The 230,686-nt window shown below is 36.3% G+C and carries 207 protein-coding genes, 1 tRNA gene and 1 pseudogene (1 of these 209 running past the window's edge); 112 read left to right on the top strand and 97 right to left on the bottom strand.

Annotated elements, in window-relative coordinates; translation table 11 throughout:
- Positions 1 to 1,010, bottom strand: partial view of a DEAD/DEAH box helicase gene (locus ACQ76T_RS04805; RefSeq protein WP_431342198.1) — the beginning only. It extends 2,332 nt beyond the left edge of the window; only the first 1,010 of its 3,342 coding nucleotides appear in the window; its start codon is at positions 1,008 to 1,010; its stop codon lies off the left edge, out of view.
- A gap of 146 nt (positions 1,011 to 1,156) precedes the next feature.
- On the opposite strand from ACQ76T_RS04805, the gene ACQ76T_RS04810 reads away from it, so the two are divergent.
- The gene (locus tag ACQ76T_RS04810) at positions 1,157 to 1,954 is read left to right on the top strand and encodes an SDR family oxidoreductase (protein WP_431342199.1); all 798 of its coding nucleotides are present in this window, start codon (positions 1,157 to 1,159) and stop codon (positions 1,952 to 1,954) included.
- Positions 1,955 to 2,051: 97 nt separating this feature from the next.
- Positions 2,052 to 2,966 carry a helix-turn-helix domain-containing protein gene (locus ACQ76T_RS04815; RefSeq protein ID WP_431342200.1) on the top strand — a complete coding sequence of 305 codons (915 nt, stop codon included), beginning with the start codon at positions 2,052 to 2,054 and terminating at the stop codon, positions 2,964 to 2,966.
- A 94-nt stretch (positions 2,967 to 3,060) separates the two neighbouring features.
- Here ACQ76T_RS04815 and ACQ76T_RS04820 read toward each other — a convergent pair whose 3' ends face one another.
- On the bottom strand, positions 3,061 to 3,906 hold the full coding sequence (locus ACQ76T_RS04820; RefSeq protein ID WP_431342201.1) for a helix-turn-helix domain-containing protein: 846 nt from the start codon (positions 3,904 to 3,906) through the stop codon (positions 3,061 to 3,063).
- A 191-nt stretch (positions 3,907 to 4,097) separates the two neighbouring features.
- Between ACQ76T_RS04820 and ACQ76T_RS04825 the strand changes: the two genes are divergently transcribed.
- From ACQ76T_RS04825 to ACQ76T_RS04835, 3 genes are all read left to right on the top strand, one after another.
- Positions 4,098 to 5,258 (top strand): MFS transporter, encoded by a 1,161-nt coding sequence (locus ACQ76T_RS04825; RefSeq protein ID WP_431342202.1) that lies wholly within the window; start codon positions 4,098 to 4,100, stop codon positions 5,256 to 5,258.
- A gap of 155 nt (positions 5,259 to 5,413) precedes the next feature.
- Positions 5,414 to 6,277 carry an AraC family transcriptional regulator gene (locus tag ACQ76T_RS04830; protein WP_431342203.1) on the top strand — a complete coding sequence of 288 codons (864 nt, stop codon included), beginning with the start codon at positions 5,414 to 5,416 and terminating at the stop codon, positions 6,275 to 6,277.
- 86 nt (positions 6,278 to 6,363) lie between these two features.
- Positions 6,364 to 7,014, top strand: a complete 651-nt coding sequence (locus ACQ76T_RS04835) for an HD domain-containing protein (RefSeq protein WP_431342204.1) — start codon at positions 6,364 to 6,366, stop codon at positions 7,012 to 7,014.
- Between the two features lie 139 nt (positions 7,015 to 7,153).
- Here the strand turns inward: ACQ76T_RS04835 and ACQ76T_RS04840 are convergent, their stop codons facing one another.
- Together ACQ76T_RS04840 and ACQ76T_RS04845 are read right to left on the bottom strand one after the other, a co-directional pair.
- Positions 7,154 to 7,543, bottom strand: a complete 390-nt coding sequence (locus tag ACQ76T_RS04840; protein WP_431342205.1) for a hypothetical protein — start codon at positions 7,541 to 7,543, stop codon at positions 7,154 to 7,156.
- A 111-nt stretch (positions 7,544 to 7,654) separates the two neighbouring features.
- A complete protein-coding gene (locus tag ACQ76T_RS04845; RefSeq protein ID WP_431342206.1) occupies positions 7,655 to 9,031 on the bottom strand; it encodes an MFS transporter in 1,377 nt (458 codons plus the stop codon).
- 75 nt (positions 9,032 to 9,106) lie between these two features.
- Here ACQ76T_RS04845 and ACQ76T_RS04850 point away from each other — a divergent pair, with 75 nt between their 5' ends.
- The gene (locus ACQ76T_RS04850; protein ID WP_431342207.1) at positions 9,107 to 9,955 is read left to right on the top strand and encodes a helix-turn-helix domain-containing protein; all 849 of its coding nucleotides are present in this window, start codon (positions 9,107 to 9,109) and stop codon (positions 9,953 to 9,955) included.
- 64 nt (positions 9,956 to 10,019) lie between these two features.
- Here the strand turns inward: ACQ76T_RS04850 and ACQ76T_RS04855 are convergent, their stop codons facing one another.
- The 7 genes from ACQ76T_RS04855 to ACQ76T_RS04885 all read right to left on the bottom strand — a co-directional run bounded on the left by ACQ76T_RS04855 (position 10,020) and on the right by ACQ76T_RS04885 (position 18,410).
- Complete coding sequence (locus tag ACQ76T_RS04855; RefSeq protein ID WP_431342208.1) at positions 10,020 to 10,253, bottom strand: hypothetical protein; 234 nt, start codon at positions 10,251 to 10,253, stop codon at positions 10,020 to 10,022.
- Positions 10,254 to 10,424: 171 nt separating this feature from the next.
- Positions 10,425 to 11,231 carry an SDR family NAD(P)-dependent oxidoreductase gene (locus tag ACQ76T_RS04860; RefSeq protein WP_431342209.1) on the bottom strand — a complete coding sequence of 269 codons (807 nt, stop codon included), beginning with the start codon at positions 11,229 to 11,231 and terminating at the stop codon, positions 10,425 to 10,427.
- A 97-nt stretch (positions 11,232 to 11,328) separates the two neighbouring features.
- Complete coding sequence (locus ACQ76T_RS04865) at positions 11,329 to 11,916, bottom strand: TetR/AcrR family transcriptional regulator (protein WP_431342210.1); 588 nt, start codon at positions 11,914 to 11,916, stop codon at positions 11,329 to 11,331.
- A 186-nt stretch (positions 11,917 to 12,102) separates the two neighbouring features.
- On the bottom strand, positions 12,103 to 13,572 hold the full coding sequence (locus ACQ76T_RS04870; RefSeq protein ID WP_431342211.1) for a TolC family protein: 1,470 nt from the start codon (positions 13,570 to 13,572) through the stop codon (positions 12,103 to 12,105).
- Entirely contained in the window at positions 13,565 to 16,726 is a 3,162-nt protein-coding gene (locus tag ACQ76T_RS04875) for an efflux RND transporter permease subunit (RefSeq protein WP_431342212.1), read from the bottom strand. The genes ACQ76T_RS04870 and ACQ76T_RS04875 overlap by 8 nt, the downstream gene beginning before the upstream one ends.
- 14 nt (positions 16,727 to 16,740) lie before the next feature.
- On the bottom strand, positions 16,741 to 17,826 hold the full coding sequence (locus ACQ76T_RS04880; RefSeq protein WP_431342213.1) for an efflux RND transporter periplasmic adaptor subunit: 1,086 nt from the start codon (positions 17,824 to 17,826) through the stop codon (positions 16,741 to 16,743).
- A gap of 104 nt (positions 17,827 to 17,930) precedes the next feature.
- A complete protein-coding gene (locus ACQ76T_RS04885) occupies positions 17,931 to 18,410 on the bottom strand; it encodes a hypothetical protein (RefSeq protein ID WP_431342214.1) in 480 nt (159 codons plus the stop codon).
- 181 nt (positions 18,411 to 18,591) lie between these two features.
- On the opposite strand from ACQ76T_RS04885, the gene ACQ76T_RS04890 reads away from it, so the two are divergent.
- The 6 genes from ACQ76T_RS04890 to ACQ76T_RS04915 all read left to right on the top strand — a co-directional run bounded on the left by ACQ76T_RS04890 (position 18,592) and on the right by ACQ76T_RS04915 (position 23,033).
- Positions 18,592 to 19,524, top strand: coding sequence for a helix-turn-helix domain-containing protein (locus tag ACQ76T_RS04890; protein ID WP_431342215.1), 933 nt, complete (start codon positions 18,592 to 18,594; stop codon positions 19,522 to 19,524).
- 98 nt (positions 19,525 to 19,622) lie between these two features.
- The gene (locus tag ACQ76T_RS04895) at positions 19,623 to 20,363 is read left to right on the top strand and encodes an SDR family oxidoreductase (RefSeq protein ID WP_431342216.1); all 741 of its coding nucleotides are present in this window, start codon (positions 19,623 to 19,625) and stop codon (positions 20,361 to 20,363) included.
- 31 nt (positions 20,364 to 20,394) lie between these two features.
- Positions 20,395 to 20,880, top strand: a complete 486-nt coding sequence (locus ACQ76T_RS04900; protein WP_431342217.1) for a DUF1097 domain-containing protein — start codon at positions 20,395 to 20,397, stop codon at positions 20,878 to 20,880.
- 58 nt (positions 20,881 to 20,938) lie between these two features.
- Positions 20,939 to 21,691, top strand: a complete 753-nt coding sequence (locus tag ACQ76T_RS04905) for an SDR family oxidoreductase (protein ID WP_431342218.1) — start codon at positions 20,939 to 20,941, stop codon at positions 21,689 to 21,691.
- A gap of 14 nt (positions 21,692 to 21,705) precedes the next feature.
- Positions 21,706 to 22,125 carry a hypothetical protein gene (locus tag ACQ76T_RS04910; RefSeq protein ID WP_431342219.1) on the top strand — a complete coding sequence of 140 codons (420 nt, stop codon included), beginning with the start codon at positions 21,706 to 21,708 and terminating at the stop codon, positions 22,123 to 22,125.
- 368 nt (positions 22,126 to 22,493) lie between these two features.
- Positions 22,494 to 23,033 (top strand): carboxymuconolactone decarboxylase family protein, encoded by a 540-nt coding sequence (locus ACQ76T_RS04915; protein ID WP_431342220.1) that lies wholly within the window; start codon positions 22,494 to 22,496, stop codon positions 23,031 to 23,033.
- Positions 23,034 to 23,313: 280 nt separating this feature from the next.
- Here ACQ76T_RS04915 and ACQ76T_RS04920 read toward each other — a convergent pair.
- The 3 genes from ACQ76T_RS04920 to ACQ76T_RS04930 all read right to left on the bottom strand — a co-directional run bounded on the left by ACQ76T_RS04920 (position 23,314) and on the right by ACQ76T_RS04930 (position 26,125).
- Positions 23,314 to 23,385: transfer RNA gene (locus ACQ76T_RS04920), tRNA-Arg, on the bottom strand.
- Between the two features lie 395 nt (positions 23,386 to 23,780).
- Complete coding sequence (locus ACQ76T_RS04925; protein ID WP_431342221.1) at positions 23,781 to 25,211, bottom strand: S41 family peptidase; 1,431 nt, start codon at positions 25,209 to 25,211, stop codon at positions 23,781 to 23,783.
- Between the two features lie 143 nt (positions 25,212 to 25,354).
- Positions 25,355 to 26,125: an alpha/beta fold hydrolase gene (locus tag ACQ76T_RS04930; protein ID WP_431342222.1), complete on the bottom strand. Its 771-nt coding sequence runs from the start codon at positions 26,123 to 26,125 to the stop codon at positions 25,355 to 25,357.
- Between the two features lie 376 nt (positions 26,126 to 26,501).
- On the opposite strand from ACQ76T_RS04930, the gene ACQ76T_RS04935 reads away from it, so the two are divergent.
- Positions 26,502 to 27,143 (top strand): NAD(P)-dependent oxidoreductase, encoded by a 642-nt coding sequence (locus tag ACQ76T_RS04935; protein WP_431342223.1) that lies wholly within the window; start codon positions 26,502 to 26,504, stop codon positions 27,141 to 27,143.
- An 86-nt stretch (positions 27,144 to 27,229) separates the two neighbouring features.
- On the opposite strand, the gene ACQ76T_RS04940 is transcribed toward ACQ76T_RS04935, so the two are convergent.
- Entirely contained in the window at positions 27,230 to 27,997 is a 768-nt protein-coding gene (locus ACQ76T_RS04940) for a methyltransferase domain-containing protein (RefSeq protein WP_431342224.1), read from the bottom strand.
- A gap of 169 nt (positions 27,998 to 28,166) precedes the next feature.
- On the bottom strand, positions 28,167 to 30,959 hold the full coding sequence (gene uvrA / locus ACQ76T_RS04945) for an excinuclease ABC subunit UvrA (RefSeq protein WP_431342225.1): 2,793 nt from the start codon (positions 30,957 to 30,959) through the stop codon (positions 28,167 to 28,169).
- Between the two features lie 694 nt (positions 30,960 to 31,653).
- Between uvrA and ACQ76T_RS04950 the strand changes: the two genes are divergently transcribed.
- A complete protein-coding gene (locus ACQ76T_RS04950; protein ID WP_431342226.1) occupies positions 31,654 to 33,465 on the top strand; it encodes a TonB-dependent receptor plug domain-containing protein in 1,812 nt (603 codons plus the stop codon).
- 71 nt (positions 33,466 to 33,536) lie between these two features.
- Positions 33,537 to 34,253, top strand: a complete 717-nt coding sequence (locus ACQ76T_RS04955; RefSeq protein ID WP_431342227.1) for a DUF2490 domain-containing protein — start codon at positions 33,537 to 33,539, stop codon at positions 34,251 to 34,253.
- Positions 34,254 to 34,338: 85 nt separating this feature from the next.
- On the opposite strand, the gene ACQ76T_RS04960 is transcribed toward ACQ76T_RS04955, so the two are convergent.
- From ACQ76T_RS04960 to ACQ76T_RS05025, 14 genes are all read right to left on the bottom strand, one after another.
- Positions 34,339 to 35,073, bottom strand: coding sequence for a hypothetical protein (locus ACQ76T_RS04960; RefSeq protein WP_431342228.1), 735 nt, complete (start codon positions 35,071 to 35,073; stop codon positions 34,339 to 34,341).
- 722 nt (positions 35,074 to 35,795) lie between these two features.
- A complete protein-coding gene (locus ACQ76T_RS04965) occupies positions 35,796 to 36,242 on the bottom strand; it encodes a phosphohydrolase (protein WP_422692106.1) in 447 nt (148 codons plus the stop codon).
- Positions 36,243 to 36,322: 80 nt separating this feature from the next.
- Positions 36,323 to 36,658 (bottom strand): YegP family protein, encoded by a 336-nt coding sequence (locus ACQ76T_RS04970; RefSeq protein ID WP_431342229.1) that lies wholly within the window; start codon positions 36,656 to 36,658, stop codon positions 36,323 to 36,325.
- A 31-nt stretch (positions 36,659 to 36,689) separates the two neighbouring features.
- Positions 36,690 to 37,001, bottom strand: a complete 312-nt coding sequence (locus ACQ76T_RS04975; protein ID WP_431342230.1) for a hypothetical protein — start codon at positions 36,999 to 37,001, stop codon at positions 36,690 to 36,692.
- 84 nt (positions 37,002 to 37,085) lie between these two features.
- Complete coding sequence (locus ACQ76T_RS04980) at positions 37,086 to 37,625, bottom strand: hypothetical protein (protein ID WP_431342231.1); 540 nt, start codon at positions 37,623 to 37,625, stop codon at positions 37,086 to 37,088.
- Between the two features lie 77 nt (positions 37,626 to 37,702).
- Positions 37,703 to 39,478, bottom strand: a complete 1,776-nt coding sequence (locus ACQ76T_RS04985) for an acyl-CoA dehydrogenase family protein (protein WP_422692110.1) — start codon at positions 39,476 to 39,478, stop codon at positions 37,703 to 37,705.
- A 232-nt stretch (positions 39,479 to 39,710) separates the two neighbouring features.
- Complete coding sequence (locus ACQ76T_RS04990; protein ID WP_431342232.1) at positions 39,711 to 40,079, bottom strand: four helix bundle protein; 369 nt, start codon at positions 40,077 to 40,079, stop codon at positions 39,711 to 39,713.
- 60 nt (positions 40,080 to 40,139) lie between these two features.
- Positions 40,140 to 41,318 carry an acetyl-CoA C-acyltransferase gene (locus tag ACQ76T_RS04995; RefSeq protein ID WP_431342233.1) on the bottom strand — a complete coding sequence of 393 codons (1,179 nt, stop codon included), beginning with the start codon at positions 41,316 to 41,318 and terminating at the stop codon, positions 40,140 to 40,142.
- 106 nt (positions 41,319 to 41,424) lie between these two features.
- Positions 41,425 to 41,889, bottom strand: a complete 465-nt coding sequence (gene tnpA / locus ACQ76T_RS05000; RefSeq protein ID WP_431342234.1) for an IS200/IS605 family transposase — start codon at positions 41,887 to 41,889, stop codon at positions 41,425 to 41,427.
- An 84-nt stretch (positions 41,890 to 41,973) separates the two neighbouring features.
- Positions 41,974 to 44,367 carry a 3-hydroxyacyl-CoA dehydrogenase/enoyl-CoA hydratase family protein gene (locus tag ACQ76T_RS05005; RefSeq protein WP_431342235.1) on the bottom strand — a complete coding sequence of 798 codons (2,394 nt, stop codon included), beginning with the start codon at positions 44,365 to 44,367 and terminating at the stop codon, positions 41,974 to 41,976.
- A gap of 55 nt (positions 44,368 to 44,422) precedes the next feature.
- Positions 44,423 to 44,875: a MarR family winged helix-turn-helix transcriptional regulator gene (locus ACQ76T_RS05010; RefSeq protein WP_431343716.1), complete on the bottom strand. Its 453-nt coding sequence runs from the start codon at positions 44,873 to 44,875 to the stop codon at positions 44,423 to 44,425.
- A 159-nt stretch (positions 44,876 to 45,034) separates the two neighbouring features.
- On the bottom strand, positions 45,035 to 45,964 hold the full coding sequence (locus ACQ76T_RS05015) for an ABC transporter ATP-binding protein (RefSeq protein WP_431342236.1): 930 nt from the start codon (positions 45,962 to 45,964) through the stop codon (positions 45,035 to 45,037).
- 475 nt (positions 45,965 to 46,439) lie between these two features.
- Complete coding sequence (locus ACQ76T_RS05020; protein ID WP_431342237.1) at positions 46,440 to 47,411, bottom strand: iron chelate uptake ABC transporter family permease subunit; 972 nt, start codon at positions 47,409 to 47,411, stop codon at positions 46,440 to 46,442.
- Between the two features lie 24 nt (positions 47,412 to 47,435).
- Positions 47,436 to 47,996 (bottom strand): TlpA family protein disulfide reductase, encoded by a 561-nt coding sequence (locus ACQ76T_RS05025; RefSeq protein WP_431342238.1) that lies wholly within the window; start codon positions 47,994 to 47,996, stop codon positions 47,436 to 47,438.
- A 33-nt stretch (positions 47,997 to 48,029) separates the two neighbouring features.
- On the opposite strand from ACQ76T_RS05025, the gene ACQ76T_RS05030 reads away from it, so the two are divergent.
- Positions 48,030 to 49,154, top strand: coding sequence for a 2Fe-2S iron-sulfur cluster-binding protein (locus ACQ76T_RS05030; RefSeq protein ID WP_431342239.1), 1,125 nt, complete (start codon positions 48,030 to 48,032; stop codon positions 49,152 to 49,154).
- A gap of 56 nt (positions 49,155 to 49,210) precedes the next feature.
- Entirely contained in the window at positions 49,211 to 49,768 is a 558-nt protein-coding gene (locus ACQ76T_RS05035) for a SanA/YdcF family protein (RefSeq protein ID WP_422692120.1), read from the top strand.
- On the opposite strand, the gene ACQ76T_RS05040 is transcribed toward ACQ76T_RS05035, so the two are convergent.
- On the bottom strand, positions 49,765 to 52,365 hold the full coding sequence (locus ACQ76T_RS05040; RefSeq protein WP_431342240.1) for a BamA/TamA family outer membrane protein: 2,601 nt from the start codon (positions 52,363 to 52,365) through the stop codon (positions 49,765 to 49,767). The two genes, ACQ76T_RS05035 and ACQ76T_RS05040, sit on opposite strands and share 4 nt — an antisense overlap.
- Here ACQ76T_RS05040 and ACQ76T_RS05045 point away from each other — a divergent pair.
- Positions 52,351 to 53,076: a TrmH family RNA methyltransferase gene (locus tag ACQ76T_RS05045; RefSeq protein WP_431342241.1), complete on the top strand. Its 726-nt coding sequence runs from the start codon at positions 52,351 to 52,353 to the stop codon at positions 53,074 to 53,076. The genes ACQ76T_RS05040 and ACQ76T_RS05045 overlap by 15 nt on opposite strands.
- A gap of 77 nt (positions 53,077 to 53,153) precedes the next feature.
- Here the strand turns inward: ACQ76T_RS05045 and ACQ76T_RS05050 are convergent, their stop codons facing one another.
- The 5 genes from ACQ76T_RS05050 to porQ all read right to left on the bottom strand — a co-directional run bounded on the left by ACQ76T_RS05050 (position 53,154) and on the right by porQ (position 56,242).
- Positions 53,154 to 53,651 (bottom strand): phosphoribosyl-ATP pyrophosphatase, encoded by a 498-nt coding sequence (locus ACQ76T_RS05050; protein ID WP_422692123.1) that lies wholly within the window; start codon positions 53,649 to 53,651, stop codon positions 53,154 to 53,156.
- Positions 53,652 to 53,654: 3 nt separating this feature from the next.
- The gene (locus ACQ76T_RS05055; protein ID WP_103234809.1) at positions 53,655 to 53,963 is read right to left on the bottom strand and encodes a phage holin family protein; all 309 of its coding nucleotides are present in this window, start codon (positions 53,961 to 53,963) and stop codon (positions 53,655 to 53,657) included.
- An 81-nt stretch (positions 53,964 to 54,044) separates the two neighbouring features.
- Positions 54,045 to 54,395, bottom strand: coding sequence for a YtxH domain-containing protein (locus ACQ76T_RS05060; RefSeq protein ID WP_431342242.1), 351 nt, complete (start codon positions 54,393 to 54,395; stop codon positions 54,045 to 54,047).
- A 95-nt stretch (positions 54,396 to 54,490) separates the two neighbouring features.
- Positions 54,491 to 55,165 carry a (d)CMP kinase gene (gene cmk / locus ACQ76T_RS05065; protein ID WP_431342243.1) on the bottom strand — a complete coding sequence of 225 codons (675 nt, stop codon included), beginning with the start codon at positions 55,163 to 55,165 and terminating at the stop codon, positions 54,491 to 54,493.
- An 84-nt stretch (positions 55,166 to 55,249) separates the two neighbouring features.
- On the bottom strand, positions 55,250 to 56,242 hold the full coding sequence (gene porQ / locus ACQ76T_RS05070) for a type IX secretion system protein PorQ (protein ID WP_431342244.1): 993 nt from the start codon (positions 56,240 to 56,242) through the stop codon (positions 55,250 to 55,252).
- Positions 56,243 to 56,409: 167 nt separating this feature from the next.
- Here porQ and pyrH point away from each other — a divergent pair, with 167 nt between their 5' ends.
- Positions 56,410 to 57,117, top strand: coding sequence for a UMP kinase (gene pyrH, locus ACQ76T_RS05075; protein WP_076355472.1), 708 nt, complete (start codon positions 56,410 to 56,412; stop codon positions 57,115 to 57,117).
- 266 nt (positions 57,118 to 57,383) lie between these two features.
- Here the strand turns inward: pyrH and ACQ76T_RS05080 are convergent, their stop codons facing one another.
- Complete coding sequence (locus ACQ76T_RS05080; protein WP_431342245.1) at positions 57,384 to 58,757, bottom strand: lipase family protein; 1,374 nt, start codon at positions 58,755 to 58,757, stop codon at positions 57,384 to 57,386.
- 409 nt (positions 58,758 to 59,166) lie between these two features.
- On the opposite strand from ACQ76T_RS05080, the gene ACQ76T_RS05085 reads away from it, so the two are divergent.
- From ACQ76T_RS05085 to ACQ76T_RS05100, 4 genes are all read left to right on the top strand, one after another.
- A complete protein-coding gene (locus ACQ76T_RS05085; RefSeq protein WP_431342246.1) occupies positions 59,167 to 59,700 on the top strand; it encodes a hypothetical protein in 534 nt (177 codons plus the stop codon).
- Complete coding sequence (locus ACQ76T_RS05090; protein WP_431342247.1) at positions 59,694 to 60,245, top strand: DUF4468 domain-containing protein; 552 nt, start codon at positions 59,694 to 59,696, stop codon at positions 60,243 to 60,245. The genes ACQ76T_RS05085 and ACQ76T_RS05090 overlap by 7 nt, the downstream gene beginning before the upstream one ends.
- Before the next feature lie 234 nt (positions 60,246 to 60,479).
- Positions 60,480 to 61,034 (top strand): ribosome recycling factor, encoded by a 555-nt coding sequence (frr, locus tag ACQ76T_RS05095; RefSeq protein ID WP_431342248.1) that lies wholly within the window; start codon positions 60,480 to 60,482, stop codon positions 61,032 to 61,034.
- A 237-nt stretch (positions 61,035 to 61,271) separates the two neighbouring features.
- Positions 61,272 to 62,330 (top strand): 3-oxoacyl-ACP synthase III family protein, encoded by a 1,059-nt coding sequence (locus ACQ76T_RS05100; protein WP_431342249.1) that lies wholly within the window; start codon positions 61,272 to 61,274, stop codon positions 62,328 to 62,330.
- Positions 62,331 to 62,445: 115 nt separating this feature from the next.
- Here ACQ76T_RS05100 and ACQ76T_RS05105 read toward each other — a convergent pair whose 3' ends face one another.
- The 4 genes from ACQ76T_RS05105 to ACQ76T_RS05120 all read right to left on the bottom strand — a co-directional run bounded on the left by ACQ76T_RS05105 (position 62,446) and on the right by ACQ76T_RS05120 (position 68,266).
- Positions 62,446 to 63,231, bottom strand: a complete 786-nt coding sequence (locus ACQ76T_RS05105; RefSeq protein ID WP_431342250.1) for a hypothetical protein — start codon at positions 63,229 to 63,231, stop codon at positions 62,446 to 62,448.
- Between the two features lie 188 nt (positions 63,232 to 63,419).
- Entirely contained in the window at positions 63,420 to 64,877 is a 1,458-nt protein-coding gene (locus tag ACQ76T_RS05110; RefSeq protein ID WP_431342251.1) for an LptF/LptG family permease, read from the bottom strand.
- 98 nt (positions 64,878 to 64,975) lie between these two features.
- Positions 64,976 to 65,623, bottom strand: a complete 648-nt coding sequence (locus ACQ76T_RS05115; RefSeq protein WP_431342252.1) for a LolA family protein — start codon at positions 65,621 to 65,623, stop codon at positions 64,976 to 64,978.
- Positions 65,624 to 65,686: 63 nt separating this feature from the next.
- Positions 65,687 to 68,266 (bottom strand): DNA translocase FtsK 4TM domain-containing protein, encoded by a 2,580-nt coding sequence (locus tag ACQ76T_RS05120; RefSeq protein ID WP_431342253.1) that lies wholly within the window; start codon positions 68,264 to 68,266, stop codon positions 65,687 to 65,689.
- Between the two features lie 560 nt (positions 68,267 to 68,826).
- On the opposite strand from ACQ76T_RS05120, the gene ccsA reads away from it, so the two are divergent.
- Complete coding sequence (gene ccsA, locus ACQ76T_RS05125; RefSeq protein WP_431342254.1) at positions 68,827 to 72,090, top strand: cytochrome c biogenesis protein CcsA; 3,264 nt, start codon at positions 68,827 to 68,829, stop codon at positions 72,088 to 72,090.
- Positions 72,091 to 72,190: 100 nt separating this feature from the next.
- Here the strand turns inward: ccsA and ACQ76T_RS05130 are convergent, their stop codons facing one another.
- Positions 72,191 to 73,090: a hypothetical protein gene (locus ACQ76T_RS05130; protein ID WP_431342255.1), complete on the bottom strand. Its 900-nt coding sequence runs from the start codon at positions 73,088 to 73,090 to the stop codon at positions 72,191 to 72,193.
- A 236-nt stretch (positions 73,091 to 73,326) separates the two neighbouring features.
- On the opposite strand from ACQ76T_RS05130, the gene ACQ76T_RS05135 reads away from it, so the two are divergent.
- Positions 73,327 to 74,193 carry an SPFH domain-containing protein gene (locus tag ACQ76T_RS05135; RefSeq protein WP_431342256.1) on the top strand — a complete coding sequence of 289 codons (867 nt, stop codon included), beginning with the start codon at positions 73,327 to 73,329 and terminating at the stop codon, positions 74,191 to 74,193.
- An 84-nt stretch (positions 74,194 to 74,277) separates the two neighbouring features.
- Complete coding sequence (locus ACQ76T_RS05140; RefSeq protein WP_431342257.1) at positions 74,278 to 74,466, top strand: Arc family DNA binding domain-containing protein; 189 nt, start codon at positions 74,278 to 74,280, stop codon at positions 74,464 to 74,466.
- A gap of 83 nt (positions 74,467 to 74,549) precedes the next feature.
- Here the strand turns inward: ACQ76T_RS05140 and ACQ76T_RS05145 are convergent, their stop codons facing one another.
- Complete coding sequence (locus ACQ76T_RS05145; RefSeq protein ID WP_431342258.1) at positions 74,550 to 74,753, bottom strand: hypothetical protein; 204 nt, start codon at positions 74,751 to 74,753, stop codon at positions 74,550 to 74,552.
- A 135-nt stretch (positions 74,754 to 74,888) separates the two neighbouring features.
- On the opposite strand from ACQ76T_RS05145, the gene amaB reads away from it, so the two are divergent.
- The 10 genes from amaB to ACQ76T_RS05195 all read left to right on the top strand — a co-directional run bounded on the left by amaB (position 74,889) and on the right by ACQ76T_RS05195 (position 86,415).
- Entirely contained in the window at positions 74,889 to 76,439 is a 1,551-nt protein-coding gene (gene amaB, locus ACQ76T_RS05150; RefSeq protein WP_431342259.1) for an L-piperidine-6-carboxylate dehydrogenase, read from the top strand.
- Positions 76,440 to 76,551: 112 nt separating this feature from the next.
- Entirely contained in the window at positions 76,552 to 77,877 is a 1,326-nt protein-coding gene (gene lat, locus ACQ76T_RS05155) for an L-lysine 6-transaminase (RefSeq protein ID WP_431342260.1), read from the top strand.
- Positions 77,878 to 77,940: 63 nt separating this feature from the next.
- Complete coding sequence (locus tag ACQ76T_RS05160; protein WP_431342261.1) at positions 77,941 to 78,168, top strand: DUF2007 domain-containing protein; 228 nt, start codon at positions 77,941 to 77,943, stop codon at positions 78,166 to 78,168.
- 212 nt (positions 78,169 to 78,380) lie between these two features.
- A complete protein-coding gene (locus tag ACQ76T_RS05165; RefSeq protein WP_431342262.1) occupies positions 78,381 to 78,893 on the top strand; it encodes an N-acetyltransferase family protein in 513 nt (170 codons plus the stop codon).
- Between the two features lie 116 nt (positions 78,894 to 79,009).
- On the top strand, positions 79,010 to 79,465 hold the full coding sequence (locus ACQ76T_RS05170; RefSeq protein WP_431342263.1) for a transcriptional regulator: 456 nt from the start codon (positions 79,010 to 79,012) through the stop codon (positions 79,463 to 79,465).
- A gap of 1 nt (position 79,466) precedes the next feature.
- Positions 79,467 to 80,654, top strand: coding sequence for an efflux RND transporter periplasmic adaptor subunit (locus ACQ76T_RS05175; RefSeq protein WP_431342264.1), 1,188 nt, complete (start codon positions 79,467 to 79,469; stop codon positions 80,652 to 80,654).
- On the top strand, positions 80,654 to 83,800 hold the full coding sequence (locus tag ACQ76T_RS05180) for an efflux RND transporter permease subunit (RefSeq protein WP_431342265.1): 3,147 nt from the start codon (positions 80,654 to 80,656) through the stop codon (positions 83,798 to 83,800). The genes ACQ76T_RS05175 and ACQ76T_RS05180 overlap by 1 nt, the downstream gene beginning before the upstream one ends.
- 90 nt (positions 83,801 to 83,890) lie before the next feature.
- Complete coding sequence (locus tag ACQ76T_RS05185) at positions 83,891 to 85,306, top strand: TolC family protein (RefSeq protein WP_431342266.1); 1,416 nt, start codon at positions 83,891 to 83,893, stop codon at positions 85,304 to 85,306.
- 138 nt (positions 85,307 to 85,444) lie between these two features.
- A complete protein-coding gene (locus tag ACQ76T_RS05190) occupies positions 85,445 to 85,933 on the top strand; it encodes a GNAT family N-acetyltransferase (protein ID WP_431342267.1) in 489 nt (162 codons plus the stop codon).
- 2 nt (positions 85,934 to 85,935) lie between these two features.
- Positions 85,936 to 86,415: a MarR family winged helix-turn-helix transcriptional regulator gene (locus ACQ76T_RS05195; RefSeq protein WP_431342268.1), complete on the top strand. Its 480-nt coding sequence runs from the start codon at positions 85,936 to 85,938 to the stop codon at positions 86,413 to 86,415.
- 81 nt (positions 86,416 to 86,496) lie between these two features.
- Here the strand turns inward: ACQ76T_RS05195 and ACQ76T_RS05200 are convergent, their stop codons facing one another.
- Complete coding sequence (locus ACQ76T_RS05200) at positions 86,497 to 89,106, bottom strand: TonB-dependent receptor (protein WP_431342269.1); 2,610 nt, start codon at positions 89,104 to 89,106, stop codon at positions 86,497 to 86,499.
- A 352-nt stretch (positions 89,107 to 89,458) separates the two neighbouring features.
- Between ACQ76T_RS05200 and ACQ76T_RS05205 the strand changes: the two genes are divergently transcribed.
- The gene (locus ACQ76T_RS05205) at positions 89,459 to 90,043 is read left to right on the top strand and encodes a YdeI/OmpD-associated family protein (protein WP_431342270.1); all 585 of its coding nucleotides are present in this window, start codon (positions 89,459 to 89,461) and stop codon (positions 90,041 to 90,043) included.
- 57 nt (positions 90,044 to 90,100) lie between these two features.
- Here the strand turns inward: ACQ76T_RS05205 and pdeM are convergent, their stop codons facing one another.
- The 6 genes from pdeM to ACQ76T_RS05235 form a co-directional block, all read right to left on the bottom strand.
- Complete coding sequence (gene pdeM / locus ACQ76T_RS05210) at positions 90,101 to 90,745, bottom strand: ligase-associated DNA damage response endonuclease PdeM (RefSeq protein WP_431342271.1); 645 nt, start codon at positions 90,743 to 90,745, stop codon at positions 90,101 to 90,103.
- A 29-nt stretch (positions 90,746 to 90,774) separates the two neighbouring features.
- Positions 90,775 to 91,377 (bottom strand): 2,3-bisphosphoglycerate-dependent phosphoglycerate mutase, encoded by a 603-nt coding sequence (locus tag ACQ76T_RS05215; RefSeq protein WP_431342272.1) that lies wholly within the window; start codon positions 91,375 to 91,377, stop codon positions 90,775 to 90,777.
- Between the two features lie 175 nt (positions 91,378 to 91,552).
- Complete coding sequence (locus ACQ76T_RS05220) at positions 91,553 to 93,985, bottom strand: ligase-associated DNA damage response DEXH box helicase (protein ID WP_431342273.1); 2,433 nt, start codon at positions 93,983 to 93,985, stop codon at positions 91,553 to 91,555.
- A gap of 1 nt (position 93,986) precedes the next feature.
- The gene (locus tag ACQ76T_RS05225) at positions 93,987 to 95,567 is read right to left on the bottom strand and encodes an ATP-dependent DNA ligase (RefSeq protein ID WP_431342274.1); all 1,581 of its coding nucleotides are present in this window, start codon (positions 95,565 to 95,567) and stop codon (positions 93,987 to 93,989) included.
- Complete coding sequence (locus tag ACQ76T_RS05230) at positions 95,564 to 96,580, bottom strand: ligase-associated DNA damage response exonuclease (RefSeq protein WP_431342275.1); 1,017 nt, start codon at positions 96,578 to 96,580, stop codon at positions 95,564 to 95,566. The genes ACQ76T_RS05225 and ACQ76T_RS05230 overlap by 4 nt, the downstream gene beginning before the upstream one ends.
- A gap of 172 nt (positions 96,581 to 96,752) precedes the next feature.
- The gene (locus ACQ76T_RS05235; protein ID WP_431342276.1) at positions 96,753 to 98,204 is read right to left on the bottom strand and encodes a S41 family peptidase; all 1,452 of its coding nucleotides are present in this window, start codon (positions 98,202 to 98,204) and stop codon (positions 96,753 to 96,755) included.
- Positions 98,205 to 98,398: 194 nt separating this feature from the next.
- On the opposite strand from ACQ76T_RS05235, the gene ACQ76T_RS05240 reads away from it, so the two are divergent.
- The 3 genes from ACQ76T_RS05240 to ACQ76T_RS05250 are packed head-to-tail and all read left to right on the top strand — an operon-like array spanning position 98,399 to position 100,418.
- The gene (locus ACQ76T_RS05240) at positions 98,399 to 99,190 is read left to right on the top strand and encodes an SDR family oxidoreductase (RefSeq protein WP_431342277.1); all 792 of its coding nucleotides are present in this window, start codon (positions 98,399 to 98,401) and stop codon (positions 99,188 to 99,190) included.
- A 4-nt stretch (positions 99,191 to 99,194) separates the two neighbouring features.
- On the top strand, positions 99,195 to 99,596 hold the full coding sequence (locus ACQ76T_RS05245; RefSeq protein ID WP_431342278.1) for a GlcG/HbpS family heme-binding protein: 402 nt from the start codon (positions 99,195 to 99,197) through the stop codon (positions 99,594 to 99,596).
- Between the two features lie 18 nt (positions 99,597 to 99,614).
- Complete coding sequence (locus ACQ76T_RS05250; protein WP_431342279.1) at positions 99,615 to 100,418, top strand: helix-turn-helix domain-containing protein; 804 nt, start codon at positions 99,615 to 99,617, stop codon at positions 100,416 to 100,418.
- A 130-nt stretch (positions 100,419 to 100,548) separates the two neighbouring features.
- Here ACQ76T_RS05250 and ACQ76T_RS05255 read toward each other — a convergent pair whose 3' ends face one another.
- The 3 genes from ACQ76T_RS05255 to ACQ76T_RS05265 form a co-directional block, all read right to left on the bottom strand.
- Positions 100,549 to 101,616, bottom strand: a complete 1,068-nt coding sequence (locus tag ACQ76T_RS05255; RefSeq protein WP_431342280.1) for an SDR family oxidoreductase — start codon at positions 101,614 to 101,616, stop codon at positions 100,549 to 100,551.
- Positions 101,617 to 101,701: 85 nt separating this feature from the next.
- Positions 101,702 to 102,286 (bottom strand): Crp/Fnr family transcriptional regulator, encoded by a 585-nt coding sequence (locus ACQ76T_RS05260; RefSeq protein WP_431342281.1) that lies wholly within the window; start codon positions 102,284 to 102,286, stop codon positions 101,702 to 101,704.
- 36 nt (positions 102,287 to 102,322) lie between these two features.
- Complete coding sequence (locus tag ACQ76T_RS05265) at positions 102,323 to 102,778, bottom strand: PPC domain-containing DNA-binding protein (RefSeq protein ID WP_431342282.1); 456 nt, start codon at positions 102,776 to 102,778, stop codon at positions 102,323 to 102,325.
- A gap of 191 nt (positions 102,779 to 102,969) precedes the next feature.
- Here ACQ76T_RS05265 and ACQ76T_RS05270 point away from each other — a divergent pair, with 191 nt between their 5' ends.
- The 5 genes from ACQ76T_RS05270 (at position 102,970) to ACQ76T_RS05290 (ending at position 109,747) form a co-directional block, all read left to right on the top strand.
- Entirely contained in the window at positions 102,970 to 103,599 is a 630-nt protein-coding gene (locus ACQ76T_RS05270) for a CatA-like O-acetyltransferase (protein ID WP_431342283.1), read from the top strand.
- A gap of 377 nt (positions 103,600 to 103,976) precedes the next feature.
- On the top strand, positions 103,977 to 105,461 hold the full coding sequence (locus ACQ76T_RS05275) for a tellurite resistance TerB C-terminal domain-containing protein (RefSeq protein ID WP_431342284.1): 1,485 nt from the start codon (positions 103,977 to 103,979) through the stop codon (positions 105,459 to 105,461).
- Complete coding sequence (locus ACQ76T_RS05280) at positions 105,454 to 106,770, top strand: ATP-binding protein (protein ID WP_431342285.1); 1,317 nt, start codon at positions 105,454 to 105,456, stop codon at positions 106,768 to 106,770. Before ACQ76T_RS05275 ends, ACQ76T_RS05280 begins: the two co-directional genes overlap by 8 nt.
- Positions 106,767 to 108,908 carry a DEAD/DEAH box helicase gene (locus ACQ76T_RS05285; protein ID WP_431342286.1) on the top strand — a complete coding sequence of 714 codons (2,142 nt, stop codon included), beginning with the start codon at positions 106,767 to 106,769 and terminating at the stop codon, positions 108,906 to 108,908. Before ACQ76T_RS05280 ends, ACQ76T_RS05285 begins: the two co-directional genes overlap by 4 nt.
- 497 nt (positions 108,909 to 109,405) lie before the next feature.
- The gene (locus ACQ76T_RS05290) at positions 109,406 to 109,747 is read left to right on the top strand and encodes a helix-turn-helix transcriptional regulator (RefSeq protein ID WP_431342287.1); all 342 of its coding nucleotides are present in this window, start codon (positions 109,406 to 109,408) and stop codon (positions 109,745 to 109,747) included.
- Between the two features lie 14 nt (positions 109,748 to 109,761).
- Here the strand turns inward: ACQ76T_RS05290 and ACQ76T_RS05295 are convergent, their stop codons facing one another.
- Both ACQ76T_RS05295 and ACQ76T_RS05300 read right to left on the bottom strand, forming a co-directional pair.
- Positions 109,762 to 110,496, bottom strand: coding sequence for an MBL fold metallo-hydrolase (locus ACQ76T_RS05295; RefSeq protein WP_431342288.1), 735 nt, complete (start codon positions 110,494 to 110,496; stop codon positions 109,762 to 109,764).
- 87 nt (positions 110,497 to 110,583) lie between these two features.
- A complete protein-coding gene (locus ACQ76T_RS05300; RefSeq protein ID WP_431342289.1) occupies positions 110,584 to 111,342 on the bottom strand; it encodes an NUDIX hydrolase in 759 nt (252 codons plus the stop codon).
- Between the two features lie 552 nt (positions 111,343 to 111,894).
- Between ACQ76T_RS05300 and ACQ76T_RS05305 the strand changes: the two genes are divergently transcribed.
- Positions 111,895 to 113,085 (top strand): MFS transporter, encoded by a 1,191-nt coding sequence (locus ACQ76T_RS05305; RefSeq protein ID WP_431342290.1) that lies wholly within the window; start codon positions 111,895 to 111,897, stop codon positions 113,083 to 113,085.
- Positions 113,086 to 113,166: 81 nt separating this feature from the next.
- Here ACQ76T_RS05305 and ACQ76T_RS05310 read toward each other — a convergent pair whose 3' ends face one another.
- Complete coding sequence (locus ACQ76T_RS05310; protein ID WP_431342291.1) at positions 113,167 to 113,550, bottom strand: winged helix-turn-helix transcriptional regulator; 384 nt, start codon at positions 113,548 to 113,550, stop codon at positions 113,167 to 113,169.
- Between the two features lie 159 nt (positions 113,551 to 113,709).
- Between ACQ76T_RS05310 and ACQ76T_RS05315 the strand changes: the two genes are divergently transcribed.
- The 6 genes from ACQ76T_RS05315 (at position 113,710) to ACQ76T_RS05340 (ending at position 119,017) form a co-directional block, all read left to right on the top strand.
- On the top strand, positions 113,710 to 114,648 hold the full coding sequence (locus tag ACQ76T_RS05315; RefSeq protein ID WP_431342292.1) for an alpha/beta hydrolase: 939 nt from the start codon (positions 113,710 to 113,712) through the stop codon (positions 114,646 to 114,648).
- Entirely contained in the window at positions 114,648 to 115,808 is a 1,161-nt protein-coding gene (locus tag ACQ76T_RS05320; protein ID WP_431342293.1) for an MFS transporter, read from the top strand. The genes ACQ76T_RS05315 and ACQ76T_RS05320 overlap by 1 nt, the downstream gene beginning before the upstream one ends.
- A 75-nt stretch (positions 115,809 to 115,883) precedes the next feature.
- Complete coding sequence (locus ACQ76T_RS05325; RefSeq protein WP_431342294.1) at positions 115,884 to 116,585, top strand: DsbA family oxidoreductase; 702 nt, start codon at positions 115,884 to 115,886, stop codon at positions 116,583 to 116,585.
- A 121-nt stretch (positions 116,586 to 116,706) separates the two neighbouring features.
- Entirely contained in the window at positions 116,707 to 117,288 is a 582-nt protein-coding gene (locus ACQ76T_RS05330) for a nucleosidase (RefSeq protein ID WP_431342295.1), read from the top strand.
- A 69-nt stretch (positions 117,289 to 117,357) separates the two neighbouring features.
- Positions 117,358 to 117,933 carry a Crp/Fnr family transcriptional regulator gene (locus tag ACQ76T_RS05335; RefSeq protein WP_431342296.1) on the top strand — a complete coding sequence of 192 codons (576 nt, stop codon included), beginning with the start codon at positions 117,358 to 117,360 and terminating at the stop codon, positions 117,931 to 117,933.
- Positions 117,934 to 118,204: 271 nt separating this feature from the next.
- Complete coding sequence (locus ACQ76T_RS05340; RefSeq protein ID WP_431342297.1) at positions 118,205 to 119,017, top strand: alpha/beta hydrolase; 813 nt, start codon at positions 118,205 to 118,207, stop codon at positions 119,015 to 119,017.
- Positions 119,018 to 119,096: 79 nt separating this feature from the next.
- On the opposite strand, the gene ACQ76T_RS05345 is transcribed toward ACQ76T_RS05340, so the two are convergent.
- From ACQ76T_RS05345 to ACQ76T_RS05375, 7 genes are all read right to left on the bottom strand, one after another.
- Positions 119,097 to 120,512 carry a serine hydrolase domain-containing protein gene (locus ACQ76T_RS05345; protein WP_431342298.1) on the bottom strand — a complete coding sequence of 472 codons (1,416 nt, stop codon included), beginning with the start codon at positions 120,510 to 120,512 and terminating at the stop codon, positions 119,097 to 119,099.
- A gap of 199 nt (positions 120,513 to 120,711) precedes the next feature.
- A complete protein-coding gene (locus ACQ76T_RS05350; protein ID WP_431342299.1) occupies positions 120,712 to 122,064 on the bottom strand; it encodes an MATE family efflux transporter in 1,353 nt (450 codons plus the stop codon).
- Positions 122,040 to 123,353 carry a lysine N(6)-hydroxylase/L-ornithine N(5)-oxygenase family protein gene (locus ACQ76T_RS05355; RefSeq protein ID WP_431342300.1) on the bottom strand — a complete coding sequence of 438 codons (1,314 nt, stop codon included), beginning with the start codon at positions 123,351 to 123,353 and terminating at the stop codon, positions 122,040 to 122,042. Before ACQ76T_RS05355 ends, ACQ76T_RS05350 begins: the two co-directional genes overlap by 25 nt.
- A gap of 111 nt (positions 123,354 to 123,464) precedes the next feature.
- Positions 123,465 to 125,888, bottom strand: a complete 2,424-nt coding sequence (locus ACQ76T_RS05360; protein WP_431342301.1) for a GNAT family N-acetyltransferase — start codon at positions 125,886 to 125,888, stop codon at positions 123,465 to 123,467.
- Complete coding sequence (locus tag ACQ76T_RS05365; RefSeq protein ID WP_431342302.1) at positions 125,866 to 127,383, bottom strand: pyridoxal phosphate-dependent decarboxylase family protein; 1,518 nt, start codon at positions 127,381 to 127,383, stop codon at positions 125,866 to 125,868. The genes ACQ76T_RS05360 and ACQ76T_RS05365 overlap by 23 nt, the downstream gene beginning before the upstream one ends.
- A gap of 171 nt (positions 127,384 to 127,554) precedes the next feature.
- Positions 127,555 to 129,786, bottom strand: a complete 2,232-nt coding sequence (locus ACQ76T_RS05370) for a TonB-dependent receptor (RefSeq protein WP_431342303.1) — start codon at positions 129,784 to 129,786, stop codon at positions 127,555 to 127,557.
- 291 nt (positions 129,787 to 130,077) lie between these two features.
- Positions 130,078 to 131,565, bottom strand: a complete 1,488-nt coding sequence (locus ACQ76T_RS05375) for a PLP-dependent aminotransferase family protein (protein WP_431342304.1) — start codon at positions 131,563 to 131,565, stop codon at positions 130,078 to 130,080.
- A 66-nt stretch (positions 131,566 to 131,631) separates the two neighbouring features.
- Here ACQ76T_RS05375 and ACQ76T_RS05380 point away from each other — a divergent pair, with 66 nt between their 5' ends.
- From ACQ76T_RS05380 to bioA, 5 genes are all read left to right on the top strand, one after another.
- Positions 131,632 to 132,255, top strand: coding sequence for a hypothetical protein (locus ACQ76T_RS05380; RefSeq protein ID WP_431342305.1), 624 nt, complete (start codon positions 131,632 to 131,634; stop codon positions 132,253 to 132,255).
- The gene (locus ACQ76T_RS05385) at positions 132,248 to 133,357 is read left to right on the top strand and encodes an aminotransferase class I/II-fold pyridoxal phosphate-dependent enzyme (protein ID WP_431342306.1); all 1,110 of its coding nucleotides are present in this window, start codon (positions 132,248 to 132,250) and stop codon (positions 133,355 to 133,357) included. The genes ACQ76T_RS05380 and ACQ76T_RS05385 overlap by 8 nt, the downstream gene beginning before the upstream one ends.
- A 70-nt stretch (positions 133,358 to 133,427) precedes the next feature.
- Positions 133,428 to 134,039 (top strand): dethiobiotin synthase, encoded by a 612-nt coding sequence (gene bioD / locus ACQ76T_RS05390; RefSeq protein ID WP_431342307.1) that lies wholly within the window; start codon positions 133,428 to 133,430, stop codon positions 134,037 to 134,039.
- 2 nt (positions 134,040 to 134,041) lie between these two features.
- Positions 134,042 to 135,025 carry a biotin synthase BioB gene (bioB, locus tag ACQ76T_RS05395; protein WP_431342308.1) on the top strand — a complete coding sequence of 328 codons (984 nt, stop codon included), beginning with the start codon at positions 134,042 to 134,044 and terminating at the stop codon, positions 135,023 to 135,025.
- Between the two features lie 196 nt (positions 135,026 to 135,221).
- Complete coding sequence (gene bioA, locus ACQ76T_RS05400) at positions 135,222 to 136,511, top strand: adenosylmethionine--8-amino-7-oxononanoate transaminase (protein ID WP_431342309.1); 1,290 nt, start codon at positions 135,222 to 135,224, stop codon at positions 136,509 to 136,511.
- Positions 136,512 to 136,573: 62 nt separating this feature from the next.
- Here bioA and ACQ76T_RS05405 read toward each other — a convergent pair whose 3' ends face one another.
- Positions 136,574 to 137,125, bottom strand: a complete 552-nt coding sequence (locus tag ACQ76T_RS05405; protein WP_431342310.1) for a hypothetical protein — start codon at positions 137,123 to 137,125, stop codon at positions 136,574 to 136,576.
- A gap of 144 nt (positions 137,126 to 137,269) precedes the next feature.
- The gene (locus tag ACQ76T_RS05410) at positions 137,270 to 137,587 is read right to left on the bottom strand and encodes a winged helix-turn-helix transcriptional regulator (RefSeq protein WP_431342311.1); all 318 of its coding nucleotides are present in this window, start codon (positions 137,585 to 137,587) and stop codon (positions 137,270 to 137,272) included.
- Between the two features lie 92 nt (positions 137,588 to 137,679).
- Here ACQ76T_RS05410 and ACQ76T_RS05415 point away from each other — a divergent pair, with 92 nt between their 5' ends.
- Both ACQ76T_RS05415 and ACQ76T_RS05420 read left to right on the top strand, forming a co-directional pair.
- Positions 137,680 to 138,444, top strand: coding sequence for an MBL fold metallo-hydrolase (locus ACQ76T_RS05415; RefSeq protein WP_431342312.1), 765 nt, complete (start codon positions 137,680 to 137,682; stop codon positions 138,442 to 138,444).
- A 55-nt stretch (positions 138,445 to 138,499) separates the two neighbouring features.
- The gene (locus tag ACQ76T_RS05420; protein WP_431342313.1) at positions 138,500 to 139,615 is read left to right on the top strand and encodes a serine hydrolase domain-containing protein; all 1,116 of its coding nucleotides are present in this window, start codon (positions 138,500 to 138,502) and stop codon (positions 139,613 to 139,615) included.
- A 77-nt stretch (positions 139,616 to 139,692) separates the two neighbouring features.
- Here ACQ76T_RS05420 and ACQ76T_RS05425 read toward each other — a convergent pair whose 3' ends face one another.
- A complete protein-coding gene (locus ACQ76T_RS05425) occupies positions 139,693 to 140,898 on the bottom strand; it encodes a CynX/NimT family MFS transporter (protein WP_431342314.1) in 1,206 nt (401 codons plus the stop codon).
- A gap of 71 nt (positions 140,899 to 140,969) precedes the next feature.
- Here ACQ76T_RS05425 and ACQ76T_RS05430 point away from each other — a divergent pair, with 71 nt between their 5' ends.
- The 7 genes from ACQ76T_RS05430 (at position 140,970) to ACQ76T_RS05460 (ending at position 146,489) form a co-directional block, all read left to right on the top strand.
- The gene (locus ACQ76T_RS05430; RefSeq protein WP_431342315.1) at positions 140,970 to 141,752 is read left to right on the top strand and encodes a helix-turn-helix domain-containing protein; all 783 of its coding nucleotides are present in this window, start codon (positions 140,970 to 140,972) and stop codon (positions 141,750 to 141,752) included.
- Positions 141,753 to 142,133: 381 nt separating this feature from the next.
- On the top strand, positions 142,134 to 142,310 hold the full coding sequence (locus tag ACQ76T_RS05435; RefSeq protein ID WP_431342316.1) for a hypothetical protein: 177 nt from the start codon (positions 142,134 to 142,136) through the stop codon (positions 142,308 to 142,310).
- A 143-nt stretch (positions 142,311 to 142,453) separates the two neighbouring features.
- On the top strand, positions 142,454 to 142,816 hold the full coding sequence (locus ACQ76T_RS05440) for a T6SS effector amidase Tae4 family protein (RefSeq protein ID WP_431343717.1): 363 nt from the start codon (positions 142,454 to 142,456) through the stop codon (positions 142,814 to 142,816).
- A gap of 2 nt (positions 142,817 to 142,818) precedes the next feature.
- A complete protein-coding gene (locus tag ACQ76T_RS05445; protein WP_431342317.1) occupies positions 142,819 to 143,334 on the top strand; it encodes a hypothetical protein in 516 nt (171 codons plus the stop codon).
- A gap of 607 nt (positions 143,335 to 143,941) precedes the next feature.
- Positions 143,942 to 145,117 (top strand): MFS transporter, encoded by a 1,176-nt coding sequence (locus ACQ76T_RS05450; RefSeq protein ID WP_431342318.1) that lies wholly within the window; start codon positions 143,942 to 143,944, stop codon positions 145,115 to 145,117.
- Between the two features lie 13 nt (positions 145,118 to 145,130).
- Entirely contained in the window at positions 145,131 to 145,865 is a 735-nt protein-coding gene (locus tag ACQ76T_RS05455) for a siderophore-interacting protein (RefSeq protein ID WP_431342319.1), read from the top strand.
- A gap of 54 nt (positions 145,866 to 145,919) precedes the next feature.
- On the top strand, positions 145,920 to 146,489 hold the full coding sequence (locus ACQ76T_RS05460; RefSeq protein WP_431342320.1) for a Crp/Fnr family transcriptional regulator: 570 nt from the start codon (positions 145,920 to 145,922) through the stop codon (positions 146,487 to 146,489).
- Positions 146,490 to 146,493: 4 nt separating this feature from the next.
- On the opposite strand, the gene ACQ76T_RS05465 is transcribed toward ACQ76T_RS05460, so the two are convergent.
- Both ACQ76T_RS05465 and ACQ76T_RS05470 read right to left on the bottom strand, forming a co-directional pair.
- Positions 146,494 to 147,441, bottom strand: a complete 948-nt coding sequence (locus ACQ76T_RS05465) for a 2-dehydropantoate 2-reductase (protein ID WP_431342321.1) — start codon at positions 147,439 to 147,441, stop codon at positions 146,494 to 146,496.
- A 23-nt stretch (positions 147,442 to 147,464) separates the two neighbouring features.
- On the bottom strand, positions 147,465 to 148,058 hold the full coding sequence (locus tag ACQ76T_RS05470) for a LysE family transporter (RefSeq protein WP_431342322.1): 594 nt from the start codon (positions 148,056 to 148,058) through the stop codon (positions 147,465 to 147,467).
- Between the two features lie 82 nt (positions 148,059 to 148,140).
- Between ACQ76T_RS05470 and ACQ76T_RS05475 the strand changes: the two genes are divergently transcribed.
- The 4 genes from ACQ76T_RS05475 to ACQ76T_RS05490 all read left to right on the top strand — a co-directional run bounded on the left by ACQ76T_RS05475 (position 148,141) and on the right by ACQ76T_RS05490 (position 155,275).
- Positions 148,141 to 149,052, top strand: coding sequence for a LysR family transcriptional regulator (locus tag ACQ76T_RS05475; RefSeq protein WP_431342323.1), 912 nt, complete (start codon positions 148,141 to 148,143; stop codon positions 149,050 to 149,052).
- Positions 149,053 to 149,110: 58 nt separating this feature from the next.
- Positions 149,111 to 149,473, top strand: a complete 363-nt coding sequence (locus ACQ76T_RS05480; protein ID WP_431342324.1) for a hypothetical protein — start codon at positions 149,111 to 149,113, stop codon at positions 149,471 to 149,473.
- A 305-nt stretch (positions 149,474 to 149,778) separates the two neighbouring features.
- A complete protein-coding gene (locus ACQ76T_RS05485) occupies positions 149,779 to 154,116 on the top strand; it encodes a CusA/CzcA family heavy metal efflux RND transporter (protein ID WP_431342325.1) in 4,338 nt (1,445 codons plus the stop codon).
- A 7-nt stretch (positions 154,117 to 154,123) separates the two neighbouring features.
- Positions 154,124 to 155,275 (top strand): efflux RND transporter periplasmic adaptor subunit, encoded by a 1,152-nt coding sequence (locus tag ACQ76T_RS05490; RefSeq protein WP_431342326.1) that lies wholly within the window; start codon positions 154,124 to 154,126, stop codon positions 155,273 to 155,275.
- A gap of 26 nt (positions 155,276 to 155,301) precedes the next feature.
- On the opposite strand, the gene ACQ76T_RS05495 is transcribed toward ACQ76T_RS05490, so the two are convergent.
- Entirely contained in the window at positions 155,302 to 155,886 is a 585-nt protein-coding gene (locus ACQ76T_RS05495; RefSeq protein ID WP_431342327.1) for a hypothetical protein, read from the bottom strand.
- A 374-nt stretch (positions 155,887 to 156,260) separates the two neighbouring features.
- Here ACQ76T_RS05495 and ACQ76T_RS05500 point away from each other — a divergent pair, with 374 nt between their 5' ends.
- A complete protein-coding gene (locus ACQ76T_RS05500) occupies positions 156,261 to 156,803 on the top strand; it encodes a DUF4468 domain-containing protein (protein WP_431342328.1) in 543 nt (180 codons plus the stop codon).
- A gap of 61 nt (positions 156,804 to 156,864) precedes the next feature.
- Here the strand turns inward: ACQ76T_RS05500 and ACQ76T_RS05505 are convergent, their stop codons facing one another.
- Positions 156,865 to 157,440, bottom strand: coding sequence for an ester cyclase (locus ACQ76T_RS05505; protein WP_431342329.1), 576 nt, complete (start codon positions 157,438 to 157,440; stop codon positions 156,865 to 156,867).
- Between the two features lie 620 nt (positions 157,441 to 158,060).
- On the opposite strand from ACQ76T_RS05505, the gene ACQ76T_RS05510 reads away from it, so the two are divergent.
- The 6 genes from ACQ76T_RS05510 to ACQ76T_RS05535 all read left to right on the top strand — a co-directional run bounded on the left by ACQ76T_RS05510 (position 158,061) and on the right by ACQ76T_RS05535 (position 166,107).
- On the top strand, positions 158,061 to 159,626 hold the full coding sequence (locus ACQ76T_RS05510) for a DHA2 family efflux MFS transporter permease subunit (protein ID WP_431342330.1): 1,566 nt from the start codon (positions 158,061 to 158,063) through the stop codon (positions 159,624 to 159,626).
- 419 nt (positions 159,627 to 160,045) lie between these two features.
- On the top strand, positions 160,046 to 160,474 hold the full coding sequence (locus tag ACQ76T_RS05515; protein ID WP_431342331.1) for a DoxX family protein: 429 nt from the start codon (positions 160,046 to 160,048) through the stop codon (positions 160,472 to 160,474).
- A gap of 191 nt (positions 160,475 to 160,665) precedes the next feature.
- Positions 160,666 to 162,306: a signal peptidase I gene (lepB, locus tag ACQ76T_RS05520; protein WP_431342332.1), complete on the top strand. Its 1,641-nt coding sequence runs from the start codon at positions 160,666 to 160,668 to the stop codon at positions 162,304 to 162,306.
- A gap of 267 nt (positions 162,307 to 162,573) precedes the next feature.
- Positions 162,574 to 163,395: an SDR family NAD(P)-dependent oxidoreductase gene (locus ACQ76T_RS05525; protein WP_431342333.1), complete on the top strand. Its 822-nt coding sequence runs from the start codon at positions 162,574 to 162,576 to the stop codon at positions 163,393 to 163,395.
- 50 nt (positions 163,396 to 163,445) lie between these two features.
- Positions 163,446 to 164,816 carry an aldehyde dehydrogenase family protein gene (locus tag ACQ76T_RS05530; RefSeq protein WP_431342334.1) on the top strand — a complete coding sequence of 457 codons (1,371 nt, stop codon included), beginning with the start codon at positions 163,446 to 163,448 and terminating at the stop codon, positions 164,814 to 164,816.
- A gap of 76 nt (positions 164,817 to 164,892) precedes the next feature.
- Positions 164,893 to 166,107: an epoxide hydrolase family protein gene (locus tag ACQ76T_RS05535; protein ID WP_431342335.1), complete on the top strand. Its 1,215-nt coding sequence runs from the start codon at positions 164,893 to 164,895 to the stop codon at positions 166,105 to 166,107.
- A gap of 41 nt (positions 166,108 to 166,148) precedes the next feature.
- On the opposite strand, the gene ACQ76T_RS05540 is transcribed toward ACQ76T_RS05535, so the two are convergent.
- Positions 166,149 to 167,024 carry a helix-turn-helix domain-containing protein gene (locus tag ACQ76T_RS05540; RefSeq protein ID WP_431342336.1) on the bottom strand — a complete coding sequence of 292 codons (876 nt, stop codon included), beginning with the start codon at positions 167,022 to 167,024 and terminating at the stop codon, positions 166,149 to 166,151.
- Between the two features lie 430 nt (positions 167,025 to 167,454).
- Positions 167,455 to 168,237: an AraC family transcriptional regulator gene (locus tag ACQ76T_RS05545; RefSeq protein WP_431342337.1), complete on the bottom strand. Its 783-nt coding sequence runs from the start codon at positions 168,235 to 168,237 to the stop codon at positions 167,455 to 167,457.
- Between the two features lie 95 nt (positions 168,238 to 168,332).
- On the opposite strand from ACQ76T_RS05545, the gene ACQ76T_RS05550 reads away from it, so the two are divergent.
- The 4 genes from ACQ76T_RS05550 to ACQ76T_RS05565 are packed head-to-tail and all read left to right on the top strand — an operon-like array spanning position 168,333 to position 172,563.
- Complete coding sequence (locus tag ACQ76T_RS05550) at positions 168,333 to 168,530, top strand: hypothetical protein (RefSeq protein WP_431342338.1); 198 nt, start codon at positions 168,333 to 168,335, stop codon at positions 168,528 to 168,530.
- A 43-nt stretch (positions 168,531 to 168,573) separates the two neighbouring features.
- Entirely contained in the window at positions 168,574 to 169,911 is a 1,338-nt protein-coding gene (locus tag ACQ76T_RS05555; protein WP_431342339.1) for a TolC family protein, read from the top strand.
- A gap of 13 nt (positions 169,912 to 169,924) precedes the next feature.
- Entirely contained in the window at positions 169,925 to 170,971 is a 1,047-nt protein-coding gene (locus ACQ76T_RS05560) for an HlyD family secretion protein (RefSeq protein ID WP_431342340.1), read from the top strand.
- The gene (locus ACQ76T_RS05565; RefSeq protein ID WP_431342341.1) at positions 170,971 to 172,563 is read left to right on the top strand and encodes an MFS transporter; all 1,593 of its coding nucleotides are present in this window, start codon (positions 170,971 to 170,973) and stop codon (positions 172,561 to 172,563) included. Before ACQ76T_RS05560 ends, ACQ76T_RS05565 begins: the two co-directional genes overlap by 1 nt.
- A gap of 70 nt (positions 172,564 to 172,633) precedes the next feature.
- Here ACQ76T_RS05565 and ACQ76T_RS05570 read toward each other — a convergent pair whose 3' ends face one another.
- The 5 genes from ACQ76T_RS05570 to ACQ76T_RS05590 all read right to left on the bottom strand — a co-directional run bounded on the left by ACQ76T_RS05570 (position 172,634) and on the right by ACQ76T_RS05590 (position 176,884).
- Positions 172,634 to 173,269 (bottom strand): LysE family translocator, encoded by a 636-nt coding sequence (locus ACQ76T_RS05570; RefSeq protein ID WP_431342342.1) that lies wholly within the window; start codon positions 173,267 to 173,269, stop codon positions 172,634 to 172,636.
- Positions 173,270 to 173,366: 97 nt separating this feature from the next.
- On the bottom strand, positions 173,367 to 174,605 hold the full coding sequence (locus ACQ76T_RS05575; protein ID WP_431342343.1) for an MFS transporter: 1,239 nt from the start codon (positions 174,603 to 174,605) through the stop codon (positions 173,367 to 173,369).
- Between the two features lie 54 nt (positions 174,606 to 174,659).
- Positions 174,660 to 175,319, bottom strand: coding sequence for a FadR/GntR family transcriptional regulator (locus ACQ76T_RS05580; RefSeq protein ID WP_431342344.1), 660 nt, complete (start codon positions 175,317 to 175,319; stop codon positions 174,660 to 174,662).
- A 172-nt stretch (positions 175,320 to 175,491) separates the two neighbouring features.
- Positions 175,492 to 176,400, bottom strand: coding sequence for an AraC family transcriptional regulator (locus tag ACQ76T_RS05585; protein ID WP_431342345.1), 909 nt, complete (start codon positions 176,398 to 176,400; stop codon positions 175,492 to 175,494).
- 58 nt (positions 176,401 to 176,458) lie between these two features.
- Entirely contained in the window at positions 176,459 to 176,884 is a 426-nt protein-coding gene (locus ACQ76T_RS05590) for a DoxX family membrane protein (RefSeq protein WP_431342346.1), read from the bottom strand.
- Between the two features lie 77 nt (positions 176,885 to 176,961).
- On the opposite strand from ACQ76T_RS05590, the gene ACQ76T_RS05595 reads away from it, so the two are divergent.
- Positions 176,962 to 178,425: a PLP-dependent aminotransferase family protein gene (locus tag ACQ76T_RS05595; protein ID WP_431342347.1), complete on the top strand. Its 1,464-nt coding sequence runs from the start codon at positions 176,962 to 176,964 to the stop codon at positions 178,423 to 178,425.
- 59 nt (positions 178,426 to 178,484) lie between these two features.
- Here ACQ76T_RS05595 and ACQ76T_RS05600 read toward each other — a convergent pair whose 3' ends face one another.
- A complete protein-coding gene (locus ACQ76T_RS05600; RefSeq protein WP_431342348.1) occupies positions 178,485 to 179,306 on the bottom strand; it encodes an alpha/beta fold hydrolase in 822 nt (273 codons plus the stop codon).
- A gap of 330 nt (positions 179,307 to 179,636) precedes the next feature.
- Here ACQ76T_RS05600 and ACQ76T_RS05605 point away from each other — a divergent pair, with 330 nt between their 5' ends.
- The 9 genes from ACQ76T_RS05605 to ACQ76T_RS05645 all read left to right on the top strand — a co-directional run bounded on the left by ACQ76T_RS05605 (position 179,637) and on the right by ACQ76T_RS05645 (position 186,423).
- Positions 179,637 to 180,593: a heme-binding domain-containing protein gene (locus ACQ76T_RS05605; protein WP_431342349.1), complete on the top strand. Its 957-nt coding sequence runs from the start codon at positions 179,637 to 179,639 to the stop codon at positions 180,591 to 180,593.
- 3 nt (positions 180,594 to 180,596) lie between these two features.
- Positions 180,597 to 181,070: a hypothetical protein gene (locus ACQ76T_RS05610; protein ID WP_431342350.1), complete on the top strand. Its 474-nt coding sequence runs from the start codon at positions 180,597 to 180,599 to the stop codon at positions 181,068 to 181,070.
- Between the two features lie 59 nt (positions 181,071 to 181,129).
- Positions 181,130 to 182,023 carry a COG4315 family predicted lipoprotein gene (locus tag ACQ76T_RS05615; RefSeq protein WP_431342351.1) on the top strand — a complete coding sequence of 298 codons (894 nt, stop codon included), beginning with the start codon at positions 181,130 to 181,132 and terminating at the stop codon, positions 182,021 to 182,023.
- A 103-nt stretch (positions 182,024 to 182,126) separates the two neighbouring features.
- Entirely contained in the window at positions 182,127 to 183,179 is a 1,053-nt protein-coding gene (locus tag ACQ76T_RS05620) for a sensor histidine kinase (protein WP_431342352.1), read from the top strand.
- Complete coding sequence (locus tag ACQ76T_RS05625; protein WP_431342353.1) at positions 183,154 to 183,921, top strand: LytR/AlgR family response regulator transcription factor; 768 nt, start codon at positions 183,154 to 183,156, stop codon at positions 183,919 to 183,921. Before ACQ76T_RS05620 ends, ACQ76T_RS05625 begins: the two co-directional genes overlap by 26 nt.
- Positions 183,922 to 184,047: 126 nt before the next feature.
- Positions 184,048 to 184,719: a Crp/Fnr family transcriptional regulator gene (locus ACQ76T_RS05630; protein ID WP_431342354.1), complete on the top strand. Its 672-nt coding sequence runs from the start codon at positions 184,048 to 184,050 to the stop codon at positions 184,717 to 184,719.
- A 38-nt stretch (positions 184,720 to 184,757) separates the two neighbouring features.
- Positions 184,758 to 185,324 (top strand): glutathione peroxidase, encoded by a 567-nt coding sequence (locus tag ACQ76T_RS05635; protein ID WP_431342355.1) that lies wholly within the window; start codon positions 184,758 to 184,760, stop codon positions 185,322 to 185,324.
- 489 nt (positions 185,325 to 185,813) lie between these two features.
- Positions 185,814 to 186,038, top strand: coding sequence for a hypothetical protein (locus tag ACQ76T_RS05640; RefSeq protein ID WP_431342356.1), 225 nt, complete (start codon positions 185,814 to 185,816; stop codon positions 186,036 to 186,038).
- 115 nt (positions 186,039 to 186,153) lie between these two features.
- Positions 186,154 to 186,423: a hypothetical protein gene (locus tag ACQ76T_RS05645; RefSeq protein ID WP_431342357.1), complete on the top strand. Its 270-nt coding sequence runs from the start codon at positions 186,154 to 186,156 to the stop codon at positions 186,421 to 186,423.
- An 839-nt stretch (positions 186,424 to 187,262) separates the two neighbouring features.
- Here the strand turns inward: ACQ76T_RS05645 and ACQ76T_RS05650 are convergent.
- From ACQ76T_RS05650 to ACQ76T_RS05675, 6 genes are all read right to left on the bottom strand, one after another.
- A complete protein-coding gene (locus ACQ76T_RS05650; protein WP_431342358.1) occupies positions 187,263 to 188,384 on the bottom strand; it encodes an NAD(P)/FAD-dependent oxidoreductase in 1,122 nt (373 codons plus the stop codon).
- A gap of 2 nt (positions 188,385 to 188,386) precedes the next feature.
- Positions 188,387 to 191,503: a LodA/GoxA family CTQ-dependent oxidase gene (locus ACQ76T_RS05655; RefSeq protein WP_431342359.1), complete on the bottom strand. Its 3,117-nt coding sequence runs from the start codon at positions 191,501 to 191,503 to the stop codon at positions 188,387 to 188,389.
- 159 nt (positions 191,504 to 191,662) lie between these two features.
- Positions 191,663 to 193,201: a hypothetical protein gene (locus ACQ76T_RS05660; RefSeq protein ID WP_431342360.1), complete on the bottom strand. Its 1,539-nt coding sequence runs from the start codon at positions 193,199 to 193,201 to the stop codon at positions 191,663 to 191,665.
- 1,854 nt (positions 193,202 to 195,055) lie between these two features.
- Positions 195,056 to 195,373, bottom strand: coding sequence for a hypothetical protein (locus ACQ76T_RS05665; protein ID WP_431342361.1), 318 nt, complete (start codon positions 195,371 to 195,373; stop codon positions 195,056 to 195,058).
- 89 nt (positions 195,374 to 195,462) lie between these two features.
- A complete protein-coding gene (locus tag ACQ76T_RS05670) occupies positions 195,463 to 195,684 on the bottom strand; it encodes an HNH endonuclease (protein WP_431342362.1) in 222 nt (73 codons plus the stop codon).
- Positions 195,685 to 195,746: 62 nt separating this feature from the next.
- Positions 195,747 to 197,720: an ATP-binding protein gene (locus tag ACQ76T_RS05675; protein WP_431342363.1), complete on the bottom strand. Its 1,974-nt coding sequence runs from the start codon at positions 197,718 to 197,720 to the stop codon at positions 195,747 to 195,749.
- A gap of 225 nt (positions 197,721 to 197,945) precedes the next feature.
- Between ACQ76T_RS05675 and ACQ76T_RS05680 the strand changes: the two genes are divergently transcribed.
- From ACQ76T_RS05680 to ACQ76T_RS05690, 3 genes are all read left to right on the top strand, one after another.
- Positions 197,946 to 198,782: a recombinase family protein gene (locus ACQ76T_RS05680; protein ID WP_431343718.1), complete on the top strand. Its 837-nt coding sequence runs from the start codon at positions 197,946 to 197,948 to the stop codon at positions 198,780 to 198,782.
- Between the two features lie 244 nt (positions 198,783 to 199,026).
- Positions 199,027 to 200,013 (top strand): SDR family oxidoreductase, encoded by a 987-nt coding sequence (locus ACQ76T_RS05685; protein WP_431342364.1) that lies wholly within the window; start codon positions 199,027 to 199,029, stop codon positions 200,011 to 200,013.
- Positions 200,014 to 200,426: 413 nt separating this feature from the next.
- On the top strand, positions 200,427 to 200,807 hold the full coding sequence (locus ACQ76T_RS05690; RefSeq protein ID WP_265427241.1) for a low affinity iron permease family protein: 381 nt from the start codon (positions 200,427 to 200,429) through the stop codon (positions 200,805 to 200,807).
- Between the two features lie 163 nt (positions 200,808 to 200,970).
- Here ACQ76T_RS05690 and ACQ76T_RS05695 read toward each other — a convergent pair whose 3' ends face one another.
- Together ACQ76T_RS05695 and ACQ76T_RS05700 are read right to left on the bottom strand one after the other, a co-directional pair.
- Entirely contained in the window at positions 200,971 to 201,567 is a 597-nt protein-coding gene (locus ACQ76T_RS05695; protein ID WP_431342365.1) for a Crp/Fnr family transcriptional regulator, read from the bottom strand.
- 533 nt (positions 201,568 to 202,100) lie between these two features.
- Complete coding sequence (locus ACQ76T_RS05700; protein WP_431342366.1) at positions 202,101 to 202,697, bottom strand: Crp/Fnr family transcriptional regulator; 597 nt, start codon at positions 202,695 to 202,697, stop codon at positions 202,101 to 202,103.
- Positions 202,698 to 203,058: 361 nt separating this feature from the next.
- Between ACQ76T_RS05700 and ACQ76T_RS05705 the strand changes: the two genes are divergently transcribed.
- The 15 genes from ACQ76T_RS05705 (at position 203,059) to ACQ76T_RS05775 (ending at position 216,584) form a co-directional block, all read left to right on the top strand.
- Positions 203,059 to 203,655: a Crp/Fnr family transcriptional regulator gene (locus ACQ76T_RS05705; protein WP_431342367.1), complete on the top strand. Its 597-nt coding sequence runs from the start codon at positions 203,059 to 203,061 to the stop codon at positions 203,653 to 203,655.
- A 530-nt stretch (positions 203,656 to 204,185) separates the two neighbouring features.
- On the top strand, positions 204,186 to 206,330 hold the full coding sequence (locus ACQ76T_RS05710; protein ID WP_431342368.1) for a catalase: 2,145 nt from the start codon (positions 204,186 to 204,188) through the stop codon (positions 206,328 to 206,330).
- Between the two features lie 54 nt (positions 206,331 to 206,384).
- Positions 206,385 to 206,996 carry a DUF4142 domain-containing protein gene (locus tag ACQ76T_RS05715; protein ID WP_431342369.1) on the top strand — a complete coding sequence of 204 codons (612 nt, stop codon included), beginning with the start codon at positions 206,385 to 206,387 and terminating at the stop codon, positions 206,994 to 206,996.
- A gap of 215 nt (positions 206,997 to 207,211) precedes the next feature.
- Complete coding sequence (locus tag ACQ76T_RS05720; RefSeq protein ID WP_290300592.1) at positions 207,212 to 207,478, top strand: CCC motif membrane protein; 267 nt, start codon at positions 207,212 to 207,214, stop codon at positions 207,476 to 207,478.
- A 170-nt stretch (positions 207,479 to 207,648) separates the two neighbouring features.
- Positions 207,649 to 208,815 (top strand): zinc-dependent alcohol dehydrogenase, encoded by a 1,167-nt coding sequence (locus ACQ76T_RS05725; RefSeq protein ID WP_431342370.1) that lies wholly within the window; start codon positions 207,649 to 207,651, stop codon positions 208,813 to 208,815.
- A 56-nt stretch (positions 208,816 to 208,871) separates the two neighbouring features.
- Entirely contained in the window at positions 208,872 to 209,372 is a 501-nt protein-coding gene (locus ACQ76T_RS05730; RefSeq protein WP_431342371.1) for a CinA family protein, read from the top strand.
- 5 nt (positions 209,373 to 209,377) lie between these two features.
- Positions 209,378 to 210,172, top strand: coding sequence for an SDR family NAD(P)-dependent oxidoreductase (locus ACQ76T_RS05735; RefSeq protein WP_431342372.1), 795 nt, complete (start codon positions 209,378 to 209,380; stop codon positions 210,170 to 210,172).
- An 11-nt stretch (positions 210,173 to 210,183) separates the two neighbouring features.
- Complete coding sequence (locus ACQ76T_RS05740) at positions 210,184 to 210,936, top strand: SDR family oxidoreductase (RefSeq protein ID WP_431342373.1); 753 nt, start codon at positions 210,184 to 210,186, stop codon at positions 210,934 to 210,936.
- Positions 210,937 to 210,946: 10 nt separating this feature from the next.
- A complete protein-coding gene (locus ACQ76T_RS05745) occupies positions 210,947 to 212,416 on the top strand; it encodes an alpha-amylase (RefSeq protein ID WP_431342374.1) in 1,470 nt (489 codons plus the stop codon).
- Positions 212,417 to 212,476: 60 nt separating this feature from the next.
- A complete protein-coding gene (locus tag ACQ76T_RS05750; protein ID WP_431342375.1) occupies positions 212,477 to 213,130 on the top strand; it encodes a DUF6766 family protein in 654 nt (217 codons plus the stop codon).
- A gap of 28 nt (positions 213,131 to 213,158) precedes the next feature.
- Positions 213,159 to 213,773 (top strand): hypothetical protein, encoded by a 615-nt coding sequence (locus ACQ76T_RS05755; protein ID WP_431342376.1) that lies wholly within the window; start codon positions 213,159 to 213,161, stop codon positions 213,771 to 213,773.
- Between the two features lie 218 nt (positions 213,774 to 213,991).
- Complete coding sequence (locus ACQ76T_RS05760) at positions 213,992 to 214,213, top strand: hypothetical protein (protein WP_431342377.1); 222 nt, start codon at positions 213,992 to 213,994, stop codon at positions 214,211 to 214,213.
- 188 nt (positions 214,214 to 214,401) lie between these two features.
- A complete protein-coding gene (locus ACQ76T_RS05765) occupies positions 214,402 to 215,232 on the top strand; it encodes a KGG domain-containing protein (protein ID WP_431342378.1) in 831 nt (276 codons plus the stop codon).
- 62 nt (positions 215,233 to 215,294) lie between these two features.
- Positions 215,295 to 215,882 (top strand): ferritin-like domain-containing protein, encoded by a 588-nt coding sequence (locus ACQ76T_RS05770; RefSeq protein ID WP_073174693.1) that lies wholly within the window; start codon positions 215,295 to 215,297, stop codon positions 215,880 to 215,882.
- Positions 215,883 to 216,044: 162 nt separating this feature from the next.
- Complete coding sequence (locus ACQ76T_RS05775; protein WP_431342379.1) at positions 216,045 to 216,584, top strand: CinA family protein; 540 nt, start codon at positions 216,045 to 216,047, stop codon at positions 216,582 to 216,584.
- Between the two features lie 113 nt (positions 216,585 to 216,697).
- On the opposite strand, the gene ccoG is transcribed toward ACQ76T_RS05775, so the two are convergent.
- The 9 genes from ccoG to ACQ76T_RS05820 form a co-directional block, all read right to left on the bottom strand.
- Positions 216,698 to 218,152 (bottom strand): cytochrome c oxidase accessory protein CcoG, encoded by a 1,455-nt coding sequence (gene ccoG, locus ACQ76T_RS05780; protein ID WP_265427259.1) that lies wholly within the window; start codon positions 218,150 to 218,152, stop codon positions 216,698 to 216,700.
- Positions 218,153 to 218,214: 62 nt separating this feature from the next.
- Entirely contained in the window at positions 218,215 to 219,735 is a 1,521-nt protein-coding gene (locus ACQ76T_RS05785) for an FAD-dependent oxidoreductase (RefSeq protein ID WP_431342380.1), read from the bottom strand.
- Between the two features lie 76 nt (positions 219,736 to 219,811).
- Positions 219,812 to 220,069 (bottom strand): GlsB/YeaQ/YmgE family stress response membrane protein, encoded by a 258-nt coding sequence (locus ACQ76T_RS05790; protein WP_431342381.1) that lies wholly within the window; start codon positions 220,067 to 220,069, stop codon positions 219,812 to 219,814.
- A gap of 189 nt (positions 220,070 to 220,258) precedes the next feature.
- The gene (locus ACQ76T_RS05795) at positions 220,259 to 220,930 is read right to left on the bottom strand and encodes a transporter (RefSeq protein WP_431343719.1); all 672 of its coding nucleotides are present in this window, start codon (positions 220,928 to 220,930) and stop codon (positions 220,259 to 220,261) included.
- A 196-nt stretch (positions 220,931 to 221,126) separates the two neighbouring features.
- Entirely contained in the window at positions 221,127 to 221,480 is a 354-nt protein-coding gene (locus tag ACQ76T_RS05800; protein ID WP_431342382.1) for a YihY/virulence factor BrkB family protein, read from the bottom strand.
- A gap of 32 nt (positions 221,481 to 221,512) precedes the next feature.
- On the bottom strand, positions 221,513 to 222,076 hold the full coding sequence (locus ACQ76T_RS05805; protein WP_431342383.1) for a YihY/virulence factor BrkB family protein: 564 nt from the start codon (positions 222,074 to 222,076) through the stop codon (positions 221,513 to 221,515).
- A gap of 145 nt (positions 222,077 to 222,221) precedes the next feature.
- Positions 222,222 to 222,689, bottom strand: coding sequence for a PA2169 family four-helix-bundle protein (locus tag ACQ76T_RS05810; RefSeq protein ID WP_431342384.1), 468 nt, complete (start codon positions 222,687 to 222,689; stop codon positions 222,222 to 222,224).
- A 304-nt stretch (positions 222,690 to 222,993) separates the two neighbouring features.
- Complete coding sequence (locus ACQ76T_RS05815; protein WP_265427265.1) at positions 222,994 to 223,401, bottom strand: hypothetical protein; 408 nt, start codon at positions 223,399 to 223,401, stop codon at positions 222,994 to 222,996.
- A 17-nt stretch (positions 223,402 to 223,418) separates the two neighbouring features.
- Positions 223,419 to 224,693: an NAD(P)/FAD-dependent oxidoreductase gene (locus ACQ76T_RS05820; RefSeq protein ID WP_431342385.1), complete on the bottom strand. Its 1,275-nt coding sequence runs from the start codon at positions 224,691 to 224,693 to the stop codon at positions 223,419 to 223,421.
- Between the two features lie 279 nt (positions 224,694 to 224,972).
- Here ACQ76T_RS05820 and ACQ76T_RS05825 point away from each other — a divergent pair, with 279 nt between their 5' ends.
- The 3 genes from ACQ76T_RS05825 (at position 224,973) to ACQ76T_RS05835 (ending at position 226,402) form a co-directional block, all read left to right on the top strand.
- The gene (locus ACQ76T_RS05825; protein ID WP_431342386.1) at positions 224,973 to 225,473 is read left to right on the top strand and encodes an SDR family NAD(P)-dependent oxidoreductase; all 501 of its coding nucleotides are present in this window, start codon (positions 224,973 to 224,975) and stop codon (positions 225,471 to 225,473) included.
- A 132-nt stretch (positions 225,474 to 225,605) separates the two neighbouring features.
- Positions 225,606 to 225,935 carry a hypothetical protein gene (locus ACQ76T_RS05830; protein ID WP_431342387.1) on the top strand — a complete coding sequence of 110 codons (330 nt, stop codon included), beginning with the start codon at positions 225,606 to 225,608 and terminating at the stop codon, positions 225,933 to 225,935.
- Between the two features lie 236 nt (positions 225,936 to 226,171).
- A complete protein-coding gene (locus ACQ76T_RS05835) occupies positions 226,172 to 226,402 on the top strand; it encodes a hypothetical protein (RefSeq protein ID WP_431342388.1) in 231 nt (76 codons plus the stop codon).
- Between the two features lie 25 nt (positions 226,403 to 226,427).
- On the opposite strand, the gene ACQ76T_RS05840 is transcribed toward ACQ76T_RS05835, so the two are convergent.
- Complete coding sequence (locus ACQ76T_RS05840; protein ID WP_431342389.1) at positions 226,428 to 229,481, bottom strand: DNA polymerase III subunit alpha; 3,054 nt, start codon at positions 229,479 to 229,481, stop codon at positions 226,428 to 226,430.
- A 7-nt stretch (positions 229,482 to 229,488) separates the two neighbouring features.
- Positions 229,489 to 230,632 (bottom strand): annotated as a pseudogene (gene dinB / locus ACQ76T_RS05845) (DNA polymerase IV).
- Between the last annotated feature and the right edge of the window lie 54 nt (positions 230,633 to 230,686).

The raw sequence follows: 230,686 nt of genomic DNA on the forward strand, positions 1-230,686 counted from the left end.
TGATTATATACAAAATACTCATTTCTGAGAACAATATTTTTGAAAGGGACAGAAACGTCATTCAATTGCAATTCTCCTGTTATTTCATAAAAAGGATCTTTCTTAAATACAGATAGTTGTATATCTGCATCTAAAGTATTAAGTTGGGTAGGAGTAAGAGACTTTGAAGACACTGTTTCAGCAATTTCACGGTCATGATAGTACACTTCCAGTGCGAGAGGATTCAGTACAATAAGTTTCAAAGCTTCAAGTTCCGCAGGATTATAATCTTCGTTATAGTTATTTTGGAAGGTCGTAATTGCAGTATAAAATTTTATTTCCTGAGGCTTTTCAGCTTTCCATATCAATTGCATGGCATCTACTGGCGTAACCGGATTTTTAATCTTGCCGGTTTGAGTGGTTTCCGCTTCCATCAGAGAGAACACAAGATGATTATAATAGCGGTGCTTGCCCATCACCAGGATCTGTTTTTTGCCTGTTTCCTGTGACGAAAGTTCTTCCAGTTTGGAGGGATGCTGGGGTAGAAGATCTCTCTGAAACATCTGCTCATCCATAGGAAGCATTTCCCTGATCTTGGGAATGATTTCAATTTTTCCTTCAATGTATTTAACCTGGAAATACAAATCCAGATTAGATTCATGCTCCAGACCATATGTTTTGGCTTTCGGAATAAGGGTTTTCCTGCGGAGATCATCATCAAAGAAGACAAGAAAGTTCTTTTCTTCCAGAATAGAATGGATAATTTCTGCCTGATGTGCGCAAAGTTGACCTTCAGGGCTGTTACAGGTACAAGAGCAGAGCAGTGAGAGTCCAATCTTACTTATAGTGACAACAGGGAACTCCTGAAGGGAAGGTTTCTTAGTGAATATTCCTGTATTATTTTCAAGGTGTACAGGATCTATTTCATGAAAATCTCTGATACTGGTAAAGGCACTTTCAGTAGTATGCTTTAAGAGATCATATACGGAAAGTGTACTGATATTGATGTTTTCAAGAATATATTCGGCCATAAAAATTGATGAAGACAAACTTACAAAAAACAAATGAATGCGTTGAAGATGATCCATCCATTTTGGCTACAGGAAAATCCGTTTTGGCAACGTGGGCTTTTTTTCGAATACAGACCTTTGTCATGTAATTTTTAACAAAGAAAAAAATGAAAACAATTTTTATAACAGGTGCTTCTACAGGATTAGGAAAAGCAACTGCCCAGTTATTCCAAAACAAAGGATGGAAAGTAATTGCTACGATGAGAAACCCTGAAGCAGCAGCTGAGCTGGCCACTTTAGAGAATGTAACAGTACTTCCATTAGATGTTACGAACCCAGAACAGATCAAATCAACCGTAAAACAGGCTCTAGAGCTGGGTGATATAGATGTGGTTTACAATAATGCAGGATATGGGCTTATAGGACCTTTAGAAGCTCTTGCAGATGAGCAGATTGTAAAACAGCTGGATACAAATCTATTGGGAGTAATTCGGGTTACTCAGGCATTTATTCCTTATTTTAGAGAGAGAAAAGCAGGAATGTTTATTTCAACAACTTCAATTGGCGGTCTTATTGCATTTCCTTTAGGATCTACATACCATGCTACAAAATGGGCATTGGAGGGATGGAGCGAAAGTCTTGCTTTCGAACTGAATAAGTTTGGAGTAGATATCAAAACGGTTTCTCCAGGCGGAATTAAGACAGATTTTGTAAGCCGTTCACTGGATTCGGCAACGAGTCCTGCCTATACGGAAATGACAGAATCTCTGTTTTCAAAAATGGATGGTATGATGGAAGCCGCTTCTTCTCCGGAGCAGATTGCTGAGGTTGTATATGAAGCTGCTACTGACGGTAAAAAGAAGCTGAGATATGTAGCAGGAGAAGATGCTAAGGCTTTATATGCACAGCGTCTTGAATTGGGAGACGAAGCATTTAGAGAGAACTTTGGAAACCAATTCATCTAATCACATTTCTCTCAGATTATATACGATCATAAAAGGCAGTGTAAAACATCGCAGAATTATGCTGTCTTTTTCTGTTAAAATAGTTTAAATTTATAGTATGGAAAAGAAAGAAAATAGTCCTTTGAAAATTTCATCCATATCAGAACTTCATGATATGCTGAAACTTCCTAAGCCACTTCATCCCTTGGTAAGCCTTGTGGATAATACGAAAATGGCAGTGAATAAGGATATGCTGAGAAGGAGTTTTATTTTGAATTTTTATAAAATTTCCTATAAATATTCCACAGTTGGGAAAATGGGTTACGGGCAGGGTTATTATGATTTTAATGAAGGCGGAATGATGTTTACAGCACCAGGCCAGGTTCTTTCCACGGATGAGAATGCTGAATATTGTGGCTATACTTTATTGGTTCACCCGGATTTTATAAGAAGCTATCCTTTAGCAAAGAGCATTAAAAATTTTGGTTTCTTTTCTTACGATACAAATGAAGCCCTCCACTTGTCTGACCAGGAAAAAAATACCATCAATGGGCTTCTGGACAGTATTACCAATGAGCTGAATACAGCCATTGATGAAGTCAGTCAGGATGTTATTGTGTCTTACATTGAAGTGTTACTCAATTACAGTAACCGTTTTTATAAAAGACAGTTTATTACCCGAAAAGCGGTGAATAGCGATTTGCTGACAAAGATGGATATGATCCTCGAGAACTATTTCAACAATCAGGAGACGTTAAACAAAGGACTACCTACTGTAGATTTTCTTGCTTCTGAGCTTTACCTTTCTCCACATTATCTGAGTGATATGCTTAGGAATCTGACAGGGCAGAACGCTCAGCAGCATATTCATGAAAAATTGATAGAAAAGGCTAAAGAATATCTTACAACGACCAGCTTTTCAGTATCGGAGGTAGCATACGCGCTGGGATTTGAACATCCGCAGTCGTTCAACAAACTATTTAAGAAAAAGACAGACGAAACTCCTTTGAGCTATAGACAATCATTTAATTAACATATCATGTCTTGTTAATCTACCCGGTCTTTGTGCCGGGTATTTTTGTAGTGTAGAAAAGGATACAGGAGAATATTTGTTCTATACAACTTCTTTATTTTTTTATTTTATAGTTTTCTCTGTAAGTATTGGCTGTAATTCCGGTACATCTTCTGAAATATCTGCAAAAGAGAGAAGAATCTACAAATTGCAGCTGATTACTGATTTCTTTGATGGACAAAGAGGTTGTCTTAAGAAGTTCTTTAGCGTGTTTTATAACCCTATAGCTGATCCACTGTTTAATGGGTTTTCCAGTTTCTTTTTTTATCAGGCTGCTTAAATATGTGGGTGAAAGATGAAGCTGATCTGCATAAAACAGTACACTTCTCTGAAGATGTCCGTGCGCATTCAGTAACTCAAAGAAATATTCAATAATATTCTGACTTCTGGTCTGCAAGAGGCTGTTGTTTTTAATAACGGGCAGATAAAGCTTTGAAATTACTTCAAGAAGAGCATAAATAAGATACTGCACAGCTTCTACTGTACTTTCTTCTTTTGTTTTGCGGTGATGTTCCTCTATGAGTCTGACGGTACACCAGATCAGGCTTTCTGAGGTATTTTCCACCTGCATTACAGGATTGAATTTGATCTCTTCGCTGGCCAGAAGAACGGTCAGAAAACTATAGGTACTGATGAAATCCAGAGAGATAAAAAAAGCAGACATTTCAAGATCATGACTGCCGGACCATTCTCCTAAATCTGTATCAGGTAAAAGCATCATCACCGAACTTCTTTTGATCTGAAAAGGAAAAGAATTAATCTGAAGATTCAGTTCACCGTACGAAACAAAACAAAGCAGTAGTTTGTTAAGCTTATTGGCGCTTTTAAGAAACCTGGCGATGTCATGTGCTTTATATTTTTCAATATATAACCCTTCAAATTTTGGTTTAATATCTATCATGATAAGTGAGTTGCTCTTCGAATATCCGAATCCTTTTGCTCCGAATTTCTGTGGTCAAATGTAAGCAGTTAATTTTTCTTTTTTCCTATGTTGTTTAAAATGGAATATAAAATATCAAAAATGGAATATATTTTATTCGAAGACTGTTCCTAACTTCGTAACCGGAAAATTCAAATCTAAATACTGTTCAAATGCAAGATAGAGAATCATATAATGCGAAAATGCCTACAGCCTGTTTTTTACTTTTTTTTGCCCATGGCCTGGTTTTTTCTTCCTGGGCAAGCCGTATACCTGTTATTAAAAACGCACTTTCGATTAATGAAGCCGAGTTGGGGACACTTTTACTTTTGATGCCCATAGGACAGCTTTCTACAATGGTTCTCGCAGGAAAATTAATCAGCAAGTACGGAAGCAGCAAGATCATTCAAAACTGTTTTTTAATCTACCCGGTTTTCTTGTTGCTGATAGGGCTTTCTCCATCTTATTGGGTGTTGGCAGGTGTCTTGTTTTTCTTTGGAGTTTCCGGAAACTTATGCAATATCGCCATGAATACACAGGCTATTGAGATAGAATCTGTAACCAAAAAAACGCTGCTGTCATCTTATCATGGGGCGTGGTGTTTTGCCGGATTGTCCGGAGCGGTTATTGGAATGTTGATGATCAGCATGAATGTAGGGACTTTCTATCATTTTGTATTCACTTTTGTTCTTGTAGGAGGACTTTGGCTGTACAGTAGAAATCATTTGACGAATATCATTCATAAAGTTGAACCACAGAGACAGTCTATTTTCAAGTCGGTGAACCCTACGCTTGTGGGGCTTGGGATCATAGGTTTTTTGAGTATGGCGATCGAAGGGGCAATGTTTGATTGGAGTGGTGTTTATTTTCAGACGATAGTGAAAGCTCCGGAAAAACTTGTTATAATGGGATATACAAGTTTTATCTTAATGATGACTTTAGGTAGGTTTATAGGAAACCGGGTGATTGAAAAATACGGAAAGCGCATGGTATTGCAGACTTGTGGAATTCTGATGAGTGGCGGTCTTTTCCTAAGTGTTTTCTTCCCTGAGCTATGGATATGCACTATTGCTTTTATGATCATCGGGCTTGGCGGTTCTCTGAGTGTGCCTTCTGTTTACAGTGCCGTAGGACAGGTAAGTACCGTTGCTCCTAGTATCGCCTTATCATTTGTGTCCAGTATTTCGTTTTTAGGTTTTTTAATGGGGCCTCCTCTCATTGGATATATTGCGGAAGCTTTTGATCTCAGATATTCTTACGGTCTGTTTGCCTGCTTTGGAATCCTTTTGACCATCATTTCCGGGCGGATGAAAATATTCAAAAGTAAAAGCTAATTCTTTTTTAGGGAAATTTTGACATTCATTTCTGCTTTTTTGACATTTTCTAAGCAAAAAGAGAAACGTAATATTGTAGGTTTAAATCTGTGAAATAGAGAAGAAAGTAATCAACTGCTGTTGAAAAGCTTTATCTTTAGTAAAACATTTTTTCCATGAAATCTGCATCAAAAATCGTAAATGAATCTTCAATTGAGCAATCTTTTCTGATTAAATATAGGGAAGGAGAGATTCCTTATACCGGATGTTTTGTAAGATTAAATTATCATCAGATCCTTATTATAGAAAAAGGTTCCGGATTGTTAACCGTAGACGGAAGATCTTTTGAAATAAAAGCCAATGAAATTTTCTTACTGGCAAAAGGACAGATTTACCATTTTGATGAACAATCTGAGATGAAGGGATACCAGATTTCATTTGGAGATTGCTTCTGGGAAAAAGTACCTTCCAGTGCCAGTAATTGTAAAGCGGTTCTTTTTAATAATGCTGAAGCTAATCAGATTTTAAAACCTACTGGATTGGAATTAAAAGAGTTTTTATCTTTATGTAAAGTTTTACTTGTAGAATATGAAACGCATCAATATACAAACCAAATTGATGTATTGGCTGCTTATCTGAAAATTATCATGATAAAACTGGCGAATATCAAACTCGTAGAAGAAGAGACATTCGACAGTCAGGATTATCTTATTTACCGGAAGTTTCTGGAACTTCTGAGTCACCAATTTCAAACTCTCCATGCAGTAAACGACTATTCTGAAATGCTGAATATTACTTCCAGAAGACTCAGCGAATTGTGTAAGCGCTGCAGTAATAAAAGTGCAAAAGAAATTATTAACGGCCAGATTATAGGAGAGGCCAAAAGATTGCTTCAGTTCAGCTCTTTTTCTGTAAAAGAGATCGCTTATCAGCTTAATTTTGGTACTTCGGAGCAGTTCAGTCACTTTTTTAAAAAGAATACCAAAACAGCTCCTGCCAGCTATCGAAATCAATTTATTGCTATTCATACCAAAGTCTGACCGAAATTTTGACATTTCATCCGTAGATATTGATATTCTCCAGGGTATATAATCAGAATACCTTTGAAGAAAAATAATTCTAAGCTATGTCAGTAAATCGTATGAAAGAAGTAGCGGGAATCATCATCCCGGACAGTAAAATTGCTACCGAAGCAACAGAACTTTTATTAGAACACGGAACCGAATTTATCTACAACCACTCATTACGGGTATTCTTGTTCTCCTCACTCAATGCAAAACGCAAAAATATGGCTCACGATTCAGAGTTGCTGTATGTATCGTCCGTATTTCATGATCTGGGGCTTGTTTCCCATTACAGCAGCCCGGATCTTAGGTTTGAAGTAGATGGTGCTAATGCGGCCCGGGATTTTTTAAAGAGCCATGGTATTGCTCAGGATAAACTGCAGCTCGTATGGGACACTATTGCCCTTCATACCACCATTGGTATTGCCGAGCATAAGGAGAACGAAGTAGCATTGATGTATTCCGGTGTAGGATTGGACGTTATGGGTGAAGGATACGAACATCTGAGCACAGAACACAGAGAGGAAATCATAAGCGCTTTTCCGAGAAATGATTTTAAGAACAAAATAATTCCTACTTTTTTCGGTGGTTTTGAACATAAAACGGAAACCACTTTTGGAAACATAAAAGCCGATGTCTGCGCCTTCATGATCCCGAATTTTCAAAGAAAAAACTTCTGCGACTGTATTTTACATTCTCCTTGGTCGGAATAGTAAGATCATTCTCCATTATTTGGTGATGGGATAATTTGAAATCTTATTTTAGTCATGAATGTCTTTTAGATTGATAAAAGATGTTTGTGGCTAAAAACATAAAAGTGACTCTTCTTATGAGAGGAGTCACTTTCTTTTATTACATCCAGTTTTCGATAAGATGAAGCCACAATGCTTTTTCATTATTTAAGAGGAAAACAGCGGATGACTTCCTGTTGTTGGTGTCAGTTCCTGTCATCTGTATTTCTGTATAAGTGGCTAGTCCATGATGGTCCGAGTAAGTTACTTCTATGTTTTCAACCTGGATTTTACGGTCTGGGAATTTTCCGAATACAGTCGGAAGCCATTCTGAAAACATCGCCAAAGTGACAAGATCTCCGTTTCCGTTAATCATCTTGAATTCAGGAGAAAAGCCTGAGAGCAGTGTTTTATAAAGATGTTCCCGGTTGTCAGATGCCCCGTTGAACCATTTTTCAATGTTCTGATGAAAATCGATGATCTCCTTTCTTACTTTTTCGGTGTTGTTCATAGGTTTAAAATTAAGTTTGTTTCAATGTAACCACAAAAGTCACAAAAGACTTATAAACGGTTTTATTATATGATTTTTAATGATTCGATAATAGATGTTGTATAAAAAATATTATTTCAGAAAAGGTTTTAATCGGGTGGAAATTCCGAGGCCAATGATCTGAAAACCTCCAATCAATGTGATGGCAATGGCAAAAGCTCCAGGAAATCCAAGTTTTTCGATCATATTGAAAAATATGGTTCCAATAACAGCTCCTCCCGTTACGCTGCCTATCTGTATTCCGATACTGATAAGGCCTGAAGCTTGTCCTGCTTTATCCTTAGAGATCAGAGAAATAGCCGCTTGCATCATGACAGGCATTATTGTACCATGTCCTAATCCGGCAAGAAATAAAGTACCTCCGGTTATAAGGGAAGGGGTATGCTGAAAATAAAATACCAGTGCTGTCAGAATAAACCCTGTCATGAGCAAACCCAGGCCACCATACATGATTTTATAAGAGGGTAGTTTTAATTTTGAGACAATCAACGGACCAATAAAAAAGGCGATTCCATAGGGAATTATCGCTAATCCTGTCTGCATAGAGCTCTGATGAAGGAACTGTTGCAGGTAATAAGGATAACAGATAAATAATCCGCTTGTGAAGTTGTAAAAGAAGATAATCAAAAGACTCAGAGTGAATGGGGTATGCTGTAAAAGGGTAGGATCAATGAGTATGGGTCGGTTATTTCGTAAAAGAAACAGTTCATATTTTAAAAAAGCAATTAATAATACAATACCTGCGATCATCATTCCAAATATCCACCAGGCCCATTCATATTTCCGTCCGAAAATTAATGGACATATCAATAAGAGTAAAGCTGAAATTAATAATAAAGATCCCATGAAATCAATCCCTTTTTTTTCTTTTTCACGATCAGAATCCATGGTATAGTGAATTCCCAAAATACAAATAACAGTGATGGGTACATTCACAAAAAATACCATTTCCCACGAGAAATTGAGCCAATGTATACTCAACAACAAACCACCGAGAAGCTGCCCGATTACAGATGCCAAGCCAAATACAGAACTGAAAAGACTTACTGCTTTAGGCTGTTCATCAGTGGTAAATAAAACCCGAATAGAAGCCAGTACCTGTGGCGCAATTAATGATGCTCCTATTCCCTGAAAAAGCCTGGCAATAATGAGCCAATTGATTTCAGGAGCAAAAGCACAGGCAAGAGACGATAACAGAAAAATATATAATCCTATTGTGAAGATCTTTTTTCTCCCATATATATCTCCCAATCTTCCTCCGCAGACTACAAGTGCCGCATAGGTAAGTCCGTAAATGGCCACGACCATCTGGAGCTGATGATCATTGGTTTTAAAAGCATTTTTTATAGAAGGCAACGCCATATTGACAATAAAATAGTCCAACGGCGAAAGAAAAGCTCCCGTTATGAGAAAATTGAGCGCCTGCCATCTTTTCGAGGAAATCTCCATAATTTTTTTATGCAAAGCTAACCTCTTTATGTTCTGTTAAAATTGTATTTTTGGAGGAAAAATAAGTTTGAAGCCATGAAAGGTATGCATCTCGAAGGGATTGAAGTAAGAGAAATACAGTTAAAAGGAGAAGAAATTACCTTTAAAACTCATGCATTTCTGTCATTTATATATATTCTAAAAGGAAGGGGAAGCCTTATCCACGATGAACGGTGTATTGATTTTAAAGAAGGAAAACTGTTGATAATTCCCAAGGAAGAACTGTACAGGTTTACAAGTGAAAATGCATTTTTGATTTCTATACAATGTCCCATAGAATTTATTGATAAAATCCGTCTGGAAGCAGATCGTATTGAAAGTTGTGAAAATCTCCACAAACTTCAATATATAAGTAATAATTATCATGCTAAAGCCGGATGTGTTTTCCGGAATGAAAATGATGAAAACTTTGCTGAGACTCTTATTCTTCAGATTGCCAGGGAATTTAGAAACAAAGCAGATGATTATCTTATTATTCGAAACTGTATCTCTATTCTCCTGAACCTCATTGCCCGAAATCTTATTCTAAGTGAAACATCTGATCTTCAGGACAACAGAAAGTCTTTTTCTACTATGAAAATCGTTGCTTATATTCAACAACATATAAAAGACAGAGAGAAAACCGGTATTCAGGTCATTGCAGAACATTTTGGGATTTCTCCCAACTATTTTGGAGAGTATTTTAAGCAGCAAACCGGGATTTCTTATCAGGATTACCTGTTGGATTACAGGCTTAAACTTGTAGAGACCTATTTAAAATACAGCAGTGTTCGACTGAGTGAGATCGCTTATGAACTCCAGTTCAGTGATGAAAGCCATCTTTCCAAACTTTTTAAAAAATACAGAGGAATTACGCCTGGGCAATTTAGAAAACGTCATCATTAACCCTAGGGTAAAGACAAACTGTATCCGCCCGTATTTTCCGGTTTTGAAATGATCAAAACTCTAGCTATAGATTGTTAAATACCTCAACAATACTCTGAATAAGTTCTTTTTCTACAGGCGGGTTTGAGTCTGCTTCAGATAAAAGCACTCGCAGATTACCTTCATCATCCCGTTCAAAAACTACTTCAGTACCGTCTACATCCACATAAATCTTATAACCATAAGTAAAAGCACCAAGCCTTGCACTGAAAACGAGTTCTTTACCTTTATATGTTACTGGGACTTCAAATTCTTCCATTATTATTACTTTCTGATCATTCAAAAATTGAAATGCAAATGTCGGAAATTTTTAATTGAATATCCATACAAAATCCGCCATCATTTTATATCCTGGAATAAAACGACGGCGGATCTTACAATTATGAAAAACCGTTATCAACGGAAGGTAGCCTGGTCACCTTTAGAAATATTATCCGTGAGCTTCTACAGAAACATCATTCCATTCTTCCCAAACTTTCAAACGTTGCTCATAGCTCTGTTTTACGAATGGTAACGCTACTTTTCCAAGTAATAAACGTAACGGAGGGTTTTCTGATTCAACCAATTTTATGATTGCCGGTACTGTAGCTTCCACTTCACCAAAAGAGGTTTCAGATTCCGAGAATGCTTTTTTAATACCATCATAAGCAGGGTTACTTTGTGTACTGATTCCCGTATGCCAGATGTTGGATGCATAACCATTGGGTTCAACTAAAGTTACGTTGATTCCGAACTGTTTCACTTCTGTAGCTAACGTTTCGCTTAATCCTTCAACCGCAAATTTTGAAGCATTGTAAAGCCCCATTGTAGGTAAGGTAGCCAATCCTAGAATAGATGAAACCTGAAGAATATGACCACTTTTCTGTGCTCTCATAATAGGAAGTACAGCCTGGGTGAGCCAAAGAGTTCCAAAGAAATTGGTTTCGAACTGTGCTCTGGATTCCTGCTCGTTACTTTCTTCAATGGCACCCATTAAAGCATATCCTGCATTATTGATCAGAATATCGATTGAGCCAAAATGCTCATGAACTTTTTGTACTACAGACAGAGACTCTTCTCTGTTGTCTACATCAAGCTTTAAGGTGAATACAGAATCTCCGTATTGATCCTTTAAATCGTTGAGCGTTTCTACATTACGTGCTGTTGCAGCTACTTTATATCCTCTTGCTAAGAATGCTTCTGCCCAAGCTTTTCCGAAACCTTTTGACGCTCCTGTAATTAAAACTGTCTTTGCCATTGTTTTTGTTTTTTTTAAATGGATTGTTTTTGATTAAAATTATTGTGATTAATTTCTGGTTAAAATGACCGATCGGTCATTTTTTTGAGAAAAAAAATTATATGCTGTTTTGCTCTATCAAATTTTTAAGAGTATTACTAATGATTTTCATGGTATCGTTCTTACCGGCCACTCTTGACATTAGATGACCGCCTTCAAGCATCGCGAAGAGTATGGTTGCAAAATCGCCAGCTTTCCAGTCTGATTTGAATTCCTGGTTGGCAATTCCTTTTTCAATAATCCCTGAAAGTAACTTCTGACCTTGTTTAATTCCTGAATTTACTTTTTCTTTTACTACAGGATTCGTATCATCTGCTTCGGTCCCAAAATTCAGTAAAGGACAACCTCCTGTAACCGGTGGGTGAGTAGGATCGCTAAAAAAGTCTATATAAGCGAACAATTGCTCTTTGGATGTTTTGCACTGACTTAAAGCTCCCTGAAGTTTTCTGTTCAGCATCCCCATGTTATGATCCACAGCGGCACATGCAAGAACTTCTTTGTTTTCAAAATGCACGTACATGCTTCCCTTAGACAATTTGGTTACTTCCATAATATCACTCATAGAAGTAGCTGCAATTCCTTTTGTATTAAAAATAGGAGCTGCTTTTTCTATAATAAATTGTCTGGTTTGTTCACCTTTTGCCATGATAACTGTAAGAATTACAATGCAAATATATGACCGATTGGTCATAAAACAAAACTTTTTCTCTTTTATTTTTTAATATTTCACTTGATTTTTATTTAAAATATTGGTTATCAGTGTTGTTTTTAATAAAAAAACGAAGCTCATCAAATTAATGACAAGCTTCGTCTGGAAAAAATATAAGGCTTTTTACTGTTTAGTAATATCGGGAGGAGTGAGCTGTTGCTGATCCCAGCCACCACCTAATGCTCTGTAAACGGCTACAGTTGCTTTAAGCTGATTTACTTTTTTCTCTACCAGTTCAAACTTAGACTCCAGAGCGTCGCGCTGTGTCAGAAGAACTTCCATATAATCGGCACGGGCATACTTGAACAGATCATTAGAAATATCAATAGACTTTGTTAAGGCATTTACTTCCTTCGTCTTAATTCCTACACTGTTTTCAAGATTATGAATTTTAGACAGCTGATTGACTACTTCAATGTAAGCACTCAAAACAGTCTGTTCATAATGATATACGGCCTGAACCTGTCTGGCATTGGCATTGTTATAAGCGGCCTTTATCGCTCTCCTGTTAATCAAAGGGGCTGTAAGTTCTCCTGCAAGAGAAAACAGAAATGATTCAGGTTTGATGAGATACGTAGGATTAAATGCCTGTAGGCCAACTCCTGCACCCAGATCCAGAGAAGGGTAGAACCTGGCCTTTGCTGATTTAATGTCCAGTTTTGCAGCAGCAAGTTCGTACTCAGCCTGCTTAATATCCGGTCTGTTTTCCAGTAACTCGGAAGGAATTCCTCCATACACCGTCTGTGGAACAATAGAATCAAAAGAATCTTTTGTTCTTTCTACTGTCTGAGGGAATCTTCCTACCAGATAATTGATCTTGTTTTCTGTTTCAACGATTTGTTGCTGAATATCATACTGCATTCCCTGGGTTTTCAGAACCTGAGCTTCAAATCTTTGTACAGCAAGTTCGTTGGAACGTGCATTTTTCTTCAGATCTTTAATGATTTCCAAAGCATTATTCTGAATCTTGATATTTTGATTTAAAATAACCAGTTCATTATCTAATGCCAGAAGCTCATAATAAGAATCGGCAATTTCTGAGATAAGATGAGTAACCATAAAGTTTTTACCTTCAATACTGGCAAGATATCTCTGAGCCTGTGCTTTGGTAGCATTATGAAGTTTTCCCCAGATATCTGTTTCCCATTTTGCCTGTACACCAACACCAAAATCAAACATAGGATCTGGCATTTCTTTACCTGGCTCAATCTCTGTATTAGCCTCCATAGCTCCGATGTTGGTATAACGGCTTACCTTATCTACTCCGGTTCCGGCTTTTAAACCTACAGAAGGAAGATATTCTCCTTTTCGGGCCTTGATTTCGTTTTTAGACATTTCAATTTCCTGAAGAACAATATTCAGTTCCTGATTATTCTGAAGTGCCTGATTGATTAAAGCCTGAAGATTGGGATCACTGAAATACTCATTCCATTTCAGTTTTCCAGTATTAGTGGTATCATTTTCTGCTGCACCAAATTTTTCCGGAACGGTTTTATTTTCAGCTCGCTGTTCTATTTCGATAGGTTTACAGGCAGTAAGACTTAATAAGACCACTGCCAGACCTGCATATTGATATATTTTTCTTTTATTCATAATGGATCATGTCTTCGCTTAGTGGAGATTCATCTTCGTCTTTGATCATTTTTTTACCGTCAGACCATTTGGCAAAAATGTAGTAGAGACCAGGAATTACAATTACCCCAAATAATGTTCCTATTAACATTCCTCCTAATGAGGATGCTCCAATGGTGTGATTTCCTATCGCTCCGGCACCTCTTGCAAAAACAAGCGGAACCAGTCCTGCAATGAAGGCAAAGGAAGTCATAAGAATTGGTCTGAAACGGGCTTTGGAACCTTCTACAGCAGCTTCCAGGATGGAATCTCCTGCCTGGCGTCTTTTCACAGCAAATTCTACGATTAGTACTGCGTTTTTACCCAGTAATCCGATAATCATAATTAATCCTACCTGTGCATAGATATCATTTTCAAGTCCCATTGCTTTTAACAGTAAGAAAGATCCAAATACCCCAACAGGCAATGAACAAAGTACAGCAAATGGAATCAGGAAGCTTTCATATTGTGCTGCCAACACAAGATATACAAAGACAAGAACAACTAAGAATACATAAATTGCTTCATTACCACGTTGTGCTTCATCATAGGATAATCCTTCCCAAGCTACTTTATATCCGTGTGGTAAAGCTTTCGCAGCAGTTTCGTTAATAGCCTGAATAGCATCTGCAGTAGTATATCCTGCCGCCGGAAGTCCACGGATTGCTGCGGAATTGTACATGTTGTAACGGGTAATTTCGTTAGGTCCCTGGGTTTTCTTCATGGTCATGAAAGCAGAGTAAGGCACCATTTCGTCACGGTCATTTTTTACATATAGATTCATTATGTCAGTAGGAAGCCTTCTGAATTCCGGAGACGATTGTACATATACTTTAAAGAACTGTCCGAAGCGGATAAACCCTTGTTCGTAGGTACTACCGATCAGGATGTTAAGATTCTCCATTGCTTTTCCGATAGAAACTCCCTTCTGCATGGCGGCGTTATTATCAAAAACGAGTTCGTATTGAGGGTAGTTTGCCGCAAAGAAGGTAAATACTCCAGTAAGTTCTTTGCGTTTTTTAAGTTGGGCAATGAAATCTTTATTAACCTTGTCAAAATCCTGATAATTGGTTGTTCTGTTAAGGTCAAGCAATCTCATAGAGAAACCTCCTGAAGATCCAAAACCTGGCACTGCAGGTGGTTCAAAGAACTCGATTGTTGCTCCAAGGTCTTTTGATTTTTCTTCAAGTTCTTCCATGATTTCTTTTACAGAATGATCACGGTCGTTCCAGCTTTTAAGGTTGATCAAACAAGTTCCGGCGTTGGAACCACGTCCTTCTGTCATAATTTCATAACCTGCCAGTGATGATACCGATTGTACACCATCTACACCCATCGCTATTTTCTGTAAAGTTCTGGAAACCTTGTTGGTTTGTTCCAAGGTGGATCCAGGAGGGGTCTGAATAATGGCGTAAACAGTTCCCTGGTCTTCATTAGGGATAAAACCACCCGGAAGTACTTTATTAATAACGAAAATTCCGGCACAGAAAGCAATCAGGATTCCCCATGTTACTACTTTTCTGCTAACAATTTTTCTAAGGAATGATGCATATTTTCCTGTTACTTTATCGAAACCGCTGTTAAAGGCATCTAATGATTTTGTGAAAATATTAGATTTTTTAGGCTTACCGTGATTGTTTTTCAACAACATTGCTGCCAATACCGGTGTTAAAGTAAGAGCCACAACCGCAGAAATTACAATAGAACTTGCCATTGTAATGGAAAACTGACGGTAGAAAGTTCCCACAGGCCCTGTCATGAATGAGATCGGAATAAATACCGCTACCATAACGGCTGTAATCGCAATAATAGCGCCTGCAATTTCACCCATTACTTCTTTCACTGCTCTATAAGGAGAAATATTGCTTTCCTCCATCTTGGCGTGAACAGCTTCAATTACCACAATCGCGTTATCTACCACAATTCCGATGGCCAATACTAAGGCAAAAAGGGTAACAAGGTTGATGGTCAGTCCAAAAAACTGAATTACGAAGAAGGTACCAATCAGTGATACCGGTACTGCAATAATTGGAATAAGGGTAGAGCGCCAGTCACCAAGGAAGATAAACACTACAATAGCCACAAGGATAAAGGCATCTCTCAAAGTATGCATTACCTGTTCAATAGATGCATCCAGGAATTGGGAAACGTCATAACTGATCTTATAATCAACTCCCGGAGGAAAGTTTCCTTTCATTTCTGCAAGTTTAGCTTTCACATCTCTGATTACATCATTGGCATTACTTCCGTAGTTCTGTTTTAATACGATAGATGCGGAAGGATGCCCGTCAAGGTTTGAATAGATATCAAAGAATTCACTTCCTAATTCTACTTTTGCAATATCTTTCAGTTTAACATTTTCTCCTTCAGGATTGGAACGTACGATAATATTCTCATATTCTTCCGGCTTGTTGTACTGCCCTTTATACGTTAATACATATTCTAGAGACTGTGCTGCAATTCCGGAACTTTGCCCGATTCTTCCCGGACGTCCGATGATACTTTGCTCACCGATAGCTTTCATTACTTCATCTACAGAAATATCATAAGCACGCATACGGTCAGGATTCAGCCATATACGCATTGCATATCTTCGGCTACCCAGGATCTGAGATTTGGCAATCCCGTGAATACGGTTAATTTCAGGAATGATGTTCACCATAGAGTAGTTGTACAGGAACTTTTCATCCATACTTTTATTCGTACTGTAAAGGTTCACGTACATCAGCATACTTGGCTGAATAGGGTTTACAACAACTCCTTCTTTCTGTACAAGTTCCGGTAACAGTGGCATTACCTGGTCAACCCTTGTTTTTACCAGAACTACCGCCTCATTGGGGTCGGTTCCGGGATCAAAAACAACGTTTACGGTTGCTTCCCCAGCACTGGTTGCGTCTGTTGTAATGTAACGCATTCCCTGAACACCATTTATGGCATTTTCAATGGTAATCAAAGAAGATTTTACCAATACATCAGCACTGGCACCAGGATATGCAATAGAAACGGCAACTGTTGTAGGCGCAATTTTAGGAAACTGCTCGGTAGGGAGCTGCTTCATGGCGATACCTCCTAAAAATAGGATGACAACCGATATCACGATAGCGAAAACCGGTCGGTGTATTACTTTTTTAAACATAATGCTGCTTTTAGTTACTCTGCATACAGATCCAGGTTCGACATCACTTTTTCAGGTTTCTGGTACTTCGAATTGATCTTTTGGTTTTCCTGAACCATACGAAGACCATCCAGAAGGATTCTTTCATCTTTTCCAAGACCTGAGGCTACAACATAGATGTGTGGTAACTCTGCAGCAATTTTTATTTCTCTTGCGTGTACTTTATTGTCTTTACCAATTACATAAACGTATTTTTTTTCCAACTCTTCAAAAGTTGCCTTCTGAGGAATCATCATTGCATTGGCATAAGGGGATGTAATAACGATGTTCCCTGTTTCTCCATATCTCAAAAGACCTTTTGGGTTAGCGAAAGTTGCTCTGTAGGCGATATTTCCGGTTTCATTGTTGAAATCAGATTCTATTGTCTGTACAATACCATCCTGAGCGAATTCCTTATCATTAGCCATTCTTAGACGTACGTGCATTGGCGAATTGTCTTTTTTGGCATCCATCTGATTCAGATATTCTGCTTCAGGAACGTTGAAATAAACCCACATTTTGCTGTTGTCGGAAAGTTCCGTAACAAGTTCTCCATCATCCACAAGGCTTCCTTTTCGAACGTGTAGTTTTCCTACAATTCCTGAGAAGGGAGCACGAATTTCTGTGAATCCTAAATGAGTATTCATGGAAGAAAGCTCTGCTTTTGCTTTTTCATATTTCGCTTTGGCCATTGCCATTTCCTGAGGGGCTACAATATCTTTATCGGAAAGATTTTTGGTATTCTGATATTCAATTTCGGAGAACTTTGCTTCAGCTTTGGCTCGGTTTACATCAGATTCATAAAGGTTCGGCATGATTTTGAACATCAGTTGCCCTTTTTGTACAAATTGTCCTTCATCTACATAAATAGACTGAATGTATCCTTTTTCCTGTGCACGAAGTTCAATATGATTAATAGAACGAATTTGTGCAACGTAGTCTTTGTTTACTAATGTGTCTTTCACTAGAGGACTTGTAACGTTGAAGGATGCCGATTCTGTTTTTTCTTTTTTTTCAGATTGACAGCCTACAACCAAGAAAATAAGGCACAGGTTTATATACATGAGACTTTTCTTGACCATGATAATAATGTTTTTATAATAATTTATAATTGAAAAATAGAGTTACCTGCTCTCAAAATAGAAAATGAAAGCATATAAAGTTTTCGGAAAAATTAAAATAAAAATCACAGTCGGATGACTCTGTACTGAATATACAGATCATCATATAAAGGCTTTAAATGCTCAGATTGAGCCAGTGAAACAGCGATTTGTCTGTTGTGAAATGTAGTGACGAAGTCTGAGATCAAATGCCAGAAACCTTCTCTAAACAAAGCCAGAAGCTCTGGAGAGGCTGAGGTTTCTACATTGTCATCATTTTCTGTATCGTTTTCAGAAAGATTCGCTCTGATCTTGTTGTAACGTGGGTGGATTACATTATAAGAATCATTGGTCTCATGATCTTTAATAAATGCAAAGGAATCGGCAATGTTTTTCTTCTCGTGAATAAGAATATCCGTAGAAAAACAAAAGTCTGAAGGAGTATCTGTTGAAATATACTGTTGAAGCTGTCCATAATACCAACCTAGAACGGTGAGTAAAGCAAACAGTAAGCTGTATAAATATTGATAAAACCTTTTTCGCATTCCGATAACAAAGGTAACCAAACTTTAAAACGATTGCAACCCATAAAGATTAAAAAAGTGTTAAAAAAATACGATGATCTCTCAAAAAATAGCCGTATTTATTATGATAATTTAATTTTTTTTTAAATCAGTTCCCTTTCAACTACAAAATAATAGCTGAAAACCGTAATTAAATTTTTTAAATTTACCCAAAAATTAGTGTATGGCTTATGATAATCTAAATGTTCGTACTTTGCGTGAATTGTATCAGCAATTGGGGCTTCCTATAGATTATCTTGAGGAAGAATCCGGTTTTACGATTCATTATCTGGAAGATACATTCAGAGATTTGCCATTCCGGTCAGAACCGTTTCGTCCCAATTATTTCAGCTTTTTATTCATAAAAAATGCTTTTGGACATTATACGATTGATGATCAGAGATTTGAAGTAACTTCAGATACAGTATATTTTACTAACCCAGGAAACTACCGGGTCTTCGAATGGGAAAAGCTGGAACACACCTGCCTGATTACTTTTGGAGAAGGTTTTCTGAAAGAATATGTGCACGATGATGTTTACCGGGATTTTTCTTTCTTGCTATCTGAAGTGGTGTCACCACGTGTCCTGAATCCGCAGCAGTTTCATCAGATCGAAGAACTGTATCGGTTGATTTATAAAGAATACAAAGGACATTCCTTATATAAAAACAAGATCATTGGAGCCCTTGCTATTGCTTTGCTGCTAAAGATTAAAGAATATTTCTTTCAGGATTATGACCCAATTTACGAAGGGAACCGCAGCTCTCAGATTGTCAAAAACTTTAAACTGAATATTGAAAAACATTTCAGAGACCTGATCAGTGGAAGAACGAATATCCAACTTCGAGTTCAGGATTATGCAGATTTGCAGGCTTTGCACGTTAATTATCTGTCGAGCGTCATCAGCAATAAAACAGGGAAAACAATCAGTTCATGGATTGCCGACAAAACGACAACAGAGGCAAAAGTGATGCTTCAGAAAGAAGATCTGAATATCAAAGAGATTGCCGCACGCTTAGGCTTTCTTGAAACCTCTCATTTCAGTAATTACTTCAAAAAACAGACCTCCATTAGCCCTGCTGAATACCGAAAACAGTATTTCGGAAAGCAATCTTAGAAATTTGCAACATCTGCTGTAATTTTTGTACGTCTTCAGGCGTTGCAATGTGCCAATTTTGTTCTATCAAATAAACATTGATAAAAACAGAAAATAATATGAGCACATTAAATGACAAAGTGATCCTTGTGACCGGAGCGTCTAGAGGGATTGGCGCTGAAATAGCACAACAGTTAGCTTCAGCGGGAGCAAAAATTATCGTGAATTATGCAGGCCGTAAGGATGCAGCAGACGAAGTAGTAACTTCTATAAAAAACAATGGGGGAGACGCTATTGCCCTACAGGCAAATGTGAGCAATACCAATGCCGTAAAGCAGCTTTTTGACGAAGCTATCAATCATTATGGAAGAATTGATGTTCTTGTTAACAATGCAGGTATTATGATTACCAAACTGATCAAAGATACTACAGATGAAGACTTTGCCCGCCAGTTTGATATTAATGTAAAAGGGACATTTAATACCTTAAGAGAAGCTGCAACCAGACTTTCAGATCATGGTAGCATTATTAATTTCTCTTCCACTACCACTAGAGTGATGATGCCAACGTATGGTACGTATGTAGCGAGTAAAGCTGCAGTAGAACAATTAACCCGCATATTTGCCAAAGAAGTGGGAGCAAGAGGAATTAATGTGAATGCTATTCTTCCCGGCCCTACCAATACGGAGCTTTTTACAGCAGGTAAACCTCAGGAACTTATTGACAGAATGGCTTCTTTAAATGCCTTCAATCGTCTTGGAGAACCTATAGACATTGCCAGAGTAGTCGTTTTACTTGCTTCCGATGAGGCTAAGTGGATCAGTGGACAGACTATTGGGGCCAATGGAGCAATGGCGTAATAACGGAAGTCAATAATCTTTACATTATATTATGAAGACTTTACCAGTTGCATTTGCTTTCGGACTTTTCGGTGCGATCGCAGTAAGTGTTTCCTTTGCTCAGCAATGGCCTACATGGGTGATGTTTGTTGCGTGGGTCAGCTTTTATATTTTTGGCAAAAAGTGGCAGACCTCCCTTTGGGCTTTTCTACAAATTGTATTAGGAATGGGTATGGCTATACTTATACAGATTACAGCCGGACTTTTGGAACAGCCTATAGGAAAATTGGGCTTCCCGGTTTCTGTATTTCTGTACATTGGTTCATTAGCTTATTTTGCAAGAACAAAGAAACTGAACAACATACCCGCATGGTTTCTGGGTCTGATCATCCTTTTTGGAGTTCACCCGCCATTGGAACCGCTTCCGGTTATTCAACTATTGATTCCTATCGTTTCAGGATTTGTTTTTGCTTGGCTTAACAATTTTGTGGTCGAAAAAATACATGAAAGACAGGTTCCGGAATCATCCGTTCAATAAAAATCCATCTTACTTATATAATATTACACCATTTTTTAATTTTAAAAAATCAAAAACAATGAATTCATTACAAAATAAAGTAGCCATTATTACAGGCTCAGGAAGAGGCTTGGGAAAAGCTATCGCAGAACGTTATGCTGCTTTAGGTGCAGATATCGTATTAAATTATTCACGTGACAAAGCTTCTGCTGATGAGGTAGAAAGTAATATCAGATCTATGGGAGCGAAAGTGATCTCCGTAAAGGCGGATGTAAGCAAAGTTTCAGAGATTAAATATCTTTTCGAAGAAGCGAAGAAGGCATTCGGAAAAATAGATATTGTAGTGGCAAATGCCGGTATTGAAATGGTGGAAACTCCTGTTACAGAATTCACAGAAGAACAATTCGACAGATTGTTTTCCATTAATACCAAAGGTGCTTATTTTACGATGCAGCAGGCTGCTTTGCAGGTGGAAGATCATGGACGTATCATCTATGTTGCTTCAAGCACAACTGCATTTCCGGTTCAGGGGATGGCCGTTTATGGCGGAAGTAAAACAACACCAAGATATTTGGTAGACGTATTATCAAAGGAAATTGGACATCGTGGAGTAACCGTTAATACTATTATTCCTTTTGCGGTAGATCATTCCGGAATTTTTGCCGAGGAAAACAGCTATCCTGAACTTAGAAAATCACTTATAGAAAGTTGTCCTATGGGAAGGTTGGCAGAAGTGGAAGATGTTGCCAATATCGCAGAATTTTTTGCCAGCGACCTTTCTTCATTTGTCAACGGGCAGCATTTATTGGTCAATGGAGGTGCTAATCAATAATTAAAGAGATCAGTATGATTAAAATATTAAGTATAATGCTTGTGATGATCTTCAGTTTCAATGCATGCGGACAGCGAAACCAGAGCCATCTACACAGAAAAATAAAGGATATGGATACTTCAAAAATAAAAAATGTTACTGTAAAACAGGCTATTGATGCTTTTCAATCGAGTGATATCGAAAAATGGTCTTCTCTGTTTTCAAAAGATGCCATATTGTTGGATGACGGTAATCCCAGAGATCTTAAAGAATTCTCCACCCATGCTATTACTATTGAGAACTTTGTAAGTATTGATAAAGTAGAAGATCAGGGAAATTCTATTTATGGGGCATTTCACAGCGATGAATACGGTGACTTTAAAGCGTATTTTAAATTTCATTTCAATAAAGAAGGGAAAATAAACAAGCTGGAAATTGGCCAGGCTAAATACTAAAAATCTATTGCCGACGGAAGTTCTCTATGTCAAAAGTACACGGAGAGCTTCTGTTTTTAAAGGCTTACCATATGAAGAAGATTGTTATCAAATTATAATTAATCTGAATGCACGAATAAGAGATATTCGTGCATTTTCATTTCAAAAACAGACCTGAATTTTTGATGTTTCAGTGTCGTAAAACACAGCATACGATGGAAAAATGCTGCGGATTGAATCTCTTTTAGGAAAAAACCTTTTAAAATGTCACAATTGTCCATGTAATGTCCGGTTCTGTACATTTTATCGCGGTCTTTTCCGGGATAACTTTGCCATAGTAAAACAATCCAAACATTGGATGATATCATTTAACATTAAATAATTACGCTATGAACATTATTAAAGTTCCATCAAGAGAAGAAGTAAACGAAGATTCTCAGTTGATTTTTGACCAAATTAAAAAAGGAATGGGCAAAGTTCCCAACTTGTATGCCACAATCGGGTATTCATCCAATGCTTTAAAAGGATTATTAGGTCTGGATGAGCAACTGAGTAAAAGTGTATTTACCGCTCAGGAAAAAGAAGCGATCAACCTGGTTGTTTCTGAAGCCAATCATTGCGACTATTGTCTGGCTGCTCATACCATGATCGCGGGAATGAAAGGGATTTCAAAAGAAGATACCCTGAATTTTAGAAAAGGAACTGTTACAGATCCTAAATTGAATGCCGTTCTTGAATTGGCTAAATCAATTTCAGAACGAAAAGGAGATGCATCCCCTGAAAAATTAGACAATTTTTTTGCTGCAGGATTTGATAACTCTGCCCTTATGGAATTGGTAGGATTGGTTATTTTAAGAACCTTTACCAACTATGCGTTTGCGCTTACCAAAATTCCTGTTGATTTTCCTCTTGCTGATACATTAGATTAGCTTTAAAGGAGGCAATATGCAGATATTGAAAAGCGGTTATTCAAAAGATCTGTACACTTAAAAGTCAGGCAATTTTAAATTTAAGAAGTTTTTAGACGAAAAACTATTTAGAGATAATTTTTTATAGTATTAGATGCAAATTTATAAGTAAAAGGGGTAAAAAACACCTTATAGTATTACTTATAAATTTGCATCTTAATTTTTGAAGTGACCTTTTCCAATAATTGGGAGTGAAAATGGGTGAGCGTTTTTGTAAATGCTTTATTTAAAAGTAGAGTTGTAGCTCCACCAAGAATCGAACTTGAATCTAAAGTTTAGGAAACTTTTGTTCTATCCATTGAACTATGGAGCCTTTTTATGAATAAATGTACAACTATTTCATCACAATAACTAAGAATCTATAACTTGATTGGTGAACATAATTTGGGTTTTTATTTTTTGTATTTTGTAGATTGATAGTGGTTTATTTATTTGTAATAATAAAAGAATCTGCCCTTTAGGGGCAGATTCAGTAGATAAAACATCTCATTTTTTTAATTAGACAACAATAAAAAGCACAGCCGACAATGCTGTGCTTAAATTTTTATTTCAAATTTAATTGCAATTTCAATAGTAGTAAGAAAAGCAAATAAAGTTTCCACTTCGATTTTTATTACATAGTAAATGTAGTAATATTTTTAATACGAAATATGAATTTAATGTTAAAATTCACAAGTTATCCACTTTTTTTTGTGGATAACTTATTGGTTAATTTAAAATCCATGTTTTTGCCGTCTCAATGTCCATATCCTTACCTTCTTGAGAATCAACCTTAATATCGGGATCTATCTTGCTGTAATACACTTTTCCGTTCCTATCCATTTCATAAGAAGTAGCCAAAGCAAGGCTTTTGCCATCACTTAACGAATAAACCTGATTGGCTGAAGTATATCCTGCCGAGGGTTGACCAATGAGTTTTACGTTGGTCTTACCAATGAAGGCAATAGTGGTTGCTTCTCCGGAACTTGCGGTTCTGGGACCTATTAATACGGCTATCTTCGATTGTGTACTTTTAAGTTCATAAGGTTCTTTAATTTTACAGGAGCCAAATTTTCTGTTTTTATATATCCAGGGCATTTTTTTGCCATTATCAACAAAATAGCCTAATGTTCCTTCTCCAATGAGGCTTCCAAGTCCTCCTATCATAGGATACATATTGCCTCCGGTATTCGTCCTGAGATCTACAATCCAGCCTTTAATGGTATTCTCAGAATCCAGCTTTTTGATCATATTGTGGATTTCTAAGGCAAAATGATCTCCTACTTCGGTATTTATAGAAGCAAAACCTGGAACTGAAATGTAACCAATATTCTGATCTATCAGTCTGGAATCGGGTTTTGCATCATTCGCATTGGCAATTTTTTGTTTTTGAGTACGTTCCTTTCCGTCAATGAAAGAATGATTGTCACCAGCCTGTCTTAAATTTTGTATGATATAATTTAAAGCAGGATCTGTGTCTTCAATAGTTTTCATTCCTTTCGAAAGATGATCCAGATTGGTGTCCATAGTGGACCAGTTTAATTTTGACGAAAAAATAGAATTCTTTCTCACAATATCTTTAAATTCCTGAATATATTGTGCTGATACTTTTGAGGGTTCTTCTTTTGAAAATGCAATTTTCTTTATTTCAAAATCATCGAACCAGACTGTTCCATTTCCGTTTAATACTCCTCCAAGAAGCAGACTTTTAACATTTTTATCGACGTTGAAGGTTAACGAATATTTTGTCCAGCCATTATTCAATACAATAGGTTTTTGCTGAGAATCTGAATTTCCGAAATCAATCATCTCATCATTTTGATCCTTTACCTGGGTCCATAAATTAATCCTACCTGTAGTATTTTCCGATTTTACATAAGCGCTAATCTCTATTTTTTGTAATTCCTGGATATCGAGAGGAACTTTTTGAGAAAAAGATTGAAATGTTTTGGTATCGGTAGGCTTTCCAACTAATTGTATAGAAGATTTTCCGGTAAATTTCTGTGAATAATCTATTTTTCCTTCATATAAATCTACCTTTTTTATATTCCAGTTATTGGGAAGACCATCCGTCATGCTTTCAAAACCTGAATTTTGAATCTGTGCATTTACAGAACAGAAAAAAAGTACTCCGATTACAGCATAGTTTAATTTCGTCATTGATTATTAATTTAACGCTAAAATAAAGGAAGTGGTTTAAAAAGGATTGTCCTCTTAACAAACTTTAGGAATGCTTTAGAAGGATTAACATTTTAAATAATTCTTTTAGTAAAAATTAGGAAATTCCATGCTAATAGACAAAATTATTGTTCAAGGTATTTTAAAACAAAGTCGCAAAGTGTTTTTTTCTCCTCATTACTGCCTTTATCATCCATATTACCATGGTTAATGGAAGTAGGCTGTACTGTCATAGAATACTTTTTCTGTTCTTCTTCCGTAGGTAAAACACCTTCATCAGCCGGATAATCATTAGAACGAAGGGTATAAACTTTAGGAATGGAAGTTCTCGGAAGAAACATTCGGCGGTTATCCAAGGTAATGATTTTATCAACCAGATTAGGGTGCTGATTGGCGAATAGAGCGACCATATCACCTCCATTAGAGTGACCTATTAAAGTCATGTGCTTATAATCGAGATGAGGTTTAATCTTTTTAAGCTCTTGTAAAACAAATAGAATATTATCGGAACCATTTTGCCAGGAAGGTCTTCTTACTACCTGTGGCTTTCCTTCTGTTGGTAAAAAACTATCCGTAGGCAGTTCATGTTGAATGCTTACAGTGAAATATCCTTTGGAAGCCAGTTTTTTGGTTAAATAGGAATACACCAGATAATCACCACCTTTGTTAAAACCATAGCCATGATTGAAAATAATGATCTTTTGCTGAACAATTGCCGTTTTGCTTTCAGGAAGATAAAAAGCAACCGGGATTTTTCTGTTTCTGCTCTGATCATATAATGTTAAAGTGTCTGATTTTACTTTATATTCACTGGAACTGTTCGCATTTTTCTTTACGGAACAATTGATTAAAAACAAGAGAATAGGAAAGAGGAGGAGAACTTTACTGTATTTCATAAAGGAAGTCGGTTAGGTAGTTTTTACTTTTCTAAGATAAAGATTCTTTACCTTAGAATAAAGTTATAAACATGAATTGTAAGTATTTATTAAAAAAGTAGTAGCTTTATGTCATTAAAATTGTATAATACATATTACCCCGTGTCAGGTACTTTCTAAAACCTGAAAATATAAAGCTCAGTTTCTGGGCCTAATTTCTTATAATTTTTAATCAACGCTCACACCGAAAGCAGATCAATTGTAATATTATGATTGCATTTCGCAGAGCATCGAATTCTGTACAAATACTGAAATGTAAAGATGATTAGGAAGAGCTAATCAGTTAAATGCATTGATACTGATTTTTGTGCTGAATTCTATCTAAAACAAAATCATTATGAAAACACATACAATAGCCGTTATTGGCGGAACCGGAAAATCAGGGAAATACTTGGTTCAGAAACTTCTTCAGAAACAATATAAATTAAAAGTATTAGTAAGGAATCCGGAACTTTTTACCCTTCAAAATCCTTTAATAGAAGTGGTGAAAGGTGATGTAAGGGATGAAAACGCTGTATATTCGCTAATCAGTCAATGTGATACTGTGATCAGTACATTGGGGCAGCCAAAAGGAGAGAAGACTATCTTTAGTGATGCTGCCAGCAATATCATTCAGGCGATGAACCATTATGGAATCAAGAGATATATTGTAACCACCGGTTTAAATGTAGATACTCCCTTTGATCATAAAAATGACGGTGTAAAAATGGCAACCGATTGGATGTACAAAAACTATCCTGAAACAACGGAAGATAAGCAGACAGAATATGAGCTGTTATCAAAAAGTAACCTGCATTGGACTTTGGTAAGATTACCACTCATTCAGCAGACGGATGAAAGTTTTGTAACCGAAGCCAATTTAACCGATTGCAAAGGTGAAAGTATCAGCGCAACAGATCTTGCCGGATTTCTGATTTCACAGATTGAAGATCGTGAATATATTGGAAAAAGTCCTTTTCTGTATAACCTGATACATTAAAAATGATATAGTACTTCATTAAAAGGCGGTCTCCTATATTTGTTTTACAGAGAAAAGAGACCGCTTTTATGTTGTAGAAATATAGCTTATTGTTTGCGTCCGTAGATCAATATACGCTTAAAGGCATAAATGGCAGGATACTTTGTAAATCTTTGAGCTATTCTGGTTTTAAAATCTGTAATGAATTTCTCTTTCTGTTCTCCCTCCAATTGTTCAAGATAGGGCAGAAGTGCTGTTCCTGAAATAAAAGCATACAAAGCTTCAGGATCTTTCGCAATAATAGGATATACCTTTTGGAAAATCTCAATATCCTGAACGCCGTTATCAAACAGAATCTGTGCATAATCATCCATAGAAAGAACAGGTGAATCGCGTTTGAAATTGTTTAAATAGGATACATAAGGTTCTTCATCAATCATTTGCATAAGAATCTGGTTCAGGATATTTTCATTCTGAACAGGCATTTGGATAGCCAGCTGACCTTTATCCGACAATAAATTGATGATTTGAGGAAATAATTTTTCATGATCATCTGCCCACTGCAAAGCGGCATTACTGAAAACCAGATCCCATTTTTGTCCCGAGGTGGCCGCTTCTTCAATCGTCTGAAGCTTGAAATGGGTATGCTCATTTTCATATTTTTTTGATTTTTCGAGCATCTCCGCAGATGAATCAATTCCCAGAAATGAAGATCCCGGAAGTTTTTCTGCTAAAATGGAGGCTTGTTCTCCGGTACCACAACCTAAATCAATGGCTTTGATATTGTTTTCAGGCTTAATAAGTGCGGCTAAATCGTAAAAAGGTTTGTAACGTACATCTTTGTACTGATCATATAATTCTGGATTCCAAGGCATAAGAATAGTTTTGAATTGATAAAATAGTGATAATAAAACGTACTGAAACGTTCAAAAATCCTGCCATCTAATACCTTTTAAGTCTTAAAATGGGTACTCAGGTAAGTGAATTTAGTGAAAAAATAATAATTCATAAAAAAACGACTGTATCTGATACAGTCGTTTTTATTTATTGCTCAAGTTTTTCTTTAATATATTTTGCAGTGTAAGACTTTTTATTTTTTATTAAGTCTTCAGGAGTTCCGGCGAAAACAACTTCTCCACCGTGTTTTCCTGCTTCCGGGCCAATATCGATGATGTAATCGGCACATTTGATGATATCTGGCTGATGCTCAATAACAATGACAGAATGTCCAAGATCTATTAAGGCCTGTAACGATTTTAACAGTTTTTGAATATCATGAAAATGAAGACCTGTAGAAGGCTCATCAAAAATGAATAATGTTTTGTCTGTCGTTACGCCTTTTACAAGGAATGAAGCCAGCTTTACACGTTGTGCTTCTCCTCCGGAAAGCGTAGAAGAGCTTTGTCCCAGCTGCAGATAGCCCAATCCAACTTCCTGTAATGGTTTTAGCTTGGTTACAATCTTTTCTTCATTATTGTCTTTAAAGAATTCCAACGCTTCATCTACTGTCATATGAAGGATATCGGAGATGTTTTTCTCGTCAAATTTTACTTCAAGGATTTCGTTTTTGAAACGTGTGCCTTTACACACTTCACACTCCAGTTCAATATCTGCCATGAACTGCATCGAAACATTGATGACCCCTTCTCCTTTACACTCGTCACATCTTCCGCCATCTACGTTGAAGGAGAAATGTTTGGGCTTGTATCCCATCATTTTCGCTACTTTCTGCTTGGCAAAAAGGTCCCGGATGTCGTCATAAGCTTTCAGATAGGTAACCGGGTTGGAACGGGAAGACTTTCCAATCGGATTCTGGTCGATAAGTTCTATATTTTTGATCAGTTTCTTTGGAAATTCTACGGAATCATACTCTCCTTTTTTACCGCCCATTCCTAATTGAATCTGAATATCATTGGTCAGGATTTCTTTCATCAGGGTAGATTTTCCACTTCCTGAAACTCCTGAAATAACCACCAGATTTTCCAGAGGAACATCTACGTCAATGTTCTTCAGGTTGTTTTGGCGGGCCCCTTTAATATGGATCCATTCTTTTGCTTTTCTTCGTTTTTCAGGAACCTTGATTTCCAGTCTTCCGGTAAGGTATTCTGAAGTAAGAGTATTGGCTTTTTTCAGGTCTTTATAATCTCCGGCAAATACTAATTCACCTCCAAGATAACCCGCTTCCGGACCGATATCAATAATATAATCGGCTGCACGCATCACATCTTCGTCGTGTTCTACAACGATCACAGTATTACCAAGATCTCTAAGGTTTTTCAATACGTCGATCAGGTTTTCGGTGTCTTTGGAATGAAGACCGATGGAAGGTTCATCCAGAATATAAATAGAACCTACTAAAGAACTTCCCAGGCTGGTCGCAAGGTTGATTCTCTGGCTTTCACCTCCTGATAAAGTATTGGATGTTCTGTTCAGGGTTAAATATCCCAAACCTACTTTCAATAAAAATTCCAGTCGGGTTGTGATTTCGTATAATAGTCTTTTGGCAACTTCCTTGTCGTGCTCAGAAAGTTCTAATCCATTAATTAGTGGTTCCAGCTCATCCAAAGGAAGCTCAATCATAGACTGGATATTGTGTCCGTCTACTTTTACCCAGCTTGTCTCTTCACGAAGTCTTAATCCTTCGCAGGTAGGGCAGAGCGTTTTTCCTCTGTAGCGGGAAAGCATCACACGATACTGGATTTTATAAAGGTTTTCTTCAAGCATTTTGAAGAAATTATTGATGGAAGGGAATGTACTTTTCCCATCGCCTTTCCAAAGGAAGTTTTTCTGTTCTTTTGTAAGCTGATGATAAGGTTTATGGATAGGGAAGTCTCCTGCTTTTTTAATGAAATCTTTTTTCCACTCGCTCATGGTTTCTCCTCTCCAGGAGACAATGGCATCTTCGTATATAGACAACGTTTTGTTGGGAACGACAAGATCTTCATCAATTCCTATTACTTTTCCGTATCCTTCACAGGCCGGACAGGCACCGTAAGGGTTGTTGAAACTGAAAAAGTGAACATTGGGTTCTAAGAATTCCATTCCGTCCAGTTCAAACTTATTGGAGAATTCTTTTATTTTGCCGGTATCCGTATTTTTTAATGAGCAGTGTCCTCTTCCTTCATAAAATGCCATCTGAATAGAATCTGCCAATCGCTGAAGGAAACTTTCATCTTCTTCATAGGCGAAACGGTCTATGACAAGGTTGATCGTCATTCCTTTTTCCGGAACAAAGCTGAAACTTTCCAAATCTTCAATTCCAGCTACATTTCCATTGATCTCAAGCCTTGTGAAACCTGCCAGTTTTAAAACATTTAATGTCTCGTTGAAATTATCCACACTGTATTCCAAAGGAGCAGTCAGTAGGAACGAGGTATCTTTTTTTGATGCTTTAATGAAATCTACTACATCAGAAACAGAATCTTTTTTCACTTCCTCTCCCGACACTGGTGAAAATGTTTTCCCAATTCTGGCAAATAACAGTTTCATGTAATCGTAGATCTCAGTAGAGGTCCCTACAGTAGATCTTGGATTGGAAGAGATTACTTTCTGCTGAATGGCAATTGAAGGAGCCAGTCCTTTAATATCGTCTACTTTAGGTTTTTCAAGCTTACCCAGGAACTGACGTGCGTAAGAGCTTAAACTCTCCACATATCTTCTTTGTCCTTCTGCATAGATGGTATCAAAAGCCAGTGATGATTTACCACTTCCTGACACTCCTGTAATCACAATCAATTTGTTTTTAGGAATCAGGACGTCTATATGTTTCAGATTATTAAGATGTGCATTCTTAACGAAAATCTGCTTTTTTATATCAATTTCTGTCGTGTTAGCCATATTTTGTTTATTCATAAAAGTGGCTGAAGAGTAGTATGATCTATCCGTCAGCAATGGTGTTTTGCCATGGAATATTCCTGGCAGTTCGTCCTCAATTGACCGTATCAATACCCTTTTAAATCTGTTATGATCTCAATCGCTATTTTTCAAAAAGCTGTTTAAAATCTGGTAGAAAAAAGGATCTTTTCATTGTCAAATTAAGACCCACAAAATTACGAAATTTTAGTGAAAATTTTACGCTTATCTTATTGTTTAAAAATTATTATTGTAAACGTTACATCAGAAGCATAAAGTGGAATTATTCGCTTTGTAAAATACTGTATTTGAATATTTTTTTTGGATTTACACTTGTTTTTGTTGCTGTTTTACAGTTGTTTAGACTATTTTTAAGAATGTGTTGTGTTTTTTCATTTAGGTATTGTTTTGTGTTTTAAAATATGCTAAAATTGTACTCATAAATTTGTAATAGAGAAATGATAAAATTATTCAGAGACTTAGTTACGCATTTAATGAGAAAAAGATAATAATTACTCCCTCACACAAGAAGCTGTTTTTTTGAAACAGCTTCTTTTATTTTTTTTAATTACCTATTATTCTGAAAAGGATGGACTCTGTTTTATGACAAGTATCATTTGCCTGTCTTGGCGAACTCTCTTACTTTTGAACCCTGTTATAAAAAACTACGAAAACGATTATGATCAAAAAGATAGGAAGCGCTTTTTTTCTGGGATCTTTACTTTGGGTAAATGCACAGGAAAAGACAACGGATATTGAAAGCGTTGAATTTCAGGGTAAATTCATCTCTACACCTTATAAAAGTGCCAATCAGAATATTACAGTAATCACCAAAGAAGAAATTACCAATTCTCCGGCAAAAAGTATTGATGAGATTCTTCAGCAGGTTCCGGGTATGGATATCAGAAGGAGAGGTGCGAATGGAGTTCAGAGTGATATCGGTTTTCGTGGAAGCTCTTTTGAGCAGGTATTGCTGTTGCTGAATGGGATCAGAATGAATGATTCTCAAACCGGGCATAACAATATGAATATTCCGGTTGATCTGCAGGATGTAGAAAAGATTGAAATTATAAAAGGTCCTGCAGCAAGACGTTTCGGGCAGAATGCTTATGCTGGAGTTATTAATATTATCACCAAAACAACACCGGGAAAAAGAGTGAAGATCAGTGCTGAAGGTGGAGATTACGGTTCTTATGGATTAGGATTGAATGCTCAGGTGGGTAACGAAAAGTTTTCCAATTCACTTCAGGCCAATTCTGCATCTTCGGAAGGGTATATGTATAATACTGATTATGAGATCAGGAATGCTTTCTATCAGGGAAAACTGAATATAAAAAACGGTGACTTGAAATTGCAGGCAGGTTTTTCTGAAAAAAAGTTTGGAGCGAATGGATTTTACTCATCCAAAGCTGCTACCGAGCAATATGAGGAAACTCAGGCATCTATTGTAAGTGTTGCCCACCAGCAGACTTTTGGAAAGCTTAGATTAAATTCTAATGTCTATTGGAGAAGAGGGCAGGATATGTACCTTTTTAACCGTCAAAATCCTTCCATTTACCGAAATATGCACATTGGAAATAATGTTGGAGGAGAAGTGAATTCCAGTTATCAATGGGGATTAGGAACCACAGGAGTCGGTGTTGAATTGAGAAAAGAGCTTTTGGTAAGCAGTAATCTTGGAAATAGAAACCGTTTTGTGTCTCAGATTTTCTTTGAGCATCATTTTTCATTACTGGATAAAAAACTGAACATCAGTCCAGGAATTTCTTGGGCTAATTATTCAAAAGAAGGAAATTTTTTCTATCCGGGACTGGATGTAGGATATAACTTTACGCCTAACAGTAAGGTGTATGGAAATATCGCAAAAGTACATCGTGTTCCTACTTTCACCGATCTGTATTATATCAGTAAGACTGAACAGGGAAATCCTGCATTATTACCTGAAAATGCTATTTCATCTGAAATCGGATATCAATACCAAAACAGTAAAATTTTGGCTAAAATCAGTGGTTTTATGAGAAACTCTGATAATTCAATAGATTGGATAAAAAACAATCCCAATGACCTTGTCTGGTATGCTCAGAATGTTGGTGAAATCAAAACAAAAGGAATAGAAGCTGAAGTGAACCAGAGATTAACTGACTGGCTAAGGTATTCTGTTGGATATACTTATATCAACAGCAATTACAAGGAAACAAATGGTTTGGTTTCAAGATATATTCTGGATAATCTGAAGCATCAGGTGGTTGCAAAACTGGAAACAAAATTCCTGAAAAGCTTTACCAATGAGTTGGTGTACCGATATAATGAAAGAGTAAATCTGGGTACTTATAATCTTCTGGACGAGAAAATAAGTTTTGCCAAAAAAGACTATGCTGTGTATATTTTAATTAATAATATCGCCAATACAAAATATACGGAAGCGTTTGGAGTAGAAATGCCGCAAAGGTGGTTCCATATTGGTTTTTCTTACAATATTAATATTAAGTAGATGTTAATCTGATATGAATAAAAGTTAATATTAACAAATTGTTAAATAAATTACATTTGCAAAAATTTTTTATGAAGCGTTTTTTAGGTTTAGGCTTAGTACTTGCGATTTCTTTTTTCAAAGCACAGGAACATGTTTCCAGCTTCAATGCAGTGACTCTAACCTATAAGTTTCATCCAAAGTTTTTCCTCTATGCGGAAGGGCAGATGCGTGGTAACGAAGATTATACCTATCCCGATTATTATGAGATAAAAGGAGGGTTGGGGTATAATCTTACCAAAAATCACAAACCTTTTGTAGGACTAGGAAGATATGTAAATTATAAAGATCACAGCTTAAGCAGGGAAGAGTTCAGAGTATGGCTTCAGGATGTCATTGATCTGAAAAAAGGAATTGTAAAATTTGAAAACCGTTTCCGTGTTGAGAAGAGCTGGTTTTATGAACCCCAAACAAATCAGACTTCCCAAAGAATGCGTTACCGTTACCGTCTTAATGTAAGTGTCCCTTTAAATGCCAAAACCATCAAGAAAGGAACTGTATTTGCCAATGCCTATGATGAAATTTTCTTTGTAACCCCTATGAAGCCTAGTTTCGCCAGAAATAGAGTATATGGCGGTTTCGGCTATCAGATTGATGATTATTTCGGAATTGTAAGCGGATATCTTTGGCAACGCGAATTTGAAGCGAAGGGAAATAAAAATTTACACTTTATTTACCTTGCTTTAAATATTAACATTGATGGAACAGACCATCAAACGAAAACGTATGATTTCCCTGGTGCAGATTAAAACCTCTTTACTATAAATACAGGTTAAAAATAAAAGGCAAACCAGATGGTTCGCCCTTTACGAGAAGATTGTTTAATATTATTATTTATTTTAGTCTTTTCAAAGACATCTGAGTTATAGGCCCAGAGCCTGTACCACCTGAACTGAAAGCTCGAACAGTTGTATTCTCTGTATTGAATACCCTAAATGAATGCGTATTGGCAGCTAACATCGGGATAGAAGTAATCAGGGTATAGGTCTGCGGACTTCCAGTGGGAGCTGTAAAAATATCATTAACACGTGCAACCCACCTATTATTGGTGTTATCCCATATTCCTACAACAGGACTTGTTCCCAATGTAGTAATAAGTTGTGTATTCATAGTTATCGCATAGGTTCCATCAGTTGATACTTTAAATGAATTGGCTGTTCCTGTACCTGTATATAAATTTTCATTGTCTATAATTTCATTGTTGAGGTTTCCGATAGGATTTACAGTTGACAGAGAATTATTTAAAAAATCTCCTGTCATCTGCACATTTATTTCCTGAGCCACCACAAACTGCCCGTTGACCGCAATAACGGTTCCGGTAGCATTGGGAACCCCTGTCAGGGTTTGCCATGTAGGTGCTAAGCCGGGACCATTTGATTTTAAGACCTGTCCCACAGTACCCGCATTTCCTGTAGTAGAAGCATCGCCGCCTACGTTCAGTTCGTTGGTGAGTTGTAGTGAACCGTTAACATGCAGTGTTTTTTGAGGAGTTGGTGTATTAATCCCTACTTGGCTATAAGCTAATAAAGGAAACATCGAGAGTCCGATTAATAATAAATTTTGTTTCATTTTAAGGAGTTTTTTTAATTATTTATAAAAAATTAAATTGTGTTATGATTTTATATAGCTTTACTCTTCCTACTGCCAATTTTATTTAAAATAACATTGGTGATACTTCTTTTGATGTATCCTGATGTAAGATGGTTATTTATTAAAGTGTGTGATATTACTGATATTAACTATAGAATATAGTAGAAAGGACGTTTTGTGTTTTTTTTCATTGTTTTTGTGTTGAAGTTTTTAACCTAATTCATTAGGATTAATTGGAAATATTATTTTTTTCTTTACAAAGGTGTGATTTTGTTAGATGAAACTAATATTTATTGATGGAAAAATATAAAAACTGTGATTTATAAATTATGTAATGAATATGGTAAAAAAGAAGTTTTGTGCTTTTTCATTGTTCGTGTTAATGTTTTTAACCTAATTCATTAGGATTAATTGGGATTATTTTTTTTCTTTACAAAGGTATCGTTTTATTAGATAAAATCACCATTTATTGATAGGAGTATATAAAAACTGTAATTTATAAATCATATAATAGAAGATGGATTATCTTATTTCGGAAATATAGTAAATTTATTAAAAAACTAATAAATCTGCAGCCGGTCTATTCATGATTAGATTTCTATGATCAAGTTATCCTGCATCTATTCGATTTGCAATAGAAGCCTTGTGATTAACAGAAAATTGATGCGTTTTTACGAGGACTAAAATACAGTTGCCTTATTTTAATACTTCTCTACCAGATAACGATAAGCTTTCAGGTATTTATTGAACCTTTTGATATCTTTAGGAGTAAGTTCTCTGTTTACTCTTCTAAGATCCATATTATCACGAAGGTCGTTGATCTTTACTGCTACGGAAAGGAGAGATCTTTCTGTTCTTTTGATGAAATCATCATATTCTTCTTCGGGATCAAATTTAGTAAGACAGCTGATCGCGAAGATCATATACTCGGGAAAGCCTTCAGATCTTAGATAATCCAGGCTGAATTCTATCGGATGGTCTTCTACAACATCATGGAGAACTCCTACAATTTTTTCATCCAATGTTTTACCATATTCCATCACCCGCATAACGTGGGCAATGTAAGGGGCGTGGTATTTATCGGTTTGTCCTTTATGAGCCTTATCGGCAATTTTAATAGCTTTATTCAGTAATTCTTCTTTTGTCATTGCTCATGAAAAATAGAATACAAAAATAAAAAATGCCTTAAGAAAATAAGACATTTTTATTAATATTATTTCATAAGATTTTATGAAGCGGTTTCATCCTCTACAGGGGCATTAGGAGCATTGTTTTTTACAGATTCTATTCCGTTTTCCATGCCATTGTCAGATTCATACATTTGGCTGGTTCCTATGATCTGCCCATTTCCTGCCTTAAGGTTGAAGTAGCATCTTTCATCTTTAGCAGTATTTCTTTCGAATTTGGAATCGTCCTGTGAGTTGGTTTTTACAGAATCTATTCCGTTTTCACATGAAGATTTGGAGCTGTAGCCCTGGCTGGTAAGGATTACCTGTCCGTTTGCAGCTTTAAGATTGAATTGGAAGTCACCATTTGTTCTTTTTGAAATAATAAATTTTCCCATAATAAATGATTTTGAATTGGTTGTTTGATAATTATTTGGAAGGCACTGCCTTTTTTGTTTCGGTACTGTGTTTTTCCGGAGGAATGGAGTTTAGTATTTTATATTTTGAATAATCTTTATGTGATTCTTTTAAAGCCATATAGATCGTAGTGTCTTTAGGCAGAATGCTCATCATCTTATATAATTCTTTCTGCTGGTGTGCAGAATTTGTTTCCAAATTTTTAAACAGATCTTTATTTTGAATTTTTGTGGTATCTACCTTTGGAAAGATTTTAGGACGATCTTTTTTCTGAGCAATAAACGCAACAGGGAAGGTAAGGAGTGAAAATAATAATAATTTCATTGTATGTTTTTGGGTTTTCTGATTTTTAATTGTACTAAAAATAGTAAAAATTATTGATATGTAAAACGTTTAGAACCTTTGCTCTTATTTAGAAGACAAACTGTATTTTTTTGTAATGACTTCTCCAGGAAATCTCATGACAAGTTTTACTTTTTCAGTGTTTTCTTTAGTCGTATCTGAAATAATAACGAAAGAAAAGTAAGAGTGGTTTCCACTCTTCATAAACTGTTTAAGTCTTGTATCTCTGTATAGCTGTAAACTTTTGTCGTCTTTATCTTTTTTCTTATCCATCCAGAATGCTTCAGCTTTCAAATAATTGTTATGATTCTTTGTCTGATTTTTAATTTCATCTATTACAAAAGGATATCTTTTAAGAATCATTTGTGCGTTTTCACAAAGCCGTCTTTCAGATTCTCTCATCATTTCTGTGCCGCAAATGATAGCCTGGCCTCTCTTTAGAACGGGTTTAGGCTTTTCAGGTTTATTTTCATAGGCATCAAGGATTTTACCTAAAACACGATCTTCCAAAATGCCGTGACATCTTAAGGTATCATTAGGGCGGGTTTGAGAAAATGAAATGGTATGGATGAGAATGGTGAAAAGAGAGAATAATTGTATTTTCATGTTAAGCTTTATTCATTAAATATATAAAAAACGCCCCATTTCTGAGGCGTTTTGAATCAAATTTATGGTATTAAAGACTAATAATTTCCTTTTTCAATATAGTGTGCTGCTACTTTTTCTGTAAGAGCTACTACATTCGGATGATTGGTATACTTTGTAAATCTTCTTAGTCCTGAAAGCATCATTCTCTGCTCATCTCCTTCTGCAAAAGAAACGATTCCTTCTTTAGCGGCAACGATGATTTTCTCAACGGCTTTGTAAAGGTTTAATTGAGCCATAGCTGCTTCTACAGATTCTGGAGAGAAATGTTTTTCTGCTCTTAATACTGAAGATTCTGCCATATAGATCTGGTTAAGGATTTCAGAAGCATTCAATAATAAATGCTGTTGCTTTTCAATATCCATCATATATTTCTGAAGCGCAGCTCCTGAAACCATAAGGAATACTTTCTTAAGGTTGGCAATAATTGCTTTTTCTTCGCTCATGAATTCTGAGTAATCAGGAACTTCGAATGAAGGAATACCCATCAACTCTTTGCTGATTGCCATTGCAGGAGATAAAAGATCCAATTCACCTTTCATCGCTCTCTTGATAAGCATTCCTACGGCTAGTAGTCTGTTGATCTCGTTTGTTCCTTCGTAGATTCTGGAAATTCTTGAATCTCTCCATGCAGCTTCCATTGGAGTATCTTCAGAGAATCCCATTCCACCATACACCTGAATTCCTTCGTCTGCAGTGTGCTGAGCAAGGTCGGAAACGAATACTTTAAGGATAGAACATTCTACTGCGAATTCTTCTACACCTTTCAATTCTGCTTCCTGATGGCTTAGTCCACCTGCTACCAATTCATCAATTTTGTCCTGAATGTTTTTAGCCGCTCTGTAAGAACCTGCCTCACTTACGAAAACTCCGGTTGCCATTTCAGCAATTTTCTTTCTGATAGCTCCAAAAGTAGAGATTGAAACCCCAAATTGTTTTCTTTCGTTAGAATACTGGATAGAATGGTTTAAAATTCTTCTTTGTGCATCAAGACAAGCAGCTGCCAATTTGATACGGCCTACGTTCAATGCATTCAGAGCGATTTTGAAACCATTGTTTCTTTCTCCTAAAAGGTTTTCCACAGGGATTTTCATGTCATTAAAGAAAACCTGACGGGTAGAGGAAGCACGAATACCTAGTTTGTGCTCTTCTTCACCGAAAGTTAAACTTGCAGGGTTCTCAAGCTCAGATCTGTTAATCACAAAACCTGTGATGTTTTTATCATCATCAATTTTAGCGAATAAAGTGAATGTATCTGCAAATCCTGCATTGGATATCCACATTTTCTGTCCATTGATGATATAGTGTTTTCCGTCTTCGGAAAGTTTTGCTCTTGTTTTTCCTGAATTGGCATCAGAACCTGCATCCGGCTCTGTTAAACAGTAAGCCCCGAATTTTGTTCCTGTTGCTAAGTCCGGAAGATATTTTTTCTTTTGTTCCTCAGTTCCATACAGAACAATAGGTAAAGTTCCGATTCCGGTGTGCGCTCCATAAGCAGTTGCCAATGATCCTGTTGTTCCGGAAATATAGTCGCAGGCAAGCATTGTAGTTACAAAACCCATTCCCAGACCGCCGTATTCTTCAGGAACGGCAATTCCCAGCATTCCCATTTCTCCAAGTTTACGCATTGTTTCTTCCGTGAATGCATAATCTTTCTTTTCGAAACGTTCTCTTTGAGGAACTACCTCTCTGTCGATAAATTCTTTTGCAGAATCGCGTAGCATTTTTTGCTCTTCGTTCAGCTCTTCAATACTGAAAATTTCGTTTGCAGGAATTTGTTTGATCAGGAATTCCCCGCCTTTTAATGTAGCCATATGTTATTTTGTTATTTAATTTTTTGTGAGATTTAGAAGAAAATAGACAGATAGATGATAGATTGTAAGCGTCGTTTATTTTCTATCTGTCTATTCTCTCTTTATCTTTTTTCTTTTAGTCTCTACTTAAAGGATTTTAAAATATCATTGTTGTTTTTTGAGATTTTTAGATAATAGATGAATAGATAATAGATTGTAAGTGTGGTCTATTCTCTCTTTGTCTTTTTTCTTCTTAGTCTCTATTTAAAGTATTCTGAAATACCATTGTTGCTTTTTGGAATTCTTCAATTTTAATTTCAAAGATTTCGGTTTTTTCATCGGATAAATATTTTCTATGATTTGCCAACAGGATTTGTGTTTGCAATTCAAATGAAGAACCTAAAGAAATGTCTAGAAAATGACTAAAAGATTTATTTGTTCTGCTTGAACCTTCGGCTATATTTGATGGAATTGAGATAGCGCATCTATCCATTTGACTCTTCAGTCCATATTTTTCATAAGCTGGAAAAGTATCTGTAAAATCTAACGTCAATTTTGATAATTCCATACTCATTTGCCAAATTTTAAGCTTCTTAAAATTGTGTCTTTTAAAAATGTTCATTCATTTCTTGTGTTTTTACTTTCTATTATCTATCCGTCTATTCTCTTGTTAATCTATATATTATAGCAATTCAAAAATTGAAGCTGCTCCTTGACCTGTTCCAACGCACATAGAAACCATTCCGTACTTGTTGCCACGTTTTCTCATTTCATCAAGAAGTTGCACGGTAAGCTTTGTTCCGGTACATCCAAGAGGGTGACCTAAAGCAATAGCTCCTCCGTTTACGTTTAAGATATCCGGGTTTAAGCCTAATTCTTTTTTAATAGCAACTGATTGAGATGCGAAAGCTTCATTAAGTTCGATCAATTCAATATCTTTCAATTCTAATCCTGCTTGTTTCAATGCTTTTGGAATAGCATAGATTGGCCCCATACCCATAATTCTTGGTTCAAGACCTGCGGCAGCATAAGCTACTAGTCTTGCTTCAGGCTCCAATCCTAATTCTTTAACCATTTCTTCACTCATGACCATTACGAAGGCTGCTCCGTCACTCATTTGGGAAGAGTTTCCGGCAGTTACGCTTCCTCCGTTGGCAAATACAGGTCTTAGCTTGGATAATCCTGCTAATGATGTGTCAGCTCTAGGGCCTTCATCTACAGAGAAATCGAACTTTTTGGTTTGAAGTTTTTGGTTTTCATCAAGGAAATTATATTCTACAGGAATCGGAACAATCTGATTGGCAAATTTACCTTCCTGATTGGCTTTTAAAGCTTTCATGTGAGACTCAAAAGCAAACTGATCCTGCTCTTCTCTGGTGATATTGTATTGTTTGGCTACTTCTTCTGCAGTGTAACCCATTCCCCAATAATAATCAGGGTTTGTTTTCGCGATCTCTGTTTCAGGAACCGGTTTGTAACCTCCCATTGGGATGTACGACATAGATTCTGTACCTCCAGCGATAATACAGTCTGCCATTCCTGCCTGTATTTTTGCTGAAGCAATGGCAATAGCTTCACTTCCTGAGGCACAGTATCTGTTTACTGTTACTCCCGGAACTTTATCAGTATTTAAACCCATCAGAGAGATCAGACGTGCAACGTTTAAGCCTTGTTCAGCTTCGGGCATTGCATTTCCTACGATAAGGTCATCTATTCTGTTTTTATCTAATTGTGGTAGCTCAGCCATTAATTTTTCAATAACGGTAGCTGCCATGACATCAGGTCTTGTGAATCTTAAACTTCCTTTTGGGGCTTTTCCAACGGCAGTTCTGAAACCTTTTACTATGTATGCTGTTTTCATTTTTTTTGTTTAATTAATTTGTTTTAGAGTTTTTTGCCTCGTAGAGGTAAACTGTTCATAGATATTTGTTGATGCATTTTTTGCAGAGCTCCGGAGGAGCGACCTGTTAATCATTAATCCATTCAAATAAATATTTTGGATCATATTCTATCTCAAATTTTGACATAAAATCCAGATATTCTTCTCTAAAAGTTTTCTTTTTATGATGTTGTTCCTGACCTAAAATATATTTTACAACAGAATCAACACTACTTTTAGAATAAGAAAAAGCTCCGTACCCTTCCTGCCAATTGAATTTTCCATTTACCCATCCTTTTTCATTGATGAATTTTGAAGAACCCGCTTTAATATCTCTTACTAAATCTGAAACCGAAAGTGTCGGACTCATACTTATAAGAATATGGACATGGTCTGGCATTGCAAAAACTGCGAATAATTTTTGATTTCTATTGGAAACAATACCTGTTATAAACTGATGCAATTCTTCTCTGTTTTCTTTTGAAATCAGATTTTGTCTTCCTTTTACAGCGAAAACAATTTGAATATAAATCTGAGTGTAGGTATTTGCCATACATTAACAGGCCGCCTCTACGAGACTTTCCAATTTTTTTTAATTATTCATGCTATTAACAGTTCGCTCCTACGGAGCTCCCCGTTAGTTTCTCAAAGGTTTCCCATTTTGCAACATGTACTGGATTCTTTCCAAAGTTTTTCTTTCTCCACAAAGTTGAAGGAAGGTTTCTCTTTCAAGATTCAATAGATATTGTTCTGTTACTACCGTTGGTTCAGATAGGTTACCACCTACCATTACATTAGCCAGTTTATCAGCAATTTTCTTATCGTGTTCAGAAATATATTTTCCGGTTAACATTTGATCTGTTCCCACATAGAACATTCCTAATGCATCTTTACCAAGAACCTTTACTTTTTGTTCAATAGGCTGGGTATATCCTTGTTCTGCTAGTAATTTTGCTACTTTTTTTGCTTCAGCGATCTGTCTGTTTTTGCTTACTGAAACGATATCTTTTCCTTTTTCAAGAATTCCCATATCGTAAGCTTCATAGGCAGAAGTGGCTACTTTACCCATTGCGATATTCATGAATGCTTCACGAAGTCTGTTATTTTTAACATCATCGCTGTGGAATTCTCTTGATGTTCTTAAAGTCAATTCTTTAGTACCACCACCACCAGGAATTACTCCAACACCGGTTTCTACAAGTCCGATATAGGTTTCTGCAGCTGCAACTACACGATCTGCGTGCATTGTCATTTCACATCCTCCACCTAAAGTCATTCCGTGAGGAGCAACTACAACAGGAATAGAGGAGTAACGCACTCTCATCATTGATTTCTGGAAGTATGCAATGGCCATATTCAAATCATCCCAATCCTGCTCAATAGCCATCATTAAGATCATTGCAAGGTTAGCTCCTACAGAGAAGTTTGCTCCCTGGTTTCCTACTACCAATCCGTCATATTCTTTTTCTGCTAAATCAATAGCTCTGTTTAATCCATCAAGAACTTCGCCTCCAAGTGAATTCATTTTAGAACGGATTTCGAAGTTGATGATCCCATCTCCTAAATCTAATATGGCAGCACCGGAATTACTCCAAAGTGTTTTGTTTTTTCTGATGTTGTCTAAGATGATGAAGGCATCTTGTCCAGGGATTTTGTTGTATTCTCCTGAATTTTTATCTACATAAATGCTTTGTCCTTCATCATTTACTTTATAGAAAGTTTCTACATTTTTTACCCAGTCTGATACTTCATAACCAGCATCTTTTGCCAATTCAATACCTTTCTGAACGCCTACAGCATCCCAGATTTCAAACGGACCGTTTTCCCATCCGAAACCTGCTCTCATGGCATCATCAATTTTGTACACTTCGTCAGAAATTTCAGGAACTTTATGAGAAACGTAAGCGAATAATGCTCCTAACGATTTTCTGTATAATTCTCCTGCTTTGTCTTTACCACCAATCAATACTTTGAATCTGTCGATTGGCTTATCAATAGATTTTGTTAATTCCAGAGTAGGGAAAGACGATTTTCCTTGCCGCTCATATTCTAACGTGTCAAGGTTTAATCCGTGAATTTCAGATTTTCCTTCTGCATTTTTTACTTTTTTATAGAAACCTTGCTCTGTTTTTGATCCCAGCCACTTATTATCCATCATTTTCTGGATATAGTCAGGAAGAGCAAATACATCATTAAAGTTATTGGCTTCAGCGCCGCTTTGGCGAACTCCGTTAGCTACCATTACCAAAGTATCAAGACCAACAACGTCAGCAGTTCTGAATGTCGCAGATTTTGGACGCCCGATTACAGGACCTGTTAATTTATCAACATCAGAAACGGTAAGTCCTAATTTCTGTACATTGTGAAGAAGATCCATCATGGAGAATACTCCAATTCTGTTGGCAATGAAGGCCGGAGTATCTTTGGCTAAAACGGTAGTTTTTCCTAAGAATTTAGCTCCATAATTCATATAGAAATCGATGATCTCAGGAGCAGTATCGTTGGTAGGGATAATCTCAAGAAGAGGAAGGTATCTTACCGGATTGAAGAAGTGCGTTCCTGCAAAATATTTTTTGAAGTCTTCGCTTCTGCCTTCAGTAAGAAGATGAATAGGAATTCCGGAAGTATTTGAAGAGATCAATGTTCCCGGTTTTCTGAACTGCTCAATCTTTTCGTATACGGATTTTTTGATGTCGAGTCTTTCTACAACTACTTCAATAATCCAGTCTGTATTTTTTATTTTAGGTAAGTCATCATCAAAATTTCCTACTTTGATTCTATCTGCAAATTTCGGTGAGTAAAGAAGTGCAGGACTTGCTTTTTTAAGTTTTTCAAAGTTTTCGGAAGCAATTCTGTTTCTTACTGCTTTGTCATCTTTGGTCAAACCTTTTTTCTGTTCAGCTTCCGTCAGTTCAAAAGGAACAATGTCTAAAAGTGACACTTCCACGCCGATGTTGGCGAAGTGGGCCGCGATACCGCTACCCATAATTCCTGAACCAAGAACCGTTACATGTTTGATTCTTCTTTTCATATGTAAATTTTTATTTTTTATAAGGTATATGCACCCTTTTCGGTTTCAGTATGATCTATTTTCTGTTATTAAGCAGCTCGTTGGCTATTTTCATGATCTCAGTCATTACATCCTTAAAAGCTTCCATCTTTTCGGGGGCTATCTTTTCCATTACTTTCTTATTAAAGTTGACCACAACTTCCTTCGACATATTTCTGGAATTTAATCCTTTGTCGGTAAGTTTAATGATCACTTCTCTTTTGTCGGTAGTGGTTTTTTCTTTATAGATATATCCGTTATCTTCCAGGAGTTTAATGATTCTGGTTAAAGAAGTTGGTTCTATGGCCATCTTTGGACCAAGATTCGTACTTCTGGTACCTTCTTTGGGATCAATTTTAAGAAGGGTGAGGGCTTGTACTGCTGTGGAATCATGTTCCTGAGCAAGTTCTGTGTACATTTTTGAAACAGCCAGCCAGGTCTGTTTTAAAATTAAGTCTACGTTTTCTATTTTTTCTCTATTATTATCCATCATTTTTGCGCTAATGGTTTTACCCAAATTTAGTAAATATTATGCATGCATAGTATTTATTAACGTTAAAATTTGTTAATAATCTGATAATAAATAGATTAAATTGTATGATTAGCATAATACTATGCATGCATAGTATATTGAATAATCAATGAAAACTTAGTATTGGTGAATGTTTTTGATGAAATTGATGATTTCTTCGAAAGATTCATATCGGTATTGGGTTGAATCTTTAGTAATTACCCAAAAAGGCTTTTGAAATTCAAAACTGAGGGAAGAAAGGTTTTTGGGGAAGTTTTTCTGAAGCAGAGAATATAGCATTTCTTTGTGAAACTGTGGTGCGGAGATATAAGGTGGAATAAAGCTTTCGTGGATCTGAAATAATGATGCATTGGTTAATTCATCATGTTGAAGTAAAATGTCCTCAACAATTCCGGTATAAAGGGTTTTATCTTTTACATACCATATTTTGTCAGCAAATTCCTTGGCTAATCTCCAGTCGTGAGAAGAAAACAGTATCAATTTATTTTGTTCTTTCGCCAGTTTTCTTAGTGTTTTAAGAATTGTGATTTTGTTTTTTTCGTCCAGGTGAGTGGTGGGTTCATCCAGAATAATGATCGGTGAATTTTGAGTAATTGCCCGCCCAATAAATGCCTTTTGAAGATTTCCGTCCGAAAGGTTTTTAAGAAGGATAGATTGGTATTGTTTAAGATCTAACTCTTCAATAATATGAGCAACTTCATCCCGGTCTTCTTTTTTCAGTTCAAAATAAAAAGGATAGTAGATGTATTTTCCCAGTGAAATAAGATCTTCAACTGTATAATGCTGAGGAACTGCTGCTTTAGAAAAAACGATCGCAATATGTTCAGCAATTTCCTTTACAGAAAGGGTTTTTACATTTTTACCATCAATTAAAATCTCACCATCCAGTAAAGGAAGCTGATGCAATATCGATTTAATTAGGGTTGTTTTTCCTACACCGTTATTGCCGATCAGTAAACATACATCGCCAAGCTTCAAATCTGCATGAGCATTGGAAATTAGAGGAGTAGTATAGCCGATATGAGCCTTTTTGATCTCTAGGTACATAACTAAAATAAGAAAAGGATTATAAGTAACAGGATAGGTAGAAAACTTAAAAATAAATATAGGAATTTATTTTTTTTTACTTTCCATAAAGTATAAACACCTAAGAGAATGGAACCCCAAAATGCAACGGGTAACGCAAGCATGAGCCACCAATTATGCCCCCAAGAATAAATCCAATGTAATTTCTGATTCAATCGAAACATTTTTGAATACTCTAGAAATGCAAAACTTACTACAAACAAAATGATATGTGCAGTAATGAGCTGTTTTTGTATTATTCTAATGTTCATTGTTTCGCTTGTTAGATAAGTTTCGTTGAGATAGTAATGCTGAAAGCATCTCTGTAAAATGGTTTAGCTTCCTTCGGAATGATACTTTATGAATATTTTCTCTTTTTATTTGATAAAGAAAGTTAAGAATTTATTCTCAAAATCTGCGGAAGGTTTAAATTAGTTATTCATTTTAATTATTGTTTTTACACCTTATTCTGCCTCAAAAGCATCATCAGAATCACAGGAATTCCAAATACAGAGCTTATCACATTCAAAGGAATTTGCGTTTTCTCAGCAATGATGGAGAACAATAACATAATCAGCATTCCCAAAAACATATTAAGAATCCATTGTTGCCATAGTTTAGAAGGGTTGTAAATCAATCGGCAGAAATGAGGTACAATGATTCCTATGAATAGGATAGGACCCAAAAATGCTGTAATAGAAGCCGAGAGGAGAGATGATGATACAATGATCAAAAGTTTCAACTGTCTTAAATTCACTCCCAGACTCTGGGCATAAGAAGTTCCCAGAGAATTTCCTATAAGGGGTTTTATAGATCTGAAACAAAAGAACATCCCAATCAAAACCAAAATAAATAAAACAGCAATCTGGTTCCTGGTGACCATATTATTGGCACCAAATGACCATAAAATGTAATTTTTAAGGCTTTGATTTTCCGCATAAAACTGAAGCAGAGAAACAATGGCTCCGGCAAAAGCAGATATCAGGAATCCAAAGATGATAAGGTATGATTTATCCTGAAATTTATTAGACATTGATAGCAATACAAGCATGAGTGCTAAACTTCCCCCAATCGCTGCCAGACTTAGAAAACTGTTCTGCAGAAATTCCGGAAGAAGAATATTGTGCGAAAGTAAAATATAAAATGCCACCGATAAACTGGCTACCGATGTAATTCCCAAAATATCTGGCCCAGCCAATGGATTCTGAAAATATTCCTGCATCAGAAATCCAGATGTAGGAATGGAAATCCCGGCTAATAACATGACCAAAACGCGGTTAACCCTAATTTCAGCAATTTGATTCTGAGAAGTATTCTGGAAAAAATCCTGTATGCTTAGCGCAAGAAATCCTGTGTTCAGATTAATGATCGCAACTAAAATGATTGCAATCCCCAATAATAAACACAGGATTTTAAATCTTTTTGACATAATTCCGAAAGAGTTCTGTCTGTTTTATTGTAAAAGAGAGCTGATTTTTGAATTCAACGCTTCTTCTGTCATCAATCCTGAATATTCTTCCACCTTTTCGCCTTTTCTCATATATGTGAAGGGAATAGAACCCCCTGTCCATTGTTTGAAATTGGTTGTGAAGAACTTTTGGTCAAGTTTTGTTCCGTCAACTAAAATAACATTTCCTCCTAGGTTATTTTCTTCCACAAAGTTTTTTACAGCAGAATCCCAGTCAGCTTTTTCATCAAGATCCACAAAAGTGAACTTCACCGGCTTTCCTTTTAATTCCTGCATTTTTTCTTTAAAGTTTGGAATTTCCTGCATACATGGTCCACACCAAGTAGCAAAGAAGTTGGTTATATATAAGGTGTCGTTATTTTTAGCAAGATGTTGAGTAAGTTCCTCAGGAGAAGTTTCTTTGTTTACAAAAGCAATTTTTTCTGGATCTGCACTTTGATGTACCGAAAGAGAATCTGTTGCAACTGCCTGTTGAGATTTCTGATCTTTATTTTTACAGCTATAGATGGAAGCCATCACGAACATGGATAAAATTATCTTTTTCATAAATTATTTTTTATCTATTTTTGAATTGAAGTTATGGAACAACAAATCTACAAAGGGAAACTTATACAGTTTCATCGGTTAAAAATAGCGAAAAAGGAAGAGCTGACCAAAAATACTTTCTCTCTGGAGTTTGATATTCCCGAGAATGTAAAAGAAAATTTTAAGTTCGAAGCAGGGCAGTTTGTGAGTGTGAAATTTCAATCGTATGGTGAAGAGGTTATTAATGATTATTCAATGACTTCAGCTCCCTATGAGAAAAAAATTACCTTAGGAATTAAAGTAAATTCTCCTGATGGCGGTACTTCTCAGCTATTCAATAATTATAATGTTGGAGATGATCTTTGGGTGAGCGAACCGGCTGGAAGGTTTACCATCGTGTCCAAACCGAGTGAGTTTCGAACTATTGTTGCTTTTGCTGCCGGGATAGGAATTACCCCAATTTTAAGCCACTTTAAAAATATACTTCATAACGAGCCAAGAACAAGATTGTTTTTGTTTTTTGGAAATAAAAACTCGGAAGATCTGATCTATCGCGAAGAGCTGGATACTCTGGCAAGAACTTTTGGGGACAGACTTCAGATTTTTTACTTTTTTTCACGGGAAAAAACAGCTGATCAGTTTTTCTATGGAAGACTGGATGAAAAGAAACTGGCCCTTATTATCAATCAGATCCTTCATTTGGACGACACAGACGAGGAATCTACGATATGGGATGCGGTGGATGAAGTATTGATCTGCGGGAAAGGTGAAATGATCAAAACATTGGCAAATGCCTGTTATCATCACGGTATTCCGAAAAAAAATATTCATTTTGAACTTTTTGAAGAATTTAACAATGATATTTATCCTGTAGAAAAAGATTTCCCTCTTATTGAAAATATTGAAGTGGAATTTACCATGCTTGGGAAAAATTATAGCGCTCAACTTCCTGATAATAAAGATAAAATCCTTCAGCAGCTTTTGATGCAGAAATTTCCTGTTCCTTATTCCTGCAAATCCGGAATTTGTGGTAGTTGCGAATGTTCTCTGGTAGAAGGCGAAGTGGAACTTCTGGAGAATGAATATCTTACGGAAAAAGAAGAAGCACAAGGGCATATATTGGCTTGTATGTCGATAGTGAAAAGTAAAAAAATAAAGCTTAACTTTGATCTTAGTTGAGAATTATCAGAAACATATTTAACTTAGGTTTTGTGTCATTAGAATTAGGGATTTTAATGATATGCTTCTGTAATGTCTGGGTTTTCGGGCTTACCAATGGCCGTACGTATACCAAAATATCAAAAATACCACCACGGGAAATTGCTTTAGTGTTGGGAACATCTCCTAAAATGAGATCGGGCCTTTCCAATCCTTATTTTACTAAAAGGATGGATGCTGCTGCTTTGCTTTACCACCATGGAAAAATCAAGAAGATTATTGTAAGTGGAGAGAAAAGTAAAGGATATAACGAGCCGGCTGCGATGAAAAATTATCTGGTGTACCAGGAAGGTGTGCCGGAAGATATTATTGTAGAAGATCCGAAAGGTTTTAATACCTATAAAAGTATTCTTCGCTGTAAAGATGTGTACAAAAAGAAAAATGTGATCATTGTTTCTCAGGGATATCACAACCTAAGAGCTTTGTTTTTTGCACGAAATAATGATATGAATGCTTTAGGTTTCGATGCTCAGGATGTGACGAAACCGGAAAGTTTCTACAGAAATCAGGCGAGGGAAATCCTCGCCCGTGTGATTGCTGTAGTTTATTTTATTTTAGGCGTTTCTCCGGATTAGAAAGGATATCCGAACGCGATATTAATGGTAGGCTTAAAAGGCTGGAAATTCTTGAATCTCCATCGATCGCCTTCAGGTTTGTTGGGATCATAGATTTTATAGGCAAGGTCTAATCTGGCAGTAACATAAGCAATATTTAATCTTAATCCAAACCCACTTCCAACCCCGACTTGTTTTAGGAATTTATTGAATTTAAACTCATCTCCATATCCATCATTATAATTACGAAGGCTCCATGTGTTCCCGATATCTGTAAATAAAGCACCTTCGTACATTCTATTGAAAGGAATTCTGTATTCAATATTCGTAGTAAGCTTTAAGTTATCGGTCATATAAGTACGTACTCTTTCGTCTACCTGAGAATCAGCAGGTCCTAAACCGCCAAACGCAACCCAGGCTCTGATGTCATTGGAACCTCCATTGAAGTAAGATTTAATGATAGGCATATCTTGAGAATTTCCATAAGGAATTCCAACTCCAATGAATTGGCGAAGTACCAATGTCTGGTTTCCATTGAATTTAAAATACTTTCTGGTATCGATATCAAATTTCACAAACTGTGCGTACGGTAATCCGAAAATTGTTTTTTGAGGAGCTGTTACCACTCCGCCGTCATTATCTTTTTTGTTGAATAAACTTAAAATATTACCTGCCAATTCTACTTTTCCATTAAAATAGAAAGCGTTGGGATATTCTTTTTTTCCAATTTCGCTGTATACAAAATTGTAGATCATGGAAGAAATAAGAACATCCTGGGTCTGTCTGTCTTTATTCACCAAAGTTCCCCTGAAGGCTGTTAAGAGGTCGGTTCCGGACTGGTTAAGCTGATTGCTGTAATTTGAATCATTCACAATATCCTTTGAAACCTGGTCCATGCTAAGCAGACCTGCATCATATTTTGTCTTTTCACCAGGGTTATAAGCAAAATAATCGTTAAAGATCTCATCTTTTACCCTTCCATCATTAACGAAATAATCGTAGTAGGCATCTTTATTTTTTGTTAAACTCACCTGAGTATTGAATAAAGTCAGCTTATGATATACCTGATCGTTTACATTCGCCTGATAGTTTAGTCCCGTATTGAAAATAACTCTTCCCAATCCTATATTTTCCTGAATGGATGCCCCTAATAGGATAGAGGAAGTAGGGGTATAGCGTTTAGGAATAAATTTATAATAATTAAAAGGGAGAAGCAATCGTGGAAAATTCAGTGAGGTTTGCGCTGAAATTTCATAGGCCGTCACTCTCTTATCAATATTCTTTGTACTTACGATAGATCCAAAAGTACCAGAAAGACTGGTGGAGAGGTTTTCTGCCCCCCTGAAAACATTTCTCGTCGTGAGATCTACAGAAGGAGTAATTCCGAGATTTAAAACCTGGGAATAATTAATATCCGTACCGACTTTAAGTTCATACTTTGGAAGCGGCTTCAATACATACAGAACATCAACAATACTGTCATTCGGCGCTGTCATCCCTCCCTGTCTTAGGGAATCCCTTGCTTTTACAATACTGAAGTTGTTCATAGAAAGGATATTTCTCTTAGTGATATCCAGTTGGGTCTGGTCAAATACCTTTTTACTGTCCGGGAGGATAGCTCTCCATATTGATGAAATTTTGTATTTGTCATTCATCGTATGGAATCGTATTCTCCTTAAACTGTCTTTTTTCGTGTTTTTTGGATAGTCGTTTGCTTCGTCTACAATAGCAACATCAATATTCCCAAAAGTGGCAATTTTATAAGGGGTGTCTAACGAATCTTTATGGATTTCAAGAGTTAGCGGGATTTGCTTTTTACTTTTCAGAGAATCTGCCACAAAATACACTTCATCATTCAGATTATTGAATTTATAAAACCCAAATTCCCTCATTAGATCTGTAATTCTTGTTACTTCTCTTTCAAGTACAGTTTGATCAAGGATGCGCCCCTTTCTTATAAGACTTCTATTCAGATTATAAGTATAATATCCTTTAATCCCCTGATCTGGAATATTATAATAGTAATCTTTAATACGGGTTGGCTGGTTATGCTTAATAAAATAATTAACAGCGGCCTTTTTAGAAGCAGTGTCAAGAATTTGTTTATACGTTACGTCTGCATCCCAAAAACCTCTGTAAGTAAGTCTTTTCTTGATAGATTCAGCGCTTTTTTCACTTTTTGTCTGATCCAGAATAACGGGAGGTGTTCCCCAGCTATGTAGCAGACGATCGAAAAATAACCCTTTTCCTACACTGCTTTTCATATTATATTTAATGAACAAAGAATCCCTAAGTTTTTGATTTCTCATTTCACGGGGATACGTCATATATTCATTAAGAATAGTATCGTATTTTGGATTTGCCATATTATATAAGGTAAGACTTAATGGCATGAAAAGAAGCTGCTTCTTATTGGGTTTCTGCTGAACGTAGTCTTTCAGTTCCTCATCGAAAAATTCTTTTTTATCTCCGAACTGAAAGTTGCTCTTATTAAGCAGATATTCACCCTCTGGAACTTTTTTTGTCGTACTACAAGCATAAAGGAGACCAACAAATGTTGCAAATGAGATAATTTTATAATATTTTTGAGGAGAATTCTTATAATGCTTACAGCTCATACAATAAAAGTTTTACAATCTTTAGATAAAAAGAAGTTCAGACAAAAATACAATTTGTTTTTGGTTGAAGGTAATAAAATCATTTGTGAACTTTTTAATTCTAACTTTAAAGTTAAAGAAATATTATCAACCGATCCGCAAAAATTGGACCGTACTGATATTCCAATCACTCATATCACTGAGAATGAATTAAAAAAAATCAGTTTTCTGAAAACCCCAAAAGATTCTGTTGCCGTATGCTATCTGGCTGAAGAAGAAAAGGGAGAAGACAGGAGTATTCAACTCGTTTTGGATGGTATTCAGGATCCTGGAAATCTAGGAACTATTATACGCCTTGCAGATTGGTTCGGAATTGAACAGATCATTTGCAGTGAAGATACGGTGGATTTTTATAATCCAAAGGTGATTCAGGCTACGATGGGATCTTTCACCAGAGTCAATATGGTATACACAAATCTTGTAGAATATTTGTCTGCTACAGACAATGTGAATATCGGGACAGATATGGACGGGGAGAATATCTATACTTTTGAAAAGCCTGGAAAAATCAACCTTATACTAGGAAATGAAGGAAACGGAATGAGACCGGAAACAGAAAAACTGCTGCAAAAAAGCATCAGTATTCCTCGATTTGGAAAATCCCAGTCTACAGAAAGTCTGAATGTATCGATGGCTGCAGGGATCATCTTAGGACAGTTATTTTCTAAATAGAAAATAGAATGTAAAAATTAGGGCCCAGGAAGTAAAAAATAAGTATATCTATTTTATCAATCCTAAGCCCTAATTTCTTATATTAGTTGTTCCATACTGGAAACACTTTTGTTTTTCTGATAAACCTCCATCTTTTTTCTGACATATTTCAGAGCAATAGGAGCGAGGTATATTAAAGCGGCACCAATGAGCTTTTTCTTCCAATTGGAGCTTTTCATATTTTTTTTGGCGTAGTTTCCTACTACGGCAGTAACGCCCAGTTTGATAATGCTGTCTGTAATGTTACCTTTGAAAGCTGAACTTGCAAGGCCTACTGCAGTATTTTTATTGATTAAAAGGTCTTTTACTTCTGAGGTAAGCTGTTTAGCAATAACATCTTTTCTAAGAACTACTTTTTCATCACCGTCTTCATCCACTTTTTCCTGCAGGTACTGATCGCTCAGTCCATTGGTAAATGCACTCAGGCTTTCCTTCGTATTTTTGAAGGTAAGAAGATTTTCAAGATCACTTATTTCACCCTGAAGCAGTTTTTTCTTTCTTCTTAATTCTTCAATGCTTTCGTATTTTCTGCTCATAGTTTAATGATTTAAAAATTTAATAACCTGATCTGCAACTGCATTAACGATTTTATTTTTGAAAGCGATAACGAAGGCCATTACCAAGGCATAAAACGCAGCAACAATCAAGAATCCATAGGAATAGTTATCCAATGCTTTACCAATAAGAAAAGCAATTCCAAAGTTGAAAAGGATAATAAAAAAAGCAAAAGCAACAAGCAGTACTACAAAGTAGGTAATGAGCCCGGCAGAAAGAGAAGATTTTTCGGTGGCTTCAATTTTAAGAAGATCGATTCTCTTAGATGCGTATTCTTTAATAGTTTCTATCATTGTTTTTTTTTAAAGTTACAAAAAAAGGAACTTTCGCACAAAAGTTCCTTTCTGTAATTTACTTAAAAAGATAAATTACTTTTATTTTTTCAGATCATTAAGTTCTGCTTCTACGTCTTTTACAACGTCTGCAGTTTTAGAAACAATCTGGTCTTTATATTTGTCATATCCGTCTTTTACGGTATGTGCAACGCTGTTTGCTGTTTCTTTAAAAGTAGAAGAAATATTGCTGTACTGGTCTTTCATTTTTTCAGAAACCTCTCCGTATTTATCTTTAGCCTGATCTTTTAAATCATTCGCTTTGTTTTTGATTTTTTTTCTGGTTTCTTTTCCTTCTTCAGGCGCATAAAGCATTCCTAAGATTACACCTGCTGCAGCACCTGCTAAAAGTCCTGCCAATATACCTGCTGTATTATTTCCTTTTCTAGACATTTTAAGTTTTTTAATAATTAATAATAGATTAGTTTTTACAGTAATAAAACTTACAATTTGTGTACCAAAGGAGGCTTTAAGCCTATTAAAAATTGTTAAATCTTTTCGATGTGAGATAAAATAAGATCGATGGTTTCTTCTTTGGTCAACTCAGAATTATCTATGACGATGGCATCGTCAGCCTGCTTCAAAGGGGCTATTTCACGCTCACTGTCGATTTTGTCTCTTTCTATCAGGTTGTGTTTTACCTGTTCTTTATTAGCTTCCATACCCAGGCTTTTCAGCTCCAGAAACCTTCTGTTGGTTCTTTCGTCAATACTGGCAGTAAGGAAAAATTTATAGTCCGCATTTGGCAGAACTACTGTCCCTATGTCACGTCCATCCATAATAACACCCCCTTTTTCTGCCAAAGAACGTTGAGACTGTAATAAAAAGTCTCTTACTTCCTTCTGTTTGGCAACAAGGCTTACATTGTCCGAAACAATATTGGTGCGGATTTCTTTAGATATGTCAGTATTATTAAGAAAAAGGATTAGTGTTCCGTCATTGTTTTTAAACTCAAGATGGATCTGGTCAAATGAAGAAAATAAGGTATTCAGATCAATTTCACCAATTCCATTCAGACAGTGCTGCAATGCGTACCAGGTAACACCTCTGTAGAGCGCTCCTGTGTCCATATGAATAAGTCCCAGTTTATCTGCAATGATTTTAGAGATAGAACTTTTTCCGGTAGACGAGTAACCATCGATAGCTATTACAGGTTTTTTCATTCTGCAAATTTCAAGATTTTTTCTTAAAAATCAAGAGAAGCGGATAAATTTCTTACTTATTTTAAGAATTTCCCAGCCTGTCAGTTATTCTCCTCTGTGGCTGGAAAGATCCATGGAAATACCTATCTGGTTGACATTCGAGGAGTTGTGATATCTGATGTGAGCATAATCTATACGGAATCTTGATACTTTCACCCCAAATCCTCCGGAAAGTCCTGAGAAGTTTCTTTGGTCTGCAACAGCAAGCTCGTTTCCTCTTTTTACATTATACCCCAAGCGGATGTTAAAGTTTTTGTCAGGGAAAAGCTCTGCGCCTAATGAGAAATGGTCTGCAATTTTTCTTCCCGCATTTACTTTTTGCCCGTCTTTATTAAGGTCCTGGGAAATATTGAATTCCTGAAGATCATGTGCTGTAACAGTGATGGCTAGAGGAAAGTTTTTTAAAGTTTTGGTATACCCCAAATCTATTCTGAACGGAAGATTCTCTCTTTCTCCATTGAAAGATTTCAGCTGAAAACCGAAATTTCTCAGAACAAGAGAAAGTACTTCTTTGTTCTTTTTGTTGTGATAGGTAATTCCCGCCGTTCCTGAAATGGCGGAAGAAGTATAATTATCAATTTTTGAGGTAATGAAGTTAAGCCCTCCACCTATTGTCCAGTCTTCTTCAAACTGGTAGGCATAGCCCGCACCGATGGCAACATCTGAAGCTTTGAACTCTCCATCCTGAAAACCACTTTCATCCGTTCTTGGAATACTTCCGTAGCTCATGTATCTGGCATTGATGGTGGCCATGTGACCATTATCAAAGTCTTTAGCATAGGCTATAGTTCCGTATTTAGAATCGGCAAGGTAGGCTGTAGCATTTACAGAAAGCTGCTTGTCTGAATCTTTATTTAAAAGGGCCGGGTTTGCAATAGCAAAGGAAACATCATAATCTCTTATCGAAATTGCATCTCCACCCAAAGCAGCCTGTCTTGCGGATACAGGTACATTTAAAAACGGATAGACGTTTGTTCCTGTTTGTGCATAAGAAACAATTCCTGATAGAAATAATGAAAAAATGATAATTTTCTTCAACTCAATTTATAATTAATGCAAAAATAATCCTTTTTCGTACTTTTCAAAATATTTCTAACATTATTTCTAATTAAATATTTTTCTTTTATCAATATTTTTAATGATTATATTTGCAAAATCAAATTTCGGGGAAACCGACACTAATAAAAAGTTACTAAAAATAAAAGATGAAATATAAAAGAATCCTTCTGAAACTAAGCGGAGAGGCATTAATGGGGAACAGACAGTACGGTATTGACAATGAAAGACTGCAGGAATATGCTGCTGAGATCAAAAAAGTAGTTGAGAAAGGCTGTGAAGTAGCGATCGTCATTGGAGGAGGAAACATTTTCCGTGGTGTAGCAGGGGCTGCAAAAGGAATGGATAGAGTGCAGGGTGATTATATGGGAATGCTTGCTACCGTTATCAATGGAATGGCATTACAGGGAGCTCTGGAAGATGCAGGAATCAAAACAAGACTTCAGTCTGCTATCGAAATGGATAAAGTGGCTGAGCCTTTCATCAAAAGAAGAGCAGTGAGACACCTTGAAAAAGGAAGAGTTGTAATCTTCGGGGCGGGAACAGGAAACCCTTATTTTACTACAGATACCGCTGCTACTTTAAGAGCTATCGAAATAGGAGCAGATGTAATTCTGAAAGGAACAAGAGTGGACGGAATCTACGACAGCGATCCTGAAAAGAATGCAGATGCGGTAAAATACAACTCATTATCTTTTGATGAAGTATTTGAGAAAAACCTTAAAGTAATGGATATGACTGCATTTACTTTAAGCCACGAAAATAAATTGCCGATCATCGTATTCGACATGAATAAAGACGGGAATTTAGAGAAAATCGTAGATGGTGAAAATGTAGGAACTCTGGTTGATTTATAATCTGACTTCAGAATTTCGGATGAATAATGTGAAAAATTAATCATTATTACACATCAGTTATCATTTGCTTAACATGTACTTTATAAATCTGTTGTAAATTATATACTATTTTTAAGGTATTTAAATTACTTTGAGAAATAAAGTGTCATAAAAAAATACAACTTACAATTGATGGTATCATAACATTGTAAGTAATATAAAATTAAAAGCACCTGCTACAGTTTTGGGCTGTACAGGTGCTTTTTGTATGGATAACATTCCGAAAATTAAAAATTTTGAACTTCATCGGTTTCAGCTTTCTGCAAACTGTTTTCTTGTTGTGACAATACCAGATGAGACAGGATCCAATCTATAATTTGGTTGATGACTTTTAAGATCATTTCGTCCTTTGTCACTTTCGTTACTCCCGGTACTAAAGGTAAGGGATTGTTGGTTGTAGGAAGTGGAATAGGCTGTGGTAGAATGAGGCCGTATAATGGATTGCCGTTGCTATCTTCAGTACCTGTGTACAGATCTGTATGTTGTGAAGCCAACTGGTAAAAATAATCATTTAAAGACTGAGGAGGTGTATTCATAGAATGGCTTCCATATGTACTTTGAATAGTTCCCGGAAGTGGCTGGTTGTGTATTCTTGTATAAGGAGCTCCTGATTTTGATCCATCATCGATCGCAATTTTCTGTAGAGCATCAAGCTTTAAACCTGTGAAGAAATCTGTTGACTCTCCATATATTTTTGCAATCAGTTGCAGATCTTCATTTGCCCAGGCATGTGGAACAACATCCAGATCATTCCAATGCATCGTATTCCAATGCTGATAATCTCTGGGTTGTAATATCCAACCCTCTGGTAATGGAGGAAAAGTTGTGTTGAATCTTTCAGCAAAAGCGATGTCACCAGGGGTAGGGCCTGCAGTAGGATATGCAAGAGTAAAAGCAAAAGCATCCAGTAATGCATGCTCTTTTAAATATAATGCAAGAGTAGGAGATAATGCTCCGGCAAGGCTGTGTCCACAAAAAATAATAGCGGTGTTCGGATCCGGGTTCAAACTTGTAAGAAACTTTTCGAGGGTTGTGTTAGGCGATGCTGCCGTTTCTACCGTTGTGAGATTAAGGAGGATACTGATACCGGTAGCAGTACCTTTTGAAATATAAGGATCAGAACCATTATATGCAGACGGAGTAAAATCAGAAGGATTGTAGGTTGTCCAGTTAACAATCTCTGATACTGAAAAATCCTCTGTTTCCCAATCGTAAAGTGAGGAAGGATTGGTCGCCGCAATAGCCACTACATAAGCAGGGATGGTAGGACCTCCGGGAAAAGCAACGCTGTCACATTGAACTACATATAATGCATTATCAGCAACACCGGTCGGATTGCCGTCTTCATCAGTTTCTTCAATCAGGGCAGGTCCCCAAACAAGATTCCAGTTTCCCAGCAATGGAGGAATGGAGGGATCGGCTGTCGAAGGTTCTGTCTGGTTCATTATTTCCACGGGCGGAACATTGTTGAAATAATAGGATAAATCATACTGAAGCTGTTGCTGCAATTGAGCTTGATTTCCGTTGTACTGTGCCGCACGGTCTGCCAAACAAGCCAGGCCAAATACCTGCTGATAGGCATCTAAAGAGGGATTTGTCATAATCTGAATGTTTTAAAATTAATATTTGCAATAATCAAGACCTGTTTTCCATTGACGTGATCCAGATTTTTTTGGTCTGAATATTTTTCATGCTGCTTATTCTTGTCTGTTTATTGTATGATGGGTGGTATCTTTTGTTGTTTATATATTAAATTTTCGATAAAGTAAAATACGCTATAAAAAAAGAGATATCTGTAAGGGGAAATAACCGATGTTTCCAATAGGTATTTGTACTTGAATTTCTCCAATAATAAAAGGAGCTTTGAATGGTATATTTAACTAGTGATATATAACTTTATAAGGTGAATTGTTTTGAAATGTAAAAAAATAATTCTTACAAGCCCCATAAGTACGGGTTTCCATAAAATGTGAACTTAGAGTATTTCTATATTTGTGGGAAAATTATAACATGAAAAAAATATTATTTTTAATATTTGTTTTGATTGGAACATTTGTTTTTTCTCAGGAATTTGTTTTAACTGAGGATAATTATAAACTCAAAGATGACAAATCAAAAAACTATGTCGTTCTAGAATTTCCTGGAAAGAAAATACAAGAATTATTCTCTTTGGTAAAAAATAACCTTCCAAAAAAGTATGATTTAAAATTTGATCATATAATAGAGTCTGAAAATAATCAGATAATTGTTGAAATAACAAGTCAAAGCTCGAGAACGATATTTATCAATAGGAAAGGGGCAAATGTATGGAAAGTAGTCAATAAGTATGAGCTAAATTTTAAAGATGAAAAAATAATGATTAAACCATCTTTCATGTATTTACTAAATACTGAAACAAAAAGCGAAGCATCTATTGGGTATTTATTTAATAGCAGAGGAATAGTAAGAATTGAAAATGCGGTTTCGTTTGCAGAAGCATTTACCAATACATTTGTGCGAAATTTTGATAAAGAATTAATTAAACATACGTCCGAGAAATGGTAAAGTTTAAAAACTGCATTTTGGTAATATCAGTATTTATTTCTCCTTTTATTTTTTCTCAAGAATTAAAATATGAGGAAGTAGTAAAGGTGGATTCAACAATTACGAAGGAAGAGCTTTATAGAAGAGGTAGAACTTATCTGGCCAAAAATTTTAAGGATGAGGGTGAAGTGTTTACAATTGATGATAAAGAAGCTGGAGAACTAACAGGAAGTGGGAGAGTACGTTATTTTACAAAAAGGATTTTTGTAGGCGCCTTATGTACTATTGGATATGTAAATTTCAAAATAAATATATATCCAAAAGATGGTCGGTATAAGTATGTGCTACATTCTCTTGTTCATGAAGGCACAGATTGCAGAAAAAATAGCGCAATTAACTATGGATTATTAACTCTAAGTGAGAAGCCAGATAAATCAAAAGATGTATTTCTAAGAAAAGGTCCATGGCTGGATATAAAAGAAAAAACAGACATGCGAATGAATGAAGTTATATCTGGATTAAAAGAAGCAATGAACAAAAAACACGAGACAAGTAACAACTGGTAATAAATAAAAGAGATTGAATTGATCTCTTTTGCTGTATAATAAAAGCTTAAATTCTAAAGAATGAAATATTGCTTTGCTGAAATATCAAAAACAATCATTATTTTTGCACCACTGAATAGTAAAAAATAGTAAAAAAACAGTAAAAAACAGCTTTAAATAGGCGATTGGTATTATTTAACTATTTGATTTTCAGATTATATTAAAATGTGTAATTTATCAAACTATACTATAATAATGGAAGAATTAGATCTTATATTAGAATCTGTAAGACAGGACATGGATGCGGCTGTAAAGCACTTGGATCATGCATTTCAAAGAATTAGAGCAGGACGTGCTTCTACAGCTATGGTTCAGGATGTAATGGTAGAATATTACGGAGCTCCGACTCCTATCAACCAGGTTGCCAATGTTTCTGTACCGGATGCAATGACAATCTCTATTCAACCTTGGGACAGAACTGCGATTAATGCTATTGAAAAAGCGATCATCAACTCAAACTTAGGTTTTGCACCTTCTAATAATGGAGAAAATATCATCCTTAATGTTCCACCTTTAACAGAAGAAAGAAGAAGAGAGCTTGCAAAACAGGCTAAAGGAGAAGCTGAGCAGACTAAAGTAACAGTAAGAAACGCAAGACAGGACGGTTTGAAAGAGCTTAAAAGACTGGACGGAGTTTCTGAAGATGTTGTGAAAGGAGTAGAAGAAGAGATTCAATCTTATACAGATAAATATGTAAAACTTTGCGACGAGCATCTTAAGACAAAAGAGGCTGAAATTATGAAAGTATAATTTTCAGTTTTTGAAATAATAAGGAGGTTTCTTTGAGAAACCTCTTTTTTTTATATCATTAGGTTTTGTTATCTTTAACAGCAGAGATACTGAGGACTGCATATTATTTCTTTAGGTTTTTTATAATAATACTTTCAAAGCCTATAATATATTGATAAGTTCTTACGTTAGCTCGTTATATACTGAGAGAGTTATTTCTCCAGTTTTATTATAAACAAGAAATTAAATATTTAATTAATGACAAAGATTATCGGGGTAGGTAATTACATTCCATCTGAAACAATAACCAACTTATTTTTTGATCAACATGTTTTTCTTAATGAGCAAGGGATATTATTAAAAGAAAATAATGCCTCCATTACAGACAAGTTAAAAAAAATTACAGGTATTGAAGAGAGAAGATACGCTCGCAGTACAGAAGTAACTTCGGATTTGGGGTACATTGCTGCTCGTTCAGCAATAGAAAATGCTAAGATAGACCCTGAAACTCTTGACTATATCATATTTGCGCATAATTTTGGAGATGTCCGATCGGGAACCGTTCAGTCCGATATGGTGCCCAGTCTTGCAGCAAGAGTAAAGCATTTGCTCGGAATAAGAAATAATTTTTGTGTAGCATATGATGTGGTTTTTGGATGTCCGGGATGGATTGAAGGGGTGATTCAGGCAAACGCTTTTATTAAGGCCGGTATTGCGAAACGCTGTTTAGTGATTGGTGCCGAGACGTTATCCCGCGTGGCAGATATTCATGATAGAGACAGTATGATTTATGCAGATGGTGCGGGTGCTGCTATTTTGGAGGCGAATCATACTGACGATGTGGGAATAAAGGCACATTTGTCAGCTTCTTATACATTTGAGGAGAAAGATTATCTGTATTTTGGAAAGTCATATAATAATGAAAACTGTCCAACCATACGATACATTAAGATGGATGGAAGAAAGATATATGAATTTGCTTTACTGAATGTTCCTGATGCCATGAAAAAATGTCTTGATAACAGCGGATACTCGATTTCTGATTTGAATAAGATCATCATTCATCAAGCTAATGAAAAAATGGATGAAGCTATTGTGAACCGATTTTATCAATTATACGAAACACCTGTTCCGGAAAATATAATGCCGATGGTGATTCACAAACTGGGAAACAGCAGTGTGGCTACCATTCCATCTTTGCTGACCATGATTTTAAATGATGAACTGGAACATCATAAAATTGAGAAAGGAGATGTCGTTTTATTTGCTTCCGTAGGAGCTGGCATGAATATTAATGCTTTTATTTATAAGTTTTAAAAGTTCGGTCTACCTTATAATAGTATAAAAGGGATAAATTCTAAACATATAAAAAGCGGTTTTATTGAAAAAACCGCTTTTCTTTTATAAAGTATCTTATTTTGTCAACTGACTCTTATTTACAGTTTTCGTTGTAATCATAGATCACTTCATTGATGAGGCTCATTTTATCCGTCATAGAATTACTGATCTCTTCTCTGATAAATTTTCCAAGACCTGTTCTTTTTTTCTCTTCATTTTTCAGTGAGCCATATTCGCCTTTTGTCATCTTTGCTTTTGTGTAAGGACAATCTGCAATGATAATTTTTGCTTTTGCCGGAGTAAGTTCTTCTACTTTTCCCCCTTTCTTAGAATAGATATAGTTGGGGTATTTCTGCAGTCTTTCAGTTTCTTCCCTGGATACACCATTGGCACTGTTGGCTGTAACAGATGACGGATAGCCGTACAGCTTATACACTGTAATCTTACCCTCCGCTACAACTTCCGCAAACTGAGAATTCCTTGAAAGGTTATTGATAGCTTTCAATCCTGCACTTAATCCTGTGATATCGTCAGAAGTATTCATCGCTTCTCTTGCGTTCGAGTATTTTACAGATTGGAAAATCCTGGGAGTATCTCCTTCATATAACATGTATTCTTTGATGTCGTCAGCATCGTAGTTTTTATATTTAATTTTGTTTTTTACCTTATCAATATCAGCAGGGGCAGCAAATTTTACTTTCAGCTGATTTTGCCATGGGCTGTAATAACTTCCGTGAAGCCTTACAACACCTTCAGTCTTTTTTCCTGCTTTGTCGATAATGTATCCGTATTTCTCTCCGTTATAAGATGCTGTTTCTTCCTGAGCATAGATATTCAGCGAAATAAACCCTAGAAAGGCCATAAGTAGTATTTTTTTCATGGTTATATTTAAATCTCCGGCAAAGATATATTTTTCCTTTAACATAATGATGAATTCAAAATTTTAGTAAAAATGGGAAGCTGATCTCTTTATCTTGATATGTTTATGAATGACAAGAAAATTTATATTCTTAAAAACAAAAGATCCGGACATTCCGGATCTTTTTATGGCTGAATTTTAAATTACATTTATTGGTATCTCTGATGCTCTTTATTCTTAACAAAGAGTTTCGTAATAGGTTTAAAGAACACTTTGTATTTTTCAGCATCAAATAGCTGTGAATCTGTAAGCGCTTTATAAGTCATCCAGACTCCAAAAGGAAAGAGGATAAAGTTAGGAAGCCATGCTGCCAGATAAGGATTCAGTTTTCCGCTCCAGGACATGTTTTCCACTCCTACATTCATAACGTAGAAAATAATGAAGATCACGATCGCAATAATTACCGGAAGCCCCATACCTCCTTTTCTGATGATGGATCCTAAACTGGCTCCAATAAGGAAGAAAATAATACACGTAACCGAATAAGAAATAATCCTCTGCTGGTAAATCACTACTTTGCTGAAGTATTTTACATTGGTACTGAACTCATTCTTTTTAGATTCCAGCGTGCTTTTAAGGTTCTCCAATCGGTTGTAAGAGTAGTAGATCATATCAAGTTTCTTATCCCCTTTTACAGAATCTAATTTGATCTGAGCTTTAGGAGCAACCTTATGTTTGTTTCCCTTATCCATATAGCTGATCACAGAGTTGGTCTGGCTCAGTACTTCATATCCGATATTATCAAAGAATTTTTTATTCTCTTTTTTACTTCTGTCAACCGTTTCATTAAGCTGGTTATAGGTCTGGAAACGGTAGTCATCCGTGATCTGCTCTTTTTCGATTGCTTTATTAATGATTTCACTGATGTCGAAGTGAGAAACCAAAGTGTCAAACTTAATAGCCTGATCAGGTTGTTTCTGTCTTACATTGTCGCCTTTCCCTGCAAAGGCATCCTCGAATACGTATCCGTTATAAAGAACAAGTTTCAGGAAATTTTTGTTGCTGGCAGGAACAAACTGTCCTTTTTCGGCCACCACAGATTGTTGGTTTTCGTACGTATTTGCTTTTTTATGAACAAAAACGCCTTCAATATTTTCTCCATTCTCACCATAGATCTTGTCAAATTTTACCATATATCCAGGAATCTGATCAATGAACTGTCCTGGTGTAAAGTTGATGGCAGGCTTTGTCTGAGCAATATTGAAAAGCATATTTTTAGCTTTCTTCTGAAAATCCGGAATGATATTATTGGAAAAGAAGAAAAGCATTACAGCAAGTATGGTTGCAATACCAAATAGAGGAGTCATAACTCTTGTTAAAGGAATTCCCGCGGCTTTCATAGCTGCAAGCTCATACCGCTCCCCAAATTCCCCGAATGACATGATGCTTGCCAACAGAATGGTGAGAGGGAGAACCATACTGATAACGTTCACCCCAAGATAGAAAAGAAGTTTCAGGATCTGCCAGTAGCTTAATCCTTTTCCCATAAATTGCCCCAATTGAACCCAGATAATGTTTACAATGAAAATGAAAAACAATACGCTGAATATAAAGAAAAACGGCCCAAAGAAGGTTTTTATGATATATCGGTCTAGTATTTTTAACATGCGCCAAAATTAATCAAAAAGCCACAAATTTTACTTGTGGCTTTTATATTTTGTTATTTTTTTTCTAAAGCGGATTGAGAAATCTGCCTTTTTACTTTTTAAAGTTCTGTAACTACGTAGTTTTTATATTTATTTTTATCAAAAACAAACATATTAGGATCCAGCTGTTGGTTCTCTTTATATTCCTTTATGGCAATCACTGCCACATCTTTATTGCTTCCGTGCTGTTCCAGTTTCACCATTTGTTTCTTCGCAGAGTCTACAAAAAGATAAACCGCCGTTATTCCATTTGATTTTACCGGAGTAAGTTTAATGAAGTCCGCATTTACTCCATTTACCATTTTCTTACCGTTATACGTTACGTTATAGTCATTTCTGTACGTAGTCAGGTAGTTGATAGGGGAGAACATGGTACTGCTTCCGTTGGGTTTGGCAATCGTTACTTCCATATCATCCGCGTTGATGTTGTAGATTTTACTTCCGTCGAAGATCTGTTCTGTATCCATGATCTTCAGTTTGTATTTTTCCCCTGCAGCATAATAAATACCAGGTTCACTTTTTGTCACTTGACCATTTAAGCCACTTCCAAAAGAGAATTTGAAGTAAGAATTTTTCTTGGAATTATAGTTAGCGGTGATGTCATCAAGGATTTTTTTAGCTTTAGCATCAATCTTCTGAGCGTTTGCTATTCCTACTGCACCTACTACAAAACTTCCTAATATAACTTTTGAAATAATATTTTTCATTTTTCTATTTAATAATCTTTAGACATTTTTTAATTGTAAAGGTTGAAACCTTCAGTTTATCCCTTAGCTACGCAGATCTTCCAAAAACTGTTCCAAAGAATGAAGATCGCTAATGATAACCTCTCTCGCTTTGGCTCCATTAAAGCCTCCTACAATTCCGCTTGCTTCAAGCTGATCCATAATTCTTCCGGCTCTGTTGTATCCCAGTTTCAGCTGTCTCTGAAGCATCGAAGTAGATCCCTGCTGTGTGGAAACAATAATTCTTGCGGCATCTTCAAATAAAGCATCTTTTTCATTAGGATCAAATGTTCCGGCTGAACTTGATGAAGAGTCTTCGGAAACATATTCCGGAAGTAAAAATGCAGAAGCATATCCTTTCTGCTCTCCGATATATTCTGCGATCTTTTCTACCTCTGGTGTATCTACGAATGCACACTGAAGTCTTAGAATTTCATTTCCGTTGAAATAAAGCATATCTCCTTTACCAATCAGCTGGTCTGCTCCTGTAGAATCAAGAATCGTCCTTGAATCTACACTGGAAATTACCCTGAAAGCAGCTCTTGCCGGGAAGTTGGCTTTAATCATACCTGTAATTACATTTACTGATGGTCTTTGAGTGGCAACAATAAGGTGAATTCCCACGGCTCTTGCAAGCTGCGCCAGTCTGGCAATAGGTAATTCAACCTCTTTTCCTGCTGTCATGATCAAATCTGCAAACTCATCTACAACCAGTACGATATAAGGAAGGTATCTGTGTCCGTTTTCAGGATTCAGTTTTCTTTCTGTGAATTTCTTATTGTACTCTTTTAAATTTTTACAGAAGGCATTTTTAAGAAGGTCATATCGGGTGTCCATTTCAATACACAGAGAATTCAGAGTATTGATCACTTTATTAGTATCCGTAATGATTGCCTCGTCTACATCCGGAAGTTTTGCAAGATAATGTCTTTCAATTTTTGAATATAATGAAAGTTCCACTTTCTTAGGATCTACCATAACGAACTTCAGTTCACTTGGGTGTTTTTTATAGAGAAGGGAAGTAAGAATAGCATTAATCCCGACAGATTTACCCTGACCTGTCGCTCCGGCCATCAATAAGTGAGGCATTTTGGCAAGGTCGGCCATGAAAACTTCGTTAGAGATTGTTTTTCCGAAAACTACCGGAAGATCCATATCCGTATTCTGGAATTTGTGAGAAGCAATTACCGAACGCATAGAAACCATTGTAGGGTTTTTTCTCGGCACTTCGATACCGATTGTCCCTTTTCCAGGCATTGGTGCAATAATTCTGATTCCCAAGGCTGAAAGGTTCAAGGCAATATCATCCTGCAGTTTTTTAATGGCGGCAACTCGGATACCCGCTTCAGGTACAATTTCGTATAATGTAACTGTTGGACCAATTGTAGCTTTGATTTCTGCAATGCCTACGTTGAAGTTTTTCAGCAATCCTACAATCTTATTTTTATTTTCTTCTAATTCTTCTTTATTGATAGAAATTTCTTCATTCCCATAATCCTTCAATAATTCTACTGGTGGCATTTGGAAGTTGGCAAGATCTAAACGGTGATCATAAAGACCATGTTTTTCTACCAGTTCCTGAGACTTTCTTTCCGAATCATCAAGAATATCAATCACCGGAGCTACTTCTACATTAAATTTAATATCTTCCACTACAGGAGCCGCTATTGAAGGTGATGGAGTTGATGGCCTGATGTCAAAAGCCTCTTCAGGACTTGAAACCGGAACAACTGGTTTGGTGGAAAGATTTAAATTAAGAGGCTGTGAAAAATCTTTAGGCTCTGCATCAAAAGAAGTGTGATTAGGGGTAACAATCGTTTCTATATCAGTAGAAGCGGTTTCAGAAAATCCTTTAGGAGTATTAATCTGAGGCTGTGGTTTTGTAATATTGATAGGATTTTGAGGAGTAGTAGTTACCTCACTTACGGTAACGTTAGGGGCAATGTCTTCCTTTGTGTCTACTTCTTCGATCTCTTCTTTCAGTTCTTCATCTGCCTCAAAGTCTTCTTCAGAATCCGGGATCATAGATTTTACTTTCCCAATGGTATTTTCATTAAGCTTATTCAGTTTGGCTTTGATGGAGCTTGGACGAAGATTGAATTCCAAAATAAAATATAAAAGAATACTTGCTGCCAGTACAGTCCATAAACCTACCGTTCCGATAATGGCATTAAGGTAGTCCATAATTTGATAACCATACACTCCCCCTAAAACACCCTGACCTTTGGTAAGCGCTCCCATAAAAATAGGCAGCCAGCAGATAAAAAATAAAGAGTGGCCAATGGTTTTCCACGGCTTGAAAATTTTCTTTTTAAGGATAAGAGTTCCTACGACTAAAAATAAGAAGGCTATAATAAATGAGGCAATGCCAATACTTTCAAAAATGAAAATATTTCCAAGCCAGTCTCCTGCTTTCCCAAATACATTTGAAGATTTTATACTTTTATCGAGCATGGTGCCTGCCTGGCTTTGATCTGCTTTCCAGTTCATTAAATAAGAGATGAAAGAGAAAGCAAGAACAGCAGAAAAAAGTATAAAAGTAAGCCCGAAAAAAATACGTGGCTTAGATAAAATTCTGCCTTTATCAGGCGATTCAGTCGGTTTTTTTTGTGTCTTTTTGTCCATAATATCAATGTGGCAAATTTAATGTTTTTTCAACATTAAATGAATCTTTTTTACTCTAAAGAAAGCCTAATTTAGGGTTATTTTTTTTGAAACAAAACGGAATTTTAAGATATTTTTCCTATATCATTTCTAACCCCTATTAAAACGTGATCTGAAGTTTATTTTTGGGGATAAGAAACAAATATTGATCCAAGTTCCTGTGAGAATTTTTAAAATTTTAAAATCATAAATAGGTAGTAAATTCGAAAAGACTATTTCCTTCGAAAATGGATATTTAATGATTTATTTTTTAGTTTTCATGTTGTTTGTATTGTAAAATATTGCAAATGTGATTGTTATGTTGTTTTTGAATGTGAGCATATAGAAGACTTCAATTACCTGTATAGGAATTATAAATGTATATTTTTTCGGATTCCAAAATTGAATTTTTCTTAATGTTTTCGGGGTTATTAAGAATGGTTCAAAATAAGCTGAATGGGCTCTAAAGTGATAAAAAACAGCTTTTTTTAAGCTCTTTGTGGTTTATCATCCTTATTTTTGCATGTCAAGTACAATAAAACATGAAGAAGCTCCAAGATATTATTATCTCAACCAGGACAATGGCTGTATTGTTACTGGGGTACGCATTTGCGATGGCTTATGCAACATTCTTAGAAAACGACTACGGAACTCCTACAGCAAAAGCATTAATTTATGAAGCAAAATGGTTTGAACTGATCATGGTGCTGCTTATTCTTAACTTCATAGGAAATATCGGAAGATACAGACTGTGGAAAAAGGATAAATGGCCCGTTCTGGTTTTTCACCTTGCGTTTGTTTTCATTTTCATTGGGGGCGCTATTACCCGATACATCAGTTTCGAAGGAACAATGCACATCCGGGAAGGAGAAACTTCCAATGAAATCGTAACGGATAAAAATTTCTTTAAAATCCAGGTCGAAGAAAAAGGGGATGTTCTTAATTATCAGGATGTACCTTATCTGATGTCACCGTTACACAAAGATTTCCAGGCAACGTATGACTTTCACGGAAAAGAAATAAAAGTATTCGCTAAAGAATACATCCAGAGAAAGAAAGACAGCTTGGTGGCTGAGCCCAACGGTGCTGAATATCTGCATCTGGTTTCTACAGGAAATACCGGAAGACAGAACATTTACATTAAACCGGGAGAAACCAAGTCAATCAACGGAACTCTGGTAACGTTCAACAGAGCAATTGATGGAGCGGTTGAATTTAGAACTGAGGGAGGAAAGCTATCAATTAAAACTCCTGTAGATGCAAGCTACATGACGATGGCTACTCAGGCAACAGGGAGTACAGTGAAAAATGAATTTCAGCCTTTGGCATTGAGAAGTTTATATACCATCAATGAATTGAAACTTGTTGTTCCTGAAGGTCTTAAAAAAGGAAGACTAATTGCCATTGAAGGAGACAGAAAGAAAGATGCAAATGTTCCGGATATGCTTCAGATTGAGCTTCAGGGGCCAAAAACAAAACAACTTGTTGATCTTTCTGTGGAAAAAGGAAATCCAAATGCTTACAAACAAGTGACCATGGATGGTTTGAATATCATGGTAGGATTCGGACCTAAAGTATATAATACTCCTTTTGCTTTGAAGCTGGATGACTTCGTTATGGAAACGTATCCGGGAAGTTCATCTCCAAGTGCTTATGAAAGCCATGTGAAAATCATTGATGAAGGAAAAGAAACTCCTTATAAAATTTATATGAACCACGTTCTTAACCATAAAGGATACCGTTTCTTCCAGTCAAGTTTTGATCCGGACAGAATGGGAACCGTTCTTTCTGTAAACCACGATTATTGGGGAACTTTGATTTCTTATATCGGGTACGGTCTTCTATTCTTAGGAATGTTTGTGATTTTCTTCTGGAAAGGAACACACTTCTGGAAATTAAATAAAATGTTGACTGATGTTAACAAAAAGAAAGGAAAAGCGGCGGCTGTATTATTGTTATTCTTAAGTTTAGGCTTAAACGCTCAGAAAATTGAAACGCATGGTACAACAGACGGAAGCACAGAGCATATTCATGTAGAAGGTGATGCACATACGCATGCTCAGCCTATTGATGGCGCTTCTCCTAAACAGCAGAACTCTCTGGCTACTCCAATGGGGAAAATGAGATCAATTTCTCCGGATGAGATTATTGCCAGAAATAAAATCACCAAAGAACATGCTGATAAGTTCGGATATCTATTGGTGCAGAATTTCGAAGGAAGAATTATTCCGATGAATACACAGGCTTTAGAGGTTTTAAGAAAACTTTACAAGCATGATAGTTTCAAAGGAACAGACGGAAAATCTCTGACGGCTAACCAATGGTTCCTTTCGATTAATACCGATACGCCAAGCTGGACAATGGTTCCGATGATTAAAGTTGGTCCAAAAGGAGGTGATGAACTAAAAAATAAAACAAAGGCTGATGAGGACGGTTATACTTCTTTAATGAACCTTTTCCCTGCGGATGCTACCGGTAACCTGAACTATATTCTGGAACAGGATTATAATACAGCATTTCGTAAAAAACCAGCTGAACAAACCAATTATGATAAAGAAGTAATTGCTGTTAACGAAAGAGTACAGATCTTTAATGAGTTTTTCAGCGGACAGTTTATGAGAATTGTTCCTGTAAAGAATGATGCTAACCACACATGGCACTCATGGCTGGATCAGAAATTTGAACCGGATATGGAGTCTCAGGAAGTAATGGGGCCTTATTTTGCAGAAGCACTTAACGCTCAGAAAACTGGAAACTGGAGTAAAGCTGATTCAGAACTGGCGAAGCTTTCAGACTACCAACAGAAATGGGGAAAAGCAGTAGTTCCTACAAAATCTAAAGTTGACCTTGAGGTTTTCATGAATAAAGCTGATATCAATTTCAAATTATTGATTTTCTATACCATCATTGGAGGTCTTCTTTTAATTCTTGGATTTGTTGAATTATTCAAACCAAATAAAATATTAAAGAAAGCAATTAAGTTGATTATTGCTGTGGGATTGATTGGATATATTTGTCATTTCCTTGGTCTTGTGGCAAGATGGTATATTTCAGGACATGCTCCTTGGAGTAACGGATATGAAGCGATTATCTTTATCTCATGGGTAGGTATTACAGCAGGTTTAATTCTTTATAGAAATGCGAATGCATTGATTCCTGCTTCTGGATTTATGGTAGCAGTTATCATGATGGGATTTGCGCACGGAGGTTCAGCTCTTGATCCTCAGATTACGCCGCTTGTTCCGGTATTGAAATCTTACTGGCTAATTGTTCACGTAGCAATTATTACATCAAGTTATGGTTTCTTTGCCTTGTCAATGATTATTGCTGTACTGTCTTTAATATTCTATATTATTTCAAATAAAGAAACATATAAAATTCACCACGATACCACATTGAAAGAATTGGTAGTCGTTTCTGAAATGTCACTAACGATTGGTCTTTTTGCTCTGACGGTAGGAAACTTCCTTGGAGGAATCTGGGCAAACGAATCGTGGGGAAGATACTGGAGCTGGGACCCTAAAGAAACATGGGCTTTCATTTCTATTATGGTTTATGCTTTCGTACTGCACATGAGACTAGTTCCAGGACTGAGAAGCAGATGGGCATTCCACGTAGCAACAATGTTTGCATTCTGCTCAATGGTAATGACTTATTTTGGAGTGAACTATTACTTAAGCGGATTGCACTCTTACGCAGCAGGAGATCCAGTACCGGTGCCGGCATGGGTCTACATTGGAATCTCTGTAATGATCATTCTGTCAGCAGTGTCATATATTAAGTTTAAAGCACTAACGAAGAAATAAAACTTCAAATACACAATACAATATAAATCCCGGAAAGTAATTTCCGGGATTTATTGTTTTTCATGGCGTTAAGACTTAGCCTATAGTAGACTCTTTTATATTAATGTTGTCTCTGTGGAAGAGTATAGGGGCTTGGGGGACCTACAGATGCTTCTGACCAGTCAATTCCATCTAAACCATTGTCCTGTAATTTTTCATTAGATGTGAGGACGAACATCCAATTAAGCTGCTTGTCAAAAACAATTCTTTTATCATGATTCTCAACCTGTATATTTTTATTTTCTACAACTACAGGAATTCCTGAGATTTCAATGTTTTCTATAAATGGTGTTCTATAATCAAATACCGTTGTGCTTTTGATAGATTGATCTTTAAGGATATAAAAGGTTTTTCTGAATGATAAGTCCTGGCCTATTTCAAACTTTGCTATATTTTTGATTTTACCCTCCTGAGCAAAACCATAATAATAACAGGAACAATAGACGCTGTCATAGAAATAAAATTCACCATTTAATTTTCCTTCTTTAAAATCAACCGTATAGTTTGGGAATTTTAACGCATTATCAATACTTACCAATCGTCCGTTGTTGTACATAAACTCTGTTTTGACCCATTTATTTGTATCGGGACTTACGTATGTATAGGCTTGAACTCCATTATAGCTTCCGTTATCATTGAAATTAAAAACTTTCTGGATAGCATTTCCATTCATGAAAGGCTGTGCGATGTATATCAGTTTGTTGTTGTGGTAATATCTGATAAGGCCTACACTGGTATCGTTTCGGTATTCAATATTGATTCCATGCAACTGTCCCATAGTATTATACTGGATGATGTTGGTTGCTTTTTTCGTTAGGAAGTTTACATTATTAACTGTTTTTGCAGGTTTAACAAGGTTGGTCTTATTGAAATAAGGTAAGTTAGTATTGTATAGTTTTACCTGCGCCTGAACATTGATGGCAGATAGTAAAATGACCACTGACAAAATATTTTTTTTCATAATAAAATCTTGATTTTTATTTACTACAAAAATATTTCAGGGCCTGGTGTTTTCCTTATGGCTTTCCGTAAGATCATTTCTATATCCTTCTTTGCCCGGATTTTTTATGGTTTTATTTTCATATGACACCTTGTGCCTTAATTATTTGCTCCTCAAAAAAATATATAGTTCCAAATTCTAAATTATTTACTATCTTTATGATATCAAAATAATATCAAATTAAAAACTGTATTTATATGGAAAAAATCTTAAAACCTATGTCCGGCTATGTGACATTAGTGATTTGTCTCATTTTGTTTGTAGCTGCTGTTTACTTTTTCATCAGCGGAGTAGATCAGAGTATTACTTTCGTTGTACTGGCAATGCTTTGTTTCCTTATTTCCTGCTTTTTCCTGAAAGGGCTTATGATTATTCAGCCTAATCACTCAAGAGTGCTGAACTTCTTTGGAAAATATGTAGGAACAGTGAAAGAAAACGGTTTGTTTTTTATTAACCCTTTATATTCATCACAGAAAATGTCTCTCCGTTCTGAAAACTTGCAGGGGCAAACGCTAAAAGTAAACGATAAGATGGGAAATCCTATTGAAATTGCTGTGGTTATGGTGTGGAAAGTAGGAGATACCTATAAAGCAGCCTTTGATGTGGAACGCTATTCCGACTTTGTAAAAATGCAGAGTGAAGCAGCAGTGCGTCATTTGGCAATGAGCTTCCCTTATGATAATTTAGAAGATGATCATGCTCCGATTACTTTGAGAGAAGGAGGAGATAAGATTAATTCTATTTTGGAACAGGAACTTACAGACCGTCTTTCAAAAGCTGGAATTATCATTCAGGAAGCAAGAATTTCACACCTTGCCTATGCCTCAGAAATTGCGGGAGCGATGCTTCAGAGACAGCAGGCAACAGCCATTGTTGCTGCAAGAACGAAGATTGTGGAAGGAGCTGTAGGAATGGTAGACCTTGCCCTGAAAAAACTTTCTGAAGACAATATTGTAGAGCTTGATGATGAAAGAAAAGCAGCAATGGTAAGTAATTTAATGGTGGTTTTATGTGGTGAAAAAGCAGCGACCCCTATCTTAAATGCTGGAACACTTTATAATTAAAAGTGAAAAATTAACAATTACATTTTACGGTAGATTTTCTCTACTTTAAAATAGGCAGATAATCTTTTTAAAGAAATTCAGAGAATGAAATCAGAAAAAACTCAGAACTCTTCAGAAAACAAAACCAAGAAATCTTTTGTTATAAGAATAGATGAGTCTACGTATAAACTTCTGGAAAAATGGGCGAATGACGAATTCAGGAGTGTGAACGGACAGATAGAATATCTACTGCATCAAAGTCTGGTAAATTCGGGGAGAAAGAAAAAAGAATAGCGCTTAATCTGGAAATAACCTTACGATAAAAATAAAGCAGAGAACATTGTTTTCTGCTTTATTTTTTGTGATATATCAAATATTTATTCAAATAACGTGGTGAAGTAATTGCTGATCACCGTCCAGAAATTCTTTCCCAGGAAATAAATCAAAGTGGAAGTGATGATTCCTTTTACGGTAAAGAATATAATTCCGCCTATTCCAAACTTCTTCACAAGACTTTTCCATTTTGAGCTCTTGTTTTCTTTTGTCGTATTATTATCTTCTATTGTGCTGTTATTTTCCATTGCTGAAATTCAAAAGATTACCTTACAAAGATAAGCATGTTTATAATTAGTCCAAATAAAAAACACGTTAAAAAATTAAAGTTTTGAGGTTCGCATAATATTTTTATCTTTAGAGAGAACGAAAAGTAAGATTTTATGTCAAAAAAAGTAAAGGATTTCGGAATCGAAAAAACACTGAAAAACTTAGGTATTAAAGAAGAAAATAAAGGTACCTCAGTAGGTGGTAAATATTTCGCTTCAGGAAAGGTGATAGAAAGCATCTCTCCTGTAGATGGAAAACTAATCGCAAAAGTGAAAACTTCCGGAGAAAGTGATTATGACAAAGTAATTGAAACTGCTCAAAAGGCATTTCAGGAATTCAGGCTGATCCCAGCTCCCAAAAGAGGAGAAATGGTAAGACAGCTGGGATTAAAATTAAGAGAATATAAAGATGACCTTGGAAAACTGGTTTCCTACGAAATGGGGAAATCATTACAGGAAGGGCTTGGAGAAGTACAGGAAATGATCGATATCTGCGATTTTGCAGTAGGTCTTTCAAGACAGCTTCAGGGATATACCATGCATTCAGAAAGACCAGGTCACAGAATGTACGAACAGTACCATCCGCTGGGAGTAGTGGGAATTATTACCGCATTCAACTTCCCGGTTGCCGTATGGTCTTGGAATACGGCATTAGCATGGATCTGTGGGAATGTAACGATCTGGAAACCGTCAGAAAAAACACCACTTTGCGCCATCGCATGTCAGAATATCATGATGGAAGTTTTAAAGGAAAATAACCTTCCTGAAGGAGTTTCAAGTGTATTGGTATCCGACCACGAAATCGGACAGAAATTGGTAGATGATAAAAGAGTAGCCTTGGTTTCTTTCACAGGTTCTACAAGAGTAGGAAGAATGGTTTCTTCAAAAGTAGCAGAAAGATTCGGGAAATCTATCCTGGAACTGGGTGGAAACAACGCCATCATCATCACCAAAGAAGCAGACATCGATATGTCTATTATCGGAGCTGTTTTCGGAGCCGTAGGAACTGCTGGTCAGAGATGTACTTCAACCAGAAGACTGATTATCCACGAAAGTGTATATGACGAAGTGAAAACAAGATTGGTAAAAGCTTACGGGCAGCTGAAAATCGGAAATCCATTGGATGAAAAGAACCATGTAGGTCCTTTGATTGATGTGGATGCTGTAAACCAATATTCTGAAGCTATTAAAAAATGTAAAAAAGAAGGGGGGAAATTCGTTGTAGAAGGCGGAGTATTAAGCGGAAAAGATTACGAATCCGGATGCTATGTTCAGCCTTGCGTTGCAGAAGTGAAAAACTCTTATGAGATTGTTCAGCATGAAACTTTTGCACCGATCTTATATTTGATCAAATACAAAACATTAGAAGAAGCTATTGCTATTCAAAATGATGTTCCACAAGGATTGTCTTCAGCGATCATGACACAAAACCTTAGAGAAGCAGAATTATTCCTTTCTCATGCAGGTTCAGATTGTGGTATCGCGAATGTAAATATCGGAACTTCAGGCGCTGAAATCGGAGGTGCTTTCGGTGGAGAAAAAGAAACCGGAGGAGGAAGAGAATCAGGATCTGATGCTTGGAAGTACTACATGAGAAGACAAACTAATACTATAAATTACACCGCACAACTTCCTTTAGCACAGGGAATTAAATTTGACTTGTAAAAGTCTTACTTTAAGCACTCAAAAAACAATAAAAATTAATAACCTGAATGATTAGATGTGTCATTTTCTGGCGGTTTAATCATTCACTTATTAAATCACACAACAATTTATTATGGAACAAACATTAGATATAAAAGCAAATAAAGTAAAAGAAACAGTTGGAAAACACGTGTTGGCAGACGGTTTCGATTTCGTGATGGATATTGAAAAATCTCACGGATCATGGCTTTATGACAAACTTACTGATAGAGAATATTTGGATATGTTCTCTATGTTCGCATCCGCTTCCATTGGCTACAACCATCCTTACCTTTTAGAAAGATCAGAATGGCTGGGCAGAATGGCAGTGAACAAACCGACTTTGGCAGACGTTTACTCAGAAGAATATGCTCAGTTTTTAGAAGTATTCGAAAGAGTAGTTATCCCTGAAGAATTACAATATGCTTTCTTTATCGAAGGCGGAACTCTGGGCGTTGAAAATGCTATGAAAGCATGCTTCGACTGGAAAACCCGCAAAAATTTCGCAAAAGGGCTTCAGACGGAAGCTGGAATTTGCATTCACTTCAAACAGGCTTTCCACGGAAGAAGTGGTTATACGTTAAGCTTAACCAATACTTCAGATCCAAGAAAATACCAATATTTTCCGATGTTCGAATGGCCAAGAATTTTGAACCCAAAATTGAAATTCCCGATTACAGAAGAAAACCTTGAAGAAACAATTAAAAACGAAAGCCTTGCTTTGCTGCAGATTGAAGAAGCAATTCTGATGAACCCTGATAAAGTGGCTTGCATCATCATTGAACCTATTCAGGCAGAAGGAGGGGATAATCATTTCAGAGACGAATTTTTGTTAGGATTAAGAAGAATTTGTGATGATAATGACATCTTATTAATCTTTGACGAAGTGCAGACAGGAATCGCCATTACAGGAAAAATGTGGGCTTTCCAACACTTCACAGCAAAACCAGACATCATTTCTTTTGGTAAAAAAGCGCAGGTGTGTGGAGTTTTGGCTAACAAAGAAAAGTTTGATGAAGTTCCGAATAATGTTTTCAGAGAAAGCTCAAGAATCAACTCTACCTTTGGAGGTAATTTTATCGATATGCTTCGTTTCCAGTTGGTGATGGAGGTAATTGAAAAAGAGAATCTTGTGGAAAATGCAAGAGTAGTAGGAGACTATTTATTAGAAAACCTGAAAGCTTTGGCTGAGAGATATCCTGAAAAAATCTCCAACGCCAGAGGAAAAGGATTGATGTGTGCCATTGATCTTCCTACTGCAGAGGAGAGAAATCACCTGATGAATGAGCTTTTCAATGACGGGTTAATCATTCTTCCTTGCGGAGATCAGTCTCTGCGTTTCAGACCTCATTTGAACGTTACCAAGGAAGAAATAAAGTTAGCTTTAGACAAGATTGAAAGCAATATTAATAAAATTTAAAACCAAAAGATTTGTAATTCTCAACAAAACATCGTATATTTAGATATTCAAACAAATTAGAATATGGAAAGAAGCACGAGAGTATCGGTTTATGAAAGTGATAACCCTTCAGAGATTCAGTTGGTTAAGTCTAAATTGGATGATGCACAAATTACAAATACCATTGAAAATAACTATCTTACATTTACTACAACACCCACAGCCACGTCGCTGAAAGTAATGGTAGACTTGAAAGATGAGAAGAAAGCATTCGAAATTATTGATGCTTATCTTCAACAAAATGAAAATTAATAAACAATTTCATAATTTTAAATTTTACTACTTCGAACCGAAAATTAATTTTAATTAGTTTTCGGTTTTTTAATTAATTAAACTATTACAGTTTTAGGTTTCTAAGAAAATTAAATACCAATAGTGGAATGAAATTACGATTAGATACTTTACTTTTTAACCATTTAAGCTTTTTTTTATCAAATTTTTATAACATATATTTTTAAAACAACATGGATTCAGAAATCAAACTAAGAAGAGCGGAAATTGAAGACAGAGACATTATTTGGGGAATAATCCAACAGTCTATTGAAAGAAGAAGACAGGATGGAAGTACACAATGGCAGAATGGATACCCTAATATTGACACCGTAGAAAGTGATATTGCAAAAGGATTTGGATATGTTCTTAGTGTTGATGGGGAGATCGCAGTGTATGCTGCATTGATTCTTAATGACGAGCCTGCCTACAGTAAAATTGAAGGAGCGTGGCTGAGCGACGGAGAGTTCGTAGTCGTACACAGAGTAGCTGTAGATGAGAAATTTGCAGGAAAAGGAATGGTGAAAAAACTTTTTGACCATATTGAAGACTTTACAAGAACCAACGGAATTCAGAGCATCAAAGTAGATACCAATCATGACAATTTGGCGATGCTGAAAATCCTTGAAGGCAGAGGATATTCCTATTGTGGAGAGGTCCTTTTGAGAGACGGCATGAGGAAGGCTTTTGAAAAGATTATAATTTGATGGAAAAGTTAAATCAATTCTCATTGAATTTTTAAAACACCCCATATTTATAATCTCTATCATGTTTGTTCGTTTAGTTCCGAACTAATATTTACTTTTGTTCAAATTTTTATATTATGCATCAAAGTATAGAAATTGATGAAAAGATTTTTCAAGATGCCGTAAAGTTCTACGGCACCGTTTTTAGCTTACCCCCTTTGGCTTCAAAAATCTATTCCTACCTTCTTTTCGACTATGAGAGAGTAGGAATTACTTTTGATGAATTTGTGGAAGTGCTTTCTGCCAGCAAAAGCTCCGTTTCTACAAGTATTTCGCTATTACTCAATGCGGAACTCATTATAGATCACAACAAAATGGATGAGCGGAAAAGATATTTTTTTATCAATGATGAATACAAAAAGATAAGATTTGAGAAAATAGTTCAAAAAATGCAGGACGAATTAAAACTACTAGATGATTTAGACAATTTTAAAAAAAGTAACGACGATGGATACAACGAAAGAATAGAACATTACAAAGCACTCTTAAACAAAAACATAGAAAATATTCAGGAATCTCTTAATAAACTATAAAATGAATAATAAGCTAGTTATACTTTCTATTGCGGCATTTTCACTCACTGCCTGCAAAAAAGAAGCTCCAAAACAGGATGGTGCAAAGCCATACCCTGTAGTTTCCGTGGAGTCAAAAAATATAGTGGGTTATCAGACGTTTCCGGCTACCATCCAAGGTAGAGTAAACAATGATGTACGTGCAAAAATACAGGGATATATTACCCAGCTTTTGGTGGATGAAGGACAATATGTAACCAAAGGACAGCCTTTATTCCGTCTTGAAACCAACATTCTGAATGAAAATGCTGCTGCTTCCAAAGCCGGAATCGGTGCGGCAGAATCCAGTATTGCGGCCGCTCAGGCTTCTGTAAGTGCTGCCCAGGTTGAAGTCAACAAACTGAAACCGCTGGTTCAGAAGAATATTATCAGTAACGTACAGCTGCAGACTGCCCAGGCTCAGTTAGCTCAGGCTCAGGCTCAGTTACAGCAGGCAATTGCTGCTAAAAGACAGGCTGAAGCCAATTATAAAGGGGTAGAAGCCAATATAGAATACTCTATCATCCGTGCGCCTATTTCCGGGGTGATTGGTAAATTACCATTAAAAGTAGGAAGTTTAGTAGGACCGTCTGATCAGACTCCGCTGACAACTATTTCAGATACATCTCAAATTTTTGCATACTTCGCAATGAACGAGAAAGAGTATTTTGATTTCCTTGAAAAAGCACCGGGAGCCTCCATGCCTGAAAAGATCAAAAATCTTCCATTGGTTGAACTTCAGTTAGCGAATGGAAGTCTTTATCCTGAAAAAGGAAAAATTGAAGCCATCACAGGTCAGATTGATCCTACAACAGGAACTATTCAGTTCAGAGTTGGCTTCTCTAATGCTCAGAAATTATTAAGCAACGGTAACAGTGGTACCATCAGATTCCCTCAACATTATGAAAATGTATTGGTGGTTCCTGAAAGTGCTACCTATGAGCAGCAGGGTATTGTTTACGTTTACAAAATAGACAAAGGAGATACTGCGAGAAACGTTGTTGTGAATGTAATAGACAGAATAGACAATATGGCTCTTCTCAAATCAGGAGTTAATAAAGGAGAAAAGGTTGTTGCTGCAGGGATCGGAGGCTTAAAACCGGGAACTGCTGTTAAGCCGAAACCAATCAAAATGGATAGTTTAGTTCAATCAATAAAACCGAAATTCTAATGATAAAAAACTTTATTAACAGACCGGTTTTATCCACCGTAATCTCAATTTTGATTGTGATTCTCGGTGTGCTGGGGCTGATCTCGTTACCGGTTACCCAGTATCCGGATATTGCACCGCCAACAGTGAGTGTTTCCGCCAATTATACGGGTGCCAATGCTGAAACGGTAATGAAGAGTGTGGTTGTTCCTTTGGAAGAACAGATTAACGGGGTAGAAGGGATGGATTATATCACTTCTTCTACCGGGAATGATGGTTCTGCCCAGATCCAGGTTTTCTTTAAACAAGGAATCGACCCGGATATTGCAGCGGTAAACGTACAGAACCGTGTTGCGAGAGCAACACCTTTGCTTCCGTCTGAAGTAACTCGTTCTGGGGTTGTAACTCAGAAGCAGCAGACCAGTGCTCTGATGTATATGTCTTTCTATTCTGAAAATAAGGATCTTGATGATGTGTACCTTCAGAACTTTTTGAATATCAACATTATTCCTAATCTTAAAAGGGTAAATGGTGTAGGGGATGCCAACGTTTTCGGAGGTAAAAACTACTCCATGAGAATCTGGTTGGATCCTGCAAAAATGGCTGCTTATGGTGTAACTCCTACGGATGTTACCAACGCAATCAATGAGCAGAGTAGAGAAGCCGCTGCAGGTTCTATCGGACAAAACAGTGGTAGCTCTTTCGAATATATCATCAAATATGTAGGTAAATTCAACGATAAAGGACAATATGATAATATAATCATTAAAGCTCTTCCGGATGGGCAAAATCTGATGTTGAAAGACGTTGCTAAAGTAGAATTGGCAGGTCAGTCCTATACCGGAATCGGAGAGAACGGAAACAACCCTTCCATCAGTATGGGGATCTTCCAGACACCAGGTTCCAATGCACAGGAGATTATTAAAAACATCAAAGCTTATCTGAAATCGGCAGAAGGTACTTTCCCTAAAGGAATTAAATATACGTTCAACTTCGATACCAACGAGTTTCTTGATGCTTCCATTGAAAAGGTGGTACATACCCTGATTGAGGCATTTATCCTGGTATTTATTGTGGTATATATTTTCCTTCAGGATTTCAGATCTACGTTAATCCCGGCCATCGCGGTTCCGGTATCTATTGTGGGTGCGTTCTTCTTCCTGAATTTATTCGGATATTCATTAAACCTTTTAACATTATTCGCCCTGGTACTGGCCATCGGTATTGTGGTGGATGATGCAATTGTAGTAGTGGAGGCCGTCCATGCGAAAATGGAGCACGGTATTTCAGATGCTAAGAAGGCAACTGTAGAAGCAATGGATGAGATTACAGGGGCTATTATCTCTATTACTTTGGTAATGGCGGCAGTATTTATTCCTGTAACGTTCATTACAGGTCCTACAGGGGTATTCTACCAGCAGTTTGGTATTACCCTGATTATTGCGATTATCATTTCTGCGATTAATGCCTTGACTTTGAGTCCGGTTTTATGTTCATTATTCCTAAAACCTCATGCAGAGCATCACGAAAAATATCAGAGCATGAACTTTATTCAGAAGTTCTTCTATAAGTTCAACATTGCTTTTAAAACTACTACCGACCGTTACGGAAGAGGATTTGTATTCCTGTTAAGACATAAATGGGTAACCCTTCTTATTTTTGCTATTACCGGAGGTATTTTATACTGGGCGAGCAGCAGCATGAAAAAAGGTTTTGTACCTACAGAGGACAGAGGGATTATCTTTACCGACGTTCAGCTTCCTCCGGGAGCTTCAATGGAAAGAACCTATAATGTTCTGAAAACCCTTCAGGCTAATGCTATGAAAGTTCCGGGAGTACAAAATGTAACCATATCTACAGGTAGAGGTTTCTTATCCGGAAACGGAAGTAATAACGGTCTTGCCTTCATCAAATTGAAACCTTTTGAAGACAGAAAAAGTGCAGGACAGAGTTCTGAAGATATCACGAAAAGATTATTCGGAATCGTAGGATCTGTTCCTGATGCGAAAGTAGTTTTCTTCCAGCCACCAAGTGTACCGGGATTTGGTAACAGTGCCGGTTTTGAAATGGTATTGCTTGATAAAGCAGGTGGAGAATATGCTGATCTGGATAATAAAACCAATGAATTCATCGGTAAGCTGATGCAGAGACCTGAGATTCAATTTGCTCAGACTTCATTCAATACCAAGTATCCTCAGTATCAAATGGATATTAATGTTCCTTTAGCAAAACAGTTGGGAGTATCTGTAAGTGATATTTTGGCTACGATGCAGGGATATATAGGAGGAATCTATACTGCTGACTTTACAAAATACGGAAAGCAGTTCAGAGTAATGGTTCAGGCCCTTCCTGATAATAGAAAAAGTGTTGATAACCTGAATGAACTTTATGTAAGAACGGGTTCAGGAGTAATGTCTCCGATATCACAGTTTGTAACGCTGAATAAAGCATACGGACCACAATCTGTAAGCCGTTATAACTTGTTTACTTCTGTGAAGGTGACAGGCGCCAACTCTGAAGGATACAGTTCCGGAGATGCCATTGCCGCTGTACAGCAGGTGGCTAATGAAACCCTGAATCAGAACTATGCCGTAGAATTTACCGGATTGACCAGAGAAGAATTAAACTCAGGATCTCAGACGCTTCTTATCTTCGGGCTTAGTTTGATCTTCGTTTACTTTATTCTTTCTGCACAGTATGAAAGTTATATTCTTCCGCTGATTGTTATCATCTCTCTTCCTCTTGGGGTAATGGGAGCTTATTTCGGACAGAAGATTATGGGCTTGGAAAACAATATCTACTTCCAGATTGCCCTGATCATGCTTGTTGGACTATTAGCGAAAAACGCGATTCTAATCGTCGAATTTGCAGTGCAGAGAAGGCATCATGGTGAAACCATTGTAATGTCGGCCATCAATGCAGCTAAAGCCAGAATAAGACCTATCCTGATGACCTCCTTTGCCTTTATCTTCGGTCTGTTGCCGTTAGTGTTGGCAAGTGGAATTGGAGCAGTGGGTAACAGATCTATTGCGACAGGTGCTGCGATAGGACTATTGATAGGAACTATTTTAGGATTATTTGTAATTCCGGTTCTTTATGTGATTTTTGAAACATTGCAGGAGAAAGTTAAACCTATCAAAAAAGAAGAAATCAATTTAGCTGAATAAAAAATAATGATTCGGATCTTAGAAGTTAGACTTAGCGATCATTCTATAACTAACTTCTAATTTCTGGATTCTAACTTCTAATTTTAAATAATGAAGAGTTTATTAAACATCATAAAAGGAATTACTTTTTCAGTTTTCATACTCGGAGCCATCTCATCCTGTATGGCGAGAAAAGAATATGAAAGACCGAAGAATGTTGTAGACGAAAAGCTTTTCCGTACCGATATGCTTGCTTCAGACAGTACCAATATCGCGGATATTTCCTGGAAGGAGATATTTACCGATCCCATACTTCAGAAACATATTTCCAAAGCTCTAGACAACAACCTGGATATCAGAATTGCTCTGCAAAGTATCAATTCTGCAGAAGCTTATCTTAAACAAAGTAAAGCTGCTTATCAGCCTACAGTATCTATTGGCCCCAATTATACCTTCCAGACCCAGTCTATCAATACTCAGTTTGGACAGATTATCGGCTCAAGACGTTATGTTAACCAGTTTGATATTACAACAAGTATCGGTTGGGAAGCTGATCTTTGGGGAAAGCTGAAAGCACAGGAAAAAGCACAGCTTGCGACTTATTTAGGAACTGTTGCAGCACATAAAGCGGTAAAAAGCAGCCTTGTATCTTCTATTGCTTCGGCTTATTATCAATTGTTGACATTTGATGCTCAAAAGAAGATCATTTCAGAAACCATTGCAGTACGTGAGAAAAACCTGGAAACGACCAAAGCTTTAAAAACTTCAGGAACTGTTACAGAAGTAGCAGTGCAGCAAAGTGAAGCGCTTGTTTTTAATGCAAAATCATTACTGATTGATATTGATACCCAGATCCAGCAGCTTGAAAATACCATGAGTCTGTTGATGGGAGAACCGTCACAAACTATTGAAAGATCTACTTTAGAAGCTCAGAATCTTCCCATTGACTTGAAATTGGGATATCCTGCACAACTTTTGGCTAACCGTCCGGACGTAATGAAAGCAGAGTACAACTTAATGAATGCTTTTGAGTTAACCAATTCTGCGAAAGCACAATTTTATCCGACGTTAAAATTGACAGGAAGTGGAGGAGTACAGTCTGTAGATATAGATCACCTTTTCAGCGTAAATTCTCTGTTTGCCAACGTAGTAGCAGGATTGGCACAGCCTATCTTAAACAGAAGAACCATCAAAACAAATTATGAAGTAAGTCTTGCCAATAAAGAAACGGCTTATTTAAACTTCAGAAAAACTGTTTTAACTGCCGGAAAAGAAGTTTCTGATGCAATCAGGGTTTACTCTGTTCAGGATTCATTTATTGCATTGAAACAGAAAGAACTGGATGCTTACAAAAAATCCGTTGATTATTCTCAGGAATTGGTGAACTATGGTATGGCCAACTATCTTGAAGTATTGAATGCCAGCGTAAATTCATTGAATGCGGAGCTTAATATTTCTAATGCCCGTTACAATAAAATGAAAGCAGGTGTAGAGCTTTATCAGGCACTAGGAGGAGGCTGGAAATAACAGCAATCTATCCTTCCATATACAAAAACGTATGTCAGCAATGGCATACGTTTTTTATTGATCAACTGTGTTAAAATTCAAATCTTATTTGGATATATGTATTTAACTACGTAGTTTTATACTTTAAAATTGAATATTATGAAATTACAGATCCAGTCCATAAGTAATTCATTTTCAGAACAGGCTATAGCATTGATCCTGAATATCCAGCAAAACGAATTCAATATTCCGATAACTGTAGAAGACCAGCCCGATTTGATAGAAATTGAAAGCTTTTATCATGAAAAGGGAGGCAATTTCTGGGGCGCTTTTGTAGAAGGCGAATTGGTAGGTTCTATTGCTTTGGTTAAATTTGATGAGAAAGCAGCTGCCATCAGAAAAATGTTTGTGAAAAAAGAATGTAGAGGAAAGGAGTTTAATATCGCACAGATTCTTCTGGAAACGTTAATAACGTTTTGTAAAGAACAGAAAATCGAGGATCTTTATCTGGGTACCGTCAATGTATTGAAGGCTGCTCAACGTTTTTATGAACGCAATCATTTTATAAAAATTGAAAAAGAAACTCTTCCGGCTTCCTTCCCATTGATGAGTGCCGACGATGTTTTTTATCATTTAAATATAGACTGAATATGAATGTAATCAACGAAGCAGGAATTCTTGCGATATCCACCAGACTGCATCGCCTTAGTGAACAACTGAGGAAAGACGGAGCGCTTATCTATAAAGCATTCGGAATTGATTTTGAACTTAAATGGTTTCCGGTTATTTTCACTATTTATAAAAAAGAAATAGCAAGTGTGGTGGAAATCGCCAACGAAATAGGGTATACCCATCCCTCTACAATCACGCTGCTCAAAGAACTCGAAAAACAGGAATTGATTCAATGGGAAAAAGATAAACAAGATGAACGCAAAAGGCTGTTTAAACTTACTTCCAAAGGTCGGGAACTTATTGAAAAGATGAAGCCGGTTTGGGAATTGATGTCTCAGATTTTAGGTGATATTTCAGACAATACAAATAACCTGCTGACTGCTATTGATGAAGCCGAAGAAAAAATTGCCAACCAGTCTTTTTATCAGCGAGCGATGCAGGTAAAGAACTCAAAATAAAATAATGTTTTAGCTATTTAAAATTAAATAAACCCGCCAAAATTGACGGGTTTCATTATGTATTGAAATTAAAATACGATATTAGAATCTCAAAGTGGCTGCCACAGACCAGGTTCTTCCAAAACCAAGGAATCCTGTATTACCATCGGCAACGCCCTGATATACTCTTCCTGCATCCTGATACGTTTTCCCTGCATCCGGACCGCTGGTAATTTTATCACCTGCAAAAATGTTGGTGCTTAATTCAGAAATATAATATTTGTTGAATAAATTGTATACATTCGCTCTCAGTGTCAGAGATTTTTTTGCATCAAGCGTGAATTTGTAAGAAGCTCCAACATCAAATAAATGATAGCTTGGTAACTTTACAATTCCTTTTTCTCTTGCTGCTTCAGTAAGGAAGTTGATTGGGTTGAACTGTGCATACAGTTTATCATAATATTCCCAGTTAGCATCAATACTGAAAGCCTTTGTAATATTATAGTCTGCACCAATGCTTGCAGTGGTTTGTGCGGCATCACCAACTTTTAGATCTTTAATATTGATGGCTCCTGTTGCCCCTGCAATTTCCTGATTGCTTTGAACATCAAGGATGTTGAAGTTAGCATTACCTTTATACTTCCAGTTTCCTAAAGATACCATTCCTCTAAGTTTAAGATTGGTAAAAGGTCTTGCTTTTGCTTCTAATTCAATTCCCTGGTGTAATTGTCCTACATTCAGAGCGTTATAAAAATAAGCATTTCCAAGTGTTAACTGTGAGAATTTAGCAACATCTGAAGCCGTAGCATTAAATGTTCTTGAAATGAATCGGTCATCCCATTGCGTTCTGTAGGCGTTGATGTTCACATCTACATAACGGGATTTGAAACCATATCCCAGCTCCAGAGAGAAAATTCTCTCATTCTTTGCATCGTTGTAGATATTTTGGTTAGAGGGGAATAAAGCGTTGAATAAAGGTTGTCTTGAAATAACCCCTGTATTGAAGAATACATTATGATGCTCGTCTATGTTGTAGTTAGCACCTCCTTTTACGATATATCCTGTTTTGTGGTACCATTTTGTTTCCTGGTTTCCAGGGGTATACAGCATATAATCTCTCCTCTTGTAATATTGTTCGGAAACGGATCCCTGAACAGAAGCACTTAGCTTTTCGGAGCTGTATTCCACCATTCCGTAGATACCTGCCCATTTTACCAAACCTTCATTATAGATGGATACTTTCTGAGCATCTTTAAGTTTCGTAAGTGGCTCTGGTTTTACAGTTTGATTGATATAATATCCTTTAGGTGCATTTGCCGTATTAGGTACAAATAATGCATCAGATCCTAACATATCAGTCACAATGTCATACAATGCTCCTTTGTAAGTTTTAAGATCAAGACCCCCGTTAAAAGTCCAGTTGTTCTTTTTGTAATTAAGGTCGGCAATTACTCCGTACCAGTCGTGAGCATTAATACTTTGCTTTCTTACAATTCCGTTTGAACCGTTTAAAGTAGCTACATATTGTCCGTTGTAATCACCAGGAGAACCTGCAGGTGCTGTAAAGGTTGGCTTTTGGAAAGTATTTCCATTATAATCAGTTACCATACCGCCTCTGTTATAACGGTAGATCATATCCCAGTTGATTGTACCATCTCCGCCTGCTCCATAATTCATGAAATTCATAGTTTGTCCGCTGGCATTTTTAATAGAACCGTTAAGCCCGGTACCACCACCACCGCGTCCCCATGAACCATAAAGAACAGTAGACAGCTTCAGGTTATCGTTCATATTCCAGTCCCAGTTTAATGAAGCAATAGGTTTATGATAGAAGTTGGGTGCTAAATTAAATTGAGATCCGTTCAGCATTCCTGTTTGTGGGTTGTATCTTCTTCCGTACGTTTCAAACTGTTGAAGGGTTGCTACATTGGCTCCGGTTGCAGAAGACCTTCTTGTATCGTGCACTTGTGGCGCTCCGGTAGCAATAAAGTTGAAAGCATGTTTTTCGTTAGGCTTAAACCCTGTTGAGAAAAACCATGAGTAACCTTCTCCTTTTGTTCCGTTGATATAGCCATCACCTTGCCAGCGGGAAAGTAATACTGTTGTTCCCCATTTGTTTTTTAGCCCGGAAGAATACATCGCTGATATTCTGGAGTAATTGTCGTTACCCACTTCTCCTTTTATCATTGCTTTTTGTTCAGCATCGGTAGCTTTCGTTACGATGTTGATGGTTCCACCTACGGACGGAACGACAAATTTAGAGGCTCCCAGACCTCTCTGAATCTGAATCGTGCTTGCAATATCCGCCAATCCAGTCCAGTTAGACCAATAAACAGTACCTCCCTGCATGTCATTAACAGGCTGCCCGTTGATAATAACGGCAATATTGGCTCCGTCAAAACCTCTCATGTTGATTCTGCTGTCTCCAAATCCTCCACCTACTTTAGTAACGTAAACGGATGGGGTAGACTTCATAATTTCAGGAAATTCTCTATTTCCTAATTTCTCCTGAATTTCTGCCGCTTTAATGGTGGAAACTGCAACAGGAGTTTTTCTTTCTTTGGCCGTTTGGGAAAGGTTTCTACCTACCAACATCACCTCATCAATAGATTTTGACTTTTCTAATGAATCTTTCGTACTCTGCCCATAATACAAGGCTGCAGTAGGTAATACAAGCGCTATAATAAGTCGCTTTTTAAAAATAATGCTCATGAAATAAACTAGCGTGTTTGATTTTAAGGCTGCAAAGATGATTATTTATTTTTAAATTGAGTATTAAATCTTCAGGAAGTGATTTTATTCATAGTATAGATCATGCACTGGTACTCGTTTTTTGGACTGTATTAATTATTTCAGATCTTTAGTTTATAATTTGTTAACGAAGAAAAAATTGCAGTATTTTAACATAATAGATTGGTTCAAAGAATAATAACAGACTGGAAATTCGGATGCATTATTTTTTATTGTAATTTCATTGTATTGAAAAGTCTGTCTTTATCTTAATACTGACAAACTGCTGTCACTGATGTTTTCTAACTTTACAGGAACAATAAATATATAAGGTATGGGAGCTGCTCCGCAAAGATTAACTGTGTATGTCAATACAAAAGCTGAATGGAGAGAATGGCTGGAGAAAAATCATCAGTCAGAGCAGTCTATATGGCTTGTCTGTAATACTAAAAAATCGAATCTGCCTATGATTTACTGGACAGAACTTGTAGATGAAGCCCTTTGCTTTGGGTGGATTGACAGTACAAGGAAAACAATTGATGAAAACTCATTTATGCAGTTATTCAGCAGACGAAAACCTAACAGCACCTGGTCGAGAATCAATAAAGAAAAAGTTGAAAAACTGATAGAAAATAATCTGATGAGAAAGGCTGGGCTGGACTGCATACGAATTGCCCAGGAAAACGGCTCATGGAATATTTTAGACAGTGTGGAAGGGCTTGAAATTCCGAAAGACCTGAATGAAGCATTTAAAATGTACAGCGGTTCACAAGCGTATTTCGAAAGTTTAAGTAAGTCTGTTAAAAAAATGCTGTTACAGTGGATTGTTCTGGCGAAGAGACCGGAAACAAGGCAAAAGCGTATTGATGAAATAGCAATTCACGCCGCCCAGAAAAAGAAACCTAAGCAGTTTCAGTAAACCGAATTATGAATAGTGAGAAACTATAGTAAAGGTCTTCCTTGGTTTTCAGGAAGGTTATATTTCGTAGATCTCAGCATCGGTAAATACAAAAAATTTACTCTTTTTAGGAAGATTTTTAGTATCCAACCCGGTAAATTCACTAAAAGCAGGTAATAGTAACTGATTTTCACTGATTGCAAAGCACGGCAGCCGAATGTTTTTCACAGAGGAATTTAAAACGATTCCCGGATGAATGTGCCCTGTAATCTGAAATCCCGGTCTTTTCTTTTCGTACTCATGAATGAAGGTGAATTCATTTATCTCCACCATAGCAGATTTATGATGGAGGCACAGTTTTTTTTCCAAAGCTTTTGAGATGCGGTCATGATTGCCTTCTATAAGATGAAATTCTATTTCAGGATATTGATTTCTCCAGGTGCAGAACTCATCCACGTCAGAATTATCCCCTGCATGAAGAAGATCACCAACGATAATAAATTTGTTGGGCTCGAAATACTCAATCAATGCAGATAATCTTTCCAGATCACTTTTCATGATATGATTAGCCAATGCAATTCCATTTTTGCGAAAGTGGGCCGTTTTTCCAATATGAAGATCAGAAAGAATCAATGCTTTTTCTTTTTCCCAGAATACAGCACGCTGATTGGTAAGAATGAAGGTTTCGTTTTGTATAGAAATGTTTTTGGTGGCTATAAACACGGGTGCTAAATTGTTTTTTGTTACGTAGATCAGGCTTGTTTTCTGCTTACATGGAAGTTTTCATCAAAAGTATAGGTCAGAGGAATTCCGGTAGCAATTTCTCTTTCCAGAATTTCTTCAGGAGACAGGTGTTCCAGATACATGATGAGAGCGCGAAGGCTATTTCCGTGGGCTACAATCAAAACGTCTTCTCCCTGTTTCAGCAGAGGAGCAATTTTACTTTCGTAGTAAGGGATAACCCGGTTGTAGGTATCTTTCAGGCTTTCTCCTCCGGGAGGTTCTACATCGTAGGATCTGCGCCAGATATGAACCTGCTCATCACCGTATTTTAATGCTGTTTCAGCTTTGTTGAGTCCTTCAAGATTTCCATAGGAACGTTCATTTAGGGCTTTATCAATAACAATCGGGACGTTTTTTTCTCCCATTTCGTTAAGTATAATGGTAAGGGTGTGCTGAGCACGGATCAAAGCGGAAGTAAATGCAATATTTATTTTCTGACCTTTCAAAGCGATACCTGCTTTTTTAGCTTCCTCAATACCTGTTTCTGTGATATCTATATCCTGCCATCCTGTAAACCGGTTTTCAAGGTTCCAGAGCGACTGTCCGTGACGGACTAAGAATAATTTTGTCATTTGTACACTTTATTTTAATCTTCAAAGAAGATACTCTAAGTTACGGCGATTATTAAACTTTTCAAAGGATTTTAACGATAAGTTTATTTACATTTTTACAAAAGATAAGAGGCTTTTTACAGGATGAATTTTCATTTCATTTTTCACAACAATCAAAGAAATTTTGGCGTTTTCTTTACATTTTCAGCATTCTCCTAATTCTGGCATCCAGTCCTTCACTGGAAAGTGTCTGTCTCAGACTATCTACTTTTATCGGAAAGCTTAAAGGGGTAAAAGAGCGGGAATATTTCACAATAATTTCAGATTTTTCAATTCTTTTAAAAGCTTCCACCAGACGTTGTTCCTGAAGCTGCATATTAAAGACTTCAGTATAGGCTTGTTTGATAAGGAAATGATTGGGATCATAATCTTCAAGTACTTTAAAGATAAGTCCTGCAGAGCTCTGTAAAGATTTATTGGATCTTTGCTTCCCTGCATAATTTTGAATCACCATCCCTGAGATTACCGCAATATCACGAAATTTTCTTCTTGCCATTTCTGCAGAGTTGATACTGGCAATTACATCATTCATCAGGTTTTCGCGGGTTAAAATCTGTTGTAAGTTATCTTCATTCAGTGGAATTTCTTTATCGCTGAAAAGCTCAAATCCATAATCATTCATAGCCATAGAAAAAGAAATAGGGGCAAGCTTCGAAATACGGTAGGCCACCAATGCAGCCATTACTTCATGCACAAGCCGTCCTTCGAAAGGATACATAAACAGGTGAAATCCTTCCCGGTTTTTAATCATTTCCACCAAAAATTCGTCCTCTTTTGGGATGTGGGAATTTTCTTCCTGATTGACTAACAGGGGATGAAGGAACTTCAGTTCTTTTTCTGATGCTTTAGGATTTAAAGCATGTGACAGTTTTTCTCTTAAGAAATGTCCCAAATTGGAGCTTAAAGGTAACCTTCCACCCAGATAACTCGGAACCAGCGCTTTTCCTTTTGCTGATCTTACATAAACGGTCATATCTTTAATCATAGCCACTTCAAGGGTGCGTCCTGCCAGAATAAATTTTTCTTCTTTTTTCAGTTTTGAGATAAAATATTCTTCAATCATTCCGATGTAACCCCCGGAAATAAATTTAACTTTCAGCATGGCATCACTTACAATCACCCCCATATTCATCCGGTGAAGCATAGCGATTTTTCGTGAAGTGACTTTGTAAAGGCCATCTTCCATAATCACTATTTTGTGGAACTCTTCATAGTTCTTTAAAACACTGCCGCCAATAGTTAGAAATTCAAGAATACTTTTCCATTCTTCATCCATAATTTCCTGAAAAGCATATACTTTTTTTATTCTTTCATAGGTTTCCTCAGGATAAAAGCCATCACCTACAGCAAGAGTCATCAGAAACTGAACCAATACATCGAAACATAAAACCTGAGGTTCCCGGGGTTCTACAACTTTTTGTTTTACAGCTTCTTTTAAGGCAGAAACTTCAATAAGTTCCAGAGAATGAGTCGGAACACAATAAATTTTTGATGTTTCAAAAGGAGAGTGCCCACTCCGGCCGGCCCGCTGAAGAAATCTGGCAACTCCTTTGGCTGAACCAATCTGAATAACAGTATCAACAGGCTTAAAATCAATTCCGAGATCCAATGAAGAAGTAGAAACTACGGCTTTTAATTTTCCTGAACTTAAATTTTCTTCAATCCAGATTCTTAAATGAGCATCAATAGAACTGTGATGGATGGCAATTTGTCCCGCAAAATCGGGATGAGCATCAAGCAGCAACTGATACCACATTTCACTCTGGCTTCTGGTATTGGTAAAAACGATGGTTGATTGAGAATTGAGAATGATGGGTACCACCTTATCAGCCAGTTTATTTCCTAAATGTCCTGCCCACGGTAATATTTCAATTTCATCAGGGAAAACGGGGAGAATGTCTATTTTTTTCTGCTCTTTGGCTGTAATTTTTACTTTTTTAATATCATAGGGAATCAGAACTTCCATGGCTTCATCCAGATTACCGATGGTAGCGGTTATTCCCCATATTGTAAGCTTGGGAACATATTTTCTCAGCTGTGATATTCCCAGCTCTACCATTACACCTCGTTTTGAGCCTAGCAACTCATGCCATTCATCTACTGCCAGACATTTCATATCTCGGAAGAATGTTTCATGGTTTTTCTGTGCCAGCAGCAAGTGAAGGCTTTCCGGAGTTACCACAAGAATTTCTGGCATTTTTTTGATCTGTTGCTGTCTTACTTTTGGGTCAGTATCTCCGTTTCTTACCCCAACCGCCCAATCCAGCCCGATTTCATCAATAGCCTCCTGCATGGCTTTTGCAATGTCTTTGGATAAAGATCGGAGAGGAGTGATCCAGATCATTTTCAATCCTTTTTTATATTGATCAGGGTAATTCAGAAAATCAGAGACCAATCCCAGAAATACAGAAAATGTTTTCCCAAAACCCGTGGGTGCCACAACTATTCCGCTGTAACCGCTTCCCAGTTTTTTCCAGGTTTCGATCTGAAATTTAAATGGAGATATGCCTTTATCGGTCATCCATTGCTGAATGATCTTAAATCCATCGGTATGTTCAAAGGCTGCCAATTTATTGTATTAATTTTTTTATTTCTTCAAGAGTGTCAATCTCATCTACGGTTTTATCTTTCCGCCATCTTACAATTCTGGGAAATCTTAATGCTACACCGCTTTTGTGACGGTTGCTGAAACCTATTCCTTCAAAAGCGATTTCAAAAACGAGTTCTGCTTTTACGGTTCGTACCGGACCAAACTTTTCGATGGCGTTTTTCGTTACAAACTTGCTGACTTCCATAATTTCCTTATCAGTTAATCCCGAATAGGCTTTTGCTATTGTTACTAAAGCATCTCCGTTTTTTACGGCAAAAGTATAATCGGTATAATAGGCACTGCGTCTGCCGCTTCCTTTTTGAGCATAAATGAGAACCGCATCTATCGTAAACGGGTTTATTTTCCACTTCCACCAGTCTCCTTTTTTCCGGCCGGAATGATAGGGTGAGTATTTCTGTTTCAGCATCAGCCCCTCACTGTTGACCTCTCTGGAATGTTCTCTGATGCTGCTGAGATCTTCCCATTTTTCAAAATCTATACTTTGGGAAAGGCTTATATTTTGTGGAGCTTCATTTAATAATAATTCTTCAAGCATTGCTCTTCTTCCTGAGATGGGCTTTTCTCTCAGGTCGTTATTTTCAAGTTCCAGAAGATCATAGGCAAATACTTCGATGGGAATTTCTGAGAGCATTTTCTTGGGTAAGGATTTTCTGTTGAGTCTTTTTTGTAATTCATTAAAATTTAAAACTTTTCCTTCTTTTACCGCCAGTATTTCTCCATCCAATACAAAGTTCCCTTTCATGGCCAGAACGGTTTCTGCGATTTCCGGAAACTGTTCGGTAACAAGTTCTTCTCCTCTTGACCAAATGAAAACCTCATCATTTCTACGGATGATTTGACCGCGAATTCCGTCCCATTTGTACTCTGCGAGCCATTCTGAAGGTTCACCAAGTTCGGAGAGTTCTTTTTCTAAAGGATAAGCAAGGCAGAATGGATAAGGTTTTGAATTGTCAGGGTTTATATTTTCTGCTGAAATCAGTTCGTGAAAGGAAGCTTCTTCAGGTTGCCATTTTCCCATTAGGCTATGCATTAATGCGCTGGATTCCTGCCCGGAAAATTTGGTGAGGGCATTGATGAGTGTTTTATCAGAAACTCCGATCCGGAAACTCCCGCCAATCAATTTGTTGAAAATGAGTCTTTCCGTATAATCAAGTCCGTTCCAGGAGCTCAGTACAAACTCTTTTTTTTCCTGATCGGTTTTATCTTTTAAATGAACAATGTCATTCATCCATTGAGATAATGTACGCTCAATTTTTGTTTGTGGAGGTGGAAGTAGTAAAGACAGAGTTTCTCCGAGATCTCCCACGGAAGAATAGCTTTCCTGAAAGAGCCACAAAGGAAGTCGGGTAATTTCCAGAGCCCATTCTTTCATATAGTTGGTATTGACATTTCTTTTAGGTCTTTTTCCTGTAAATAAGGCAATAAACCAAACTTTATCTTCATCGGGAGCACGTTCCAGATAATCGATGATTGCATCAATTTTGGCATTGGTTTTATTGGTGGTTTCCAATGCATTGATCAGGTCTGCAAAATGTCTCATGGCTTTTGATTTTCAAGGTTTTCCTTTTCATCATCATCGTCACCAAATAAGGTTTCTACAACATCTGCATAAACTCCGATTTCATTAAGATATTTTGAAAAGACTTCTGTCTGCCCGTGGGTAACGTGAACAATTTCTGCTTCAGTGGCCTTTACGGTCTGTAATAAGCCCTTCCAGTCTGCATGATCGCTCATGGCAAATCCTGCATCGGCGCTTCGCCATCTTCTGGCTCCCCGAACCTGCATCCATCCGGAACATATTGCCGTTGCGGGATCCGGAATTTTCTTAATGATACTGCTGTCTAATAAAGCAGGTGGTACAATCACGATCTCATGTTCCATTTCTTTGGGGCGTTCTCTGAAATCTGCAACGGTGTACTCTGGAAGATGAATTCCCACGGTTTCAAAAGCTTCATTTAGCTTGCCAATAGAATAATGAACGTATATTTTTCCTAAACCTTCAACTGCTTTCATAATACGCTGAGCTTTGCCCAACGAATAACCTATAAATACTGAAGTCTTATGGTTTTCCTGGTTTTTCAGTACCCAGTTCTGCAGTTTTTTATTAAGATCCTGAACTTCGAGCCAATTGTATATAGGAAGTCCAAAGGTACTTTCTGTTACAAATTCATTGCATTTTACCAGTTCAAAAGGAGTGCTCAAGCCATCTTCCTGAACTTTGTAATCTCCTGAAATAACGGTTATATATCCTTTATATTCCAGTCTTATCTGAGCAGACCCAATGATATGCCCCGCGGGATGAAGGGAAAGTTTTACTCCATTGATGGTCACTGTTTCTCCATATCCTACACTCTGACATTCTATATCTGTACTGATTCTTTGATGAAGAATAGGTTTGGTAAAGTGATGACAAAGGTATTTTTTCATTCCCCAACGGGCATGATCGGCGTGTCCATGGGTGATGACCGCCATATCAACAGGTCTCCAGGGATCGATGTAGAATTTTCCCTGAGGACAGTATATTCCTTTTTTGGTAAATGTGATTAATTTCAATGGTGTGACTGGTTTATAGAACAGGCTTCAAAAACTTAACCAAATTATAATAAAGTACTGACATTTTATTAAACTGTGGTAGAATTTATAAAAACGATGGTCTATTAGAAATGATTAAAGCGAAAATATATAGAATAAAACAGGTTGTCTCTTTATGAAACAACCTGTTATTTTATTTTGCGTTAAGGACATCATTCACGAAATCAATCCATTGATGTTCCGGGATGGTGCTGTCTATAAAGTAATCCGGCTGAATTCCTTTTTCGTCAATCGCCATATCTGGAATTCGGAAGCTTTTTGAAAGGCTGTAACCCAATTTAAATTCGTTGCAGGGAGAGTTGAGGAAATACATATTGGAAATATCAAGAACTCCGGCAGTTGTGGTTCCGAAAAGCTTTACTTTTTTACTTTGTTTTGCTGCCAGTAAAAATTCTTCGGCAGTACTTCCGTTTCCTTTATTGATAATAATTCCTACATTTTTTGGAAAAGGGAAGATCTTCTCTGATTTATTAATGCTTAGAATACTGTTGTCATCCTGTAAAGAAACAAATTTGCCTAAATTGGCATTCAGTTTATCATAGGCTTTTTTCAGAAATTCTCTTTCTTCTTTCGGGATTCCGTATTTTTCGTAATTATCATACAGATCCAGCATTCTTTGGTTGTTCAGTTTCGTAGAATACATCTGTGCTCTGATACTTCTGATAGGATTGGTATAAAGGTAAGGAATGATCTCTGAGAAGCTGTTATCACTTCCGCCACCATTGTTTCGGATGTCTATGATAAGGTTTTCTGTACTTTCAATTTTTGATTTGTTGGCTGTAATCACACTGTCGATGACTTTTTTCATCGCACCGTTAAATGTTGGGATACGCAAAAGAAGAGTATTCTTATTCAACTCTTTTAAAAAAGGTTTCGGAGTTTGCATAGCCTGAAGATAGGTTTCAATGTTTTCTTCCTTTTCAAATTTTGGAGAAAGTCTTTTTAGGACAAAGCTACCCATTTGAAGGTAGTTTTTACCCATAAAACGGATCTGATTTACTTCCTGACCAGACTTGTCTCTCAGATAAAAGACACCTTTTGATTGATCTGTATTGATCGTCAGTTTCAATTCATAAGGCTTCCAGTTTTCTGCTCCTGACTGAATGATAAATCCTTTGTATGCATTTCCGATTTTTTTAATTCCAATCACATATGGTTCTGCTTCCCAAATTCCTTCAATATCGGATTCTTTTTTGGAAAGAACTTCCTTTTTGAACTTTTCAAGGTCTACTGTAACAATTTCACTTTTGGGCTGTTCTTTAGCGGCAGCTGGTTGAGATTGTTGATTTTTATTTTCAATTTTTGAAATAGAAAAATGTCCGGATCTGAAGAACTTCATCCAATCATAAATGTTTTGTAAACATTCAGTATCCGATTTTGAGTTTTTTATTTTACTTAAAAAGTCTGTATTATGAGCCTGATAAGCGGGCATTCCTTTTTTGTCAATAACGTATTGAAATCCGGCATCATTTTCTTCGAACGTTTTTTTTACCCATTGGAAATTGGTTTCACACGTACAGTTTTGGGCAAAGCCAAGAGTAGAAGACGTGATGAAAACTGCAATGAGTGCTTTAATCTTAATCATGGTTTAGTTTTATATTCTGAATATACAAATCTAACGATAAATCTATTTTTTTATGATTTAAAATGATATTTATTCGTTGAAATCATTTATTTAAATGATTTTTTGAACTTTTCAGCAATACAAAAATGAACGCTACGCCAATATCAACCTTCTGAAAATCTATGAACTTTGTACTAACATTAAATAAGAATACAATGAGTAAAACAATTTTAATTACAGGTGCAGCAAGCGGATTTGGAAAGATTGCCGCTTTTGATCTTGCTAAAAAAGGACATAAAGTAATTGCTACAGCTCAGGTTTATCCTCAAATGAGTGATTTAATCCGTGAAGCTAAAGAACAGAGAGTTGATCTGACTGTTGACAAACTGGATGTAACGAACCAAAGAGATGTAGATTATATCTTAAAGAAATATGCAGATATTGATATTCTCATCAGTAATGCCGGGATTATGGAAGGGGGACCAATTGCCGAACAGCCCGTAGATATTATTCGTTCTATGTTTGAAGTGAATGTATTTGCTGCTCTGAATCTTGCACAGGGCTATATCAAAAAGTTTGTGGAAAAGAAGGAAGGTAAGATTGTGTTCACCTCTTCAATGGGAGGTTTATGGACCGTTCCTTATGTTGCTGCTTATTGCTCTTCAAAACATGCCTTGGAGTCTATTGCAGAAGGTTTGAGAACTGAACTTGCACCATTTAATATCAAGATTGCAACTTGTAATCCGGGGGTATTTGGAACAGGTTTCAATGACAGGGGAGTAGATTCTATTTTCCATTGGTATGATCCGAAAACCAACTTCACTCCGGAATCTGCTTTTGACGGAGCTGCTGAATCTTTATCACACCAGCTTGATCCGCAATCTATGGCAGATGTGACTGTGAATGTAGCTCTTGATGATAACAGTAACTTCAGAAATGTACATCCAAAAGATACCGAAGATTTTGTAAAACAGCTTCAGGCAGATGCATGGACAGCAAAAAGCTAATATCATGGAATTAAATTACAAAACTGCCGAAAAGGTTTTACAGGCAGCAAAGGAAAAGGCATTATCTATGAATATTCCTGTGAGTATTGCTGTGGTAGATGCCGGAGGGCATCCTGTTGCATTGGCAAGACTCGATAGTGTTTATGGCCTAATTGATTTTGCTGTCAAAAAAGCAAGAACTGCGGCTATGTTTGGAGTAAACAGCGATGTAATGGGAGGCATTATTTCAGAAACCGGTATTCACGGATATGGAATGCTGAATTCTAATAACGGAATTTTAACTATTGCAGGTGGCGTTGTCCTTCAAAATACAGAAGGAAAAATTATAGGTGCAATAGGTTCTTCAGGGGGAACTCCTGAGCAGGATAAAGAGATTGCGGAGGCAGGAGCTCATACTATTGCTTAAATTTCAGATATTTGTATCATGGAAAATACTTCTGAAATCATATTTGATAAACTGGTTTATTCATGTGCTTTTGAATCTTACAGAGGGCATGAGGAGTTTATTCCTGATCACTTTCTGGGATTTCAGATATCCGGAGAGACTCATGCCTTTCATGAACACGGTAAAACGGTAATCAAAGAAAATACAGTAGTTCTGGTTAGAAAAAATCAACTGATCAGAACTATTAAATATCCTTCCGCTCATGAAAAGTATCAGTTTGTTTCCATCACACTGGATGATGAAACACTGAGACAGTATGCCGCTGAAAATAAAATAGTTGTAAATGCCAATTTCCCAGGAAATCAACGGTTATTTTTTGAACCTGATGATTTTTTTAAGAACTATTTTGCATCTCTTACTCCTTACATTAATAAAACGCAGGGAATATCTGCCAACTTAGCGGATTTAAAGGTAAAAGAAGCCATAGAATTACTTTTACTAAGCAATCCGGATGTTAGAAACCTTCTTTTTGACTTTTCTGAACCTCATAAAATTGATCTTAAAGAGTTTATGAATAAAAACTATATGTTTAATGTTTCTGTAGATGCTTTTGCAAGGCTTACAGGACGCAGTCTCTCGGGATTTAAAAGAGATTTCAGCAAAATCTTTGAAATGACACCCAAACAATGGCTGAAAGAAAAAAGATTAAAGGAAGCATATTATTTGATTAAGAGTAAAGATAAAAAGGCTTCAGATATTTATCTTGATCTGGGTTTTGAGAATTTATCTCACTTTTATTCTTCTTTCAAAAAGAAATTCGGGGTGACGACTACGGAGGTATAACTTTTTAACCATTAAAAAACATAACTATATTATAATTTAACTGTTGGAAAAACACAAAGACACAAGAAAGGTTTACAATGTGAGTACTCTAAAGTAATTTTCCTGAATCTTTGCGTTTTCCTACAAGTTATTAAGGAATCATTTTTTCAGCTCTCAATCTTTCAAATACTTCAATGAAAGAATCTTCTGTGCTTTTGAACGCTGAGAATCCTAATTTTCGGCTTCCGGACATATCACACATCACTTCCAGAGGTCTTCCGAGATCCAGATCGGTATGCCATGCAGAAGACAGGCGGTCAAGACGAGTTTCGTTCAGATTATATTTTTCGGCAATTTCTTTCCAGATTTGTTTATCGTTTTCAAGCTCTTTTTCCAGAGGTTTTATTGAATCTTCAAAACCTTCATATTCAACGCCAAACCAGTCTGCAAGTCTTTTCCAAAGCCATTTCCATCTGAAAACGTCTCCATTGGTGATATTAAATGCCTGATTTTTTGCAGATTCTGTAGTAGAGGCCCATACCAATTGCTGAGCCAGTACTTTTGCATCCGTAACATCAGATACTCCATTCCATTGAGCTTCAGATCCCGGCCAGATAAATTTTCGTCCCGTTTCTTTACAAATGCTGGCGTATACAGCTAATGTTGCTCCAATATTCATCAGATTGCCCACTGCGTAGCCTACAACGGTATGAGGCCTGTGAATGCTCCATGTAAAACCATCTCTTTCGGAAGCTTTATAAACTTCATCTTCCTGTGCATAATAGAAATTGGGTAGTGGAAGTCTGGGATGTTCTTCCCGTACAGGGGTTTCAGGAAGTATTCCCTGTTTAGCATATGCTTCAAAAGGTCCCAGATAATGTTTAAGCCCTGTTACTAATGCAACGTGCTGCACCGATTTTTTTGCAGATAAAACGTTCAGCAGGTTTCTTACCAATGCACTATTGACGCGAATATTTTCTTCCTCCGTATCATTTCGCATCCAGGTGGTAAAGTAAATGTGAGTAGGAGAAATCCCTTCCAGTGCTTCTGCAAGGTTTTGCTCATCCATAAGGTCAGCCTTAATCGGGATAAGATTAGCAATGCTGTTATTCGGATTTCTGGACAGTCCATAGGTTGTCCAGCCCTGTGAAATAAGCTCTTCTGCAAGATTGCTTCCTGTAATTCCGGTAGCACCTACTACCAATGCAATATTTTCCATAAGTATTGTAAAATTTCTTCACAAATTTATGGCGGTGAGCAATTTTGTACACTTGATCTGAATCATGTGTTTTGATTGATCTGGATCAAGTATTATTCTGAGAAATCTTCTTACGTATTCTGCTTATGGTTTCAGGAGCAAGCCCCAGATAAGACGCTATCAGGTTATGAGGAACTCTTTTGATCATTTCAGGATTTCGTTGGGCAAGCTGCAGATATTTCTCTTCGGCAGTATATCCATTAGAAACAATAAGCCTATAGTCTTTTGTTACAAGGCTGTTTTGATAGAGAATTCTGAAATAACGGTCCATTACAGGAATTTCCAGCAGCATTTGATTATAATCTTCCAGAGTGATCATCAGAACTTCCGTTTCTTCTATGGCATCAATCGTAAGAACTGCTTTTTCCTGATGAATGAAGCTGTTGAAGTCGGAAATCCACCAACCTTCAAATGCAAACATATTGATATGTTCATTCCCTTTTTCATCCGGAAAATAAGATTTCAGTAATCCTTTGCTTACAAAAGACAGACATTTGCAGATATCACCTTCCTGAAGCAGATATTGTTTTTTTTTAAGTTTCTTAAGAGTGAAAAAAGACTGTAGCTGTTTCTTCTGATTATCGGTTATAGCAACCTTGTTCTGAATATGGGAAAGCAGGACATCAAACATTAGATAAATATTTCATCAAAAATAAGGTTTTGAAGGCTATTGTTCAAAATCATAAAGATTAATCCCGATTTCGTTATTTTTAATTTTTACTACTCTTGTAGATAAAGGGTAGAAAACAAACTCTGCCGCTCCCTGAATTCTTGCCTCTAAAAGATGTCCTGCCAATGCCGTATAATCTTCTCTGCCTAAAGTAATGTGGAGATGAAGCAGTGCCTTTCCCTCAATTTCGGAAACATTTCCGGAAATATTGGTGACCTCCATCTGTTCTTTAAAAGTTTTATCAACATATTTTTTGGTTGAAGGATTAAAAAAACGCAGGGTAGCTTCACTTACTGCACCTATTCCGGTGACTTCTCCTGCCTGTATATTTTGATCCTGTACAAAATCTGTTAATCCCTCCACAATATTGCAATGGTTGCTAAGACTTACTATATAAATAGAACCTGCTTTTCTTGCTGACCAATTTTTACCTTTATAATTCTGTATTTCCATACGTATGATTTAAATGTTTTTTTTAATAAATAATGTCAATCCTCTATGAATATCATTCTGTATTTCAATGCAAGAATTATGCTTAAGAAAAAAGAAGAATAAAAAAGACCTTACCTGTTCTGAAAATTTTCTGACGATCATTCTAAAAAACCGATAAATAATCCTGAAATTTGCACCCAAATAAAAAATCAATGAAGATCGTAGACCTTGAAAAATGGAACAGAAAGGAGCATTTTGAATTTTTTTCCGGCATGGCAAGCCCTTATTTCGGTTTTACTACAGAGGTAGACTGCACCAAAGCTTATGATATTGCAAAAAAGAAGGGCTATTCGTTTTTTGCCTACTATTTTCATAAATCGATGGTTGCTGTGAATACCGTAGAGGAGCTGAAATTAAGGATTGTTGACGGACAGGTTGTTCAGTTTGATATCCTTCATGCAGGAAGCACTATTGGAAGACCGGATGGAACCTTTGGTTTTTCATTCACCCATTTTTCGGAAGATTTTGAAACCTTTAATGCAGCTTTGCAGGAAGAAATAAAAGGCGTACATGAAACTTCAGGACTTCGCATCAGAAATGAAAGACTCGGAAAAGATCATATAAGACACACAACGATTCCATGGAACTCCTTCAGTGCCATTTTACATCCTACGGATTTTAATACAGGAGAATCTATACCGAAGATCTCTTTTGGAAAATTCAATATCCGTGACGGCAGAAAATATCTTCCCGTTTCTATTGAGGCACATCATGGATTGGCAGATGGAATTCACATTGCCCAATATCTGGAAGAGTTTCAGAAGCAGCTTGATGCGGAATAAGGGTTTAGGGGAGAAGAGTTGGAGGGTTTTTGACTTCTGGAGTGAGCCGTGGGAAATTCGGTGTACTAGGGTTTGAGAGTAAAAGAGATAAGGTGTTTGCGTAATAGTGATTATGGGTAAACAGATACTTCATTCATTTTCAATTTTTTGTTTCTATTACGGGAAACCGTAAATAATATTTCCCTGTTTTCAATACTTTTGAGAGAATATATTGCTATATTAGAGACTTGATTCTCCTTTTAATGAAGCTAATTAACCTATCACTCAATTGTATAAGAATGCCCCGTTTTGCAAATTCGGATTTACAGAGGTCTAAAGGTATGGTAACAGCGTAGAAAGGTGATCAATTCTTTAAAAAAGGAACAGAATAACCGAAAATGCCAGATGCCGTTATGCAGAGCGATAACTCTCCATTATATACAGACGATTCTATTATTGATGTTTCCGGAAATGCCAATGTCCCCATCTATTTGGGGAATACCCATTCTTTTTCCGAAAATGAACAAAAAACAGAACCCCCTTCTTATGATCCTGATATCTGGAAAATAGGAAAAAAATACAGCAGAAAACTAAATCTCAATGAGGATCAGGTTACATTGCTAAATAAAATGTCCTTCTCCGGGAATGTTTTTAATGAAATTGAGTATTGTAAAATTCAAATCTTAAAGCAGTTTCTCAGAGCACTTAACTATCTTGACAAACACTGTATTCCTGTTAATAAATCGTATTCAACGGTCATTGAAGAGCTGTCGGAAATTATTGTATGTCTCCGCTATAATTACAGAAAAGAAAGCCTGAATTACAGCTATACCTATGATTCTGTACAGACAGAAATTTTCAACCATATTCTCAAATTATGTGAAAACAATGTCCGGGAAATCTATGGTATTAAAAGAAAAATCAATACTGATTTTAACTACAATGAACAGGATATTCTTCATCTGTACAACAAAAAGATTGTTTCTAAACTTGAGATCTTTCTCTCAGATAATCAGCATTTGGTGCTGGATGCAGATTATAAGACCAATATTATTCTGAATGAAAATAATACGAACCGATGGAAGGCTAAGTTTGAGCAGATCAGGGAAGATTATTCCAATCCGGTTGCTTTTGAAAGGGAAATTTTCAGGCTTGCGGATGTGAATATTAAAAACCCTTCTTTGGATATTATCTTTTTTGAGGCATCCAAATTCGTAGCAGATTTTGATCGTACCTGTGCATTACGGCTCTACATTCACTATCTGGAAAAAGATCTGAATTCTTCAAAATTCGACCAGCGAAAACTCAACAAAACGATTCAGAAGAGCTTATTTTCAAGCCAGGAGCAATTGGCAGATTTTGAAAAAATTCTTAATGACTTTATTGCCGACAGAAATCTGGAAGCCGCTATTGAACAGGCCAATCAGCTTTACCAACCCAAAAGAAAAAGGATTACCATTGATCCCCAAGCCATTAAAGATATTCAGGCCCAGCATTCTGAAACCGCAGATATCCTGGGACAGATCCTTAATAGTGAAGAGGAGGAAAATTTTACAGAACCAACAGCTAGTAATGATAAAGAAGAACTGACGATTACCATACATTCTCAGACTTCAGAAAATCAGATTTCTAAATATCTTGATAAACTGAATTTAACAGCCATTCAAAAAGAAATTCTTGAAGTATTTGAAAAAAACAGCTTCAATATGCTTCAGTCTGATCTTGGAGAATTTATTAAAACAAAGGGATTATTCATGGGGTCTACCATAGATTCTATCAACGAATGCTGCTTTGAAATTCTTGATGATATTCTTATTGAAGAGGAAGATGAATATTTTATTATTAACACACATTATTACCAAAAACTATTAAACAATGATTGACAATATTAAACCCAAAGAAGCAACTTCCATTATCAACTCTCTGGTAAGCGGTGTAGTGCCTAAAATTGGGGTGCAGCATATTACTGTAGGACGCTCCGAAGAAATTAATGCCGTTATCGGTTCTTTAGAAGATGTGAAAAACGGATTGAGTCTTGTTAAATTCTGGATCGGAGACTTTGGAAGCGGAAAATCTTTCATGCTTCATCTTCTCAACACAGTTGCCCTAAAACAAAAGTTTGTTGTTGCCAATGCAGATTTCACTCCAGACAACAGGCTATACGCCAACGACGGAAAGAGTGTTATTCTGTATTCTGCCATAATGGATAATATTGCTATCCAGACCAAGCCGGAAGGAGGGGCGCTACAGACTTTGCTGGAAAAATGGATTGAGCAGGTAATTACAAAAACAGCAGAAGAAAATCATATTTCTCTGATGGAAATAAGAAATGACCAGTATTTGGGACTGATTCAAAACTCCATTATGAAAACCGTAAACGAAATTACAGAAGTTGGCGGATTTGATTTTGGTTCTGCCATTGTAAAATACTACGAAGGCTACATTAAAGGAGATGAACTTTTACGCAGAAATGCCCTGAAATGGCTGAAAGGTGAGTATACAACAAAAACAGAAGCCAGACAGGATCTGGGAATACGAGAGATCATCAATGATTCCAACTATTATGATATGCTTAAAAATTTCTGTAAGTTATTCGTAAGTATGGGATACAGTGGCTTTATGATCAACCTGGATGAAGCTATTAACCTCTATAAAATCTCTGTGATGGCTTCCCGAGATAAAAATTACGAAAAGATCTTATCCATTTACAACGATTGTTTTCAGGGAAAAGTTTCCAATCTCTTCATCAATTTTGCCGGAACAAAAGATTTTATGGAAAATGAAAGAAGAGGACTTTTCAGCTATCAGGCTCTTAAATCAAGACTCGAAGCTAATAAATTTGAAACTGCCGAACTGCGGGATTTTGCCCAACCCGTAATCAAACTGATGCCTTTGAACCACAATGAAATATTTGTTTTGCTTAAAAAGCTGAAGCTGATCTTTGATTTCAATTATAAAACAGAACTCAATATCACGGATGAGGAAATCTCTTCTTTTATGGAAGAAATGTTCAACAAACCCGGAGCTTCAGAGTTTCTTACACCAAGAGAGGTAATTCGTGACTTTTTAAATATTCTGAACATCATCAGACAAAATCCTGATGTTGATAAAAGAAGACTGTTCGGAGAAATTGAAATTGCAGATGAACGACCGAATGACCTGATCCTTTTAGACAGTATTGAGGAATTATGACAGCATTCGACCAACTTTCTGAACCTATCAGAAAATACATTCGGGATAAAAAATGGGAAAGTTTAAGACCTATTCAGGAAGCAGCTATTCAAAGGATTATCCCAACAGACAATAACTATATACTAATATCAAGAACAGCTTCAGGTAAAACTGAGGCTGCTTTTCTCCCTATCTTATCCAAAGTCAATTTTAAAGAAACTGGGGTGAAAGTTTTGTATATTTCCCCATTGATCGCTTTGATCAACGATCAGTTTATAAGGGTGGAAAGCCTCTGCGAATATCTTGATGTTCCGGTCACAAAATGGCACGGAGAAGCCTCCAAAAGTGCGAAAGACAGGCTTCTGAAAAATCCTGAAGGGATTGTTCTCATTACCCCGGAATCCCTGGAAGCGATGTTTACCAATAAGCCGTATAACATACACCATCTGTTTTCCAGCTTAGATTATATTGTTATCGACGAGATCCATTCTTTTCTGGGCTCCGATCGTGGAACTCATCTGCAGTCTTTATTGAACCGACTGCAACGAATTAATATCAAGAAATTCTGTGTTGTTGGGCTTTCTGCAACCGTAAGTGATGCTAATCAGTATAAAGAACTCAAAGTTTTTCTGGGAGATCCTGACCGTACAAAAATCATCAGAGATACAACGCCCAAACCCATTAATACAGTTTTTAAATATTTTGGAGGAGCTGTTGACGAACTTCCGTTACCTCTGCTGAAGGATCTGTATATTAAGACCAGAGACAGCAAAGTTCTGATCTTTCCCAATGCAAGAGGAAGAGTAGAAGAAGTAGCCGTAAAACTGAAACAGATTTCAGAAAGAGTGGGTGGTCACAAAAACTACTTTTCGCATCATTCCTCTGTGGATAAAGAGGTGCGTGAATATGTCGAGTTTTTTGCAAAAAATTCCACCTTACAAAACTTCTGTATTTCCTGTACTTCAACCCTCGAGCTAGGTATTGATATTGGTAATGTTGATGAGGTGGTACAGATTGATGCTACTCACAGCATCGCCTCTCTGATTCAGCGGGTTGGCCGAAGCGGAAGGCGGGAAGGTAAAACAAGTAATCTGTTTCTATATGCTACAGGAAAATGGAGCCTGTTACAATCTTTGGCGTGCTGGTTATTATACAAGGAAAATTATATAGAACCTATTCCTGTTAATAATAAACCTTATGACGTACTGGTTCATCAGATTTTATCAATGGTTAAAGGCTCTTCCGGGATTGCAATACCTCAATTATTAAATGAAATACAAGCGAATTTAACTTTTTCCAATATTGAAACAGAAGCAGTAGAAGAAGTTATTACCCATCTTATTGGGATTGATTTTCTGGAAAAAATTGGCAACGAGGTAGTTATTGGGATTGAAGGTGAAATTGTAGTGAACACTAAAGATTTTTACAGCCTTTTTGAGACCCCGGTATTTTTCAAAGTATCCGGAAATGGAGTGAAAATTGGTGAACTTCCTCTTTCTCCACAAATCAGACCCCATGAAAATATTTATCTTTCTGCAAAGATCTGGAGCATCATCGATATCGATTATCAAACTAAGAAAATAGAAGTGGTTCCCGCCATGGATGGAAAAAAACCGATGTTTTTGGGAGATCCTGCCGATACAGCCTATAAAATCAGGGAGAAAATGCTGGAAATCCTCATTTCAAAAGAAAAATATGATTTTTTAGAAGAGGCTGCACAGGATATTATAGACTTACTCAGAAAAGAGTTTTCTATTTTTACAATTAATGATTTCAGAACAGAAAGACCTTTGTTAGGCAGCAATAAAAATCTTACATTCTATTCTTTTACAGGCTCAAAAATTAACAGAACGCTTCATTTTCTTTTAAACACTCTTGACGTAAAGAATGTACTCAGTGACACCGACAGTTCATTTGAAATTGAAGACCGTACTTCTTCAGAGTTTATCAGTATTTTAAAAAATAGAGTATTGAATAAGGATGTGAATATACTTCTTGTAGAATTATTAGAAGAATCACCGGGTGTAATAGACTTTTCAAAATGGGGTAAATATCTTCCTCTGCAATATCAGGCGGCGCTTTTAGCTGAAAAATATTTCGATTTTGAGGGCTGTGATACTTATCTTCAGCATTTAATTATGGTAGAAAATAATTTATAAATCCTAAGATGCTTGAAAAGACTTTATTTTCAAGCATCTTTTATGACTAAATCACCTTATTTTTCTGTACACCTTTCCGGAAAATAGTGCAAAGTATTGATCGAGATCATAAAAAAGTATCTAAAGAACCCGTTACATTTATCCACCGTTAAAAAAACGACTGTAAACAATAGAAAAGCTCTTTTAAGAAAGGAATTATGAGATTTTGCATAAAAATAGAACGTGGTATGTATGTGGTATGCAGTTTTAACAAAATTTTAATGATTTTCTTTTTCTTTGCTTTACATAAAAATGAAATAATATTCTGATGTCATCATGTATTTGATATCCATATCCTATGGAGCATCCAATCATTTTGAAAATACTTGAATTTCGGATACATGAAAATCATTTTATTATTTGTGCAGTATTATCAATAGCCACTTTGATAATAGAAAAGAGCCTGTACTGATGCAAAAAAGTTACCGCATCAGTAATTTTTAGCGATGAGAAAAATTATGAAAAACAAAACAACTAAATCCAATGTAGAGGATTTGAATCAGAGAATTCTTGTACAAGATGAAATTATGGCATTAGCCAAAGCAAATTCTCCTCGTTTGCTGAATAAATTTAGATTGGTATATCCTGATTTTTTCAACAAGCTATCTGCCATTCAGCCCGCTTTAAAAAATTCTGAACTTATATTCTGTATTTACCTTAAGCTTAACATGACCACGAAAGAGATTGCTACTTATATCTTTGTGACGCCAAAAGCCATCCAAAACCGTAAAAACCGGATCAGAAAAAAACTTAACATCCCTTCCGAATTTGATATCTATAAATGGTTTAATGAAATTTAAACCATTTTTTAGACTTACAGTTCAATAACGGATTGTTCCAAATCGTGGTAAAGAAGTATTTTCCAGTTCTCTTCCCGGGCTTCTTTTTCCCATTTCAATCTCAGTTCCATTGCTTTTCTGCCGTCAAAATCACTTTTATAGGCCAAATGATATTTCAAATAAGAGGCTTGCGGCAGATCATCAGCACCATAAAATGCGGTTTCTCCATTTTCTTTGATCCAAAAAACCTGCATAAAAGGAGTGTGACCACCAACTACTTCGTAAAAAATTTCTTCTGTGATTTGCCCTTCATTCTCTTCCATCCAGACAATATTGGGTAGAGCGATCAGTTGTTCCAGCCTTTCAAAATCGAAAGAAGGATTTTCTTTATTTTCCAAAGCAAAATCCAGTTCCCGTTTTTGAATATAAATTTCGGCATTGGGAAATACAGCTTCAAAACTACCTTCATCATTTAATCTAACCGTACCGTCAATATGATCTTTATGAAGGTGTGAAAACAGCAGTTTGGTAATCTGACCTGGGCTGATCCCGTTTTTGTGAAGGATTGTAGAAAGAACTGAAGTTCCCTGGTCATTTTTCCAACCTATTCCAGCATCTAAAAGGATATAGTCATTTTCGGTAATGATGAGGAAAGGTTGTACAGACATTTTGATGCCTTTAACGGTATCAAAGTTTTCTTCCGTTAAAAGGGTAAAGTCTTTGGTTTTGCTCGCAGAGAAATTGCCTTCTTTGAGTGGGATGATTTTCATGATGCAAATTTCTTTAATATTTCTAAAATTTCAAAGGATTTCCATCAATCAGCATGATCAACAAAAGCAATTGTAAAAGAAAGAATATTACCAGTGATTTAAACCTTTTTGCAGAGCTTTTGTATAGTTTTCATAATCAAAAGAATAGAGGTCCGGAGATTTATGAGCCCCACCGCGACGTTGTTCTTTCAGTTTTTTGACTATTCCTGAATTTTGAATTTTTCTGTAAAAATTACCACGGTTCAGTGTTTTTCCTAAGATGACTTCATAGAGTTTCTGTAGATCCGGAAGGGTGAATTTTATTGGAAGAAGATTATATCCAATAGGTTTGGAGGAAATTTTTTCCCTAAGTGTAAGGAGTGCTTTTTCTATAATTTCCCGATGATCCATAGCGAGTTGTATTTCCGGAAGCTGTGTAAGGCGGATCCATTCACAGGTTTCACTTATTTCGTCCGCTCGGGGATTGCTTTCATGAGAATTGTAAAGGGCATAATATCCCACAGTAATAAAACGCTGTTTCTGAAAAAGAGAGTCTTCAAAGTCTTCAAAATAAAAATCATTTCTGTTTTTCCTGCCAAAAACTCCGAACTCTTCGAGATAAATGTCTTTAATTCCGGTCCGGGACTCTAAAATTCTCACTACAGCTTCATCCAGATCCTCCTCCTTTTTTATATAGCCTCCAGGGAGAAGCCATTGCTTTCTGTAATTCATTTTAGTTAATAAAACCTTCAATTCATTCTCATCAAAGCCAAAAATTACAGGATCGGCAGAAAGGTGAGGGAGATAAATTTCTTTAGCTTCAACAGACTTATTGATGAACTGTTTTCTAGAGTCGATTTCATTCATAATTTGTTGTATATCATAAATATAAGGAAAAAAGTTTAATATGTTGAAAAAATCCTTTATTACTGCTGTTTTTAAGTGAAAAGTCTATTGTTTGAAGTTACTTTTGATTGGAAATATTAACGCAAAGTTTATTAATGATTGCGTTTTATTTTTAAAGAGCAAAGTAATGCGACTTTGTCGCTGATGAAGCGGTATGCTTATAGGTCAGCTTCGACGAATCAACAACGTTGATTCTATTCTTTGCTCTCTTACAATTAACAGTTTTAAGAATGAAGCTTTGCGACAAAAAAACAGATCATCAATACATTATTTTTTTAATCAAAAAAATCCTCAAAGAATATTGATTTATATAAAAATTTGAATGGTACATAAAGAAATGGCTTAAGAATTTAAACAATCTCTTACTATGACAGATTAAATTAATAATTTGTTTTTATTAAAATAACTACCTTTGACCTCTTAAAAGCAATAGATATCAGATGCTGTTTTTTTGTTTAATAAGATTCTGATTATCCGGACTGGCTTTCTATTCATAAAAATTTTATTTGTAATATGCAGGAGAATTCTACTAACGGTATTTCCCGTACAGTGATATGGCTAATGGCTGTTATTTCAGGGCTTGTAGTCGCCAATAATTATTATAACCAGCCTTTACTGGCTCTTATTTCTGATGATCTTCATGTTTCGGAAAGTGCAGCGAGCAGGATCTCTGTACTCACTCAGATCGGATATGCACTGGGATTATTACTGATTGTACCACTTGGAGATAAATTTTTCCGTAAAAAATTGATTCTTATTGATCTTTTTCTTGTATTTGGATCTTTATTGTGGATGACTTTTGCCAATGAGCTCTGGATGTTGTATGCTGCAAGCTTACTGATTGGGGCAACCTCTGTTATTCCACAGCTTTTTGTTCCGATCGCGGCAGAGCTTTCATCAGATAAAGAGAAATCTTCTAATATCGGGCTTGTAATGTCGGGACTTTTGCTGGGTATTCTTCTCTCCCGTTTTGTGGGTGGTATTGTAGGTGAAGTTTGGGGATGGAGAGCAATGTTTGGTATTGCAGCAGGATTGATGATAGTAGTCTGGATAGCGGTTTACAAAATGCTTCCGGAACTCCATCCTAATTTTAAAGGAACCTATAAAGAGTTAATGCGTTCCGTAGCTCATCTTGCGAAGACACAACCTATTCTTCAGCTGGCATCCTTCCGTGGAGCGATGGCCTTTGGATCTATGTGTGCACTGTTTACCACGTTGGTTTTTCACATGGAGAAACCGCCTTTTAATGCCGGGTCTTCTGTGGTAGGTAGTTTTGGACTGGCAGGTGCGGTAGGAGCTCTGGCTGCGGCTAAAGTGGGTAAATTACAGAAATATATGGATATCAATAGAATTATATTGTATTCACTTCTTATTGTGATAGGAAGCTGGGGTTTCACTTATTTTGCAGGAGAAACGTATTGGGGGCTGATTGTAGGGGTAATATTGGTGGATCTTGGTGTGCAGTCCAGCCACATCATGAATCAGACCAATTATTTCCTGATAAAATCTAATGCAGTTAACCGTCTGAATACTGTGTATATGGTTTCTTATTTCATTGGAGGTTCTTTGGGGACATGGCTGGCTTCAGTGGCGTGGCAGAAGGCGCAATGGGGTGGTGTTTGCTTTGTTGGAGCCACATTTGGAGTATTGGCGCTTATTGCTCATATTCTTTTTAGCCAAAAAGTGAATAAAGCAGAAAATTAATAAATAAAAAACGTAAAGGCTTAAAAATTTTAAACCTTTACGTTTTTTATATCAATTAAATAGGTGGATGAAAAATCCCGATTAGGGCTGTTCTTCAAGTATTTCCTCTTTCTGAACGAGATTTCTGTGTTTTCCGCCCCATTCGCTCAAAGAATTCCAGATAGGAACTAGTTCTTTGGCTATAGCTGTAAGTTCATAATCTACTCTTGGAGGTACCTGAGCATATACGGTTCTTTTTAACAATCCTTCCTTTTCGAGCTCTCTCAACTGAAGAGTCAGCATTCTTTCCGTGATTCCTGAAATCGCTTTCCTGAGCTCGCTGAAACGCATTTTTTCATCCTTTAATTTATCTAAAATCAGGAGTTTCCATCTTCCGCCAATTTTACACACCGCATAGGTGAGATCACATTCATGCATATACTGTCTGTTGATGCTGTTGGTTGAAGTTTCTTTTATTTTTCCCATTACTTACAAATTTGTTAGTACCATACAATTCGCTGTATACCGTGCAAATGTAAGGCTTAGGTTTTAATTTTGCCAACAGAAAACGAAAATATACAGCAGTAAAGAACAATGGCGCTTATGTTCACTGCAAAAAGTAGTAACCTCAATTTAAAAACAGTAATGCAATTAACACATAAAGTTATCCAAATATTAGATCATTTAGAAAAGATACAGCCATTTAATGCAAAAGATCCATTAGATGGAACCCGAAAATATCTTGAGACAATGTCTCTCCAGCTTAGTGGAAAAAAAGAGTCTGTGGCTGTGATCGAAGAATTAAGTATTTCAAAAGAAAATCATTCAATTCCGCTTCGTATTTATCGTCCAAAAGGGAAGAATGCTCAAAACTCATCTGCGATTATTTATATCCACGGCGGTTGGTTTATTGCAGGAGGATATGAAACCCACGATGCTGTAGCCCGAAAACTGGCCAATAAAACAGGATCTGCAGTTATTTTTGTAGATTATCGCTTAGCTCCGGAACATCCTTTCCCGGCAGGTTTTAATGACTGTATCGATACTGTTGAATGGGTTGTAGAAAATGCAGAAACCTTAGGGATTGACAGAAGCCAGATAGGAATTATAGGAGACAGCGCAGGAGGAGCTCTTGCAACAGCTGTTTCTACGCAGCTAGGAAAGTATTTTCAATTTCAGGTATTGATTTATCCGGCTGCTGATAATAACCTGAATTCAGAATCCTGGAAAACCTATGAAAACGGGCCGGTTCTCAACAAACCGGGTGGAGTAGAAGCCTGGAATTATTACCTTCCTGAACATGAAGCTGATAATCCTCTTGCGATCCCCGTTTTAATAAAAGATTTTAAAGAAACTCCGGCTACTTTGATTATTCTGGCGGAGCATGATCCTTTGATAGATGACGGAAAAAAGCTTTCTGAGAATATGAAAAATGCAGGTGTGCCATTGCAGATAAGCTTTTATAAAGATATGATCCATGGATTTATGCATATGGGTGAAATACTGGATGAAACACAGATGGCAATAGATGAGATGGCTTCTTTTGCACATCAGAATTTGGGAAATATTCAAGAAGGCCTGTAATGAAAAAATACGCTTACATTGGATCTCTGGGATTAATTGCGGTTATTACCACTGAATTTGGGATTATCGGAATTCTTCCACAAGTTGCAGAACATTATAAAATCAGTATAGATAAAGCCGGGTATTTACTAAGTGCTTTTGCGTTGGTTATTGCATTAACGGGACCTTTCATGACTCTGCTTACCTCAGGAATTGACCGGAAGAAAATAATGATAGCCTCTATTTTTATGTTTCTGATCACCGGAATGGTTTCCTCCTTTTCTCCTCCTTTCTGGCTATTAATGATTGTAAGAGTACTTCCTGCTTTTTTACAGCCAGTTTACATTGCAACTGCGTTGTCTGTTGCTGTATCTCAGGCAGGTGAAGATAAGAAAAATGAACTGATGAGCATCGTATTTAATGGGGTAACTATTGCTATGGTGACAACCGTTCCTTTTGCTACATGGATATCAGGCCTTTTTTCATGGGAATATTCTTTTATGATACAGACTGTGGTAAGTCTCATTGCCTTGGTGGTGATTCAGTTGATGCTGCCTTCCATTCCGGTGAAAGAAAAGAAATCTTATGGGAGTCAGCTTACTATTTTAAAAAAGCCACTGTTTATCCTAAGTACTTTGACTAATTTTTTCATGATTACTGCCTGGTTTTCTACTTATAGTTACTTTGCCGATTATCTGAGTAAAGCAAAAGGAATGAATACTTCAATGATTAGCTATATGCTTCTCTTATTCGGTATTATAGGAATTCTGGCCAATTGGATCGCAGGTAAAATGCTGAACAAAAATGTGGCGGGAACAACTGCTTTTTTCCTTTCGGGAACGGTTCTTATTCCGATTCTCTTTTATGTTTCGGATGGCAATCTCTGGGCCACGATTGTGGTAATTGGTATTTGGGGATTTCTTTATTCACCAAGCTTTTTGAATGCTTCAACCTATATGATCTCATCCGCACCCCATGCATTAGAATTTGCCAATAGTCTTGCCACCTCATTCGGAAACCTTGGAGTTACCTTAGGAACAACACTTGGTGGATGGATCATCGTTACACAAGGAGCACAATACATTCCATGGATTGGATTGGTTTTTGGGCTGCTTGCATTTTTAATGATGATGCTAAGAGGCCTGATTGAAAAACGTACCCGTGAGCTATCTGCCTGTTAAAATTAAATTGTAATAAATTTTGTTACATTAATGAAATTTGTTAAATTTGTAGTATTCAATTTAATATAAAATACAATGAAAATAGAAATATGGTCGGATGTAATGTGTCCGTTTTGCTATATCGGAAAAAATAATTTTGAACAGGCTTTGGAAAAACTGCCATTCAAAGGAGAAGTAGAAGTAGAGTGGAAGAGTTTTCAGCTGGATCCAACTCTAGATCCTAAAGAGACGAAGAATACCATTGAGTACTTTAGAGAGAAAAAAGGTTTCCCGGAAGCGCAGGCTACACAAATGTTGAGCCAGGTAACACAAATGGGAAAAGGGGCTGGTATTGATTTTAACTTCGAGAAAGCCTTAATCACCAATACTTTTAGTGCCCACAGGCTGCTTCATCTGGCAAAAAAGCACCAAAAGTCTAATGAGATGGAAGAAGCTTTATTTATCGCTCATTTTATCGATGGAAAAAATGTAGGGGATACAGACGTGTTGGTTTCTTTAGCTGAAAATTTGGGAATTGACAGAGAAGAAGCAATACAGGCAGTTACCTCTGAGCAGTTGGATTACGAAGTGAATCAGGATATTATGGAAGCAAGAAACAATGGGGTTTCCGGAGTTCCTTTCTTTGTTTTGAACGGCAAATATGCAGTTTCCGGAGCTCAGCCGGTAGAGGTTTTTGAAAACGCTCTCCAGCAAACGTATAAAGAAACGGTGAGTCCTTTTAAAGATCTTTCCGGAGAAAGCGGAGCTTCCTGTGATGCCGACGGATGCAGCATTTAAATATATACCCCCAAACAGTTTCAATTGTTTTGGGGGTAATTTTTATTAAAGATTGATTCTTCATCATAACTGTTGTATCTTTGTGAAGCAGTAAGAATACTGTACAAAATCCAATATTTCAATGATTAAAATTAATAATGAACTTCATTATTCGATTGCAGATACTCTTTTTGTATTCGCACTGGATTCGGAAGCTGGGACTGTTTTTGACGGGAAAAATAAACTGATAACGGGAATAGGTAAAGTAAATGCAGCGATAGAGCTTACCAGAGAAATTCACCAGAAAAAGCCGAAGTTAATTGTCAATTTAGGTTCTGCAGGAAGTAAAGGATTCCATAAAGGAGAAGTGGTGTGCTGTACCAAATTTATTCAAAGAGATATGGATGTCAGAGGGCTTGGATTCAAACTATATGAAACTCCATTATCCGGAGTGCCGCCTGTGCTGGAATATGGTCTAAAAATGGATACTTTAAAAGAGGGAATCTGTGGAAGCGGAGACAGTTTTGAAATGAACCACACCGAAACAGATTATAATATTGTAGATATGGAAGCGTATCCGTTAGCATTGATTGCTCAAAAAGAAAATATCCCCTTTTTATGTCTTAAATATATTTCAGATGATGCCGGAAGTGATGCCGCTGATGAATGGAGTGTACAGGTGCATTTAGCTTCTGAAGCATTTAAGAGAATATTATTCTCTTAAAATCGGAAAGGTATGATCTCAATTATTATCAGGTAAACAAACATTCGGCCGATACACCGATTTTTCAATATGAATACCACGGAATTTTTAAATCAGATCAATCAGTATTATCTACTATCTGATGAGACTATGACTGCGTTGCTAAATATCTGTACAGAAGATAAATACAGCAAAAATGATCTTCTTTTGGAGGCTGGAAATATGGCGAGGTATTACTATTTTATCAAATCCGGATTGGTAGGATATTATACAACAGATCAGCAGGGAGATACCATTTATAAGATTTTCTTTGAAGAAAACAGCTTTGTAGCTTCCACTGCCGCCATTATAAAAAATGAACCCAGTGATTTCAATATTATCGCTTTGGAAGACTGCTCGGTCATACAATATCCGGTGAAGGCCTACAGAGATCTGTTGACAAAACATCATGATCTGGCTCTTTTTCAGATGCACTATCTGGAGAAAAACTGGGTAGTAAAAAAAGAACCTTTGGAAGTGTCTTTAAAATATGAGACCGCCAAACAGCGCTATCTACAGCTCCTTGAAAACGAATCCCTTTACAAAAGATTAAAGCAGCATCATATCGCTTCTTATCTTGGTATTACTCCTACACAACTCAGCCGAATAAAAAAGGAAATAAATTAACAAAGGCTTCAACATATGTTGAGGCTTTTTCGTTTTTTTCAGGAGATCTTTGTATCATCATACGATCAGACTGCATCTGTAGAAAAGCAAAAAATGAATGTGTAAAACCGGTTTTCTCCTGTTGTTTTAATCTTATTTTGTCTTTTTGGACAAAAACACCCATTTTTAGAAGCTAAATCTGTTAAATATTTTATTTAAAATAAAAAACGATTTAAATTTATACAAGATACACTCTGATGTTATGCGTATTATTAATTAAATATTTCTCAGCATGAAAAAGTTATTCAACATTGTATTGGTTCTGACGGCTTTTGTACAGTTGTCGGCACAAAAAATCATTCACCAGGAAGTTTTCAGTCCGAAAATGAATAAAAAGATTAAAACCATTATTATTACTCCCAATATACAGCCCAATACGACCTATCCATCTGTTTATATTCTTCATGGTTTCAGCGGAAATCCGGACAGAATCATCAAACAGGATATTCCAGATCTTGTTCAGAAAGCTCAGCAAAATAAAACCATTTATGTTTTACCAGACGGAAACTACAGCTCATGGTATGTGGATAGCCCTATTGTTAAGGATTCTCAATACCAGACTTTTATAGGGAAGGAACTTGTGGAATTTATCGATAAAAATTATCCCGTAAAAGCCGAAAAGAAGTACCGAGGTATTTTAGGATGGAGTATGGGAGGCTATGGAGCAACTAACATCGGAGTTACTTACAGCAAAACATTTGGGATTGTAGGAAGTTCATGTGGTGCTTTAGATTTTACAGTGTTTGGTGAAGGATATCAGAAGTATATGGTGAATAAAGTTGTAGGTCCAATAGAATCTATAAACCCAGGTTTTCTAACTGACAATAAAATAAAACTCATGGCCGGAGCAGGTCAGCAGTATATTTTTGACTGTGGAACGGATGATACTCAAATGATTGGTATGAACAGAAATTTTCATAAAAAACTTACTGAGCAAAAGATACAGCATCTGTACACAGAATCTCTTGGAGGACATGTTACCGAATACTGGAGCAGATCATTATCCGAACAATTGGCGTTATTTGACCGATTTTTTAAACAATAAATGTAAGCCTCTCATTATGAATGAGGGGCTTGTTTTTTAGAATAGAGCCAGAAATGGTGCTTTTCTTTTCTAATAGTAGCTATTCTTCTTTGGAAAACAGATAATTTGAAGCGCCTCCCTGTTTAAAATCCATGGTGTGTTTGTTGGGATCAAAAGCCATTCGGATATCAGCATTGTCGAATATGAAAACATGATTTTCATAAGCAACCATAGGGAAAGCGTTTTGTCCTTCTGCTAAAGCCTGACCATACAAAGCACCCTCTTTTACAAATATCTTCAGCTTCATTGGAAAATCTATGGAAGAGTAAGTTCCTGCATACTTCTGAAGTTGGTCGGCAGTTAATTGAACCGTTTTCAGATTTTCGGTGGCTAACTTTTCATTATACAGGATTTTTCGAACGCTTTCGATGGGAATCTTGGTAAAAGGTGTCATATTATTTTGAAGAATAATGAAAGTTTTATCGTTATCTATATGTCGCTCTATAAAAGTAGAGTAGCCAGCCCAACCTCCGGAATGGTTGACAATTTTGCCATATGGGGTTTTGTCTTTAATGAGCCATCCAAAACCATAATTGGTTTCTTTGCCGTTAGCGGTAGTGATCCCATTAAAAATCAGTTTTTTATCATTCTCGTTGACCAATTTGTCTGTATATAATGCTCTGTCCCATTTCAGAAGATCTTCCAGGGTAGAGTTCACCATTCCGTCCCCTACAATACCATCCAGATAATAACTGTAATATTCTTTTCCTTTGCTGTCCGGAAGAAATTTGTCTCCTGATTGATCCGCTTCATATCCTAATGCATAATTGGCAATAGTCATGGGCTGATAGCGGCTTCTGTATATCAGGGTATGATCCATTCCTAAAGGTTTGAAAATATTCTGGCTTAGAAATTCGCCGAAGTTTTTTTTAGAAACGCGCTCTATAATACTTGCCAAAAGCGCATACCCTGTATTGCTGTATTCAAATTGTTGATTAGGCTCAAATTCAAGAGTAGGTTTGTATTTTGCAAACTCACGGATAATATCATCGTTGGTGGCAAATTGGGTTTTGTCCCAGTTTTTTTCGAGCAATTCCATATAATCAGGAAGACCGCTGGTATGATTAAGAAGATTTCTTACGGTAATTTTATCATAAAACGACAGTTCAGGAATGTATTTTGATATTTTGTCATCATAATTCAGCTTTCCTGCTTTTTGTAACAGAACAATTCCCGCTGCTGTAAATTGTTTGGATACAGAAGCCAGTTCAAAAGTACTTTTGACATCAAGCTTACGTCCGGTTTTCTCATCAGCCAGTCCATAGCTTTTTTCGAAAATAGGCTGGCCTTTATCAGCAACCAGCACATTTCCGTTAAATTTTTTCTGGTTGTGTAAAGTTGTGAAAAGACTGTCCAGTGTTTTAGTTTGATTCTGTGCGTAGATCCCTACGGTAAAAAGCACCATTGGGAGGGCGATTAGTTTTTTTGTAACATGTGTGATTTTTTGTTTTGTCATGATGGCTAGTTTTTACATTAAATATGTGCTTTCAGTGAATATTCAAAAGTATATGTCGTATTTTGCTGAGATATGTTTCACTTAATTATTTTTTTTATTGAAATATCGTGAAAATAAAAAACCCTGAGGAAAGGTCCTCAGAGTTACAATAAAACAAAAGATTGATATGTTGGATTTTATATTGTTGTAATATAGTGTTTTAAGTGTAGTTATTTCTAAATTTGTTTAACTTGAATTTATAATTTTTAAGCAATAATAACGTGACAATTCCTACGACCAATTCTATCAATGCGCTTCCCCAGTAGATACTTTTAATTCCAAAATAATGGGGCAAAATCAGCATCAAAGGAATGTAAAGAATGATCTGTCGGAAGAAAACCAGAAAGCTCGCTTTTTTGCTCTGATTCACGGCAGGATAGTAGGAAAGCGCCAATACCGTAACGGGAAGCAGAGGTAGTACCGAAAAGAACAATCTGAAATCAATGATCTGATGATGTTCTGCCGAATATCCCGGAAGCATCAGACCAATCAGTTGTTCCGGGAAAACCAAAGCAACCAGAAAGAAAGGCAAAAGTATACCTACACCGGCCAGAATATAGGTTTTAAGGAATCCTCCGGCTCTGCTAAACTGTCCGGCACCAAAATTAATACCTACTACAGGCTGCAACCCTCTCATCAATCCAAATAGTGGTGTCAGTAGGAAGAGGAAAAATCTATTCAGAACGGTAAAGAAAGAAATATCTCTTTCGGTACCATAAGCTGCAATCGCATTGAAGATAATAATACTCTGAATAACGCCCATCACAGACAAAATCATTTCGGGAAGACCGAGTTTTATTATTCTTTTTCCAATGGCTTTATCATAAGCAAAGGATTTCCAGTTGGTAGAAAAAGAACTTTTCCCTTTTGCATAATAATAAAAACCTAATAAAGAATAGATGAGCATTCCGCAGTTGGTTGCCCACGCAGCTCCAGCCACTCCCCATCCTAATACAGAGATAAAAACAGGTTTCAGGATGATGTCAATCACAAGTCCTACAGTGATCATTAAAGCGGCGGTTTTCATTTTTCCTTCGGCCCTTACAAGCATGTTTAAGGCTAAACCGTAGATCCAGAAAATAGTTCCTATCAAGGTTACCCGGAAATATTCCACAGCAATGGTTTGCAGATTACCTTTTGCCCCCATCATGGCCATGAGTTCATGAGCATAGATATAAGCGGGAACAGCACACAGAATAGAAAAGCATACACAAAGAACGTTGAAACTCCCGAATAATCTGTAGAGTTTATCCTTGTTATCTTCTCCAATCCAAATGCTTACAGCAGCTCCGGCACCTGTTCCGGCTAATCTTCCCAGTCCCAATACGATTTGAGAGAGAGGATAGGCCATTCCTACGGCCGCCAAAGCCTGTGTATTAATGAGATATCCTACGAAGATAGCATCCAGAAAGTTATTGATCCCATAGAGTACGATAGCCGCAACGGCAGGCCATGAAGTTTCCCACATGACCTTTTTCATATCACCTTCTAAGATGAATGTTTTGCGGTCCATGTCTTTTGGGTATTAAACTCCTGGAAAGCGATTCTTTTTTCTACTTTATAGATCTCTTTTCCGGCAATAGCATTAATGATCAGTGCGTTTCGGTAAGCTCCCATTCCAAGGTCCGGGGTTACGAAACCATGCGTATGAAGCTCGGCATTCTGAACAAAAATATTCTCTGCCTGATCTATCGTGTAATATCTGCTTACTTCAAACAATCCTTCTTCGGTTCTCTGAATAAGACTTTCTATTCCTTTTAAGAACTTGGGTTCTTTATATTTGTAGCCTGTTGCCAGAATAATATAATCTGAAATATGAGTGAACGTTGTATTGTCCTGCATATGCGTGAAATTCATGGCATAAGAGTTTCCTTCAGGAGAAATACTGTCCAGCTGACAGCTTGGTCTTAATGCAACATTCAGGGGTGCATTGCCTACACTCATTCCGTATAATGTATCAAAGATATCGTTGATCAACTCAAAATTGATTCCTTTATAAAGAGGAGGCTGCTTGGCAAGGATTGCTTTTCGCTGTGAAGCCGGCATATTGTAAAAATGATCAACATATTCCGGGGAAGTAAGTTCAAGAGTTAATTTTGAATATTCCATAGGGAAGAAGCGGTCCGGTCTTGTAAACCAGCTCATGAATACTCCTTCTTCAGTTTCCGGAAGAAGATCCTGGAAAATTTCTGCTGCGCTTTGTCCGGAACCAATGATGGAAACAGATTGGGCATTGAGGATATTTTCTTTATTGTTCAGATATTCAGAAGTGTGGATGACATTTGGGAAATCTTTATCCTGCATGAATGAAGGTAAATTAGGCTGTGTACCTGTTCCCAATACGATCTTTTTAGCGTAATATTTCTTTACGTCATTGTTTTTAAGATCCAGAACATCAATGACAAAAATATTTTCAGTCTCATTAAATGTGATATTCTCTACTTTTTTCCCAAATAAGCAGCTTTGTAGTTGATTTGCTGCCCATTGACAGTACAGATTGTATTCTTTTCTTAAAATAAAGAAATCTTCTCTGATATAAAATTTATAAAGACGGTCCGTTTCCTTTAAAAAGTTGAGAAAGCTATATTTACTTTTTGGATCCGCCATTGTTACCAGATCGGCCATGAAAGGAACCTGTAAAGTAGCATTATCCAGCATCAGTCCCGGATGCCAGTCGAATCCTTCAGCCTGATCAAGGAATAATGCGGAAACAGTATCCACAGGCTCAAGAAGGGCTGCTAAACCAAGGTTGAAGGGACCAATTCCGATCCCGATAATATCATGTATTGTGTTGTTTTCCAATGTTTTGTATTTTAAAAGGTCATGTTGAAATGCTTCAGCTCCATTCATCAGGTATAGCTCCGTGAGTAGAGCCGAAGCTTTAATTATTTAATCTGTAAGAGATTTGTTTATCTAAGCATTATTGATTTCCAATTTGCTTTCCGGGCACTTTTCCCAGTAATTTTCACGGGTACAGAAAGTAAGATAAGCTGTTTTGTGAGGCATCGTAATCACTCCTTCTCTTGTATAACCCAGTTTTGTGATCAGTCTGTCTGTAGGAACCGCCTCTACAGAAGCTTCTCCAATACATTTTCCTACTTCAGGAAGAGAGAAAATATAATCTAACGCTACCTGGAAAGATTCGAAAGAATATTTTTTGTCTTTACGGGTTTCTGCAACAAAGAAATGAGTTCCGTAGTCTGTAGGAAGAGAATCGTAATACGCTCCCACAATGTCTCTCATAGGCCAGTACGGTTCAAAGCTGAATTGCGGAATGCCATTAATTTCTCCAATAAAGCTATGCTGTTCATCACTTGGAAGAATCGTTCTGAACCAAAGTTCAAGATCTCTTTTCGGCCCGTCCATTTTCCAGTAAGGTTTGGCGTGTTCCATATTGAACCATTCGTGGATCATCTCAAAATCATTTTCAATATCAAAAGGTCTGATGCTGATGGTTATATTCTCGTTTTCAAAATGACGGGAATATACGGTTTCTGTGGTATTGGGTTTGATCAGCTTGTGACTGTAGAAATATTTGGTAAGAGGATTAGGAGTGTCCAGGAAAACAGCTGGATATTCCAGGGATTCGTCTGCCTCATTGATGTTCTGTAAGCTGGTAATCAGGTTTCCTTTTGTGTACCAGTTTCTTTTGTTGGTAATATAGTTAACAAGACCTGTTTCGTCCTCATTTTCAAGTTCTTTGAATGCCTTGTATACCAGATTGATTAATTTTTTCTCTTCAACTAATCTGTTGCATCCTAAAGCATTAACTACTCCCAGGATATTATTCGTTACCAGATAATACGTGTATTTTGGAGCAAGAGATTCTTCATCAATAATAGACTGGCTTTCATCGGCAATTCCCGGAAGTGCTGCAGAAACCAGATCTTTTCGTCCTTCTCTAAAAAAGAATCCCTGATTGTCTCTGAAATAGATTTTTGCGGGGAATCCATTTTTATCAAGCTCTATCATTACATTCTGTTGGTGGAATTCACAGGCAAGTCCGTAAGTATTCAGGATTCTTACGATAGGCCTTACACAAAGATGTAGATATTGTTTGAACCATTCTACGGCAATTTTTTCGGTAGATTGTCCCAGTTTTTCAGCAGTTGTGGTAATGATATTCTGTAATCTTGAGGGTTTTCCAAGAATACCATCCTGACATAAAGCCGCCAAAAGGGTTACATTTTTATTTTTATTCTCGCCCTGGAAAGGATTTCGTCTGATGCTGATATTGAACCCGTTAATCACTTTGCCATCAAAGGTAACAGCCATAAAAGCAGGGTCAACCATAAAATCGATCTCAGGGAAATCTCTCTGAAGGTTTTTTCCCCAATCTGTTTTTAGAAGCATACTGATATCATACCCACGGTGAAGCTCCGGATATAAATTAATTCTTTCGGAATTGGTGATTTTTACATGCAGCGAAAATTTGAACATCCACTTGTTGTCTTCGCTGTATACCGTTCTTACCGATGAAGTAGGAGTGAAGTATTCTCCGTAATGTCCCAGAGCAAAAAGAATTCCCTGCTCTTCCATAATCTGTACATTTTCCTGACTTAATAGATAGTCTGCCTCCCATGGGTGCATCGGAAGAATGTGATATTCAGGATGCTGATCCCAAAGTTTTTTATGTTCCTCATTAAGGATGGGATAGATTTTCTCAGCCAATTCTTTACTTACAAGTTCTCCGTCAGCATTTTTTTCAATCATATTCTCAGGATTCACAAGGAAATAAAACAGTTGGAATCTTCCGGAAGTTTCAGGAGAATATTTCAATAGATCTTCACCATTGAAACCTTGTTTTGATTTTGGAACCGGATGCAGAATATGCCCAAGAATAAGAGACTGTTCCGCTTCAATGAAAGACATTTCCAGATCGTTAATCGGTTTCTTCGTATGTACCGAATGATAGAGATATTCTGTCAGATTGTCGATGCTGTTGTTTAATCTTTCCAAAACATTGGAAGCATCAATCCCCGGATGAATTTCTTTTGAATATTCTGCTGTAAGGGTCATAAAACCATAAACATCAAGCTCTGAAACTTCATCAGTAGCAAGAACTCTCATCAGAACAGGGAAATCGAAAAGGTGTCTTCCACTTTCAGAAAAATAGGCAACAGGTACATAAACATCACATCCTATAGATGAAAAATCTATTCTTATGTGCAGATTGGTCGGAGTTTCTTTAAGGTAAGCAGCAATGGCTTCGTCATATTTGGGAATGCCCAGATAGCGGCTCCAGTTGGTAAATTCTTTAAGGTAGCAGTTGATCAGGGAGGTGTAATTGATCTTTTCTGCGTATTCAGATATATTAGTTGACTTCAATGTATTCATTTCCGTATTTTTTAATGATGTTAAGTATAGATTTAATGTCTTCGATGGTGGTAAGAGGATTGAGGATGGTAAATTTCAGATAGAACTGTCCATTTACTTTAGTTCCTGCGGTAAGGGCATTTCCTTGTTTATAGAGTTGTGATTTGATGTATGTATTGATTCTGTTCAGATCAAATGTTTTAAAAGGATCGGCCGAATAGCGGAAAACAAGAGCTGAAATATCCGAAGAATTTAAAAGCTCAAAATGAGGATCGTTCTCTAAAGCTTCCACAGCTTCTCTGGCGGTTGTAATAATTCTGTCAATATAGTTCCCCAGACCTTTTTTTCCGATAATTCTAAGGGTAAACCAAAGTTTTAAGGCATCAAAACGTCTTGTGGTCTGTATAGATTTATTAACCTGGTTGGGAATTTCATCTTCATCATGATCTTTAGGATTCAGGTAATCCGCATAATGTGTGATGAGTCTGAAATAATTTTTATCCTTCACCAAAAATCCGCTGCTGCTCACGGGCTGGAAGAATGCTTTATGATAATCTACCGTTACAGAATCTGCTTCCTCAATTCCGTTGATGAGATGGCGGTGTTTGTCAGTTAAAAGTAAAGCACAACCATAAGCGGCATCTACGTGAAACCAAAGATTGTATTTCTTAGCAATTCCGGAGATATTGATAAGAGGATCTACGTTCCCAAAATCTGTGGTTCCGGCGGTGGCTACAACAGCAATCGGTATATTCCCGCTTTCAATTTCTTTTCTTACAGCATCTTCCAGCAATACACTGTTCATTCTGAAAGAACGGTCTGTTTTGATCTTAATAACAGCCTGTTCCCCAAGACCCAGCATAGAAGCACTTTTCTGAATGCTGAAATGAGCAGCTTCAGAAACAAAGATCCTGAAACGGTGAGCTTCTTTAGGAAGTCCGTCTTTTTTAATATTATGATTAAGGAATTTAGCAGAATAATGATCTCTTGCCAATAGCATACCCATCAAATTGCTTTGAGAACCTCCGCTGGTGAAAATTCCGTCGGATGTTTTGTTAAAACCAATTTCCCGGCATGTCCATTCTATAAGCTTCTGTTCCATTAAAGTTCCTCCGGCACTCTGATCCCAGGTGTCCAATGAAGAATTGATAGAACTGATCATCGCTTCTGCTGCCACAGCAGGAATAACTACAGGACAATTGAGATGGGCAACATATTTAGGATGATGGAAGGCGATGGCGTGTTGTGTATAAAGATCGTTTACTTCGTCAAAAAGCTCTTCATAGCTGATGGGAGGGGCGTTCAGATCTATATATTCAAATTGTTTCCTCAGCTCTTTTGGGGAAACCCCGCTGAAAGGCTGGCGGGTATCTTCTAAAAAAGCAATAACACTCTGTTGCGCTCTGTGCATTGCATTCTGATATTCGTGAATGTTGATATCACAGAATAAATTTTCCAGATTTGGGAAAAGACTTTCCTTCTCCGATACAATCTGCTCGGTAATTGATGTATTCATAGATATGTGAGTTAGTGTGATTTTACTCTCTACAAGTAATTTTTTGATGTAAGCATTAAGGAAACTGATATATTTTAAACCGCCTTTTCAGGATAGGAAATCAACAGTTATTCAATTTTTGGTGTTATTCTTTTGGTTTAAAATATATCAGTAAAATAATAGATTAAGAAATTAATAAGTAATCGTGTAGCCTACAGAAAACGTTGTTCCTCGGCCCTGATAAGCAAATGCTTTCTGAGGCGCTCCATAGAAAAATTCGGAGCGCTGCCCCCAGATGGTTGTATATTGCTTATTGAATATATTCTGGATTCCAAAATTGATGACTCCCTTGTTCAGTTTTATATCTCCTACAAAATCGAATAGAGTATAGCCATTAATCTTCATATCCGCCAAATCGGTATAGTTCATTGAGTTCTGCATTTGCAGTCTTAATGAGAATCTTTTTGCATTCCAGCCTGTGAAAACCATAAACTTGGAAGGGTTGGTTGTATATACCGACTGATTTTGCCAGCCTTTATCTACCGTTTTTGTTTCAGACTGCATCAGGAGAACATTTCCTCCCAATTCAAGCCCTTCTGCAAAACGATATCCCAAAGCTCCTTCAAAACCGTAATTTCTCAGTTTTTGATCAAGAAGAGAAACCGTGAATGCTGCGTTGTCAATTTTCAATGTTTTGCTTGATAATGCGTAGAAAAATGAACCCTGAGCATATAACCCTGCTTCTGAAGTTCTGTTATGTCTGAAACCCAGTTCGATCTGATCAGTTTTGATGCCGCTTAACGGCTGCTCAGCAATATTCATACTGTTTAAAAGCTTCCAGCGGTTGTTATCCAGCTGATACTTTCCGAAACCATAAGATTTTGCAGCATCCGGAACAGCAAATCCCTGAGAGAAACTGAACCATGTCTGCCAGGCTGGGGTAAATTTATACAGTAAACTTCCGTTCAGTAATGTTACGTCGTAGTTGTTCTTTCCGCCTTTTACAACATCTGCGGAATTACCATATCCAAAGTGCATATACACCTGCTCTTTAAACCCCACAAAATCATCCAGTTTCACATTGATAAACTGCTGTCTTACTCCTCCGGATAGGGTAAGCTGCTTGGTAATATTCCAGTCAGCCTGAATAAAGCCCGCCAGTGTAAATATTTTAGTGTCCGGATATCTTCCTACAAAAGCATCTGCTTTATTGATTAATCCTCCGGATTCACTACTTATTTGAGGATTGAAAATAGCCTGATCTCCATTGAACTTTTCATAATCCAGGTCTGTCCCATAAGTGAAGTTAAAAGCGTTCCATTTTTTTGATAAAACAGCTTTTGCTCCGTACACATCAGTATTTCCTCTTCCTGAAGAAAGAAAAACCGGTAAAACTACTCCCGCAGGAGGTTTAGGAATTTCTGCAAAAGAAGCTCCAAAATCAGCCTCCTCACGTCTTCCGTAAGCCTGAACAAGCAAATTGTGACCTCCCAGAATATTGCGTAAATTATATTGAAGATTGGCCATAAAACGCTCTGTACGGGGAACCACATCAGAATCTGCACCTCCAAGAACATTAATCAGATCAGGATTTTTAGTGGTAAACCCGGTAAATCCCGGACCAAAAGAAAGCCATTTTTTATTTCTGACCTTAGAATTGTAGTATTGAAGATCCAGACTTAAGTCCTGATCAGGACTCAGTTTTACGCTTAGACCTCCCAAAAGATCAATAGACCTGTTATACTGGTAGTCTGCCTGTTTCACGTCTGTAATAATCTGGTTTCCATTCGCATCAAAAGCGCCTTCGTTTTGTGTAAAAGCAGCTCCTAATCTGAATTTCACCTTATCGTTACCTCCTGCTATCGACTGTGCAATTCTTTTATCCAGATCATCTTTGTGGAAACCTGTTTTAAGTCCTACAGAAGTTTCAAAAGCAAGTTGGTCAGACGTTGGCTTTTTAGTAATAATGTTGATAATCCCGCCTGTAGAATCTCCTCCATAAATGGCCGATGCACCAGAAAGGACTTCAATTCTTTCGATGTTAAAAGGATCTATTGCATCAAATTGTCTGCTGGCCGCTCTTGTGCTGTTCAGAGAAACACCATTGAGCATTACCAGAACATTTCTTCCTCTCATGTTTTGAGCATAATTGGTTCTTCCCTGATTTCCAAAATCAAAACCGGGAATCATATTTCCCAATACCTCTTTCAACCCGGCGCCGCCTCTTATTTGTGTCTGGAGTTCTTTTTCCCCAATGATCCAGACTGTTCCCGGAATGTCGCTGATTTGCTTCGGAGAACGTGAAGATACCAGAATAACTTCATTGATATCTTTTGTGGTAATACTATCCTGCTTGGTTTGCGCAGAAGTATGTGCAGTAAAGGCAGCCAATAAAATGACTGAAAGCGCATATTGTCGTTTCATTTATTTAGAACAATTAAAAATAATGGAGTAAATATAAAATATTATTGAGCAAAAAATCAAAATGATTTTTGTCACATATTTCAAACCAACGTGAGTACGATCAGAATAAATCACAAAGAGAGGAACCTTTTATGATGATTTACGCGGTATAATTAATTTTTTCACAGTCTCAAAGTGAGACAAAAATAATAACAATAATCTTGAAAATTAACGAAAATGTAACATGAAAAAGGATAAAAAAGATAAAAAATCCATCAAAATTAAGCGTTGGAAAATCCCCAAAATGATAAGCTAGGTGAACAATTTTGAGTTTTTTGAAAAAATTTCAATACTTTTTTCCATTTCATTATCATCAAGATCTCCAAATCCTAATCGGATGGCAGTAAGGGATTTATTTTGATAAAGAAGCGTTTTGGGAATAAAAAGATTTTCACGGGCGCAGTTACGGCTGAGCTGCATCAGATTGACCGGGATATTCCACTCCAGCCATATCGCCAATCCACCGGAAGGTTTCTGGAAACGAATAAGATCTCCAAGATTTTCCTGCAGTAAAGTACTGAGATAATCTCTTCTTTCCTGATAGATTTTTAAAGATTTCTTCAGATAGCGGTTAATTTCCCCTTCTGCAATCATTTCTCCAAGGGCTCTTTCCATTAGAATATCACCTTGTCTGTCAATAATTCCGAGATATTTCCTCATTTCGGCCATCAGATTTTCGGGAGCCACAATAAATCCGGTCCTGAAACCAGGAGCCAGCGATTTACCGAATGACCCGATATAGATCACCATACCGTTTGTATCTGCGCTTGCTAAAGGCAAAATTGGGCTTTTATCATAATGAAATTCATAATCATAATCGTCTTCAAGAATGATAAACCCATATTCCTGGGCAAGTTCTAAAAGTTCCAGCCTTCTTTGAGCACTTAAGGCAACAGTAGTAGGATAATGGTGGTGGGGAGTAAGGTAAAGCATCCGGATCTTCTGTTTTTTGCAGGCTTCCCGAACACTTTCCACAATAATTCCTTCCTCATCAATGGGTATGGAAACCATATTCACACCTGATTTCATGAAGATCATATTGACGGAGAAGTAACTTAATGCACCTACCAGCACTACATCACCAGGGGAAAGTAAAATTTCAGAAACAATGTAAATACTCATTTCCGTACTTCTTGTGATGAGAAGATTATTCTTGGAAATAGGAAGGCCACGGGACAGATTGAGATATCGGGATAAATGTTCTTTAAAAAATTCACTTCCATCATGATTATAATGCCCGGATAACTTTTGATGGGATTTACGCTTCAGAATAGAGCTGTAAAACCTGGAATGTTGGCCGATTTGGGTAAGTCTGATATCAGGAACTCCATCATTGAATACATATTCGCAATCGGAATGCTCAAACGGATTATCCAGAATGTTTGAAGTTTTGAATGCGAAACCAGTCGTTTTTGGGTAGTTTTGAAGGTTTTTTTGTTCAAATGCATTCATTTTTACAGGTTTTTCCTGCTCTTTTCCAATAATGAATGTTCCTTTATTAGGTAAACTTTCTGTCCAGCCCTGTGCAGAGAGTTCATCATACACCGCTACAGCAGTATTTCTGTGGATATCGAGCATTTCGCTGAATGTACGCGTTCCGGGAAGCTTGGTTCCAAAAGGTAAAACGCCTCTCTGTATGGCATTCACGAGCTGGTTGGCAATCTGCAAATAGATTGAAGTTTCAGACTTTCTGTCAATTTTTATAAAACTTTCATAAGGAATTTTAACCGGACTATCCATAATATCAAAACTGGCACCATGTAACCATCCGGCAATATACTACTTTTGACATCAAAATAAAAATCTATGGAATTTCATCATCTTTTAGAAAAGATTGTTCAGGATGGCTTTACTCATGCCAAATGGCTGAACACGCTTTCTTTCATGGAAAATGCCGGAGCAAGAAAAATTTCGAAATGTGAACATCCTGTACTGGTAACTCAGATTCAGTTGAAGCATGCGGCTGAAGAGCATCGTCATGCCTATTATCTGAAAAAACAGATAGGAAAGATAAATCCTGAGCTTTGCAAAACATACGAAAGCCAGGAACTTCTGGCGCCCGTTGCAACAAGGCAATATCTTCATTCTCTGGATATAAAAGCCTGTAGGTACCTTCAGGAGGCTTTTCAATTGAATAAAGAAGATTTAAAATATGCCGCTTATCTTTTTGTGACATATGCCATAGAAGTTCGGGCAGATGATTTATACCCCGTTTATCAGGATGTTTTAACGAAAGTGTCTTCTAAAATTATGGTAAAATCTATTATTCTGGAAGAAGAAGGACACCTTGAAGAGATGATTAATCAGCTTAATGATTTTTCTGCAGATTGGAAAAAACATGCAGATCATGTTCTGACGATTGAGAAAGAATTACATGAACAATGGATGAATGCTATTACAGAGGAAGTAGCTCAGTTGAATTATGCATAATCATTCCGAGTATTTCCAACAAGCTCTTGAGAAAAGGAGAGAGGAAGGTACATTACGAAGTGTAAGGCTTGAATCTGAAGGGGTGGATTTTTATTCGAATGATTATCTGGGATTAGCAAGAAATAAAGAACTTCAGAATATTTTGCTTCAGAAAGTAACTGAAAATCCTCAATGGCTTTCAGGAAGTACCGGATCAAGGCTGATTAGCGGAAATAGTAGTACTGTAACTTTGAGTGAAGAATTTATTGCTGAACAGCATCATTTTCCGGCTGCATTGCTTTTTCCGTCAGGATATAATGCTAATCTGGCTTTGTTTTCGACACTTCCCAATCGTCATGACACCATTATTGTAGATGAGCAGATTCATCGATCTGTACATGATGGCTGTAGATTGTCAAATGCCCGAAAGTTGAAATTCTTACATAATAACCTGGAGGATTTAGAAGATATATTACGAAGGCAGAATGGTCATTGCTATATTGCTGTAGAAAGTCTGTACTCAATGGAAGGAGATTTTGCTCCTATTCCAGAAATCGCGGAAATCGCCAGTCAGTATAATGCTGACCTGATCGTGGATGAAGCACATGCTTTTGGCGTTTTTGGTTATGGTTTGATCGATAAGTTTCAGATGCAGGAAAATGTTTTGGCAACCGTTGTGACCTATGGAAAAGCACTAGGATCGCACGGTGCTGCCATACTTTGTAATAAAACGGTAAAATCTTATCTGATCAATTTTGCATCGCCGTTTATTTATACCACTTCCGCACAGGATTTTCAATGGGAGGGAATTAAAACCGGATATGAGTTTTTGAAATCTCATAAACATTTATCTGAGGAACTCCATGAGAATATTAAACTATTTCGAAGCCAAAACCTGAAGTCTCCTTCCTCGGAAAAGAGCCCTGTTCAGGCGATTATTATTCCAAATAATCAAAGACTTAAACAAATGCAGCAGACTTTGTGTGAAGAAGGTTTTTTAACCTATGCTATCTATAGTCCTACCGTGAAAGAGGGAAGTGAAAGGCTCAGAATCTGTCTTCACAGCTTTAATACGGAAAAAGAAATTGTAAAACTTACAGAAATCATCAGAGAATTTATATAAAGCAAAAGATAAAGGCAAAAGAATAAAATATCAGATTGTCTTTTTCGATTAGCTTTTTCATGGCAACATTATGAAATTATTTATTACAGGAATAGGAACCGAAATAGGAAAAACCGTTTGTTCGGCCATTTTGGTTCAATATTTTAAAGCGGAATATTGGAAGCCGGTACAATCCGGAGATCTTCATCATACAGATAGTCATAAGATTGAAGCCTGGACAGATTGCGAGAACTGCTACCCGGAAACCTATCGTTTACAATTAGCGGCATCACCTCATCAGTCGGCGCGGGAAGAAAACATAAAGATCAGTCTTGATGAATTTCATCTTCCGGAAACCGATCATCCTTTGATTATAGAGGGAGCGGGAGGTTTAATGGTACCACTTTCTGACCACACATTTATGATTGATCTGATTGAAAAACTACACCTGCCGGCAGCACTTGTTGTGAGGAATTATTTAGGGTGTATCAATCACAGCTTATTATCAATCATGGCTTTACAACAAAGAAATATCCAATTGGATTTTTTAATCCTTAATGGTTTTTTTCCGGAAGATACAGAACGTGTGATTTGCGGATTTGTGGGTGAAAAAACAAAAATTATCAGGATTCCGGAAATCGAAAATCCTGAAAAAGAGCAGATAAAAACTGCGGCAAAACAATTAACAATAACAAAATTATGATAATGGATCAAAAAACAGAAATTAGATACAACTGGACTAAAGAAGAGATTGAGGAAATCTACCATTTACCTCTCATGGAACTGATTTATAAAGCAGCAACTGTACACAGAGAATGGCACGATCCTTCCGAGGTACAGATCTCCACATTATTATCCATCAAAACAGGAGGTTGCCCGGAAGATTGTTCTTATTGCGGACAGGCAGCCAGATATCATACCAATATCAAAGTACAGGCTTTACTGCCTACAGAAACAGTTATTGCCCATGCACAGAAAGCTAAAGACAGCGGATCATCCCGTTTCTGTATGGCTGCAGCATGGAGAGAGGTTCGTAATAACCGTGATTTCGACCGAGTGATTGAGATGGTAAAAGGAGTAAATGATCTTGGACTGGAAGTTTGCTGTACGTTGGGAATGCTTACGGAAGAACAGGCTGTAAGACTTCAGGAAGCAGGTTTATACGCTTATAACCATAATCTTGATACCTCAGAACAGTATTATGAAGAAATTATCTCTACCAGAACGTTTGACAATAGAATCAATACGATCAATAATGTTCGTAAAGCGGGAATTACAGTGTGCTCCGGTGGAATTATCGGGCTTGGAGAAACCCATAGAGATAGAATTTCAATGCTTTTAACACTGGCAACAATGCCTAAACATCCGGAATCCGTTCCCATCAACGCATTGGCAAGGGTAGAAGGAACACCTTTGGAAAACAATGAAAAAGTAGATACGTGGGAAATGGTAAGAATGATTGCTACGGCAAGAATTGTAATGCCGTCTTCAATGGTGAGATTAAGTGCAGGACGTATAGAAATGGATGAAACGGAGCAGGCATGGTGCTTTATGGCAGGAGCCAATTCTATTTTTACCGGTGAAAGAGAAACCCTTCTGGTAACTCCTAATCCGGGGGTATCCGAAGATATGCAGATGCTGCAAACTCTAGGTCTTAAGCCAATGATGAAAAAAGAAACCTGCTGCTAAATAATTATAAATAATGAGTTATGAGTTTAGGAATTTTAATAACGAGCATTCTTACCTGTGTTGTAACATTGCTTTCTGAATTATTACACTGATAGTATGATGGTTATATGTAATATGGGAGATAGGAATAACTGTTTTTTTATCTTCAGATTAATATTCCCAAACTCATCATTCTTCATACATACGATATCAATACATGGATACAATAACATCAACCAGCCTTCAGGAAAGAGATAAAGCTGTCAACTGGCATCCTTATACACAAATGAAGACTGCCGACAGCATTATTCCTATTGTAAAAGGGAAAGGACTTTATCTTTATGATGAAGACGGAAAAGAATATATGGATGTGGTTTCTTCATGGTGGGTTACCCTGCATGGGCATTCACATCCTTATATTGCGCAACGCGTTTTTGAACAATTAAATACCGCAGAACAGATTATTTTTGCAGGTTTTACCCATGAGCCGGCTGTTCAGCTTTCAGAAAACTTGCTGAAGTTGCTTCCCTCTAATCAGAAAAAAATTTTTTATTCGGATAATGGATCTACAGCTGTGGAAGTTGCTTTGAAGATGTGTATTCAATATGCTCATAATCAGGACAAAAAGAAAACTAAGATCCTGGCCTTCAAAAATGCTTATCATGGAGATACTTTCGGAGCGATGTCGGTAAGCGGAAAAAGCTATTGGACACAACCTTTTGAAAGTATGTTGTTTGAAGTTATTTTTATAGATACGCCCAATGCTGAAAATATAAATGAATTAAGGATCCAGCTGCAAGAGCTTGCTGATGAAGTAGCTTGTATTATCTACGAGCCTTTGGTTCAGGGAGCTGCCGGAATGCTGATGTACAAAGCAGAAGATCTGGATAACCTTATGAAGATCTGCAGAGAGCAGGGGATTCTGATGATTCAGGATGAAGTTTTTACAGGATTCGGAAGAACCGGGAACTTTTTTGCGGCCAATTATCTGACGGAAAAACCAGATATTATGTGTTTTTCAAAAGGTTTAACAGGCGGAACGATGCCTATGGGTGTTACCTCCTGTTCAGATGATATCTATAATGCCTTTTTATCGGAAGATCATCATAAAACGTTATTCCATGGCCATTCTTTTACTGCTAACCCTCTAGCCTGTACTGCCGCTTTGGCCAGTATGGAACTGCTGCTTCAAGAAGAGACTCAAATGAACATCAAACGGATCACCCATCAGCATTCAGCATTTTTAAAAGAGCTTTCCAATCATTCTAAGGTAGAAAATGCCCGCCAGATCGGAACAATCTTAGCTTTTGATTTTAAAACAGGGGATGGAACTTCCTATTTTAATGAAATAGGGAAAAAGCTTTACCAGGAGTTTTTACAGCGAGGAATCATTATGCGTCCACTAGGAAATGTACTGTATTTGGTGCCGCCATATTGTATCACAGCTGAAGAGCTGGAATCTGTTTATCAGAATATTCTGGAAGTTCTGAATCAGTTCGGAGATTAATTTTATACAACCTTATAGACTTTTGAAGTCCATAAGGTTGTAAAATAGATTACAACAAAGCTTTACAGTTCCTGTTCAGCATTCTTTAGCATCTTTATGAGTTCCTTCAATTCTTCTTTAGAAAATTCAGTTAAATTCTGATGGTAATAAGAAGAAGGAATCTTTATATAATGAGCCCAGCTGGAAGATTTTTCACGATAAACACTTCCAAATTCAATATTATTGGTCGTTACAAATTTATACTTTGCTTCCTGACTGTTTTTTTCATTCTCTTTCTGTTCCATGGTTTGAAGAGCCTGAATTAATTTACCAAGTTCATTCTTATCAATAGTCAGTGTTTTTCTTGAGATCTCATCAAACGTTTCATATTCATACATAATTCCCAAAAGGCTTTCTGATGAATTATCCGCCACATCTTTCGTAACAATTTTCTGAATATTTAAATTTTTGAACTTACTTAAATGGGTAGTCCGCTTTTCAATTAACGTACTTTTTTTTGTATTGATCGTCAATCCGCGGGAAGGAGTAATCGATCTTTGAAGAGTTGGTGGAGAAATCTGTGCAATAACCGAGGTACAACATGCACAGCAAATTGAAATAATAATTCTTTTCATTTGTAAAATGGTAAGGTTATAGTTTTTATTAAAATAGAAGCAACTTTTGTATTTTGGGCTAATATATAAAATCTTCTTGGAATCATTCAAAATATCACCTAGACAGTCTTTTTAAAAGTCTTTGTCTGAGTGTAAAATACGCTGTTATGAATTCAATTCACTGCCCCATGTATGCAGTTCAGTTAATATAGGACCTAGTTTTTCTCCTTTTTCGGTCAGTTTGTAATACACTTCGGGAGGAAAATTATATACTTCAATCCGTTGAATGATATGGTCGTCTTCCAGCTGTTTCAGCTGTTCGGAAAGTACTTTTTTGGACACTCTAGGCATTTTTCTCCATAGCTCCACAAAACGTACCTTTTCTTCCTCGAAAAGACTGTGCAAAATCAATGGTTTCCACTTTCCTGAGAGAATATCCAGGCTTTTTCTCAAACCACAGTTTTTAAATTCTTCAAAATTCATAAATTACTTGAATGTATATGGTTAACCTTTTGGTAACCCTCGATTGTTCTACCCGGATCTCACCATAATTTTGTAATACAAATGTAAACAAAATGAAATTACACCTTTGGCGTAACGCCACATTAGAACTGAATATTAACGGAACTTCTATACTGATAGACCCTATGCTTGGAGAAAAAGGATCTCTAGGAGTATTTCCCATGACAGATAACGAAATGTTGAATCCTTTGGTAGATCTTCCTTTCAGTGAAAAAGAGCTGATAGAAAAATTACAAACAGTAGATGCCGTTGCAGTTACCCATCTTCATCCGGATCACTGGGATGCCAGGGCAATAGAGCTTATTGATAAGAATACACCTATCCTGTGTTCTGAAATTATTGCAGACCAAATTGCTCAACAGGGTTTTTTACATATTATTCCAATCAATACTTCCATCCTTTGGAACAATATTGAAATTTTTATCACGAAAGGACAGCACGGAACCGGGGAGATCGGTGAGAAAATGGGACTGGTAAACGGTTTTGTATTGAAGACAGAAAAAGAATCCGTCTACATCGTTGGAGATAGTATTTGGTATGATGATATTGCAGCAGAGATCAGTAGGTATCAACCTCAGCATATTATTGTAGCCGGCGGGGCGGCGGCTTTTTCCATGGGAGATCCTATTATTATGACAAGTGAAGATATTATTAAAGTCTGCGAATATGCCCCGGAGGCTTCAGTATGGATTACTCACCTTGAAGCTGTGAGCCATTGTAAAGAAGATAGAAACTTTATTCAGAAAAAAATTAATGAAAAAGGATTTGAAAAAAGATGTTTTGTATTAAATGATGATGAACAAGTTGTTCTTTCCTAGCCTGACGCACTTTTTTAAAGAAAAGATTTAATATTTTTGCGTCTAATCGATTCTTATGAAACTCATCCTTTCAATCACTGCTTCAGTAGCTTTCAGTGCTCATGTTTTTGCACAAAACACAGAGGCCCTGTTCAAAAAAATAGTAGATTCCACATACAATGCCCATCCTGAAATGATTGGGTTGATTGTTGACGTAGAATCTCCGGACCATAAAATCTCATGGAGCTATGCTGTAGGAAAAAACGGAAAAGATAATCAACAACCTATCGATCCCGCTCAACCTCTTCTGATTGCCAGTACAACAAAGCCTTACATGGCTGCGGCGATTCTTAGATTGGTAGAAAACGGTACACTGAGCATTGATACTCCCATCAAGAATCTTCTCAGCGCAAAGACTTTAAAAGTTCTTTCTGATGATGGGTATGATGTAGAAAAGATAAATCTGCGCCACCTTTTATCACATACTGCAGGCATCAATGATTATGTGACGGAAAATTATTTCAGCTTTATCACTACGCATAAAACCTATAACTGGACAAGAGATGAACAGATTGCTTTGGCCGGAAAAGAGAAAAAAGTGGGGGAGCCCGGAACTGTTTTTAGGTATGCTGACATCAATTATGTTCTGATCTCTGAAATTATCGAACAGAAAACAGGAAAGCCATTCTATGAAGCCTTAAGAAACCTTTTGAACTATAAAAAACTGGGAATTAAAAATACATGGTTTATTCAGTTGGAAAAAAAGCCGGAAACTTCACTGCCACTGGTCAATCAGTATTGGAGACAGTTTGATTGGCAGATCAAAGATCTAAACCCATCATGGGATCTCTATGGTGGTGGCGGAATAGCTTCCAACGTGAAAGAAATGGCTCAGTTTTTCCAAATGCTGTTTACCGGAAAAGTGATTAAAGATCCGAAAGTATTACAATTGATGTATACGGACGTTCCACCCAATTTGGAGATCAATTATTGCCTGGGAATCAGAAAGATTAAAAGTGGAGGAATGATGGCTTATAACCATGGTGGTGGTTTGGGAACCGACGCTATTTATATCCCGGAAATTAATGCCAGTATTTCTTCTGCATCGGTAGAAGCAGGGAAAAGAAATATTGCAGTAGAAGTGAGCAGTTTGCTGGCTGCAAAATTAAAATCTCTGAAAGGCTCAAAATAAGATTCTACATCTTTTACATACAATAAAAAAGCCCCGAATACCTTTAGATTTACAAAAAGTATTCGGGGCTTATTTTTTTAATCCTCTACAAATTTGTTTTTGGCAGCTTTTATTCCAAAAAAGAACATAATTAATACTGCAGTACTCATAAAATAAAATGAGGTGTTCCAGGAAGCATCCCAATCATGCAGTTTTCCAAATACCGGCGGACCAAACGCTGCAATCAGATAACCTACAGATTGTGCCATTCCGGAGATCTTCACGGCATTGATGCTGCTTTTGGTTCTCGTCGAAAAAAACAGGATAGAAAGACTGAAAGATAATCCGTTGGCAATGCCTATAATAACAGCATTTACATAGATCCAGTTAGATTTCATAAATACAAACATCATCGTACTGGCAAACATTAGAGTGCAGACAAAAACGATCATCAGTCGCTGATCTTTCATTTTACTGGCAATAATAGGACAGCAGAATGTTACCGGGATCATGGTAATCTGAATCACAAAGAAAACCCATCCTGAGCTCTCACTCGGCATATGATAATCTGCAAGAAATGAAGGAAGCCAGGCAACCAGGCAATAATAAAATAAAGACTGTAGCCCCATAAATATACTGATATTCCATGCCTGGGAAGATTTGAACATATTAAAATCTGATGTACTGATTGCAGCTTTAGGCTGATCCGCGTTCTTTTTGTTGAAAATAAATTCCAGAATCAGAACCAGAAATGCCAAAGCGGCAATTACCAGCCAGATTCCTAAAGATCCACGCCATCCAAACCCTGTCCATTCTCCAATTTTTACGCTGAAACCCGATGCTAAAGCTGCTGTAAGGTTCATCGATACAGCAAAAATACCGGTCATAATTCCTATCTGTTTGGGAAAGTTATTCTTAACATATCCCGGAGTGACAACGTTTCCGATGCATATTCCTAAACCAATAAAGATAGAACCTAAAAATAATAGCCAAAGAGAACCGGTAATTCTCAGAAACAGACCAAAACTTAAAATGATCAAAGAGTACAACAATAGCTTACTGATCCCCAATTTACTTGAAAATCTGCTTACCAGAACAGAACATACAGCAAACATAAAAAGTGGAATAGAGGTAAGCAAACTGACCTGAAAATTATCCAGTTTCAATGTATCCCTTACTTCTCCAAGTACGGGTGCTACAGCAACAATAGGAGAGCGGAGGTTGCTTGAAATAAGGATAACAACCAGAACATTAATGATTAATAAAACATAAGAAGCATCTTTTTTTACTTCATTCTTCATCATGATAAAAACTTTTGTGCAAAATTAGCACAGTAATTTTGTTTAATTTTGCCAAAGTTTTAACCTAAAACGACATGAGTACCCACAGCAATATCGAAGTTGATGAATTGAATAAACCTTATTTTGTCTGGTTTGAAGAAAACTGGGTTCACGATGATGTTCTTCATCATCATCAAAAAGGCCAGCTTGTATATGTGGAAAGTGGTTTTCAGTATATTACCATTGAGGAAAGAATTTATCTTCTCCCACAGAATCATGCCGTATGGATTCCGCCCAATGCTGTTCATAAAACCAATTCTCACTCTGAAAAGATCAAACTGATGATCATGTTTGCTGATACAGACGGAAAAACTCCTTTCTACAACGAAGTGAATGTATTTTCTGTTCCGCCGGTTCTGAAAGAAATGATAAAATATGCTGAAAAATGGTCAAAACTATTTATTAAAGATGATAATGAAACTCTTTTTCTAAAGGCTCTTTTTAATGAACTTCCTCAGTTTGTGGAACATTCGTTCAAACTCCATATCTGTCTTCCCAAAGATAAACGTCTCACCAAAGTCATTGAATATCTTCATCATCATTACCGTCATGAGATCAGAATTGAAGAACTGGGAGATACCGCTTTGCTATCATTGCGTACTCTGGAACGTATTTTTAAAAAAGAAACAGGGTTGACGTTGATCAAATATCAGCAAATGCTTCGTATTATCAAGAGTCTTGAACTTCTAAGTTCAGGAAATTTCACCATTTCTGAAACCGCCTATGAAGTAGGATATAAGAGCATACAGGCTTATACAAGAAGTTTTCAGTCGGTAATGCAGTTTCGCCCAACGGACTTTGTGAAAAATATAAATTAATATAAAAAATAAAGGGTAAAATTTAAACCTGTAAAAGGGACTTATATGAATGTTGAACTTTACGCAATAGCCTTCATAAAGGTGTTTCCAGTGTTTCAGTAACTTCCTTATTTCACATTTTGTTATTTTTTCAGATAAGCATCAAATTCTTCATTATAGACTCGATAAAGATAAAAAGGTCCCCAAGAGTGGAGACCTTAAAAAAACACAAATGATGAAAAAAAATTATTTCGATTCACAAATATAAGTAAAAATTATATTATGTAGTGCATTATATGGGGATTTTTTTTAAATATTATTTATTTTAAGTAAAAATAATTATCCTTCAATTGATGGGGGTTTTCTTTAGGATTTCGAAATTCGGGCTTACGTTTATCAGCTTTGGATGATCTCAAGCCCAGATATGAGGAGAAATTTAAAGAGTTTTCAGAGCTTACTGACAGAAAAGTGAAGTTACTGGAAGATGAAATCAATCTACATAAACGTATAAATGCACAATTAAAGGAAGAAAATACCATGCTTAGAAAGAAAATAAAAGACAGTGGTATTATTATTTAAATCACCTCAATTTGAATAGAAAATAATTGTTATATTGTTTCAAAAAAATTTTCTATTATGGTAAGATTTGAAGAACTTTGGAAAGATCATCCAGGAAAAGGGTCCCATCCTTGTAATGTTGCATTATCCCAAATCAATGCGCAATAAGAATGAGTGAAGCTCTCCATAAGTCTAAAGTGGATTTGCTTTCTTTTCATGGGGTTAAATGCTGGGAAAAGCACGAAGATGGTTTTAAACACTTTTTAAGGGCTGAAGAATTAGCAAAATTGATGGATATGCATCCAGAAATTTTTGGAAATGCCGTTAAGCTTTCAAGAAAGAAATATCCTAAAATGAATCACAAAAGTTTCAAACATAAAGGAATTATTTTTATTAAAGATGGATGGTATGGAGGTGTTGATCACATTGATTTATGGAATGGTCTTGAAATGAGGGGTGTTTTAGATGGAGGACAAAAATACATGTCGTTAGGTACAGAAATTTGGTTTTGGAATGTAATATCTTAGCTATGAATAGGATAATAATATATTTAGTATTATTTTTTAGTGCATACTCCTGTATTAAAAATGAACAAAAGCCTAAACAGGCTGATTCCAAAATAGCAAATACCTTCATCAAACCAATTGTAACGGATACAGTTAATGTGAGTGGAGTTGTTTTTGAATTGATTGATAATAACGGGATTGCCGAGCTACGCATAATATCAGATAGCATTAATGTTGAAGGTAAAATAAAAATAGCACCCCCTTGTTATTTTGTCAGGTATGAAAATAAATTAAGGAAATATGAATATCCTGCTATAGGTGTACAGGCGTCAATTATTATAATTGGAGATACTGTCAAAGTAAAAGGTAATCCTAAAACTATTTGTGGAAAGGCTTTACAAGGTGTTTCAATGAAAAATAACAGTCAAGTTATTATATCTAAAGAAGTAATAAAAACGAATGTCTTCTGTCTTGATTCATGGATTGATGAGAAAGATTTTAGCGGCTTTGCTTCTGGCTTATATGATAAGAATAAATAGAGCTAAGGCATCCAAAAAGGATGCCTTTTTTGTGTACATTTGTCAAGATTTTTTGGATATTTTGTTTAAAAATTTGAGATATTTAGTTTTGCCGATTATATAATTTAAAATTTTTGTAGTAAAGCTGTTTAAACTTTTTATTAAACCGCAAATCGAAGATTCAACGAAGTTAAAAGTCACAAAAGCTTTTTTAAACACTTAAGCTATCTACTTTGGGTATAAGAAGTACACTGAAGTTTTGTTGAAAATCAAGGATTTTCATCCTCTATGAAATTCATTGTGCGGTATTCCTTATCCTTTTTAAAGTGTTTGAAAACTATATAATGTTTAGATTCCTACGGAATGACAAAGTGTACGGATACACTCAACGTCCTGTTTGTCATTCCGAAGGAATCCAGCCTTAGAAATTATCCTTCTTTTATGTGGTTAAGTTTAAACAAACATATTAAATCACTACATTCTTTTATTTTTAGATTTTCATTGATTTTTTACAACAAAAAGGTCTTTTGTGTCTCATAGTGAATATTTTTCCTTTTTTGATCTAAGTCAAAGTTTCGTACCCTACTTAGAAAGACCTTTGCACCCGATCATTAAAAATAAAAGAATTATGAGTATTACATTAGAAAGAGGACAAACCATCAACTTCTATAAAGCAACTGCTCCTATTATCATTTCGGTATTTGCAGTGTATCTTACGATAGGGATTGCGCTGGGAGTGCTTCCAACGTTTGTTCAGGGAAATTTGGGATTTGACAGTGTTATGATAGGTTTGGTTATTGGACTTCAATCTCTTGCAACCCTCCTTACCCGTGCTTATTCCGGAAAGATGACAGATATCAAAGGGGCAAAGAAGAGTAAAATGCTAGGGATTATTCTGGCAGTAATTGCAGGGTTAGGCTATATTTTAGCCATATTATTACAGGCAGATCGATTCTGGGCCCTTGGCTTTTTACTGATGGCAAGAATCATTCATGGAGTGGGAGAAAGTTTTCTTGTAACAGGAGCATTAACCTGGGGAATAGGTCTTGTAGGCCCTTCCAGTTCAGGTAAAGTAATGACATGGAATGGAATTGCCATGTATGCAGGAATTGCCATTGGAGCCCCTCTAAGCATCTGGCTGAGCAAAGATTACGGAATATTACCTGCTTTTGTTCTTATGGCATTACTTCCACTTGTAAGTTGGCTGTCTACAGCAAAATTACCTTCCATTCCGGTAGATAAAGAACATGTCAGAACTCCTTTTTATAAGGTTATTGGTGCCATATCGGGACAGGGACTCAGTCTTGCATTTTCTTCCATGGCTTTTGGTTGTATTGCTTCCTTTATCTCTCTATTTTTCAATGAAAAAAATTGGGGAGACGCTTCACTGGCATTTATGACTTTTGGGGTATGTTATGTCTTGACAAGAATTTTCTTTGCTTCTTTTCCCGATAAGTACGGAGGGTTCAGAATTGCATCTATTTCTTTAATCATTGAGGTAATCGGGCAGGTACTGATCTGGACTTCTGCTTCCAAAGCAATGGCCATTGTGGGTTGTGGATTAACAGGTGTTGGTTTTTCACTCGTTTTTCCTGCTCTGGGAGTGATGGCGATTCAGAAAGTAAAACCTCAAATGAGAGGAACGGCTTTAGGAGCTTATGTTGCATTTGTTGACCTTTCATTAGGGCTTGCCGGGCCTATTGCAGGATTGGTAGCTGGTTGGCTGGATTATCAGTCGGTCTATTTATTTGGAGGAATAAGCTGTATTCTGTCTCTTATTATTCTATTATTTAACAAAAAATAAATACAAAAAATTGATGACAACAAATGTAATGACAACAAAGAAGGTACGGTCTGTATTCAAGGTTAAAAGCAAGGCGTTTTTTACTCCGCATCTTATCCGTGTGGTGTTCAATATTGATGATGCTCAGGCTGAACTGTTGGCTCATGTGCAATCGGGAACTAATAATAAAATCTTTATTCCATCCACGGAAAATGGAGAACCATTGATCCGTACTTATACCAATCGTAAAATTGATCTTATAAAAAGAGAACTAATAATCGATTTTGTATCTCACGGAGATAATGGACCTGCTTCTGCATGGGCATCAAAAGCAAAAATCGGAGATTCATTGGAAATAGGAATGAAAGAAAGCTCAAAGGTGTTGGTACCAGAGGCGGATTTTTATCTTTTTGTAGGAGATGCTACTGCATTGCCGGTAATCTGCGCTATTGTAGAACAATTGCCATCATATGTAACAGCAAAAGTACTTTTAGAAGTGCATGGTAAAGAAGATGAACTCATTCTATGTTCTGCGGCAGATATCTCTGTGGACTGGCTTCATAATTCATCTCCCGAAAATGGAAGTACGTTGGCTGATATGACCAGACAAGTTCAATTTCCAGTCGGGATCTCCAAAAAATACGTGTTTATCGCTGCTGAATATCAAACGGTTCATGACCTGCGCGACTATTTCAAAAAAACATTGGAATGGGATTCTCACGGACTTTACGCCTGTTCGTATTGGAGATCCGGACAGGCAGAGAGCTAGTGAAAAAAGGTAAGGAAATTGTAAGCAAAGTCATTTATCACTACTTTTGCTTACATGCACGAACTTTTAACTACATACATTAATAAGAGAATATCTATCACAGATGAAGAACTGAAAACGATTCTTTCTTATTTTAAACCTATTCAGTTAAAAAAGAATGAAATGCTCCTTAACAGCGGACAGAACAGCCAGAGAACTTTTTTTGTAGTCTCCGGCTGTCTCCGTATATTTTTCATCAACGAAGAAGGTCAGGATTCTACACGATATTTTGCTTTTGAAAACCAATTTGCTACGGCTTTAACCAGTTTTATCACTTCTGAACCTTCTGACGAATGTATTCAGGCGGTGGAAGATTCAGAAGTGTATTATATTACCCATAAAAATTTCTATCATCTTTTGAATATTATTCCTCAATGGGAAAAATTCTACAGGATATATTTGGAAACGGCTTACGTGAACAATACAAAGAGACTAATGTCTTTTCTTGTTCAGGATGCTCTTGAAAAATACCGCCAGCTCCTGGATGAAAATCCCATTATTGTAAGAAGACTTTCTAATAAAATGGTTGCTTCATACCTTAATATTTCTCAGGAAACGTTAAGCAGGTTAAAATCAAGACTCTGAAAACTTATTTCTGCTGTAGTTTTTTCTCTGCAATATGCTTTTTTTGAAGCAGCCAAAGTTCATGATAAAGAAGAGAAGTCTGCGGCATTTCAATCCCTGATTTCTTTGCAGCAGCTATGGGTCGTTCATAAATATATTCGAGTTCCATCGGGCGGTAATTTTCAAAATCGAGCTTCATACTTGGAGAATAGCTGCCCATTTCTCGGGTAAACGGAATCAATCCATTGATAAAAGATTCAGGAATGATGACTCCTTGAGATCCTGCGGCTTTTGCCACTTCATCCATGATGATTCTACATTTTTCTTCATATTTTTCCAATAAAATATCCGTTGTAGAATTCAGCGCTACAGAAAGACCATTAAAGGTCATATTCCAAACGAGCTTTTTCCATCTTAAAATGGTAAGATCCTGCACCGAAGAAGGAATTCCAAAATCGGTAAATTCCTCCGACAGTTGATGAAGAATCTCTGTGTTTTTTAGATTAAAACTTCCAAAATCTATAGCCCCATATCCTTCATGTACGATGATACCGTTTTTTTCTTTGTGGCAGCCTATTAAAGCCGCAGCTCCGGCAAATTGCAGTTCGGTAAATAAAGAGGCCATATCCTGTTCCATACCCATACCATTTTGAATCAGTATAACGGTTGTCTTATCATCAGTTACATAAGGCAAAACTTCCGTTAAAACAGTTTCGTTCTGTATTGTTTTCAAAGCAACAATCACAACTTCGCATATCGGCATATCCTCAGCAGATTGGTAGATTTGAGGAGAAGAAAGCAGAATGTCACCGTGAATTTCCGATTTTAACAATAATCCGTTTTCTTTTACTTCCTGATAACTGCTGTGCAACAGAAAGTGGATCTCATGACCCATCTGGGATAACATGATGCCGTAATAGGAACCGATGGCTCCTGTACCTATAACTCCTATCTTTAATTTTCTTTTACTCATGATGTTGAATGTATTTTTTGTTTTTATAAGAATAAGCTAACCGCACAGTATAACAAAAGGACTCCCATCACCGTATTGACGATTTTATAATGACGGTTTAAGAACTGATGAAGCCTTTGCCCGGCTACTGCCCAGATCCAGGTGGCTGAATTTCCAATAAAAGAAAGCAGGAAAGCAAAAATAAGGATGATCCACTGTTCATTGAACTGAGGAAAAATAAAACTGCTGAATGCCGTGATTCCGTAAATAATAATTTTAACATTCACCAACTGCAATAGAAATCCTTTCCAAAAATCTTCTGTTTTTTTAGAAGTATATTCTTCTTTGTTCTGATCCAGTTCTGCCGGTTTTCCTGAAATTACCGACCAGGCAAGGTAAATAAGATAGGCTGCTCCTATATATTTCAGATAATTAAGCAGAAAACCATAAGAGTTGAGAAGGAGACTGGTAAAAACAGCAGCCAATATCATTACAACGGTAAATCCTGAATATATCCCAAACAGAAGTGCTTTACTGTTCTTATATCCTGATTTCATGGTACTGTTTAAGGCCAGAATATTATTGGGACCGGGAAGAAGTGCTGTGAGAACAGTGTAAATGAAAAATGAAAACCACATATCTTTTTTTAGCAAAATTAATCAGCTTATATACTTCAGTCAATCGGAATTATTCATACTTTTACTTCGAAAAAATTGAAGTATGGACTTTCATCAGCTCAAAAGTTTTAAAACAATTGTAGAAAAAGGAAATTTTCAGGATGCTGCCAAAGAACTCAACTATTCTCTATCTGCCATCAGTTACCAGATTCAGCAGCTTGAGAATGAGGTTAAATTTCCCCTGTTTGAAAAAATAGGAAGAAGAATGCTGCCTACTGCCCAATCTTTAAAGCTGATCCCGCACATTAAAAAAATAGAAGAGGAAATAGAGCAGATCAAACAGCTGAATTCAAAGGATCAGAAAGTAGAAGGAAGTCTTACCATGTCGGTTTCGGACAGTCTTTTAACCTATATTTTACAGCCTGTGCTTAAAAAGTTTGTGGAAATGGCTCCCGATGTAAGATTGAAATTAAAGGTAAGAAACTGCTACGAAGTACAGAAAGAGATTATCCGGAATGATATTGACCTGGGAATTCACTACCAGGTACATGGGTATGATGATCAGATCAAAGTAACGGAACTGAGCTCTTTTACCGTAGGGGTGATGGCTTCACCACAATTTTCTGAACAGGAAAAAAACTTTGATAAGAAAGATCAGATAAAATCATGTTCTATCATCAACAATGACGTGAATGGGGTTTATCAACAGCGTTTTGAAGAATATCTTAAGAAAAAAAATATCAGGACAGGGCAAAGTATTGAACTCTGGAGCATAGAAGCAATCAAAAAAAGCATTATAAATAATCTGGGAATAGCCTGTTTGCCACATTTTGTAGTAGATGAAGAGATTAAAAAAGGAGAGATCAAGGAAATTACCATCAAAGGATTTCAGTGTACAGTGACGATGATCACGGCTTATCATTCCAATAAATGGATCAGTCCGGCAATGAGCCTTTTCCTGAAAATTCTTAATGATCAAATGATGTATGAGCCTGTTCTGGGCTATAGTAATTAAAAGAAAATTAATACTGAAGGGCTTTTCAGACAAAAATTTAAGCCCTATATTTGCAGGAATGATAAAATGGTTCTCCATATTATGCTCGATGATGTATGTGCTGGCTACCACCAATGCGGGGGAAGTACTCAAAGTGCCTATGTTCGTACAGCATTTTATAGAATACCAGGGAAGTCTTTCAGAATTTGTCATGGAACATTATGATAATCACCAAAAGGATGCTGACTGGGATGCCGATCAAAAGCTGCCTTTCATCAATCCACCTATTGTACTTACTGTACACGCACAACTTCCCGAACTTACTTTCGAGATCAAAAAACCTAAAGAAGAGCCTGTTCCTCAGAAAAACAGTATCTATCAGGAAAAAGATTTCTCAAACCTTTACCTTTCCCGAATTTTCCAGCCACCGCGGCTTTCGTAGTTGATTTCGAACTGAAAATTAATACTTTATGTTGTGTACTTAAAGTAATCAATTCTTGTTACATATCAATCAATTCGTCATGCACTGTAATCATGCTTTTACATTATTACAGAAGGTATAAAAACTTTGTTTTTAATACTTAAGTTTTTAGAAAACTCCCATCTTCTGAATTACAAAACCAAAGGGTCTACAATTTCTCATCTTGGGAAATATTAATTGAGGTATAAATGGGGTGGAGTATAGTATACTTCTGTAAAATGTTCTGCAATCATAGGCATTCCGAATGATTAATTAATAGTTTTTTCATGTTAAATAAAATTATTGAGTTTTCTGTAAAGAATAAACTCATCATTGCTCTGTTTACAGCAGCTCTCATCCTTTTTGGAGTGTACGAAACCACCAGACTTCCTATTGATGCACAACCTGATATTACCAATAACCAGGTTCAGATCATTACCACAGCACCTTCCTATGGAGCTGCAGATATAGAACGACTGGTTACCTTTCCTATTGAGCAGGCCACCAGTAATATCAGCGGGATTACCGAGCTTAGAAGTCTTTCACGCTTCGGACTTTCCCTGGTAACGGTTGTTTTCGATGATAAAACAGATGTCTACTGGGCCCGTCAGCAGGTTCAGGAACGTCTGCAACTTGTTCAGGATAACATTCCCGAAGGTATCGGAAAACCAGAACTGGGGCCTATATCAACAGGACTGGGAGAAATTTTTCAGTATGTGGTAAGAGCCAAAAAAGGATACGAAAATGTATATGATGAAACAGAGCTGAGAACCATTCAGGATTGGGTGGTAAGACGTCAGCTTCTGGGAACAAAAGGAGTAGCAGATGTCAGCAGCTTTGGAGGTAAGCTGAAACAGTACGAAATAGCCATTAATCCTAACAGACTTCAGGCATTCAATATCAATATCAACGATGTTTTTGCGGCGCTTGAAAAGAATAACCAAAATACAGGTGGGGCTTATATTGAGAAAAAAGAAACTGTTCTTTTTATCCGAAGCGAAGGGCTTTTGGGCAATACAGAAGATATCGGAAACATTCAGGTTGCAGAAACCAAAGAAGGAATTCCTGTTCATATCAAAGATGTAGCATCTGTAAAGATAGGATATGCCACAAGATATGGGGCGATGACTTTTAATGATACAGGGGAAGTTTCAGGCGCTATTGTTCTGATGCTTAAAGGAGAAAATGCGAATGAGGTTATTGGAAATATCAAGCAGAGACTTGAAAAAATACAGGAATCCTTACCGGAAGGAGTCGTTATTGAGCCTTTCCTGGACCGCGCCAAAATGGTGAACAATACAATCAGTACTGTAAAGACCAACCTGATGGAAGGAGCTCTGATTGTTGTTTTTATTCTTGTACTCTTCTTAGGCAACTTCAGAGCAGGTTTATTGGTTGCTTCTGTTATTCCTTTGGCAATGCTTTTTGCCATTATTATGATGAACATCTTTGGCGTAGGAGGAAATCTGATGAGTCTGGGTGCTTTAGATTTTGGTCTTATTGTAGATGGTGCTGTTATTATTGTAGAAGCAGTACTGCATCAGCTAGCCCATAAAAAACATTTCGGAAAAGATAATATGCTCAGCAAAAACGAAATGGATGAGCAGGTTTCCAGCTCGGCAACAAAAATGGTAAACAGTGCTGTTTTCGGGCAGATTATTATTTTGATTGTTTACCTTCCGATTTTTACCCTTCAGGGAATTGAAGGTAAAATGTTTAAACCTATGGCACAGACCGTTGCATTTGCTTTAATAGGGGCTTTTATCCTTTCACTTACCTATATTCCGATGATGAGTTCTCTGGTATTGAGCAGGAAGAAAAAAGAAAAAGAGAATATTTCAGACAGGGTGATGGCAAAAGTGGAAACGGGACATCAAAAACTTCTGATGAAAGCTCTTAAATTCAGAAAAACCATCATCATTACGGTGCTGGTACTTTTCGTCGGAGCTGTTTATACCTTATCGAAAATGGGGGGTGAATTTATTCCATCCCTGGAAGAAGGAGATTTTGCAGTGGAAATGAGAATTCTACAGGGAAGCAACATCAACGAAACCAAAAAAGTAACGACACAGGCTTCCCGTATTCTTTTGAAACAGTTTCCTGAAATACAGAAAATTGTCGTGAAGATCGGTAGTGCAGAAATCCCTACAGAACCAATGCCTATGGATGCAGGAGATATGATCATTGTTTTGAAACCTAAAAAAGAATGGACCTCTGCGAAATCATTCCCGGAACTGTCTGATAAAATGAGCAAGGCTTTGAAGATTATTCCCGGGTTAACGACCAGTTTCCAGTTTCCTGTGCAAATGCGTTTTAATGAGCTGATGACAGGAGCCAGACAGGACGTAGTCTGTAAAATTTATGGTGAAAACCTGGACAGCCTTACGGTGTATGCCAAAAAGCTGGGAAGCATCATCAATACTGTAAAAGGAGCGCAGGATCTTTATATAGAGCCGGTTGTAGGTGCACCACAGGTAGTGATCGACTATAATCGTTCTGAACTTTCCCGCCACAGTATTTCCGTAGCAGAAATCAATAGAGTAATCAATATGGCTTTTGCCGGGCAGACAGCGGGAGCGTTGTATGAGGGTGAGAAAAAATTTGATATCGTTGTCAGAATGGATAATGAATATAAAAAAGACCTTACAAGCATTCAGAATTTATTGGTTCCTACGGCTTCAGGAGAGCAGGTTCCTTTGTCTCAGCTGGCTACAGTAGAACTTAAAAACAGCCCAAACCAGATTCAGAGAGAAGATACCAAAAGAAGAATCATTGTTGGGTTTAATGCAAGAGGAAAAGATGTACAGAGCATTGTGGAAGAACTTCAGCAGAAAGCAGGCAAAAATCTTAAGTTTTCTCCGGGATATACCATTTCTTATGGAGGAACATTTGAAAACCTGAATGAAGCAAAAGCAAGACTGGGAGTTGCCGTTCCTATTTCTCTAGTGATGATTTTCCTATTGTTATTCTTTGCTTTCGGATCCGTAAAACACAGCCTTTTGATCTACACCGCCATTCCTTTATCTGCAATTGGAGGAGTATATTTTCTTGCTTTAAGAGGAATGCCTTTCAGTATCAGTGCGGGAGTAGGATTTATAGCATTATTCGGGGTTGCAGTACTTAATGGAATTGTTTTGATATCAGAATTTAACCGATTGAAAAAGAACGGACTCAACAATACCAGCAGAATTGTACTGATGGGAACAAGAATCAGGCTTCGTCCGGTTTTGATGACGGCTTTTGTGGCATCTCTCGGATTTCTTCCTATGGCGATAAGCAGCGGAGCGGGCGCAGAAGTTCAGAGGCCATTGGCTACCGTTGTGATTGGTGGTCTGATGTTGGCCACTCTTTTAACCTTATTCGTACTTCCTATTCTCTACGTTTTGTTTGAACATATTAATAAAGATAAAATGAAATTTTCTAAAAAAAATAATTATAAAAAACTGTCTGTTTTCTTGTTGCTGATTTCTTTCGGAAGTATCAGTGCCCAGGAAAACATTACGTATGATCAGGCTTTGGAAAAAGCTTTCCAGCAGAACGGAACATTTAGAAACTCAAAATTAATTTCTGAATATCAGGAGAAATTAAAAGCAAGTTATCTGGATATTCCTCAGTTGGAATTGACCGGAGGTTTTGGGCAGATTCAGGGGGAGGAAACAGATAATTCATTCGGAATATCTCAAAGATTCAGTTTTCCCACAGTTTATTCTAAAAGAAAGCAGATGCTGAATGCTGAATGGACGGCGAGTGTAATCAACCAAAATCTCACAAAATCTCAGCTTACCAAAGAAGTGACAGATGTTTTCTATAAAATTATAGTACTTCAGGAAAAGAAAAAAGTATTGGAATACATCAGCAGGCTGTATCACAATTTTGCGGAGAAAGCCTCTTTAAGATTAAAAAAAGGAGAAGCCAATATTCTGGAAGAATCTACTGCAGAAATTCAGAATGAACAGATAAAAGTACAGCTGACCAGCCTTGAAAATGATCTTACTATTTCAAAATTACAGCTTCAGCTGCTCCTTCAGTCGGACCAAGCCTATCAGCCTGTAGCAGAAAAACCGATTATGGATATTGCTCTTCAGATTTCTGAAGACCGTGTGAAACAACACCCGGAACTTCAATACCTTCAACAGCAGATTAAAGTGGGAGAGGCAGAAGTACAATTAGAAAAAAGCAGACTGCTTCCCGATCTTTTGGTAGGATACACCAATCAAAGTATGAAAAACATTAATAATAATCGGTTCAATTCGGTTCAGGTGGGTGTTGGAATTCCTTTGTTTACAAAAGGGCAGAGAGCATTGGCAAAAGCGGCACAGGCGAAGATTGCCATTACAGAAAATCAGTATCAGAGAAAAGAGATTGAACTCAGAAACAGATTGAATCAGCAGATCAGCAATTATATGAATCAGCAGAAAATCATTGAAAACTATGAGCAAAAACAGCTTCCAAAGTCTGAAACCATTTTAAAAACAGCTCAAAAACAAATGGAAGTCGGGGAGATAGATTATCTGAACTGGGTAATATTGGTGAATCAGGCTGTAAAAACAAAAGCAGACTACATCGATCAACTGGAAAAACTGAATCAGATTGGAGCCGAACTTAATTTCTTAATTTCAAAATAACAGCGTGATGCACTTTAAAAAAATATCAATATACAGCCTTGCTTTAGTTCTTGTTTTATCTTCTTGTTCAGGAAAAAAAGAAGAAGAGAAAACCGTTTATGAAAACAAAAAATTCAGTAAAAGCACCGAAAATACGGTTCATCTTACGGAACAGCAGCTTCAGTCGACCGGCATAACGACGACTTTCATTCAGAACAGAAATATGGAGAAACTGGTTCGTCTTAATGGTAAAGCAGAGATTGCGCCTTCACATATCAGCTCTCTTTCAAGTATTATGGGAGGCCATATCAAATCTATCAATATCATCAATGGAAGCCATTTCAACAAAGGTCAGGTACTGGCTGTTGTTGAAGATCCTCAGTTTATACAGCTTCAGCAGGATTACCTGGTGACAAAAGCCCAACTGGAAGCCGCAAGATTGAATTTCAACCGTCAGAAAGACCTTAATACAAGCAAAGCCAGCAGTGACAAAACCATGCAGACCGCTCAGGCAGATTATTCAACCCTAAATGCAACTTTAAAAGGACTTGAAGAAAAGCTTCGTATCATTGGGATTAATGCGAAAGTTTTGACAACAGGAAATATCCGAAGCAGAATTAATATTTACGCTCCATTTGCAGGGTTTGTAAGTAAGATTCTGGTGAATAACGGGCAGTATATTAACCCTGCCGATACTTTGTTTGAACTGATTAATCCTGCCGGATTACTTTTGGAATTGAAGGTTTTTGAAAACGATGTGAATGATGTAAAGGTGGGTGAAGAAATTATGGTGTACAATAACCAGAAACCTGATGTAAAATCCCATGCTAAAATTGTAAGCGTGGTTCCAAGTATTGAAAATGGAGGTTCTGCAACCGCTGTAGCCAAACTCTCATCTGTAAATACAGATTTTGTAAAAGGAATGTATGTAAATGCTGAAGTAAATATCAGCAGCCGTTATACGCTGGGGCTTCCCAATGAAGCCGTTGTTTCCTATGAAAATAGAAATTATGTTTTCGAAGACCTCGGGAAGTCAGGTTATAAAATGATTCCAGTGATAACCGGAATTTCTGATGGTCAGTTTACTGAGATTACAAAAGCTGATTTTTTAAAGGATAAGAAAATTGTACAGAAAGGAGCGTATAGCCTTTTGATGATGCTGAAAAATAAAGCAGAATAATTTTTAACAACTGCAATCAGAATTGATTACTTTCCGGAGCGATCAATTCTGATGTCTTTCATGGGACCTTCCCAATGTGCTCCCTGTTTCCGGAAAAATGCATCCAGGGTTCTCCAATCGTCATAAGTCATCAGAAATTCTTCCTTGTTTACCGGAAGTCCTTTTGAGAAATAGTAATGATCGCATCCGAAGCAGAAATCAATATATGACCACTGTTTTGCCTTATAAATAAACAGCGTATTATGGGGTTCAAAACAATAGTTCCCATCCCATGGCTTATCTTTTTTCTGCCCTTTTATAATGTTGATGAGTTCCTGTTTTGCCTCCGAAGTGAGTATCGCTTTTTTTCTTATGATTTCACTGTTCGGAATTCCATCTTTTAGCAAAGGTCGCGTTACTCTTATTGTACTTTTTCCTGGTCTTTCAGTGTCTGATATGAGGTCTGCATGACTTGTCAATACAATACTGTCTGCGTCTTGTATAGCGTGGGCCAAATCTTCATTCAGATTTTGGGAAAAAAGGAATATTGACTTTGTAATAAAGCTGAGGGTGAAAATTTTACGAATGGTCGCAGCGGTTTTATCAGTCAGCAATCCTTTATTCTTTATCATGATAGGGCTAAAAGTTTAAGGGATAAATATAGTATAAAAAAAGATCTAATGGTTATAATATTGGGGTTTGGTCCTGTTTATAGTTTTTACAGAACATAATTTTCAGAAGATTAGCAATTCAGGCTGGTGATAAACTGAAAATATGGTTACGGCTACCTGCTCTTTTAAAGGGATTGTTCTTTTAATCAGTTTATCGAAACCTTATAGGTCTCAAAAACCTATAAGGTTTGAACCCGTAATCAAAAAGTTCAATGAATAAATATAATATAAAAAATATTTGAAGATATTATAGTATTGGCTTTACGGATATCCGTATTCTGCAAATGCCTTGTATTTCTATATTTGTTCAACAAATTACACAAGAGAAACAGCACATGAGAAAGATAATTCTGTTAACATTTTTATTATTGAATTCTTTATTATTTTGCCAGGAGCTAACCTATGAAGAAGTTATTCCGGTAGATTCTTCTGTAACGAAAGAAGAACTTTATAATAGAGCAAGAACATGGTTTGCAAAAAGTTTTAAAGATGAAGGGGAAGTTCTAACCATTCAGGATAAAGATACGGGAGAAATTTCTGGAAATGGATCTTTTAGATATAGGACTAAAAAAATGTTTTTTGGATTATGGTGTATTGTAGGAAATATCCATTTTAAAATTAATATTTATCTTAAAGACGGAAAGTATAAATATACGATTCATTCACTGACCCATGAAGGTTCATATTTTGATGGGAACAGACCCATAAGTTACGGACTTCTTACAGTAGATGAAAACGCCCCACAACCAAGCAGAGGAGGAGCTAATGACAAAGTATGGAGAGATATTAAAGTAAAGTCAGATGAAAAAATAGTAGCCATCATTTCGGATCTTAGACAAGCGATGACAAAAAACCATGAAACAAGTAATGATTGGTAGTGCCATTATAAGCTCATAATACAACGGGAAGCCTGTCAGGCTTCCCATTTTGGATTATTTATCATTTGCTTTTGCGATCCATAATCTGATTCATAAATGCCTGGTTGTCCCAGAACAGATATTCCTCACTCATGGTGCCTTTTTTATTCCAGACCGCAATGGTTGCCATTGGCAGTTTGAAAGTTTTACCGGTAGGTTGAATAAATGTTCCATCAGGCATAGGCATTGGTTTTGTAAATGTTCCTTCCATGAAACCCATCACAGCGGTAATGCTGTCTTTACCCAATCTGAAGGGCTGTTCTTTAATTTTTGTGTCTGGAGCATACACAAACATTGCTTTTAAAGTATTGATGTGCTGGTCTATTCCTTTTTCAATGTGCCCGTCCGGAAAATGAACCACAATATCTTTAGAATGACTTTCATGAAGTCTTGACCATTCTTTGTTACTGAAAACTACAAAATCTAAGGTCTGAAAGGTTTCTAAATTTTTGGAAACAATCTGATCAGCAGCAGCTAATTCTTTAATCTTTTTCAGGGCTTTTTCGGCCTCATTCTTTTTACTGTTTTGAGCATAATAAGTGATGCTCAATACTAATAAACCTAAAAACAATACTTTTTTGATGATTGACTTTTTCATTTTTTGTTTGGAATTTATGTTAGCTATTTTTCGAACTGAAGATCTATCGTCATTTTTACCCGATCTTCTTTAGCAAATGTACAGTGGGCCATAAATTCTGTAGTTATCCCGATCAAATCAAAATTTACTATATCCAATCATCCTGATCATAGAGTGGCTCTTATCAGACAAAATTTCAATGACTATTTTTCCGGCCCTCTTGAACGTATTTTTCACATTATAAATTTGACGAGAAAGTGGGATGATCAATTTTTTTAATTTAAAAATATACTAAACGGTATATTTTTTATATTTTTGTATCCTGAAAATTTTAAATTTTATATCGGGTTAAAGAAATAGACCACTCCGGTTTTTTTTACTTATTAAAATACCGATCGGTATAAAATGAAATAATTAAATCCATCAACCATATAACGAGACAGAAAGAATAGAATATGCAGTATGAAAATTGATGATTTTAAAGCAATATTTTCTTACCAGAAATATAGAGCTTTTGAGATTACTGCTGAAATAGGTTTGAGCTTGCATCAATCATTTCTTATGGCTGAAGATTTATAATTTAAAGGAAGAAAATTTTTTAAACAATATAATACCAATCGGTATATTTTAAAATCAATATAATGAAATCTGAGACAGAAAACAGCTGGAAAAGACTCATACTGATTATAACGGTTATTTCTGCCGCTATAATGGAGTTAATAGATACTTCAATTGTAAATGTTGCCCTGAACCACATGAGTGGTAATCTAGGTGCTACTTTGGAGGACACATCGTGGGTGATCACCTCTTATGGGATTGCCAATGTAATTATCATTCCTATGACAAGTTTCCTTACCAATAATTTGGGGCGAAGGAATTATTATATCGGTTCTATCATTCTGTTTACGTTGTGCTCTTTTATGTGCGGAAATGCCACCAATATCTGGGAGCTGGTAGCTTTCCGCTTCTTACAGGGAATAGGAGGAGGAGCCTTGCTGTCCGTTTCTGCAATGGTAGTTTATGAATGTTTTCCTAAGGAAAAACAGAATATTGCAAGCGCATTGTTTGGAATAGGGGTTTTTATTGGGCCTACCATAGGCCCAACTTTAGGAGGCTATATTACAGATAACTATTCCTGGAACTGGATTTTTTATATTAATATTCCGGTAGGTATTCTGGCGGCAATTTCATGTTTTAGGTTACTGCCGGAGTCTCCCACCAGACAAAAAGTGAAACAGATAGATTGGCCTGGAATTATCTTGCTGATCATCGGAGTAGGTTCATTACAAACCTTGCTTGAGCGGGGTGAAACAGAAGATTGGTTTGCAACAAGATATATTATCTGGCTTACCGTTGCAGCAGTTATTTCTCTTGTGCTGTTTGTGTATCGGGAACTAACGACACCTTATCCTGTTGTAAAAATTTCATTGCTGAAAAATCCTTCATTAAGTATCTCTGCGATTCTAACATTTATTACAGGGGTAGGGATGTTCACTTCCATATATCTTACACCTGTCTTTGTACAGCGGTTGTTGGGTTTTACCCCTTCTCTTGCGGGGCAGATGCTGTTACCGGGTTCTATTGTTGCGGTATTCGCGTTAATCATTACCGGAAAATTGCTGCAGAAAGGGGTTCCTCCTGCACTCATCGTCTTATTGGGATTTGCCAGTTTTATTTTCTTTAATTACAGTATGTCGCGGGTAGATCTGGATGTTTCTTTCACCGCTATTTCCATCAATCTGATCTATAGAGCAATTGGAATGGCATTGCTTACGGTACCTTTATCAACACTTGCGATATCATCCCTGGAAGCAAAAGATATGGCTCAGGGAACGGCCATAAACAATATGATGAGACAGCTTGGAGGATCATTCGGAATATCTATTATCAATACTTATATTGCGAGACAAATGGCCCAGCACAGGATGGATTTACTTTCCCACCTTACTCCCGAAAATCTCAATGTTTCGCAGCGATTACAAAGTTATACAGCGTTGTTTCAAAGTAAAGGATTTGCGTTGTATGATGCCCAGCAAAAGGCTTTTGGAGTACTCGAAAAAACTGTTGTAAAGCAAACCGCACTTTTAAGCTACCTGGATTCTTATATCTTTATTGGGTTTGCATTTACATTTTCGTTGCCCTTACTCCTTATATTTCTAAGAAAGAAGCGAAATACGAATACTGTAATTCCTGTTTCTGATCATTAATTATTTTCAATTGAAATAAGTTTATTAAAAAAACGAGTATCAAAGAAATTAATATTTGCAATAATTTATTTTTACTATTATATTTTTATAAAGAAAGGCTGTTCTTATGAGCAGTCTTTCCTGTTGGTATAAGGACTATATTTCTGTACAGATTTCATCCATCAGTTCAATACAGAGCCACTTTTTTAAATGATTCAATACAATGGATTGGATTGGCCAAATCTTGGTTTGATCGGGATAACTTCTGCATGAACAAGCTACTGTAACTTTGTCATCAACAAAAACAATAAGAATGATTAGAATGTGGGATTGAAAAAAATCAGAACTTCTACAATACAGAAGGCTCTGATCAGCACTGTTTTTCTGCATCCGTCATCATAAATGTTTTCAATAAAAATACATAAAACTTCGTTGACAAAATGAATACAATTACTTCTTTACATAGTATAAACAAACATAGTTTAGCTATACTTATCCATCGTGTATCTATAGGCGTTTTGATGTTATTTCACGGCTTTTACAAACTCTCAAACGGCGTGAACTGGATCATAGAAATATTAGCCTCAAAAGGACTTCCCGGTTTTATTGCCTATGGCTCTTATATAGGGGAAATTGTGGCTCCTATCATGATTATTCTGGGTATTAAAACACGTATAGCATCGGCAGTTTTAGCAGCAACTTTGCTCAATGCTTTTCTATTGATGCATACTTCAGATTTCTTTTCCACCAATCCAACCAATGGAGGATGGCAAATAGAACTGATTTTCCTATACTTTTCAGGAGCGGTGCTGCTCATCATCACGGGAGGAGGAAAGTATGCTGTAACGACAAAAACACAATATGACTAAGGGATTATTCAACAATCATAACTAATCATTATTTCTATTTTATGCTTCGAAGAGAAATTTATTACCCAACAATTTGCTGCAATACTGTGTTTAAGCAGATTATGGGTAATAGTTTCTCTTTTTTTGTCAAAAAACAATAGATCTTTTATCTGATGAGATCGAATCAAATTTAATATTAACTCTGCCGTTATATGGACTATTTTTTAATTTACACCGGGTATGTGCTCATCCTATCCCTATTAATGGGAGTTTCTAGCTGGAGATTGTATAAAATCATGGGGTATCATCCGCTGTTTAGCTGCATTCCTTTTTACAATTATTATATCATCCAAAAGGAAACCCAACATCCAAAGTGGTGGGTCATTCTGGCCTACTTACCTGTGGTAGGCCCAATTATGTTATCTGTTTTCCATCTTTATCTTATGAAAAAGTTTGGAAAAGGGGCATTAAAAGATCAGGTTCTTACTCTTTTGCTTCCTTTTATTTATATAGGAATTGTTAACTATTCGAAAAACAAAATACTTCAGGAAGAGTCTTCAGATGAAGATATTTTCAGTGAAAGCAGCACAAAAAAAGATTCTTTTGCAGGTTCTCTTACATTTGCAGTCGTTTTTGCTACGGTTATTCATGTTTTTGTAGCTCAGCCTTTCGGAATTCCAACAGGATCCATGGAAAATACAATGCTGGTGGGTGATTTTTTGTTTGTTAACAAATGGAGCTACGGATACCGATTACCCATGCGTCCTCTGTCAATACCATTTTTGCAGGGAACGATTATGGATACAGGAAAAAAAGGAAATCCAAAAGACGACCCTAAATCCTATATAGAATCTGTAAAGCTCCCGTATGAAAGAATTTTTCAGTTTCAGAAACCCAAAAGGAATGAGCTGGTAGTGATCAATTATCCGAGAGACTCAGTACATAAAGCTATTGACCGGATGGATCCGTATGTTAAAAGAAATGTGGCCGTGGCAGGAGATATTTTTGAAATTAGAAACGGTAAGTTTTTCATTAATGGTAAGCCCGAACATATGATGGGAGATCAGTTTTTACAGCATTCATTTACCATCAGAACGTTAACCCCGATGAATATTTCCTCACTGTATAAAGCATATGGCTATTTACCTTTGACTGAATATCAGACTAATATGGGTTTTACCTATGCATTTCAGGGGTTAACGGATAAAGTTGCATCCGAACTCAAGAAGGATGAAGAAGTGCAACGTGTATTACAGACGGCATGGCCTAAAGATTCTGCAGCCATTGCCTATCAATTAAATTCCGATCGCTCTGCTTACACCAAAAGCATAGATACAGCACAATCTATTTTCCCTATCAATAAAAAATGGAATCCTCATTGGTACGGTCCGGTAAGAATTCCTAAAAAAAATGATAGAGTGACACTGAATCAGGAGTCATTACCTATGTACGAATGGATTATTAAAGATTATGAACATAACAGGCTAGAACGCAAAAATGGAAAAATCTTTGTCAATGGAAAGGAAACCACACACTACACCATTCAGCAAGATTATTATATGATGATCGGAGACAATAGAGATGCTTCTTTAGATGGAAGGTTTTTTGGATTTGTTCCTGAAGAAAATATTGTAGGAAAACCGATACTAACCTGGCTAAGCATTCAGGGACTTTTCAAAAATGATAGCTCTACATATCAGGCTCCCTTGAAAATCCGATGGGACCGGATGTTTACGCTTGCCAATACCGGTGAAACCAATAAAACATCCTATTGGTGGGTGGGGATCATCATCTTGGTTGTGTTTTTTGGTTGGGAAAATATCATCAGATTAATCAAAAAAAGGAGTCGCTAAATGAAGGTACCCCATCATTATATCAGAATAAATACAATGAATAAATATTGTGTAAAGTTTTATATTTCAATTTTTTAATCTGTTCTTTTTTTACCTTCTAAATTTTTCTAAAGATTTAAATATTGAAAATATACGGTTTCTATGACATCATGGAAGCCGTATTTTTTTATGTGTAAAATGAGCCGTTATATCAAAATATATGAGCCGATTAAAAAAGACTTAAACGTAAACACCTTATACATTTGTAGTGCTTAAAATTGATAAAAAATGAGTAAAACAATATTTATAACCGGTGTTTCCAAAGGCTTTGGGAAACTATGGACAGAAGCCTTTCTTAAAAGAGGCGACAATGTAATAGCAACCTCCAGAGATGCGCAAAACTTAGGTGATTTAGTACAACAGTACAAAGATCAGCTGTTGGCTATTACTCTTGATATTACTGATAGAAATGCTGTCTTCCAGGCAGTACAGGATGCAAAAAATCATTTTGGTCATATCGATGTGTTTATCAACAATGCAGGATATGGTGTTTTTGGCGCGGTAGAAGAAATCCCTGAAAAAGTAATTAAAGACATATTTGAAGCCAATGTTTTTGGAACATTGTGGGTAACGCAGGCAGCATTGCCCATACTTAGAGAACAGGGGTACGGCCATATCATACAATTATCCAGTGTGCTGGGGATCTACAGTATCCCAACATTAGGAATTTACAATGCAACAAAGTACGCTGTTGAAGGATTTAGCGAAGCATTGGCAGGGGAAGTGAAAGAGCTTGGAATTAACCTGACTCTGGTAGAACCTAACGGATACAACACAGAATTTGGAGGCCAGTCAGCGGTTATTGGTGAAAATATTTCAGCGTATGACCATGTGAAATCCAAACTTCATGAGATTGCTGGAGTACCACCACATGATTATGGAGATCCTGAAGCAACAATTCCTGCCATTCTGCAGTTAATAGACTCTGCTGCGCCACCTCTTCGTCTGTTTCTCGGAAAAATAGGGTTTCAAAAAACAAAAAAAGAATATGCTGAGAAGATCAGAATCTGGGAAGAATGGAATGATATAGCAGTGGCGGCACAAGGCTAGATTCTCTTTCAGATAAACAATTTATATATCTAAACACTCAAAATTTTACAATGAAATTTCATACAATTAATCCCGCAACGGGCGAATTTATAAAAGAATTCCCAAATCAGACAGATACTGAAGTATCCGAACTTTTACACACCGCGCATACCAGTTTTCAACAGGATTGGAAATGGCGTCCGATTTCCGAAAGAATCTCCATGGTAAAAAAAGCAGGAGCAATTTTAAAAGAAAAAAGAGACTATTTTGCTCAACTTGCCACGTTGGAAATGGGGAAAATTTCTCGCTTCAGTTATCTTGAAGTTGATCTGGTTGTCGGAATATTTGATTATTACATAGCCAATGCAGAAAAAATGCTTGCTCCCAAGAAGATTGAAGAAGAAAAAGATGCTGCTATTCTTTCCGAACCATTGGGTGTCATTCTCGCAATTGAACCTTGGAATTTCCCTTACTATCAGTTAGCTAGAGTTGCAATACCACAAATCATTGCAGGAAATGTAGTCTTGATAAAGCATGCTGAAAATGTTCCTCAATGCGCTTTGGCCTTCGCTGAACTGTTTAAAGAAGCAGGAATTCCCGATGGAGTATACACCAATTTGTTTTGCAGCATAGAGCAGGTAGGTCAGCTCATTGACGATTTCAGAGTGAGAGGAGTAGCCCTTACAGGAAGCGAACGCGCAGGAATCTCTGTAGGGGAACGTGCAGGGAGAAATCTAAAAAAAGTGATCCTGGAATTAGGTGGCAGCGATCCGGCACTCATTCTAAAAGGGGCCTCTCTGGACTATGCCGCAGAGCAGATTGTCATGGGAAGAACATACAATTCAGGGCAAGGCTGTGTTAATATAAAACGGGTAATTGTTGTAGGGCAGGAACGTGGTCAAAAAATGCTTGAACTTCTGAAGGAGCGTTTTGCCAAAATTAAAGTAGGTGACCCCAATGACGAATCAACCGCTCTTGGTCCGTTAGCCAGCGAAAGAGCTCTGAATGGTTTATTAAAACAAATAGAAGATGCTGAATTGGCCGGCGGAAGTCTGGTGATCGGCGGCAAGAGGATAAACCGACCAGGATTTTATCTGGAACCTACAATTTTTACCAATATATCTAAAGACAATCCACTCTACAAACAGGAAGCATTCGGGCCGGTACTGTCATTTTATGTCGTAGATACAGAAGAGCAGGCGATCAATCTTGCCAATGATATAGATTATGGACTGGGGTCCTATATATTTGACGAAGATACAGAACACGCCAAACACATGGCAACCAAAATTGAGTCTGGGATGGTGTACATCAATTCCTGTTTTTCAGATGCTCCCTATCTGCCATTTGGCGGTATTAAAAACTCTGGTTTTGGAAGAGAACTTTCAGAACTGGGTATTGGTGAATTCATCAATCGTAAAATGGTTCGGGTTGCAGAATAATCTTACCATTTGAAATCCTCCAACGCTTATTCTGATGAAGAGGTTTCAATAAAATTTAAAAACAATACAACAAAAAATGTCACAACAAACTCAATCATATTTTGTGTTGCCGGAAGCAACCGAGGAAATTACACCATTTACCGTACATATTCCGGAAGATGCTATTACTGATCTTAAACAGCGCCTAAAACAAATCCGATGGCCAGATCAGGAACTTGTAACTGACTGGTCTCAGGGAGTCCCGCTGGCCGCTGCTAAAAAGCTGGCAAACTATTGGGGAAACGAATACGACTGGAGAAAATTTGAAACCCGTCTCAATCAGTTTCCACAATACAGAACCCTGATCGATGGAGTCGGAATTTATTTTATTCATGCCCAATCACCTCATGCAAATGCCTTGCCGTTGTTGTTGAGCCACGGTTGGCCAGGTTCTATTATTGAATTTATGGATGTTATTGAACGTCTGATAGATCCTACTAAGTTTGGGGGAAAAGCAGAAGATGCATTTCATGTAGTAATTCCTGCGATGCCTGGTTTTGGCTTTTCAGATAAGCCAAGAGAATTAGGCTGGAACCCCGGACGCATTGCAAAGGCTTACGCTCAACTTATGACAGAAAAGCTGGGATATAAAAAATGGGTAGCGCAGGGAGGAGACTTTGGATCTGCGGTAACCCATTCTTTGGCAGATATGCAGCCTGAAGGACTGCTTGCAGCACACGTTAATTTACTTTTTGTGGTCCCTGATAAATATCCTAAAAATCCGACTGCTGAAGAACAAAAAGCAATAGATGGAATTGAAGCCTATCTGAATAAAAAATCGGGATATGCAGATATGATGAATACGCGTCCCCAAACTATTGGCTATGCATTAGACGATTCGCCATTGGCACTTGCTACTTTTATCTATGAAAAATTCTGGGAATGGACCGATAATAACGGGAAACCTGAAGATGCTCTTTCAATGGAACAAATGCTTAATGATATTTCTTTGTATTGGTTTACAGGTACCGGAACTTCTGCAGCACGTCTCTATTGGGAAGGAGTAGGAAGTACGATACGAACGCATCTTTTCTTTGCTGCATCAAGAGCTGCTACCGGTATTATCAACCTGCCGATGGCCGCTACATTATTCCCTTCCGAAACTTTTACACCTCCAAAGAAATGGGCAGAGGCAGCATGGTCTGATATATTTTACTGGAATCATGTTGATAAAGGCGGACACTTCGCCGCATTTGAAGAACCTGATATTTTCGCGGAGGAAATGTGGAAGGTATTTCAGTCATTCAGATAATTTTTTTGAGATAAGGATACAGTTGTACAAGAACTGTATCTTTATTTTATTTGTTCTTTTCGAAAATCAACAGGAGATTTTCCTGAAAAAACTTTGAATGCTCTTGAAAAATGAGAAATGTTTTCAAAACCAGTAGAGTAGCATATTTCAGTGATGGGCCAATCGGTTGAAACAAGCAGTTCTTTAGCTTTACTAAGTCTTTTTTCTTTTATATATTGAGCGGGAGAAACTTTGTATATGGTACTGAAATCTCTTTTAAAGCTGGCGAGGCTTCTACCGGATAGATAAGCCAGATCTTCTAATTTCAAAGGGCTCATGAAATTTTCTTCTACAACAGAAGTAATGTCTGTTGTAAATTGCTTTTTAAGCTGAATAAGCTGTAACAGCAAATTATGATCTACCTGCGCCAAATCAAAAAGGAGCTCCATTATTTTCATCTTTACCAATCGTTTATCGACTTTTTCAGGCGCATTAAAATGGGCTTTTATAGAAGCAACAAAAGATAATAGGGGTTCGTGTACAGGCTTTACACTTACATTGGCGAGTCTTTCTGTTTTCATGGTCTTTATTCCCGCCATTTTAATAAAATCAGAAATAAACTCTTCTTTCAGAAAAAACATGATGCTGTCGTATATTTCTCCCTTTTCTGAAGAACCTGTTTTATCATAGGTAATGCTGATGTTTTTCTTCAAAAGAACCATCTCATTCTTATTAACAATATATTTCTGCTTTCCATGGGTAATGCTGTTGGTGCCTTGCAGCACAAAAAGAAGCATATGGTCTTTCAAAAACATACCTCCTCTCTGTTCAGCGATATCATGAGAACAGGATTCAACCAGATTGATGGAATCTATAGAAAGATAATTTCTATAATAAGGAGCACCAATAAGCTCTTCCGGAACAACAGTAGCTTTCATAAACGTGAAATTGAGACCTACAAAGGTAAATATATAAAAGCACATTGAGCCAGAATATCAAACGAATTGAGCTTTTCAATAAAGTGATTCAAACATTATTTTTAACTAAAATCACTCTTATTAAATGGTATAAGATTCACAAAGAAAGTGGAAGATTGATTTTTTTTTAAGGAGTTTATTTCCAGCCAAATAGTATAGAAATACAAAATCCCCGAATGAACGGGGATAAAAAACTAATAACCATGAAAACTCAAATTAACTATGAGAATCATTTGCAAATTTAAAACAATTAATACTAATTTCCTATTCACAGCGTCTATAAGTAGTATTGTAAATTAAATTTATTTTTTATATTGTTGATTTTCATGGTACTTATAAATGGTGTTTATTTCTAAATTTTCTGCTTAATAAGTAAAAGAGGCATTATAATTTATAACATTGCTTTAAATTCCGTAGGCCGCATATTGGTAAGCTGGAAAAAAGTATTGCTAAATGCAGAGATATTGGAATACCCCACCTCATAGGCGAGTTCTGTAACCGTTAAGTTGGTATTTTTGATAAGTTCCATTGCCCTGATAACACGAAGCATTTTAACATATTGGATGAATGATATATTCAGCTTTGTTTGAAATAATCTTGTCAGACTTCTTACACTGATCCCAAATGTACTGGCGGTTTCTTCCAGGGTAATAGGTTCACTGATTCTTTTCCGCAGATCAGATGTGATATCATTAAGACGTACATCATCTGTCGTAGGAAGCTGGATCGAGAATTTTTTTAAATTTTCTTTTGACAGAAGACTCCATAAAGTATATAGGAATTCATATTCCCAGTCTCCAGGGAAAAAATCTCCCTGCCATTTTTCACTGAAAGAAAGCATTTCAGAAAGGAGTTTGCTCACAGGGTAGATTCCCAATTCGTCATAAAAATCGTCCCGTGTGCTTTCTGGGAAATAGATATTGATGATATGCAGGTCCTGAGCATTATACATCAGGTTGTGTGGATAATTCTGAGGAATCCATATATAATGATTGGAAGGAATATAGTACTCTTTCTCAGCGGTTTGCAGGTACGCAATTCCTCCCAATACTAAAAGCAGCTGTCCTTTTTTATGCTGGTGCGCGGGCAGCCGCTGCTCAGTCTGTTGTCGCACGACTAAAATTGAATCATGGTACTGATCTACAATCCTGTTAAGCTCTTCTAAAAAACTCATTTGGCTAAAATAAACAAAAATTAGGCTAATTATATAAAAAGACGTGGGTGTGCTTCCAATAATTTTGTATCAAAGTTTTATTAATAAAATCAGTTATGAAAAAAAATATCAGAATTAAGATGAAAAAGCTGAATAACTATATCATAAAAAGAACCAGTACTGAAAAGGAATCTACTGAAAAAGGAGGAAATCAATTTGAATTTCTGATGTATTCTGCCTATCTCAATGCTTTCAACCCTATAACCGATTTATCATTTATTGTAGACGAACTGAAAATCCTTATAACACATTGAAAGCAAAGAAAAATCAGTCAAAAACAGCTAAATAAAAGATAATATGAAACAGTATAAGTTGATTGTTTGGTCAGTAATGGTAATTATTCTTTTAATTTCCCAACAGCTAAAAGCACAAAATTCCGACTCTGTAAAAGTTTTGACCCTTGAAAATATCTGGAGTCTTTCGGAGCTCAATAGCAGACAGTTGAAATTATCAGATTTATACCGAAAAGAAAGTCAGCTAAGCGTTGATGAAGCCCGAAACCGAATTTTGCCGGAAGTTTCTGTTGGGGGAGATGTGAGACTCAATTCAAAATTTCTTATTTATGATAATGGTCTGTTTTCATCGCCTCAAGACGTCCCTGTTTCCAGCTATGGATACGCTGTGGGGTATAATGTAAATTTTAATCTGTACAGTGGTGGAAGAGAAAAAAGAAACATTAAAATAAAGAAGGAAGAGGAGACTGTAAAGCAATATGAATTTGAACTGGAAAGGAACAATATAAAATACAGTGCAGCAGTTGCTTACTATGATCTGTATAAATTTTTACAGTTTCGGGAGTTTATATCGGCTGAAATTTCTACACAGAAAAAACAGCTTTCCCTTATAGAAAATCTGTTTAAGAATGGGGTAGTGATGAAAAGTGATGTATTGAGAATTTCAGTAAAACTCTCACAGCTAGAACTAAGTCTGTCAGATATTGAAAAGAAAATAGACGTTACCAAGCAAAGGATTAATATTTTGATGGGTCGGAACCATTCGGCACCTTTTGATATAGCTTGTGAAAACAGTTCAGGGCCTGAAGCAATAACAGAACCGCAATCTGCTGATTATATTAATATTGCCTTAAAGAAATCTCCTCAATTCAAGATCGCCTATAGCCAGATTGCGCTGAGTGATATGAATACGAAGCAGATACAGTCTACTTTGTTGCCAAAAGTGTCTTTGTATTCCAACTACAATTATACCTTTCCTCAGATTTCTTTCTATCCTTATTCTAATGATTTGTGGGGATTTGGGCAAACGGGAATCAAGGTGCAGTTGTCTATAGATAATTTGTATAAAAGCAAAAAATCTATCGCCCGTGCACACAATATATCTGAACAGCAAAAGGAGAAAGCGAGGATCAAAAAAGATGAAATTACCATTCAGGTTAATGAGGCATACCTACAAGAACAACAGGCCTCTGAAAGCGTTGAAATGGCAGAGAAAAATATCGTAAAAAGTACTGAAACCGTTCGGGTTATCCGAAGCAGCTATATGAATCAGGAATCACTTTTAACCGATCTGCTCGATGCAGAAAGCGTTCTTCTTGAAGCAAAATTTAATTTAACCACAGCGCAAGCCAATCTGAAACTAAGTCATATCAGATTACTGGCTATTACAGGAATTCTTTAATATACTTAAAAATATGAACAAAAATAGAACCGATAAAATAATTGTACTCGTAACCCAGTGGTTGGGAATTGTTTTATTACTAGCATTAACGGTATGGGGAGGTATTTACTTTTGGAAAATGTGCCATTATCAGCATACCAACGATGCGCAGATTGATGCCTACTTATCCCCTGTAAACGTAAAAGTAGGAGGGTATATAAGTAAAATTTATTATAAAGATAATCAGTATGTCCGAAAAGGCGACACCCTAGTTCTTATCGAGAGAGACGAATATAGCCTAAAGAAAGATGCCGCCATGGCAGAATTGATGAGTTCCAAAGCAAAATTACCCATTCTTGCAGCTAATGAAGAAACTCATACCAAAAGCATAGAAGTTATTAAAGCACAACTGTCCGGAGCGCAGGCAAAACTTGAGCAACAGCAAAGGGAATATCAACGGTATAAAAACCTGCTGTCTGATGAATCTACAACCCAGCAGAAGTTTGATAATGTGACAGCTTCTCTGGCTATCAATCAGTCTGATTACCAGCAGACGAAGGCCTCATTGCAGGTGGCTGTATCTAAGCTGAATGATATCAAAGCACAGCGCGCTGCAATCAACGCTGAAATAAAAATTAAAGAAGCTTTATTGGGAAGACAGCAGCTGGATATTAAATATACGGTAATTACCGCTCCTTTTGACGGACAGATCGGAAAGAAGACTATCCAAGAAGGACAATTGGTACAACCTGGTCAAACTCTGGCTTTCATGGTCAATGATTCTGAAGAGAAGTGGGTGATTGCTAATTTCAAAGAAACCCAAATCAGCGATTGTAAACCGGGCCAGAAAGTAGTTGTGGAAGTTGATGCTTTTCCAGGTGAAAAATTTACAGGAGCCATAGAATCTTTATCTCCAACTACCGGTTCCAGATATTCTATTTTACCTCCTGATAATGCTACAGGTAATTTTGTGAAAATTACGCAGCGAATTCCGGTTCGGATAAAACTGACTGACAATCCTAAGAAATTAATCCATCTTTCTGCAGGAATGAATGCCAATGTTAATATTATAAATGACTAATGATGCAAGCACATAAAATTCCAGTTTTTAAAGCATGGGTAACAGAATGGATGGCCCGAACCGTTATATTTTTTATCCTGATGGCTTGTCTCTACAGTTTTGCTTTTTACTCCAGTCCTGTAACCATCATGGGATTCTATGGAGTGGAATCCACGGATATTCAATATGGAATGGTTGTGATTTATGGTTCTACGGTTGCTTTTTTGGCATTAGACTTTCGTATTGTAAAGTATTTTACACCGCGTAAATATCTTCTGAGCGCTATTGCTGTAAATGTAGGATGTTCACTAATATGTTTTTATACGAGAAACTGGACTATTTTTATGATCGTACAGTTCATTCAGGGTATTGTCTGTGCCCTGATGTCAGGAATTGTTTTGAATATGATATTTCCCCGTCTGGAATCTACACGGGCAAGAGTCATAGGCTATACTATTTTGTATGGTGGAATACAGATATCAGTTCCTTTATATTCGATTTATTATAGCGTCATGATGTATTTCTTCGATTTCAATTGGTTATTTTATGGGCTGCTTATTTTATTGCTTGTTTTAATAGTAACGGTGCTTGCCACCATGAACGGGAAAGCAAGGTTTCATAAAAAAATTCCACTTTATCAAATAGACTGGGTCGGTTATCTTTTTTATATCACTTTTATTCTCGTATTAGGATATATTTTGGTGTACGGAAGACAATTGGGGTGGTTTGACAGTTCTTTAATTTTTTGTTTAACGATCTTCAATGCATTGATTCTATGTGTTTTTGTAAACAGAGAACTGAAATTAAAACGCCCTTTGATTAACCTTCATATTCTAAAAGCAAAGAATTTTGTTATCGGATTGCTGCTGCTTTTTACTTTTTACATCTTTAAAGGAAGCACAGGTCTTGCTTATGGATATCTTGAAGCTATTCTCGGAAACGATCCACTCAACACGATTCCCGTATGGATCGCTGTTGTTGCAGGAACTGTTACAGGCATGTTTGTCATTTCCCGGTTTGTTTTAATGGGATATAATTTGATAAGAATAATTATTACAGGCTTTGGGGTTATGGCTTTATTCTATGTCTATATGCTCCTGTTTGTATCAGTTCAGGGAGAAACCATGGATTTTATTCCTGCTTTGTTTATTTATGGTTTTGCAACAGGTATATTGTTTGTTCCTATTGTATCTTTTACCACTTCTGCAGCACCTCCGCAGATTGCGGTGAACGCCTCATTGCTTGGGATCTTTGCAAGGTTTACAGGTTTTACAGCAAGTATGGCTTTTAATAATGAAGTTCAGCTTTATACAAAAGCAGTGGTGAGAGAGAAAATACGAGAGTCAATGGATGACACCAATCCTCAGCTTTCTCTTAGACTACAGGATGCCTACCTTACCTATATGAATGCAGGAAATGATATGTATACAGCCAAGAATTCTTCTTCCGGATATATGAACAATCTCGTGAAAGAACAGATACTGGCACGGGCAACCCGTGATTATTATGATTTGATGCTTACCGGGGTTCTTTGCGTAATTGTGCTTCTTCTGATATTGCCCCATATTCAGGGAGTAGTACTTAAACTGAGGAAAGGACAGATTCCTTATTAATACATAACAATGATATCGGGAATAAATGATCCTATTATTAAAAAAACCATCGGAAATTCCGATGGTTTTTTTATTTTGCCCTTGAAATGGCCATTTTTACGGCAAGAAACGTTAAAACACTGGCCATAAACCATTTCTGAATTTTGATCCATGTAGGATTCGCTGCAAAAAAAACTGCTGCTTTTGCGGCTGATAACACAATCACAAAGTTAACCGTTAGACTTACACAGACTTGAATCACTCCAAGTTCCAAACTTTGGGTAAAGATGGATCCATATTCAGGTTTTATAAACTGAGGAAAAAATGATAAATAAAAAACAGCAACTTTGGGATTAAGAACATTTGTAAGAAACCCAACTGTAAATAACTTTTTGGGTCCATCCACTTGACTGTTTTTTTCTACTTCAAAAATATTCTTACTATTCGGTTTGATGGCCTGGAATGCCAGATATAAAAGATATGCAGTTCCTAAAGTTTTTAAGACGATGTAGGCAAACGGCACAGCAAATAATACAGCAGTCAGTCCAAAGGATACCATAATAATATGAAACAAGAATCCACAAATGACACCGGCAAGAGAAGTCATTCCTGCTTTTCTGCCTTGTGTTATAGTTCTGGATATCAGATAAATCATATTCGGTCCTGGACTTATAACCAATACAAGTGCAGCCAATGCAAAAAATAAGATTTCATGAATAGGAATCATAATAGATAAATTTTTGTTTGAGATTGATATTTCTACTGTTAATTATATTATTTCTAGTTAGTTGTCCTTTTTAGTCCTTCAAAATAAGCAGAGACTATTATTTTTCAGAGGATTCTGACTGTGGATTTCTGATGTTGGGTAAGAATATAGCGATAATGCCTATAAAAGGAAGATAGGAACAAATGGTAAATACATATTCTATACTGGTTCTGTCGGCAATCCAACCCAAAGCAGCAGAACCAATTCCGGCTATCCCGAACATTAAACCATAAAATAAACCTGCAATAGTACCAATTTTACCCGGGACAAGATCTGTTGCATACAACATAATCGCTGAAAATGCAGAGGAAAGGATGAGCCCAATCAGTATTGCAAAAATTACTGTCCATGTCAAATTCATATGAGGTAATAACCATGTAAAGGGAGCAACGCCCAAAATAGAAATCCAGATGACATATTTTCTCCCTATAAAGTCACCCACAGGGCCTCCTATCATCGTTCCTACTGCTACTGAGGCGAGAAAGGCAAATAAATAATACTGAGAATTCTCAACGCTAATGTTAAATTTATCAATCAAATAAAAGGTAAAATAACTCGTCATAGACGCCATGTAGATATATTTGGAAAAAAGCAGTATTAACAAAATTGCCATAGAGATTATCACCCGATTTTTAGAAATTCCCTCAACGTATGCTTTGCTATTATCAATGGAATACTTTTTACGGAATTGAAGATGTTCCTGATACCATTTTCCGATACGGCTTAAGATTACCATTCCTATACAGGCTGCAATACAAAAGTAAATGAGAGAAAACTGTCCAAAAGGAATAACAATCAATGCTGCTAACAATGGCCCAATGGCTGTTCCCGCATGGCCCCCTAGTTGGAATATAGACTGTGCTAAACCTTTTCTTCCTCCTGATGCCAAATAAGCTACTCGTGACGATTCAGGATGGAATATTGAGGACCCGAGCCCGATTAGAGCTACCGACCCGAGAAAGAAATAAAAATTGTCAGCAAAAGATAATGCAATAATTCCTGCCATCGTAAAGATCATGGCCAAAGGAAGTGAATAGGGTTGTGGCTTGCGGTCTGTATAGAACCCTATCAAAGGTTGTAAAAGGGAGGCCGTAATCTGATATGTAAAAGTAATGATCCCAATTTGAGAGAAACTGAAATTGTATTTATCTTTAATAAGCGGATATACAGAGGGGATAACAGACTGCATAAGATCATTGAGCAGATGTGAAAAACAGATCATCAATAATATAGGATACACTGTTTTCTGAGCAATATTCTGTGGTGATAGATCACCTGTTTTTTTTGTTATTTCCATAATATTGTAAAAATATTCATCATATCATCAGATGAATTTTGATAAATAATAAGTTTACACTAAACTTATTATTAATTCTGTTGCTTTCCAGGCATTCAGAGGGTCTTTTGCTTCAATACATTTAAAAAGATTGACATGTCTTTCATGAGATTCGGCCAGAGAAGAGGTATCTTTATAGGTATCCTGAAACCATTTTTTCAAATGCTCTGATGCCGCTTTATAAATATCATACAGCATTTCATTGTGTGATGCTTTTGCTACTGCTAAATGAAACCGTATATCAGCTTCAATACAATGAGGGAGATCACCAGATTGCGCGAAATGTAGCCTTTGTTCAAGACTTTTTCTAATCGTTTCAAGATCATCCGGTGTTCTGTTTAAAGCAGCTTTTTCCGCGATTTTCAATTCAATAATCTCTCTTACCTCATTGAGCTCGTTAATTGTAGCACGTGCCATACGATGCTCAATGCTTTCATCATTAATAAACTGTTTCTGGACATAAGTACCTCTTCCTTGCTGCACGTTGAGAAGACCTATGTTGGAAAGAATTTTAACAGCCTCCCTCACCGTTGAGCGCCCAACTCCATATATACTTACCAATTCCGGTTCAGTAGGTAGCTTTTGCCCAACGCTATATTTCCCTTCATTAATTTCTTGTTTAAGAAGATTAGAAAGACGCTCGGCAAGCGACTCTTTTTGTATCAATTTCGTCATATCATCTGATGAATTGCAAATGTACGTTCTTTTTCCTAATTATAGTCTCACATTGTGTTATAATATGTTTTTTTTATTATAGATTGCTGATAATCATATGATTGTTGTTTGGGAAGATATGCTTATGAGATCTACAGTGCAATAAAAAATGTTTTGAACTATAGGAAATACATTATTTAATATGATGAAAGTTTCTTGAGCGCAGCTCACACGGTGGCATATTATAGTATTTCTTGAAAAATCGGTTAAAGTTAGAAAGATGTTCAAACCCCAGGCAATAAGCGATCTGGCTGATGTCCCAATGGGTTGACAGTAAAAGAAATTTGGCTTCTATTGCTGTACGGTCTGCTATTAAAGCCGTTGTATTTTTTCCCAATGCTTTTTTCAGGGTTTTATTAAGATGATTAACATGTATCATCAATCGGTCGGCGTAGTCCTGGGGGCATCTCAGTGTTAATATATGATCTGGAAGATCAATTTTGTATTGCTGTTCCAGTAAATTATGGAATGAAGCACAGATTCTTTCTGCCGAATTAGACCATTTTAAAGGTTGGGGCTGCGGGTTGATTTTCAATGTTTCATGAAGTATAATTTCAATGTAATTTCTCAATACATCATATTTTTTCACATAGTCTGATTGTATTTCCCGATGCATATGGTCGAAAATAGCTTGCAAATAAGATATTTGTTCTTCCGAGACATCAAAGACCCGACTGTTTCCAATCTCAAGAAAAGGACTGGGCGTTAATCGATGGTTTTTTAAGGAAAACTCAATAAATTCTCTGTTAAATGAACAGTAATATACTAAATTGTTTTTCGATAAAGGATGCCATATACATTCCATTTTCGGGTTGATGAATATCAGAACATTTCCGTGTATAGGAATTTCTTTGTTGGGAAAGGAAAGAACGCCTTCACCATTCATAATAAATATGATCTTATAGAAGTCACATTCAGAATCATTGAAAACGGTAACGGATTCAGATCCAGGATTTTCTTTTTTATAAACATTCAATGGCTCCTGTAGAAGATTGCCCGGACTACGATAGGTAGAAAAACTTTGTATTGAAATTGTATTCATCTTTTTTAAAATAGAAGAGACGTGAGTCATGTTATAGGGATGGATTGAAATACACAGTTTAAGCTTTGTTTCTGGTGAAAAAATCATCCAGACTCCATTGATGGTTTGAAATGGCCGCCAGTAAAAATGCCGCTGTGCTGTCTACAAATACACTGTAGTCAAAAGGACTCTTCAATCCAAAAGAATACGCCATAGATAAAGCAAATAATAAAGTTAATAAAGAAGCAGCCAAAGCAACCAGTCTGGTCTTGAATCCTATAATCAACAGAATACCGATCCCGATTTCAATTACAGTTGCAGTGATTGCTAAAAAGGGAATTATTCCTTTATCAGCAAAAGAATTGACAGTGGCTGTATATTCGAGAAAATCATTCCATCCGGAGCCATCATTCCATAAGCCAAGCCTTCCGGCAACTGCTGATAAAAATGTAAAACCAAGTCCTAATCTCAGTAGGAAAGGAGCTAATCCTAATTTTGAATCCATTATTTAAAATTTTCTGTAAATGTATACCTTTGCTGGATGACCAATGTAATCCAGTTTAAATACAATTACTAATCCAGATGCAAGACTTTCAAGATTTCATTACTATAGATAAATCGTCAGATAAACCTGTTTATCTGCAGATTACTGATGCAGTTATTCAACAGATAAAGCTGGGAAGATTACGGGAAGGAAGAAAAATGCCGGGATCACGCCAATTAGCAGATCTTTTAGCTGTTAATAGAATGACTGTTGTGGCTGCTTATAATGAGCTTGAAGCTCAGGGCTGGATGATACAGCATTCCAGAAAAGGCAGCTTTGTACATAACGATGTGCCCGTGTTGCAACCCAAAATGATTACTGAAGCAGATGAAATCCATATTTCCTCAGAAGCAAACATTTTTTCTTTTAACAATAATTTGGTGGAATCCTATCACGATGGTGAAATTAAAACCGGACAATTGGTCATTGATGATGGTTTTCCCGATCCACGTTTGGCACCCATTGAAGAGCTAACCCGATCAATGAAGATGATCTTTAAGAGACCGGGATATATCAAGTACCTTAATTACGGTTCCACAAAAGGCAGTGATGTTTTAAGAAGATCGCTTGCCGCTTATTTGAATGATACAAGAGGACTACCGGTAACAGAAAATAACGTGTTGGTAACCCGCGGAGCAACCATGGGAATTTATCTTACAGCAAGAATAATCGCGAAACCCGGCGATGAGGTGATCATGAGTGAACCCGGTTTTCATCTGGCCCGGAAAATATTTGAACAACTGGAACTCAACATCCATAAAATTCCTGTAGATGAAAATGGAATAGACGTAGAATGTATCGAAAAGATCTGCAAAACAAAAAAGATTGCTTTTGTATATGTTGTACCTCATCATCACTTTCCAACTACCGTTACACTTTCACTGGAGAGGAGAATCAGGTTGTTAGAGCTCTCGCATCTGTACAATTTTGTGATCATTGAAGATGATTATGACTACGATTTTCATTATGCCAGCAATCCTATAATGCCTATGGCAAGCATAGATACTCATGGGAAAGTAGTTTATATCGGGACTTTAACAAAAACGTTGGTTCCATCGGTTAGAATCGGATTTTTATCCGCCCATGAGAATTTTGTTGAACACGCTGCTTCTTACAGACATCTGATTGATTTTCAGGGAGACGGTTTTCTGGAAGTAGCTATAGCAGAACTGTATCGTGACGGAACTATGGTAAGACATATTAAAAAATCCGTAAAAACTTACAGGGAAAGAAGAGATCACTTTTGTGAGCTTCTCAAAAAAGAATTGGGAGAAAAAGTACAATTTACAGTTCCTAATGGAGGGATGTCCGTATGGGTGAAATTCGAAAATATAGATCTGAAAAAATTATCAGAAAAAGCGCGTTCCAAAGGACTTGAAATCAGTGACGGATCAAAGTATGATAGTGTGGGAAATCCCTGTGATGCTCTGCGTCTGGGTTTTGCCAGTTTGAATGAAACTGAACAGACAATGGCTATTGAAATTTTAAAGGCCTGCCTTTAAAAGGTTTTATTAAAAAAGGTGAACCGAAATAGTTCACCTTTTATACAATTGGGGTTCTGTTAAGATTGGATAAACTCCAATAGATCCTTATTGATTGTTTCGTGCTCTGTTGTTGGCATTCCGTGAGGGAAACCAGGGTAGGTAATCAGCTTACCGTTCTTTAGTAGTTTTGCAGATTTTATAGCAGAGTTTTCAATAGGAACAATCTGATCATCATCTCCGTGTAATACAAGCACAGGAATATCAACGGCTTTCAAATCTTCTGTAAAATCGGTTTCAGAAAATGCTTTAATACCGTCATAATGTGCAACAATTCCGCCCATCATTCCCTGTCTCCACCAGTTTCTCTGAATGCCTTCTTTTACATCTGCACCCTCTCTGTTGTAACCATAGAAAGGAAATGTAAGATCAAAATAAAATTGTTGTCTGTTATGGAGTGTCTGTTCTCTGATATTATCAAAAACTTCTATTGGAACTCCATCCGGATTGGTTTCGCTTTTTACCATTATTGGTGGAACCGCACTTATTAATACTGCTTTTTTCGCACGGCCCTTCGCATATTTGTGTACATAACGGATAACTTCGCCACCACCTGTAGAGTGTCCTATATGCACCACATCTTTCAGATCAAGAAAATCTACAAGTTCTGCAGCATCAGAAGCATATTGTTCAATCGTATGGTTATAGATATTCTGGCTTGAGCGTCCGTGACCTCTCCTGTCGTGCGAAATGACTCTGTATCCTCTCTGTAGGAAAAAGATAACCTGGGCATCCCAGTCATCAGATGATAAAGGCCATCCGTGGTGAAACATTAATACTGGCCCTTCTCCTTGGTCTTTATAAAAAATCTCAGTTCCGTCTTTTAATTGTAGTGTGCTCATTGTTTTTAATTTTTAATGTTGTTATTGTTTATTGTCTTAATTCTTTAGCAAATGTAGAACAGTTGAGGTTTATAGAAATTAATCTAGTTTAATTTCGTTCATTATTATGAAAATTTTTTATTGATTAAAAAGAGACTCAGACTTGATGATAGCGTTTTCACGCGGATTGTATGATCTTCCTATATTTCGGTATTCCAATCGTATTTTTCCATGTTGTGAAAAATTCATAATTACGAATGTCAGATTCAAAGTAAAATTTGTCCGATTGGTTAAAATTATTTGCTCAACTATTCCAAAAAGTTAGGAAATTTGATAAAAAAAGAAACAGATATGAAGAATTTTTTGAAAAAGATCAAAGGGAAAAACATTCTGGTACTTGTTCTCATTGCTTTTGTAGGAATTCAGTTCTACAGACCCACTATTACCCATGAACCGATAACCGGTGAAATTCATGTTCCAAGTGATGTTAGAGCAGTTCTGGAACGATCGTGTTTCGACTGCCATTCTAATCAGACGAATCTGAAATGGTTTGATCAGATTGCTCCCGCTTATTGGCTCGTAGCAGATCACATCAAAAAAGGAAAAGAAGGTCTCAATTTTTCAGAATGGGCTCAATTACCGGCACCTGCTCAAAATGCAAAACTTTGGGAAGCTTTCAATCAGATTCATTTGGGAGCGATGCCGCTGAAAAGCTATGAATTACTGCATCCTGAAGCCAAACTCTCTGAAAAAGATATTAATCTGTTGAAAAAATACGTGACTTCTCTGGCTCCTAAACAAAAGCCGGACACTGCAAAAGTTTCTGCTTACCAAAAGCAATATCAGCAGGTGAATAGCATGAATACTGTACCATCTAGTGCTTCTGTACCCAAAGCACCGAATGGCATCAGCTATATTCCGGATTATAAAAACTGGAAACCGATCAGCTCTACCGAAAGATTTGATAACGGAACTATGAGAATTATTTTCGGTAATGATATCGCTGTAAAAGCAGCAAAAGAACGCAAGACAAATCCATGGCCGGATGGAACCGTATTGGCAAAAGTAGCATGGGACCAGATCATCGACAGTGACGGGAATGTCACTACAGGAGCTTTCAAGCAGATCGAATATATGATTAAAGACAGCAAGAAGTTTGCCTCAACAAAAGGGTGGGGTTGGGCAAGATTTTTATCGCCTAAGCTGGAACCTTATGGCAAAACTGCAGAATTTACCAATGAATGCATCAGATGCCACCTTCCTATGAACGATAATGACTATGTATTTACCTCACCTCTTAATCACTAAGCCATGAAGAATCTTATGAGTTGCCTAATGCTGTCCGCTTTTATTGTAAGCTGCAGCCCTAAAAAAGAATATGAAGCGGTAAACGAAAACGCTTCGCTACCTGAAAAATTTGATTTCAATGCGATGAATCTAAAGGTTGTTACCTCTTCCATTAATCATAAAAAGCAGACGATGATGACTCTTTACGGAAATCCTTCAGCCCTTAATGAGTTAAAAGGAAACTCCGGAAAAGATGAAAGTAAAGAAAGAATCCTGACCCTGATAACCTGGTCTCAGAAAGGTGATCCTTATTGGTATGGAGCAAAAATTCCGGATCATCTTCTGTCCGTTGAGGTGATCAAAAGTGAGAAGCCTTTTGCGGAAAAGTCAGAAATACAGTATCAGAAGTATGAGGGGAAAGACCTGAAAAAAGTTGACGCAGAAAGCACGGACAGAGTACATACAATACTCAGTATGAAACCTTCAATTATGCCTTAGTATAAAACATTTTCAAAAATAAATATTAAAAAAATAATACTCATTAAAATTGGTAAGAAATGAAAAAAATGAAGTTCAGTTCAAAACTAGTGGCAGGATGCTTCGCTGCAGCATTATTGCTTCTCACTTCTGTAGCATGTTCTAAAGATAATCAGGATGAAGGGGCAGATGCCAGCCCCAAAGAAGTTCAGTTAAGGAATGATGCAAGTCTTGGAAGTGTTCTTATCGATAAAGACGGTCGTACGCTTTATTCTTTTGCTAATGATGCAACAGCATCCAACAACTGTACTGGAGGATGTGAGCCTGTATGGCCTATATTCAATGTAGATAATCTTTCTTCCGAAAAATTAGGATCTGGGCTTGAACTGTCTGATTTTAAATCTATAACGACCGGATCAGGAAAAAAGCAACTTACTTATAAAGGAAGGCCTCTGTATTACTATGCACCACTGGTAAACGGAATCAATATAAAAGAAGACGCAGGAAAAACAGGAGGCGAAAATATTGGAGGGGTATGGTTCGTCGCTAAACCGGACTATACCATTATGCTGACCAATGCTCAGCTTGTAGGACATGATGGTAAAAATTATACATCTGCCTATACAGAAGGAACGGGTAAAACATTGTATTTAACTGATGACCGGGGGGTAACGTTATATACCTTTAAGAATGACAGACAAAATAAAAACAACTTTACAGCTGCTGATTTTTCAAATAATGGAGTATGGCCTATCTATGAAACGGATAAAATCGTAGTTCCTTCCGGTTTGGATAAATCGCTTTTCGGATCTATTACTGTATTTGGTAAAAAGCAGCTTACTTATAAAGGATGGCCTCTTTATCACTTTGGTCAGGACAATATGGTGATGGGCTCCAATAAAGGGGTATCTTTTCCTGCGCCTGGTGGTATCTGGCCTGTCCCTGTGAAAAATATGGCAGCAGCTATGCCTTAATTTGTGTTTTTATAGAAATCTCAGTGCTAAATAACGGATGTGCTGCCGTGCCGTTATTTAGCTTTTGTATATTTGCAGTTGCTTAACGGCTTGATTTTTACCTATGATCTATGCGAAATATATCAATACGAACGGAAGAAAAGTTTTCAGGATAGACCCGAGAATCATTCTCTTCAGTGCTCTTTTTATGGGGATTTTGGCTTCAGTACCCAAAATACTCCGTATGCATATTACTTTGGGAGAACTGATGATCGATTTTTCTATATCTTTCTTATTTTCACTGTTTGTATGGTACTTTAATATCTATAGCTTACCTAAGTTTTCTATTCAGAATATCTCAACCCGGTTTTTCAATAAAAAACTTGGGATCAGTTTATCCATTGGCATTGTAGTGATGGCTGCAATTGTACTGATTCATCATATTATGTTTCCAAAATATGGATTTAATACCATGGTTTTGATGTATGAATTCCGTGGAATACTGATTAATCTGACTATTTATATGTTTCTGTATCTCCTGTATCAGACGTATAACTCTCAGCAGATTAAGTTTGAACTTGAGCAGATCCGCACAGATAATCTCAATGCCCAGTATGAGCTGCTAAAACAGCAGATTAATCCTCATTTTTTGTTCAATAGCCTCAATACATTGAAGTCTATGATTGATATAAAGGATGAAAGCTCAGGCGATTTTGTAGTAAGGCTAGCCGATTTTTATCGTTTTACCCTGGATAACAGAAAAATGGATCTTATTCCTTTAAAAAAGGAACTTGCTATCTTGGAAGCCTATGTTTTTCTTTTGACATCGAGATTTGAAGATGGTATAGAATTCAAAATAGACATTCAGGAAGAGATATTAAACTCCTATATCCCTCCGTTTACATTGCAGTTGCTTTGTGAAAACTGTATTAAGCATAATGTGGTATCGTTGGCTAATCCTTTAATTATAAGATTATACAGCGATCAAGAATATATTATCATTGAAAACAATTTTCAACCCAAAAATATTCCCCAGGAATCCGCAGGAATAGGAATAGAAAATATCAGAGAACGTTATAAGCACTTTGCAGAAAAAGAAATGACGATCTTGCATAATGATGCTAATTTCACTGTCAAATTACCCATAATAGATGAAAGTTTTAGTAATAGAAGATGAAATAAAAACCGCTAAGGCTCTCGGGCGGATGATTACTACTGTACAGCCGGAAGCTACCATTGTGCGGTATATTGAAAGTGTTGCTATGGCAGTGGAATATCTTTCCGGTGATGAAATTCCAGATGTTATATTCATGGATATTCAGCTGGCAGACGGAAACTGTTTTGAGATTTTCAGTCAGGTAAAGGTAAAAGTACCCGTTATTTTCTGTACAGCATTTGATGAATATGCTGTTGAAGCATTCAAAAGTAACGGAGTAGATTATATTCTGAAACCATTTGAAAAAAAGGATATCCAGAGTGCTTTTGAAAAAATCAACAATCTAAAGAACTTCTTTCAGAGCTCTTCTTCCCCCGACAGGAAACTGGAAGATATTCTGAATAATCTTACCACAGGAAGAGGAAAAACCAATTTTCTGGTGTTTTCCAATAATAAATATAACAACATTCATGTCGATAGAATTGCCTGTTTTTATAGCCAGTTTGGAAGTACAGTACTGATCACCTTTGATCAGAAAGAATATACCATTCCACAGTCATTGGACGATTTGGGGCAGTTGGTTTCAGGGACTCAATTCTTTAGAATCAACAGACAGTATTTAATCAATTTTACAGCTATTGTTGAGGTAGAGCATTATTTTTCACGCAAGCTTCTTATTACTTTGAAGGTGACTACTCCGGAGAAACCTCTTGTTACCAAAGATAAATCTTCCCGTTTTCTTCAGTGGCTTGAAGAGCGGTAAAAGGAAAGTATCCATTAAAAACGTACTATATAAAAAAAACCTCCGGTTGTAATTGGAGGGGAAAGATGTTTTGTGTCGTCAGAAGATAAAATACAGAAACCTTGCTGAAATAAGGAACCAATAAAAATGAATCAAAAAAATAATAACGTAGACGAGTTTATTAGCCGTAAATTTGGCTTTCTGGGCGAAGAATTTATGGAGGAGATGAGAACTCATGGGATCTATGAGTGTATGGAAGCTAGGCAGGAAATTATTCAGGAAGGTGACCGTGTGAAATATGTTTTATTTCTGATAAAAGGAGCCATTAAGGTCTATTCTCTTAATGATGGCCGGGAACTTGTGTATTATTATATCGGTAATGATGAGAACTGTCTTATGACTTTTTCATCAATTTTCAATAATAATATAAGTAAAGTATATGCTGTGACAGAAGAAGATTCTGAAGTGTTTCTGATTCCCTTATCAGTAATGAGCAGATGGCTGGTTGCCTTTCCGGGAATTAATAAAATGTTTTTTCATGAATATGAAAGAAGATTTTCTGCGGTGATGGATATGATCAACGAAGCCATGTTCCATCATTTGGATACACGGGTTCTGAATTATATTAAAAGGAAGGTAACAATAGCGGGAAATCAGCCTATAAAATGTAAACACAGAGAAATAGCGGGAAGCTTGGGATCATCGCGGGAAGTGATCAGCAGGGTGCTGAAAAAACTTGAAAACGAAGGAAAAATTCTTAAAGATGAAGAAGGCAGAATATTTGCTGCAGATCAGGTAATGATGTCATCAAACAAATAAATAATACTTATATAAATTAATATTAAAATCTTTTTCAAATGAAAAAAATACTTTTTATCGGAATGGTGCTTGTAGGAATTATAAGCCTTTCATCATTTATAAAATCAGAGGCCTCTACAGATTCAAAACCTCCGAAATCAATTTATGATTTTAAGATTGAATCCATCGATGGAGGAAAAATAGATTTTTCAAATTACAAGGGAAAATATATCCTTATCGTAAATACAGCATCAAAGTGCGGATATACGCCTCAGTACAAAGGATTGGAGCAGTTGTATAAGGACTATGGTGATAAACTGGTTGTGGTAGGCTTTCCATCCGACAACTTTGCGGATCAGGAATTTCATGACAATGTAGAAATTAAGTCTTTCTGTGAAAAAAACTATGGAGTAACTTTTCCCCTTACAACTTCTGTTAACGTAAAAGGAGCAAAAGTAACCCCAGTATTTGATTTCCTTACTCACAAATCTAAAAATGGAGTATTGGACGCGACAATAAGCTGGAACTTCAACAAATTCCTAATCAGCCCTGAAGGAAAATTATTAGAACATTTCGATTCTAAAGTAGTTCCAGAAAGCGAAAAAATTACTCACTATTTCAAATAGTTTGAAAGTAATCTATACAATGTAAAAATGTAAATCCAGTACTTACTGGATTTTTTTTATGGGAGAATTTGATGATATTGATGCAATCAGTGATCTTATTATATAGGAAGGAAAAAAAACAAATACGGAGACACCAAAGAATTTGCAGACCAATTAAATAAACAACCCCCACCAAGGAGTGGGGAGTTTTGCTTATTGTTCTTTTGATAATATATTTTCAAGATCAGTCAGTAAGTTCTCAATTCTGACAATCTTTTCATTAAATCCATTTTCAAAGGCTTGAAATGAATCTGTAGTAAGTACCGAATATACAAACAATCCAAACTGCAGCCTTACGGGCTACTGTAGAGTTATTACTACATAAGTTACGTATAAATACTGATTTTACTATTAATTCATTATTTGTTGAATTAATATATTAAATTTGTATCTGATTACTAGATTGATAGTAATCAAATAACATAATGATAACCATAAAACAAAATTAAAATGGCAACTTACATGACACAAACAATGCAGAGTGGAAAAAATCCTAAAATTAATTATTACAGAAAATCCTCTGCCCATCCATCTCACGATGAAACTGGCAAATTCACACAGGATGCAATTAATAATTATTCAAAGAAATACCAAGTACCAGCAAATACGATTGAGAAAGGACGTTTCCAAAGCGGGCAGGGGGTACCAACTGGACCTAATACTCAAGAAATCTAACCTATTAACAATTTAAATAAATATGAGCGATTGGCAAAAGGATATTGGACCGTGAGATCCAAACTTCCCGGTAAGATTTAGTTTCAAAAATGGATATAGCTGTTATTGCGATAATTTGCAGTTCTTTAAAGCATTAGGTATCTACAACAACGTTGAAAGAGATGTCTTAAGAGGTTTTGAAAATGCTCGTTTAAAATACTGGGGTATTCCTATGGCTTCTGAAGACCGCAGATATTATAATAAATCTGAAAGACCTCAGGTAGAAGTAATTTATGATGTAATTCTGGATGAAAGTGATGTAGGCAAAACTATTCTTATCCAGAATGATGGCCAAGAAACTATGAATTACAGGAAAAAAAATTCCACAAGTACAACGCAATTTTAGGAGTCAGTTGCTGACATTTCAACATCTTTAGAATTTAACAAGTCAACTACATTGGCAGTGTATTCTCAATCGTTGAATTTTTCTGCTTCTTTTTCATTAAAGACAACCAATCAGATCACTAAAGTTTATTCAGAAGAAACAGAAATGGAATTCAAAATCTCTAAAGGAGAACAGCTTTCTAAAATTAAAAATCCTTCATATAGGACTAAATTTAAGGTTCGAGTTTTTGGGAAATTTTGTTTGAATTATGATCCTAAATTTAATGACCACTATTTATGGATGCCATATCTAGATAAGATATATGAGTGTGAGGTAATGTCTACAGATATAAGGATTACCAAATGGATAGTTGAACCTATAACTGGCCAACCTGTTAATAAACTAATAAGAGAAGTTGGAGCGTATTAGAACAGTAAGGAGAAAAAAAAACGCATACCACATCACTATTTTGTGAAATGTTTTATGTCTATCTTTACATGTTCGAATGATTTAAATTTCGGATTATATGTATTCAACCTCCTATGCCCTGGGAGGTTTTTATTTGGTCCTTATAAAACTATATTTTAATAGATGTCGTATATAAAATAACAACTCATACTTTTTGAGTTTTCATGGTTATTAGTTTTTATCCTCGGTTTTCCGGGGATTTTGTTTATATTTGCCTTTATCAATCTCTTTTTATAAGAGTTAATAATTAGCTTATCCTCGGAGTGATCCGGGGATTTTGTTTTAAACGATTATTGAGGAAATATGAAGTCAGGTTATTATATTACTGATTTATTTATGATAATTAGAAATAATTTTAAGTAAATCTTATAACTTAATTTCATCAATAGTGCTTATTTAATATGGTGACGTCTATTCCAAAATAATTGGTTTGTCCATCTTTTTTCCATCCTGTAATAGATGTAATGATGGTATTCATAACGAGACCAAATATTTTCCGCAATACGATGGTATTTTGCTATAAATGCATTTTTAATATCTCCTGATAAGGTATGAACTATATTCGATTTAATGATCAATTTGGAGTATTGAGCAGCCATTGCTAAAGCATTAAACATTCCTTGAGAGGATAAAGGATCAAAGGTTAAACACGCATCTCCAATTGCTATCCAATTCGATTGTATTGGGAATGTAAGACAAGACGAATGTGATGCTTTTGTACCTAAAAATTCATAGTGTAATATTTCTTCTTTAATTTCTAAAATTTTCATTAAATCTTTTTCAGCTAAAAAATAATTTTTAAAAAATTCTCCATCTTTTGTCAACTTTTTATCGCATAAATCGGAATCTGTAAAAAAACTAATCAAGTGTTTATTATTAGGGAGTTTGCTAATATACCACCATCCGTTTTCAACAGTATAGATTGTAGAAAGTTCTTTTATAGTTGGAATGTATATACTTCCGTGAATCCCAATAAGTTGATCTTTTTTGAGACGCTGAATGTTCATTTTTTGAGCCATCAAACTTCTGCGTCCTGAAGCATCTATAATAAATTTAGCTTGATAATTATTTTCAAAACCTTCCTTTGTCTTGGTAATCAAAGCCCATTGTTGAGACTCTTCTGAAACACTGATAATATTTTCTCTAATGATTTTAATACCTCTCGCGCTTGTTATTTTTTGTAATTCGTTTACAAAATTATTCTTATTGATAGACCAGCCGTGACCTTCAGGATTCTGTAGGCTATCTTGCACGATAGGATGAGAGGTTCCCCAGTATGACTGCATACCAATGGTAGGCTTGCCCACCAATGGATTTTGCATGATTGCATCAATATCAATTCCTAATTCATTAAAAATACGTTGACTGGAAGCAACTAAAGTTTCCCCATGTAAAACATCTGTATTTTCTGGTTTTTCAATGACTAAAATTTTATAAAACGAATGGAGGTGCATAGCAGCGATACACCCTGCTATGCCTCCTCCAATAATTATAATGTCGAAATCGTTATTCATTATTAAGAATTAAAACGTCTTCTAAATCTTTCATGAATAGTTACTATTTTTTGATTGGGTTTAACATATTCAATTTGTAAATCTTTATTTGTTTGTTGAACTTTTGACAATAGATTTTCTAATTCTTCTGAGTTATTTAATATATGCTCCGCTTCTTTTTTTATATTTTCATCAATTTGTAATTGAGAAGTATTTAATACATTATCTGATATTATTTCCATCACCTTATCTTTTGCGACATTATCCATTAACTTTTGTCTGGTCTCTTTTAAAATAATATTTATAATTTTAGTGTATGAGCTGGTTAAAGCAACTTGCACCGTATCTGGGACTTTAGTGTTGTTGCTCGTGGTTTTTTCGTCTAATTTCATAGGCAGCACTGTGCCTACAGCATCAAAATGAGTAATCATTTTATTAATAATTTCTTCATACGGGGAATAAATGGTTGGGTTACCCGGCAAATCTTCTAACCACTCAAAACGTTGATTAAATATTTCTAATTGCTCTGCTGGATTTCCTTGTTTTTCCTGTAAAGCTTTAAATTGTTTGTATGTAATAATTTCATTAGGCACTCGCGCTGGCCAGAATGTTGGAATATAGGAGTCATATGAACTGTCGTATCCGTCTTTACAAGAGGCTGTATCTGTCTGCCAGGGAATAGCCATCCAACGTGTTATGCCTCCTGCAACTTGAGATTCGAAAGGGTTAACTATTTTATTAAGTAATGTTTGATCTATAAAAGGACCGTAATCAAGGTTGTCTTGAATCAGATTATCTCTATCAAATTTAAATCTAAAAGGAGAATCATACATGGAAGATATTCTTACCGGCCATGTCATTTCGCAACCAGGATGAAAAGCATCTGCCAAACAAAAATCTAAAGCAGCTCTTGTAAGTAAGTCCGCTTGCTCTTCTACAGGGTATTCATCTAAAGGTTTAGGAAAAATATAATTGGCTTTATATTGATCCCAATCATCAATAAAATTCCCATCTACCCATTGCTGCAACATTTTGATTTGTAAATCTGTAAGCGTACTATGCTGTCTAGGGCTTCCGGTTCCTGTTCTTTCCGTAGCATCTCCATATAGCCAAGGCCATAAAGCCGGAGATTGAGAACCTGGGAGATCAAACTGCCTAAACTGATTAAACATTTGTCTTCTGAATTCTAAGTTATTCATAGTTCCGTCTCTTAATTTTTCAATCCATATATTTTCATTGAAATTATAAGCCCCATCGAATCCAAAAGTGGTTAAAAAACCTTTGTTTACCCACTGCAGTTCTGTCATTCTCTTAAAGATGGGAAATATATCATAAGAGAATGAAGGACTGATTGGAGGTGGCAATTTAAGTTTTCTTACAGATAGATCTCTCATTAAATCCCACATTGTTCTTACCGATTGTTGCATAGGAGCATAATCTGGAGGGGCACAAATTACCCAGGCCGATTTTACATTAAGTTCCTTATTATTGATTTTTACAGTGGCTGTTACCGGTCCGTCAGAAGTGTCATCATACCAACCATCATTATTTGCAAAATCTAAAGCAATTTCATTTTTAAAACTTTTGGATATACCTTTACCCCCGAGCACATGTAACCTTTTGGAATTTGGTGAACTCTTATCGAAAAATATTTCTCCAAGATAAACGTCTGTGTTTTTTAAAAATTTCCCTTTAAATTTTGCTGAATTGTTAATCGATTTGCTATTTATACTTTTTACACCTCCATCAATAACAAGGCTCATACGATCCAGGATATCTGAATTTCTTTTAAAAGAATATTTATATTCATCTTCATTTGCTTCCGGAATATCTAACGCAAGATTAAATTGATACCAAGCCGCTTTTTGGTTGGCTAAATGGCACGACCAATTAATTTCAACATTGTCTTTACTATCAGGATGGGTAAGTTCTTTTACAACTTCTCCTTTAATATTCAGACCATATATTCTAAACTCTGCTGCCTGTCTTTTAATTTTGCCTTCTCTATCCCTGTAAAAAGAAAGATCATTTGACATTATGGGTTCCGGAACTTGTGGGCCTATATAATACTGATCACTGTTTCCTACACGCATAATACCTATTGAAGGATATATTGCTGCACTCACAATTTCATGGTCAACTATTTCTTCATCTTTATTTTGTGCATGAAAAGGACAAATTTCTCCTTGAGGTTCTCTGAACTCTAAAGCATTAGCACTGTATCTCGTTTCCGCACCATATTTGTAAACATCTCTTCTCGCTTCAGCAATACTGCCCAAAGGCTGGTTTAATGAATTTATACGCCAGCAGTTAAAATTAATATGATCACCCAGTTCTTTCACTCCAATCAGATGTAAATCTTGTTGGGGAAGGTTTAATCTACCAATTTCAATAAAACTTTCATCCCATTTTAATTGTAGATTATCTGCTATTTTTTCATCAATCTCTTTGATTTGTCCTTCAAGAATAAATTGGTAAGAATTATTAAATAATTTTTGATGTAAATCTTTAGCGAGATAATCTTGCTGCTTCATAATGACAGGGAAATTCTCTATAACAGCTGGTTTAAGCCGTAGTTTTATCATATGTTTTTCGCCTAATCGGAATGGTATGATAGGGTAGTAGGCAGTGGTTAAACAACTGTCTTCGTATTTTTCCATTTGGTCTAAAATACGTTTCAATTCCTTGTTTTCTCTATAATATTCATTTAATTGGTTGATGTCACCAGAAGTAGAAATTTGAGTGAATTCTACCATTTGTTGTGCGTTTTGAGCAAAAAACACATCAATATTTTGAAATATAAAATCTGTATTTGGTCCTTCAAACCCTTCAGCATTATTGGGTAAATCAAAAATCTTTAAGCCCAAACCAATGGTAGACTTTACATCTGTTTTTTTAGGGTCTGTATCACTTGAAAAACGCATTACACACTTAAATTTATCTTTAATTCCAAAGAAACCGAGATCACCTACTAATTTTTCAATCGGTAAATTATTGGTTAAAATTAATTCACCATGTACTACACCATGTTGTTTTCTGAATACAGCTCTTGGTGCTGGATTTGCACCATTTTCTATCATAACTTTTTGGTATGTATCTATGAACTGAGCTTTAAGATCGGATATGTATTTCTTTTCCATTTTTTTAGTTTTTAATTAATTTGTTATTTAACTCATAATGGTTTTTGTAGAGCTACTTTTGTCTTAAATACTGGATCAGATTTGTACCCTTTTTTTTTCTTATTTAAAGTAAATATTTTTTAAATTAAATACCAATCCAGTATTTTAAGGGTATTATAACTACTTTTTAAGTAATTCTCTAGCTTCTTCACGAGATGATTCCCTTATGCTGTTTTTTAACATATTAATCTCATCTATATTATTAGAAGATTTTCTTTTATCAATATTCAATTCTTTATGAATGTCTGTTGTGGCTGTTCCTTGAATTGCTAATAATGCTGCTTTTAATTCTGCATATTTTTCAAATAAATGTGAGTTAATCAACGGAGACTTAACATTTATTTTTTTTGATGCATTTGTTCTATATAAATTATTATTCATAGAGTGACAAGTAAAGCAATTCATTCCTCCTGTTTGGAATGTGGTTTCCATAGTGACATTTGCTAAATCTAAACTACCAAAACTTTGCCCATTACCAGTACCATATGGTTTAGATAAATTTCCATCTAGCAACTCATTAATTGGAGCATTAGTTTTTGACCATATAGAGCCGACAAATTTATAGTTTGCCCATATTTTAACTTTATCATTCGTAAGGGTTTTTTTAGCTAATTCGTTACTGGATTTAATCATTGTAGCAAACTCTTTGTCTTCTTTAATAACGTCCATTCCTTGAGATGCCTGATTGTATCTAACTCCTTCAGGATAGGATTGAAATACTTTATTTTTAACTTTTGGAGTAAGAGTGGTTGTATCTTGAATAATTCCATCTTCTGTATTTCCAACAGAGGCTCCATCGAATAATGTGTATTTATCTGATTTAGAATTTACAGGGTCTCCATGAAAACTTGTTCTATCTGGTGCTAAATCTCGTTGATCAAAAGTTGACCATACGCCTTCAGGGTGCTCTGCTGTAACTGTAAATATATGAAAGCCAATCATAGACATTCTTTTTAGCTCAGCGTTATTATAATTTTCGTAGAAATTTTTATTAGGTTGATTAACAATTGCAGTTATATTAAAAGTTTTAGTAGAATCTACTACTTGAGATGTTTCTATCCAAGCTATTTTAATTTCGGTAGCACCAACTGGATATTGATTTTTACTCTCACGAATAGAACGCTTTAAGCTATCATTTTTTAGTATTTCAGCTGCTTGGTTAATAATTGATGATGCATCGGCTGAATGAAACATCTCTAATATTCCGTCATTAGCATATATCGAATATCTTACGAGAGAATTGCTCTTGCTGCTCAATTTTGTTCCGTCTGCTTGTTGATACAAATCTAAGATTAATGGTAATTTACCGTCTTTTATATATGAAGATGGTAATCCTTTCTTTTTTAAAGAATTTATTGTTATTTCTTCACCAAAATCATTAACCTGTTTTAATTCTTTCATAAATACAGGAACATTATCTTTGGTATTTGACGTTAACCATAAAAATTTTTGCCAAGACCAGTCAACAAACATTTGATCATTGTTAAGAACTATGGTATCAACTGTATTTTTAATCTCGTTATTCTTATTGTAATCTTCAAAAATACTTACTAAGCTTGTTTTAGTATTAGAGTAAGTATTTTTTTTACAAGATGTAAGCCCCAGTAAAGTAGCTGTTGTAATGCTCAAAAGCATTAGTTTTTTGAATTTTAGTTTCATGATTATTAGTTTTAGTTAATTATATTTTTAAAATTGCAATACTACTCTTTAATGATAACTAGGGTGGTTAAAAAAATATTACATTATTCTACAAATTCCATTTTACATCCTGTAACTTTATCATATATACAATGTTAGTGTAATTTTTTTGAAAATAATTCAGTAGTAATACCTAATTTTGAAGTAATGTATTATGGAATGATTACTAAATTTTCGTTTGGTATTTCATTGAATCTCTTATTTTGCCTTTACCAATTTTTATGTAAGAAAGTGAAGTGGAAAAGTTATCAGATGATTCCAGAATCAAATGGATGATGCCGATTGCAATAAATGATGTCTCGATCTTAATAATCAGCGAATTATTTTTTTGTTTCAAAACCTCGTCAACCTGTATTCAATAATGTTTATAAAAGTCGAAATAATGATATTTTGAATCAGGCTGTTGAAGAGTTTTGTGTGATGGTAATCAGATAATTGCGTGCTTTCGTTATTCTCTTTTTCAATTTTGAAAATTGCCGCGATTTTGCATAATAAAAAAAATCCTGCAAAAATTGAATTTTGCAGGATTAATCAGCTTTTAGCGCTTTTCGAATTACACCTTGTGGAGAATACGGGATTCGAACTTTTCCGTTTCTTCTGTATATTTATCAGGTTTTTCAGTGGTTGAGGTTTTGTTTGCCACGATTTTGCCACACTTTATAAAAAACCTTCATTTAAACGTCTTCAAAGCGCATTTGCGGAAAGGAAGGGATTCGAGGTTTGTAATAATAAGTGATTGATTTTGTGGTTTTAAAATAGGTTTAGTATTTTTATTGCCATTGAATTAGCCACAATCTATCGCGCTACTTGCGGTTCGATCCCCTACCTTTCCAGACTACTTTATAATCTGCAAAAGTCTTTAACTATAATCCAAAGAACACTTTAGTTTAATATACAAATATACCAAAATATACTATTGAAGTATTTTTTGAATTTAGAACTTTAGAACAAATGTTTTTTGTGAAAAGTATTAATCCTGTCAAGTGACCTCAACGAGCGTATCTTCAAACACTTTTATAGATGATTTGGTTAGATTAAGCCAAATAAAAAAAGAATTACAAAGCTCATTTTATCAAAAAAAGGTAGTGTTTCACTAACTGTGTAAGTTAAAAAGTTATTCTGGAAAATTTTGAACCCTTAGAGCTTAAAAATTTTACGGAACTCACTTTTTATTAATTTTAAACCTACATAGTTTATGATGGACAAAGAAGAATTATTAAACAACAAGGATTTTTATTATTTTAGTAGGTGCTTCAGCACTTAGAAATCAGGGTGCATCTGGTATTATAAAAATTGCAAGAGATTATTTTTACCAAATAAATATTAATGAGTTTGTAAATGCATTGGAAACCGAAACCTCTTATAATCTCTTTCTGAATGAACATACAGAAAGTTTGATTTCTAGTTTTCCAGAAAATGGTAAATCGTGGGGAGCTGCAAGAAAAGCACTGAATTTATTTTTTAGGGAAATTATTTATAACAAGTTTTTTTCTGATCAATATGACTTTCCTAAAGATCTTTTCGCATTTAATAAAAAATTCAACTTTTTGGAAGTGCCTCTGGATAGAGATGTTGCTTTAGTTTATTAAACCTAATATAGGACTTCTATTTTCTATGGCAAAAAATTATACATTATCTATTATAATTTTTTAGGGAATAGAATCATCATTTATTGAAGCAAAATTTAATATTACATTTCTAATCTAAACTGTTCAATTTTTTGTTTAATTATTTCATCAGGTTTATTACTATTAGCTTTAGCAAGAATCATATTTTCAATATCAATATCAATATCAATATCACTAAGAATTATAATCATCTTTTTTTCGGTAACTCATCAATATTGTTATGAAAACCGAATATTTTTTTAAGAAGCTTAAAGGATGAGTTTTCAATCTGTTTTGAAAAATTCTGAATTATAAAGTCAATATCCCAAATTTCTATATCTTGATCTTTCAGTAGCTTATTACTATTTTCCGAAAGTTTTCCTGGAAATACAAAAACCCCTTTATAATTTTTAGAAATCTCCACGTAGGTTTTAATTTGATTAATAATATCTTGTAAGCGGTTATTAGTGTATGTAGGAAATGACTTTACTTCTAAGAGTAATTTTGTACCATCAACTTTTTCCACTAATAAATCGGCCTTAAACAAGGAATTACCATCTAATACCGATTCACTACTAACAGAATTATAATCATCACTGTTCTCAATAAGCTCTTTTAAAAAGCTGACGAATTCAAATTCATTAAAAGGTTTTTATTTGATTTGTAATCGTTACATTTATAGCATGTTAATACAATGTAATTATCAGATGTGTCGCTGAAACTTCTTGGGAAGATATGGTCGAAAATTAAATCCTTTATAGGATAATCCTTATTACAATAAATACACTTGCCATCCTGCTCCTTATATAGATCAATTTTTAAACCTTCATCTATCATCTTAATGTAAATTTAAAATCAAATAGTAATTCTTTACAAGTCCTCAATTATAATCGCTTGAACTATGGTAATAATGTTTGGTTGAAATTTTTCGGTAGGTACTCACTATATTTAGATCTAAGATATTCAAGATTTTTATCGTTATCCATTAGATTAATATTTAATTTTTCTTTTATAAATTCCAAACGTTGTTTAGCCTCACTAATAATATCTCCCCAGGATAGTATAAAGACATCAAAATTTTCACCTTCATGTATATGCCCGTATTTTCTATTCTTTTGGGATAAGAGTGGCTTCATTTCCTTTTTAACATCTTTGGTAATCAACAAAAATTTCCATTTAGTTTTTTCTTTTGGAAATCTATTATCATTTGAAACTGCGGTTGCGTATGCTTCTATCTGTGACTTCTCAGTAAATCCTGCATTAAGACTCGGTCTCTTAAGTTCAATAACTAAATTTTCTTTACCAACACTTCCTAAACTAAATTGTTGCCATAGACATACATCAGGAATAGTCTCAAGATCAGAATTATCTTCCGAATTGATGACGTCTTCAAAATCATCTCTATTTAAGTTATCTTTCAAATAAGATTTGAGTACATTTTTTAAAGTGAGATCATCTACACCATATGTATACTCATCACCAAAAATCCAGGTTTCATTGATAATAATCTTATGTAAATGTTTTCTTTCAAGAACATTTTTATTAAAGTCCTTATTATAAATTAGTTCTTCTAATGCATTTATAAATTTCAATCTGTTTTTGATTTCCGTCATTGTATCAATGACTGTCGATAAAGATGACTCTTCTAAAATTTCTACTAGTTCCTCTCTTTTATCTTTTGGTAATTCAATCACTTCAGTTAATATCCTTTGCAGTGAATGAGAATCATTTTCGAGTGCTTCTTTTATCAATGATAAAGTCAATTTTTTACTCTTGTTATCCTGAGCTTCAAAATCTGGTAGAAATTCATTTACCTGCAAGGCCACAATATCAAAAACCTGCCTTTTACTTTCTTCAACAATATTTTCAGCATTCCCCGTGTAAGGATAAATTCCTTTTGTTTTAAGTTCCTCAATAAATTCAGAAGAGTAGAAGTGCAGTCTCTTTTTCGTATAGGATCTTGCAAACTTTTTAGATTCATTGATCGCTTCAAGCATCACATCATCAAACTCCTGTATATCAATTTTATTTTCTCGTTGTAACGTTTCAATGTAAATTGATTGTAAAAAGATAGAAATAGGAATAGTTGATCTAATACCTAAGTTAGTTTCCCTGAATGGAATACCTTGCATACTACACAAATATGTTTTTTTCTTGATATCAAAATTCCATTCAATAACTTTAATTTTAAAACGGTGCGAAAGTTTTTCCCTGTGAACCAAAACTTCAGTTTCATCGGTACATCTTATTAATGATTCAAATTCCAGCATTTTACCATTTATAAAGATTGAGAAATTAGGGTAATTAATCCAGTAAGATGCAAACTTTTGTGCTAATTCCTTTCTGTTTTTTTCTTCAAAAATTTGATGAATATTTTCAACATTGGTATTTTGAATCAATACACTCACTCCAGATTGTACTTTAGAATCGGCAATAACATTTAAATCACTAAATTCAGAATGTGAGATTTTGTTTCGATCTAAAGTAATTGTAAAATGTTTATGGCTATGTGAGTTTTTATAAGTACTGTTATAGATTACCAAGTCACCTAGTGCTAAAGATTTGTATCTACCTCTGCCTTCTTTCCCATGATAAGCTCTGCCACTAGGACTGGTGCTAGAAATTTTTTTTTCGGATCCACCTAACTTTCCAAAAACCTGCTGTCCTTTTTCGTATTGCAAACCATGACCATTATCAATTATTTGAATCGACTCATAGCCTCCTAAATGATTAGGAGTAATTTCTATATTAATAATGGTTGCGTCAGCATCCAATGCATTCCAAATTAGTTCTGAAATGGCGGTTAATCCGTTGGCACGTGTCAAAGAATCAATATGATCCTTCTCAACTCCTAAGTCTACAATTTTTGACATAATTAGAAAGATTATTGTAAAACTAAATAGGCATTAAAGATAAATTTGCTTCTTAACAAAATAACAAAAAGATTTAATCACAAGAGATTAATCTGAAATAATACCCATTATAATTTACATATTGGTCACATCCCCATAAATTTATAATTCTCTGAAAATAAGGTTTTTTTAATTATTAACTTTAAGATCATCAAAAATATAAAAATAAATGAAATCAGCTTACTTATATGTTCGTGTAAGTACAGACGAACAAAAAAGAAAAGAAAAGGATACTCCTTACCTGAACAAGAGGATAGATTATTAAAGTATTGTAAATACAACAATATTGAAGTCAAAGGAATTTATCGAGAAGATTACTCTGCAAAAAGCTTTAATAGACCTGAGTGGAAAGAATTATTCTCCGAAATTAAAAAGAAATCAGAAGGAGAGGATAAGAATATATTATTCATTAAATGGGATCGTTTCAGCCGTAATGTTGAGTATGCTTACGAAATGATAGGAAAGCTTAGGAAATACAAAACAACGGCAATGGCTACTGATCAGCCAATTGATTTCTCTGTGCCTGAAAGTACTGCTATGTTGGCTGTATATTTAGCAGTTCCAGAAGCAGAAAATACTCGAAGAGCTCAAAATACGGCGAATGGTATTCGACGTGCAAAACTGATGGGAAGATATCCAAATAAAGCGCCAATAGGATTTATCAATGTGACATTGATGGATGGTAAAAAAGCTATCGTTCCTAAAGAACCTGAAGCCGAAATTATAAAATGGGCTTTTAATCAAGTTATCCAGAATGATCATAGAATATCCGAGATTAGAAAAATAGCTAATGATAAAGGAGTGATATGTTCAAGGTCACACTTTTTTAGGGTTATGCGTAATCCAATTTATTGTGGATTAATATCTATTAAGATTAATAATAATGAAGAACAAATTGTACAGGGTTTACACGAACCCTTAATATCGAAATCGTTATTTGATCAGGTTCAGTCTGTTGTTAATCAGGCATCATATGCTGGCTGTTGTGGTCTATTCCTACAGGCTTATTGGGATCTGTACTGAGACTTTTATAATGTTCTCGACCATTTTTGTCTTTGCCAGAGCATTGAGCAAAAGTCTGTAAGCATTTTCCCCATTTTTCTGAGGTTCGAGATAATAAGGATTTTACACTTAAATAATTTAATTAGTGAGTGTTGTCTGCAGCTAGAATCTAATTTTCATGTACCATATTTTTATAATACTTTATTTAATGGTCTTATAGTTGCTGAACTTTCATTATCAATTTATCACACCAAATACTTTATTAATGAAAAAGCAGACTACAAAAAGTAATGAAATGGGTAAGGATGTGTCAAAGGCCCATATCAATTCAAGAGAATCTTCATTACAACAAAAAGAAAATCAAAGGGATTCAGTATTGACAGATCCAGTAACAAAATATCCTAAACCACCTTTTAAAAGGCAGTTTCAGCCATTTCCAGGATTAGCAGGTAAGATGGATCCAGTTCCTGATCATGGTGAAAAAAGTTATATAGGCTCTGGCAGGTTGAAAGGAAGAAAAGCTTTAATTACTGGTGGAGATTCGGGTATCGGAAGAGCAACTGCTATAGCATATGCTAGGGAAGGAGCTGATGTAGCAATAAACTATCTTCCTGAAGAAGAAGCTGATGCTAAGGAGGTAATCGCTCTCATAAAAAAAGCAGGCTGCAAAGCTATTGCTATTCCGGGAGATATAAGAGATGAAAGTTTCTGTAAAACATTAGTATCTAAGGCGGTTAAGGAATTGAACGGTATTGATATCTTGGTAAATAATGCTGGTCATCAAAAAACTCATGAATCCATAATGGATATAAGTACTGAAGAATTTGACAGGACTATGAAAACCAATCTTTATGCACCGTTTTGGATCATAAAGGCCGCATTACCACATCTCAAAGCAGGATCATGTATCATTGGTCTTTCATCAGTACAGGCCTATGATCCTTCTGAGGATCTATATGATTATGCACAAACAAAGGCAGCGACCACAAGCTATATCAAATCATTGGCCAAGCAATTGGGATCAAAAGGAATCCGTGTGAATGGTGTCGCTCCAGGACCCGTTTGGACTGCTCTTGAGATCAGCGGAGGACAAACACAAGAGAAAATTGAAAAATTTGGTGAAGATACGGCATTCGGCAGACCGGGACAGCCAGCTGAGCTTGCTTCGATCTTTGTTCAGCTTGCTGATAACAGTGCCAGCTTTACAACTGGGCATATATATGGTGCAGCAGGTGGTAATGGGCAACCATAAAAAATAAATGTATTTAGACAATAGAAAGTGGTTAAAGGAGCACTTTCTATTGTCAAATATATAGTTACATTAATTATTTTTAGAGAATTTTCTTTTTCATCACTATAGTTATACTTATCTCCATGTCACAGAAGAAATGCATCTTTTGTAGTACATGCGACACAAACCCCTTATAAAAATAGATATCGATGTGATCATGATCATATTAAACTGAACTAATTTTTTCGAAATTGGCAACTCACATAAAAACTTTGATTGGGCAGTAAGAATTTTATTTATCTAAACTATCTAACTCTAAAAGTTCGGTCACTAGCCAAATATTTTGAGAAGTAATTCAAAAAACGATCATTAAGACATAATCTTTATTAAGTATGCTTCAATATTAATAATAATTTTCACCTATAGTTTATAAAATGAAAAAGAATTTTTTTGACAGATTTGCAGATTGGGCTGCCTGTTTTGCAGGAAGTCCGGGTGCTTTTATCGGGGCAAGTATTTTGGTTATTATCTGGGCAGCTACAGGACCGGTATTTAAATTTTCTGAAGTATGGCAAATGGTTATTAATACAGGAACCACCATCGTTACATTTCTCATGGTTTTTCTTATCCAAAAAGCACAGAATAAAGATTCTAAAGCCATACAGATAAAGCTTAACGAATTGATTTCAGCTCATGAAAAAGCCAACAATCGAATTGTAGATATTGAAGATTTAACAGAAGATGAACTGGATGAACTTCACAAACTATATGAGAAGTTTGGCAAGTTCCCTAAAAATCACGAAAACAGAAAGTAGTTGGAATTTAAGATTGGACTAATTTTAATTAAGAACCTCGAAAGTCATTATCTTTTTTGAAGAAATGAATAATGAAGGAATGCTCGAAAGAACATTCCTTTTTATCTATAGAATTAAACTGTAATATAATTGTCGCCATTGTATAATGATGCCTACATAAAGATTAATACATAATTTTTCGGTTTGTAATTCGGACTATTTTCTCTCGCTCCATCTTTTTTATAGCTCTTATAGTTGTTTCAACGCATAATCCTGTTAAAGAAGCTAATTGTTGCCTTGTGATGGGAACTTCATAAGTAAATGGAGTTTTATTTTCGTGGTCATGCTTCATAAGTTCCAATACTTCTTTAATTCTTTCAACGGCACTGGGAGAAGAAATTTTTTGCATGAGAATAAATTTACGGTACAGGTGCTTTGATAAGGATTTACAGAGTTCCAAATAATGATTAGGGTGTTGATCTAAGTAATGCGTTAATTTATCTGCACATAATTTGAGAATAGTACAATTCGAAAGAGCTACGGCATTTACGGGATATGTCTGCTCTAGATATAACATGTAATCTCCTACGGGATCTTTTGAACTTAGTATACTTTGAATAAATTCTTTACCTGAACTATTATAGTTATTTAGTTTAACATCACCGTCAATAATCTGAAAATAAAACTGGGGACTTGCGCCTTCTCTGAATATATAATCTCCCGGATTGTAATATTGTTCTACAGCTCCAATAGCGCGTAAAAGTTCTTCTTTAAAAAACATAATAATAATTTTGTGGTTAGTGATAAAGGTGGATTTAAATTCCCAATATAAGGATCGTTAAAGTACCATGGGGAATCGTAATTTTACTTCATGTTACAATATATTTTTTTATAAACAATCTAAATTAGAGTTGACTAAAACCCACAAAGTGGATAGTGTCATTTAATTAAATATTTATCAGCGACTTCTGGATGAAAATTGCTAAGGCTCCATCATTGGTTAAGAGAAAATATAATTAATCGTTAAATTATATGCAGCAAATATAATGCAAGTGCTATATAAATGATATGCTTTGAATCATATAGTGGGATATTTACTATTATTTATGATTATAAAGTTAATTTATTATAAAATATAAAATACAATGGTAGAGGTAGTCGAAAATATATTTTGAGCTTTATAATTTAAATATGTTAATTAAATCATAATTATTTTATCTTAATCCTATATACGATTTAAATATGGAATTAAGTTACCTCTACATAATTTGAGGTAGAGATAGCTCTCTCAATACGAATTATCACGAATAGGTTTTAGTAAAATATTTTACTGTTAATCAATTTTAATACATGATCACTTTCCATTTTCTTAATAGTTCTAATTACAGTTTCAATTCGTAAACCTGTGATGGCAGCCATCTGTTTTCTCGTCAAATAAACCTCAAATGAATATTTTTCTTTGTTATTGCTGTAGCTTTTAAAGTAGTCAAGAATTCCCAAAAGCCTCACCTCTGGCCTCAATGATAAATTATGCTGCATCATTACAAATTTTTGGTACAATCGTTCGGATATAAACTTGTTGATATCTAAAGATACATTCGGATGATCAGCAAGTAATTTAAAGAAGTTGTCTTTTGGAATGGTAATGATTTCACAAGGAGTTAATGTTATTGCGTTGACAGGATATTTTTTGGTAATAAAAAGAAGTAATTCACAGACGCTCTGTCCTGAAAACAAAATACTTTGAATAATCTCTTTCCCGTCTTCATCGTAATGATTTAATTTAACTCTGCCCTCTGTTATTTGATAGTAGCGTTTTGGAGTATCACCTTCCTGAAATATTGTATCATGGGCTTTAAACTGTGTTGTTTCTGCGCCGTATAACTGCAAAAGATTTTGATCGATAATCATAGTAATGTGGTGTTGAAGTTAATAGAATATCAAAAATTAAATATTCCTGATTATACTAGATCTTTTAATAGTAAATAGTACAATTCTTATCTAAAGATAATACAAAAACCAGCAATCAAAAATCTATTGATTGTACTGGTTACCTAAATTTTTAAATACATATAAGTAAAATTGTTCGTTTGACAGATTGACATTTTGTACTCATATTTTGTAAGTATGATTTAGGTCATACATGTGAAGTGTCCTTTACCATTACCTTTGGATGCTAGTTAGTTGCACACTTATCAGTGATATATGTCGCTTTTTTTTAATTCTGCAATTTAATTGGTACAAGTTTAATACCCCCTAATAATTTTTCAATATGCTGGTTGATGAAGATTTACTCTTTCATTATGGAGGACAATTAGTGAAATTCACCAAAAATGATATGATATTTAGAGAATCAGAAATACCAAAATTTTATTATCAGATAAAATATGGCAATGTAAAAATCAACAATTATCATCAGGAAGGAAAAGAATTTATCCATAGTTTACCTTCAACCGGGCACTGTCTTGGAGAAACTTTTATATTTTCCGAAAGACCTTATCCCGTCAATGCAGTAGCGATGAATGATGTAGCCGTTATTAAAGTTGGAATAGACAAATTCTTTGATCTGATTCACAGTGATAAAAGCATATTATTTAAACTTTATCAATATACCTCTGAAAGAATGCACTACCGTTATGTGATGTTAAATAATTTATCATCCACAAATACCTTCAGTAAAATAATCTGTGTGATGGACTGTTTGAAGCAATATCATAATGTGACAGAACAATACGGTTATCAAATTCCCTACACCCGTCTTGAAATTGCCTCACTTACAGGATTGAGAATAGAAACCGTGATAAGAGTATTAAAAAAGATGGAACGTGAAAATATTGTAAAAAATATTGGTGGAAAAATATTTTATTAGTCCTTTCAGTAATACCTATTTATCCTATTGCTGGTTTGCCTGTTATTTTATCATTAGATGCTATCTGATGATTGGAATAAATTTAAACCAAAGAGTTTAAAAAGCATATTCTTTTATACCTAGAATAGATAATTCGACAATTAATATTTATAATTTTTTCATAGGTATTACTACAATAAATTATTGCTATATGACTTAAGTCATAGGGTAGATTTTTATGGATTTGTAATTTTGAAATACACCATAAAAATAAAGATTATATGAACACCAATTACAAAAATACTGACACAGATTAACCTGTGCTGCTTACTTTTTTATAATATGTTATAGAAAGTTGAGGTAATGCATTCTATTTTCTAATAGGCGCTGCCCAGTTAGTTGATTCTCTCTTTTTTTACAAAAGAAATTTTATTCAGAATATATTAATGGGTTGGATAATCATCTAAGACAATCTGCTGTACCGCATTATCTGATACAGCAAATTAAATACTAAGTCAACATCACCTACATCAAATCGTAAAACAAGAAATATGGAAAATGAAAATTTAGGATCAAACTCGAAGCGTGATCAACTTCAAGACCATACAACGGATAACAGCAACGAAAAACTGACCAGTAATCAGGGATTAAAGATCAATAACAATCAGGACTCTCTGAAAGCAGGCGAAAGAGGACCTTCTCTTCTTGAAGATTTTATTCTCAGAGAAAAAATTACTCATTTTGATCACGAACGAATTCCAGAAAGAGTAGTTCATGCAAGAGGTTCCGGTGCTCACGGTGTTTTTAAATTAAATAAAAGTCTGGCAAAATATACAAAAGCTAAATTTTTAAACAATATAGAGGAAGATACTCCTGTATTTGTGCGTTTTTCTACCGTTGCCGGAAGTAGAGGAAGTACAGATCTGGCTCGTGATGTAAGAGGGTTTGCTGTAAAATTTTATACGGAAGAAGGCGTTTATGACTTGGTAGGTAATAATATGCCTGTATTTTTTATTCAGGACGCTATAAAATTTCCAGATCTGGTTCATGCGGTAAAACCTGAGCCTGATAATGAGATCCCACAAGCTGCTTCGGCTCACAACACTTTTTGGGATTTCATTTCATTAATGCCAGAGAGTACCCATATGATCATGTGGTTGATGAGTGACCGTGCGATTCCGAGAAGCTTCCGTATGATGGAAGGTTTTGGCGTGCATTCATTTAAATTTATCAATGAACAGGGAGATGTACACTTTGTGAAATTTCATTTTAAACCCAAATTGGGTGTCCATTCGGTGGCGTGGCCCGAAGCACAGAAGATTTCAGGAAATGACCCTGACTTTCATCGACGTGACCTTTGGGAGGCCATTGAGAACGGAACTTTCCCTGAGTGGGATTTAGGGGTGCAGGTAGTTCCTGAAAAAGATGAACACAAATTTGATTTTGATCTCCTTGATCCTACAAAAATTATCCCGGAAGAGCTTGTTCCTGTGGAACTTGTAGGGACTCTAACATTAAACCGAAATCCGGATAATTTCTTTGCAGAAACAGAACAGGTAGCATTTCATCCCGGTCATATTGTTCCCGGCATAGATTTTACCAATGATCCTCTTTTACAGGGAAGACTTTTCTCGTACACCGATACTCAGCTTACCAGATTAGGCTCTCCGAATTTTCATGAAATTCCGATCAACAGGTCCATTACAACCATTCACAATAATCAGCGTGACGGACACATGCGCCAGCAGATTGTTAAAGGAAAAGTAAGTTACGAACCCAATTCAATGGGTGGGGGGTGTCCGTTTCAGGCTATGATGAAAGAAGGAGGTTTTGTCTCCCAGGAGGAGCGGGTAGAAGGACATAAAGTAAGGGCAAGAAGCTCCAGCTTTGTAGACCATTATTCTCAAGCAAAATTATTTTACAACAGTCAGTCTGCTTTTGAAAAAACGCATCTGCAAAACGCATTGGTTTTTGAGCTTTCAAAAGTAACGCTTCCTGTCATCAGAGAACGAATAGTTGGTCAGTTAGCTTTTGTAAACAAAGATTTGGCACAGGAAGTGGCATCCAGATTAGGTGTTGAGGTTAAAATTCTCGATCAGCCCAATCAAAGTATTCCTGCAGATGCCGATCCAGCAAGTCTCCAAAGTGCGGAAATTGAACCTTCCTTAAAATTTTCAGAAGCGTTGAGTATGGCCAATACCGTTAAAGATACCATTGAGAGCCGTGTAATTGGCTTTATGATGACTGATGGGTTTGATGCTGCTTCTACCGATCATTTAATAGAAAAATTAGAAGGGCAGGGTGCAGTTGTACAATATATTGCTGATTCCGTAGCGCCGGTAAAATCTTCGGACGGCCAGACGTACATTCCGGATCATTCATTATCTACGACTTCAAGTGTTTGTTTTGATGCCCTGTATATCTGTGGAGGCGCAAAATCTGCAGAAGGCTTTGTAAAGCCTGGAAATAAAAATATGACGGTTGATTTTATTAATGAAGCATTCCGTCACTGTAAAGCCATTTACTTTGGATATGATACTGAAGTAATCAAAAACCTTACAGATATGACATCGATCAAACATGATGATCCTGGAGTAATTTCTGCTAAGGATACTGATTCTGATGACTTATTTGTTGAGGCGATAGCTAATCACAGGGTATGGCAGTTTGAAAAAGAAAGAAACGGATTAGTATAAAAAATGAGTAGAAACTACTTGACATTCATATCAACACCAACAAATTAAAATATTATGAAAAAGACAATTCTAATCATTGTAGCCATTGCTGCAATAACGGCGTGTAACAAAAAAGAAACCACTACTGTTGATCATTCAGCTGATCACAGCGAAATGTCTGCTCCCGTGGATTCGGGTGCAATGCCTGGAGATTCTCTTTCGACTTCCCAAACGTCTTCTGAAGCAACATCATTAAATGATCAGGATCGAAAATTTGCTGATGCAGCAGCAAAAGGAGGAATGATGGAAGTGATGGCGGGAAAACTTGCATCTCAAAATGCAACCAACTCAGCGGTTAAAAAACTAGGTGAAATGATGGTAAAGGATCACACTAAAGCCAACGCAGAATTACAACAATGGGCCTCTAAAACTGTTTACACTCTGCCTACCGGTTTAGATGCAGACCAACAAAAGACATACGATGATCTGAAGGCAAAAAAAGGAGCTGATTTTGATCGTATGTATACCGATATGATGGTTAAGGATCATGAAAAAACAATAGCTGATTTCAAGAAAGAAGCTGCTGAAGGTTCCGAATCCTCTCTGAAAAATTTTGCCACTAAAACGCTTCCCACTTTAGATCATCATTTAATGGAATCTAAAAAAGCAAAAGATGCTGTAAAATAATGTAGAATAAATATCCGGTAATCTGCCTTGAAAGGGTTATCGGATATTATTCGAAGGACGTTATCTTGTTTCTGAAAATCTGATACTGACGGTTCGATGGTTTAAATTATTTATTTATAGCCCAGAAAATTAATGTTTATAAAGACAGTGTTTAATCATTAATGCCGGCTGCATTTTATTACTGGAATAATCTACTGGCTTCAAAACCTATCATCATGAGAAATTCCAAATTACCCAATGCTACAGCAGTGCTAGTGCTCGGAATTTCTTCTGTAGCCTTATGCTGTTGTTACGGAATCCCGGGAATACTTACCGGAGGCATCGCTCTTTTTCTTTACAGAAAAGATAAAAAAGTATACGATAAAAATAAAGGAGGTTACTCCAATTTCGACAATTTAAAAACAGGAAGAATGCTAAGCATTCTTGGGATGAGTCTAAGTTCCCTTTGCCTCATTTATTTATTGTTGGTACACTATCTTTAGTTGTTCAGGGAGGGGGATATCCTCTACCATTGCTGAGGTATAAAAAACTTTACCCAGATCTTGCGTCAGCCATTTTAATCAGCTTACAATTTGAAATGGCCAACGTATCAGCTTTTTAGGGTCTAATGACCACATGATAACGAATAAACACCAAACCATAATATAACAATATGAAAGCAGCAGTTTTTCATTCGCCGGGTAACATTACCTGCGATACCGTCGATGATCCAAAGATTGAAGATCAAAATGATATTATTCTTCGTGTAACCTCTACCGCAATCTGTGGCAGTGACCTTCACATGTATTCGGGAGGAATTCCTCAGCCACGTCCTATGGTAATGGGACATGAGTTTATGGGAATTGTGGAGGAAGTAGGAAAAAACATCAATCATCTACAAGCGGGTGACAGAGTTGTTGTGCCATTTCCGATTGCATGCGGAGGGTGTTATTTCTGCCAGCATGATTTACCATCAGGCTGTGAAAACTCCAATATAGAAAATTATGGTCCCGAAGGAGGCTTGGTTACTGAAAAAGGAGGTGGAATGTTTGGTTATACCGATCTGTATGGTGGGTATAATGGCGGGCAGGCACAATATGTAAGAGTTCCTTATGCTAATTTCGGGCCTAGAAAGGTTTCTGATTCATTGACCGATGAACAGGTGCTTTTTCTTACCGATATTTTTCCTACAGGGTATACCGGCGTAATGTGGGCGGACCTTAAAGGTGGAGAAACGGTAGTCATTTTCGGTGCGGGTCCTGTGGGATCAATGGCCGTAAAAAGTGCTATTCTTCATCACGCAAAAAAAGTAATTGTTATTGATACCCTTCAATATAGACTGGATCAGATAAAAAATCTTACAGGATGCGAAACCATTCTTTGGGAAGACGCTAAACAGACTGTTGACGAAATCAGAAGCATGACCAATGGCAGAGGTGCCGATTTATGTATAGATGCTGTAGGCTTTGAACCAGACAGAAATCTGATGGACAGAGCAAAGGCAGTTGTCAATTTTGAAAAAGGTTCTATCAAAGTGCTGGAGGCGTGTATGAGTGGAGTAAGACGCGGAGGTTTTGTTTCCATATTAGGAGTCTATCCCATGAATTATGACAATTTTAGGGTAGGTCAGCTTTTTGATAAAGGCATTACGCTTAAAGCGGGGCAATCTCCGGTTCATGCGATCATTGATAAATTAATGAAATATGTGGAAACCGGGCAGGTAAAACTCGATGATATCATAACGCACCGCCTTTCCCTTGATGAGGTGGCAAAAGGATATGAAATATTTGATAAAAAGCAGGACGGATGTGTAAAAGTCGTGCTTGATCCCTGGAGATAAGTAAATCTCTATAGTATTAGGAGCGACGTATTCTTAATTAATTAAAATGTATTCTCATGGAATTTAAACAGTCTTTGTTGGATTATATCGGCGGGGCACTGAAATCTGCCCATGAATCAGTTTCTGTGGCAGAAAGTGTTACTGCTGGCTGCCTACAGTTTTCATTTTCGCAGATCAAAGATGCCTCTGAATTTTTTAAAGGCGGGGTAACCGCCTATACTCTTGAGGAAAAAGTAAAACTTTTGAAAGTTGATGAGCAGGAAGCGATAAAGTGTGATTGTGTTTCTAAGGAAGTTGCCGATGAAATGGCGTTGAATGTTAGTTCATTATTCAATACGGACTGGGGAATATCTGTCACCGGATATGCAACTCCTGTGAAAGAATCTGATCAAAAAATTTTCGCGCATTTTTCATTCGCCTACAAAAATGAAATCATTTTATCCAAAAAACTGGAACTGCACCATAAAACAAATGCTTCAACAGCCCAGCTGTATTACGCGGAATTTATTCTCGGATGCTTTAAATGTGAACTCAATCAAATGATTATTTTAAAATAAACAATATGGAAATCAAAAATCAATATGTACTAATCACCGGCGCAACCAGTGGAATCGGATATGAACTGGCGAAATTATTCGCAAAAAATGGCTACCATCTGGTTATTGTATCGCGCAGTCATGATCAACTGATTGAAAAAGCCAATGAATTTAAAAAATATGGTGTTAAGGTGGTAACCCAGGCAAAAAATCTCTTTAAAGAAGATGATGTTTTTTCTATGTATGCCGAACTTAGACTCAACGATATTAGCCCGGAAATATTGGTGAATGATGCAGGACAGGGCTTCTATGGAAAATTTGAAGATACAGATATACATAGGGAATTGGATATTGTCAGCCTCAATATAAATGCAGTTCTGATTTTAACTAAACTTTTCCTAAAGGATCGTATCAGCAAAGGATCAGGAAAAATACTGAATCTGGCTTCAATCGCTAGTAAAGCACCCGGTCCATGGCAATCAGTTTATCATGGAAGTAAAGCTTTTATCTTATCATGGTCTGAGGCGATTCGTGAAGAGTTAAAAGATACCGGAATTACGGTTACGGCACTTCTTCCAGGACCGACCGATACAGATTTCTTCAACAAAGCCCAGATGAACAGAAGTAAGATTATGGAAGATAAAGAGAGTTTCAGCACTCCGGAAGAAGTGGCTAAGGATGGCTATGATGCTCTGATGAATGGAGAGGATAAAATAATCTCGGGGTTGAAAAATAAATTAACGGTAGCCATGTCTAATCTGGCAAGCGATAGCATGGCAGCATATCGTATGGGAAAAATGCAGGAACCACAGGATGTATAAATTTTAATAGTATGGAGAGGCTGCAATTGGAGAATAAATCAGTGCTCATTACAGGAGCAGACAGCGGAATAGGTAAAGCAATTGCCTTATTATTTGCCAAAGAAGGTGCGGATATTTCGTTTATCTATTATAAAGACGACAAAGATGCAGAGAAAACAAAATTGGAAATTGAAGCTCTAGGAAGGCGTGCTATATGTTTTGGCGGAGATATCAATGATATAGATTTTTGTAAAGTAACCGTCTCAAAAACAGTTGCTGAGTTTGGGAAAATTGATATTTTGGTAAATAATGCAGGAACACAAATTCCTGCAGATAATATTATTGACCTTACAGAAGAAAACATCAGAAAGATATTTAATTCCAATATCATTGGAATGATTTTACTTACCAAGGAAGTTTTTCCCCATTTAAAACAAGGGAGTTCCATTGTTAATACGACCTCCGCAGTGGCTTATATGGGGCATGAAGAATTATTAGATTATTCAGCTACAAAAGGGGCAATTGTTTCTTTTACGAGATCGCTGGCATTACAGGCGAAACCTAAAGGAATTCGGGTCAATGCAGTAGCACCTGGACCGGTAGCGACACCCCTTACTAAGAAAACTTTTGGTGAAGAAGAAGACGATCAAAGCAAGCCTCCACTGGAAAGAAATGCTAATACGGATGAGATTGCTTCAAGTTATCTGTTTTTAGCTACCGATGCTTCAGCACAGATGACGGGGCAGGTTCTCCATCCGAACGGTGGACTCATTGTCAATGGTTAAATTATGGGTTATGAACGGAGTAATGATTCAGTTTTTTCATTGGTACCATTCCGGGAATTTATGGAATGAGTTTTCAGAAAAGGCGGGTTATTTAAAACAGCTTGGTTTTACTGCGGTATGGTTTCCTCCTGCAACAAAGTGCTTTCTCGGTAAGGAAGGCCGGGGTTATGACGTATATGATCTATATGATTTAGGGGAATTTGACCAGAAAGGTAATATTGCAACCAGATACGGAACTAAGGAAGAATATCTTAAAGCAATTGAAGCAGCACATGAGGAAGGTATGAGTGTATATGCCGATATTGTTCTTAATCACAGAATGGGTGGAGACGAACCAGAAAATATCTTTGTACAACAGGTTGAGGAGGATAATCGTATTAAGACTATAGAACAACCTTTTGAAGCATCAGCAATGACAAAATTTACTTTTTCTGCCCGGAACGGAATGTATTCAGATTTTAACTGGGATCATCGTTGTTTTAGTGGAATAGACTGCATTAAGAGAAATGGAGAAGAGGTACTGGGTATCTTTAAGATTATAAATGAATACGGCACGGAATGGAACCCTTCAGTGAGTCATCAGCTCGGAAATTATGATTATCTCATGGGCGCCGATGTAGAATACAGAAACCCAGATGTTGTTCAGGAGATGAAAAGCTGGATCAAATGGTATCTTGAAAGTACCAAAGTCGACGGGGTAAGGTTGGATGCCTTAAAGCATATTTCTTCAGAATTTTTAAAAGAGTGGATTACTTATATTAAAACAGAAATTAATTCTGACTATTATATTTTGGGGGAGTTTTGGAAAGAAGAGGCAGGAAAAATAAATTATTTCTCTGATGAAATGAGTAATTTAATTTCATGTTTCGATGTGCCCCTACACTATAATTTTTGCAAAGCATCTGAAGAAGGAGATCAGTACGACCTGCGTCAGATTCTTGATAATTCTTTGTTACAACAGATGCCAGTTTTTACCGTTTCTTTTGTTGAAAATCATGATACACAAAAGCTTCAGGCATTGGAGTCCACTGTTAAAGAATGGTTTAAACCAATAGCTTATTCCATCATTTTGTTATCTGAAAAAGCCTATCCATGTGTCTTTTATCCTGACCTTTTCGGAGCTAAGTATTCGGATATGAAAGACGGTAAAGAAATACATGTTGAAATCCGTAAAGTTGAGACCCTACCAAAATTAATGGAGGCAAGACAACAATTTGGATACGGTTCACAAGTCAATTTTTTTGATGATCCCAATTGTATTGCATTCATGCGTATGGGTGATAAAAAGAATAAAGGCTGTCTGGTCATTATTTCAAATAATGGAAAAGCCTGCAAAGAAATAATGTGGGGTGAAGAATATTCAAATGCTGTATTCTATGATTTTTTGCAACAAAGACAAGAAGAAATTGTGGTGGATAACAATGGTAAAGGAGTCTTTAAAGTAAATGTAAGGTCAGTAAGCGTTTGGGTTAAAAAATAAATCTTCACTGATGCAAACCCTATTTTAAAAATAAATTCAATCAAATAAAATCAGGTATCAATGAATAAACATAATTTCTTTTACCGCAACAGTTTAAGTATTGTTCTTTTTATATTGATGTTTGTCTGCCTATACGGGCAGGTCATGACGGGTTGGAAAACTGAAAACAAAGAATTGGCTGAAGAAGGGCAGCATCTTTTAAGTATCGGAGAATATCTACACAGCGGCCATTTTGTTCAGGCCACTTTTGAAAACTGGGAAAGTGAATTTTTACAAATGATGCTGTATGTTGTTCTGACTGTTTTTCTTAGGCAGAAGGGGTCAAGTGAATCAAAGTCTTTGGATGAAAAAGAAGATGTTGATAAAGAACCTCGACCTCATTCCAATGCACCATGGCCTGTTAAACAGGGTGGTGTATGGCTTATTCTCTATAAACATTCACTATCAATTGCTTTTGGTATTCTTTTTCTTATCAGTTTTACCTGTCATTTTTATGGAAGCTATGAAGAATACAGTGGTGAGCAGATTGCTAAAGAACTGCCTGTGATGCCAATTCAGGAATATTTGTATGATGCCCGTTTTTGGTTTGAGTCGTTTCAAAACTGGCAGAGTGAGTTTTTAGCAGTTGCTTCGCTGGTTATCCTTTCAATTTGGCTCAGAGAAAAAGGTTCTCCGGAATCAAAGCCAGTTGATATGCCGCATAATGAAAATTAAATGTTTAGTTACACAAAAAAAATACGAAATGAAGCCACAATTGATCACAGGGGTACCCCTGCAAGAAAAAGGAAGTTTTCACGATACGGAAAGTATTCGTTTAGCTAAAGATTTTGAAGATATAGTTGATTTGTATCAGACTTTAAAAGATCGTCTTTTGTCGGTAAATTACTGGAATTATTATGCTAGTGGAGTTGGTGCGGATTTTAAACTGCACGATAAAAACGGGAATTTAAAAAAGAGGTTACCTGAAAAAGGAGATTTCATTAGGATTGATATTCCAGGGCCGGGCAATTTTGAAGCAAGAGGATTTGATTGGGTCGAGATAACAGATATGTATGAAAATTTATCTGCTAATGATGAAATTTTGGAGCAACTGCTTATTGAGTGTAAACCATCGGGGATACCGGGTGAAATAAATACGCACACTGCACACTTTTATACGGGAGATGCAAGCTCTACCTTTATTGTATCACGAGGGAAAGACTTTATAAAAGCAGGTATTTACGGACGTAACGAGACACCGAATATGGATGCTCAGATCGCAGACAAAGCAAGGAATTTAGCTATTGCCCTTGGAGGGATGGTGGGAATTTCAAAAATTCAATGGAAAATTTTGACAGATGGATTAGTTGAGTTTTGATCCTGGTGATATATAGATTTTGAAATCAGATTAATTCTTTTAAAGAAAGGAATAATTACTATCTAAAAAAAATGTTAGAGGGATTCTATTCTTTCTTACCATATAAATAACTAAAGAGTAAAATTTAATAAAATTTATGAATCGATTATGATCATTGTCATAGGATTTGCCTTCCTGGGCTTGTAGCTTTGATATACCAAATTAAAATATGTTGTTATATGAAAGCAATAATCTCTTTAGCTCTTCTTCTCGGGCTTTTGACAATCAGTTGTAAAAAAGAAGTACAAACAGCACCACCAATTACTGCTGATTCATCTGCTACAGATTCAATGAATATAAATTCCACTCGGCCAGACACAACGGGTACTACATCAAGAAATCCAAATGATAGTGTTGCCAATATCAAGATGAAGGATTCAGCTGGCGTGAGCTCTAAATAGGGACACGTATCATTTAACTTATTACAGAATAATAGAATAACTAAAAGTATTATTCAATTATGTTTCACACTGTTTCTACGGTGTGCGGGTATTGTATTGTCTAAACATTAAAAATAAACCGACTGTAGTCTGATACTAGTCAAGGACTGCGGTACATCACTAAATATTAATTTCAAAAAGTAAAATTTATGAACACTAGAAATTCAAACAACAGAAGTTCAGGCAGAAATTCATCAGATGATGACCAATCAATGCTTGAGGAAGCGTACCAATTAGGTTATGAGCATGGTTATAACGACGGAAGTGAGGATGAGGAGTACGATGATGATTTCTCAGATTTTGAAGACTATTTCGACGAGGAAGGAGGGTATGATGACGAAGATTATGATGACGAAGATTATGATGACGAAGATTATGATGACGACGACGAAGATTATGATGATGACGACGATGACGACGACGATAATAGGGGCAGAGGTTCAAGAGGCGGAAGCAGAGGAAATAGAGGAGGTGGTCAAAACAGGGATAGTCAGGGAAGATTTAGTTCTGGTAGCAGAGGAAGTTCTGGCAGTAGCTCTCGTGGAGGATCCCGTTCAGGTTCTGGATCAAGGTCAGGAGGAAGCGGAAGATCTTCAGGATCCGGATCTGGGTCAGGATCAAGATCAAATTCAGGATCAGGAAGATCAAGATCAAACAGTGGAGGAAGCTCAAGAAACTCCAATTCAAGATCGGGCGGAAACAGTGGTTCAGGAAGAGGACGTAGTTCAAGCTCCGGTTCAGGAAATAGCCGTGGATCAAACTCCGGTTCAGGAAGCGGTCGTGGCTCTAATTCTAACTCCGGGTCAGGAGGTAGCAACAGAGGTTCTAATTCAGGAGGGGGAACATCAAAAAGAGGTTTTGCTTCAATGAGTAAATCTGAACGTACAAGAATAGCCAGAATGGGAGGTCAGGCTTCTCATGGAGGTGGAAGATCTTCAGGATCCGGCAGATCAGGATTCGGAGGCAGACGTAATTCATAATTCTTTTTAGGCTGTCTCTGTGAAATAGGGGCAGCCTTTTAACCTTTTAAATCCATTATCTTATGGCAACTAAAACAACAGAAAATACGACAACCGGTGCTGCTGACAAAAAAATGACAGTAGAGAATGCTACAGTAAAAGAAAGTGAGATGAAAAATGCTCCGCTGCATAAATTTTTTGTAGATGCACTAAAAGACATTTATTACGCTGAGCATAAATTAGTAGATGCGTTGCAGACTATGCATGACGCAGCAACAACCGAAGAGCTTAAAGATGCTTTTGAGGATCATCAGTTACAGACTAAAAAGCATATAAGCCGCTTGGAGAAAGTTTTTAAACTCATTAATGAGAGTCCAGAGCAGAAAAAATGTGAAGCAATGGATGGATTGATTAAGGAAGGCGAAGAAATCATTAAATCTACGGAAGAAGGCACGATGACAAGAGATGCAGCTCTGATAATCGCGGCGCAGAAGGTAGAACATTACGAGATCGCAAGCTATGGAGGACTAACGCAACTTGCTATTACTATGGGACATGATAAGGCTGCTGAGCTGTTAGAAAAAACACTGCAGGAGGAAGAAGATACAGACTATAACCTTACGGAGATTGCAGAGACTAACATTAATTTTGATGCCCAGCAGGAAGATTAAATATATAAAATTTAAACAAGCCATACACTATCAGCTGTATGGCTTGTTTTCAATAATATAAAGTAGCCTTCATTTAAAGAATAAACACTACCCTAAGTTCGTTAATACATTAATGAAATACAGATCAATTTTAAGTTCGTAAAATTTATATTATAGAGTATCATGGAATGTAACAAGATCCTTTTGGAACAAATCAATGAAGAATTTATGGGTTGTGATCAAACCATTTCCATTGCAGAAAGTGTTACCGCTGGTGCGATGCAGCTTGCGTTTTCGGAAATGACTAATTCAAAATTATTTTATAAAGGCGGTATCACGGTACATACTCCTGATAAAATAGTGAAGCTATTGAAGGTCGAGGCTTCTGAGATCAAAAATTCTAATTGTGTATCCAGCCTTATTGCTGACAAGTTGGGACTGTATGCATCCACAATGTTTGAAAGTGATTGGTGTATTGCTACATCCGGATACTGTACACCGGAAAGACATTCGGTATTTGAAATTTATGTCTATTACTCGATTCTGTATAAAAGACAGGTTGTTTTTTCAGATAAAATAGAGTTCAATAATTATAAAAATAAACTTAGCCCTCTTTCTGTAAAGTTATATTACACGGAAGAGATTTTACGAAAATTTCTAAGCCAGTTGAAACTGACCCTTATCCTAAACAGTAAAGAAACTAACGACAGATCAACATTATAAAAAGAAGAAATAAGTATAAGATCTAAGCCTGACTTTTAACTTACGCGCTTTGCAAGACAGTCTTCAATTTTAAAGAATATGGTCTTAGAAAGTTCAATCCCTATCAATTTATTTTAAAATTGTATTTTAAATGGACCTTCAAAATAGGTTTCATACGTATCCAGGAGGTTTCCTTCCTGATCATAAACTCCAAGTTTTAGATTTTGTTTTGACAGTGTTATCTGTTTTTCGGGAAAGCTTATGTTAATGGTTCCTTTCACAATTTTGTCACGTTCGACTATTATTTTACTGGAAGCGCTGAAGGTAATTTCACCATTTGCTGGTTCTAATATTCGAATACTGACTACTTTTTTGTCATTTGTTTTATTTAGAAAAGTAAAGTTATAAGTATTGGTAATTTTTCCGTCGCGCACGAAAAAGGTACTTCCTGCGGGTTTAATAAATTTGGCTTCCATATCGGCACGGTTGTAAAGAAGATATCCCAATAAAAATTGTAAAGCAACTAAAAGAATAACAAAACCTTTCATTCGTGCATTAAATTTAACAGGCTTACCGGTCTCTATTTCCTTTTCTGAAGCATACCGTATTAGTCCTCTTGGTAATCCTACCTTATCCATTACTTCGTCACACGCATCAATGCAAGCTGTACAATTGACGCATTCAAGCTGCTGACCATCTCTGATATCAATCCCTGTGGGGCAGACCACAACACATTGATAACAATCAATACAGTCGCCTTTTCCCGCAGCTCTCCTGTCTTCACCCTTTCTCCATTTTGCTCTGTTCTCCCCTCTGTTAAAATCATAGAAAACATTGATCGTTTCTTTATCTATCAGTACTGCCTGTAATCTTCCGTAAGGGCAAACCAATGTGCATACCTGTTCCCTAAACCATGCAAAAACAAAATAAAATGCAGCCGATAGGAGAATCATAACTATGAAATTGGTCGGATGTTCAAAAGGCCCTTCCTGAACAATCCTGAAAACCTCCTTATATCCCACAATATACATAAACATAAAATGGGTAAAAATCAAAGAAAGTAAAATAAAGATAGACCATTTCAAGCTTCTTTTCCCTATTTTTTCAGCATTCCACTCCTGACGGTCAAGCTTCATCTGTCTGTTTCTATCACCTTCTATAGCATATTCAATTTTTCTGAAAACGTTTTCCAGAAAGATCGTCTGAGGACAGATCCATCCACAGAATATTCTCCCAAATGCAATTGTAAATATAATAATGCATATTAATGATACGATTGCGCCCAAAGTGAGTATGAAAAAATCTTGAGGGTAAAAGGGCTGACCGGCAATAAAAATCTGACGGTTAAAAACATCAAATTGTAATGAGGGATTACCATTTATCGTGATAAATGGGAGTGCAAAATAAAATAGCAGTAAACAATAGGCTACTAAATTTCTGTAATTGGTATATCTGCCTTTAGGCTTTTTGGGAAATACCCACTTTCTTTTACCGGATTGTTCCATTGTACCAATGGAATCCCTGTAAGTTTCCGGCTCTAATACCTGTCCCTCGCCGCCTTTAAAATCTGATATATTATGATCTTTCATGTGCTGTTTTTTATTTGATTACGGCTGAAATAAATGTTCACTAATGTTGAGGTAATTGTCAGCTATTGAATTTCATTATCAATTTTTTTTAAATCCGACATTGCAGGTCCGTTGAGCAATTTGCCTTCAATATCAAAACGTGATCCGTGGCACGGATAGTCCCACGAAACTTCGGAAGGATTCCATGCAACATTACAGCCCGTATGGGGACATATGGGGCTTAGCAGATGTAATTCATTTTTATCATCGCGATAGGCCGCATACGTATTGCCGTCATGCTTGATTATTCTTCCCTCACCACTGCTTATCTCATTGAGTTCAGTAATTTTATCTGCCGAAAATTTATCTTTTACAAAATGCATAGAAGCATTGACCACTTCATCGAGAATATTTCCTGCGCTAGCTATAGGCTTGATACGTGCCGGAGACAGGAGTTTGGCTAACTCTGTTATTTTATTCTCCATTAAATCGGGAATAATCAGTGAGCTCATCGATCCGAAAGTCATTCCATTGCCTGTGAAACCTGTAGAAATATAAATATTGTCTTCGCCCGGCATTTTTCCAATATAGGGTAAGCCATCTGCAGACTGATAATATTGAGATGACCATTTTGCCGTAACTTCTTTATACTTAAAATTGTTATCTACATATTCCATGAGATCTTCAAAATGTTTTTCGGTATCATTTTCATCACCGGTTTTATGGTCGAAACCTCCCACAATTAGGAAGTAATTATTGTCTGATTTATGATAACGGGCATAGTGATATGGATCATAAAGATCGGCAGTCTGCGCCATGGATTTTACAGGGTTGGCAAGCTTCAGGGTAACTACATAGCTTCTATAAGGAGCCAAAAGAACACTGAAACGGTTGTTTCCTGGGGGAATATGGGTAGCCCAAACTAAATTTTTTGCCGTGAATATTGTTTGATCGTTGGTTGTAACCGTAACGATTCCGTCTTTATTTTTTAAATCTGTAACTTGTGCTCCTGTGACAATTGCTCCGCCTTGTTTAATGTATTCTTTGAGTAACTTATTGATATATCTGAGCGGGTGAAATTGTGCCTGACCTTTAATTTCAATGGCTTTTTCAAATTTCAGGGTAAATGGAATGCTGTAAACCTGTTGAGTATCTATTCCTACTTGATGATGGGCTTCTAAGATATCATCCAATTTTTTTGATTGCTTTCCATCAGTACTGAAAAGATAATAATTACATTCGTTAAAATCACAAGAGATATGGTATTGCAGAATATTATGTTTGATATACCGCACTGTTTCTTTTGCGGAATTGGCCAGTAATACCGCTGAGCTTTCCCCAAAATTTTTAATGATTTCGTCGTAAGATGAATCAAAAAAATTATTGATATGTGCAGTGGTTCCACCGGTTGTTCCAAATCCAGGATTTTCTTTTTCAATGAGAAGACAATTACGACCTCTATTTTGAAGTTCCTTTGCTAAAGTCACTCCTGTTATTCCTGCACCAACAATGATGGTGTCAAAGTCATTTGCTGTATAAGTCTGTAACGCTTCTTGCTCTATGTTATACTGCCATAAGCTTTTATTATTACCGTCTCTGTTCATAATAATTTTTTTAGTGATTGGTGTAAAAGAAAAGTGCCGGCATACTTTTAATGAACCGACACCCACGTGTAAATAATTATCTTTTTTTAGTAAAGGCTCCATAAATGATCAGAACAAGAATGGCTCCTAAAACAGAGATTCCTATAGTTCCCAGATCCCAGGGATTTCCATCATCCCCAATGCCGAGTACCCCTGCAATAAAACCTCCTACCAATGCGCCCACTATTCCAAGAATAATGGTTATAATCCATCCTCCGCCTTGATTTCCAGGTATTAAAAACTTGGCGATTGTCCCTACTATTAATCCAAAAAGGATCCATGCTAAAATTCCCATAATATATTTTTTTGTGATAGTAATGTGGTTTGTGTTAGCAGGCAGAGAACCAAATGTATACCAATTAGATCCATCAACAGCAGCGGAAAATTAATAATTATTATACTATGATTATGGTCATAAATGAGTCGAATTATAACGGAAAGTTTGCGTTTTCAAAGAATTATAAATGCTTTAAAATAATAGAATTTAATGACGGTAAGAAGCACCGATGAAATAATGTTTCGCTGCGGTATCTTGTATTCCATAATTAATTCCGATATCTAGTTTAAAGTCTTTGACAACTTCCATTTGAATTGCAGCATTAATAAAATTGGAAAGCTCATGGGCTTTAAAATTATAAGTGTAATAAGTTTCAGCTATCCAGTCTATTCCTTTTGATAATGGATGACTAATTGTCAATGTTTGCAGGAATTCAGTATGCATTTCCGGTTGATCCAGATCCTTGAGTCTATCCACTTCCACCTGTAGACCCAATTTCCATTTTCCGGGTAACTTATAGGACATAGGTACAATTAGTCCACCTTCCAGGTAGCTCTGTTCATCATATTTTGAAGTAGGCAATTTGACGTAGGGAAGGATTGCCAGAGCAAAGTCACCATGGTCGTTTCCTATTACATTCTGTTTAATCCTGAATGTTATATCACCTATTCCGTCAGTTTTTACTACATAATTTGAAATTAGGTCTGTTTCCTTTTGCCGGCCGTAGGTTTGGAAACCAACCTGTATGGCTGTGCTTCCCGTAATTCCAATTTTTAAGTTGGCCTGATTGATTAGTAATGTGCTTGTTTTCAACATGTCTGACTTTTCTTTTATCAGCCTTATTACATCCGTTTCATATTGAATATGGCCTGCATCGATTGTTTAGGGAGATTCGGTAACATCCGGACGGTCAGTTTCCATTTCTCTCATATGCTCCTTTGGTACAGGATGAAAAAGTGAATAGTTCAGATGCTTTTGCTGTGCAAGGCACACCGCTGGCAGGCATGCAACACTAAACGTTAACTTTAAAAAAAAGTAAAAACTATTCATGGTTTTTACTTTTAAGTTTTCGAAACTAAATCGTCGAATCTTTCACCGTTTTATCAGCAGTTACTATGTTTTTCGAGTCTTCTTTAGATACTATTTGCGGGCTCCATTTTGCATGTTTTGAAGGTTTAAGTTGATGCCCCATTTTTTTAGCGTAGACCTTAGTGAATTCTGCACCAAAGAAAATAATCTGACAGGTGTAATTAATCCACAACAACAGTAAAATAACAGTCCCGGCAGTACCAAATGCTGAACTGGGATTGAACGTTTCAAAATAAAAAGTGAGGATATACTTTCCAAGTGTAAACAGTGCAGCAGTTACTGCAGCTCCAACCCACACTGATTTCCATTGTAACTCAACATCCGGCAGAATTTTGAACATAGCTGCGAAAAGAAATAGCGTAACCAGAAAGCCTACAACAATTTAATAGTATTCACCAAAACCAGGGTTTCCAACCCGAAACGATGGATAACCCAATCGTTAGCAAGACCGATGAAAGAACTCAGCAGCAAGGTAATGAGCATAAGAAATGCAATGACAATAATCATCCCCAGAGAATTCGCACGGTCGAGAAGATATTTTTCCCAAGCCTTTTTAGGAGTTGCCACGATATCCCACAGTTTATTGAGGGATTTTTGAAATTGGAAGAAAAGTGAAGTTGCCCCAAAAACAAGCGTAACGATTCCAATGATTTTCATAACAATGTTCTTTTTATCCAACATACCGGCTACGACCATTTCTTCAAGACTCTTACCAACATCTTTCCCCATCATGCTCCCGATAAGTTTAGTGATTTCTCCCCGTACCGCTTCTTCACCAAAGAATATACCCGTGAGCCATATCACTATGATTAAGAGCCCAGGAATCGAAAAAATGGCGGTATAGGCTAAGCTGGCAGCCTCGGTTCCCGGATCCCGTGCACTCCAGTCCTTGTATGTCCCTTTAAGTATTTCCCAAAAATTATTAATTGCTTTCATGATGTATAGTATTACCGGTAAAAATCAGGTATATAATTTTTACTTAATATTGTGAAACTAACAGAATCAAAACGTTATTACTTGGATCACTTCCGATTCTTTAGTCTGTGAAAATTATGATAGAGTTTCTTAGATACGAAACAGGTTAATCATCTTTCTTTTTATAATGTTCAATGTTATTGAACTGATGGTAAGAAATGCGCAGCTGTCTCAACTGTTCCGCAATTATCTTTGAACTTTCGCTACAAAGATCACCGCTTTTCAATGCATTATCGTATGCTTCAATGGCATGCTTTTCACCAAAAACTACATTCTCCAAGGTTTTTTTATCACTATTACTTGTCGGTATGGAATTTTTAATATCGATCCAGGTCCGGTGTAGACTACCAGCCAGTGATGATGTTTCTTCATCTGGATTTCCACCTCTTTCAGTAATGAGATTAATAATTTCATTCTTCATTATTTTTGACTGAGAGATCATTTTATCATATTCACCCTTTAGATCAGAATAGCTCTCCCAAACTTTTCCTTCTACGCTTTCAAAACCTTTAATTCTGTCATTGGTAATATGAAGTAATTCATTAAGTACTGAAATTGTTTTATTATTTTCCATACTGAATATTTTTGAATGATTAAACAATAAATATGCCTATGTAATTTGTTTTGTGGTATTTTAAGGCTTTATTTTTATAAAATTCGCAAACGGACAATGTGTGAATCCATTAGATCTGGGATTTAATTATTTGAACAGCAGTTCATTAATTATTATCATACATAAAAAGTGTTATTTTTAAAACACAGTAGTAAAATGTTAATAATCATTTGCTGTATACTGAAGTATTAATAAGTCTTTATAAGTCTTATTCCTGTATTTTACATGGCATAAAAATTACCCCCGCGAGCAGGGGTAATGAGTCTTACTTAATTTTATCATAGATAAATTTGGTAACTATTGCACCGAAAATATAGTATCCGACGGTCATGAATTTCTTTTTATTATTCTCTGCTACAGGATGATCATTCAAACCCATTTTTTGAGGAAGAACAATGGCTCCTATTCCGGCTGCAATTCCGCTTGCGAAATTATGATTTGTTGCTGTGGTTCCATAGTAAATAGCGTTGCTCACAATGTCACCAGCTAAAGTTGCTGCATACAATTTATCAGGATCAGAAATTTCAAGTGCTGTAGAATCGGTTACTTTTTTTAACGCTTCTTCGCCCACCTCATTGATATGGGGTACGTTGTCAAAATTTTTTCTGACGATTTCGTGGAGTAGGTTAAGTGCGATGGCTCCGCCTAAACCGGCTAACATTTTCTTAAGCATAATATGTATTTTAAAAGTTAATTTTTATTATTCTGACCATTTTTGCCAGGTTGCAAAATCATTCTTATAGAAGGATTATTGGTAATAAATAATCTGAACCATTCCATAGCCAGTCTTACTCTGTTTCTAAAACCCGTCAATGGAATGATATGTATAAAAAGCCAGGTAAGCCATGCGAAAAAACCTGTATAAGAAAATTTAGGCAAATCAACCACGGCTTTGTATTTTGAAATAATGGCCATGCTTCCTTTGTCTTTATACACAAAAGACTGTAAAGGTTTCTGATTATGGAGTTTTATAAAATTTTTAGCGGCTAATTTTGCTTGTTGAATAGCAACCTGAGCAAGCTGAGGATGTCCTTTCGGATAATTTTTATCCGTTAACTGCAAACAGATATCTCCTAATGCCCAGACATTATTAAACCCTAAAACTCTGTTGTATTCATCAACTAATAATCTTCTTCCTTTACCTATACTCGTTTCGGGAATACCCAATACTTCACGACCGATTACCCCGGAGGTCCAGATGAGAGTTTCTGTTTTTATTTTTCTTCCGTCGGATAGTATAACATTTCCCTCAACGTAATCTTTTACTGAAACGTTCAGAAGAATATTGACGCCGAGTCTTTTTAAATTATCATATGCGGTTTTTTTTGCAGCATCACTCATAGGAGCCAACAATGAGGGGAGCGCATCGATCAGATAAAGATGGGAGAGGTTAAGTTCAATTTCAGGATATTCCTTTTCTGCGACAAAAGCACCCATCTCTGCAATCATCCCTGCCAGTTCAACTCCGGTAGGTCCACCCCCTGCAATCACGATATTCTGTAATCTTTCTGCTTTATTCTCATCTTGATTTCTTGAAGCTTTTTCAAGGTTCAGCAGTAAGTGGTTTTTAATATATAAGGCTTCATTAATAGTTTTCATAGGTAGTGCACACTCTTGTACATGATCTAGCCCAAAAAAATTAGTTTCGGTTCCCAGCGCAAAAATCGCATGATCATATGCTATTGAACCGGTATCGGTCTCAATGATCTGAAGTTCTGTATTAATGGATATAAAACTTCCCATATGATACTGAACATTTGTGTAATCTGAGAATAACTTTCTGAATGGATAGCTGATATGTGAAGGTTCAATAAATGCAGTAGCTACCTGATAAATTAACGGAGGAAAGAAATGGTAATTATTTCGGTCAACCAATGTAATGATGAAATCATTAGATTTAGCAATAGTTTTGATGAAATTAATACCTGCAAAACCTCCTCCTATGATGACAATATGTTTTTTCATAAAAGGATATTTTTGTGATTGGTGTACTAAAATGTATCCAATAATAAGACCAATTACATTAAAAAGTGGATTTGTGGTACTTTTTATAAAAACGGAGATACACAAACATTGATAATCATAATTTAGAATTTATAAACCGATTGATTCTAAATAGCCGCCTTTGCTAAAATCACTATTATTCTTGGATGTAAAAATTTGGATGAATGTAATGTGTTTTAAAAATTGTACATCTGGCATAATACATGTTCTATTTGTTACTGAATCTAAAAAAAGAAAGACATGAGAAAAGAAGAACAATTTCAACAGACTTTATTACGAAAAACAGTTGTAATAAAAGGTTCTAGCAGTGGAGTAGGAAGGGCTGCTGCAGAGGCTTTTGCATTGGAAGGGTGCAATATAGTTATCGTAGCCAGAGGACAGAAAGGTATAGATGAAGTGGTTGAGCTTTGCAAAGGAATGGGAGTAGAGGTACTGGGAATTTCCGCCGATACATGCGTTGCTGCAGATATAGAACGAGTAGCAGAAGAGACCTTGTCACGATTTGGCAGGATTGATCTTTGGATAAATAATGCAGGGGTAATGGCGAGTGGAAAATTTGAAGAGATTCCAATGGAGATTCACGAACAGGTTATTAAAACTAATCTATTTGGCTATATGCATGGTGCTTACAATGCCATTAAAATTTTCAAAAAACAAAATGAAGGGATATTGATAAATAATGTTTCTATAGGCGGATATATGCCAGCACCTTACAGCTCTGTGTACTCAGCAACTAAGTAAGGTATCAAAGGGATGATGGATGGTCTTCAAGGTGAGATTTCAAATTATGCAGACATTCATATCTGTAATTTGTACCCTCAACTTCAAAAATCTACCGGGAATCTTCATTCTGCAAAATATTCGGGGTTCAAGATGAGTATACCTCCCATTGCTTCAGATCCAAGGGATACTGCTGCAAAAATGGTTGAATTAGCCAGGAAACCGAAAAAAGATTTATTTCCTGATTTCAGATCTTATGCAATTACATCAATTTACAGGCTTTTTCCCAAATTAGTAATCAATACAGCATCAGCTGGTGTACGTTTAATGATAAAAGTAAAGAATGTTCCTGAAGTATCGGGGAATATACTTGAGCCTTCTCAAGATCCACACAAAATATACGGTACACCCCCTTTGAATACTTCCAAAAGCGTTAAAGTAGCTATATTAGTTGGAATTGTGGCCGGCTTTGCCGTAATATGATTAAAAAAAGGTTTTGTTAATAAAAAAAGTTAGAAGTATTGAATAATCATATCTTTAAATTTACAGAAATCAACTTAAGGAAATATAAGAAATCATGCTTTATTGTAAATAGCGAAAGATAAAAAAGCATTACCTCAATGTTCAATCTAATAATTTACACATTTATTATAGTGGATGCTAGAAATGATTCAAGTCATAATTTTTAGTCAGTAATTTACTGTATAAAATAAATTTATATGAAATATAACGAGGCAATACAATATAAAAATGAGGCTGTAAAAAATGCGGATCAATCTGTTCTGGAAAACTATTATATTATTGTTGTTCCAGCTGATACTGAAGAAAGTACTAAATATATTGAAGAGTATTCGAAACAGCCCGGTAAATTCAAAGATGAGAGTTGTAAGAAGTATTGTTCAAATGGAGAATATTTAATGGTTAGTTTTAAGAAAAAAATTGAATCATAAATTACAATAGTTGATAATTATTTCTTCAAAACATCTTTTGCCTTGGCAATCCTATTTCATGTTCCTGTGGATAAGGCTTCCGCCAGGTCATACTGATATCTTCATGCAGATTACGCTGAGCTTCCAATGATTTTTCTTTATCCATAGAATATCTTGGATCCGGAATAAAAGGCATTTTCACCATTTTATGAATGGTAATGGTAGGGAAGTGAAAGTCGACCTCTACTGTTCCCAATAAGAGATAGCAGCCACCCCCCTGAAAAGGATATTCTTCAAGGCAGTTTGGAAAATGAGCGGTATCAAAATATTCTCCTTCCGCATCAATCCAAGTTCCGAAATACATCGTCCCTTTCTTGGTAGGGACATGCTTTCTTGAAATCAGATACGCCAGCATTTTAACCTGACATTTATGAAATTTCAATACATCTTTTACCAAAACAGAACCTCTGTAGCGTGTTTGCAAAAGATCAAAAGGACTGAAAGAAACAGGAAAACCTAGTATCTCTATTTCATCAAAAGCATCTTCAAATGGGTTTCTTTCTATGGTGGGAAGCTGATAATCTTTCTGTGGCTCTTCCAATAAAGTCAGATGCCTGAAAGCAATCTTATGAGTTCCCAATACAAATCTTGATTCAATGAGCAGTTCATGTTTTTGTTTTCCGGTAAAGCGGAATGCGCCGATAAAGATTAAAATTTGCAAAGTTTCCATACCAATAGGAATTCTCTTAATAAAATCTTCCAGAGAAGTATAATTTCCATTTTGAGCTCTTTGTTCAGGAATCAGCTGTGCTAATCTCGTTTCCAGTCTTTTAATATGCATCAATCCTAAATAAACATCCGAACCATAAACCGTCGTCTGGTACTGGCTTAAATTAACACAGGGATTATGAATAGAAGCTCCTGACATTCTGGCTTCATGAATATATACCTCAGTTCTGTAAAACCCTCCGCCGTTATTAATGGCAGAGACCATAAATTCGATAGGATAGTAGACCTTGAGATATAAACTTTGATAACTTTCCACAGCATAGGAAGCAGAATGGGCTTTACAAAATGAGTATCCAGCAAAGGATTCGATCTGCCGGTATACCTCCATGGATAACTTTTCGGGGTGTCCTAATCTTTTACAGGATTCAAAGAAGTTATCTTTTACTTTCTGTAAAGCTGATAAAGAACGGCCTTTACCGCTCATTGCTCTTCTCAGCACATCACCATCAGGAGCGGATAAACCTCCGAAATGCAGGGCAATTTTAATAACATCCTCTTGGTAAACCATAATACCATAGGTTTCTCCCAGTTCTTTTTCAAAAACCTCATGGAAATACTCAAATTTTGTGGGATGGTTATGCCTGAAAATATATTCCCGCATCATTCCGCTTTGAGCCACGCCGGGTCTAATAATGGAAGAGGCAGCGATCAGTACTTTATAGTTGTCGCATTTCAATCTTCGGAGTAATCCCCTAATGGCAGGAGATTCAATATAAAAACAGCCAATTGTTTTTCCGGAACTTAAGAATTCATTGCATTTGGCTTCGTCTTTTGACAGAGAAGTGTCCCGGATATCAATATCAATTCCTCTTTTTTCCTTAATCAGCTTTACAGTGTCATCTATAGTTCCTAATCCTCTTTGTGAGAGAATATCAAATTTTTCAAGGCCAATCTCTTCAGCAGTGTACATATCGAACTGTACGATCGGAAAACCTTTAGGAGGCATTTCGAGTGCTGAATAATTAGTGATAGGTTCTTCTGATATCAGAATTCCACAGGAGTGCATGCTTCTCTGGTTAGGAAACTTTTCTAAAAGCTTTCCGTAGTAATGAACCTGTCTGGATACCGAATTAATATCATGTTCCTGGATGGGTTTTGTTGCCAGTGTATCGAGTTCCTCTTTCGGAAGACCAAATACTTTTCCTACTTCCCGGAAAATAGAACGGTATTTAAATTCAACATTGGTTCCACAGAAGGCAACATGGTTCTTACCATATTTATCAAAAATATATTCAAGGATAATATCCCTGGTCTGCCAGCTCCAGTCTATGTCAAAATCCGGAGGCGTTTTGCGGTTGAGGTTTAGAAACCGTTCAAAATATAGATCCAGCTCCAGAGGACATATATCAGTAATTCCGATGCAGTAACTGACTATTGAATTGGCACCGCTGCCTCTTCCTACGTGCATAAACCCCATTCGGTTGCTGTATTGTATAATATCCCAGGTGATGAGAAAATAAGCACAGAAGTTAAGCTGGTCAATAACCCCCAATTCTTTATCCACTCTTGCTTTCGCCTGTAGATTATCCTCGGAATATCTCTTAGAAAGTCCCTGATATGCTAACTTTTTTAAAAGCTTAGAATCATTTTCTTTGCTGTCTGTGAAATGCTTTTTGTTTTTAGGTGTTGAAAAATCAAAATCAAAATGACAGCTATTTACGATATACTTTGTGTTTTCAATAATCCGTGGTTCATGGTAAAATTGAGTGAGAAGCTCTTTTTTATCAGTAAACATTTCGTTGTCTTTACAGTAATCAGCTTCTGTAAGCTTACTGATCAATGTATTGTGATCAATAGCCCTTACTATTTTATGAAGCTCATATTCTTCAGGGGTAGTAAAAGTAACCGGATGAAGAATAACCATTTTATGAATGAACTGTTTTAATTCCGGTTTAATCAAAAGATTTAACTGGTTCTGTCTGATGCCTATAAATTCATGATCTGCTAATTTTTCAGGAATATTCTCCAATGGGTAAATAACAAAAGTATCTGTAAAATCAGGATTTGCTTTAGGAATTTCAATGTCTTCACAGTTATATGTGGTTAAAAGCCTGTTGACTTCTGCAATGCTTTTTTGATTTTTGGCCAGGCAGATATAATACAGTTCATCCTGAACCCGTATTTCCACTCCGACGATCGGTTTGATATGATGATCCTGACAAAGTTTGTAGAAATCATAGATCCCGGTAATGGTATTGATATCCGTAAGAGCCAGGGTTTTAATATTAAAATGTACAGCCTGCTTAACCAGTTCTTTAATAGAAATGGTTCCATACCGAAGGCTATGATAAGAATGACAATTCAGAAACATCTTGTACTTATTTTAATAAACCTGAGGCTCTTCCCACACTTGAAGTTCCAAACCTGTTCTTGATTTTATCCATCGTTTGGTACAAGGAAATCAGTTCTTCCGTATCTTCAAAAAGATCCATTTGATGGCATCCGTGAACCAGTCCGGTAAACTTTACTCCAACTAACCTGATTCTCATACGTCTGGTATATACTTTTTTAAAGAGTTCTAAAACATACCTGAGCAGGGTATGATCAGCTGAGGTGTAAGGAATCCTGCATTGTTTGGTTTCCGTATCAAAATTGGCATAGCGGAGTTTTACCACCACTACTGACACCAGCCATTTCTCTGCGCGGAGCTGATAACAGAGCTTTTCAACCATTCCTGAGAGTATACTTTGGATACCTTGAATATCGATGCTATCCTGGGCAAAAGTATCTTCTGTAGAAATAGATTTTCTTTCCGAATAAGGAACCACAGGATTTTCGTCAATTCCGTGTGCTTTTTTCCAGAGTTCATTTCCATTTTTACCAATCAGCTGCTGAAGAACGTCAACAGGCATTTCTGAAAGCGTTTGTATCGTTCTGATCCCCAATCTTGACAGCAGCTGAAAGGTAACATCGCCAACCATAGGGATCTTCTTTACCGAAAGTGGGTTTCAAGAATGATTGAATGTCATGCTGTTTGACTTCAAATCTACCGGTTGGCTTTGATTCTCCGGTTCCGATTTTGGATACGGTTTTATTGGCAGACAACGCAAAACTTATAGGTAATCCTGTATTTTTCTGTACACTTTCTGCGATTTCATATGTCCACTTATAGCATCCAAAAAACTGATCCATTCCGGATAAATCCAAATAAAATTCATCGATACTTGCCTTTTCCACAACAGGAACTTTTTCCTGGATGATTTCCGTTACCATATGAGACATATTGGAATACATTTCCATATCTCCCTTAATTACTTTAGCTTCGGGGCACAACCGTAAAGCCATTTTAATCGGCATGGCGCTTCTTACTCCGAAAAAACGGGTTTCATAAGAGCAGGACGCCACTACACCACGGTCTCCACCTCCGATGATCACAGGCTTTTTCTCCAATTCGGAGTTTTTCAGCCTTTCACAGGAAACAAAGAACGTATCCAAATCCATATGTACAATTGCTCTTTCCATGTGACAAAATTAGTCACGTTTTGAAACAAATTTTGTATTTTTGTTGTCTAAAAT

The organism is Chryseobacterium sp. JK1 (genome assembly GCF_050632815.1).
Lineage (GTDB): Bacteria > Bacteroidota > Bacteroidia > Flavobacteriales > Weeksellaceae > Chryseobacterium.

Excerpts from the sequence above, each read along its gene's own strand:
- ACQ76T_RS04810 (WP_431342199.1), top strand. The coding sequence starts at position 1,157 with ATGAAAACAATTTTTATAACAGGTGCTTCTACAGGATTAGGAAAAGCA.
- ACQ76T_RS04815 (WP_431342200.1), top strand. The coding sequence starts at position 2,052 with ATGGAAAAGAAAGAAAATAGTCCTTTGAAAATTTCATCCATATCAGAA.
- ACQ76T_RS04820 (WP_431342201.1), bottom strand. The coding sequence starts at position 3,906 with ATGATAGATATTAAACCAAAATTTGAAGGGTTATATATTGAAAAATAT.
- ACQ76T_RS04825 (WP_431342202.1), top strand. The coding sequence starts at position 4,098 with ATGCAAGATAGAGAATCATATAATGCGAAAATGCCTACAGCCTGTTTT.
- ACQ76T_RS04830 (WP_431342203.1), top strand. The coding sequence starts at position 5,414 with ATGAAATCTGCATCAAAAATCGTAAATGAATCTTCAATTGAGCAATCT.
- ACQ76T_RS04835 (WP_431342204.1), top strand. The coding sequence starts at position 6,364 with ATGTCAGTAAATCGTATGAAAGAAGTAGCGGGAATCATCATCCCGGAC.
- ACQ76T_RS04840 (WP_431342205.1), bottom strand. The coding sequence starts at position 7,543 with ATGAACAACACCGAAAAAGTAAGAAAGGAGATCATCGATTTTCATCAG.
- ACQ76T_RS04845 (WP_431342206.1), bottom strand. The coding sequence starts at position 9,031 with ATGGAGATTTCCTCGAAAAGATGGCAGGCGCTCAATTTTCTCATAACG.
- ACQ76T_RS04850 (WP_431342207.1), top strand. The coding sequence starts at position 9,107 with ATGAAAGGTATGCATCTCGAAGGGATTGAAGTAAGAGAAATACAGTTA.
- ACQ76T_RS04855 (WP_431342208.1), bottom strand. The coding sequence starts at position 10,253 with ATGGAAGAATTTGAAGTCCCAGTAACATATAAAGGTAAAGAACTCGTT.
- ACQ76T_RS04860 (WP_431342209.1), bottom strand. The coding sequence starts at position 11,231 with ATGGCAAAGACAGTTTTAATTACAGGAGCGTCAAAAGGTTTCGGAAAA.
- ACQ76T_RS04865 (WP_431342210.1), bottom strand. The coding sequence starts at position 11,916 with ATGGCAAAAGGTGAACAAACCAGACAATTTATTATAGAAAAAGCAGCT.
- ACQ76T_RS04870 (WP_431342211.1), bottom strand. The coding sequence starts at position 13,572 with ATGAATAAAAGAAAAATATATCAATATGCAGGTCTGGCAGTGGTCTTA.
- ACQ76T_RS04875 (WP_431342212.1), bottom strand. The coding sequence starts at position 16,726 with ATGTTTAAAAAAGTAATACACCGACCGGTTTTCGCTATCGTGATATCG.
- ACQ76T_RS04880 (WP_431342213.1), bottom strand. The coding sequence starts at position 17,826 with ATGGTCAAGAAAAGTCTCATGTATATAAACCTGTGCCTTATTTTCTTG.
- ACQ76T_RS04890 (WP_431342215.1), top strand. The coding sequence starts at position 18,592 with ATGGCTTATGATAATCTAAATGTTCGTACTTTGCGTGAATTGTATCAG.
- ACQ76T_RS04895 (WP_431342216.1), top strand. The coding sequence starts at position 19,623 with ATGAGCACATTAAATGACAAAGTGATCCTTGTGACCGGAGCGTCTAGA.
- ACQ76T_RS04900 (WP_431342217.1), top strand. The coding sequence starts at position 20,395 with ATGAAGACTTTACCAGTTGCATTTGCTTTCGGACTTTTCGGTGCGATC.
- ACQ76T_RS04905 (WP_431342218.1), top strand. The coding sequence starts at position 20,939 with ATGAATTCATTACAAAATAAAGTAGCCATTATTACAGGCTCAGGAAGA.
- ACQ76T_RS04910 (WP_431342219.1), top strand. The coding sequence starts at position 21,706 with ATGATTAAAATATTAAGTATAATGCTTGTGATGATCTTCAGTTTCAAT.
- ACQ76T_RS04915 (WP_431342220.1), top strand. The coding sequence starts at position 22,494 with ATGAACATTATTAAAGTTCCATCAAGAGAAGAAGTAAACGAAGATTCT.
- ACQ76T_RS04925 (WP_431342221.1), bottom strand. The coding sequence starts at position 25,211 with ATGACGAAATTAAACTATGCTGTAATCGGAGTACTTTTTTTCTGTTCT.
- ACQ76T_RS04930 (WP_431342222.1), bottom strand. The coding sequence starts at position 26,125 with ATGAAATACAGTAAAGTTCTCCTCCTCTTTCCTATTCTCTTGTTTTTA.
- ACQ76T_RS04935 (WP_431342223.1), top strand. The coding sequence starts at position 26,502 with ATGAAAACACATACAATAGCCGTTATTGGCGGAACCGGAAAATCAGGG.
- ACQ76T_RS04940 (WP_431342224.1), bottom strand. The coding sequence starts at position 27,997 with ATGCCTTGGAATCCAGAATTATATGATCAGTACAAAGATGTACGTTAC.
- uvrA (WP_431342225.1), bottom strand. The coding sequence starts at position 30,959 with ATGGCTAACACGACAGAAATTGATATAAAAAAGCAGATTTTCGTTAAG.
- ACQ76T_RS04950 (WP_431342226.1), top strand. The coding sequence starts at position 31,654 with ATGATCAAAAAGATAGGAAGCGCTTTTTTTCTGGGATCTTTACTTTGG.
- ACQ76T_RS04955 (WP_431342227.1), top strand. The coding sequence starts at position 33,537 with ATGAAGCGTTTTTTAGGTTTAGGCTTAGTACTTGCGATTTCTTTTTTC.
- ACQ76T_RS04960 (WP_431342228.1), bottom strand. The coding sequence starts at position 35,073 with ATGAAACAAAATTTATTATTAATCGGACTCTCGATGTTTCCTTTATTA.
- ACQ76T_RS04965 (WP_422692106.1), bottom strand. The coding sequence starts at position 36,242 with ATGACAAAAGAAGAATTACTGAATAAAGCTATTAAAATTGCCGATAAG.
- ACQ76T_RS04970 (WP_431342229.1), bottom strand. The coding sequence starts at position 36,658 with ATGGGAAAATTTATTATTTCAAAAAGAACAAATGGTGACTTCCAATTC.
- ACQ76T_RS04975 (WP_431342230.1), bottom strand. The coding sequence starts at position 37,001 with ATGAAATTATTATTATTTTCACTCCTTACCTTCCCTGTTGCGTTTATT.
- ACQ76T_RS04980 (WP_431342231.1), bottom strand. The coding sequence starts at position 37,625 with ATGAAAATACAATTATTCTCTCTTTTCACCATTCTCATCCATACCATT.
- ACQ76T_RS04985 (WP_422692110.1), bottom strand. The coding sequence starts at position 39,478 with ATGGCTACATTAAAAGGCGGGGAATTCCTGATCAAACAAATTCCTGCA.
- ACQ76T_RS04990 (WP_431342232.1), bottom strand. The coding sequence starts at position 40,079 with ATGAACATTTTTAAAAGACACAATTTTAAGAAGCTTAAAATTTGGCAA.
- ACQ76T_RS04995 (WP_431342233.1), bottom strand. The coding sequence starts at position 41,318 with ATGAAAACAGCATACATAGTAAAAGGTTTCAGAACTGCCGTTGGAAAA.
- tnpA (WP_431342234.1), bottom strand. The coding sequence starts at position 41,889 with ATGGCAAATACCTACACTCAGATTTATATTCAAATTGTTTTCGCTGTA.
- ACQ76T_RS05005 (WP_431342235.1), bottom strand. The coding sequence starts at position 44,367 with ATGAAAAGAAGAATCAAACATGTAACGGTTCTTGGTTCAGGAATTATG.
- ACQ76T_RS05010 (WP_431343716.1), bottom strand. The coding sequence starts at position 44,875 with ATGGATAATAATAGAGAAAAAATAGAAAACGTAGACTTAATTTTAAAA.
- ACQ76T_RS05015 (WP_431342236.1), bottom strand. The coding sequence starts at position 45,964 with ATGTACCTAGAGATCAAAAAGGCTCATATCGGCTATACTACTCCTCTA.
- ACQ76T_RS05020 (WP_431342237.1), bottom strand. The coding sequence starts at position 47,411 with ATGTCAAAAAGATTTAAAATCCTGTGTTTATTATTGGGGATTGCAATC.
- ACQ76T_RS05025 (WP_431342238.1), bottom strand. The coding sequence starts at position 47,996 with ATGAAAAAGATAATTTTATCCATGTTCGTGATGGCTTCCATCTATAGC.
- ACQ76T_RS05030 (WP_431342239.1), top strand. The coding sequence starts at position 48,030 with ATGGAACAACAAATCTACAAAGGGAAACTTATACAGTTTCATCGGTTA.
- ACQ76T_RS05035 (WP_422692120.1), top strand. The coding sequence starts at position 49,211 with ATGATATGCTTCTGTAATGTCTGGGTTTTCGGGCTTACCAATGGCCGT.
- ACQ76T_RS05045 (WP_431342241.1), top strand. The coding sequence starts at position 52,351 with ATGCTTACAGCTCATACAATAAAAGTTTTACAATCTTTAGATAAAAAG.
- ACQ76T_RS05040 (WP_431342240.1), bottom strand. The coding sequence starts at position 52,365 with ATGAGCTGTAAGCATTATAAGAATTCTCCTCAAAAATATTATAAAATT.
- ACQ76T_RS05050 (WP_422692123.1), bottom strand. The coding sequence starts at position 53,651 with ATGAGCAGAAAATACGAAAGCATTGAAGAATTAAGAAGAAAGAAAAAA.
- ACQ76T_RS05055 (WP_103234809.1), bottom strand. The coding sequence starts at position 53,963 with ATGATAGAAACTATTAAAGAATACGCATCTAAGAGAATCGATCTTCTT.
- ACQ76T_RS05060 (WP_431342242.1), bottom strand. The coding sequence starts at position 54,395 with ATGTCTAGAAAAGGAAATAATACAGCAGGTATATTGGCAGGACTTTTA.
- cmk (WP_431342243.1), bottom strand. The coding sequence starts at position 55,165 with ATGAAAAAACCTGTAATAGCTATCGATGGTTACTCGTCTACCGGAAAA.
- pyrH (WP_076355472.1), top strand. The coding sequence starts at position 56,410 with ATGAAATATAAAAGAATCCTTCTGAAACTAAGCGGAGAGGCATTAATG.
- ACQ76T_RS05080 (WP_431342245.1), bottom strand. The coding sequence starts at position 58,757 with ATGACAAATCCCTCTTTAGATGCCTATCAGCAGGTATTTGGCCTGGCT.
- ACQ76T_RS05085 (WP_431342246.1), top strand. The coding sequence starts at position 59,167 with ATGAAAAAAATATTATTTTTAATATTTGTTTTGATTGGAACATTTGTT.
- ACQ76T_RS05090 (WP_431342247.1), top strand. The coding sequence starts at position 59,694 with ATGGTAAAGTTTAAAAACTGCATTTTGGTAATATCAGTATTTATTTCT.
- frr (WP_431342248.1), top strand. The coding sequence starts at position 60,480 with ATGGAAGAATTAGATCTTATATTAGAATCTGTAAGACAGGACATGGAT.
- ACQ76T_RS05100 (WP_431342249.1), top strand. The coding sequence starts at position 61,272 with ATGACAAAGATTATCGGGGTAGGTAATTACATTCCATCTGAAACAATA.
- ACQ76T_RS05105 (WP_431342250.1), bottom strand. The coding sequence starts at position 63,231 with ATGAAAAAAATACTACTTATGGCCTTTCTAGGGTTTATTTCGCTGAAT.
- ACQ76T_RS05110 (WP_431342251.1), bottom strand. The coding sequence starts at position 64,877 with ATGTTAAAAATACTAGACCGATATATCATAAAAACCTTCTTTGGGCCG.
- ACQ76T_RS05115 (WP_431342252.1), bottom strand. The coding sequence starts at position 65,623 with ATGAAAAATATTATTTCAAAAGTTATATTAGGAAGTTTTGTAGTAGGT.
- ACQ76T_RS05120 (WP_431342253.1), bottom strand. The coding sequence starts at position 68,266 with ATGGACAAAAAGACACAAAAAAAACCGACTGAATCGCCTGATAAAGGC.
- ccsA (WP_431342254.1), top strand. The coding sequence starts at position 68,827 with ATGAAGAAGCTCCAAGATATTATTATCTCAACCAGGACAATGGCTGTA.
- ACQ76T_RS05130 (WP_431342255.1), bottom strand. The coding sequence starts at position 73,090 with ATGAAAAAAAATATTTTGTCAGTGGTCATTTTACTATCTGCCATCAAT.
- ACQ76T_RS05135 (WP_431342256.1), top strand. The coding sequence starts at position 73,327 with ATGGAAAAAATCTTAAAACCTATGTCCGGCTATGTGACATTAGTGATT.
- ACQ76T_RS05140 (WP_431342257.1), top strand. The coding sequence starts at position 74,278 with ATGAAATCAGAAAAAACTCAGAACTCTTCAGAAAACAAAACCAAGAAA.
- ACQ76T_RS05145 (WP_431342258.1), bottom strand. The coding sequence starts at position 74,753 with ATGGAAAATAACAGCACAATAGAAGATAATAATACGACAAAAGAAAAC.
- amaB (WP_431342259.1), top strand. The coding sequence starts at position 74,889 with ATGTCAAAAAAAGTAAAGGATTTCGGAATCGAAAAAACACTGAAAAAC.
- lat (WP_431342260.1), top strand. The coding sequence starts at position 76,552 with ATGGAACAAACATTAGATATAAAAGCAAATAAAGTAAAAGAAACAGTT.
- ACQ76T_RS05160 (WP_431342261.1), top strand. The coding sequence starts at position 77,941 with ATGGAAAGAAGCACGAGAGTATCGGTTTATGAAAGTGATAACCCTTCA.
- ACQ76T_RS05165 (WP_431342262.1), top strand. The coding sequence starts at position 78,381 with ATGGATTCAGAAATCAAACTAAGAAGAGCGGAAATTGAAGACAGAGAC.
- ACQ76T_RS05170 (WP_431342263.1), top strand. The coding sequence starts at position 79,010 with ATGCATCAAAGTATAGAAATTGATGAAAAGATTTTTCAAGATGCCGTA.
- ACQ76T_RS05175 (WP_431342264.1), top strand. The coding sequence starts at position 79,467 with ATGAATAATAAGCTAGTTATACTTTCTATTGCGGCATTTTCACTCACT.
- ACQ76T_RS05180 (WP_431342265.1), top strand. The coding sequence starts at position 80,654 with ATGATAAAAAACTTTATTAACAGACCGGTTTTATCCACCGTAATCTCA.
- ACQ76T_RS05185 (WP_431342266.1), top strand. The coding sequence starts at position 83,891 with ATGAAGAGTTTATTAAACATCATAAAAGGAATTACTTTTTCAGTTTTC.
- ACQ76T_RS05190 (WP_431342267.1), top strand. The coding sequence starts at position 85,445 with ATGAAATTACAGATCCAGTCCATAAGTAATTCATTTTCAGAACAGGCT.
- ACQ76T_RS05195 (WP_431342268.1), top strand. The coding sequence starts at position 85,936 with ATGAATGTAATCAACGAAGCAGGAATTCTTGCGATATCCACCAGACTG.
- ACQ76T_RS05200 (WP_431342269.1), bottom strand. The coding sequence starts at position 89,106 with ATGAGCATTATTTTTAAAAAGCGACTTATTATAGCGCTTGTATTACCT.
- ACQ76T_RS05205 (WP_431342270.1), top strand. The coding sequence starts at position 89,459 with ATGGGAGCTGCTCCGCAAAGATTAACTGTGTATGTCAATACAAAAGCT.
- ACQ76T_RS05215 (WP_431342272.1), bottom strand. The coding sequence starts at position 91,377 with ATGACAAAATTATTCTTAGTCCGTCACGGACAGTCGCTCTGGAACCTT.
- ACQ76T_RS05225 (WP_431342274.1), bottom strand. The coding sequence starts at position 95,567 with ATGAGACATTTTGCAGACCTGATCAATGCATTGGAAACCACCAATAAA.
- ACQ76T_RS05235 (WP_431342276.1), bottom strand. The coding sequence starts at position 98,204 with ATGATTAAGATTAAAGCACTCATTGCAGTTTTCATCACGTCTTCTACT.
- ACQ76T_RS05240 (WP_431342277.1), top strand. The coding sequence starts at position 98,399 with ATGAGTAAAACAATTTTAATTACAGGTGCAGCAAGCGGATTTGGAAAG.
- ACQ76T_RS05245 (WP_431342278.1), top strand. The coding sequence starts at position 99,195 with ATGGAATTAAATTACAAAACTGCCGAAAAGGTTTTACAGGCAGCAAAG.
- ACQ76T_RS05250 (WP_431342279.1), top strand. The coding sequence starts at position 99,615 with ATGGAAAATACTTCTGAAATCATATTTGATAAACTGGTTTATTCATGT.
- ACQ76T_RS05255 (WP_431342280.1), bottom strand. The coding sequence starts at position 101,616 with ATGGAAAATATTGCATTGGTAGTAGGTGCTACCGGAATTACAGGAAGC.
- ACQ76T_RS05260 (WP_431342281.1), bottom strand. The coding sequence starts at position 102,286 with ATGTTTGATGTCCTGCTTTCCCATATTCAGAACAAGGTTGCTATAACC.
- ACQ76T_RS05265 (WP_431342282.1), bottom strand. The coding sequence starts at position 102,778 with ATGGAAATACAGAATTATAAAGGTAAAAATTGGTCAGCAAGAAAAGCA.
- ACQ76T_RS05270 (WP_431342283.1), top strand. The coding sequence starts at position 102,970 with ATGAAGATCGTAGACCTTGAAAAATGGAACAGAAAGGAGCATTTTGAA.
- ACQ76T_RS05275 (WP_431342284.1), top strand. The coding sequence starts at position 103,977 with ATGCCAGATGCCGTTATGCAGAGCGATAACTCTCCATTATATACAGAC.
- ACQ76T_RS05280 (WP_431342285.1), top strand. The coding sequence starts at position 105,454 with ATGATTGACAATATTAAACCCAAAGAAGCAACTTCCATTATCAACTCT.
- ACQ76T_RS05285 (WP_431342286.1), top strand. The coding sequence starts at position 106,767 with ATGACAGCATTCGACCAACTTTCTGAACCTATCAGAAAATACATTCGG.
- ACQ76T_RS05290 (WP_431342287.1), top strand. The coding sequence starts at position 109,406 with ATGAAAAACAAAACAACTAAATCCAATGTAGAGGATTTGAATCAGAGA.
- ACQ76T_RS05295 (WP_431342288.1), bottom strand. The coding sequence starts at position 110,496 with ATGAAAATCATCCCACTCAAAGAAGGCAATTTCTCTGCGAGCAAAACC.
- ACQ76T_RS05300 (WP_431342289.1), bottom strand. The coding sequence starts at position 111,342 with ATGAATGAAATCGACTCTAGAAAACAGTTCATCAATAAGTCTGTTGAA.
- ACQ76T_RS05305 (WP_431342290.1), top strand. The coding sequence starts at position 111,895 with ATGCAGGAGAATTCTACTAACGGTATTTCCCGTACAGTGATATGGCTA.
- ACQ76T_RS05310 (WP_431342291.1), bottom strand. The coding sequence starts at position 113,550 with ATGGGAAAAATAAAAGAAACTTCAACCAACAGCATCAACAGACAGTAT.
- ACQ76T_RS05315 (WP_431342292.1), top strand. The coding sequence starts at position 113,710 with ATGCAATTAACACATAAAGTTATCCAAATATTAGATCATTTAGAAAAG.
- ACQ76T_RS05320 (WP_431342293.1), top strand. The coding sequence starts at position 114,648 with ATGAAAAAATACGCTTACATTGGATCTCTGGGATTAATTGCGGTTATT.
- ACQ76T_RS05325 (WP_431342294.1), top strand. The coding sequence starts at position 115,884 with ATGAAAATAGAAATATGGTCGGATGTAATGTGTCCGTTTTGCTATATC.
- ACQ76T_RS05330 (WP_431342295.1), top strand. The coding sequence starts at position 116,707 with ATGATTAAAATTAATAATGAACTTCATTATTCGATTGCAGATACTCTT.
- ACQ76T_RS05335 (WP_431342296.1), top strand. The coding sequence starts at position 117,358 with ATGAATACCACGGAATTTTTAAATCAGATCAATCAGTATTATCTACTA.
- ACQ76T_RS05340 (WP_431342297.1), top strand. The coding sequence starts at position 118,205 with ATGAAAAAGTTATTCAACATTGTATTGGTTCTGACGGCTTTTGTACAG.
- ACQ76T_RS05345 (WP_431342298.1), bottom strand. The coding sequence starts at position 120,512 with ATGACAAAACAAAAAATCACACATGTTACAAAAAAACTAATCGCCCTC.
- ACQ76T_RS05350 (WP_431342299.1), bottom strand. The coding sequence starts at position 122,064 with ATGGACCGCAAAACATTCATCTTAGAAGGTGATATGAAAAAGGTCATG.
- ACQ76T_RS05360 (WP_431342301.1), bottom strand. The coding sequence starts at position 125,888 with ATGAATACATTGAAGTCAACTAATATATCTGAATACGCAGAAAAGATC.
- ACQ76T_RS05365 (WP_431342302.1), bottom strand. The coding sequence starts at position 127,383 with ATGAATACATCAATTACCGAGCAGATTGTATCGGAGAAGGAAAGTCTT.
- ACQ76T_RS05370 (WP_431342303.1), bottom strand. The coding sequence starts at position 129,786 with ATGAAACGACAATATGCGCTTTCAGTCATTTTATTGGCTGCCTTTACT.
- ACQ76T_RS05375 (WP_431342304.1), bottom strand. The coding sequence starts at position 131,565 with ATGGATAGTCCGGTTAAAATTCCTTATGAAAGTTTTATAAAAATTGAC.
- ACQ76T_RS05380 (WP_431342305.1), top strand. The coding sequence starts at position 131,632 with ATGGAATTTCATCATCTTTTAGAAAAGATTGTTCAGGATGGCTTTACT.
- ACQ76T_RS05385 (WP_431342306.1), top strand. The coding sequence starts at position 132,248 with ATGCATAATCATTCCGAGTATTTCCAACAAGCTCTTGAGAAAAGGAGA.
- bioD (WP_431342307.1), top strand. The coding sequence starts at position 133,428 with ATGAAATTATTTATTACAGGAATAGGAACCGAAATAGGAAAAACCGTT.
- bioB (WP_431342308.1), top strand. The coding sequence starts at position 134,042 with ATGGATCAAAAAACAGAAATTAGATACAACTGGACTAAAGAAGAGATT.
- bioA (WP_431342309.1), top strand. The coding sequence starts at position 135,222 with ATGGATACAATAACATCAACCAGCCTTCAGGAAAGAGATAAAGCTGTC.
- ACQ76T_RS05405 (WP_431342310.1), bottom strand. The coding sequence starts at position 137,125 with ATGAAAAGAATTATTATTTCAATTTGCTGTGCATGTTGTACCTCGGTT.
- ACQ76T_RS05410 (WP_431342311.1), bottom strand. The coding sequence starts at position 137,587 with ATGAATTTTGAAGAATTTAAAAACTGTGGTTTGAGAAAAAGCCTGGAT.
- ACQ76T_RS05415 (WP_431342312.1), top strand. The coding sequence starts at position 137,680 with ATGAAATTACACCTTTGGCGTAACGCCACATTAGAACTGAATATTAAC.
- ACQ76T_RS05420 (WP_431342313.1), top strand. The coding sequence starts at position 138,500 with ATGAAACTCATCCTTTCAATCACTGCTTCAGTAGCTTTCAGTGCTCAT.
- ACQ76T_RS05425 (WP_431342314.1), bottom strand. The coding sequence starts at position 140,898 with ATGATGAAGAATGAAGTAAAAAAAGATGCTTCTTATGTTTTATTAATC.
- ACQ76T_RS05430 (WP_431342315.1), top strand. The coding sequence starts at position 140,970 with ATGAGTACCCACAGCAATATCGAAGTTGATGAATTGAATAAACCTTAT.
- ACQ76T_RS05445 (WP_431342317.1), top strand. The coding sequence starts at position 142,819 with ATGAATAGGATAATAATATATTTAGTATTATTTTTTAGTGCATACTCC.
- ACQ76T_RS05450 (WP_431342318.1), top strand. The coding sequence starts at position 143,942 with ATGAGTATTACATTAGAAAGAGGACAAACCATCAACTTCTATAAAGCA.
- ACQ76T_RS05455 (WP_431342319.1), top strand. The coding sequence starts at position 145,131 with ATGACAACAAATGTAATGACAACAAAGAAGGTACGGTCTGTATTCAAG.
- ACQ76T_RS05460 (WP_431342320.1), top strand. The coding sequence starts at position 145,920 with ATGCACGAACTTTTAACTACATACATTAATAAGAGAATATCTATCACA.
- ACQ76T_RS05465 (WP_431342321.1), bottom strand. The coding sequence starts at position 147,441 with ATGAGTAAAAGAAAATTAAAGATAGGAGTTATAGGTACAGGAGCCATC.
- ACQ76T_RS05470 (WP_431342322.1), bottom strand. The coding sequence starts at position 148,058 with ATGTGGTTTTCATTTTTCATTTACACTGTTCTCACAGCACTTCTTCCC.
- ACQ76T_RS05475 (WP_431342323.1), top strand. The coding sequence starts at position 148,141 with ATGGACTTTCATCAGCTCAAAAGTTTTAAAACAATTGTAGAAAAAGGA.
- ACQ76T_RS05480 (WP_431342324.1), top strand. The coding sequence starts at position 149,111 with ATGATAAAATGGTTCTCCATATTATGCTCGATGATGTATGTGCTGGCT.
- ACQ76T_RS05485 (WP_431342325.1), top strand. The coding sequence starts at position 149,779 with ATGTTAAATAAAATTATTGAGTTTTCTGTAAAGAATAAACTCATCATT.
- ACQ76T_RS05490 (WP_431342326.1), top strand. The coding sequence starts at position 154,124 with ATGCACTTTAAAAAAATATCAATATACAGCCTTGCTTTAGTTCTTGTT.
- ACQ76T_RS05495 (WP_431342327.1), bottom strand. The coding sequence starts at position 155,886 with ATGATAAAGAATAAAGGATTGCTGACTGATAAAACCGCTGCGACCATT.
- ACQ76T_RS05500 (WP_431342328.1), top strand. The coding sequence starts at position 156,261 with ATGAGAAAGATAATTCTGTTAACATTTTTATTATTGAATTCTTTATTA.
- ACQ76T_RS05505 (WP_431342329.1), bottom strand. The coding sequence starts at position 157,440 with ATGAAAAAGTCAATCATCAAAAAAGTATTGTTTTTAGGTTTATTAGTA.
- ACQ76T_RS05510 (WP_431342330.1), top strand. The coding sequence starts at position 158,061 with ATGAAATCTGAGACAGAAAACAGCTGGAAAAGACTCATACTGATTATA.
- ACQ76T_RS05515 (WP_431342331.1), top strand. The coding sequence starts at position 160,046 with ATGAATACAATTACTTCTTTACATAGTATAAACAAACATAGTTTAGCT.
- lepB (WP_431342332.1), top strand. The coding sequence starts at position 160,666 with ATGGACTATTTTTTAATTTACACCGGGTATGTGCTCATCCTATCCCTA.
- ACQ76T_RS05525 (WP_431342333.1), top strand. The coding sequence starts at position 162,574 with ATGAGTAAAACAATATTTATAACCGGTGTTTCCAAAGGCTTTGGGAAA.
- ACQ76T_RS05530 (WP_431342334.1), top strand. The coding sequence starts at position 163,446 with ATGAAATTTCATACAATTAATCCCGCAACGGGCGAATTTATAAAAGAA.
- ACQ76T_RS05535 (WP_431342335.1), top strand. The coding sequence starts at position 164,893 with ATGTCACAACAAACTCAATCATATTTTGTGTTGCCGGAAGCAACCGAG.
- ACQ76T_RS05540 (WP_431342336.1), bottom strand. The coding sequence starts at position 167,024 with ATGAAAGCTACTGTTGTTCCGGAAGAGCTTATTGGTGCTCCTTATTAT.
- ACQ76T_RS05545 (WP_431342337.1), bottom strand. The coding sequence starts at position 168,237 with ATGAGTTTTTTAGAAGAGCTTAACAGGATTGTAGATCAGTACCATGAT.
- ACQ76T_RS05550 (WP_431342338.1), top strand. The coding sequence starts at position 168,333 with ATGAAAAAAAATATCAGAATTAAGATGAAAAAGCTGAATAACTATATC.
- ACQ76T_RS05555 (WP_431342339.1), top strand. The coding sequence starts at position 168,574 with ATGAAACAGTATAAGTTGATTGTTTGGTCAGTAATGGTAATTATTCTT.
- ACQ76T_RS05560 (WP_431342340.1), top strand. The coding sequence starts at position 169,925 with ATGAACAAAAATAGAACCGATAAAATAATTGTACTCGTAACCCAGTGG.
- ACQ76T_RS05565 (WP_431342341.1), top strand. The coding sequence starts at position 170,971 with ATGATGCAAGCACATAAAATTCCAGTTTTTAAAGCATGGGTAACAGAA.
- ACQ76T_RS05570 (WP_431342342.1), bottom strand. The coding sequence starts at position 173,269 with ATGATTCCTATTCATGAAATCTTATTTTTTGCATTGGCTGCACTTGTA.
- ACQ76T_RS05575 (WP_431342343.1), bottom strand. The coding sequence starts at position 174,605 with ATGGAAATAACAAAAAAAACAGGTGATCTATCACCACAGAATATTGCT.
- ACQ76T_RS05580 (WP_431342344.1), bottom strand. The coding sequence starts at position 175,319 with ATGACGAAATTGATACAAAAAGAGTCGCTTGCCGAGCGTCTTTCTAAT.
- ACQ76T_RS05585 (WP_431342345.1), bottom strand. The coding sequence starts at position 176,400 with ATGAATACAATTTCAATACAAAGTTTTTCTACCTATCGTAGTCCGGGC.
- ACQ76T_RS05590 (WP_431342346.1), bottom strand. The coding sequence starts at position 176,884 with ATGGATTCAAAATTAGGATTAGCTCCTTTCCTACTGAGATTAGGACTT.
- ACQ76T_RS05595 (WP_431342347.1), top strand. The coding sequence starts at position 176,962 with ATGCAAGACTTTCAAGATTTCATTACTATAGATAAATCGTCAGATAAA.
- ACQ76T_RS05600 (WP_431342348.1), bottom strand. The coding sequence starts at position 179,306 with ATGAGCACACTACAATTAAAAGACGGAACTGAGATTTTTTATAAAGAC.
- ACQ76T_RS05605 (WP_431342349.1), top strand. The coding sequence starts at position 179,637 with ATGAAGAATTTTTTGAAAAAGATCAAAGGGAAAAACATTCTGGTACTT.
- ACQ76T_RS05610 (WP_431342350.1), top strand. The coding sequence starts at position 180,597 with ATGAAGAATCTTATGAGTTGCCTAATGCTGTCCGCTTTTATTGTAAGC.
- ACQ76T_RS05615 (WP_431342351.1), top strand. The coding sequence starts at position 181,130 with ATGAAAAAAATGAAGTTCAGTTCAAAACTAGTGGCAGGATGCTTCGCT.
- ACQ76T_RS05620 (WP_431342352.1), top strand. The coding sequence starts at position 182,127 with ATGATCTATGCGAAATATATCAATACGAACGGAAGAAAAGTTTTCAGG.
- ACQ76T_RS05625 (WP_431342353.1), top strand. The coding sequence starts at position 183,154 with ATGAAAGTTTTAGTAATAGAAGATGAAATAAAAACCGCTAAGGCTCTC.
- ACQ76T_RS05630 (WP_431342354.1), top strand. The coding sequence starts at position 184,048 with ATGAATCAAAAAAATAATAACGTAGACGAGTTTATTAGCCGTAAATTT.
- ACQ76T_RS05635 (WP_431342355.1), top strand. The coding sequence starts at position 184,758 with ATGAAAAAAATACTTTTTATCGGAATGGTGCTTGTAGGAATTATAAGC.
- ACQ76T_RS05640 (WP_431342356.1), top strand. The coding sequence starts at position 185,814 with ATGGCAACTTACATGACACAAACAATGCAGAGTGGAAAAAATCCTAAA.
- ACQ76T_RS05650 (WP_431342358.1), bottom strand. The coding sequence starts at position 188,384 with ATGAATAACGATTTCGACATTATAATTATTGGAGGAGGCATAGCAGGG.
- ACQ76T_RS05655 (WP_431342359.1), bottom strand. The coding sequence starts at position 191,503 with ATGGAAAAGAAATACATATCCGATCTTAAAGCTCAGTTCATAGATACA.
- ACQ76T_RS05660 (WP_431342360.1), bottom strand. The coding sequence starts at position 193,201 with ATGAAACTAAAATTCAAAAAACTAATGCTTTTGAGCATTACAACAGCT.
- ACQ76T_RS05670 (WP_431342362.1), bottom strand. The coding sequence starts at position 195,684 with ATGATAGATGAAGGTTTAAAAATTGATCTATATAAGGAGCAGGATGGC.
- ACQ76T_RS05675 (WP_431342363.1), bottom strand. The coding sequence starts at position 197,720 with ATGTCAAAAATTGTAGACTTAGGAGTTGAGAAGGATCATATTGATTCT.
- ACQ76T_RS05685 (WP_431342364.1), top strand. The coding sequence starts at position 199,027 with ATGAAAAAGCAGACTACAAAAAGTAATGAAATGGGTAAGGATGTGTCA.
- ACQ76T_RS05690 (WP_265427241.1), top strand. The coding sequence starts at position 200,427 with ATGAAAAAGAATTTTTTTGACAGATTTGCAGATTGGGCTGCCTGTTTT.
- ACQ76T_RS05695 (WP_431342365.1), bottom strand. The coding sequence starts at position 201,567 with ATGTTTTTTAAAGAAGAACTTTTACGCGCTATTGGAGCTGTAGAACAA.
- ACQ76T_RS05700 (WP_431342366.1), bottom strand. The coding sequence starts at position 202,697 with ATGATTATCGATCAAAATCTTTTGCAGTTATACGGCGCAGAAACAACA.
- ACQ76T_RS05705 (WP_431342367.1), top strand. The coding sequence starts at position 203,059 with ATGCTGGTTGATGAAGATTTACTCTTTCATTATGGAGGACAATTAGTG.
- ACQ76T_RS05710 (WP_431342368.1), top strand. The coding sequence starts at position 204,186 with ATGGAAAATGAAAATTTAGGATCAAACTCGAAGCGTGATCAACTTCAA.
- ACQ76T_RS05715 (WP_431342369.1), top strand. The coding sequence starts at position 206,385 with ATGAAAAAGACAATTCTAATCATTGTAGCCATTGCTGCAATAACGGCG.
- ACQ76T_RS05720 (WP_290300592.1), top strand. The coding sequence starts at position 207,212 with ATGAGAAATTCCAAATTACCCAATGCTACAGCAGTGCTAGTGCTCGGA.
- ACQ76T_RS05725 (WP_431342370.1), top strand. The coding sequence starts at position 207,649 with ATGAAAGCAGCAGTTTTTCATTCGCCGGGTAACATTACCTGCGATACC.
- ACQ76T_RS05730 (WP_431342371.1), top strand. The coding sequence starts at position 208,872 with ATGGAATTTAAACAGTCTTTGTTGGATTATATCGGCGGGGCACTGAAA.
- ACQ76T_RS05735 (WP_431342372.1), top strand. The coding sequence starts at position 209,378 with ATGGAAATCAAAAATCAATATGTACTAATCACCGGCGCAACCAGTGGA.
- ACQ76T_RS05740 (WP_431342373.1), top strand. The coding sequence starts at position 210,184 with ATGGAGAGGCTGCAATTGGAGAATAAATCAGTGCTCATTACAGGAGCA.
- ACQ76T_RS05745 (WP_431342374.1), top strand. The coding sequence starts at position 210,947 with ATGAACGGAGTAATGATTCAGTTTTTTCATTGGTACCATTCCGGGAAT.
- ACQ76T_RS05750 (WP_431342375.1), top strand. The coding sequence starts at position 212,477 with ATGAATAAACATAATTTCTTTTACCGCAACAGTTTAAGTATTGTTCTT.
- ACQ76T_RS05755 (WP_431342376.1), top strand. The coding sequence starts at position 213,159 with ATGAAGCCACAATTGATCACAGGGGTACCCCTGCAAGAAAAAGGAAGT.
- ACQ76T_RS05760 (WP_431342377.1), top strand. The coding sequence starts at position 213,992 with ATGAAAGCAATAATCTCTTTAGCTCTTCTTCTCGGGCTTTTGACAATC.
- ACQ76T_RS05765 (WP_431342378.1), top strand. The coding sequence starts at position 214,402 with ATGAACACTAGAAATTCAAACAACAGAAGTTCAGGCAGAAATTCATCA.
- ACQ76T_RS05770 (WP_073174693.1), top strand. The coding sequence starts at position 215,295 with ATGGCAACTAAAACAACAGAAAATACGACAACCGGTGCTGCTGACAAA.
- ACQ76T_RS05775 (WP_431342379.1), top strand. The coding sequence starts at position 216,045 with ATGGAATGTAACAAGATCCTTTTGGAACAAATCAATGAAGAATTTATG.
- ccoG (WP_265427259.1), bottom strand. The coding sequence starts at position 218,152 with ATGAAAGATCATAATATATCAGATTTTAAAGGCGGCGAGGGACAGGTA.
- ACQ76T_RS05785 (WP_431342380.1), bottom strand. The coding sequence starts at position 219,735 with ATGAACAGAGACGGTAATAATAAAAGCTTATGGCAGTATAACATAGAG.
- ACQ76T_RS05790 (WP_431342381.1), bottom strand. The coding sequence starts at position 220,069 with ATGGGAATTTTAGCATGGATCCTTTTTGGATTAATAGTAGGGACAATC.
- ACQ76T_RS05800 (WP_431342382.1), bottom strand. The coding sequence starts at position 221,480 with ATGTTCAAAATTCTGCCGGATGTTGAGTTACAATGGAAATCAGTGTGG.
- ACQ76T_RS05805 (WP_431342383.1), bottom strand. The coding sequence starts at position 222,076 with ATGAAAGCAATTAATAATTTTTGGGAAATACTTAAAGGGACATACAAG.
- ACQ76T_RS05810 (WP_431342384.1), bottom strand. The coding sequence starts at position 222,689 with ATGGAAAATAATAAAACAATTTCAGTACTTAATGAATTACTTCATATT.
- ACQ76T_RS05815 (WP_265427265.1), bottom strand. The coding sequence starts at position 223,401 with ATGCTTAAGAAAATGTTAGCCGGTTTAGGCGGAGCCATCGCACTTAAC.
- ACQ76T_RS05820 (WP_431342385.1), bottom strand. The coding sequence starts at position 224,693 with ATGAAAAAACATATTGTCATCATAGGAGGAGGTTTTGCAGGTATTAAT.
- ACQ76T_RS05825 (WP_431342386.1), top strand. The coding sequence starts at position 224,973 with ATGAGAAAAGAAGAACAATTTCAACAGACTTTATTACGAAAAACAGTT.
- ACQ76T_RS05830 (WP_431342387.1), top strand. The coding sequence starts at position 225,606 with ATGAGTATACCTCCCATTGCTTCAGATCCAAGGGATACTGCTGCAAAA.
- ACQ76T_RS05835 (WP_431342388.1), top strand. The coding sequence starts at position 226,172 with ATGAAATATAACGAGGCAATACAATATAAAAATGAGGCTGTAAAAAAT.
- ACQ76T_RS05840 (WP_431342389.1), bottom strand. The coding sequence starts at position 229,481 with ATGTTTCTGAATTGTCATTCTTATCATAGCCTTCGGTATGGAACCATT.